This is a genomic window from Lacinutrix venerupis (assembly GCF_003663945.1).
Classification (GTDB): Bacteria; Bacteroidota; Bacteroidia; order Flavobacteriales; family Flavobacteriaceae; genus Lacinutrix; species Lacinutrix venerupis.
This window is the reverse complement of sequence record NZ_RCCH01000001.1, coordinates 346,029-576,714: the sequence shown is the minus strand read 5'-3', so window position 1 is coordinate 576,714 and position 230,686 is coordinate 346,029. Positions and strand designations below refer to the sequence as shown.

The following is a 230,686-nucleotide window of genomic DNA, read 5'->3' as shown; positions in this document are numbered from 1 at the left end:
GAATATCTGTTTCTACTTGCTGTCCGTCTATTGTTAGAGTAAGTGTTTCAATTACTTCTGTAGTATCATCGCGATCTGGATAAATAAAAACAGCATCTTTAACTAGTGTAACAAGTTCTACGGTTTGCTGATTTATTCCTGCATCAAAAAGTATTTTATCGGTATATAAAAATTCATTGTTTAAGGTGCCTTGGTCTTCAATATCTATAGTTGTTTCAATAAAAACAAATAAGCTATCATTGGCTTGTATTTCTACATTATTAAATGTTTGTCCAGCGTTTCCGTCTACATTTAATCTATAACTAGATTGAGAACCACGCTCTAACCCAACAAATGGTATTGATATATCATTATCACTTCTATTATAAACTTTTAAATTGTAAGTACTTGAGCCAATATTTGTAAAAACGGTGTCTAAATAGACTGTGTCTTTAGAGAATTGGAGATTTCCTGTACTAGGTTCGAAATCAAAATCTTTACGACAAGAACTCCAAAGTAATAAAAAACAAAAACAGGTTATAAATAATAAAATACGTTTCATAAAAAGTAATTATATAGTCGCTTTAAGCGACTAAAATATAACTTTTGTATTTATGTTTTAGTATCAAAAAGTTTTAATTATGAAAATTTCAATTGGTTTTATGCTTTTTAAAGTTTTTAATAATGGAGTTAAACTCTTCACTAGCATTTATTATAGTTTCTAAAAGTTCTATTTCTTTGTCGTTAGATAATAGTTTACTATTAATATTTTTTGCTTCTAAAAACTCAAAAAAAAGGAACTTTTTATCTTTTTCAATTTTTAGTGTTTCGATTAATAGAGTATCATTAAAAAGAGTATGTTTTTTATTAAACAATGTGTTTAAATCTTGATATGCTATAGGTTTAAAAGGCTCAGCTTTATTCTTGTTTTTAAAAAGCTTGGCTACTAAACCAATTATTTTTATAAAATCTAAATTGCCTTCTGGCATTCTACCGTATAAATGCGGATTGTTTTTTATGTCTTCGAGTATTTGATTTCTTAAGGAAGCCTGTGTTTTTTCAATATCTGCTAATTTTTCTTTTTCTGTACCATAAATATTAACTTCTTGTAATACATTTTTTTGTTCTTCAAGTTGTATTACAAAAGTTTGAGTTAGGTAGCTAGTTTTTACAACCGCTTGTTGTGTTTTATAAAACATAGCGCTTATTAATAATGTGTCCTTTATTGTTGCTTTAATATTAAACTCACCATTTTTGTTTGTAAATACACTCACACTGTTGTTAATGTTTTCAATTTTAATGTCTTGTAGAGTAGAAGTGTTATTATATACCACACCGCTTATTGTTTGTGCAGATAGGGTAAAGCAGTATATAAAAATAACTATAAAGTAAAATGGTTTCAATTGGATGTTGGTATGCTTTAGTTATTTCAAAAATAAAGTTACCAGCGATTTAAATAAATTAATTATGAAACTTTAACAGCTCAATTATAATTAATTAACAAAATAATTTAGAAATTTCTTCTGTAATTCGAGCAGGTTTTTGTGTTTTAGCATCCATAAAACACCATTTCGTTTCAGATTTAGATAGAAGACTATTTGTTTTAGCATTTATAACTTCTACTATTCTAATAGAAGTAACACCTTCGGCTTTAATAACGTATGTTTTTAAAATTAGCTCTTCGTTTAAAAAAGCCGCTTTTTTATAGTCTATAGTATGCGATAATAAGACCCAAAAATAATTTTTAATTGTGTTTGTTGAAGCTGTTTTAAGCCAATGCGATTTTGCTATAATATTTACCCATTCTATATAGCGCACGTTATTAACGTGGTTTAACTCGTCTAGATCTTTTTCTGTAACTATTATATTTTGAGTAAACTCTTGCAAATTACTCTTCAATAATTTTTACTTCAAATAGTTTATCCCAGCGTTTTCCTGTAACAAAAATAGTTTTGGTTTCAGGATTGTAAGCAATACCATTTAAAACATCTAAACCTTTGTGCTTTGTAACACGTTCTTTTAATGGCGAAAAGTCTATAACAGCTTCGGTTGCACCGTTTTCTGGATTAATAATAACAACTCCATTTTTTTGGTAAATGTTAGCATATATTTTTCCATTAATCCATTCTAATTCATTAAGCTTTCCAATTTTTCCTTTGTTAGTGTAAACTTGAATGCTACTATCTTCAACTAACGTTTCAGGATTTAAATACCATATTTTCTCAGTACCATCACTTTTATAAAGCATATTACCATCATTACAGATTCCCCAACCTTCTTGACTTTTTCCAAATTTAAAAGTACTTGTACGTTTAAAAGTATCTACATTATAAACAAAACCTTTACCGCTTAACCAGGTTAATTGGTAGATGTTTTTGTTTAAAATAGTTAATCCTTCACCAAAATAATTATCGGCTAAATCTATGTTTTTAAGTACTTCGCCAGTTTTGTAGTTTACTTTACGCAGCTTACTTTCTCCTTTTTGCCCAGTGCTTTCATATAGTTCACCATTATAGAATTCCAATCCTTGTGTGTATGATGTAATATCGTGAGGATAAGTGTTAATAATCTCGTAAGAATAAACTTTAGGAGCTACATTATTAACTATAGATATACTTTGTGTTGCAGTTTCTATTTCTCCATCGTATTTAATTGAAGCGACAATATCGTGGCTACCTAATTTAAAATCTGATAGTTTAGTTGTTTCATTTATTACTTTATTATCTAAAGTATAACTAACAGATTCTATTTCAATATTTTTAGGATTTTGTACTGAAAGCTTTAATTCTTGGTCTAAAGCAATGGTATTATTTGTAGCATTTGTAGAAATATTAAAATTTTTTTTATTTGAATTATCTCCACAATTTGATAGAGTGATTGCTAAAATTATGATAATTAAGTGTTTATATGTGTTCATTTTATTCTTATAATTTTAAGCAAGATATTTATTAAAATTCATTTTAAAAAATCATTGTGATAAAATTAAAAGATTGTATCTTTGCATCGGCAAGTCCTACACAACCAGCTCCTGTTGAATCCTCCAGGTCGGGAACGAAGCAAAGGTAAATGGTCGTAGCGGTGTGATGTAGGTAGCTTGCCTTTTTTTGTGCCTTAAAGTCTCGTAATATTCTTCACTTTATTTATGTATTTTTGAGGCTTATAATTCAATACAAAATATGTCTAAAGTTATTTTAATTACAGGAGGTTCTTCAGGAATTGGAAAGTCTATAGGAGAATACTTAAAACAACACGGATTTATAGTTTATGGCACAAGCCGAAGTCCAGAAAAATATGTTAATCATCCTTTTAAGATTGTAGGTTTAGATGTAAAAGATGTATCGTCTATTAATAATGCAGTTGCAGAAGTTATTGCAAATGAAGGACAAATAGATGTGTTAATAAATAATGCAGGAGTTGGAATTACTGGTCCTATTGAAGAGATACCAGAGGCTGAAATTAAAAATAATTTTGATACAAATCTTTTTGGACCAATAAATGTTATAAAAGCAGTTTTGCCACAAATGCGAAAGCAAAATAGTGGACTGGTACTAAACATTACATCTATTGCTGGTTATATGGGATTACCATATCGAGGTATTTATAGTGCAAGTAAGGGAGCTTTAGAGCTTTTAACAGAAGCTTTTAGAATAGAATTAAAAGACTTTAATATATTTATGGCCAACATCGCGCCTGGTGATTTTGCTACTAATATAGCAGCAGGTCGTTACCATGCACCTTTAAAAAAAGACTCGCCTTATAAAAAATATGGTAGTGTTTTAAAAGATATAGATGATCATGTTGATAATAGTGGAGATCCTATTGCAGTTGCAAAAACAGTATTAAAAGTAATTAATACTAAAAAACCTAAAACACATTATAAGGTAGGAGATTTTATGCAAAAATTTTCTATTGTTTTAAAATTCTTATTGCCAGATAAAATTTACGAAAAGATGTTAATTAACCATTATAAGTTATAGAAGTTAATCAATTCTTTATTGTTAATATTATTTGATATCATTTTTTAACTGAAAATAAAGAGATTGCGTAACTTCGCAACATTCAATAAAACACAACTAAATATTTAATATGAAATTTTTTATAGACACAGCAAATCTTGCTCAAATTAAAGAAGCCGAAGATTTAGGAATCTTAGATGGTGTAACAACTAATCCATCTTTAATGGCAAAAGAAGGCATTACCGGAACCGATAATATTTTAAAGCACTATGTTGATATCTGTAACCTTGTTTCTGGAGATGTAAGTGCAGAAGTTATTGCTACAGATTTTGAAGGAATGGTAAGAGAAGGAGAGGCTTTAGCCGAACTTCATGAGCAAATTGTGGTAAAATTACCAATGATTAAAGACGGTGTAAAAGCTTGTAAATACTTTAGCGATAGAGGTATTAAAACTAATGTAACATTAGTATTTTCACCTGGTCAGGCTTTATTAGCAGCAAAAGCAGGAGCAACTTACGTGTCTCCATTTATTGGTCGTTTAGACGATATTTCTACAGATGGTTTAAACCTAATTGCAGAAATTAGACATATTTACGATAATTATGCTTTTGATACTCAAATTCTTGCTGCCTCTGTACGCCATACAATGCATGTAATTGATTGTGCTAAATTAGGTGCAGATGTAATGACGGGTCCTTTAAGCTCTATAGAAGGTTTACTTAAGCATCCACTTACAGATATTGGTTTGGCTAAGTTTCTAGAAGATTATAAAAAGGGTAACTAAAACAATAATACTCACCATAAAAAAAATCCTGAAAAATATTTTCAGGATTTTTTTTATTAAGTTATTAAGATGTTACTGGTTTAAAACACCTAGTAATTCCTGTTCGAAAACAATGCCAAACATATTAGCTTTTGCATTAACAATTTCTCCGTTTTTATTTAAAATAAAGACCTTTTGTATAGGCTTTACAGAAAGTGTTAATTTAGATTGTTTAGGAGATTTAAAACGATATTCATTATTAATTCTCACCTCATTACGTTTTAAAATTCTCACTTGCTCTTTATAAGAAATAGAGTCTACATTTATTGCAATAAAATTAAACTCTGGATATTTTACATTTAATTCTTTTACTCGCTTATGAGAATAAATTAAGTGGTTTTTGTTCTTTTTAGACCAAAAATAAACCACAGTTGGTTTCTTTATAAGCTCATTAAGATTAATTTCTTTGTCTTTATTATCTAATAAAGTTATTTGTGGTAACCTATTACCAGGTTTTAATCTTTTGTAAGAATTTATAAACTGCGTAGAAACTTTAATATCTTCTAAATTTGTGCTTTTGTTTTTAAAAGATTCTAAAATAGCATCGTAATGCTCTGTATTTTTAGAAAAAGTAATAAACTGCGAAATCACAAACTTTAAAAGGTTGTTTTTTATATCTTCATTACTAACGTATTTATCAATAAGTTCTAGTTTGTCTAAATTATAATGTAAATCTAACTTATTGTATTCGCTATCTTTAGAATGCGAAAAATGTTTTTGTAAAGCAATGTTATTAAAATGAAATCTTAAAAAAGAAACGTATGGACTGTAATCTTTTAAATCTTCATCATTATAGTCTATGTTTTCTCTGTAATCATAAAAATCGTCTGGGAGACTATTAAAGGCATCAAGTTCAGATATTTTATAATTAGCTAAGGGATATAGCTCTTTATGTGCATAATACTCATAATTAATACTTTTCTCTGCAATTTCATTAAAGAAAGGAGACGTATTATATTTAGCCTTTAATTTTTCAAGCTTTTTAAGTTTTAAATCTCTTGACTCTCTAAAAATACTATCAAATTCTTCAGCATCTTTTTGACCTAAACCTAAAATGTTTTCATCGTCTTTTTCATTTTTTAAATAAAGCTCCATTAAGAAATTATTCTCTCTAGCACCTTTACCTGTAAAAACTAAAGATTCGTCAAAATCTATAGTATTTAAACGTAGCAGTAAGTTATCGTTAGGTTCAACTAAAATATTTTGATATTCTCTGCCATCAAAAAAACCAAAAAAACCAGGTTCGAAATTAGATAATTTATAAGAAAATCTATTTTCACTATTTAAAAAAACGGTATCTAATGGCACATCAGCTTTTTTAAAAACAATATAATTACTATTAGGATTTACTATTTCACCTCCAATAAAAGCTTCATTAACACCAGTTTCATCCTTATCATCCTTACAGGAAAATAAAGAACATACTAATAGTAAAATAAGAGATAAAAAATTAAACTTCATAAATAGCGTGCGCAATAGTTAGATAAACAAAAATATGTTTTGTAAGCTTGTATAGGTGTTAATGCGTTGTTAAATTGAATTTAAAATAAGTTAAATACCTGTTTTATAGTAGTTTTATCTTACTTATATAACAGTCTATTTGCTTTTTAAAACCGAAGATATTATTTACTTTTGCAAAAAACTTATAAGTACTTTAACGCTATTTTATGTCAAGGAGTAAAAAGTGGCGTATTTTACAAGTTTTAGTTTAAAAATTTCTGAGATTAAAATATTATAAAAATAGATGTTATCAGTTTCAAATCTTTCGGTACAGTTTGGTAAACGTGTGCTTTTCGACGAAGTAAATACAACCTTTAATAATGGAAATTGTTATGGAATTATTGGTGCTAACGGTGCCGGGAAATCAACATTTTTAAAAATAATTTCTGGACAGCAAGAAGCTAATTCTGGTCATGTACATTTAGAACCAGGAAAACGAATGTCTGTGCTAACACAAGATCACAACAAGCACGATGCAGATACAGTTTTAGAAACAGTACTAAAAGGTAATAAACCATTATACGATTTAAAGTCTGAAATAGATGCGCTTTATGCAGACTATACAGATGAAAATGCCGAAAAAATAGGAGAGCTTCAAGTACAATTTGAAGAAATGAATGGTTGGAATGCAGATAGCGATGCAGCTGCAATGCTCTCTAATTTAGGTATAAACGAAGATTTACATTATACATTAATGGGAGATCTAGATGGTAAACAAAAAGTACGTGTTTTATTAGCACAAGCTTTATTTGGAAATCCAGATGTACTTATTATGGATGAGCCTACCAACGATTTGGATTACGAAACTATTTCTTGGTTAGAAAATTTCTTAGCAAATTACGATAACTGTGTAATTGTTGTTTCTCACGATAGACACTTTTTAGATGCTGTTTGTACACATATTAGTGATATAGATTTTGGTAAAATAACTCACTTCTCTGGAAACTATACGTTTTGGTACGAGTCTTCTCAATTAGCAGCAAGACAACATGCACAACAAAATAAGAAAGCTGAAGAAAAGAAAAAGGAATTAGAAGAATTTATTCGTCGTTTCTCTGCAAACGTAGCAAAAAGTAAACAAGCTACAAGTAGAAAGAAAATGATAGATAAATTAAACATAGAAGATATAAGACGTACAAGTCGTAGATATCCAGCTATTATTTTTGAAAGAGATAGAGAAGCAGGAGACCAAATATTAAATGTAGAAGGTTTAACATCTACATTAGATGGAGAGGTTTTATTTAAAGATATAGATTTAAACCTTAATAAAGGAGATAAAGTAGTATTGTTTTCTAGAGATTCTAGAGCAACAACTGCTTTCTATCAAATTTTAAATAACAAATTAGAAGCCGATTCTGGAAAGTTTGCTTGGGGAGTTACAACAACACAATCTTACTTACCTTTAGATAATAGTGAGTTTTTTAATAACGACTTAACTTTAATAGATTGGTTACGCCAATGGGCTCAAACAGAAGAAGAAAGAGAAGAAGTGAACATTCGTGGTTTCTTAGGTAAAATGATTTTTAGTGGAGAAGAAGCGTTTAAAAAATCGTCTGTATTATCTGGAGGAGAAAAAGTACGTTGTATGTTATCTAGAATGATGATGACTAGAGCAAACGTTTTACAACTAGATGAACCAACAAACCATTTAGATTTAGAAAGTATTACTGCATTTAATAACTCTTTAAAGAATTTTAAAGGTACAGTACTTTTTACAACTCACGATCACGAGTTTGCACAAACTGTTGGTAATAGAGTAGTAGAGCTAACTCCAAATGGAGTTATAGATAAGTATACTACTTTTGATGAGTATATGCAGGATAAAAAAATAAAAGAATTAAGAGATAAAATGTATAATGTAACTGTATAATACAGTGTATATTCTATTTTAGTTCTCAATAAAAAAACCTCAAAAACATTAGTTTTTGAGGTTTTTTATTTTGTAATCTATTTAATAATAGATAGTTATTGTAAATTAGTTAGTTTCCATTTCGCTAATAACAGTTTCTACTATACCGCTAGCGGTTTCTAATTCGCTTTCGTGTACATATATTTCTGGTTGTCCTGTTAGCGAAGAGCCAAATCCTGCTAATCTTCCAGACTCCGTTTCGTCTTTAATAACAGGATTAATTCCTGCATCTTCTAAACGTTGTTTAATTACTTGAATAATTATAGTTCCACCTGTATAAATTTTTATGTATTCTGAATCTGCCATAAGTTTCTGTTTTATAAGTTATACTTAAATATACAAAATATTACTGTTTAATTTATAACAAATTATAGAGTTTAAGTTTATTTTAAGACGTCTGTAAATCTATAAATTTCGTATATTATATTGAATATTAAAGTTTTAGGTATGACTGTTATTGTTTGTAGATTAAAAAAGTGGTTACTAATAACGCTTCTGTGTTATTGTTTTAATGCTTATTCGCAAACAAAAGTCTTAAACCTAGCAGAAAGAAATGACAATGTTTTGGTTTCTCAATCAAATATTATTTCATTTTTATCCACTTCAAAAGAACACTCAGTATTATTAAATTTATTAAAAACTTCTAAACTCGATAGTTTGTTTGTAACAAAGCAAAATTATACGTTTTTTGCTCCTACCAATGCAGCTTTTGAGAAGCTTCCTAAAACTGTAATGAAAGAGTTAGTATTACCAGAGCATATAGATAAACTTAAAAGTATTTTAAATTATCATGTATTAGCTAATAGTGTGAATTCAGATTTAATAAAAGGTACTATTAAAACAAAAGGAAAAGCAATATTTAAGACTCTTAATGGTAAAAATATGACCGTTTATTTTAAAGATGGAGTTTATATTATTAAAGATGTAAAAGGTAATAAGGCATTGGTTGAAACACTAGATAAGCAGGAAGGTAATAGTGTAATACATATTTTAGATACCGTTTTATTACCAGACTAAGTACTGTTTAAAATGTACCTATAATTCCTATTTGGTTTCCAGTAAAGCTAATATTCCAAGCAATATTTTTTTTCTTTACATTGTCGTATTTATACTCATTAGAGTTAAATAAAAATTTATCTACACTATCTACTACAGCTATACTTAGAGCAGTACCTAAAACAACATCTGTAAGCCAGTGTGCACCTACAAATAATCTAGAAATTGGAGCAACAGCTCCTAAGGTATAAACACCAACTTTAGACCAAGTGTTATTAAATTGTTTGGCTATAGAATGTGCCATTGTTACAGATAAAACGGTGTGTCCGGATGGAAAAGAGTGTAATTCGGCTTCATTAGACCATAAACGAAATTCATTACTTTTAAGTCCACTATTTGGCCTTGCTCTACCAAATACTGTTTTTCCTAAACTTTGTATAACACCAGAAGTAAAAGAAGAAGAGATTATTAAAACACTAGTTTTTCTTAATTTTTCATTTTTTGTAAACAAGCCATAGCCATATAATCCTGCATTTGCTATAAAATAAACTTGTGGGCTTCCAAATCGAGTACCAACTTCTTGAAAAAGTTTAGGCGGTTTTTGTCTAACAAAATAATCACTAGTTTCGTCATCTACCGTTGCTAATGCTAACGAGCCAGCAACAACAGCACCTAGCGTAGTAAAATCTTTTTTATTCCAACTTAAAGGTCTTAAAAACGAATGTTTAACACCTAATGCAGCGTTTTTACCATCTTTTAAAAACAATTGACCTATAGAGGTAGTATCTTTGCTAATGTCTGTAGAATGTTCTTGAGCATTTAATTGCATTGTAAGTAATACAATAAAAACATAAATTATCTTTTTAAGATACATTTTCATAAAGGCATTATATTATCTTAATTCTGCACCAAGTTTATTTTCAAAATTACTTTGAAGCTTATTCATTATCTTATCAACCACTTTGTCGGTAAGTGTTTTGCGCTCATCTTGAAACATAAAACTTACGGCGTAACTTTTTTTACCGCTTGGTAAGTTTTTACCTTGATAAACATCAAATAAATTTACATTTTTAAGCAATTGTTTTTCGGTTTGTTTTGCTATGGTATAGATATCATCAAAAGTAACTTTATCATCTAATAATAATGCGAAATCACGTCTTACTTCTGGATATTTAGGGATGTCTGTAAATTTAATTTTATTACGTTTTGCTACTTCAATAATATTATCCCAATTAAAATCTGCAAACAATACGTCTTGACTAATATCAAAATGTTTTAAAGTTTTGCTTTTAACTATTCCAAAATCTACTAATGCCATTTTGCCTTGGCTATATTGAACACCTTCTATAAAAGCATCATTTTTAGAAGAAGTAGTTTTGTATCTAGAAATGCCTAAACGTTCTAAAGCAGTTTCTATAGTTCCTTTTAAATAGAAAAAATCTCCTTTTTGTTGTTTAGAAACCCAGCTTTCTTGTGTTTTATTTCCAGTAACAAAAAGAGTTAAATGTTTATATTCTTCACGAGTACCGTTGTAATCGTGATATGTTTTTCCAAATTCAAAAAGCTTTAAATCACTACGTCTTCTATTAATATTGTAAGATACAGCTTCTAGACCAGAAAATAATAAAGACTGTCTCATAACAGACAAGTCATTACTTAAAGGATTTAAAATTGTAACATTATGCTCTTCTTTTAATTGCTCACTAAGTGTAATGTAGCTTGGTGTTGTTAATGAATTAGCCATAATCTCATAAAAGCCTTGAGAAGCTAATTGATTACCAATTACATTTTGTAGTTTGTGATCTTCAAATTTCGACGAATTTGAAATTGATGCATTAAGTTTAGTTGTTGTATGGATATTGTTATATCCATACACACGAAGTATTTCTTCTATAACATCTGCTTCACGTTGTACATCGTTTCTATATGCTGGAATGGTAAGACCTAAACCGGTTTCTGTAACATTATTTACTTTTATTTCTAAAGACCATAAAATACTTTTTATTGTTTCTTTAGGTATTTCTTGACCAATTAGTTTTGTTACTTTATCGAAAGAAAGGTGTACTTGAAAATCTTCAATTTTATTAGAGTAAAAGTCTGATATATCACTTGTTATTTCTCCACCAGCAACTTCTTTAATTAAAAGAGCTGCACGTTTTAATGCATACTCGGTAATGTTTGGATCGATACCACGTTCAAACCTAAAAGAGGCATCTGTATTTAGTGCATGGCGTTTTGCGGTTTTTCTAACACTTACAGGATTAAAATAAGCACTTTCTAAGAAAATATTTCTTGTGTTTTGAGTTACACCAGAATCTATTCCTCCAAAAACTCCAGCAATACATAAAGGTTTTTCACTATCACAAATCATTAAATCGTCTTCATGTAATTCACGCTCAACACCATCTAAAGTAGTAAATTTTGTACCTTTCTCTACTGTTTTAACTTCAATTTTATTATCAGAAATTTTATCTGCATCAAAAGCATGAAGTGGTTGTCCTAATTCATGTAAAACATAATTTGTTGCATCTACAATATTATTAATTGGAGATAAACCAATGGCTTTTAATCTATTTTGTATCCAAGCAGGCGAGTCTCCAACTTTTACACCAGAGATGGTAACACCACAATAGCGTGGTGCCAATTCGTTATTAGCAACTTCTATATCTATTTTAAGAGAGCGGCTATCTACATGAAAAGCACTTACAGAAGGTGTTATTAATTCTAAATTAATGTCTTTATGTAATAAGCCGGCTTTTAAATCTCGAGCAGTACCAAAATGGCTCATAGCGTCGGCTCTGTTTGGAGTTAGTCCAATTTCAAAAACCTCATCATTTTCGATATTAAATAGTTCTGCACAAGGTGTGCCAACTACAGTATCTTCGGCTAAAACCATAATGCCATCGTGAGATTTTCCTAAACCTAGTTCGTCTTCGGCACAAATCATTCCAAAGCTTTCTTCTCCTCTTATTTTACCTTTTTTAATGGTCCATGCTTCACCATCTTCGGTATATAAAGTGGTACCAATTGTAGCTACTGGTACTTTTTGTCCGGCAGCAACATTTGGCGCGCCACAAACAATTTGTACAGGTGTTTCTGCACCAATATTTACGGTAGTAACTTTAAGTTTGTCTGCATTACTATGCTGCTCGCAAGTTAAAACCTCTCCCACAACAACGCCTTGTAATCCGCCTTTTACACTTTGGTATGCGGTTAAACCTTCTACTTCCAAACCTAAGTCTGTAAGTAATTCGCTAGTTTGTTCTGCTGGCCAATCTGTTTTTATAAATTGTTTAATCCAGTTATAAGAAATCTTCATGTAGTAAACTTTAAGAGCGCAAATATAAGAATAGTTACGGCTTTTTTAAATCATAGAATCCCTTTTTTATTGTAATATTAAATTATAATAAAATGTTAAAAGCCGTCTTTAAAAAGTCTAAAAATATTTTGTACACGTAACTAAAGCATAATATTAATTATTGATCCACTTTAATACCACCAACAAAATGAAACATTTAAAAATTACATTGTTTTTTGCAGTTGCTTTGTTTTTTGCAGGAACACAATTTGCATTAGCTCAAGTAGAGGATGATGCAGAGAAAAAAGTTGAAAAGAAAGTAGAGGTCGAAAAAGAAAAAGTTGAAGTTAAAACTCTTGATACTAAAGACGATACTACTGTTAAAAGTAGAAAGGTTGAAGAAAAGAAAATAGAATTAAGACGTTTAGACGGTGAAGGTGTAAAAGAAGATGATTTAGAGCTTGACGAAGACGAAGACGATGATGACAAATAATAAATTTATAGATTAAACTTCCCTCATGTTTAATTTATGAGAAGGCATTACGCGAGTAATGTCTTTTTTTTGTGAGTAATTTATTGTTATTTCGACTATTATTTAAAAATTATATTTTATGAAGTTATTTTTTCCTTTCCTGTTAATTTTTCTAATGTTTAATTGTCAAGAAAAGTCTACTCAAGAGTTTTTAAGCTTTGGAGACTATAGAGCAGAAATTAAAATTAATGAAACAGATGTAATACCATTTACATTTAAAGTAAAAGATGCTAATAATCTTACTGTTTTTAATGCTGAAGAAGAAATAGAAGTAGATGAAATAAAATACCGTAACGATTCTGTGTTTATAAAAATGCCAGTTTTTGAAGCGCTTTTAGCGGCGAAAATTAAAGATGAAACTTTAAGCGGAAATTTTATAGTAGAAGGTAAAAATAGAGTAGTGCCTTTTACAGCAAAAAAAAGCAAATCAAGGTTTGATGTCTCTACAGAAGCTAAAGCTAATATCTCTGGAAATTGGGAAACTGTATTTAGTCCAGACGTAGAAGGTGAGCGCTACATTGCTAAAGGTATTTTTAAACAAGAAGGAAACAAGGTTACAGGTACTTTTAGAACCGAAACTGGAGATTACCGTTTTCTTGAAGGAGTAATTTCTGGAGATAATTTAAAGCTATCTACTTTTGATGGTGCCCATGCTTTTTTGTTTACGGGCAAAGTAACAGATTCTACTATTAACGGTACATTTTTCTCTGGAAACCACTGGAAAGAACCTTTTACAGCCAAACGAAATGAAAATTATGAGCTACCAGATGCTAATAATTTAACCTATTTAAATAAAGGTTACAATAGCTTAGCTTTTACTTTTCCAGATGCAAATGGTAATATGGTGTCTTTAAGCGATGAACGTTTTAAAAACAAAGTAGTATTGGTACAAATTATGGGAACTTGGTGTCCTAATTGTTTAGATGAAAGTAAGTATTATGCAGAGTTTTATAAGCAAAACAAAGACAAAGATTTAGAGATTGTAGCCTTAGCCTTTGAATATGCCAAAACCGAAGACAAAGCCTTTGCAAATATTAAGCGTTTGCAAGATAGAATTGGTATTACATATCCAATTTTATTGGCGCAAACAGGAACTACAAATAAGCAAAAAGCTCAAGAAAAACTACCAATGCTTAATCATGTATTAAGCTATCCAACAACAGTGTTTGTAGATAAGCAAGGTAAAGTGCGTAAAATACATACAGGATTTAATGGTCCTGCAACTGGCGAAAAATTTACAGCTTTTAAAACCGAATTTAATACTTTTGTTGAAGAGTTGGTGGCAGAGTAAATACTTTGTTATAAGTGTACTTTTGCACAACTAAAGCTATGGTATAATTGCTATTAGGTTTTTAGTTAAGCTTTTCTAATCGTTCAACAACGCCATTAGCCCAATCTTTAATTCTGGGTCCAAAACATTCTAAAATAGCATCTACACCAACTACGCTACCTTTGGCAAGCCTACCTAAAACTGCTAAATTTAGTGTCTGTCTTTTATTATTAGAGTTAACTAATCCATTGGGTTGGGTATCAACGCCAAGTTTACTGTGTATTGGTTGAATTAAATTATCGCTCAATAAATTAGTAACAATAGGAGCGATTACTTTCTCAATTTTTGGGCTGTCTAAAACCGCATTAATCATAGTATCTACCGTAATTTCTTGATTGTGTTTTTGTAGTTGCCAACCATTTTCTTTTAAAGTAATGTCTGGATCGTTTACAAAGTTTAAATCTAGTGTGCCTTGATAGGTTAATGCAAGTAATTGCTGTAAACTTTCTATTGGCGGACCAAAAGCATAACGTTTCATACGCTCGTCTAGAGCAATAACTTGGTTTATAACACTATCTTTTAGTTTAGAGTGAGACATCATAGCGTATAAAGTAGGTTCGCAATGACGCCACACTTGACCTAAGCAATAGTCTAAACTAATAGGTTTTGTAGCAGTTGCCATATCTACATAGGCTTGAATTATAGCCTCTGGTGCATTATCGTGAGATAGTACTAAATCGTGAGTAAAACTATTGTCTTGTAAATAAGCTTCGGTTATTACTTTTAATTCTTTTTCTGTAAAATTATGTTGGTACGCGTGGTTTCCTAATTTTATGTATTGATGTGCAACTACTGTGGCTATAGCTTCAATTAAAAAAGTGTTACCATTACTATAATTTTTATTATCTCTAATTTGAAGTAATTCAGACTTAAAACTTAATATTTTGGCATCGCTTGGTGTAAATAATGCATCAATTTTAGAGTTTAAAGGTTTGCTTGCCATTGGTAAACCATCTAAAGAAAAGGGAACAAGCTTTAAGCTGCTTTCTCTTGGATGATATTTCATTTTATTGGTTTCTTTATCTACTACTTCAAAATTACCTCCATTTGCTTTAACAATAGCTCTAGCAACATCTATAGTGGCTAAACCAAAACCTCTTAACCCAACTGTATGTGCTTCGGTTTTATAATTTACCGATAATAAGTGCTTTATTGGGTATGGGTTTAAAAATAAATTTACTGCGTTATTTTTTTTAGCATATTTTAACCAGTCTTTAAGCTGTTGCGAACATTCGGTTTCTTGATGGCCAATAGTTAAAACAACGTCGTCTGCATTATATGTTTTGCCACTTTTTACAGTAATTGTAAAACACGGATTGTTGTTTTCAACTTCTATAACTTCGGCATTAAAAACAGATAATATATTGTACTCTTCTAGTGTTTTTGCAACAGTGTTGTAACGTGCTTTTAAATACTTACCAATTTCAGAACGTTTTGGGAATACTTCGTGCTTGTTGTTTATAATTTCACCTTTACTTTTTCCTGTCCATTCCTGGTACGATTTAAAACCTTCAACTTTAAAATTTTCGAATTCTAAAGTCGGTCTTTTTGCAATGGTTAAGGCGCGTTCCGAAATGTTTAGCCAATTAGTATCTGGCTGGTCTAGGTTGTAAATAGAACCACAACCTAATTGAGAAGATTTTTCGAAAATTATAATTTTAGGTAGTGTTTTTGTTTCAGCTTTTGCTAAAGCAATCAATACATTTTCTAATGCAGAAAGACCTCTTGGTCCGCATCCAATTATAGCAATGGTTTTTATAGGTTGGTTCATTTAATTGTTTTGTAATTTTAAAACGGAAAGGATTATTGTAAACTGATGCTTTCTATAAGTAATTTAAAATGTTCTTCCTTTTTATTGCCTATTAAAAATACAAGTTCTTCTATTGAAGCTTTATCAAAATTAGGAATGTCTAAAGTTCTGCCTCTAAAAGCAGGATACATTGTGTTTAAATCGATGCTTATGGTTTGCCATTCGCCATTAGTAGTAAACGGTTTTATATAGGAATGTCTATCTTCAGCATTGGCTTTAATTCTAAATTGATAGGTTTTACCATCACCTTTCAATTTTATAGTGATTTTAGAGGCTTCTGAAACATTTAAGGTTGCCATAGAATAACGCACAGATGAAAAGCCGCCGTTGTTTTCTAAAGATATTTTGCCACTAAATACGCCATATCCATCATTATTAACTGAAAATGTTCCGTTAGATTTTCCGCCCATAACAACATCGTCCATAATGCGCCAATTAGAAATATTTGCGGATTTAGAAAATGTAAAAATAGGAGTAGACATGGTAATTGTAAATATGGTTAAAATTATAGCTAGTAATTTCATAGCGCGTTTTTACCAAATTTACAATTTTGAAGCGCGTAACGCTCTCAATAAAAAGTTAAAAGGTTGTTGAAGTAAAAAAAAGCTTAACCGTGAATGGTTTCGCTTTTACCGTAGCTTTTAATTAATTCGCCTTCGAATGCTACAAGCTCTTTCCAGCGTTTATCTACATCAATGCCTTTGCCATATTTTCTTGCAAAGGTTATAAATGTAGTGTAATGTCCAGCTTCGCTAATCATTAAATCGTGGTAAAATTTAGACAGTTCTTTGTCTTTTATACGTTTCGATAAAAGTTTAAAACGTTCGCAACTACGTGCTTCTATCATTGCAGAAAATAATAAGCGATCGACAAAGCTTTGTTGTCTGCTTCCGCCTTTATTCATAAACTTATACAATTGGTTTACGTAATGGTCTTTACGCTCACGACCTAAAGTGTAGCCGCGTTTTTTAATAATATCGTGAACCATCTGGAAATGCTCCAATTCTTCTTGAGCTAATTTTATAAGCTCTGTTACCAACTCTTCATGTTCACTATTGTTGGTGATTATTGTTATAGCGTTTGTAGCCGCTTTTTGTTCGCACCAAGCATGATCGGTTAAAATTTCTTCAATATTACTTTCTACAATGGTTACCCAACGTGGATCGGTTTCTAGTTTTAAGTGAAGCATGCTCATAATGTACTGTTTTTTGGCAAAGGTATTGTATTAGCTAATATAATTCCAAATATTCTTGTACTTACTCATTTGCCTGTATGTTTCTAGAATTACAGCATTTTCTGGGTGGCCAAGCGATGGATCTTTTTCTAAAACCTTTTTTGCGTAATATCTAGCGTGTTGTAAAATGTCGTTGTCTTTTACAATATCTGCAATTCTAAGATTTAATATACCGCTTTGTTGTGTTCCCATAATATCTCCAGGACCACGAAGTTTTAAATCTACTTCGGCAATTTCAAAACCATCATTAGTTCTTACCATGGTTTCAATGCGTTTTTTACTGTTTTCTGAGAGTTTATGGCTCGTCATTAAAATGCAATAACTTTGCTCTGCACCACGACCAACACGACCACGTAATTGGTGTAATTGTGAAAGCCCAAAACGCTCTGCGCTTTCAATAATCATTACCGATGCATTTGGCACATTTACGCCAACTTCAATTACAGTTGTTGCTACCATAATTTGTGTTTGACCTTTTATAAATCTTTGCATTTCGAACTCCTTATCTGCAGGTTTCATTTTGCCATGAACAATAGAAATTTGAAACTCTGGAGCAGGAAAATCTCGAGCAATACTTTCGTAGCCATCCATTAAATCTTTGTAGTCCATTTGAGCACTTTCTTGTATCAATGGATAGACAATATAAACCTGTCTTTTTTTCTTGATTTCAGATCGTAAAAACTGAAAAACTTTTAGCCTATTTGAGTCGTATCTATGAACCGTTTTTATGGCCTTTCTTCCGGGTGGTAATTCGTCAATAATTGAGATGTCTAAATCACCATAAACCGACATGGCTAATGTTCGCGGAATTGGTGTTGCGGTCATTACTAAAACGTGAGGAGGAAAGGTGTTTTTTTTCCATAATTTAGAGCGTTGCTTTACTCCAAATCGATGTTGCTCATCTATAATTGCCAGTCCTAAATTTTTAAATTTTACTTTATCTTCAAGTAATGCGTGAGTGCCAATTAAGATGTCTAATTCGCCATTTTCTAGCATTTCGTGTATTTCACGACGCTCTGAAGTTTTACTTGAACCTGTAAGTATTTTAATACTGATTTTCAAATCTTTACACAATTCAGATAACCCATTATAGTGCTGAACTGACAAAATTTCAGTTGGCGCCATTAAGCAGGCTTGAAAACCGTTGTCAAGCGCCATTAACATTGACATTAGTGCAACAATTGTTTTTCCAGAACCAACATCGCCTTGTAAAAGTCGGTTCATTTGTGCATTACTACCTAAATCTGCCCTAATTTCTTTAAGTACTCGTTTTTGTGCACCAGTTAATTCAAACGGTAAATGGTGTTTAAAAAAGGTATTAAAAAGTGCTCCAACGTTTTCAAAAGGAAAGCCTTTTATTTTAGATTTATGAATTAAATTTTTTAAAATTAATTGTAATTGTATGTAAAATAATTCTTCAAATTTTAGTCTAAATTGTGCCTTGAAAAGTAGCTCTGGACTCTTAGGAAAATGGATGTTAAAAAGGGCTTCAGATTTAGAAATTATTTTAAGATTTTCGAGGATGTTTTTCGAGAGCGTTTCAACAAATTTTCCACCCGTTTCTATAAACAGATTTTGCATGATTTTCATCATCATTCTGTTAGTGATTCCTTTGTTTGAAAGTTTCTCTGTCGAAGGATAAATGGGTTGCATTGTAGAGCGTAAATTTTGCTCGTGTTCTGTCTTTAATTCTATGTCTGGATGTGGCATGTTAAACTTGCCACCAAACAAATTTGTTTTGCCAAAAATCACGTAAGGCACATTTTTTTTTAGCGATTCACGAATCCATTTTTGACCTCGAAACCAAACCAATTCCATGGTGCCAGTTTCGTCTTGAAAAGTAGCTACTAATCGTTTGCCTCTTTTTTGTGAGACTTCCTTAAAACTTGTAATTTTTCCTATAATTTGTACTTCGGCCGTACTTGGGTTTAACTGGTTAATTTTATAGTATTTTGTACGGTCTAAATAGCGATTTGGAAATAGATTTATTAAATCTTGGTAAGTGTGTATACCAAGTTCTTTGCGAAGCAAATCGGCACGATTTGGTCCAACACCTTTTAAGTAATCTATAGGAGTTTGTAGGTTAGTTGCCATTAGAAAACGAAATTAAGGTATTTCTATTTAAAGTGAAAGTATTATTTAGAAGTCGTATTTATGCCAATTTTGTAAAAATTTAAGTTTTTATTGTGTTTTGCAATTTATGTAGAAATAGTAAAAATTGTATTTTGGTCGCATCCTTATAAAATACTATCTATGAAACAGTTTCTATATCTAATAATCGCGTTTGTATTTTTTTCCGCGAAAGCGCAACAAACAGAAATTGTAGATTTCAAGACTGTTCATGCGCAATTGCAATTAGAACCAGACTCTAGTTTGGTTCGTGGTAATGTAAAGTATTCATTAGTAGTACTACAAAATGTAGATTCTATTTATTTAGATGCTATAAATATGAAGTTTAATGCAGTGAAATTAAATGGAAAAGACATTACATTTATTAACAATTTAAAGAAAATTTGGTTTAAATCGGAGTTTAAAAAAGGCGCGAATTATACAATTGAATTTGAATATTCTACAAAACCTAAAAAAGCACTTTACTTTGTAAATAGAGGAGAGGACAATCAAATCTGGACACAAGGTCAAGGCAAATACACAAGTAATTGGTTGCCAAGTTTAGACGATACAAACGATAAAATGGAGTTTGATTTGTCTATAAATTATAATAATGGTTATGAAGTTGTAGCAAACGGAATGCTAATAAATAAAGCGGTTGGAGAAAGCGCAACAACGTGGCATTACGATATGCAAAAACCAATGCCAAGTTACCTTGTAGCGTTAGCGATTGGCAAATACCATAAAAAAGAAATAACCTCTAAAAGTGGCGTGCCAATAGAGCTGTATTATTATCCTGAAGATTCGGCTAAAGTAGAGCCAACATACCGTTATACAAAACAAATGTTCGATTTTCTTGAACAAGAAATAGGCCTAACTTATCCTTGGCAAAACTATAAACAAGTGCCAGTAAAAGACTTTTTATATTCCGGTATGGAAAACACGAGTCTAACTATTTTTAGTGACGATTTCATGATTGATGAAACTTCATTTGTAGATAAAAACTACGTAAATGTAAATGCTCACGAGCTTGCACACCAATGGTTTGGCGATTATATTACAGCCACAGAAGGAAAACACCACTGGCTTCAAGAAGGTTTTGCAACCTATTATGCATTACTAGCAGAGCGCGATATTTTTGGCGATGATTATTACTACAATACACTTTATGGTTACGCAAAAGAATTAATAAACCAGCAATTAGCAGATGAAGCAACACCGTTGTTAGACGCAAAAGCAAGCAGTGTAACCTTTTATAAAAAAGGCGCGTGGGCTTTACATATGCTAAATGAAAAAGTAGGAGAAAAAGCCTTTAAAACCGCTGTAAAAAACTATTTAAATAAATATGCTTTTAAAAATGTAAATACTCAAGATTTTTTAACTGAAGTTGAAAAAGTTTCTGGACAGAATTTAGAAGGTTTTAAAAAGGAATGGTTGTTATCTAAAGATTTGCCAATTGCTAAAATGAGAATGTCTTTAAAAAAGAATGAAAGTATAGCATTTTTAGAAACCATTGAACACACACCTTATTTAAGTTATAGGAAAAACAAGGATGGTTTTGTGCCTTCAAGTTTGGTAAATGAGCTTCCTAAAGGTTATTATATAGAGCGGCTTGCTGTTTTGGAAGAAGCTTTAAAGAAACCGGACTATCCTACATATGGAGATTTAATAGAGGAAGCTTTCAGCTCTAATGAAATTGAAGTAAGACAATTGTTAGCTAAGGCTATACCAGATGGTTTTAAAGAAGAAAGTGAAACGCTTTTATTGGATGCTTCTTATGTAACAAAAGAAATTGCATTATCAAATTTATGGTCTAAATATCCTTATGAGAGAGCAAAATATTTAGAGGCAACAAAAGATGTTATTGGTTTTAATAATAAAAATGTTAGATGCCTTTGGTTAGCTCTTGCTTTAATAACAAAAGAGTATAATCCAAGATTAAATACAATTTATATTAATGAATTAACGAGTTATACTTCACCAAAATATGGATTTCAAACACGAGAAAATGCGTTTAACTATATAAATAAGCTTCAAATATTTAATGTAGATTCTTTGCTAAATTTAATAGATGCAACATCACACCATAACTGGCGTTTTAAAAGTTTTGCTAGAGATTTATTGAAATCATTAAGTGAAGATGAAAATTATAAGGAGATAATTGTTAATTTGCAGGAGCAATTAAAAGAAAAGTAATTATTCTAATTTTGCAATTAAACAATAACTAACTCAACAACTAATATTGAAAGCATTAGTAATTTCTGGAGGCGGAAGTAAAGGCGCATTTGCAGGTGGTGTCGCTCAATATCTTATAGAGCAAGAAGGGAAAGAGTACGATATGTTTTTAGGGACCTCTACAGGAAGTTTACTTATCCCTTATTTAGCCACAGAAAATCTTGGAAAACTTTACGATATTTTTACACACGTAAACCAATATTCTATTTTTAGTGTTAATCCATTTGTTGTAAAAAAGAAAAAAGGGAGAGAGTATGTTTCTATAAATTATTTTAATACCATGCTTCAGTTTATTAAAAAACGAAGAACATTTGGAGAAAGTAAAGCACTAAGACGAAACATTAAAAAAAACTTTACCGAAGCAGAGTTTAATCAAATTAGAGAAACTAAAGAAGATGTCGTTGTTACGGTAGCAAACCTCTCTAAAAACTGCACCGAATACAAATCTATTAACGATTTTGAATATGAAGAATTTTGCGATTGGATTTGGATTTCTTGTAACTATATACCATTTATGTCTTTAGTAAAGAAAAATGGTTTTGAGTATGCCGATGGCGGTTTGGGTTGTGTTGTGCCAATTAGAGAAGCCATTAATAGAGGCGCAACCGAAATTGATGCTATTATTCTTGAAAGCGAAAACCTTGAATACAATAAAGTATTAGGTAAAAATCCGTTTTCATTAATGATTAATCTTTTTGGTCATTTATTAGATCAAGTAGAACGTGGAGATATAACAATTGGAAAATTGGCAGCATTGCATAAAAATGTGACACTTAACTTATATTATACACCAACAAAATTAACAGAGAACTCTTTAATTTTTAATAAAAGCCTTATGGAAAAATGGTGGATGGAAGGTTTTCTTTACGCTCAAGAAAAACATGGTGATAATAATCCAAATAGTTCTACAGTACCAATAAAACCAATAAAAAAAGAAAAATAAAAGAATAAAAAAAAGCGATATCTAATTTCGATATCGCTTTTTTATTATAAAGTATTATGGCTTACCATAGCTCACTAACTTCTTTTTTAATGTAAGAAAGTCCGGCGTTACTAGGTGCAGCTTTATCCATCATTTCAGTAATAATTGCCTCTCTAAGCTTTTCGGCCGAGTCAATTTTATCACTCATGCTTATTTTTCTAATAAGTTGAACAGTAGCGCTTTTTGAAGCATTTATAACACTCCAACAATTATCGCTAACATATATTTGTTGGGCTAAATTATGGTTAAACTCCTGTTCAATATTATTTATTAATAACATTTCATAATCGTTTTTATTTGAAGCCCCAGGATTTATTCTTAAAATCAATCGGTTTGGATTAATACGTTCTAAAAAAAGAGAAAGCCTTTCGTAAGCCTGTAAACGTTGAGGTAGCGATTCTTTTTGTAACTGTTTATGGATAATAAATTTACGCCTATCATCTTCATTTTGAATATGTTCTCTAAAAAATAAAAATGCTACTGAACCTACAATTAGTGAAGGTACAGCATACATTACAAGGTTTAATAATTGATCTTCCATTAAAGTGTTATTAAGTTATTAAGCAAACTTAATGTGTTTTAAATTATTGTACAAGAAAACCGATAATTGAATGAAACGTGTTTTTTATATAATGTAAATGTAGGTTTATAAAATGTTAGCTTTTTACTCACAAACACATTACTATTTTTGGATTGCTATTAATCTTTTAACATAAATCGTCAAGATTAATGTAAAGTTATTCTTGGCGATTTATTATTAGACCATAATTTAACCTCAAAATTTTTAAAAATGAAAACCTTATTTAAACAAGCATTAGTCGTATTAGTAGTTTTAACATTATTCAATTGCAATAATGATGATGATGATGCTCCAAATGTAGATGTATGCAATTATCAAGGTATGTCTTACCTAGATACATCAGATAATACACAAATTTTGATTCCTGAAGCCGATTTAACTACCGATTATTTTGCGAGCTCTTCTAATGGACCAGAATGGGAGATTTATGGAAATACACAAGGAGGAGATTTTTTAACATTAGTATATTCTCCAGGAACCAATACTTACGAATTTATTTATAATGGTACACAATATCCAGTTACTATTACTGTACAGAGAGATGATAATGTACTTGGAGGTGAAATTAGATGCGATGTATCTCACAGTGGTTTTGAAATAGAGTATTGCGTTATTATAGATGTATATCACTAATAAAATAATTAAAAAAATGTAAAGCACTATGAAAACAACAAAAGCATATTTATTTCTTTTAATTATTACAGTTTTTAGTTGTGATAGTAACGATGATGCACAAACAGACCCAGTAACTCCAACAGATGGATTTACGCATAACAATGTATTTTACGATACACCAAATGCTTATTTTGAAATAGATGAAGATGATGACGATCCTAATATTGGTGGTGATGGTTATCCAGATAACTATAGTTTTTTCTTCTCTAATGGACGTATGTTTGATAATGATCCAGCAAATGTAAATGGTTTAAATGATGATTTTTTATTCTCTTTAAATACTACTAACTGGGTGTTTTTAAATGTAGAAGTTGTAGATAATCCAAGTTTAGCAAATGCAGGTCCTTCTGCTGGAAATACTTATGTGGTTTCTAGTATAAACGACTCTGTAATAATAGAAAACGGTCAAATAAATGGTTTAAATCCTTCTTATTTTATTAATGGTGTTGAGTATGGAACAGGAGACGAAAACGTAGGCGTTTTTAATACTCCAGGTACGCAAGGTCCAAGTATAACAATTAATGCAATAGATTTAGACGCTAATAATCCTTCTGCCAGTACAATTGATGTCGATTATACTTTTATGAATCAAAATGGAGAAGTCATTACAGGACATTACGAAGGAACCTTTGGAGTAATTTTAGATTAAAATGAAAGTATTTAGAAATATAATAGTTGCTTTAGTTCTTTTTACATCTTGTAATAATGACGACGATGTAAATAACGATGCAACTAATGAAACCCAATGTAACTATCAAGGTTTTTCGTATTTAGATAGCAATAATAACGATCAAACTTTAATTCCAGAATCAGAATTAAATACACAATATTTTCCAAATGCAAGTAATGGACCTAATGGAGCACCAGGAATAGAAATTGTTTCGTATACAGGTTCAACAACACTGTTTTTTACTACTAACGTCATTGCTTTAAACGATACAGGAACTGGTTTGATTACTATTGATAATGGTACAGAGCAAACTGTTACAGTAACTTGTCAACGTGCAGGAACAGCAGTAGGTGATGAGGTAAGATTAGACGTTGTAAATGGAAGTGTAGAGGTAGAGTTTTGTGTAATAATTGATGAGGTTCTATAAAAAAGATAACTATGAAAACATATGTTAAGTATTTAGTGATTTGTTTAGGTTTAATAGTTTTTAATTGTAAAGATGAAAAGAAACCTCAAGCATTAGAAAAAACTACTAAAACCGAAACTTCAAAGCCATTAAGTAAAGCAGAGAAAACAGAAATAGTAAGATATTATTTAATAAATGGCAGAAAACTTCAAGAAAAAGACTTTCATGAAATCATTTTTTTAAATGATGTAGTAGATGGAGTAAAAGTAATCCATTACGAAGGTAAAGACGCTTTTTTTAGTTTTAAGTTTTCTGAAGCATTAAAATTTTATAACGAAAACAAAAAATAATAACATGAAAATAGTATTAAAAATTAGCTTACTACTAACGTTAGTATTTATTGTAGCATGTAGTAATGATGACGATGGATCCACTACAACAGGTAATACAAACGAATATTATAAATACACTATAGATGGTGTAGAACGTATATTTGATTATGAAGTAGAAGGTCATTTAGAAACAGATACTTCTACGATTATAGATAGATTTGAAATAAATGCATCAGGACAACAACCAAGTGGTGATTTAAGAAGGATTGCTGCAAGTTTTTCTTTTGATAGTAATGGTGTTTTTATGCCTGCAACAACTTATAATTGGGGATTAGCATTAGATAGTTCTCCGACTGAAAAATTCTATTTTGCTGAAAGTACCTCTTCAAACTTATTTGTTTTATCTGGTGATTTTACAACACATCCAATAGTTGCAACAGTTACTTCTGCAATCCCTTCAAATATAGGTGATTATTTAGAGTTTACTTTTTCAGGAACATTTGATGATAATGGGACTACCAGAACTATTTCAGGTGAATGTAGAGTGCAACGTGATGCAGATCAAAATTATTAATAACTATATATTATGAAAACAATTTTAAAATTAAGTATACTATTTATACTAGTATTAGTAGTAGCTTGTGGAAGCGATGATGATGCTTCTTGTACAGAACAAGCATGGTATCAGGATGCAGATGTAGATGGATTTGGTAATCCAGCTGTAACACAAAACGCTTGTGTACAACCAGCTGGTTATGTTTTAGTTTCTGGTGATTGTGATGATACAGATGCTATTACATATCCAGGAGCAAATGAAATTTGTGGAGACGGAATTGATAATAATTGCGATGGACAAGTTGATGAAAATTGCGTAGAAATTTGCAATGATGGAGTGGATAATGATGGAGATGGTTTTACAGATTGCGAAGATCCAGATTGTAGTGGAGATGTTACATGTCCTACACTATATGCAGATAATGATGGAGATGGTTATGGAGATCCAAACAATACTACTAATGGAGTAGTAACAGATAACACAGACTGTGACGATAATGATGCTTATATAAATCCAGGAGCAACTGAAATACCAGATAATAATGTAGACGAAGATTGTGACGCATCGTCAAGTAAAGACTATACATTTTATGCAGATAATGATGGAGATGGCTATGGAGATATTAATAATCCTTTAATTGCTAGTTGTCCAGCACCTTGTAATTATGAAGCTCAAATGACAATACCAACTGGATATGTATTTAATAGTTTAGATTGTTATGATGGAGATGCAAGCATGCATCCTTTTGCTACTGAAAACACTACAGATGGTTTGGATAACAATTGTGATGGTAATACAGATGTTGTATATTATTATCAAGATGCTGATGGTGATGGTTTTGGAGATTCTAATGATTTAGGAACAACAGTAAATTTTGCAGGAAGCTCAACAAATAGAACAGATTGTGATGATAATGATTCAAATGTATATTTTGGAGCTCCAGAAATTGCTGATGGAATTGATAATAATTGCAATGGTTTAGTAGATGAGTTTTAAAAAACTCTAAAACTATTACTTTTGTAATCATCACTTAAATAAAAACTATTGAAACATAAAAAACTCCATATTATATTATTCTTCTTTTTGATATGGAGTTTTTCTTTTTCACAACAATACACCAATTATACGACTCAAGATGGTTTACCAAGTAACCACGTGTATACTATTGTACAAGATGCTAAAGGTTTTATTTGGTTTTTAACAGATAAAGGTATGACTAGGTTTAATGGTGCCCAGTTAAAAACATTTACTACTAAAAATGGATTACCTAATAACGATGTTTGGGACGCTTTTACAGCACCAAACGGAAACATATGGTACTTATCTAAATCTACAAAACTTGGATATATTAAAAAAGATTCTGTTTTTTCGTTTTATAATAGTAATAAAGAAAGTATAATTAATCCTATATATTCTTCTCAAGTAGGAGATTCTATATATCCTACTGAAACTAAAAAATCATTTTTTTTAAAAGATGATAAATGGATAAGTCAAATTAACCTTAATAGTAAAAAAACAAATCAAGATTGGATAAAAATAAGACAAAATCATGTAGCATATTTAGCTTTTACACTAGACCAAAGGGTAACATTGTATACCAAAGATTTAAAAAAAATTAAAAGCATTAAAACCAAAGATATTTATGGTAGAGTAGGTGCAAGAGGTCAATTAAATGATAGTTTGTTTTTTTGGGCAACCAATAAAAATTATTCCATACTTAATTTAAACACTAAATCATTTAGACAATTTAAGTTTAAAGATGTTTTAGCTAAAACTGAAATAAAATACCCTAGAATAAATTTAGTAGGTGATGATTTACAAATATCTGGATCTGGATTTGTTGCTAAATTAAATTCAGATTTTAAAATTGTTAATCCGTTTTATTTCCCAGAACACATTCAATCTCATTTTGGTTTTATAGATAAGTTAAACAATATTTGGTTGGCAACATTTAACAATGGTGTTTATAAATTATCTTCTAGAAAAAAAGAGGTAGTTTATAAATTTAGTAATCAAAAAGTCCAAAGCTTTAATGTTATAAATAATAATTTAATAGTTGGTGTCTATAAAAAAGGATTTTTTAAATATAATAGCAACACCAAAACATTTAACTCACTAGTAAACAAAGAAGATTACATATACGAAGCAAGTTATATTAATGAAACCAATACCAATTATTATGCTTTTAAAAACGCAATTGTTAAAAGTAACGCTCAAGATAAATATACAGAGTTAAATCTTGAAAAAGTTTTTAATGCATCTAATTATGCTAATGAGCTTGGACGTAAATTTGTTTATTTTAATAATAAAATATATGGCAATTTTGCTTTTGGTATTAATAGCTTAGATCCAGAGACATTACATATAGAAAAAGAGTTTACACAAAAAGGTTGTAACGATATTATTACGTTTAACAATAGGTTGTTAATTGCTACAACAAGTGGTTTAAAAGAATTAAAATCGAATGCTTTAACTCCAGTAATTTTAGAAAACAATAAGTTTACAAAATCTATATTAAATATAAAAGTACTTGATGCAAAACACTTGTTAATAAATACCGATGGTTTTGGAGCATATATTACAGATTTGCAAACTATTTGTCCTTTACAACCTACAGAATATTTAATTGTTGAAGATGCTTATATAGAAAATAAAGCGCTTTGGTTAGCAACAAATTCTGGTGTTTTAAAATTTATAAAAAACAATGAAATCTTTCAATTTGAAAAACGTTTTACAAAAAGCGATGGTTTGCCAACCAACCACATTACTTCAATTTTTGTAGACAATAATAATCTTATAGTAGGTACTAATAACGGGATTGCAATTTTACCTAAAGACGAAGTAAGTATTCCGCAGTTATTAGATGTTTACATTGATAAAGCAAATTATAATGATAAAGTAATTACATCTACAAATAGTACCTTTAAATATGTAGAAAATAATAATGTTAATTTTACAGTATCTAAAATAGATTTCTCTGAAGATGATACTAATTTCTCTTATGAGTATAAATTAGAGCCTGTTCAAAAACAATGGACAAGTTCAAAATTTAAAAATTTTAATTTTAACGATTTACAACCAGGAGATTATACCTTTTATATAAAGTCTCAAGAAATTGAAAAATCATTAAGCTTTAAAATAAAACCGCTTTGGTACCAAATGCTATGGGTAAGATTGCTAGCTGTTTTATTAAGTATCTTATTGGTTGTGTACATTTCTAGATATTTTGTTAAACGTACACAATTCAAAAAAAACCAAAAAATTATTGAAGACAAACGCTTATCAGAGTTACAATTGAAAGCTTTACGCTCTCAAATGAATCCGCACTTTGTATTCAACTCCTTAGCTGCCATTCAATATTATATAAATAATAACCAAATGGAAGCATCAGAAACTTATTTGGTAAAGTTTTCAAAATTAATAAGGCAATTTTTCGAGTGGACTAAAGAAACTAATATTAGTATAGAAGATGAAGTTAAACTACTAAAAAACTATCTAGATATTGAAAAATTACGTTTTAAAGATAAGTTTGAATACACTATAAATATTGATGCTAATTTAGATAGAAAATTAAATAAACTTCCAACCATGCTGTTACAGCCCATTGTTGAAAATGCTATAAATCATGGTATTTTTAATAAAGAAAACAATGGTGAAGTCACAATTAATTTTAAATGCATAGATAATAAAAGTTTTAAAGTAGAAATAATAGATGATGGAGTAGGCTTTGTAAACACCACAAAAAAAGGAAATAGAAAAGTTAAATCTTCACATGTATTAGAAGATAGACTTAGGTTTTTAAACAAATCTGGGCAATGGACTATTACGTATTCAGAAAAAGAATTACATTCAGATTTAAAAGACAAAGGAAATATTTCTACGTTTATTATCAACCAGATTTAATGCAATGAAACCAATAACAGCAATATTAATCGATGACGAAATTTCAAACCTAAAAGGTTTAAAACAAAAGTTAGGTAAACTATTTCCAGAAATCGAAGTACAAAACACCTACCAAAAACCAGAAGAAGCAATTAAAGCTTTAAAGATAAAACAGCCAGATCTTGTGTTTTTAGATATAGAAATGCCTAGAATTAATGGTTTTGATTTATTAGCTCAATTAAACGAAATAGATTTTCAAGTTATTTTTGTAACAGCTTATAGTGAATATGCAATTGAAGCTTTTAAACAAAGTGTAATAGATTATGTATTAAAACCAATAGATGATGATGATTTAATTGTGGCAACAAATAAAGCAAAACAGGCAATAAAGCTTAAAAATGATTTAGAAAGCAATCATAAGTTGGTAAGCGTATTAACCAATACTATATCTGCTAACAATAAAATTATAGTACCTACACAAAAAGGAATGTCTTTTATCCCTCAAGAAGAAGTTATGCATTTAGAAGGTTATGGTGGTTATACTAAAATTCATTTAATAAATAACAAAACCATTACTAGCTCTTATAATTTAGGTAAGTTTGAAAAACTTTTAAACACCAGATTTTTTAAATGCCACAAATCGCATATAGTAAATTTAGAAAAAGTGCGTCATTTTGAAAATGAAGGCTACCTTATATTAGAAAACAACCAACGTGTGCCAATTTCAAGAACCAATAAAAAAGCCTTTTTAAAGCTTTTTAGCTAAGCTTTATAACCACCCAAATACTCACAATCTTTTAAAGCTTGCATGTTATTAGTGTAAGAGGTTTTTTTTATATTAATTTACAACCAATATTTATAGTGGTTTCTTTCTTGGTATTTGTAAAATTTGCATATACGTATTTAAAAAAGTTATTGTCATTTTTCTAGAATATTTTAGTTTATCACTTCTAATAAGTACTATTCGTTTTTCTAATCCTTTCTTTAAAGCAATTATTTAAGTTATAGTTAATAAAAATGTAACATAAAATAATTGTCAATTGTTTATAATTATTAATAAAACCAAGAAGTAAACCGCACAACAATTCTTATTTTTACCAATTAAAAAAGCAGGAGTTTGGAAAAATATTTAAGTCAGTTAAACGAAGCACAATACGAACCTACAGTTCAAAAAGATGGACCAATGATTATTATCGCTGGTGCAGGTTCTGGAAAAACAAGAGTGTTAACTTATAGAATTGCATATTTAATGAATCAAGGTGTAGATTCGTTTAACATTCTTGCATTAACATTTACTAATAAAGCTGCCAAAGAAATGAAAGGCAGAATTGCCGATATAGTTGGAGATGGTGAAGCTAAAAACCTGTGGATGGGAACATTTCACTCTGTATTTGCAAAAATTTTACGTTTCGAAGGACATCATTTAGGTTTTCCAAGTAATTTTACAATTTACGACACTCAAGATTCTCAAAAACTATTAGGCTCCATTATTAAAGAAATGGGCTTAGATAAAGACGTTTATAAAACAAAGCAGGTTTATAGTAGGATTTCTTCATATAAAAATAGTTTAATTACTGTAAAAGCATACTTTAAAAACCCAGAATTAATGGAAGCAGATGCTATGGCACGCAGACCAAAAATGGGAGAGATTTATGCTAATTATGTAGACCGTTGCTTTAAAGCAGGAGCAATGGATTTTGATGATTTACTATTAAGAACCAATGAGCTTTTAACACGTTTTCCAGAAGTTTTAGCTAAATACCAACACAAATTCAAGTACATTTTAGTTGATGAGTATCAAGATACAAACCACTCTCAATATCTTATAGTAAGAGCTTTAGCAGATAGATTTCAAAATATTTGTGTGGTTGGTGACGATGCGCAAAGTATTTACGCCTTTCGTGGAGCAAACATAAATAACATTCTAAACTTCCAAAAGGACTACGATAACGTTAAAATGTACCGTTTAGAACAAAACTACCGTTCTACAAAAAATATTGTAGGTGCAGCTAATTCTGTTATAGAACATAATAAAACCAAACTAGATAAAATTGTTTGGACAGCAAACGATGAAGGAGACAAAGTTATAGTTCATCGATCTTTAACAGATGGAGACGAAGGGCGTTATGTAGCAAGCACCATTTGGGAAGAAAAGATGAATAATCAATTACCTAATAGTGATTTTGCAATTTTATACCGTACCAATTCTCAGTCTCGAGCAATGGAAGATGCTTTACGTAAACGTAATATTCCTTACCGTATTTATGGAGGTTTGTCTTTTTACCAAAGAAAAGAAATTAAAGACGTTACAGCTTATTTAAGATTGGTGCTAAATACTGCCGATGAAGAAGCATTAAAACGTGTTATAAATTATCCAGCTAGAGGTATTGGCCAAACAACAATAGATAAATTAGTTGTAGCAGCAAATAGTACCGGAAAAACTATTTTTGGATTATTAAAAGAAATCGATACCGTAAATATTAATTTAAATAATGGTATAAAAAACAAACTAAGAGATTTTGTAACCTTAATAGAAAGCTATCAGGTTATGAATCAAACAGCAAACGCTTTTGATTTAGCCGAACATGTTACAAAAACCAGTGGTTTAATTAGAGAATTTAATAAAGATGGCACACCAGAAGGAGTTTTAAGATTAGAAAATGTAGAAGAGCTCTTAAATGGTATTAAGGATTTTGTTGAAGGACAAATGGAAATTGCAGATTCTAAAGACGGTTTGGCAGAATTTCTAGAAGATGTTGCTTTAGCTACAGATTTAGATGGAGATAAAGGCGATCCTAATCACGTAGCTTTAATGACCATTCACTCTTCTAAAGGTTTGGAATTCAATCATGTATTTATTGTGGGCTTAGAAGAAGACTTATTCCCAAGTGCTATGAGTATGAATACAAGAAGCGAACTTGAAGAAGAAAGACGATTATTTTACGTAGCTTTGACCAGAGCAGAAAAGAAAGCATACTTAACATATGCACTATCCAGATACCGTTGGGGAAAGCTAGTAGACTCAGAACCAAGTCGTTTTATTGAAGAGATAGACGACCAGTTTTTAGACATTGTTACTCCAATAGAAGAAAGACGAATAAACCCGATGCTATCGGCAGATATTTTTGGGGATGTTCCTCCAAATAAAATAAGATTTAAAAAAGCAGTACAACCAAAATTCCAGAAAAAAGTGGCAAAAAAGAAAGAACCAGTAAACTTCGAAATTAGCGCTCCTAAAAAAATGAAAAAAGCTTCAGAGGTTGAGGCTCCAGCAGATGCAAATTTATTTGACGGTGAACTTACTGTAGGTAATAGAGTAAAACACTTAAAATTTGGTAGAGGAGAGGTTTTAAAAATTGAAGGAAAAGGAACTGACGTTAAAGCTGAAATTGATTTTGAATTTGGAGGCTTAAAAAAACTATTATTGCGTTTTGCTAAATTAGAAATTATAGGTTAATATTTTTTAGGTAAGGTTAAACCTGATAATTAATGTTTTTTATAACCAGCTTTTTAAACTATTTTTTAAATACGTTAAAGAAGCTGGTTCTATAATTTGAGTATTTATTAAAAATTCCTCTTTATCTGTTTTAAGTATTAAATCTCCAGCAAATTCTTTTGTTAATTTTATTTCTGAAATTTTAATTTTCTTAAAAAACAATGTGTTTTTAACTATTTCACCATTTGTTATAGTTAAATATTGTAGTTTATTTTCAAAATAATAAATACTAAGCATAAAAATTCCTGCTAAGGCTTGCCCAAAACCTATTGAAAATATTGAAATTTCTTCCCATTTAGTTGTTGTTATAGAAATTATAAGAAGAACGATTCCTGTTATTAAAAAAAACAACCCAATTCTTAAGTTACTTTTTAGTCTTTCTTTAGAATATCTTATTTTTTGCATTTAAAAAACTTAACTTTTAATGGTGTGTGTTTATAAAAGCTATAATTTTTTCCCATGTATCCAATAAGTTGTCTCCAACCCAACCGTGGCCTTCTTCTTCATAAAATGTAAATTCGTGAGCAACATTTAATTCTGCAAGTTTTGCATCCATATCTATACCTTGAGTATTTGGTATTAATGGATCATTTCCTCCGTAAAATAATATTGTAGGTGGAGAAGAAGCACTTACATTATAATATGGGCTGTATTGCTCTAAAATGCTATCGGATGGAGTAATATTAAAATAAACAAAAGTAGGATCTACAAAATCTTCGTAATTAGGATCTTTAAAGTTTGTTGGTCCAACAATGCTTGCCACCATGTTTACATTACTATCAAAATTATATGCATAACTCCATAGCATAGCTAAATGAGCGCCAGCACTAATACCTATAAAACCATAATCTTCGGAAATTAGGTATTCATCCTTATTTATTTTTAAATGATTAATTACAGCTGTAATATCGTCTAACTGCATAGGAAATGGCGAAACACCTTCTGAAGCTAAACGATAATTAATATTAACAAAAGCATAATTAGGTAATTCTTCTTTTGCTGTTACAACATATGGTAACATAGAAACTTTATCACCAGAAACCCATCCGCCACCATGAATTAATATAATTACTTTGGTGTTTTCATTCCTGTTTTCTGGTAAATATATGTCGTATACTTGTCTATTATCAGTTCCGTAAGGAACATTATATAATTCTAAAGCTTCAATAGTTTCTTGTACTTCTACAATTTCAGGCACTTCAGGTTCAGCATCTTCTGAGCAAGAGAAAGCTATTAGTGTTAAGCAGATTAGTAATAAAAAGTGAGGCAATAATTTTTTCATAAACAAATTAGTATATACTTTAGTAAATGTTTAAATAAGGTATGTATTATGGCGGAATTTATTAAAATTTACGAAGAAAACCCAAATCCTAAAGAGGTAAAAAAAGTAATAGACGTTTTAAAACGCGGAGGTTTAGTAATTTTCCCTACAGATACCGTATATGCTCTAGGTTGCGACATTACTAATAATAAAGCTTTAGAGCGAATAGCAAGAATAAAAGGAGTGAAGCTTGAAAAAGCAAAACTTTCTTTTATCTGTCAAGATTTAAGCAATTTAAGCGATCATGTTAAGCAAATTAACACGTCAACTTTTAAAATTTTAAAACGAGCATTACCTGGACCATATACTTTTATTTTACCAGGTTCTAAATCTTTACCATCAGTTTTTAAAAAGAAAAAAGAGGTTGGTATTCGTATTCCTAATAATAACATCACTTTAGAAATTGTTAAAGCATTGGGAAACCCATTAGTTTCTACTTCAATTAGAGATGAAGATGAAATTTTAGAATATACTACAGATCCGGAGTTAATACTAGAAAAATGGGATAACCTTGTTGATCTTGTTATAGACGGTGGTTATGGAGGTAATGAAGGCTCTACAATTATAGATTTGTCTAACAATGAGCCTGTTGTTGTTAGGGAAGGAAAAGGCAGTTTAAATATTTTTTAAAATGACAAAACCTAAAAACAACACTATAAATTATCTAGAATTTAAAGCTCACAATTTAGCTATTACTAAACAATTTTATAATAACGTTTTTGGTTGGGAGTTTACAGATTATGGAGAAAATTATATGTCTTTTTCTTTTGAAAAATCTGGTATAGATGGAGGTTTTGAAAAAACAGAAGATGTAATTGTAAATGGAGTTCTTGTGGTTTTATATCATGACAATTTAAAAGAAATAAAACAGCAAATAATTAATTTTGGCGGTAGTATTAAAGTAGATATTTTCTCTTTTCCAGGAGGACGTAGATTTCAGTTTTTGGATCCTTCAGGCAATGAGTTGGCTGTTTGGAGTTATAACAAATAAAAAAGCTCAATCTTTCGATTGAGCTTTTTGTGTTTATTTTATTTTAATTATCCTTCCTTAGATAATTCTTTCATTTCAGTTTCAATCATTTCATAAAACTGATCGATTTTTGGAAGAATATAAATTTTAGTTCTACGGTTTATAGCTCTATTCTCAGGAGAATCGTTTGCTACTAAAGGTAAATGGTCTCCACGACCTGCAGCAATTAACTGTTCTGGTTTAACACCTAAATCTTGTAATGCACGAACAATAGCTGTACTACGTTTTACACTTAAATCCCAGTTGTCTAATAAAACGCCACTTTTGTAAGGTACATTATCTGTATGGCCTTCTACCATTGCTTCAAAATTAGGTTTGCTGTTAATAACTGTAGCAACTTTTCCTAAAATTTCGTTAGCTCTGCTAGAAATATTGTAGCTACCAGTTCTAAACAAAAGTTTATCAGATAAAGAGATAAATACTACACTTTTTTCAACATTAATTTCAATGTCTGGATCATTAAGTCCAACTTCTTTTTTTAAGCTAGTAACTAAAGCAAGCGTTACACTATCTTTTTTAGTTAAAGCATCTTGTAATCTTGAAATACGTAAATCTTTTTCTTTTAAACTTTCTAAAGATTTTTCTACATTTTTAGCACCTTGAGCTGTTAAAACAGTCATGTCTTTAGTGCTCTCAATTAATGCTAAATTATTAGTTTTCATGTCTTCAAGGCGAGCTCGTAATTCTTTAATACGGGCTGCAGAAGCGGCTTCTTCTGCTAAGCAGCTATTTAATTTAACGGTTGCGCTATTTAAAAGGTCTTGTGTTTCTTTTTGTTTTTCTTCAAGTGCTAAAAAATCTTTTTTAGACACGCATGAACTTAAAGATAAAAGTGCTACTGCACTAAGTACTATTAGTTTTTTCATAATTATTATTAGATAAAATTAAATTTTAACACTCCAAAAATAGCTAATTATTAAATGTTAAAAGAAGTATTAACAAAACTTTTACTAAAAGAGTAATCTATAATTTTAACCTAATAGTAAATGCTAAATTTTAGTTACCTTTTTTGTAACTATACCTTTATCTGTTGTAACTTTCATTATATAAATTCCTTTTGAAAAAGAATTTAAAGATATTGTAGAAGCTTTAGTGGTTTTACTTTTTTCCCAAGCACATCATATAATTCTACGTTTTGTATAGCATTATTGCTTTTAATATTTATAATGTTATTTGTTGGGTTAGGATATATTGAAACCTTATTTAAGCTAAATTCTTTTGTGGTTAGCGTATTTTCGGAAATTACTAAAGTATCAAAGAAAAAGCTTATAGTTCCTTGAGAGCTAGTAACAGAAAAACCAGTAGCTCCTTGCCAATTAAGGGCTACATTTTGAGCATTATTTCCTGGTATTGTGACTTGTACAGGACTTCCTGTTCCTCCGTTTGGTGTAAAGGTGAATGTGTCGTCACCGCTTTCTCCATTTAGTGTTATAATTGAAACTATATCTACAGCTTTATTAAAATCAAAATTTATTCTTGTAGCCGGATTAGATCTCATTACATTTCCATCTGTACCAAATGCTCCGTTAATGTTAAAAGTGGATATTAGTACTCCAGTAGTACCGTTTAAGGCATTTGCTAACATAACAAAAGGAATAGTATCACTAGGATCTGGTTGAGACTCTGTCATCTCAAACATGTTACTACCATTGGTGTTCGACTGACTAAAATTTGTGAATTCAAAAACAGTTTGAGAAAGTGCAATAGAGCTTGAAAGTAAAGCTATTATTAAAAAAGGAAGTTTAAAGTAATTTTTTGTCATAGAATCAGAATTATTTGTGGTTTATTAAAAATACTGATTTTTTTTAAATTACTATAGCTTTTTATAACTATTTTTTTTAGAAATGTAGTAAGACCAAACAATAGATTTTACTTTAAAGTAATCTTTTTTTTGCGATAGCGCTTGTCGTTGTTTTAATAATAATGGTAACCAAGCATAAAAACTAAAGTGTGCTTTTAATATGGCTAAAATGTGTGCAAATTTAAATTCTAATAAAAATTTAATAGCAGCTAAGCCATCTAAAATTAACCTAGTAATAATTAAAAACAAGATATTTCCTGATGCATTTTTTGTTAGTGTTGCTAAGCTATTTCTAAAGTTTAAATATGTTTTTTTAGGGTTAATAGCATTTAAAGTTGCTCCACCAACATGATACACTTTAGATTGTGCAACGTATTTAATTGTGTAGCCTAAATTGTAGGCACGCCAACATAAATCTATTTCTTCCATATGTGCAAAAAACGATTCGTCGAAGCCATTTAAGGCATTAAATGTGTTTTTTCTAATAAAAAAGCAAGCGCCAGAAGCCCAAAAAATATTCGTATTATTATTGTATTGTTTTTGGTCTTTTTCAATAGTATTAAAAATACGACCACGACAAAAAGGATAACCGTATTTATCTATAAAACCACCGGCTGCTCCGGCATATTCAAAATACGCTTTGTTTTTATAATCTAATATTTTAGGTTGAATTATGGCGGTGTTCTCTTCGGTATTAAAAGTTTTCAAAATAGGAGTTAGCCAATTTTCTGTTACTTCAATATCGCTATTTACTAAACAAAAAATATCTTCTGTTAAATACTTTAAAGCTTCATTATAACCTTTGGCATAACCACCATTTTCTTTGTTTTTTATAATTTTTATTTGAGGATATTCATTTTTAATAAATACAATAGAATCATCTGTAGAAGCATTATCTGCAACATAAATATTAGCCTCTTTAGAGTGAGTAATTATAGATGGTAAAAACTTTTGTAAAAGTGCTTTACCGTTCCAGTTAAGTATAACGACTGCAATATTCATAGTTTTATAAAAAATTAAATTTCAAAATCTAAAGTGTTGTAATCTGGAATGTCCTTTAAAAAATCATACTTTTCTGTTTCAAAATTCATAACACAATAATAATGGTTTAGACCATTAGTAACCATTAAAAAGGAAGCTTTTAAAGCTAAGTTATAACGCGCAACTTGGTCAAAAGTATCTTGGCTAATTTTAATTTTTGGAGCTTTACACTCTACAATTAGATGAATACTACCATTTGGGTTAAATACTACAATATCGTAACGTTTTTTTAAATCGTTGATTTTAAGTTCTTTTTCTACGTTAATAAGAGATTTTGGGTATCCTTTTACTTCTATTAAGTAATGCACACAATGTTGTCTAACCCATTCTTCGGGTTGTAGAATCACAAATTTTTTACGAATTGCATCGAATATAGAAACTTTATTTTCGCTATTTTTGAAACGGAACGAAAACTTTGGAAAATTGAGTGCTTGCATGAAAGCAAAATATAATTTTTTCAAAGGTAAACTTCAACAAGTAAATACCAAATTACTAACACTTTTAATTTGTTTCTATTTTGGTATATAATATAAATTAAACGTTTGGCTAAGCGTAATCGAAGCCATAATAACTGTTATTACAAGCATTTTGACTGTGCTTAATGTGATAACAAAAATTAGTTTTTCTTTGGACGAAGTAAAAAAAATAGTTACAGACATTAGAAACAAAAATCTTGCACCTATTTATTTGCTAATGGGAGAAGAGGCTTATTATATTGATAAAATTTCAGATTTTATACAAGATAATGTATTAGCCGAAGAAGAGAAAGGTTTCAACCAAATGGTTTTGTATGGTCGCGATGTAACAATAGAAGATATTGTAGGTAATGCAAAGCGTTTTCCTATGATGGCAGATAAGCAAGTGGTTATAGTAAAAGAGGCTCAAGATTTGTCTAGGACTATAGATAAACTATCGGAATATGCTAAAAATCCACAACCTTCTACTGTTTTGGTTTTATGCTATAAATATAAAAGTATAGATAAACGAAAAGCCGTTTATAAGACTATAAAAAAATCTGGTGTGGTGTTCGAAAGTAAGAAGTTGTACGATAACCAAGTGCCAGATTGGATTAGACGTACATTATCTACAAAAAGCTATAAAATTTCACCAAAAGCATCACAAATGCTAGTAGAGTTTTTGGGTACAGATTTAAGTAAAATTAATAATGAGTTAGAAAAACTTCAAATTATTTTACCAGAAGGAACGGAGATTACACCAATACATATTGAAGAAAATATAGGAATAAGTAAAGATTATAATAATTTTGAATTACGAAAAGCCATAGGTTCAAGAAATGATGCCAAAGCTTTTAAAATTGTTACTTATTTTGGCGATAATCCTAAAGATAATCCAATGGTAGTAACGGTTTCCTTATTATTTAATTTCTTTTCTCAATTACTGCAATTGCATGGTATGAATGATAAATCGCCAAGAAGTGTTGCGGCTGCACTGCGTGTAAACCCATATTTTGTTACCGAATATTTAGATGCGGCACGTAATTTTCCAATGCGAAAAGTAAGTGGTATTATAGCTATTTTAAGAGAGTTCGATGTAAAGGGTAAAGGTGTAAATGCTAATGCTATACCGCAAAAAGATTTATTGCAAGAGTTACTAGTTAGAATCTTAAATTGAAAACTATGAAAAAAATTATTATTCTATTATTTGTATTATTAAATCATTTTGTTGAAGCACAAAATATTAAAATTGAGAATGATATCGCTTATGTCGATGGAATAGAATATGTTAACATTAAAAAAAGCAAAAAAAATAAGTATAAAATTTCAAGCATACAATCACAAGAAAAATTATTTGTGATAAAAATTATCACGCCATATAATGTTTTTACTAAAAGGAAGCATTTTTTACCTCAATTAAGATGGATTGAAAAAAAGAAAACTATTGGTTTTGAAGTTGATGATATTAAAAATTCAATTGATGCTGTGAAATTTCTTTATCAGTTTAAATTTATTACAAAAGAAGGAAAGGTCAACGAAATTGAATTACAGAAATATATTTATTCATGAAACAATTACTCAGTATCTTATTAACTATTGGTCTTTTCTCCTGCAAATCAACCCAAACACTTCCAGATCCCTTGCAAGCTGGTTGGGAAGGTGAAAAAGTTTGCGAAGTATTAAACGAAACAAAAAAACAACGCATTTTAAAATGTACTTTTCCTCCAGGTGTTGGTCACGAGAAACATTATCATAAACCACATTTTGGTTATACTTTAGCAGGAAGTACTTTTCAAATTACAGATAAAAACGGTACACGTACAGTGCCAGTGGCAACAGGTGTTACTTGGAGTAAAACAGAGCTAAGCGAGCATAATGTTTTAAATGTAGGAGATAGTACTTCTGTATATTTAATAATAGAAGAGAAATAATTTCATAAATTTATTAACACTTTAGTGTTTCTTTTAACACTTTGGTTTCTTCCTTTAACACTTCATATTAAAGTGACGTTAAACCATTTCAAATATTCTTTAAACACATCTATTTATGGTAATTTAGTGGAAAGAAATTACTAATCTTAAAACACTAAAAATGGAAAATTTAAATAGAAAGACAGTTGCAATTTTAGCAACCAATGGATTTGAGGAAAGCGAATTAAGAGAACCAAAAAAAGCTTTAGAAGAAGCAGGAGCAGATGTGCATATTGTTTCTCTTGAAAAAGGAGAAATTAAGTCTTGGGCAGATGGAAACTGGAGTAATACTTATAAAGTTGATAAAACTTTAGATGAAGTTTCGCAAAGCGATTACAATGCATTAATGTTGCCTGGAGGAGTTATTAATCCAGATTTATTAAGAAGAGAAGAAAAAGCAGTAAGCTTTGTAAAATCATTTTTCGAAAACCATAAACCTGTAGGCGCAATTTGTCATGCACCATGGTTATTAGCAGAGGCTGGAGTATTAGAAGGTAGAAAAGTAACAAGTTTTAATTCTATTAAAACGGATATTGAGAATGCTGGTGCTAAATGGTACGATACAGATGTTGTATGCGATCATGGTTTAGTAACAAGTAGAAATCCAGACGATTTACCAGCATTTAATGCTAAATTAGTAGAGGAAGTCTATGAAGGTAAGCATGAAGAACAATTAGCATAACAAAATTGAATAATCAAATTTTAAAAAGTAATCCAGTTTAACGGATTACTTTTTTTTTAATTTTAAAACTAAGTAATGAGAATTTTTATGAAAAGCCAAATATTACTTTTAGTAATAATACTAACATCATGTAATAGCACAAAAAACGGAAATTATACTTTAGATAGTGTTGACTCTAAAAACACATTAAAGTGGCCTAGTGTTTATAGTGGTACATTGCCTTGCGCAGATTGTCCAGGTATAGAAACAGAACTTATTTTAAATCAAGACGAAACTTATCAACTAAGCACTGTTTATTTAGAAAAATCTAAAGATGTTTTTAAAGAAACCGGAACATTTAGTTGGAATGCTAATGGTAATATAATTACTCTTAATATAGATGGTAAACCATCACCAGATCATCAATATATGATTATGGAAAGTAAGATTATGAAATTAGATAATAAAGGGAATGTGATTTCTGGTGCATTAAAAGAAAATTATATTTTATCAAAAAAAATGAATAATAACGTAGTTTTAAATGAAGGAGAATACATTTATTGGGTAAACTCAGTAAAAGTAGAGTGTAGTGGAGTTGGTAAAATGAGCTGTATGCAAGTTCAAAAAAACAAAATTTTAAATTCTAAAGATTGGAAGTTATTTTATAGTTCAATTAAAGGATTTAATTTTGAAGCAGGTTACATTTATAAATTAATTGTTAAAGAAATTAAACGCGCTAAAAATCAAGTTCCAGCAGATGCCTCATCAATTAATTATGAATTAGTAAAAGTATTAGAAAAAATAAAGGATAATAAAATGAGACTTCATGATATTTGGGCATTACAAGCTGTAAACGGAAAAGAGATTAATGTTAAAAACTATAATCAACGTCCTAATTTGGAAATTAATTTAACATCTAATCGCGTTATGGGAAATGACGGTTGTAACAATTTTTCCGGAGAAATTAAACAAGTAGATAGTAAGAGTTTATCTTTTAAGCCATTAATAGGTACAAAAAAAGCCTGTTTTAATATGAAGTTTTCTAACGAGATAAGCAATATTCTTAATAATGTAGAGACATATAATATAAATAACCTTACATTATCTCTATATAATAAAGAGGGTAAAGAGGTATTACGTTATAAAAAAGTAGATTAATTTTTTATTCTTTTAAATAATTGATAAAGCAACTTTAAACAGTTGCTTTTTTGTTTTGCATTTTTATAGTTTTAAAGGTTGATTTTGTAGTTTACAAATTATAACTTCGTTTAAAATAAATACCTATAAATGAATTGGATAATACTAGTTATAGCTGGCTTATTTGAGGTTGCTTTTGCTGCTTGTTTAGGCAAGGCAAAAGAAGCAACAGGAACAGAGGTAACATATTGGTATGTTGGTTTTTTAGTATGTTTATCTATAAGTATGTTTTTACTTTTTAAAGCTACTCAAGAGCTGCCAATAGGCACAACTTATGCAGTTTGGACAGGAATTGGAGCTATAGGAACCGTGCTTTTAGGTATTTTTGTTTTTAAGGAACCAGCTAGTTTTTGGCGTTTGTTTTTTCTATCTACGCTAATTATTTCTATTGTTGGTTTAAAAATTGTATCTCATTAAAGAATGATATAACATAGTCTTTTTGTTACATGTCTTCTAATTCTAAATTAAAGTCGTATTGTAAATCTTCATGAAGTTTTAAAACTTTTTTAGTTATAGCTTCTATGTTGCGATTGTAAATATTAGTAAGTGTAGTATTTCTTGAAATTGAAGGTTTCATAGCCTTTAACTTTTTGCAAAAATAAAGTAGTAACTCTACTTCAGTTTCTTTGTTTAATGAATACCTGATGTATTTTTTAGTATTTCTTAAAATTTTACGCACGCTTTTTTTTATGTAAAAAAAGCTATTGGTGTTAATAAGTTCAAACTGCTCATCAATTTCAGATTTTACGGTTTCAATATAACCAGCTTCATTATCTGCTTCAAATAATAAATATGTTAATAATTCTTTGTTTTCCTTTTTAAAACGTGATAAACGCAAGCAGAGTTCGGCAAGCTCTTCATTGCTTTTGTGTTTTAATTCTTTTCTTATGGTAACCACCGATACTGCTTTCATTTTAAAAAATGTATTTTGTGTCTTTGTAAAAAACGTATTTTTATCCTAACTTAATTATTTATTTAAAAATGTAATATAACACTTAAAATTTTCACAATTAAAAATCCTTTAACAGTTATAAAATTTTTATCTTATTATCTTATGTATGCTAATTTTTAGCTTAAAATAAATATTAACCAAAATAAAATGATATGCCATTTATAACAAATAAAAAGAGTGAAGAACAAGTAGATATATTTTATGAAGACTACGGAAAAGGACAGCCTGTAATTTTAATTCATGGTTGGCCGCTAAGTAGAAAATCTTGGGAACACCAAGTTTGGAAAATTGTAGAAGCTGGGTATCGTTGTATTTCTTACGATAGACGTGGTTTTGGTATTTCGTCTGCACCTTGGGATGGATATGATTATTCATCTTTAGCGAGTGATTTAGATGCAATTATTAATGAACTAAAACTTGAAAATGCAATAATTGTTGGATTCTCTATGGGTGGAGGAGAAGTAGTACGTTACTTAACAGATTATGGAGATAGTAAAATTGCTAAAGCAGTTTTAATTTCTAGTATTGTTCCTTTAGTTAAAAAGAAAGAAGATAATCCAGATGGCGTTCCAGAATCGGCTTTAAAGGATATTCAAAATGCCTTAGAAAACGACCGTGTTGGATTTTTAAAAGAGTTCCATAAAGGATTTTATAATTTTGATGAAAACAAAAAAGCAGACCGTATTAGTGAAGCTGTTTTAGATTACGATTTTATTGTAGCTTCTCACGCTTCACCAAGAGCTACTATTCAAGCAGCGCTATCATGGATGCATACAGATTTTAGACCGGAATTAAAAAATATTAATGTACCAACATTAATTGTACATGGAGATGCCGATGCCACTGTACCAATTGAAACTTCTTCTGAACAAGCAGCAAAAGGAATTAAAAATTCAACTTACGAAATAATTAAAGGAGGACCACACGGTTTAAATATAACACACAAAGAAGAATTGAATGAGATTTTAATGAAATTTTTAAAATCTTAAAAAAATAATATAAACTATAAAAAAACGTCTGCAATTGCAGACGTTTTTTTATAGTTTAATATGTACACCGTTTTCGAGTTCTGAGGCGGTTGGTACTTCAAAAAAGGTCTCCATAAACTCAAAATCTTCATTTCTAACTTCAAACTCATAAGTACTACCTTTTTCTGTGTTACGTTTAATTACACGCTTTTTCCTTATGTCTATAGAAATATCAAGGTAATGTAATTTGTAGTTAATTTTATTATTTAAGGCAAATAACCTAAATTTTTCTCTATGAGAAAATTTAGAAAATCCTAAATCTAAAATAGAATCTATACCGTTGTGTTCTAATTGTAAAATGTAATGCTGTATTAATTTTTCGCTTCTATCAATACGTTCTAGCATCCATTCTAAACCATCCTTATTTGTTTTATCTGGCATAAATAATATATTATTCCATTTATCTATAGAGAAAATAACACCTTGGTTTTCTTCACGTAAATTATTAGAATAAGTAGTTTTTCCAGAACCTGTACTGCCAACTATAAGATGTATCATTACAATGTTTTATTGTTTATAGTGTTCGTGTATTTTTAGTTTTACTCTAAAGAGTCTAATAACTCCTATAATTAATATAATAGGAGACATAACGGTTAATATAATACCTAAAGATTTAATTTCGTTTAAAAAATCTAGCTTAAGTATAGATATTCCAAAACCTAAAAACACTACAAAAGTTCTAAAATAAGCTAGAAAAGTACGTTCGTTAGCTAATTTTGTGCGTTCTATTGCTAGCCAATCTCTAGTACTTAAATCAATTTCATTACTCATAATATTATCCTTTTAATAAATTTACGCTTACAGTTGCTAATTCATTATTTGGAAATTTATGAAAATGATTAGCGTCTGGTTTTAATCCTGCTTCTATTGCTATTTTAGTAAATACATCTACTTCTAATATGTATTGATCACTATAACCATGTGTTGCATCGTATGCAGTTGCGGGAGTTTTACTTATATTTTTACCAGTTAATTCTGGATTAATGGTGTGTAGTTCTATAATTAATAGCCCAAACTTTTCTACATAAGGTTTCCATTTTTGCAAATGTTCTAATAAAGAATCTTCAACTAAATTGTTATTAATACGTTTTCCTTTAAAAGCAAAAGCTCCAGAAGAGTTGCTTACACGTTTTGTTATTTTTTTAGGTGCTTGCCAAATACGATTATGGTCTAAAAAAGTACGAACGTTAAGTAAATCTTTTAATTCTATATTATAATCTTCATGTAGATCTTTTGCTAATAAATCTGGTCTTCCTATGTCTCCCCAAATTACTTTTGCCCAAATATCGGCTTTTATTAAGTTGGCTCTTGTTACTTTTAAAGCAGCTTTATTAAAATCTGCTCCAACTAATAATAATGGATATTCTTCAAGATTTTTACCACGTAATGTTTGGTTTTCTATAACATCGAATATATGTTGAATAAAAGCACCATTACCGCAACCCATATCTAAAATCCCTTTTGGTTGCTCGTCTATTGGTTTGTTAAATAATTTTATAATAACCTGATCAATTACTTTAAAATAGGTGGAGTGTGCACCACCGCTTCCCCAAACATTCATTTCTCTATGTACATGTTTTTCGGTTTCACCTTCTTTAGATTTTAAAACTAAAGGATTACCAAAAAGTAACTCGTCTAATTGTAAAAATGTAGGTAGATAGGATACTGTTACACCGTAAGCTGATGCGCGTTTTGCATAAAATAAACCTCTATCTGTAAATTGGTAATTTCCTTTTTTCTTTTTAAACCAACCTAAATCACTTAAAAAATCTAATATTTTTTTAAAACTTTCCGGATCCTTATGGTATTCTTCTGCAGAAAAAGAAGCTTCCATGAAATATTTATGAAATAATCCATTTACGCCTAACATAACGGCTATTGGAGCTACAAGACATCCTTCGATATGTTTTAAAACTTGATATTCTATAGAGTCTTCTTTAATGTTTTCTAAACCATAATTGTTGCCGTATTTTTTAAAAACACGTTCTAAAATTATAAAAGCATCGCTTCCTATATGTCTGTCTTCTGGAAAACGAACAGCATAGTTTAATACATTTACAACATCTTCATATAAATAAGCGAGAGCAAATGCTGTTTTACTTTTTGCGTTAGTTGTATAGGTAACAGTGTTATGTTTATTATCTATTTTTTGTACTAACCAATCTTGTGAGCATAAAACTCTAAGTGCTACATTTAAATAACCGCTATTAGCGTTAAATTGATTAGCAAGATTTGATAGCTTAATAGATTTATTTTTTATTAAAAAGTCTAATACTCCTTTTTTATGCAAAGCGTAAGCAGTAGTTGCAGTAGCAATACCATCAAGATGTCTAAAAATAGTACCGCGAAGTTGTACTTTATCTTTTTTTGTTAGCATTTTTTATATATTAAACTTAAAATGAAATATTAGTGTAGTTTTTTTAGGGATTTGGGAAGGTTCGTTTACGGTTTTGTATAAGATTAGTTGCGTGGTTTAAGCAACTAATTTAGCAAATAAAAACCTAATAGAAAATCCACTAGGATTTTCGTAAGTAAGATCGAACCAAGCAATTAATTTTATACATTGTTGTAGCCAGTTATTTTTTTTATTTATTCTGTCTGTAATATGCAAAAAAAGCTTTTATAAGTATGAATGGAAAGATAATAATAACTGAACCCCAAAGGTTGCTTGGTGTAAATATGTCGGGAAAACTACGTATAACAAAAAACATTAATAAAGCACCAAGTATAATTGAAATATGGAGTATTAGCATATTAGGTGTAAATATTCCAAAAATAACTATTACTGCTTGTTGTGTTCTGTGAAGTAGTATGCGTTCTATAGTTGCAAAAATTACGTTAAGTACAAAAAAGGTATTTTTAAAAAACAATATTTCCATATTCATTAATGCAATTTCCTCATTTTTCCAGCTGGAAATAAAACCAAAAAAGACTACAATAAACACAAAATATATTCCCATTGGGAAAAGCGAAGGTAATATAGAGGTGTTTTTAGAAAATCCTAATAAAGCATTTGAGTTACTTTTATAAAATAGGCGATCAATAATAATGCGCAATAATTCATTGCACCAAAAAAAATATAGAATATAAAATATGGTGGTTTTCCCTTTTAAAATGGAAAGTATTGTAAAGAGTGTGAAAACCAAAAAATCCCATCGAGCATAGTGTTTTATATGTTTTTCAATAATGGAATGCATTGTTAAGGTTAGTTTAAGAATTGATTTTTAGTTTTCTTCGTTTAAGCATATATCGTATAAATAGTATGATTAAAATAGTAATTATAATACATGGAAGATACATTACAAAATAGATTAATAGTATTGGTAAAAAACCATCAACTGTAGGTTTTACGCTATAAGGGTTGCCTAACTTTATGGCTTTATACTCAATGTTATTTTTAGGTAAAGCACTTAAATCATTTATAGATAGGTATAAACAGTTAGCTTTAGAAAGTTTATTTTTAAATAAAAAATCGTCTTCTTTATTATGATAGCTAATAACTAGATTGTCTTTTGGGGTAGGCGAAAAGTTGTGTTTTTTACCACTAAATAATTTATATTTTTCGCTGTATTTAAAATTGAAACCTGTAGAAATTCCGTTTATATCTGTTGGCCGCAATCCATCCATTAACTGTACATAAAAAGCTGCGTTTTCGATTGGTGACTGCCATACACTACCACTTTCTAACAGATAAATAAACGCATTTTTGTTATCAACATTGTAACCCTTTCTTACTTGCGCATTACTGGTGTTTACTATAAAATATACTTCAACAATTTGTATTTCATTAGGATTAAATGTCATTTCCCATACTTTCCAATTGTCGCTAAATGGTATAGGGTTTTTATCGTTATTATTAAGCTCTGGGTAAGATTGTTTAAATAGTCGTAACCAGTTGCCTTTGGCTTTTATTTTAAATTCATTTAATGAATCTATACTAACCTGGTTTAAGGTTGTTTCTCCGCCATCATAAATACCATTTACAGGATACCCCATTTTAAACTGTAAGCGGTCTTTTGTGGTATTGCGAAACCAGTAGATACCTTTTACAACCGCAAAGCCTTTGTACAATTGAATGTAAATTTGCTCTTGCTTCATTTGCACTTTTTTAAAGCTAAGAGAATCTTCAGGATAAAGCATTGTAAATACTGTTCCACCTGCATTCCAAACACCTGGTTGAGCTGCATTGCTATATAGCTTATTACTTAAAAAAAATATAAGTACTATGTTTAATGTTATTTTGACAAACACCGTTTTCATAAATTTTCTAAATATTGTGTACCTTCATTAATACTAACACCTACTAAGTTTTTAAGAAAAGTTGCTTTGTGTAATTCTATAATAGCGTTTGTCTTTAGTTTCTTGTATATTTTTTCAGAAACATCAATACTTTCAATATTGGTTATCACTCTAAATTTAGTTGAGCTAGTATTAGAAGTCATGGTTAATTTATCGGTTACTTGTACCGTAGTTATGTTTTTTAGCCTTCCGTTTCTGTTAAATTTAGCATAGTTGTTAATTAAGATAAGTAGTTTAATTGAAGTATAAATAAAGGCGATTATTACCGGAATTAAAAAGATGAATATTCCTTGCCAAAGTGTAAACAATAAAATGCTGTAAATAGCCATGTAAATTAAGGCTTGTCTTACTTTTTTTAAAAATATTTTTTTTACTAAATCAATGTCACTTTGGCGCATTGGCTTGGTAATGCTTTTACTTTTAAAAGAAGCAGAATAAGACGTGTTGGTAGTACTAGTAACAGGATTTTGATTTTTTTCTAATATGGTAAAAGCTAAAACTTCTTTGTTTTTAGGACTAGACTCTAAATATACTTTATCGTTTACGTTTATTTTTGCATATTTTGAATAAGGCACGCTGTGTTCGTTGTTATCAATAGTTATATAATAGTAGGTTCTGCTAGACTTGTGTCTTGTATTTGTGCCCATTCTGTTATTATAACTTCTTGATTTAGTAGTGTGTTTATCTACACGCTTATCGGTAACAACACCTGTAAAACAGTGCTTAATACCACGTTTTAAATCGATATAGGTATTCCAGAATACATAAGAAAAAATACCAGCAAAGAATAACAGAAATATTGAAAACATAATTATAGGAATCCCGCTGAAATTGTCTGGTTTTATAACAAAAAAATAAATGAAAGAAAATATAGCACTTGCAACACCTAAGAACAAAGCAGCAAATAAGTACTGTTTTCTAAGTTTATTTCTGTCTTGAGAGGATAGTGGTTTTATTTCAAAATTGGTAGAGGTCATTTTAGAAGTGTTAAGGGATATTTATATAGGTAATATCTTCTTTAAGTTCTGAAAATATGTTTTTATCGAAAGCTGTACTACCTACAATAGTATTATTTTTAAATGTTGTTTTGTAAAAACTAAGGTTAGAAATAGTTTTAGTTTTTATATCAACTATTGCTTCGGCATACTTTATTTTATTGCCTGAAGCATCTTTTTTATACTTGTAAATTTTTATTTCGAAAGGGATTACTTTGTCTAAATTTTTATCGTAAAACTGCCAAGTTTGGTTACAATGCTTTTGTAAATTGAACGGAAGATTGTCTTTAGGCGCTTCTTTATTAAATCGTTGTATACCTCTATCTAGTTTGCTTTTAATACGCTCGTCGTCTATAAGCTCAAAACCAATGTATACGTTTTCATTATAGATATGTGCTTTGTAATGACTTTTTGGTGCTGTGTAAGAGAAAATTTCTTTATCTTCTAAATAAAAGTGATTGGAAATAACATTTGTTTTGTCAGCTTCTTTCTTAGAGTATACTTTTTTAAACAAATGCCCTTTTTGGGTATAGTGATGTGTGATGACAGTTTCATCTATAGTACTGCTAATTTTGCGAAGCATATTGTCTTTATATTCGTATTTTACGGTATTGGTATTTCCGTTATTTAAACGAATTTGTTCATTGCTTAGATGACCATTGTTATCATAGGTGTAGTAATGCTTTTTATTTAGGGTAGAATTACTAAACTTCCCAGTTTTTTTGTGTAATCTTCCCTTTTTATACGTGTTTTTTTCTTTTTTCCAAGACTTGTTTTGCTTATTTCGGTACTCATAGCTTTCCATAGCACCTTCATTGTTAAAGCTGTAGCTACTAATTTCTAACGCCACTACACTGTCATTTTCAACATTGTAGGTGGTAATTTCAACTTGATTGGTGTTTAGTTCAAATCCATAATCCTTAACATTTATTTGTGGTAAGGATTGCCCCATTGCATTTAAGCTTAAAAATAAGCTAGCTGAAAGGATTTTAATTTTTAGGCACATATTGTTCTTTTAATTTATATTTACTAGAGAACCTTTTAGACTCTTCTCTCATGAAAGTTCGTTCTTCATTACTTAATTCGGTTAAAATTTTGCTCGTATTCACCCTTGCATAAGGGTTTGGTAAGTATAATAAATATCTATGAGCGACTACTTTATCTAATTGAAATAGGTGTTTAATAAATAATGCGTGTAGTTTATTTAATTTATCAATGCTCATTTTTTGTGTAAAATTATTATGTTGTTTAACTACAATTTTCTTAAACTCAGAATTACTTTTGTAGTATAAGCTTATTAATGAATTTGCTGAGTTTAGCATAGCTTCTTCTGCTTGTTTTGAAGCAGTACTGTTATTTGTTGTAGTGGCTGCGGATGTATGTCCATTGGCATAATCTATAACCAATTTTCCGCTTTTGAACTCCCCGTAGCTTTTAGTGTTTGTTTTTTTATCTAGTTTTACACCAAGTCCTGTAATAAATCCATTGTATGCAAAGGCACCTTTATAGACAAATGAACTGGTAAAAAATTGACCTGTATAATTTATTTTGCCACTTTCGTCCCAATCGCCCATATAACTATTGCCGTTAGTCCACATATAAGTGCCAGCTTTGTATGGCTTACCGTTTTTAAACAATCCCTCATAAACATCACCTTGATCATAGGTAATAGATCCATATCCATTGGTACAATTACCGAGACAATTTCCGCTAGACTTGCCGTTAGAAAAGTCGGTTAAAAGATTGGTTACCAATTTTCCCTCGTTATAGATACCAGCTTCAATAGTTTCTCCATTTTTTACAAAATATCCATAACCGTGTTGTTTTGTATCTTTCCAATGGCCATAATAGTGTAAGTTGTTCTGTTTCCAATGGTAAATGCCATAACCATCGCGTTGACCTTCAAGGTAATTACCTCTATAAGTGTCGCCATTAGCGTAAACAAACTCTCCGTAACCGTTAAGTTTTCCATTTTTAAAAAAACCCTCTATTTTGGCACCGCTTTCATAAGTATATGTTCCGTAACCATCTGCACAATTTCCTGAAGTGCACGAAGTGGTTGATGATTTGTTTTGTGATGTATTTGAATTTGTATTTGATGTGCTTGAAATCTTATCAACTGCAGCATTAAAATAACGGCCTTTATTAAAATCTTCAGCAATGCTCGAACTAAAATTACTTAACACATAAGTTGGCGTATTATTAATGCTTAACACATAATCTTTGGTTCCTTGTATAAAACCAGCCACTTTAAAACCACTTATGTTTTTACCTTTTACATACAAAGAGCTGTTTTTGTGGTCTTTAGAAGGGATGTACCATACCTCGCTACCAGGCGTTGCAATGGCAAATACTGGGAATGCTGTGGTTTGGTTATGGACTTTTTGCAATGCATTTTTTGCTACATAAGCCTCTTGCTCATTACTGATTAATACGTGATTAAATACTCTATTATAGTTCCAGCTGCTTGATGTTTTATAACTGTTTAAACCTTCTTTAATTAAGCGTGTTTTTGTACCATTAATTATAAGAATGTTTTTTTCGCCTCGTATAAGTTGTTTATGTTTAATTGTGGTGTTAGTAGGTATGGTTTCATCATAAGCATTTGGTGCAATGTAATATGAGCTTGTTAATGGATTGTAAAAGATATAATCATTTTTTAGTTTGTTATAAAGCGGAATGGTAACAAGTTTGTCGTTTATATAAATGTATGGTAGTTCTCTACCAGTTAGGTTAATAGCACCTGTACTTCTTTTAATTTTTATATTGCTTGCAAAATTATTCAACTCGTTGCTATAAATAATGACTTGATGAAAAGGATCTTGTGTTGGTTTTCCATTGGCGTCTGTATACAATCGTTTTGTCCAATTTCCTTGTGCATCAAACTCATAGGAGTAGTTAATTTCATTTTTTATAATTGTTTTTTCTCTTTTAACAATTAAACCATTCTTATAATGTGCTTTGCTTTTATGAATTAATTTTCCGTCAGTAGAGTAAGTATTGTTTAATACTATAACAATATCACCTTGTTTGTCGTAGCTATAGGTTTCTGTTTTATTACTATAGGTCGCTTTGGTTAGTCGATTATTGTTATCATATTCATACAATATACCGCCTGAATTGACTAAATTCCCCTTGCTATCGTACTTGTATTGCGTTGTTCCTAAAGTTGGCGACTTATAAGAAATTACTCTGTTGTACTGGTCTTTGGTGACATATTCTTCCGAATCGAAAAATATTCGATTTCCTTGTGCATCGTAATAGTCATAATTATGTTGGAACACATCACCTTTAAGGTTGGTTTTGTTGAGGTTGCATCCCTGTGGAATAGGGTTAACAGGTGCATTTATCCAATCGACATTTTGTGCAAATGCTGATGAGAATATACTTATTAATGTTATTATTAAAATACTTTTACGCTTCATAAACTTTTAGTTTTGGTTGGCAATTTATAATAGCTATGTGATTTGAGAAATACGACAGATTACGTATTTTTTTGTTTATATAAATGAAATTCTTTTTGGTTAAGTTTCAGAATAGATAACGGTTTTGTTAAATTAGCTACAATGTTCAAGATATGGTTCCGTTTCAATGAACTATATCGTTCGTAAACGAAGTTAACTTATTTTTTTTACAAAGTAAAGAAAACCAGGCCTTCAAGAGCGTTGTTTAATTTATAATATAAAAAAAAGCGCTTACTAGAAGGTAAACGCTTTAGACTCATTATTTTTTATGCTAAAAATTATCTTAGTTTAGGATAATCATTAGGGTTGCTTTCATGCATAACAGCATAAATGGCTTCGTAAATATCTTCGGCAGATGGTTTAGAGAAGTAGTCTCCATCTGTACCGTAAGCAGGTCTATGTGCCTTTGCTGTAAGTGTTTTTGGCGCCGCATCTAAATACTGGTAACCGTTTTGTTTATTTAATACTTCGTCTAATAAATAAGCCGATGCACCTCCAGGAACATCTTCGTCTATAATCATTAAACGGTTTGTTTTTGCTAAACTTTTTACCACATCGTGGTTGATATCGAAAGGTAGTAATGATTGTGCATCAATAACTTCGGCATCTATTCCGACTTGAAGTAATTCTTTAGCTACTTCTTGAACAATTCTAAAAGTAGAGCCATAAGATAATAATGTAATATCACTTCCTTCTTTTGTAACTTCTACAACACCAATAGGTGTTTTAAATTCTCCAAAATTTGTAGGTTTTTTTTCTTTTAAACGGTAGCCATTTAAGCATTCTACTACTAAAGCAGGCTCATCACTTTCTAGTAATGTGTTGTAAAAACCAGCAGCTTTAGTCATATTTCTAGGTACTAAAACATGTATACCTCGAATTAGATTTAATATACCACCCATTTGTGAGCCAGAATGCCAAATACCTTCTAATCTATGTCCACGAGTTCTTACAATTAATGGTGCTTTTTGTCGACCTTTTGTTCTATAATGCACAGTTGCAAGATCGTCGCTCATTATTTGTAAGGCGTACATTAAATAATCTAAATATTGAATTTCTGCAATAGGTCTTAATCCACGCATTGCCATACCAATACCTTGGCCTAAAATAGTAGCTTCGCGTATTCCAGCATCTGCAACACGTAATTCGCCATATTTTTCTTGTAAGCCTTCTAAACCTTGGTTAACGTCTCCAATATTTCCAGCATCTTCACCAAAAATTAATGATTGCGGATATTTATTGAATATAGCATCAAAATTATCTCTTAATACCACACGGCCGTCCACTTCTTCGTTACTACCTTTATATATAGGTTTAACTTCTTTTATGTTTTTTGCAGCAGAAGGTGTTTCATTTTGTAAATGAGAACTGTATTTAGGTTGAATAGTATTAAAATAAGTATCTATCCACTGTATTAATTGTGTTTTAGCTGGCGAGTTTTCTGATACTAAATATCTTAAAACACGTCTTGAGGCAGAAGCAACATCTTTTCTAGATGGTTCTGCAATAGCTAACATATCGTTATTTATTTTTTCAATAAATACTTTATTCGAGCTAGATGCTGCTGCTTGAGATATAATTTTAGAAATTTGATTTCTTTCGTTTAAAATAGGATTTAAATAAGCGTTCCAAGCTGCTTTTTTACCTTCTCTAACCGCTTTTTTAATAGATTTTTCTATAGCTATTAACTCTTCATCTGTAGATATTCCTGTTTCAATCATCCAATTACGTAATTGAAGATTACAGTCCATTTTTGCTTCCCAATTTAAACGTTCTTTATCTTTATAACGCTCGTGAGAACCAGATGTAGAATGTCCTTGAGGTTGTGTTAATTCGTTAACGTGAATTAAAACAGGTACGTGTTCTGTTCTTGCAATTCTAGCTGCTTCTTGATAAGTCTCAATTAAAGCTACATAATCCCAACCTTTAACTCTTAAAATTTCGTAACCTTTGGCTTCGTTATCACGTTGGAAACCACTTAATATTTCAGAAATATTTTCTTTTGTAGTTTGATGTTTTGCATGTACAGAAATACCGTATTCGTCGTCCCAAACACTAATTACCATTGGTACTTGTAATACACCTGCAGCATTTATGGTTTCGAAAAACAAACCTTCACTTGTACTAGCATTACCTATAGTTCCCCAAGCAACTTCATTACCTTTAACAGAAAATTTATTTGTATTTATACCTTTTACATTTCTGTATATTTTAGATGCTTGTGCTAAGCCTAAAAGTCTTGGCATTTGTCCTGCTGTAGGAGAAATGTCTGAACTTGAATTTTTTTGCTTAGTAAGGTCGTTCCATTGTCCATTTTCATCTAAACTAAATGTAGAAAAGTGACCACCCATTTGGCGACCTCCAGACATTGGTTCTAAAGTTAAATCTGTATTTGCATATAAACCGGCAAAAAAAGTTTGAATGTCTAATTCTCCAATAGCCATCATAAAAGTTTGATCTCTATAATATCCAGATCTAAAATCACCATTAGCAAAAGCTTTTGCCCATGCTAATTGTGGTACTTCTTTACCGTCGCCAAAAATTCCAAATTTGGCTTTACCAGTTAAAACTTCACGACGACCAAGTAGGCTACATTCTCGACTTGTTACAGCAACTTTATAATCTTCTAAGACTTGAGATTTAAAATCGTTAAAGGATAACTCTTTTTTTAAGTCGGAATTTGTATTCATAGTTTATGGTTTTTTGCAATTACAAACTTAACTAATAAAAGTGATTTTTGCAATACGAAAGAGTCTTAAAAAAATGATAAATATTTAGTTTTGCCTTGTAATAATTAAGAATAATTCATAATTATTCAATATTTTAAAAATTCGTTGAAGATTATTTAAAATTTAATACCATCTTCTGGTAAATAATTTAAGCAATGTGCTAGGAGATAATGTAACTATAAAACGAATACTTTTATCGTATTCTGGCTGTGCTATTTCCCATCCTTTATTAGAGTAAACAGGTAAATACAATTCGAAATAATCTTGCACGAGGTTTAAGCGTATTCCGGCATCGTATACAAACTTAGCATTTGTGTTGTGGTTTTTAACAAAACCAACGTCTCCATATGCCATAATATATTGCCATATGGTAGTACTTGTGTTTATTGTTGTAATCCATTGATTTGCGAATGCTGGTTGTAATTGAGACTTAAATCCACCTTCGGCTAGAATAAGTTGCTGGCTAGTAATGCCATCGTCTTCTGTTCTTCCTAAATAATCATAATCAAAAAGATAATCGGTAGGTCTATCTAAAGCAAAGCTAAAAAAGTTGGTATCTTCAAAAGTGTTATTGTATAAAAAGGCGCCAGCATAAGCTCTAAAATTATACTGTCTATTGTTTTCTGTTAGCTTTCTAAATTCTAAAGTTGCCGAAAGCTTACCAAAGTCTTTTGCTAGTTGTAAATCTGTATCTAAAGAGCTAAAATTTTTCAAATTATTGTTTATCGAGGCAAAATTAGCGTTAAAAACACCATATTTTGGTTCTCCTTCTACCTCAAACTCTCCAGTTGGATCTTCGTCACGATCAACACTAACATATCTAAAATTTAAATATTGTTTTTTATTTTTTCTTAAATCGTCAGGATTTCTAAAAGCAAAACTTACTGAAGGTGTAAAAGTGGTATAAGATAGATTTCTTGCATAATTATAGTTTTCTACTCTAAACGTATATCTTGTACTGTAGTTTCTAACATTTTCTTTTCTGTTGTTATAGCTTAAATAAGCACTACCAACTAAAGCATTACTTTTTAAACCGTATTTTGGACTAAATTTGTATAAAAAGTCTTTAGAAAGCACTGTTTTATTATATAGTTTTAATCCAGGTGAAAACCCATCGTATAGGTTGTAGGCAAACTCTGGCATAAAAAACATTTGATGATAGTCTGGATCTTCTACATCTTTAAAGAGTCTTAGTTGAATAGGTTTGTCTAATAACTTATTTACGGCTTTCCAGTTATTTCTATCTTTAACTTCGGGTATTATTTTATCGTAATTTAATGCTAATCTATCTACATCTGAGCCTGCAATAGTAATGGTTTTCTGTCCTTTAAAACCTTTGACCCAAAGTTTATTAACTACAGAGTCATTTTTTATTGAAAATAATGACACAGGAACATTATTATTTTTTTTGTTAAGCATTGTAACTATTAGTGAGTCTTCTTTTTTCTTAACATTTTTAATTTTGTAATCTATTTTGGTATTTGAGTTTAAGAAATCGTTATAAAACCAATTAATATCTTTTTTACTATTGTTTTTTAAAGCGTTGTAAAAAGTTTCTCCTGTTGTTGGTTTTAATGTGTTATTTTGAATGAATTCTTTTACTGCCGTTTCTACTACATTACTATTATTATATTCATTTATATAGCGTAAACCAGAACCAGCTTTATACTTGTTACCAATATTTTTATTAAATTTTAATAAAGAATCTTTAGCCATAGTTAATGGCTGATCTAGATTGGTTCTAGCCATGTGTAAATACGCAAGATTATATTTATCGTTAAATTTTAAATCTGCGGCATGAAACGCTCTAATTCCCCACATATTTCCTAAGGCGCCAGTAAGTTTTGTGTTAGGGTAGTTTTCTTTAACATATTTCATTAGGTAATATGTTTGAATACCATCTATAACCCACTGGTCTTCTCTAGGATTAATTAAAACAATATTTTCAAGGTAATTGTGAAGCGCTGTTTTTAAAAGTTTTATTTCGTATTGAAAAGTATCTGGAAAAGGCCTAAAAAAATCAGGTAAAAGATTTAGTCCGTAAATAGGACTTTTTTTATAATCTATACGTGTTAATAGTAATTTGGTGTGTGGATATGCACCTAATTCTTTTGTTATGTATCCGGCAATATTATCGCTAATAATTGCAATATCCTGTGCGGCTAGTTCTTTTTCATCTAAATTAGATTCTATAGTAAAATAGTCTGTTTCAACAGTTTTAAAATCGTTGTTTTGTTTTAAAATTAATTTAGTGTTAATTCTATCTTCTCCTTTAAAAAATGTGGTTTCAGTATTGTTTAAAATTGTTTTGTTAAAAACGTCCAATTCTGAAATTATACTATAATTTTTAGGATAAGATGCCTTAATGGAGATATCTGCTTTAGGAATATAAGCATCGTTTAAATCTTTATTACTGTGGTAGTTCCACTTTCCATCAAAAATAGCAGGAGTTATGTACCAATATCTTAAATTATAATCGCCTTCTGAAGTTAATCCATAACGCGTAAACTTATCGTTAGGTACTTGTACAATATATTTAAGTTGCAAAGTGTAACTTTTATTAGGTAATAAAGGTTGTGACAATGCAACTTTAATAATATCTGGTTGCTTTTTTAGTCTTGAAAAATGGGTTTCGGTATTGTTTTCCTGTATTGATATTAAAGTTGTAAATCCACGATCTTCATTTTTTGCAAAATGAAAAGTGTTTTTAAATTCTTCTGCAAATCTTTCTGCCAAAGGAGTGTTTTTTGCAGAATAACTATGGCTCCAATCTGTTAAATATATTGTATCTAATGTTGCTTTTGAGTTATTAAAGTACTCAATAGTTTGTTGAATATTAATACTTTTCTTTTCGATATCGAAAGTTGCATTAATATCTAACTTGTTTTGGCTTGAGGCCGAAAAACATAATAGTAGGCACAATAATAAGGTAGCAAAATTTAGATTCAATGGATTTTTATAGACTTTAAAGATTTATAGTTTTATATTTAATTATATGTAACAGAAATAGTTGTATTTAATTGTATTATTGCTGTTAATCTATATACGTATTAAATACATTTTGGTTTTATTAATTTTTTAGAAGTTAGGGCTTAAACCGTATTCTTTATAAAATGCGTCTAATATTGCTACAACTTCGTCTTCGGTATCTACTAAGTGAATTAAGTCTAAATCTCCAGCACTTACGTTTGTAAATTTTCCTAAAACAGTTTCTTTAATCCAGTCAATTAATCCTGCCCAGAAATCTGTACCAACTAAAATAATAGGAAATTTTTCAATTTTATTGGTTTGTATAAGTGTAATCGCTTCAAATAACTCGTCTAAAGTTCCAAAACCTCCTGGCATTACAACAAAACCTTGAGAATATTTAACGAACATAACTTTTCTTACAAAGAAATAATCGAAATCCAAACTTTTATCTCCATCTATATAAGGATTATCGTGTTGCTCGAAAGGTAAATCGATGTTTAAACCTACTGATGTTCCTCCAGCTAAATGAGCTCCTTTATTTCCAGCTTCCATAATACCTGGTCCACCTCCTGTAATAACGCCATAACCTGCTTCGCAAATTTGTTTAGCTACACTTTCGGCTAATTTATAGTACTTGTGATCTGGTTTTGTTCTTGCAGAACCAAAAATAGAGACACAAGGTCCTATTTGACTCATTTTTTCAAAACCATTTACAAATTCTCCCATGATCTTGAAAATTGCCCAAGAATCGTTTGTTTTGTTTTCGTTCCAACCTTTGTGATGTTGTTCTTTTCTCATGTTTTTATTTTAATTGAGTATATTTTATGTCTTAAATTTTGTTGTAAACTTACAATTATTAAATAGTTGTTTGGTTACTTATTGTGCCATCTACCATAACTAGTTTCCTGTCTGCTAAGTTTGCTAATTCTTCATTATGGGTTACAATTACAAATGTTTGTCCAAACTCATCACGTAATTTAAAAAATAAACTGTGTAAGTTTTCGGCACTTTCGCTATCAAGGTTTCCAGAAGGTTCGTCGGCAAAAATAAGGCTAGGATTGTTAATTAACGCTCTTGCTACTGCAACACGCTGTTGTTCTCCACCAGATAATTCGTTTGGTTTATGGTTGTATCTATTTTCAAGCCCTAAAAAGTCTAATAATTCTTTGGCACGTTTAGTCGCTTCGGCTTTAGGTGTTTTTTTTATAAATGCTGGAATACAAACATTTTCTAATGCAGTAAATTCTGGTAATAATTGATGAAATTGAAATATGAAGCCAATATTTTCATTTCTAAATTTAGCTAATTTCTTTTCGGAAAGTGCACTAATGTTTTCTCCATTAATAATTAGAGAAGCTTTTTCGGTTTTAGAAATGCCATCTAAGGTGCCTAAAATTTGTAATAAAGTAGTTTTCCCTGCACCTGATGCGCCAACAATAGATACAACTTCTCCTTTTTTAATATGAACATTTACGCCTTTTAGTACGTGTAATTCATCGTAATATTTATGAATATTTTCAGCTTTAATCATATGCAAAATTAAGAGGCTGAAAATACTACTTTACTAACAAATGCACAACTTTTAAATGGTATTAGATTTATTTTTAAATACGTTTTTAATATTATTGTAATCTATAAAATAAACCATTTTAAGAGAGAAGGTGTTACCAGAAGGCTGGTTAAATAAATCCTCAAGAGTGTCTTGAAAAGCTTGAGCTCCATCGTTACTTCTATTAAAAATACGATTTCTATATTGGGCTGTTAAAAAGCTTCCAGGAGCAAATTGCCATGAGTATGTTAAGTTTAAGTTCCATGTGCTAAAGTTTACATCTGGATCTTCTATGTCTTCTTTTGTGTAATTATCGTCTCTATTTAGCCTTCCATTTTCGCCTAATACAAAAATGTTATTTTCGTATTGTACAGCACTCCAATAGTTTCTAAAACTTAAAGTTAAACTATTTAAGGCATTAAAATTATAGCTAGCAGAGATACCGTTTTCTATTGTAATTTGATCGCGTTGTCCGTAAATAATATCGTCTCCAATAAAATCTATAAACCCTCTTTCTCTAAGTTCTTGGTCGTAATCGAACTCGTAAACCACAATAAATTTTTCGTTTACCTTAAATCTAGGTGATAAGCCAAAAAATACGCTTTGGTAAGACCTTCCTTCTTCAAATAAAGTTTCGTAACCTAAGTTTGCATCTAAGGCAAATGTTTTATTGTAATTAGAAGATATCCATACGCTACTATTTAACCAGTCTTCAGTTATAAAATAACGACCATCTACTCGAGGCCCAAAATAATCATACTGTTTGCCAGGTTGTACATTAAAATTACCACCATAACCCATTAAACTCTTTTTTCCTGTTGCTGAAACACTTCCGCCAAAATTAAAGCCTGTAAAAGTTCCTGGTCTAAATAAGCTATTATAGTTAGCCCAAGTGCCAATGTAAAAGTTGTTTAGATTTTTTGTAGGTTCAAAAATTTGATAATTAAATTCTGCTCCAAAATTATTATAGTTATTTCTAAACAAGATACCCATATCGTTAATATCGTAATCTTTGTCTGCAAATTCATGGTAAGCACTCCATCTATACTGCCCGCTATTTTTACCAAATGCAAGTAAAGAGCTTAATCCTGTTTGTGTACCATCTTGTAAATTAAGGTTACTCATTTTTATTTGAGCTTCGGCTCCATAGGTGTTTTTTTTGTTTTTTAAATCGAATAATAATCCTGTAACATTAGCATCTCTAAAATTAGATCCATTTCTAGTTACATTTGTATTTATTAAGCTTACTGAAGAGTTTTTGTTAAACTGTTGGTCTATAACTAGAATATTATAGTTAGAGATAGGCTCTACTGTTTCTGTGCGTTTTTGACCAGTTGTTTTGTCTATAATGTCGATGTCTGTTTTTTCGGTTATAGCATTAAAAAAACCTATTCCTAAGCCGTTTTTGGTTCTTCCAGAGATTTTTACAGCATTTAGTAAATTTGTTTTTTGTGGATAACCATCAACTATTTCTTCGTTGCTATTTAGTGTTGGGTAACCTGTAGGAGCACTACCTACACGTCTTGTATAGAATAAATTTCCTTTGGTAAATAAATCGGTACCTTCTGTAAAGAATTGTCTTTGCTCAGAAAATTGTTGCTCGAATGGTCCTAAATTAAGCTGAACATCATCAAAACCAACTTGACTAAAATCTGGAATTAATGTAGCATCAAGTGTGAAATTTTCTGTTATACCGTATTTAATATCTAAACCTGCATTAAAATCGTTTATGGTTTCTCCATCAAAACTATCTGTTACAAAAGAAGCAAACGGATAGAAACTTAGTCGGGTAGGAGGTTCAAGGTTTTTTAAACCATTTAATTCTCCATTAAAAAAACCAATATTAGCACCACTAGTAATGTCTATTGGGTTCCACGTTGTTTGTTCGCGTGTATTTCTATAGTGTCTGTGAAATTGAATGCCCCAAGTTGGGTTGTCTTGTTGTGTAAATCTTAAAGTTCTGTAGGGAATTTTCATTTCTACAATCCAACCATCACTAACGGTTTGTGTTGCGCTTTCCCAAACGGCATTCCATCCAAAATCCTCGCCGTTGCTTGGCGTTTCGGTAGCATCGGCTTGTGTTCCAGAGCTAAATACAAAAAATTCTGTATTGTTTTGAGCGTCGTTATTTGGGTTAAATACAGCACCAAAAAAATCTGACTGTCCAAAATCATCACGTTGTGTAAATTGTCTTAACATATCTTCAGGATTGTCATACAAATAGGCTGCAATGTAAATTCCAGAATCGTCGTAACTCATTTTAACCTCTGTTCTTTTGTTTTTTTGCATTATTTTACCAGCAGTTGGCTTAAATTGTACAAAATCTGTAGCTATTTGTGCTGTTTTCCAAACTTCATCATCTAGAACACCATCAATTTTTGGAGCATTATTAGTTCGGGTAATCGTATAAGTTTTTTTGTTTTGAGCACTTAATGATATTGTGAAAACAAAGGCGAATAAAATAGTCGAAAAAAGTTTCATTAAAGAAAGTGGTTAGTTAGTATTTGTAGTCTAAAGACTTGCGAAATTTTTAATTGTTACAGTTTTCGGTTACAAATCTAATTTTGTAGTTGCTTTTATTTCACAAAAAAAAGTTAAATAATATTGGTAAAGTAAGGTTATGCTTTAAAAACGGACTTTTTTAATTAAATTTAAATTATGGAAAAGAACAATTTAAATATAGCAACTTTTGCAAATGGATGTTTTTGGTGTACCGAAGCTGTTTTTAATAGAGTAGTAGGTGTAGAGCAAGTGGTTTCTGGATTTACTGGTGGACATATTAAAAATCCTGCTTATCGCGAAATTACTACTGGAAGAACAGGACATGCTGAAGCTATACAGTTATACTATAATTCTAATAAGATTAGTTATATAGAGTTATTAGAAATATTTTTTGCAACTCATGACCCAACAACATTAAATAGACAAGGTCATGATATTGGTACACAATATCGTTCGGCTATATTCTATCATAATGAAGAACAAAAACATCAAGCTGAAGCATTTATAAAACATTTAGATAGCGAGCAGATTTTTGATGATACTATTGTTACCGAAGTTACTGCTTTTGATGTATTTTATAGAGCAGAACAAGAGCATCATGAATTTTACGAGCGTAATAAAGAAAACTCTTATTGCCAGTTTGTTATCCATCCCAAACTTAAAAAACTTAATACTTATTATAGTAATAAGTTAAAACCTACTACTTAGCATTTTTTAATTTAATTGTTTTGTAACAAATACTGTAAAACCTTTACTAATAGATAATTATAGGTTTCAAATTTAGTGGTTTTAATAGTTTTTTTATGATATAAGTAAAAAACGGAACACTATTTGATTTATAAAAAGTATTAACAAAATTACAACACAATGAATTTAGAAAACACCAACAAATACAAAATTTTAGCAGCAAGTATTATTTTTGATGCTGTAGGATACGCCAGTTTTATTATTCCTGGAATAGGAGAGATAATAGATGTTGTTTGGGCTCCAGCTTCAGCATATTTAATGACTAAACTTTATAAAGGTAATGCAGGAAAATTAGGTGCAGCAGTTTCTTTTATAGAAGAAGCAATGCCAGGATTAGATGTTATACCAACATTTACACTAATGTGGTTATATACATACGTTTTTAAAACAAAAACGAAAGAAACGGTTATTGAAGTTAGTTAATATAATCGATATGTTATAAAAATTAAAAGCACTCCGTAGAGTGCTTTTTTTATATAGATTAAATGCTTTTAACAAATTTTAAAAACACTTCTTTATGTTTTTCTAAATCCATATTTGCAGATAACGAAGCGCGAACAATATAGTCTTTATCACCTTCCTTAGTTGTACCTTGTGTAGAGGTTGCAGGCACCGTCCAGTAGCAGCCTTTTAATTGCCCATAACTTACACAAAATTTACTTTCGTTAGGAATTTCGGTAATCATTAAATTAATGAGTTTTAAATTTAATGCTCTTTTATAAGTCTCTTTTTCCTCGTTAGTATTTCCTTTTGTAGGTAAATCTAGAGAGAAAACAGAAGGCATAAACTCTTGTTCCGCTAAGTCTTTAGAAACAAAATTTATTTTTGCTTCTGGTAAAACTTCGTGAATATAGTTTACAAACTCACGTGTATTTTTATAAGCATCAATAATTCTTTTATTCATTGAAGGCATTTGCTTTGCTAATATTTGATATTGAAGCGAAGTGGCTTCATTATCGCAAAGCTTAAGATGTGTTTCTATTTTTTCTATTAACGATTCTGTTTTTGTATTTCCTACGCAGTAACCAGCAGTACATTGTCCGCCACTTGGAAATTTAGAGCCACTTGCAAATGAAATTGTTCTAACGGTTGAAAGTATTTTACCTTTACCTAAAAACTGTACATTAGGACAAAATGTTTGATCTAAAACAAAAACAGGATCTATGGCAGTATCGCCATTTTTAGTTTTTCTTACTTTAGTTAAAGCTTCTTTTAACGCTGTAAGATTAGGAACTTCTACTCGTGGATTGGTTGGAATTTCTGCAATAATGTACGGTATAGCATCTTGTGTAGCAATTGTATTTAAAACACGATCTATACTACTAACCATATCGGCGTCACCATCTACAGGTAAATCTACAATTTCCACATTATCTATACTTACTGCAACACGTCTTGCTTGGTCGTTTGTACCGCCATAACAATTTGGTGGTACAACAATTTTTATAGCTTTTTCTGGATTATGCTCTAAAGCATCATGAATTAAGCCCATTAAAATAGCATATTGAATAGATAGGCCACTTGATGCTACTAAGGCTTTAGTATTAGATCCAGAAATTTTATTAATTAAACTTAAAACTTCTGTTTTACTTGTTTTATCTATATCAACCTGGTTGTTGTAAGAAGATTGTAGCGCAATTGCTTTTAAAACTACATTCACGTTACTAGGAGTCATTGCTATAGATTCGCGACGTCTTACATGCTGAATTTCTGAAATATAATTGTTATTTTCTTCTCCATTTGCAATTAAAATACTACCAATATTGTTTTGTAAATTAATGTAGAAATCGATGTTTGGTGTAAGCGCTACGTTGTTAATATTTTCTTGATTAGAAATAAAAATAGTACTACCGTTAAAGGTCGAAACATCTTCTGCTTTGTCAACTTTTTTTAAATTGAAAGTATAACCATACACATTTTTTAAAATAGCTTCATTAAAACAATCTGGTAAAGCTTCAGTATAAACTATTTGTGTGTTTTTATTATTAAAGCTGTTTTTTCTAAGAATAGCTAAAATAGGCATGGTTTGCGATGCAAAACTTATTACGTTTTCTGGTGCTATATTATTTAATTTTCCAACGGTCCATTCTAATATACAAGATAATGGATGACCTAATCTTATATAATCGTATGCTGTTGGTAATTTTTCTAATTCTGAAGTACTATAATTGTTATTATTATATAAAATTTCAAATTGCTCTAAAAACTGTGTTTTAGCTAATGCCTCGTTGTAGATATCCAATCGATGGGTTGTTAGCTTTAACCAATCTAAAGGCATATTTTCTAAAACATTATTAATATAATTTAGCATTGTATTGTCTTGCATTTTCTTACTTTTTTAAGACAGCAAATATACAAGAATCTAAGGTTTTGATAGAGTAGAAGTGAGACTTTATGAAATAGTTGGCTATATATTAAGAAATAATTTAGTTTTCAATTTTAATGCTGATTTTGGGGAAGTTTGTTTACGTGTTTGTGTATGGTTTGTTACGTGGGTTTTGCACGTAATTTAATAAATACAGAATAGAAAATAGGAGAGTATTTTTGTAAGTAGGCCAGAACTAGTAATAAATTATATACGGTGTTACCACACGTTTTTATAATCAGATTATTAATTTAAAATTCAAATATTACGTCAAAATTTCATAACAAAACATTAGTTAAAATAAATGCATATTGTCAATTGTTTTGGGCTTGGATTGGGTTTGTATTTTTTATGTCCATCCTAATTTGTCCAGAATTTCTCCTAAAGACCATCCAATACCTATACAAGTAATAACAACCCACCAATATTTTTGTATTAAACTAATAAATTTAAGGTCTTCCGTTAGATTTCTTATTCGGTTATTTTGTTCACGAATAGTTTCCTCATATTCTAATTTGTTCTTTTGTAAAAGTTTAATTTCTAAATCAAGTTTGTTTTTTTCTTTATCAAACTCGGAATCAGATTTTAAATCCGATTCTATTTTATTAAACCCACCTTTTAAAAGAAAATCGTCTATAAGTCCACTGTGTTTTACAGGTAAAATCCCTATAGTAGATTCAGTACCGACTCTCATTAAACTTGACTTATATTCAATGATTTGCTGTAAAAGTTCTTTTACTTGGTCTTTATTTAATTCAGGAAATAATTTTTGTTTTAATTCCATTTGGTTAAAATGCCTATCCCTATTTTCAGATAAAAACTCTAAAATTAAATCCCTATTATCTTTCATTCCTCAAATGTGTGGTAACGTGTTAATTAATATCAAATCATTTTAATATTTTATATCAAACGATACTGAAACTAGTTCAGCACAAGTAAACGAAGTTAGCGGAAAAAAACGAGAAAGTCAATCATGCGAAATTTCAAAAAATAATATATAATTGAATTTGTTATGTTTTAAAACCTCATAGTTGTTCTAACATTAAACACTCTTGGTGTTAAGTAATTTGGGATAGCATATTGTCTTTTACTATATACATCGCGCACCCAAGTATTGGTGATTGAGTTTTGTACATCGAAAACATTAAAAATTTCGAAACCCAAAGATAAATCTTTAAACGGTTTTTTCCAACCGCTATCAAATTGCTTTTTAGCATCTACAAGTACAAACTGAAAACCAATATCTGCACGTTTATAATCTGGTAAACGGTTTTGGTATTGGTATTTATCTGCATAACTTGGAGAACCACCAGGTAAACCTGTATTGTACACTAAGTTTAAATACATTTTAAAATTTGGTAAGTTTGGTACATAGTCTTGAAATAATGCGGCAAACTTTAAGCGTTGGTCTGTTGGTCTGGCAATATCACCTCTGTTGTTAATGTTTTCTTCGGTTTTAAGATAGCCAAAACTAAACCAACTTTCTGTACCTGGAACAAACTCACCGTTTAATCGCATATCTAAACCATAAGCATAAGCTGTAGCGCTATTATCTGCAGCATAACGAATACGTACATTTTCTACAGTGTATGGATTAACATCTGTTAAGTTTTTATAATACAGTTCTGTTGATAGTTTAAATGGGCGCTCGTTCATTTTAAAACTAAAATCGTTTCCTAATACTACGTGTACCGATTTTTGTGCCTTTACATTAGGTTGTACAGTTCCATTTGCGTCACGCAATTCTCTATAAAATGGAGGTTGGTAATATAAACCACCACTTAAGCGAAATAGCATGTCTTTTTCCCAATCTGGTTTAATAGCAAATTGTGCTCTTGGGCTTACTACTAATTGGTTGTCTCCAGTAATATTGCTGTCTGTTACTTGCCAGTTATGTGCGCGAACTCCAGCATTGTACCAAACATCTGCATCGCCCAAAGTAGAGCGTTTACTCCATTGTAAATACGCCTGTATTCTGTTTATTTGTGTATTATTTCTGGCTCTTGCATTTTGAAAAGCTGTTATAGGAAAGGTGTCTGGCTCGTAAGGTTCTTGGTTAAAACTATTTGAGTTTGGTGCATTTATAGAAAATCCTGCCGAGTCTATAACTTCCCATTCTATTAAACGGTCTCTAATGTCTTCGTTTGTGTATTTAACAGACCATTTAATTTCATTTTCATTAATATTTGCTGTTCCTTTATGTTCTATAGTTGTAATTAAGGCGTCAATGTCGTTACGTCCATGGTTTAACTGTCCGCCAATACCTTCGGAAAATTCAACTTCACCTAAATTTTCATCGCCAATATTACTGTTAACTTCACCTAAACTGTATTGTGCAGAAATATCGAAATGTTCTTCTTCTATAGTATGGTAAGTAGAAGCAACCAGGCCTAAAGTGACTTTGTCGTTTAACTCGTAACTGGCTTGTAAAGCACCAAAAAGTGTTTGGTATTTATCACGTTCTTGACCTTCGTAATCTACTAATAATGCTACAGGATTATCTAATGTTCCAAAATTTGTTTGTCTGGCTTGTGGTTCGTAATCGTATTTGTTTAAAGAAGCGTTACCAAGGAAACTTAATTCAAATTTATCTGTAAATCTATAGGTTAAAAACGTTTGCACATCTGCAAATACAGGATTATAATTGGTTTCTGTTTCTTTAGCTTGTACTAAAAGTGAATTGTCACGATAGCGTAAACCTGTTATGCTTGTAAATTTAGAATCTTTACTTGCAGATTCTACAGCAAGACTTCCGCCAAGTAAGCTTAAATCTGCAGCAACAGCAAAATCTTTTGGTCTTTTGTATGTAATATCTAAAACCGAAGATAATTTATCTCCATATTTAGCTTGAAAACCTCCTGCAGAAAAATCTACATTTTGTACTAAATCGCTATTTATAAAACTTAAACCTTCTTGTTGTCCAGAACGTACAAGAAATGGTCTGTAAACTTCTATACCATTAACGTATACAAGGTTTTCATCAAAATTTCCACCGCGTACAGAATATTGTGTGCTTAATTCGTTATTGCTGCTAACTCCAGGTAATGTTTTTAATAAATTTTCTACACCAGCTTGAGCTCCAGGAATTTTAATTAGTGTTTTTGGGTCTATGTTTACAATGCCTTGTACATCTTTACGTTTTTTGCCGTTAAGTACAATGGTTTCAATTTGATCGACATCGGTTTTTAAAACTGGATTAAACTCGAAAACTTCTCCATTTTTTAAATTTACAGTTATGGTTACATTTTTATGAGAAACGTGAGAATATACTAATGTTACATCTGTGTTTGATGGTATAGTAATTTCATAAAAACCAGTATCGTTTGTAGCTGTACCATCTGTTCGGGTTTTTACATTTACTGCCTGAAGCGGAAAATTACTGTCGTCTAAAATTACACCATTTACAATTGCTGTTTGTGCTAATGTGTAAAGAGGAAGTAGTAATACTAATAATTTTAGTAAGTTAGTTTTTGTAGTCAAGGTTGTAGTTTATTATTTATTTTCTAAAAAAAGTAGTTTCAAATGTAGTACTATTTCCTACGTTATCTGTAACTATTACTTTTAATTTGTTTTTTGTTTCTGTACTAACAGCATCGTTAAAATCGTATGTTAACGTTTTCTTTTTGTAATTGTATTCCATTAATATCCACTTACCATTTATAGTGGCTCTGTAATTTGAAATGCCGGTACCTTTATCGTTAATTTTAACTTTTAAATACCTGTATTTACTTAGCCAACTCCCATCTTTAAAGTTTATAGGTTTAATGGTAGGCGCAACAGTGTCTCTTGCTAAAACGTAAGTTCCTAAATCTTTAGTATAAGTGCTTAATGTATTTCCTTTTCTTTTTGTTGGAGAATAACTTGGCCAGTTATTCCACCCAATTAATTCGGCTATATATAATTGTTTTAAATCTTCTTCTTTAAAATTGCTAATATCATAAGAGATAGTAAAACTCTTTTTTACAGGAATAATAGGTTTGTGTAATGTAAGTGTGTCGTTTTTAACATTAAAATCTATAAAGAAACTATCGTAAAAAGTGTCTTTGTAAAAATTAACTTTAAATTTATCTTGTTGCAATTCAGCTTCTAGATCATGTTGTATGTAGTGTTGCGTTGTTTTTTTTTCTTCAACATCGTCTGGAATTTTTACATCTCCTTTTATAGTAATATCTACATTGGTTTCGTTGCCTTTAAAATCGCTAATTTTTGTTTTGTAAACTGAAGCTGTACTGTCTAGAATTGTAATATAACCATTATCAATTATGTTGTTATAAAGACTTAACGGATTGTTTTCTTCAATAAATAATTTCTGAAGTTTTTGTTTTTCAGATTTGTAATGAGAATAATCGATTAAACGGTTTAAGTGTTTTGTTTCGGCAAATGAAAAACGCCTAAAATCTATTTCAAAATTTTGCATACCATTAAAATAGGTGGAAATATTGTAAACACCGTTTTTATTTGCTGCTAAGTCTTGTCTGTCTATTGTTTCTATGGCAAAGCCAATGGTTCCATAGGCTTTTAAATCTTCAATTTTATAGTCTCCATTTTTTTGAGGAATTACTCTAAGTTTTTGTTTTTTGTTAGAACCGTTTACGTGAGAATTTGCACCAATTGGATATGCGTAAAAATTTGAAACTATTGGTTTTGTTGTGTCTTTAACGTCTATACCAAAAAGCATTGGGTTTATAGGTCTTTCGGCATTATCTCGAATTTCAAAATGTAAATGTGGACCAGAAGAGCTGCCTGTGTTTCCAGAATAGGCAATAACTTCTCCTTTTGTAATTTTTAATTCTTCATTAGTAGGGAAAACCTCAATTTCAAAAGACTCTTTATTGTATTGTTTAGCTTTTATATAAGCTTCAATTTTTGGACTAAATTTTTGTAAATGAGCATAAACACTTGTATATCCGTTAGGGTGTGTTATGTATAGTGCTTTTCCATATCCAAAATGAGTAATTTTTATTCTACTTACATAGCCATCTGCAATTCCATAAACTTTTAAACCTTCAATTTGTTTTGTTTTTATATCTAAACCAGAGTGAAAGTGGTTAGAGCGTAACTCGGCAAACGTACCAGCAAGAACAATATTAATATCTAAAGGAGACCTAAAATAATCTTGAGGATATTGGTTTTGAGAAAAAACAGAAAAGCTAATAAAAAAAAACAAAAAAAGTTTACGCATAAGATTTTAGTGTACCAGTTTATTTTAAGGATTTTAGTAGTATTTGGTATAGACGCTAAAATATACAATTGCTAATTAATACCAAAGTAAAAAATAAATACGAGCCCATTGTATTGATTTTTTGAAGTTTAAATAATAATTAATTGAGTTACTTTATTTTATTTGAAATTTTATGATAAAACTATTGCTAAATAAGTTCTGTTCTGTTAACTTTGTGAGATAAGTATTGATATTTGTAGATGAGTAATATAGAGGGTATTGTAGATGCTTTAGAGTTAAAAATAGAAAAAGTCCTTAAAAACCAAACCGTTTTAAGGGAAACTAATTTAAAATTGTCTAAAGCTCAAGAGCAATATCAAAGTACTATTAAAAGGCAAGAATTAGAAATTATTACTTGGAAAGAAAAGTACGACACTCTTAAAATGGCGAATACAATACTTGGCAGTGACGATGATAAACGAGAAACTAAACTCAAAATAAACGCATTAATTAGAGAGATAGACCATTGTATAGGTCAACTTTCAGAATAGTGTAACATAGCAAATTATGGCAGAAATGCTTAAAATAAAGCTTTCGGTAGCAAATAGAGTGTATCCTTTAACAATTCCGCCAAGTCAGGAAGAAGGTTTACGAAAAGCTGCAAAAAAAATAGATGCTATGATAAAACAATTTGAGCAAAGTTATTCTGTTAGAGATAAACAAGATGTTTTGGCTATGTGTGCATTACAATTTGCATCTCAAGTAGAACAGAAAACTTTAGATAGAGAGTATGTAAATGAACATGTGGAAGAAAAGTTAAATACTTTAAACCAAATGTTAGAACTACATTTAAGTTCTTAACGTTCTTATAAATAAAATTAGGTTACTGCCTACATTAATTATTTTTTTGATAAACTCAACAGTTAATTCTTTAAAAAGGGTGAGTTAAAGTTGTAAAAGCGTGCTGCTAATGGGAAACCATTTGGGCAGATACTTGATCAGCTTGTTAGCCCTAAACATGTTTTTAAGGAGTTTATACAAAACCAAAATTAGTGTAGGCTTTTTTTTTACAATTAAACTAACAACAATGGATAATACAATAATATTTAGTATTGCAGGTGTAGCTATTGGAGCAATTATAGGCTTTGTTATAGCAAAAATGATGGAGAAAAATAATGCTTCAAAACTTATAAAAAATGCAAAAAAAGCAGCATCAAATATTTTAAGAGATGCTAAAAGTGAAGGAGAAAGCATTAAAAAAGATAAATTATTACAGTCTAAAGAAAAATTTTTAGAATTAAAAACAGAGCACGAGAAAGTAATTTCTAGTCGCGAAAAGAAAATGTCTGATGCTGAAAAGCGCACGCGTGATAAAGAATCTCAAATTTCTAGCGAACTAGCAAAAAATAAAAAATTAAACTTAGAATTAGAATCTAAAAAGAAAGATTACAATCACCGCTTAGATATTATCGATAAAAAACAAGAAGAAGTAGATAGACTTCATAGAAGCCAAATAGAGCAATTAGAAGTAATATCAAGCTTATCTGCCGAAGATGCTAAAGCACAGTTAATAGAGTCGCTTAAAGGTGAAGCAAAAACCGAAGCTAATGCTTACATTCAAGGTAAAATGGAAGAGGCTAAATTAACTGCCCAACAAGACGCCAAGAAAATAATAATAAATACGATACAACGTATAGGTACAGAAGAAGCTGTAGATAATTGTGTGTCTGTATTTAACATAGAGAATGACGATGTTAAAGGCCGAATAATTGGTCGAGAAGGAAGAAATATTAGAGCTATTGAAGCAGCAACAGGAGTAGAAATTATTGTAGATGATACACCAGAAGCTATAATTTTATCATGTTTTGATTCTGTAAGACGTGAAATTGCACGTTTATCTTTACATAAATTAGTAACCGATGGAAGAATACATCCTGCACGAATTGAAGAAGTAGTTAAGAAAACCCAAAAACAAATAGAACAAGAAATTATAGAAGTTGGTAAGCGTACGGTTATAGATTTAGGTATTCATGGACTACATCCAGAATTAATAAAAATGGTTGGACGTATGAAATACCGTTCGTCTTACGGACAAAATTTATTACAACACTCGCGTGAAGTTGCAAAACTTTGTGGAGTTATGGCTGCAGAATTAGGTTTAAATCCTAAATTAGCTAAACGTGCAGGATTATTACACGATATAGGTAAAGTGCCAGATGCTGAAGCAGATATGGAAACTCCTCACGCTATTTTAGGTATGCAATGGGCTGAAAAATTTGGAGAAAAAGGAGAGGTGTGCAACGCTATTGGAGCTCACCACGATGAAATAGAAATGACATCTTTACTATCGCCAATCATTCAAGTTTGCGATGCAATTTCTGGAGCAAGACCAGGTGCTAGACGTCAAGTTTTAGATAGTTATATACAACGTTTAAAAGATTTAGAAGAAATAGCCTTTGGATTTCAAGGTGTAAAAAAAGCTTACGCTATTCAAGCAGGTAGAGAGTTACGTGTTATTGTAGAAAGCGAAAAGGTAAACGACCAAAATGCTGCAGATTTATCGTTTAGTATTTCTCAAAAAATACAAACAGATATGACGTATCCTGGACAAGTAAAAGTTACTGTAATTAGAGAAACTAGAGCAGTTAATATTGCTAAATAATATATAATATTACACTTTATAAAATAAAAAAGTTTAGTCTATTAGACTAAGCTTTTTTATTTGGATATTTTATTGTGAATGTTGAGCCAATATTTACTTGACTTTCTATTTCTATAACACCATCGAAAGCTTCCACTTGGTTTTTTGTAAGGTATAAACCAACACCTTCTGCATTGTCGTTGTTATGAAACGTTTTGTATAAACTAAAAATATCATTTCCATATTTATTTAAGTCTATGCCTAAACCGTTATCGTTAAATGATATTATAATATGGTCTTCTGTTATTTGCGATTTAATATTAATTACAGGAGTTCTATCTTTATGTCTGTATTTAATAGCATTAGATATTAAGTTTTGTAAAATACTTTCAAAATAAGCTGGATTTTGCTCTAAAGATAAATTGCTAGTAATATCTTTATTTATAATAGTTCCAGTATTTTTTATTTTAATTTCTAAAGCCTTAATAGCATCGTTAACAAAGCTATTTACGTCAATAGTTTCTATATTATTATCTTTTGAAGATTCTGTACTTACAATTCTATTTAATCCTTTTATAGTTTTTGTTAAAGAATTACTTATTGTTTTTAAATAGTCTATAACCTCTTTTTTCTCATTGTCGTTTTTTGCTTCATCATAAAAGTTTAATAAACTTTCAAAATTTGCTGCATGAGATTTTAAATTATGAGTAGCTATAAATGCAAAATTTTTAAGTTTTTCGTTTTGCTTTTTAATTACACTTTGTTTCTCGGTAATATTGGATTCTTGTTTTTTACGCTTATCGATATCTATTATCGTTCCAATTATACGAATGTGCTTACCATTTGCATCTCTTGTAACAACTTTTCCAATATCCTTAATCCATTTATAATTCCCTTTTCTAGTTATAATTCTGTGTTCACTAACATAATTAGGAGCTTTATTGTCTAAATGAATTTTTAAATTTTTAAGAACATTTTCTAAATCTTCTGGATGGATTCTATCTTGCCAATTGTAAACTTGTGTTTGGTCGTCTAATTGTTCTAAATCTAATATTTTTTGAGCTTCAATAGAATAATTAACTGTTCTATTTAAAGCATTAAAATCCCAAACACCAATATTAGAATTTTCTAAAGCAAATTTAGAAATAAAATTATCGATTATTATTTTAGAATTATAATCTACATAATCATTAATGTCTTCATAGGTATTACTTATTTTATTCATGGAGAATAATATTTGTATGTTTGGGGTGTTTCAAATATAAAAAACAATGTTTTTTTGCTTTTATTCGATGCTAAAATACAAATAAATAACGATTAAATGTAAATAAATACGTTAAAGTGTTTAATTTGGTGTCTTGAAAGTACTATAAAATATAATTATAATTTTTTATTAGGCATGATTATATTAAAGGTAGTACCCATATTAACTTCGCTTTCAACTGTTATTTTTCCACCAAAAGCTTCAATTTGATTTTTTGTTAAATATAAACCTACGCCTTCGGCATCATTATTATTATGAAACGTTCTGTATAATCCAAAAATGTCTTTTCCAAATTTTTCTAAATCTATACCAATACCATTATCTATTATAGAAATAGTGATATTATGCGATGTTATTTTAGATTTTATTGTAATTACAGGATCTCTTTGTGGGTGTTTATATTTAATTGCATTGGAGAGTAAATTTTGTATAATACTTTCTAAATAAGCTGGATTGTATTGTATGTAGAGTTTAGGGTCAACAAGGTTATTAATTGTAGCATTATTTTCTATAATTACAACATCTAATAACTTAAGTGTTTGTTCTATAAAATTATTAATATTAAGTCGTTCTAAACTAGTATTCTTTTTAGATTGAACACAAACAATTCTATTAAGATTTAAAATTGTTCTTTCTAAGCAATTAGATACTTCTTTTAAATGTGTAATTAATTCTTCTTTTTCTTCAGCAGTATCAGCTTGATCATAAAATTCTAATAGGCTTTCAAAATTGCCAGAATATTGTTTAAGATTATGTGTTACAATATGAGCAAAATTTTGAAGTTTATTATTTTGTTTTGTTGCAATAGTTAACGCATTGTGTGTTTTAATTTCATTTTTTATTTGTCGAGAAATATCTGTGTGCGTTCCTACAAAATGTATGTAGCCATCTTTATTGTGATTGTTTATTATTTGACCTTGATCTAAAATCCATTTATAGCTACCATTTTTACACAATACTCTGTGTTTATTTATATATAGCTTAGTCTTTCCATCAACATGATTTTTAAAGTCTTTAAAATACTTGTTTTTATCATCAGGATGTACGCGGTCATTCCAATCGTTAATGTTACTGCCAAAACAGTCATCCTCCTCTAAACCAATAATTGCTTTAGAAGATTTAGAAAAAAAGACTTTATTGTTTTTTCCATCAAAATCCCAAACACCAATCTTAGAAATTTCTAAAGCTTTTTGAAGCTTATGAAGGTTAGATTCAGGCGCGTTTAAGTTCTTAAAAAAATTAATGTTAGCTTTTAGCATAGCAAATCTTAAATTGAATTATTTTTAAGGGAACTTAATAATTTAATAAACAGCTATAAATCAAATATATACAAAAAAATCTGCAAAAAGCAATAAAACGCGATAAAATGTTATTTACTTTCTTGGATGAAAGGTTTTTATTACATTTTTTAAATGACTTTTGTCTACATGCATATAAATTTCTGTAGTTGTTATACTTTCATGTCCTAGCATTAATTGTATGGATCTTAAATCTGCACCATTTTCTAAAAGGTGAGTGGCAAAAGAATGCCTAAATGTGTGAGGTGAGATGGTTTTATTTAAATTTATTTTTACTGCCAATTGTTTAATTATGGTAAAAATCATGGCTCTAGTTAATTGTTTTCCTCTTCTATTTAAAAACAAAGTATCTTTAAACTCGTTAGTAATATTTTTATGATTTCTAACTTCTTTTCTATAAATGTCTATATACTTTTGTGTAGAATCAATAATAGGCACAAATCTTTGTTTGTCTCCTTTTCCAGTTACTTTTATAAATCCTTCTTCAAAAAATAAATCTGAAATTTTAAGATTTGTAAGTTCGCTAACACGTAGTCCGCAGCTATAAAGCAACTCTAGTATAGCACGATTACGCTCGCCTTGTGGTTTACTTAAATCTATAGCGTTTATTAATTGGTTTATTTCGGTTTCGCTTAATGTATCTGGTAATTTTCTGCCTATTTTAGGAGAGTCTATAGTGTCTAAAGGATTTGTATCTCTATAATCTTCAAAAACTAAATAGTTAAAAAAACCTTTTAAACCAGAAATTAATCTTGACTGTGAACGCGCATTTACAGTTTTAGCAATAGTATATATAAACTCTTGAATGGTTTCTTTAGATATTGAAATAGGAGAGATGCTAATATTATTAGCCTCTAAATAATTAATTAGTTTTTTAACATCATAACTATAGTTACTTATTGAATTTTCTGATAAGCCACGTTCTATTTTTAAATAGAGTTGATAATCTTTAAGTGCATTTGCCCATTTCATAATACTAAAATATAAAAGCAACTTTAATAATGAAGCACCTTTTCATTAAAATTAAAATTCAGTTTATAATGTTTGTTAAAGAAATATTAAAAATTAAAGCTAAAGAAAAGTTAAATATCTTTTATAAATTATTGATAAATAAGTTGTTGTTTTTTATTGATTTTTATTTAACAATTTTTGATGGAACTAGTGTAAAACTGTACAATACTTTTGTGAATTCAAATTAATAAAATCAATTTAAAATGAAAAAATTATTTTTTACAGCTGCAATTGCAGTGCTAGGTTTTACAAGTGTTAACGCACAAGAAGATGTAACAGTTAAAGGTTTCGAAAAAGGAGATGTTTTTATTTCTGGAGCAGTAGGTTTTGGTACTGAAAAAACAGGAGATTTAGATTCTAATGTTTTTAATATTGCGCCTAAAGCTGGATATTTTGTGTCAAATAATATTGCTGTTGGATTACAGGCAGGTTTTACTTCTTTATCATCAGACGATAATGGTGTTGATACTGTAGATTCTAACGAATATTCTGTTGGAGCCTTTGGTAGATATTATTTTACTCCAGCTACACAATTCTCTTTATTTACAGAATTAGGAGTAGACTACACTTCTGGAGATAATAAATTAACAGATATTGGTTACGATGGTTTTGATATTGCTTTTGCACCAGGTATTAGTTATTTTGTTTCTAAAAACTTTGCTATTGAAGCATCGGTTGGTGTATTAGGATATTCTACTTCAGAGGCAGATTTTGATGGAGCGGAGTCAACAGATAATTTCGATGTTGGTTTAAACTTAAATGATATTAATTTTGGTGTTGTTTATAAGTTTAACTAAACTTAATTATATATTATAAAAAAAAACCGAAGCTTTAAACCTTCGGTTTTTTTATGCCATAACTTTTGTATTTTTACAATATGAAAAAAATAATAATAATTAACGGTCCAAACTTAAATTTACTTGGTAAACGCGAGCCTAACATATATGGAAGCTTAACTTTTGTTGAATTTTTTGATACTGTTAAAGAAAAATATCCCAACGTGGCCTTGGAGCACTTTCAATCTAATATAGAAGGTGAAATAATAGATAAAATTCAATCATGTGGTTTCAATTATGATGGTATTATTTTAAATGCAGCCGCTTATACACATACTTCTGTTGGTATTGGAGATGCTGTAAAAGCTATAGAAACTCCGGTTGTAGAAGTGCATATATCAAATACTTTTTCTAGAGAAGAGTTTAGGCACCAATCGTTTATTGCTCCCAATGCTAAAGGCGTTGTATTAGGATTTGGATTGCAGAGCTATGAGCTTGCTATCCAGAGTTTTTTATAATATTCTAAAATTTAAGAAAATAATTTTTTCTAAATAAGGTAGTCGATTTTATTGGTAATATAAAATCATGTTTTTATTATTAATAACCATAAATAAAATATTAAAAAAAATATAAATTTTAAGGATGATATTTAGCATAATTATTAATAAAAGTTAAATAATTTAATATCGCTGTTAAACCATGTTAATTGGACATCTTTTTTGGATTACAGTTCGTAATTTCGATGTAATAACCAAAAAATATATAACATGAAAAAAATAATTTTAAGTACAGCAGTTTTTATTTCTGGTTTAGTATTTTTAAATGCACAATCAGATTCAAAAGAAGTTCAATTTGGAGTAAAAGGAGGTTTAAACTCTTCTACAATTAGTGGTGACGATTTTGGAGATTTAGAATCGAGAACTAGTTTTAATGTAGGTGTTCTTGCAGAAGTTCCAATTTCTGAACGTCTATCATTTCAGCCAGAGGTTTTTTATTCTGGACAAGGATTTGATGTTGCCGAAAACGATCAAGATAATATTTTTGATACTAATGATAATATAGAATATCAATTAGACTACATACAAGTTCCTTTATTATTAAAAGCATATTTAGTTAAAGGATTAAGTGTAGAGGTTGGACCTCAATTTGGCTTTAAAATTCACGAAGAATTAGATTTTCAACCTACTAACGATGGAGGAGATATTGAAATAAATTCTGAAGACTCATACGTTAAAGATTTTAGTACAAGTGTAGCATTAGGTGCATCATATAAATTTGATAGTGGCTTGTTTGTAAATGGACGTTACAATTTTGGAGTTACAGATATATTTGATGACAATACACCATTTCAAGGAATAGATGCTAAAAATAATGTTTTACAAGTAGGATTAGGTTTTATGTTTTAAAACATAAATAGATATAATAAAAAAAGTTCCAGAATATTCTGGAACTTTTTTTTATGTAAATAATATTTATCTATTATAAATGTATAACCTCATCATAAGCATCTGCTACAGCTTCCATAACAGCTTCACTCATAGTAGGATGTGGATGTATTGCTTTTAAAACTTCGTGTCCAGTAGTTTCTAATTTTCTACCTAAAACAGCTTCTGCAATCATATCTGTAACACCAGCACCAATCATGTGGCATCCTAACCATTCGCCATATTTGGCATCGAAAATTACTTTTACAAAACCTTCTTTATTTCCACCGGCACTTGCTTTACCAGAGGCAGAGAATGGAAATTTACCAACTTTAATATCGAAACCTTTTTCTTTGGCTTGTTTTTCTGTTAAACCAACACTAGCAATTTCTGGAGTACAATAAGTACAACCAGGTACATTACCGTAATCTATAGCTTCAACGTGCATTCCTGCAATTTTTTCAACACATAAAATAGCTTCAGCCGATGCTACGTGGGCTAAGGCTTGACCAGGAGTTATATCTCCAATTGCATAGTAGCCAGGAATATTTGTTTGGTAATAATCGTTTACTAAAACTTTATCTCTATCTACAGCAATACCAACATCTTCTAATCCAATGTTTTCAATGTTAGATTTAATACCAACTGCAGATAATACAATATCAGCTTCTAGTATTTCTTCACCTTTTTTAGTTTTAACTGTAGCTTTAACACCTTCTCCAGATGTATCCACACTTGTTACCTCTGCAGAAGTCATAACTTTTATACCATTTTTCTTAAAAGAACGTTCTAACTGCTTAGAAACTTCTTCGTCTTCAACTGGTACAATTCGGTCTAGATATTCTACTATGGTTACTTCTGTACCCATAGAATTATAAAAGTAAGCAAACTCAACACCTATAGCTCCAGAACCAACAACTATAATCTTTTTAGGTTGTTTTGGTAATGACATAGCTTGTCTATAGCCTATTACTTTTTTACCATCTTGTGGTAAACTTGGTAATTCTCTAGAGCGTGCACCAGTTGCAATAATAATGTGGTCTGCGCTATACTCTTTACCATCAACATCAATTTTCTTTCCAGCTTTTAATTTTCCAAAGCCGTCAATAACGTCAATTTTATTTTTTTTCATTAAAAATTTAACGCCATTACTCATTCCTTCAGCAACACCACGACTACGCTTAACAACAGCATTAAAATCTTTATCGTATTCTTTTACAGATAGACCATAATCTTCTGCATGTTTTAAATATTCGAAAACTTGAGCAGATTTTAACAATGCTTTTGTAGGTATACATCCCCAATTTAAGCATATTCCACCAAGATTTTCCTTTTCTACAATAGCAGTTTTAAAACCTAATTGAGATGCTCTAATAGCAGCTACATAGCCTCCAGGACCACTTCCAAGAACAATAATATCGTATTTACTCATCGTATAATTTTTAGTCGTTTTAAGAAACACAAATTTAAGGATTTTCAATTGGAATATCCTAAATTCCAAAAACCAAAAACAAATAAATTCTAAAAAACATTCGTTTACTAGAGATTGGAGTTGGGGTTTTGGGTTTTTAGCATAAAATTAATTTTATGCTAAAACCTTATTTATTCTGTTTTTTGTGAATAGTCTTGAAATGGAAAGGTGATTATTAAAATTGCTAAGGATTAATAATTTTATTTAGTTAAAATATTAATTAGAGCTATTTAGATTCACTATCAAACTTAACACTAATAGAATTTACACAGTAACGAGTGCCTGTTTCTGTTGGGCCATCATTAAAAACATGACCTAAATGACCACCGCAATTACTACAAACAATTTCGGTTCTTATCATACCGTGCGATTTGTCTAAAACATACTTAACTGTACCTTTTATAGATTCGTCAAAACTTGGCCAGCCACAGTGTGCATCAAATTTACTAGAACTTTCAAATAATTGTTGATTACAGCCTGCACATTTGTATGTACCTTCTTCAAAATGAAGATTGTATTTTCCTGTATGAGGTCTTTCAGTCCCTTTTTCTCTTAAAATACGATATTCTTCATCTGTAAGTTGGTCTTTCCATTCTTTGTCAGATTTTTCAATGTTATAATCACTCATTATTTCTTAGGAATAAATTTTAATGCTACACCGTTTATGCAGTGTCTTTTTCCTGTAGTTTTACTTGGGCCATCGTTAAAAACGTGACCTAAATGGCCACCGCAAGTAGCACAATGTTCTTCGGTTCTTGCATGACCTAAATTATAATCTACAGAATATTCTACATTTCCTTTAATTTCTCTATCAAAACTTGGCCATCCTGTACCAGAATCGAATTTATCTTCACTATTAAATAGTGGCGTTTCGCATGCTGCACAAACGTATACACCAGCGCCATATTCTTTGTTTAGTGCACTAGAAAATGGTCTCTCTGTACCAGCTTTTCTTAAAACTTGATATGCTTCGTTAGATAATATTTGTTTCCATTCAGCTTCAGTTTTAGTAATCTCGTAATCTTTTTTTTCTTTTTTAGAATCTTGAGCATTACCATTACAATTAAATAAGAAAATGGTTAATACTAATAATGCTATTTTTTTCATATAATTTTTTTTAATAATTAAGGTAAACTTAGTGTTTTTATAGTCGTAAAATTAAGTAGAACCTAACATTATTATTATAAATCTTAAAAACATTTTAAAACTAGCTTTAAACGTTTTTTTAGGTTCTTTGTCGAATAATTACTTAATATTTACTATTGCCTTTACTATTAATTAACGCAACTTTTTGTAAATTGGTTTCAATAATTATAAAAATAATAAATAAATGAAATTTAAATCAAGTATAACCTTAGTTTTAACACTACTTATATTTTTCTCATGTGCAACAAATCCTTTTACAGGAAAAAGCACTTTAGCACTGCCTGGGACTGAAAATAGTTCGTTATTTCCAACTTCATTTGCACAGTACAATCAGTTTTTAAATGAGAATAATGTTATTACTGGTACAACCGAAGCACAAATGATTACTCGTGTAGGACAACGTATTGCGGTTGCTGCAGAACGCTGGTTAAATGCAAACGGAAATCAAGGATATTTAAATGATTACCAATGGGATTATAATTTGGTTAAAGATGATGTTATAAATGCTTGGTGTATGCCAGGAGGAAAAATTGTTTTTTATACAGGAATTTTACCAGTTGCAGAAAATGAAGCTGCGATAGCAGCTATTATGGGTCATGAAGTTGCACACGCTTTGGCTAACCATGGACAACAGCGTATGAGTGCAGGAATGTTACAGCAAATTGGTGCCGTTGCAGGAAATATTGTGTTAAAGGATGATAATGATAGAGCATTATTTAATCAAGCTTATGGTGTAGGCTCTCAAGTTGGTGTTATGTTACCATTTAGTCGAAGTCATGAAACAGAGGCAGATAGAATAGGATTAATACTTACAGGAATTGCAGGTTATAATCCAGATGAAGCAGCAAACTTATGGAGAAGAATGGGAGAAGCAAGTGGAGGACAAGCACCACCAGAGTTTTTAAGTACGCATCCAGCTACAGCAACGCGAATTGCAAATTTAGAAGCACTGGCTCCAACAGCTAAAGCAGAGGCAAAAAAATTCGGTGTGCAATCTTTTAGGCCTGTTACACCTTACTAAATAAATATAAATTCTTATTTTCGAAGCCACTCTATTAAACGAGTGGTTTTTTTATGAAAAATTTACAAAAAGGAAGTAAAAAACTTCTTAACGCTTGGGCGTTTTATGATTGGGCAAACTCTGTCTACACATTAACAATTGCATCGTCAATATTTCCATTATTTTACGGTTATATATACCCAAATAAAGATGAGCTTATTAGTGTTTTTCAATTAAAACCTACAGTTTTGGTATCTGCGGTAACTGCCTTTACATTTTTGGTGGTAGCTTTTTTATCACCTTTATTATCTGGTATTGCAGATTATGTAGGAAACAAAAAAGTATTTATGAAACTCTTTTGTTACATAGGTGGTCTAGGTTGTATAGGTTTATTTTGGTTTAGTGCAGATGCTATACATTTAAGCATGTTATTTTATTTTATGGGCTTAATAGGTTATTGGGGAAGTTTAGTTTTTTACAACTCTTATCTTCCGGATATTGCATTTCCAGAACAACAAGATAAAATAAGTGCTAAAGGTTTTAGTTTAGGCTATATAGGTAGTGTAATACTTTTAATAATTAATCTGGCAATGGTTATGAGTGTTGAAGGTGAAGCTGCTTTACAAATGATGCGTTACTCTTTTATAACCGTTGGATTATGGTGGATGCTTTTTAGTCAATATACATTCTATATGTTACCTAAAGGAGTATCTACAGGACATAAGGTTACTAAAGCAGTTGTTTTTAATGGTTTTAAAGAGTTAAAGCAGGTTTGGAAAGCATTAAACCAAAATAAACGTTTAAAACGTTATTTAAATGCTTTTTTTGTGTTTAGCATGGCAGTACAAACCATTATGTTGATGGCTGTTTATTTTGGCGAAAAAGAAATTGAATGGATAGATAGCGACCAAAAAACAATGGGTTTAATAGCAAGTATATTAGTAATACAAGTAGTTGCTATTTTAGGTGCTGTTTTAACGTCTAAAGCTTCTGCAAAATTTGGTAACATAAAAACATTAATTGTAATTAATGCGTTTTGGATGTTTTTGTGTTTTTATGCATATTTTATGGTGACACCAACTCAATTTTATATTGCAGCAGGTTTAGTAGGTTTTGTAATGGGAGGAGTGCAAGCGTTGGCAAGGTCTACATACTCTAAATTTTTACCAGAGACAGATGATACTACATCCTACTTTAGTTTCTACGATGTTGCCGAAAAAATTGGTATTGTAATAGGGATGACCATTTTCGCTATTGTAGACCAAATTAGTACTATGCGAAACGCTATTTTGTTTTTATTTATATTCTTTTTAGTAGGTATTATATTATTATTTAGAGTTCCTAAAGAAAACGTTTAATTTACTTATGTTTGTAAAAAAATAAATTAAAATTTATGAAATTAAATACACTTACATCAATATTTTCAATTGCTTTATTTGCAATATTTTTCGTGTCTTGTGAAAATGAGCCTTTAGAAGGTTTTGATTTTGAAAATAATATTATTGTAGATCCTATTTCTAATAACGACAGTGTTACACCTGTTGAAGGTGAAAATGTAGAAGTTGAAGCCTCTACAGGAGATTATTGGCCTACACAAGTTGGCTATGTGTGGAATTTTAATACAACCACTTATGGTAATACTATTAGCGAAATATCTGGAACTACAGTATTTGGAGATGAAACCTATTTCGAGTACGATAATTTTATGGGACAGGCTAGTTTTTATATAAGAAAAGATGGTAGTAACTATTATGTAGCTCAAGATATTTCAGGATCAAACGTAAATGGTTATACTGTAGCAGCTCCAGTAATTAAAGTTTTACTTTTAAAAGATAATTTAGAAGTAGGAGAGACGTTTACACAAAATATTAATTATACAGTTTCTTATACACCAGATCCAGGATATCCTGATTTTCCAGATCAAAATGTAACAACCACGTATGTTACCGAAATGATAGAACGAGATATTACTTATGAGGTTGGCGGAGTAGAATACCAAAACGTAATACATATTGAATTAGAAACAATATCTTCTGGTAGTGTTGTTGCAACATCAAATTATTATTTTTCAAAAGATATTGGACCAATAAATTTTACACAAACAACAGGTAATGATGCTTTCTTAACATCTTACGAATTTTAATAAAAGCAAAATATAGTAAGAGAAGCCACTGTTTTATTAAAAATAGTGGCTTTTTTATTCTGTATATTCATGTAAATTGTTCAAATATTGAATTAAGATAATATTTCTTATGTTTGTTAAATAAATTTTAAATTATGAAAAAAATAGTATTACCTTTTTTTACATTATTTTTAACTGTGTTTTTATTTACATGTGAAAATGAGCCATTAGATCCAGCTTTTGAAACCGAAGTTCCATCAACAGGAGCTAGTTTTGAATGTTTAACCGCATCACAGGCTTATGCTGTAGCAACTTTAAATTTTAGTACATGGGATGGTGTTTCTGAAAGCCAATATACTACATTATGTACAGCACTAACTAATGCTATACAAGGTGTAATAGATACTTGTGGAGATCCAGATAATAATTTACAAACCTTATTAGGAACTTATGGAGATTGTAGCGAGCCTATAGATCCAGACTCTTGTGAAGGAGTTACCATAGCGGTTTCGGTTGCTGCAAATAATTATAATAATGCAACAGAAGAGTTTTTATCACAAGCATGTAATGTCTATATTTTAGCACTACAAGATCAAATAGATGTTTGTGGAGATGCAGATGGTTCAATTCAAGCTACTATTGATGCATTAGGAGATTGTTCTTCTACAACAGGATCCAATTTAGTTCTATTAAAAAAAGTAGTCCATACTTATTCTGCAACAGAGACTTTTACCTCGGAGTTTACATACGAAGGAAATAAGATAAAAACAGTAGTTTTTACAGATGTTGATGGTGGTAATACTCAAACAGAAACAGAAACATACATTTACGAAAATGAAATACTTAAACGAGTAGATTATGAGTACTCTGGTTCTTCAGATAATTATGAAGAATTTGAGTATAACTCGTCCAACCAGTTAATAAATACTATTTTATATAATCCATCTTTAAATGAAGCACAAAAATGGGAGTATACATATAATACAGATGGTACTATTCTTGTAAAAAGCTATACGGGAGATTTAACGTCTCAAACAGATTTGTTAGAAGAGTATACGTTAACTTTTGAAAATGGTAACTTAATTTCAGAAAACTTTGTAAACAGCTCTTATACTCATTCTTATGATAATATGAATGGTTATTTTAAAAACATTCACCAGCGCGATATGTTAAATATCCATTTTGCAGGTGGAGTTGATTTAAATAACCCAACATCGGCAAATTATACAGATGGAGCAGGAAACTCTGAAACAGAGACAACTTCTTATACTTACAATTCTGATAATTATCCAGAAAGTTCTACAACATCGGTAGATGGTGTTGAAGACTTTACATCTGTTTATACTTATTACTAATAAATATAAATATTACTAATAAATATAAAAGCCTTAATCCTAAAAATAGAATTAAGGCTTTTATATTAAAAGTTACACTTTTTAATTCCCAATACTACCAGAGCCAGTAACTTTAGTATCCTCACTTTTAGGAGAGCCTTTATATTCAATATCTCCAGAGCCTGTAACTTTAGCATCTAAATGGCCGTTACATACAATTTCTACATCTCCAGATCCTGTTACTTTGGCCTCTACATCTTTAGCATCTAAATTATAACCATGAAAATCTCCAGAACCAGTTACACTAGCTTTTAATTTATTGGTTTTACCATTTAAAGTTAAGTCTCCAGAACCAGTTACACTGCCTTCAATTTCATCAGCATCAACATCTAAAATTATATCTCCAGAACCAGATACACGTGTTGTAAAATTATTTGCTACAATTATATTTTTAGAAGAAACGTCTCCAGAACCAGAAAGACTTACATAATCAATATCTTGAAAAGGAATTGTAATAGTAATGGTTTTTTTAAAACTAGGTTTTAAATTAATGTTGTTTTCAGTTTTTATTTTAAGAGTATTTCCTTCAACTTCTGTAATAATATATTCTAAAAGATTGCTTTCGCCCTCTAAAGTTATATCGCCTTCATTTCCTTTTACTAAAATAAAATCCATCCAACCAGCACATTTTATTTCATCGTAATCGCTTGTAGAACGTGTTATGGTTGTAACATTCCCATTACCTTTAATTTTTTTGTTTCCCCAAAGTTGAGCTTGCGCAAAAGTAAAACTTGATAGAGTAATAGCTAATAGTAAAGTTTGTTTTAGTGTGTTCATAACGTTTGTTTTTTAAATTATATTTTGATTGATTTTTTTGTTTTAAGTTTAGTTTTCATAAAAAGTAACACTGCCATATTCAGCATTAATTCTTACTAAGTTGCCTGAGTTTTGTGAAATGTTATAGCCCGTGTAGTATCTGTCTGAGGATTCTATTCTTTTTTTAATAAATTTAAAGTTGTCGTCGTTATCTTTTAAAGAACCATACTCCAGTTCTATATCAAAATCGAAGGCAAAAGTCTTATCGTAGCCAATTTTTATACCTACATAATCGCTATCTACAGAAACATTTTTTACACTTTTATGTAGTTTGGAAATTTTTATTGAGCCATAGTCTGCTGTTATATCTAAATGCTTAAAAACATCGCCAACAATAACAGTTAAGTAATCTCCATTACCTTTAATACTGTTTGCTTTGTCTATAGTAATGCCTCCATAATCGCAATTGTAAGTTACTTCTTCAGCGATGTCTATTTTAGATTTTGTATAATCTGCAATAACTTCTAATGAATTTGTTTTAGAAACTGTAAAACCACTATAATCTGCATAAATTTTTCCGCTTTTTATAAATTCGAAATAGCAATTATTAGAGTAGTCAAAATTTATAATATTGTTATCGGCTAAAAGTTCTTTTGTGGTAATCTTTCCGTAATCACAGTTAAGTTCTGCACGACCTTCAAGTGTGCCTAAATTTATGTTGCCATAATCGTTGCTTAAATTTACATTATTAGTAATAGGCATTTTAATAATGTAGTTTATTTTCATTTGAACGTTGTTTTTATTTGTCCAACTCCACCAAGATTTATTTTTGTTTTTGCTAAATTTTGTAACAGCTGTAACTAAGTCTGGAGAATTAGAAAAATCTACAGTAATACCATCTAGTTTTTGTTGTACATTATCTTCGTCATCACCAGATGTTGTTATTTTTATTTCAAAATCTATGGTGTTTCCATTCCAGGTTACAACATCTAAGTTGCCGTAGCTATTATCTACTTTTAAAGTGGCGTTATCCTTAACGTTAAAAGATTTTGTAATGGTTTTTTCTTTTTTGTATTTACCATCTTTTCCATTAGTTACGTTAGCAAATATTACTAAAGGGAATAGTAATAATATGGAGAGTAATTTATATTGTATTAATTGTTTCATCAGTGTTTAGTTTAAATGTTTTTATACCTTCTATATTTTCTAATACAGATTTTAATATGTTTATTCTATTCCAGAAATTATCAATCATGGCGTGTATTACACGTTTATCATTTCCGCTTTCTGTTAAATCTATTTTTAATTGTGAATATTCTATTTCAAGAATTTCCATTTGCGACATAGCATCTTTAATAAGTGCTTCTGTTTCTGGTGTACGTTCACTATTGATTTTTTCTAGTTCTTCTGCAATAACTGAGGTAAAGAAATTTTGAGTATTTGCCATCTCTGGAGATACACTTGCTAAATCTTGTATTTTAGGTTCTGTATTAAAACTAAATGCTAATGTTATTAATAATACTATTGTAGCAGCAACACCTAAAAAGGGTTTCCACAAATTTTTATTTGCTTTTTCAGCAACAATATTTTGTGTGTTATTTTGAGCATTCAATTTTTCTAAAAACCTGTTCTTATGACCATGATTTGGAGTTTCAACATCAAAATCGTGTTGAAATTTCTCAAAAAGCTGATGTATTTTATCGTCTTTCATTAATATTGTTTTTTTAGCAAACCAAGGCTTGCATTTTTTTTCTTAAACTTTCTTTTGCTCTAGAAATAGTTGTACGACAATTAGCACTAGAAATTCTCATAATATCACTTATTTCTTCGTAATCGAAACCTTCAATTAAATGTAATGTTAGAGCAATACGGTAGTTATCCTTTAGGGTTTTCATTGTTTCTATTACCTGTTTAGCTTGTATTGTTGTAAACTCGTAATTTTCGTCTATGCCGTTAGAATCTTCTACTTTGTAGAGTACATCGTCTAATGGTACTTCATCAAATTTTGTACTTTTATTGTAATGGTAAATACTTTTATTAATTACTATTCGCTTTAACCAAGCTCCAAAAGTTTTATTATCTTTTAGAGATTCTAGTTTAGAAAAAGCTTGTAAAAAAGCATTTTGCATAACATCCTCGGCTTCAAAACTATTTTTCACAATACGGTAAGCTGTATTGTACATTGCTTTATAATACCTATTGTACAATTCCAATTGCGCAAATTGGTTGTTGGTTTTACAAAGCTCTACGAGCTGTTCTATATTGTAGTTGGTTAATGTCAATTTTAATGGTTTGTTATACTAAAGATACAAGTTAAATGAGTTTGTTACACTTTAGTAAAAAAAAATATAAAAATTATTAAAGGTTAAAGTGAAAGAGCTGATTTATAAATAGTAGTTCACTTTTATTTGTCTCCATAACATTGGCATATTAATTGAAGTTTTATAAACAAATAAAAACAATTGATTGTTGTTAATTCGCTATAAATCAGTGTTTTTAATAATTATAAATATTAATTTTACAAACAGAGCATTATATAACTAATATTTTTTGGTGACATAATGACGTATATATATCTATGAAGAAATCTAATTTTATTAGTCTGGACAGTTTGTCATTGCAGGATTTTGATGAAAATTCTGAATTAATCCCATTAATGACACCTGAAGATGAAGAGCAAATAAATAACGAACAGTTACCAGAAACATTACCAATTCTATCATTGCGTAATACAGTTTTATTTCCTGGTGTTGTAATACCTATTACTGCTGGAAGAGATAAAAGTATTAAGTTAATAGATGATGCAAATAAAGGTTCTAAAGTTATTGGAGTAGTATCACAAAAGGATGAAGCAATAGAAAATCCTAAAGCTGGAGATATACACGAAATAGGAACCGTTGCACGTATTTTAAAGGTTTTAAAAATGCCAGATGGTAATACAACCGTTATTATACAAGGTAAAAAACGTTTTAGTGTTGCAGAGGTGATTACCGAAGAGCCTTACATAAATGCTACAGTTCGTGAAGTTCCAGAAGCAAAACCAGCAAAAGTAAATAAAGAGTTTCAAGCTATTACAGACTCTATTAAAGACTTAGCGCTTAAAATTATAAAGGATAGCCCAAATATTCCTAGCGAAGCGTCTTTTGCAATTAAGAATATTGAAAGCGATTCGTTTTTAATAAATTTTGTGTCTTCAAATATGAATTTGCCTGTTAAAGACAAGCAAAAACTATTAGAAACAAACGACCTTAAAGAACGTGCTTTAGAAACATTAAAGTTTATGAATATCGAACTTCAAAAATTGGAGTTAAAAAACGATATACAATCTAAGGTTCAAAGCGATATGAACCAGCAGCAACGTGAATATTTCCTTAATCAGCAAATGAAAACCATACAAGAAGAACTTGGTGGTGGGAATGCAGAGGAAATGGAAGACATGAAAAAGCGTGCTAAACTTAAAAAGTGGGACGATAAAGTTGGAGAGCATTTTGAAAAAGAATTATCTAAAATGCAACGTATGAATCCGCAAGTTGCGGAGTATTCAATCCAACGTAATTATTTAGACTTGTTTCTAGATTTACCGTGGAATGAGTTTAGTAAAGATAAATTCGATCTTAAGCGTGCTAAAAAAATATTAGATAGAGACCACTACGGACTTGACGATGTTAAAAAACGAATTATAGAGTATTTAGCAGTGTTAAAATTACGTAACGACATGAAATCGCCTATTCTTTGTTTATATGGACCTCCAGGTGTTGGTAAAACATCATTAGGAAAGTCTATTGCCGAAGCATTAGGAAGAGAATACGTACGTATGTCTTTAGGAGGTTTACGTGATGAAGCCGAAATTAGAGGACATAGAAAAACCTATATAGGTGCTATGCCAGGACGTATTATTCAATCTTTAAAAAAGGCAGGAACATCTAATCCGGTATTTGTATTAGATGAAATAGATAAGCTATCTAACTCAAACCAAGGTGATCCATCATCAGCTTTATTAGAGGTTTTAGATCCAGAACAAAATAGCGAGTTCCATGATAACTTCCTTGAAATGGGTTACGATTTGTCTAAAGTTATGTTTATAGCAACATCCAACAGTTTAGCAAATATACAGCCAGCGCTTCGAGATAGAATGGAGATAATAAATGTTACAGGTTATACAATTGAAGAAAAAGCCGAAATAGGAAAAAGACATTTATTACCAAAACAATTAAAAGAGCATGGTTTAACAGATAACGATTTAAAATTAGGAAAACCACAAATAGAAAAAATAGTAGAAGGTTATACTAGAGAATCTGGAGTAAGAAGCCTAGAAAAACAAATTGCAAAAATGGTACGTTATGCTGCCATGAATATTGCAATGGAAGAAGAATACAGCCTTAAAGTAAATAACGATACTATTGTTGAAGTTTTAGGTGGACCAAAATTAGAACGTGATAAATACGAAAATAATGATGTTGCCGGAGTAGTAACAGGCTTAGCTTGGACTAGAGTAGGAGGCGATATTTTATTTATAGAATCTATTTTATCTAAAGGAAAAGGTTCTATGTCCATTACAGGAAATTTAGGAAAAGTAATGAAAGAATCTGCAACCATTGCTATGGAGTACATAAAAGCCAATGCAGATGAGTTTGGTATAAATTCTGAAGTTTTCGATAAATATAACGTGCATATTCACGTACCAGAAGGTGCAACACCTAAAGATGGGCCGAGTGCAGGTGTTACTATGTTAACTTCTTTAGTATCTTTGTTCACGCAACGTAAGGTTAAAAAGAGTTTAGCAATGACAGGTGAAATTACACTTCGTGGGAAAGTTTTACCAGTTGGCGGAATAAAAGAAAAAATCTTAGCTGCAAAACGAGCAAAAATTAAAGAAATATTACTTTGCGAAGATAATAGACGAGATATTGAAGAAATTAAACCAGATTATTTAAAAGGTTTAACTTTTCATTATGTTTCAGATATGAAAGATGTTTTAAAACTAGCTATTACAAAGCAAAAAGTAAAAGGCGCTAAAAAAATTTAAAAAAATGAAGGCAATTGCAATTGGTTTATTCGGTTTACTATCAATAGGAACTTTTGCTCAAGAACATGAAGTTACAGAAGAGTTTCTTCCTGTTAATGTAGAGGGAAAGGAAGCTTATATGTCTACAAAAACAGGAGAATTTACCTTTCGCGAACACGATAAAACAGATCCTACACAGTTAAAAACAACACCAAGCGGAGTGGTTTATACAGATATAAGCACACATACTGTTAAAAAAGGAGAAACATTATCTACTATTGCCAAAAAAAATGAAGTGTCTGTTGCCGAAATTAAAGCACATAATAACATTACAAATGGTAATTTAAAAATAGGATCTAGTTTAAAAATTGTAAAAAAAATATTAGTAAAATCTAGCAGTCCTGTAGTAAGTTATGTTGGTAGAGAACGTATTATTGCTAAATTAAGACCAGGCGAATCTCCTGGTCAATTTGCACCTCCACCTTCAATAGAAGATGTAGAGAATAAAGTTATTAAAACCGAAAAAACTCAAGAAAAAGCTTCGGCAACAGTATATAAGGCAGAAACTAGTATTAAAAACCCAATTTTTGGTTTAGAAGACGATGCCAAAGAAACTAAAACCGTTGTAGAAAATGAAGCAGCCCTCAATAAAAAAGAACGTTTAGCTAAGCTTAAAGCAGAAATGAAAGCTCTAGAAGCAGAGCTTGAAAAAGAAGAGGAGAAAGAAGAAGAAATAGAAAGTAAAATACCTGCTCCAGTTGAAACAGTAGAAGAAATTGTAGAGGAAAAAATAGATGCTAAACCTTCAATAGAATCTAAAGAGCAAGAAACTAATGCTTTAGAAAAAGTAAAAGCAAGTAATCCTAATGCTAAAATTGAAGAAGATAAAGAGGGAAAAAAAGTTATAGTGTTTGAAAACAAACCTTTAGAAAAAGAAGAATCAACAGCAGAAAAAGCAAAACAAGTTATAGCATCTGTAAGGAAAACAGAAAAAGAAATAGAAGCTTCAAAAAAAATAGATAAAGAAAAAGAGGCTTTAATTGAAAGTACTTCTAACGAAAGTAATGAGGATAAAAATAATAAAGAAGACGTTTCATATTATACAGTAAAAAAAGGAAATTCACTTTGGTCCATTGCACGAATGCACAACATGACTGTAGATGATGTAAAAAAGTTAAATAACTTAAAAAACAATAATCTTACTATTGGCCAAAAATTAAAAGTTACACCTAAAAAATAACCCAAAAAAAATAAGATTCTCGCTTTCTCGAGAGACATATATGAAAAGAACAATTCTGGCACTTTCATGTCTTGTAGGCATTAGTGCATTCGCTCAGGATAATTTGGTAGATGTTGTAATAGATGGTAAACCTGCAAAAATGAATACAACAACTGGAGTTTATACATTTACAACTGGAGCACCAGATAGTTATACTTCCAATAATACGGTAACAACAGTTACAGAAAAAGCAAACCCAAACGTAGAAGCCAAAACAGTTTTAGATAGTAAAATTCATACTGTAGTTAAAGGAGAAACTTTGTATTCTATATCTAAAAAGTACGAAATTAGCATGGCACATATAAAAAGTTTAAATAATTTAAGCTCTAATGTGCTAAGTGTAAATCAACAGTTAAAAATAGGTTATAATACAAAAGCAGAAATTAGTAATAACTCGGTTTATATTGTAAAGAAAGGAGACTCGCTATTTGGTATTGCAAAAAGAGAAGGTCTTTCGGTTGCAGAATTAAAGCAATTAAATGGCCTTGAAACTAATATTATTAAAGTAGGGCAAGAACTTAAATTAAAATAAAAAACTCAACGTAGCGTTTTAAGATAGATTTAACTACTTTTGTCTCTTTATGGTAAAAAAAATTGCACTTTTTTGCTTTACTTTAATTAGCTCTTATTGTTTCGCGCAATTAGGAGGGCAATCTACATATCAGTTTTTAAACCTGGTATCTTCGCCAAGACAAGCAGCTTTAGGAGGAAAAGTACTTACAAATATAGATTGGGACGTTACACAAGGTATTTACAATCCGTCTGCAATTAATGTAGAAATGGATAATCAGTTTGCATTAAACTATACCAGTTATTTAGGAGGTGTAAAATATGGAACTGCCGCTTATGCTTACACTGTAGATAGGCGAGTACAAACCTATCATGCAGGAATCACTTATATTAATTATGGTGATTTTGATGGTTATGATGAAGATGGTAATGCAACAGGAACATTTTCTGGAGCAGAAACAGCATTGTCTTTTGGTTACGCATTGCAAATAGGCTATAGCGATTTTTATGCAGGAGCAAACATAAAATTAATTAACTCTAGTTTAGAGCAGTATAACTCTTTTGGTGCGGCAACAGATTTAGCATTAATGTATATAGACGAGCGTTTGGAGTTTCAAGGCACTTTAGTAGTTAGAAACTTAGGTACGCAAATTACTACTTATGCAGGCACACAAGAATCATTACCATTCGAAGTAGCAATTGGTTTATCTCAAACATTAGAAAACATACCATTACGTTGGCACTTAACATTCGATAATTTGCAGCAATGGCCAATTGGAGAGCCAAATCCAGCAAGAGCAACTACAGACTTAGAAGGAAACCAAACACAAGAAAAAGTTGGCTTTTTAGCACAAGTTGTAAGACATACAATACTAGGAGCAGAGCTTTTTCCAAGTAAAGGTTTTAATATACGCTTAGGTTACAATTTTAGACGTGCCGAAGAACTTCGTATAGAAGACCAACGTAATTTTTCTGGTCTTTCAGCCGGCTTTTCTGTAAAGCTTAATAAAATGCGTTTTAGTTATACACATGCTAAATATACGGCAGCTTCTAATTCTAACTTTTTTGGTTTACAAATAGATTTAAGATAGTAGTAATTAGCTTTTTTATGAAGTTTATAGCTGCGTATAATTTTAAAAAAAATTAATACAATTTCAATCTTTTAATTTAATAAAATATAAAAGAAAATACATAAAACTAATGGGAGATTTAAAAAAACAAACAGACGCTAAAATAGAAGCAGGTAGAAAAGCTAAACCAGAATTTATGAAAGGTGTAGATGAGGTTATAGCAAAAGCTAAAGCATTTAAAGAAGGAGAAAATGCTTTAAAAGTAGGAGATAAAGCGCCAGATTTTACACTCCCAAACGCTAAAGGTGCATCTATAAGTTTAAATAAGTTATTAAATAAAGGACCAGTAGTAGTTACATTTTACCGTGGAGATTGGTGCCTATATTGCAATTTACAATTAAGAGCGCTTCAAGCAAAATTAAACCAAATACACGAATTAGGAGCTAATTTAGTTGCTATAAGCCCACAAGTTCCAGATGGATCTTTAACAGAAAGCGAAATTAGTAAAATGGAATTTATAGTCCTATCAGACCAAAATGCAAAAGTAGCTTCAGAGTATGGTGTTGCTTGGGAAGTTCCCGAATTTTTAATGGAGCACATGCGCGTAGACCGTGGTCTCGATTTAGAGGCTATTAATAATGGAAATTCTAATATATTGCCAATTCCAGGAACATTTATTTTAGGGCAAGATGGTGTTGTAAAGTGGAATTATGTAAATGTAGATTATAGGACACGTTCTGAACCAGATGAAATTATTGATGCTTTAAAAAGGCTATCATAAATTTTACAGAAAACAAACGCTCCTGCTTTTTTACTTAAGAGAGAGGTAGCTTGACTTTGTAAAAAAAATCGACTAACTTCGTTTACTCGTGCTGAACTTGTTTCAGTAACGTTTGATACAAAACATACTTAACTTTAAATATCAGAACGCATTGGCAGTAACTATCATAAAACGAAACATCATGAGAAATCTAATTATAATCGCCTCAATTTTTTTCTTTTTACAAGCCTGTAAAGAAGACTCTAAGAACAAAAATTCAGAATTAAAAGAATTAATCACTGAAGTAGAGAGTTATTTTGAAGGAGAAGTTTCTGATGCAGATATTGATAATTTAGGTAATTTCAAATTTGATACAGGAGCTGCTTCAACAGGTAGAGTATCTGGTAAATTATCAAAAGTTTTTATTTCATTAGAAATAATTCCAGAACACCCTGGTTGTGCTGATATTTGTCCAGAAATGGCTCTGATTCATTTTAAATGTGAAAACGAAACTAAATGTGTAACTGATCCTGCAGATCCTCAAACTTATGGTTATTTCAATGAAGGTGTTATATCTTTTGAAAATTTAGAAACAGGTAAAAAAGTATATTCGCTTTTAAATGAAATCAAAAATAAACTTTAAAACTACTGCCAACAACGTGTATAACTAATTACTTGGTTTGTGTGTACTCGGAAAATCCGCAGGATTTTCCTAACGTCTAGTTTCTTTTTGTTAACTTAGTTTTCGCCAACGCAACTAACCATACACAACAACGTTAAACGAACCTTTCAAAATTTAAATACAATAAAGTGCAAAAAATAACAATAGCCATAGACGGTTTTTCTTCTACAGGAAAAAGTACAGTAGCTAAGCAATTAGCAAAACATTTAGGATACATTTATGTAGATACTGGCGCAATGTATCGTGCTGTAACTTTATTTACTATGCAAAATGGTTTTATAGATAAAGAGCACTTTAATATAAACGCTTTAGTAGAAAAATTAAGAAATATAACCATTAGTTTTAAATTTAATAAAGATTTGGGTTTTGCCGAGGTATACTTAAATGGTGTAAACGTAGAAAAAGAAATTAGAACTTTAGAAGTCTCTAGTTATGTAAGTAAAGTAGCAGCAATACCAGAAGTGCGTTACCAATTGGTAAAACAACAACAACAAATGGGTAAAGATAAAGGAGTTGTTATGGATGGTAGAGATATTGGTACCGTAGTATTTCCATATGCAGAACTAAAACTATTTATGATTGCTAGTGCAGAAAAAAGAGCAACCAGACGTTTTAATGAGTTAATAGAAAGAGGAGACAATGTTAAATATGAAGACGTTTTAAGAAACGTACAAGAACGAGATTATATAGACTCTAACCGCGAAGACTCTCCATTACGTAAAGCAGAAGATGCTATAGAAATAGATAATAGTGATTTATCTTTAGTAGAGCAATTTAATAAAGTATTACATCTAGTAGAAAAGACTTTTAACAAAATAAAATAAACATTAAAGCCAAACAAAAAGCGAACCAACAATTGTTAGTCCGCTTTTCAAAAGAAATCTGCTATTAATCCCTACAAGTTCGGGATTATTAATTCTTGATTTGGGTGAATTACATCTGGATTATCTAAGATATTTGTGTTTGCTTTAAAAATAGCGTTATACTTACTAGCATTTCCATAATATTGCTTAGCAATAGCACCTAAAGTTTCACCACTTTTAACAGTATGTTTTGCGTACAAACTAGTGTCTGCAACCTTAATATCTGCAACAATATCACTAGGGTTCTCGCCACCAATGGCTTTAATCTCATCCCAAAGTAAGTTTTTTTCGTATTGCGTTGCAGCAGTACCTTTTACAGTTAATACTCCATTAGCTTCAGAAACATCTCCATTAGCTATATTTAATTTTTCTCCTAAATCAAGTACGCCTTGATATTTTGCTTTTACAGCCATATTTTAATTAAATTATAATTTTACGTGTTTAAAGGTATAAAATTTCTGACAAAATACAATCAACTAATATCTAATTATTAGTTTAAAAATCAGCCGTTTAAATTTTTATTAAAGAATTAGGCAATATTATTAAAAAGTAGTATTTTTGCACTCCTTTTTAGCACCTGTAGGAAAAACAAAAAAGGAATCAAAAACAAATATTTATAACACTTCTGTGTGATTAGTGCTTAAGTTTTCCAATACATGCAGAATACAAATGTAATGTAAAAACGTTTTATTATATAGAAATAACGTGAGCATTACAAGAATTACTTAAATGGCTGATAAAGCAAAACAAGAAGAAGTTGTAGCAGAAGCACAAGAAACTGCAAACACAACAAAAGAAGCTCCAGTAGTATCTGAAGCACAAGCAAACCCTGAAAAATTCTTAAAAGAATTTAACTGGCACAATTACCAAGAAGGTATTGATGAGGTTGAAGATTCTCAATTAAAAGAATTTGAAAAATTAGTATCAGAAAATTTCGTAGACACATTAGATGACGAAGTTGTAACTGGAGAAGTAGTACACATTACAGATCGTGATGCTATTATCGACATCAACGCAAAATCTGAAGGTGTAATTTCTTTAAACGAATTTCGTTACAATCCAGATTTAAAAGTTGGAGACAAAGTAGAAGTATTAATAGATGTACGTGAAGACGCAACAGGACAATTAGTATTATCTCACAGAAAAGCACGTGTTATTAAAGCTTGGGATCGTGTAAACAATGCACACGATACAGGTGAAATAGTTAACGGTTTCGTTAAGTGTAGAACTAAAGGTGGTATGATTGTAGATGTTTTTGGAATTGAAGCATTCTTACCAGGTTCTCAAATTGATGTTAAACCAATTAGAGATTACGACCAGTACGTAAACAAAACTATGGAATTTAAAGTTGTAAAAATCAACCACGAATTCAAAAACGTAGTAGTTTCTCATAAAGCACTTATTGAGGCTGATATTGAAGAGCAAAAGAAAGAAATTATTGGTCAATTAGAAAAAGGTCAAGTATTAGAAGGTATCGTTAAGAACATTACTTCTTACGGTGTATTTATCGATCTTGGAGGAGTTGACGGATTAGTACATATTACAGATTTATCTTGGTCAAGAATTAACCATCCAAACGAGATTGTTGAGTTAGACCAAAAATTAAATGTTGTAATCCTTGATTTTGATGAAAACAAATCAAGAATCCAATTAGGTCTTAAGCAATTATCTAAACATCCTTGGGATGCTTTAGGAGAAAGCGTATCAGTTGGAGACAAAGTAAAAGGTAAAGTAGTTGTAATCGCAGATTACGGTGCATTTATTGAAGTAGCAGAAGGAGTTGAAGGTTTAGTTCACGTTTCTGAAATGTCTTGGTCTACACACTTACGTTCGGCTAACGATTTTGTAAAAGTTGGAGATGAAATTGATGCTCAAATCTTAACATTAGATAGAGAAGATAGAAAAATGTCATTAGGTATCAAGCAATTAACGCAAGATCCATGGACAGACATTACAACTAAATATCCTGTAGGTTCTAAGCACACAGGTATTGTACGTAACTTTACAAACTTTGGTGTTTTTGTTGAATTAGAAGAAGGTATCGATGGATTAATTTACATCTCAGATTTATCTTGGACTAAGAAAATTAAGCACCCATCTGAGTTCTGTGCAGTTGGAGACAAATTAGACGTAGTAGTATTAGAGTTAGATGTTGAAGGACGTAAATTATCTTTAGGTCACAAACAAACAACTGAGAATCCTTGGGATAAATACGAAACTGAATTTGCTTTAGGTACTACACATACAGCAGAAATTGCTGAAGTAGTAGACAAAGGAGCAACAATTGAATTTAATGAAGACATCGTAGCATTTGTTCCTTCTCGTCACCTTGAAAAAGAAGACGGTAAGAAATTAAAGAAAGGTGATACTGCAGAATTCAAAATTATTGAATTTAATAAAGAGTTTAAGAGAGTAGTAGCTTCGCATACTGCAATCTTTAGAGAAGAAGAAATGGCAAACGTAAAAGCCGCTCAAGCTAAGCAAGCCTCTCAGGCAGCAGAAGCTAAGCCAACTTTAGGTGACGCTAACGACGCTTTACAAGCTCTTAAAGATAAAATGGATGGGAAAAAATAAATTCTAGCGAAAGCAGGAATCTTATCCTATTAAATTTTAAGCCTCTCGGAAACGAGAGGCTTTTTTTATTAAGCTTTTTTTAAAGTTTTAACTGTATTAAAATTCAATAAATAAAGATTAACTTTAAAACTTATCTTTCAACTTCAAATAATTTAACCTAACTTTGTTTTTCAAATACCCTTACAGCGTATATGAGTCAGAAAGTGCTACTTAATGCAACAGACATAAACATCATTCTTCACAGATTGGCTTGTCAATTAATTGAAAACCATAAAGATTTTTCTAATACCGTTTTAGTAGGCATACAGCCACGAGGAAAATATCTAGCTAGTCGTTTAGCACAAATGCTAAAAGACGAATACAAAATAAAAAATTTACAGGTAGGATATTTAGATATTACATTTTATCGTGACGATTTTAGAAGAGGCGATAAAATACACGAAGCAAATACTACAAAAATAGATTTTATAGTAGAAGATAAAAACGTTGTCTTTATCGACGATGTTTTATATACAGGACGAAGCATACGTGCTGCATTAACAGCAATACAATCCTTTGGGAGACCAAATGAAATAGAATTACTAACATTAATAGATCGACGCTTTAGTAGACATTTACCTATACAACCAAATTATCGAGGAAGGCAAGTAGATGCAATTAACAAAGAAAAGGTAAAAGTTAGCTGGATAGAAAATGATGGAGAAGATGTTGTTTACTTAGTTAATAGTTAATATTAGTAACATAACAATATAAAAAGCATAACCGAAGACTAAAAGATATGAGCGAGTTAAGTGTCAATCACTTATTAGGAATTAAATACCTTCAAGAAAAAGATATTCAACTTATTTTTGAAACAGCCGATCATTTTAAAGAGGTGATAAATAGGCCAATAAAAAAAGTGCCATCACTTCGTGATATAACTATAGCAAACTTATTTTTTGAAAACTCCACCAGAACGAAACTGTCTTTCGAATTGGCAGAGAAACGTTTATCTGCAGATGTTATTAATTTTTCTGCTGGACAATCTTCGGTTAAAAAAGGAGAAACTTTAATAGATACAGTAAATAATATATTATCTATGAAGGTGGATATGGTGGTTATGCGTCATCCCAATCCAGGAGCAGGTGTTTTTTTATCTAAACATGTAAAAGCAAATATAATTAATGCTGGAGACGGCGCACACGAGCATCCTACGCAAGCTTTACTAGACTCTTATTCTATTAGAGAACGATTAGGAGATGTAGCAGGAAAAAATGTAGTAATTGTTGGAGATATTTTGCACAGTCGAGTTGCACTTTCTAATATTTATGCATTAAAATTACAAGGTGCAAATGTTATGGTTTGCGGTCCTAAAACTTTAATTCCTAAATATATTGGAGATTTAGGTGTAAAAGTAGAAACTAACTTACGCAAAGCGTTAGAATGGTGTGACGTTGCAAATATGCTTCGTGTTCAAAATGAACGTATGGATATTAGTTATTTTCCATCAACTAGAGAATATACACAACAATTTGGAGTTAATAAAGCATTATTAGATTCTTTAAATAAAGAAATCACAATTATGCATCCAGGACCTATAAATAGAGGTGTTGAAATAACAAGTGATGTTGCAGATTCTAAACAGGCTATTATTTTAGATCAAGTACAAAATGGAGTAGCAGTTAGAATGGCAGTAATATATTTATTAGCTGGCAAAATAAAACAATAAGTGATGATTATAGATCAAGAAGAAAATATCACAATAATTACTCAAGAAAAGGCGAGTATTATTGAATTAGTAAAAAAAATAGAAGCTTTATACCCAAAATTTAAAAAGCATAATATTATAATAAAATTATCTTCTTTAGGTACAATAGCTTTACAAGACATTATTGAGTTTTTAAGACTCTCGAATACTCATCGTGCATCAAAACAATCATTTGTAATTGTTACAAACGCAATAAATCCAAACGAAACGCCAGAAGAAATAATAGTAGTTCCTACTTTAAAAGAAGCCTACGATATTATAGATATGGAGGAAATGGAGCGTGATTTAGGGTTTTAAACTGTTTATTTGTTTCTAGTTAAATAGCTTATTAATTAAGCTAAATCCATTAGCATAAAAACGAATTGACATTATTTATATGAAATTAAACATTTTAGGCTGTTATAGTGCAACACCAAGAACGTTCACCAATCCAACATCTCAAGTATTAGAAATAAACAATCATTTGTTTTTAATAGACTGTGGAGAAGGAACACAAGTGCAATTGCGTAGGCATAAAATTAAGTTTAATAGAATTAAGCATATCTTTATTTCTCATTTACATGGCGATCATTTTTTTGGATTAGTTGGTTTAATTTCCACAATGCGTTTATTAACAAGAGAAACAGAATTACACATTTATGCTCCTAAAGGTTTAAAAGAAGTAATTACACTTCAAATGAAATTAGCAAATTCCTGGACAAATTTCGACCTTATTTTTCATGAATTAACTAGTGAATTTTCAGAATTAATTTTCGAAGATAAAAAAGTAGAAGTTTACACAATACCTTTAAATCATCGTGTTTATACTAATGGTTTTCTTTTTAAAGAAAAACCTGGAGAACGTAAATTAGATATGAATGCCGTATTAAATGCAAACATAGATATTGCATATTACAGAAAGTTGAAGCAAGGTGCAGATGTTATAAATAACGATGGTGAAATTATAAATAACGAAGCTGTTACATTTGCTCCAGACAAACCAAAAAGTTATGCTTTTTGTAGTGATACTGCCTATAAAGAGGATATTGTACCAATAATTAAAAATGTAGATGTATTATATCATGAATCTACTTTTTTAGAACAACATGCACATTTAGCACCAAAAACAAAACACAGTACAGCTAAAGAAGCAGGAAGTATTGCCAAACAAGCCAATGTTGGTAAACTATTATTAGGGCATTATTCTACACGTTACGATGATTTAAACCTTTTTAAAACCGAAGCACAAACACTTTTTAAAAATGTTGAACTTGCAGACGACGGTAAAGTTTTCGAGTTTTAAAAAAATAATTTATACTGTTTTAAATCTTTCAGATATTAAACTATACTTAATTAAAGAAAAATCGTTAACTACTAAATCTGCTAAACTATAATCTTGGTTTTTAGAGTGGTGGCTATCATAACCAACACAGTATATACCTGCTGCTTTTGCTGCTTTAATACCATTTGTAGAGTCTTCAATAACCAAACAATTATTTTTCGAAAAACCAGCTAATTCTGCTGCTTTTTCAAAAATTTCAGGATGCGGTTTAGAGGCTTTTAAGTCTGCACCACTAATTTTAGCTTTAAAATATTGGTCTAAACCAAAACGATTAAAAACATTTGTAATGGTTTGCATAGATGCCGAAGATGCTAGGACAAGAGTAAGACCATTTTTATGATAATCTTTAATTAAATCTAATACACCATCAATTAATTGTAAAGCAGGATCACTATGAAACAAATCTGTAAATATTTTACGCTTAGTTAGCATTAATGTTTCTGGCTTATCTTTCAAATTAAAAATGTCGCAAAGTTCTCTACAAACATTAATTGTAGATTGTCCTGTAGTAGACTCGTACAGTGTTTCAGATACTTCAATATTAAAAGCATCGAACATTAAAAAATAAGCTTTTTTGTGTAATGGCTCTGTATCTACAATTACACCATCCATATCAAATAATACTGCTTTTAACATACGTTGTTTTTTATGCAAATATAAAAGGTTAAAAACATTAGATGTTAATCTTTTTTAAAACATAAATAAATTTAAAAATATTAGTGTTTCTTTATACTTATTACATAACTTTTATGGTATACATTATTATATTTATTGGTTTAGTTGCGTTTGCAGTCTATGCATTTACAAAAACAGCTCAAAAAAAACAAGAAGCGTTTCCTAAACATTGGCATAAAATTTTAACAGAAAACGTACTGTTCTATTCAAAATTATCTAAAAAGAATCAAAAAATATTTCAGAATAGAATGATGCTTTTTTTTACTGAAGTTACAATAGACAGTGTAAAAATAGAAATAGAAGAGTTAGATAGAATTCTTATTGCAGCAAGTGCAATTATTCCTGTTTTTGGTTTTAAAGAGTGGCATTACAAAAATTTAAGTGGTATTATATTGTATCCAGATACTTTTGATGAAGATTTGCAATTCGATGAAAAAAATAAATCAAGAAAAATCCTTGGAATGGTTGGAACTGGTCGTTTTGAAAAACAAATGATTCTTTCTAGAAAAGCTTTAAGACAATCGTTTTTAAACGATACCGATAAGCATAATACACCTGTACATGAGTTTGTACATTTATTAGATAAAATGGACGGGCAAACCGATGGTATTCCAGAACAATTATTAGGAAAAGATTATATAAAACCTTGGTTAGAATTAATGCACCAAGAAATGGAAGCTATAAATAATAACGAATCTGATATTAGAAAATATGGAGGAACAAGTCAAGCCGAATTTTTTGCTGTAGCTTCAGAATACTTTTTCGAAAGACCAAAACTGTTTAAACAAAAACATCCAGAATTATTTAAAATGTTGTCTCTGTGCTTTCAAAAGCCTAAAAGTAATTCTTAAATATAATATTCATATTTTAACTAATGATAAAACATTAAATTTACAATCGTAAAAAAGGTTTATGTTAAAAGAGCTTAAAGAACAATACGGTTATTTATTTGAAGACGAATTACTTCAAGAAATTAATAACGTTGGCACATACAAAGATGTACCAGAAGGTTTTAAATTAATTGAAATAGGAGATTATATAAAATCGATGCCGCTTTTGGTAAGTGGAGCTGTTAAAATTTTACGAGAAGATAAAGATGGAGAAGAACTCATTCTCTATTTTTTAGAACATGGAGACACTTGTGCAATGACGCTTTCTTGTTGTTTAGGAAACGCTAAAAGCGAAATTAGAGCCATTGCAGAAACAGATACCAAATTAATTATGGTGCCAGTCGAGAAAATGGAAGTATGGCTTTCTAAATATAAAAGTTGGCAAAATTTTGTATTACAAAGCTACCATAATCGCATGACAGAGCTTCTTGAAGCAGTAGATACTATTGCATTTTTAAAAATGGACGAACGCTTATTTAAATATCTTAAAGATAAAGCAATGGTTAACCATAATGAAGTTATACATGTTACACACCAACAAATTGCTAACGATTTACACACCTCTCGTGTAGTTATTTCTAGATTATTAAAAACTTTAGAGATTGATGGAAAAATAGAATTACATAGAAATAATATTAAAATTCTAGAATTATAACAATGTAACAGATGTTACAAATTAAGTTAGAAATGTAAATTAAGTTTGCATTCAACTTACCTTAAAATGGATATACAGCAAATTATAACATACTTTGGCGCTTTTTTAATTGGAGCAATTCTAGGATTAATAGGTGGCGGAGGTTCAATTTTAACAGTACCTTTATTAGTATATTTTTTAAGCTTTAATCCTGTAATAGCTACCGCATACTCTTTATTTGTAGTAGGATCTTCTTCTTTGGTTGGAGTTATACAAAAACATAAAAAAGGCCTAGTAGATTTTAAAACAGGATTAATATTCTCGTTTCCATCATTTATTGCGGTGTATTTTTCAAGACGGTTTTTAGTGCCAGCAATACCAGAAACACTTTTTACTTTTGGTGATTTTTCATTTACAAAGGGAATGGCAATCATGATATTTTTTGCAGTAATTATGTTTCTATCTGCCTTTTCAATGATAAAGTCTAAAAAAAATGCTACAGAAGAGAGAAAACCACAAGCATATTTTAAAACCTTTTTACAAGGTATATTTATAGGTATTGTTACAGGATTAATAGGAGCTGGAGGAGGCTTTCTATATGTGCCAGCATTAGTGCTTTGGGCAGGTTTAGACATGAAAAAAGCTGTAGGGACATCTTTAATAATTATAGCAATAAACTCTTTAATTGGATTTGCTGGAGATGTACAAGTTTTAAGTATAGACTGGAAATTTTTACTAACATTTTCTTTTGTAACCATTTTAGGAATTTTAGTAGGAGGTTACTTTTCAAAATTTATTTCTAGTAGAAAATTAAAAAAGAGTTTTGGGTGGTTTGTTTTAGCAATGTCGGTTTATATCATTTTTAAAGAGTTAACAAAATGATAATTGTAACTTTTGTTACTATAAAAATTTAAAAACATTAGTAAATTTGAAGAATTAAAATAGATAAAATGAAGGTAGAACAAATTTATACAGGATGCTTAGCACATGCAGCTTATTACATAGAAAGTAATGGAGAGGCAGCTATTATAGATCCATTAAGAGAGGTGCAACCTTATATAAAAAGAGCAAAATTAGACGATGCTAAAGTAAAATATATTTTTGAAACACATTTTCATGCAGATTTTGTTTCAGGGCATTTAGATTTAAAAAAGAAAACAGGAGCTCAAATTGTATTTGGACCTACAGCAAAGCCATCTTACGATGCTTTAATAGCAGAAGATGGACAAATATTTGAAATTGGTGACTATAAGATAAAAGTAATCCATACACCGGGTCATACTATGGAAAGTACAACATACCTCCTTATAGATGAAAATGGTAAAGAACATGGTATTGTAACCGGAGACACTTTATTTATTGGAGACGTTGGGCGCCCAGATTTAGCACAAAAAATTGCCTCAGATTTAACTCAAGAAAAATTAGCTGGTTATTTATTTGATTCTTTAAGAAACAAAATCATGACATTACCAGATAATATTATTGTTTATCCAGCTCATGGAGCAGGATCTGCATGTGGTAAAAACATGAGTAAAGAAACCACAGATACTTTAGGGAATCAAAAAGAAGTTAATTACGCACTTCGTGCAGATATGACTAAAGAGGAATTTATAGCAGAGCTTTTAGACGGTTTAGCAGAGCCTCCAGCATATTTTCCACAAAACGTAATGATGAATATTAAAGGTTACGAAAGTTTCGATAATGTGATGACAAAATCTCAAAAACCATTATCACCTAAAGCCTTTGAAGCAGCTGCTAACGAAACAGAAGCAATAGTTTTAGATGTACGTCATCAAAAAGAATTTGTTAAAGGTCATATTCCAAGATCTATTTTTATAGGTATCGATGGAGGTTTTGCACCATGGGTAGGAGCATTAATAGCAGACGTTAGTCAACCAATATTATTAGTAACTCCAGAAGGAAGAGAAGAAGAAGTAATAACACGTTTATCTCGTGTTGGTTTCGATAATGTTATAGGTTATTTAGAAGGTGGTTTTAATTCTTGGAAAGATACAGGAATGGAGTACGACACTATGGCTTCAATTTCTACAGAAGAATTTGAAAAGCAATATCCAGAAAATAAAGATGTTGTTTTCGATGTTAGAAAAGATGGCGAGTTTAAGTCTGAACATATTGTAGATGCAAAACATACGGCTTTAGATAATATTAATAGTCATCTAGATAAATTTCCAGAAAACAAACCTTTTTATGTGCATTGCGCAGGTGGTTATAGATCTGTAATAGCAGCATCAATACTTAAAAGTAGAGGAATTCACAACTTAATAAATGTAGAAGGAGGTTATGGCGCAATTAAAAAAACGTCAATACCTAGAACAGATTACGTTTGCCCATCAACATTATAAATCATTATTAATAAATAAGTAAAAACGTGTGTTACAAATTGTAATACACGTTTTTTTAATAAGCATGTGTAATTATGTAAAAATAAGGATGCAGTTGTGTTACTATTGTTACAATTAATACTTGTTTAAAAAACTATATTTGAAACAAAAAATTAACTAATGGAAATTATTTATCAACCTTGGCCTTGGTACGTTTCAGGCTTTTTAATTGCATGTATAATGTTAGTTCTTTTGCTAATGGGCAAAAAGTTTGGAATGTCTTCTAATTTAAGAACATTTTGTGCAGCATGTGGAGCAGGTAAAGCGAGTTCGTTTTTTAATTTTGATTGGAAATCAGACAAATGGAATTTATTAGTTGTTTTAGGTGCAATGTTAGGTGGTTTTGTAGCCTCTCATTATCTATCTAATCCAGAAATTCCAGAAATAAGTGAAGCTACAAAAGTGGCATTAACTCAATTAAATATTTCTACAGAAAATGGATATTTACCTGTAGAGCTTTTTTCAATAGAAGCTCTAAGCGATATTAAAACAATATTAATTTTAGTAGTTGGTGGTTTATTAATTGGTTTTGGTGCCCGTTATGCTGGAGGTTGTACTTCTGGTCATGCTATTTCAGGATTAAGTAATTTACAATTACCATCTTTAATTGCTGTAATTGGTTTCTTTATTGGAGGACTAGTTATGGTTCATTTATTATTCCCTTTTATTTTTTAAAATTTTATGAAACAGTTATTATATATATTTATAGGTTTTTTCTTTGGTATTGTTATGTATAAATCTGAAGCTGCTTCATGGTTTCGTATTTATGAAATGTTTCGTTTTGAATCTTTTCATATGTACGGTATTATTGGTACCGCATTAGTTTTTGGTGTTTTATTTGTTTTCTTAATAAAACGTTTCAATGTTAAATCTTTTGATGGGCAACCAATAACAATAGCACCTAAAAGTAAATCTTTTTCAAGATATATGTTTGGAGGTATTATTTTTGGTTTAGGTTGGGCTTTAGCAGGAGCATGTCCTGGACCTATATTTGTTCTTGTAGGAGCAGGTTACCTACCAATTTTAATTGTTTTAATTAGTGCTACACTTGGAACTTTTCTATACGGATTAGTTAAAAATAAATTACCTCATTAATATTTTAACATTTATAGTTGTAACAATTTGCTAAATTGTTAGTCTTATTAGTATCAATCAATCTTGCTGAAGATTCAGCAACTAAATCAAAATACTATGCAAGGAGACAGACAATTATTAGTAATTACTCATTTAAGTCAATTACTAACAGCAATTACAGGTTGTGGAGGACTTATTGTTCCATTAATAATATGGTTCACTAAAAAGGATGAAGACTACCATATTGATGAACAAGGAAAAAAAAATATTAATTTTCAATTAAGTTTAATTGTTAATTTTATTATCTGTATTCCTTTAATACTTCTATTTGGACTTGGTTTATTAGGTTTTATAGTTTTAGGAGTTTTTTCAATATTATATCCAATAGTAAATGCTATTAAGGCAAGTAATGGTGAAAATCCAACGTATCCATTAAGTTATAAATTTATATAATAAAAACGGAATCTAAAAAAACTAAACGCATTGGACTAGGTGTTGCATTAGGAAGTTCTTTTGGTGTAACTATTGGTTCTATAATAGGAGCGTTAACCAATGATACAGCTTTTTGGGTAAGTTATGGAATTCCCATAGGAATATCTTTAGGGCTTGTATTAGCAGTAGTTTATAATAGTTTAAGTAAAGAATAATAGTTATCTTTAAAATACCTTTATCTTATAATTTTGTTAGTTAGTTGAATATTAATTTAAGATAAAGAAAAGCGCAACCTATGGAGGTTGCGCTTTTTGTTTAGAAAAAAAAGACAAGGCTACAGAAAAAAATAAAACGGAATACACGATTAAATATTAATTTTGTTTGTTAGTCACTATGTCACGTTTTATTTATTACATATTATTTTTAATTAGCATTTGTTTTGTTCAAGCACAAAATCCTGTTTTTGTGCCTATGGCAAACGTATCTAAACTACCAGATGTTGAGTTTTACGACGTTTTAGAAGACCAACAAAACTACATTTGGTTGGCAGCAGATATAGGTTTGTATCGTTATGATGGTAAAATTTATAAAAAATTTAGTCATCCAAAACAAAAAGCAAATTCTCTTTTTCAATTACAATTAGATGCCAATGGCACGTTATGGTGTAATAATATATATGGGCAAATTTTTTATGTAGAAAATAATAGTCTTAAACTTTTTCATGACGCTAGTAAGTTAGTTGTTGGCCAATTAGCACCATTTTCAATTCACGAAAATTATATTAGATTATTTACTGTAACAGGTATTTACGATATTGATATTGTAACAAAAAAAATCACTAAATTTTTTGATGGCATGTGTATTAGTAATTCTACTATTAACACTACCAATTACACTTTTACTATAAATAATGAAGGAGACGTAAAACGTCATCGCATTTATAAATTCGATAAAAATAAAAGTTCAAAAATATTTGAAATTATAAGCAGTGATAATATACAATCGCCAAGATTATTTGCCTTTAATAAAGCTGTTTTCTTTACACATAAAAATAAAAACAATAATGTTATTTACTCAATTAATAAAGCAAATAATTTAGTAACACAGCTTAAAACACCTACACAAATAGAGAACGAAATTATTTATAGTTTATTAAATTTTAAGGATACTTATTGGTTTTTAACAGGTTCTGGTGCTTTTATTTATAAATTTAAAAATGATGTGTTTACCTTTAAAGAGCAGCTTTTTAGTAATGAGTCTATAACCGATGTTCAAGAAGATTTTAACAAAAATTATTGGTTTACTACGTTAGACAATGGTGTTTTTGTATCTCCAAACCTTAAAATTAGACATATCAATTTAGATGCAATTAATGCAAAAGTAACAGCTGCAACAGCACTGCAAAACAATCAATTTGTTTTAGGAACTAATAATGGTAAGTTATTATTTTATAAACAAAACATACTTACAAAAACACTTAAATTACCAGGAAAAAAAATTGTGGGTAAGTTATATTTTGATGCACAAAAACAGCTGCTAATTGTAAGTATTAATGCGTCAGAATCGTTTATAGTTAATTTAAAGACAGATAAAATTACCGATGTAAACAATAGGTTTTCGGTAGCAAAAACATTTTCAAAAATAGATAACAACACATTGTTTTATGGTAATTACCGTCAAGGTATTCTGTATAAAAATCCGTTTGGTGAATTTAAAAAAAATAGTATTAAAGACAGTCGTGTAAAGGCTTCAGTGGTATATAATAACAATTTGTTTGTGTCTTATATTGACGGATTATTTAAGTACAATACAGCAACTTATTCTTCAGAAGAAATCACTTATAACGCAAACAGTTTATTGGTTAATGCTATGGCAAATACAACCAAAACCATTTGGTTAGCTACACAACATAACGGACTTTTAAAATATGAAAACGATAAACTAAAACCTTCAGGTATTAAGTTACCAAACAATCTTCAAATAAATGCAATACAATCTCAAGGAGATATTTTATGGCTATCTACAGATTCTGGACTGTTTCAATATCATACCCAAGCACATCAACTTAAATTTTTAAATGCACAAGATGGGTTAAATACTGCTGTAAACGACTTTTTGGTACTTGAAGATCAAATTGTAATAATACAGCCAAAAGCATTTTATACACTTCCTAAATCTCAAGAGTTATTTAAAACCTTTAAAACAGCCAAAGTTAGGGTAGAAGCAGTAACCATAAACGATCGGGATACTTTGGTTACTAATAACTACAAATTGCCTTATAATTTTAATAAAATTGGTGTTAAATTTAATGTCAATGGGTTTCAATCTAACCAGCATGTTAATTACCAATATCGTGTAAAACAAATTGATACCAGTTGGCAAAATGTACCTTTAAACACTCACTTTGTAAATTTTAATAGCTTATCAAGTGGTACATATACGTTTGAAATTAAAGCAAAAAATGTTAGTGCAAAAAAAGCTGTTTTTGCATCACCAATTACTTTTGAAATAGCAAAGCCATTCTGGGAAACCTATTGGTTTTATAGTATTATTTTAATATCAATAATTACTTTAATTTGGATTTATTTTAGATGGCGATTACAACAAAAAGAAGCACAACGTATTAGCGAAATTGATAAAATTTTAACCGACAAAAAAATCACCAATTTAAGATTAGAAAATCTAAGGTCGCAAATGAATCCGCATTTCATTTTTAATGCTTTAAACTCCATTCAAGATTATATTATTTCGAATGAAAAGGAATTGGCAAGCTCGTATTTAGTAAAGTTTAGCCGATTAATCCGCATGTATTTAGATTACAGTCAGCAAAATGAAATTACTTTAGAGGAAGAATTAAATGCCTTAAAATTGTATTTAGAATTAGAAAAAGTGCGTTTTGAAGATGAATTGGAATATAAGGTTGTTATTGATAATCAGTTGAAAACTAGACAAATAAAAGTACCATCATTATTCATTCAACCATATGTTGAAAATGCTTTAAAACACGGATTGTTACACAAATTAAACGACCGAAAATTACATATTGAAGCGAAAATTATTCAGCAAAATAAATTAGAAATTACGGTTGAAGATAACGGAATTGGTAGAGAGCAATCCGAAAAATTAAAACGACCAAACCAACAACACAAACCGTTTGCTACTAAAGCTAATGAAGAACGTGTGCATCTTTATAAAAACAAATTAAAACGTGATATAGCCATAACTACCAACGATTTGTATGACAAAAATGACGTTGCTGCAGGTACAAAAGTGGTCATCACCATGCCAATACATTAAGATATGAAAGCGATAATTATAGACGACGAAAAACGCGCCAGACATTTACTATCAAACTTGCTAACCGAACATTGCGCAAGTATTACTAGCATTAAAGAAGCACAAGATTTAGCATCTGGAGTAGATTTAATAAAATCTAGTAAACCTGATGTTGTTTTTTTAGATATTGAAATGCCTAATCAGTCTGGATTAGATATTTTGGAATACTTCCCAAACCATATTGATTTTAAAATCATATTTGTAACGGCATACAATCAATATGCAATTGAAGCTTTTAAGCTTTCCGCTGTAGATTATTTATTAAAACCAGTTGATACCAACGAGTTAAAAGAAGCAGTTGCAAAAGCTGAAGAAGCGATAAAAACGAACAATTTAAACGACCAGTTAAACAAGTTACGCGACTCGTTAAAGCAACTGTCAATAGATAAAATTGCATTAGAAATACCAAAAGGTATTATGTTCGCATCTCACAATGATATTGTTTATTTTGAAGCAGATGGTATGTACACCAACGTACAGCTTATGGATGGCAAACAAAAAACCATTTGCAAGCCATTAAAGCATTTTGTTGAGCAATTAGAGCGCAACGCGATGTTTTTTAAATGTCATCGATCGTATTTAATCAACTTAAAATATGTAGACGAATTGGTAAGAGATGATGGTGATTATTTATTAATGAATAACCAAAAACGCATTCCTATTTCAAAATCTAAGCGCGATCAGTTTCTTGAAGTGATTAAGGAAACGTTTATGTGATTTATTTGAAGTTTTTGAAATTCCTTCAGAAAAAAAATCATCATTTTCAGAAAAAAACAAATTAAGAATAGTGACTAAGTGCTTTATTTTGAAGCCTATTAAACACAATTCTTATGAAAAAAATAGTTCTATTATTCGTTTTGGCATTATGCTACAACGTCTCTCATGCTCAATTTGGTAAAATGCTAAAAAAGAAAGCCAAAGCAGCAGTAGAGAAGAAGTTAGATAAAAAAGAAAAGAGTAGCTCGTCTTCAAAATCTGATAACGCTTCAGGTATCGTTGGCAGTTCTTCAACTGAAAATTCATCAAAAACAGAATACACGGATGAGGAATTTAAAGCAGAATTAGCTCAAAAATACCCAAACGACCAGGCAAAGCAAGATTTATACTATCAAAAGTATCTTGAGAAAAAGCAACAAGAAGCCGAAGCTAATAAGCCTAAATCTGCAAATTCAGTAAGTGATGAGTTTTTATACATGTCATATCCATTTGCAATGACAAAGGGCATGAGCGCAGTTGGTGTAGACCGTGTGAAAATAAGACGTCAAATGACAGACATGGGTGATAATGTAGATTTATTACCTGCACAAGATCCAGATTATGCATGGTTACGCTTTTTAACCACACCAGAACTAGTAGCTATGTCACCAGAAGGATATATTGGTTACGAGTTGGTTTCAGGAATGTTTACAACCAAAGTTGGCGCAGACCGATCGCAAACTTTAGAGCTTGGTACAGGAATGCCAATTTTAGTAAGAGGTATGCTAATTGCAGAAGATGTATTTGTAATTTATGCAGCATCGCACCAAGGTGGACACGCATTTAATGTACCATCGTACATGCACGAAAAAGATATTACTATTTTAAACGTGATTGGTAAAGGCGAGCAACAATTTCATGTAGAGTGGTTAGAAAAAGCGAAGCCAATTGTAAAAGAGTTTGAAGCCACGTTAAAAGCAAATTATGATGCAGCTGCAAAATCAACCATGGATGCTATAAAAATGCCAAAAGCAGGTAGCATGAATAGTAATGCTTCATTAGTGAGTTTTGCTAAAGAAAATGTATCTAAAACCATAGCCAAAGATGGCGCAAAGCTTTTAAAATTAAACATAGAATCTAACGATTGGAGTATTGTAAAAAACAAATACACAGGACATATTTTGTACCGTTGGATTAAAGGCGCATTCACAGAAAAAAATAAAAATAACGACTGCTATTTACAAGGTTTTTTAATCAAACAGCAATACAATGGTAGTGGTTATGGTAGTTCTCAATTTGGTGGTGTTATACATGGACAAATGCCATACGGACAAAAAATGAATTGCGAATAATTAAAAACGCGCTATTAACCTAAAGTTTTTAAAGTCTGCTTATTTAAGCAGGCTTTTTTATTTGATTTAAAGTGTAAGAATAACCTATGTAATTCATTCAGAAAGAAATTAGAGCTATTCAGAAAAAAGCAAATTAAAAACCTTTAGTGTTACTGTTATTTTGTAGATGAAATTAATATTAATCTTAACTACAATGAAAAAAACATTACTCTTATTTTCCTTTTTAATAGCAACTGCATGGTGTAGCATATATGCGCAAATAAACATTCCCGATGCTAATTTTAAAGCTTATCTTGTTGGAGATCCAACTATTAATACTAATGGTGATAGCGAAATTTCTGTTGCAGAAGCGCAAGCCTTTACAGGAACAATATCGGCTACAAGTTTAGGAATTACAGATTTAACAGGAATTGAAGCTTTTGTAAATATAACTACATTAGAAGTATATTCAAATATCCTAACATCGTTAGATGTTAGTAACAATACTAATTTAACACGATTGCATTGTGCAAACAACCAAATAACAACCATAGATGTTAGTGGTATTCCAACATTAAATCAGATTCATTGTCAAAATAATCAGTTAGTAGAATTAAATTTAGCTAATGGGAATAATGCTAATTTTTCGTATATGAAATCATACGGAAATCCTAATTTAACATGTATTCAGCATGATGCAAGTTTTACGCCACCTTATACTAATGCAGGCCAATATGCTAATGGATGGACAAGAGATGCAAACTCTAGCTATTCTTCTAACTGTAATTATGGACCTGTTTATGTAGATGCCAACGCTTCTGGAGCAAATAACGGAAGTTCTTGGGCTGATGCTTACACAACGATTGATGCTGCATTAGTTGGTGCTACGCCAAATAGTAAAATATGGGTAGCTAAAGGTGTTTATAAGCCAACAACTAAAAACACGCCATTAGAAATAAATGATACAAGTGTTGCTATTTATGGTGGTTTTGATGGTACTGAAACTCAACTGTCAGATAGGGATTTATCTTTAATAAATACAGCTAATGCAACTGTTATTACAGGTGATATGAACGGTGATGATATTGATGGTGATTTTACATCTAATAAATCTGATAATGCCGATAGATTAATATTAGTAGATGCTACTAATATTATTATTGACGGTTTTATTTTAGAAAATATTTACGATACCTCAAGTAATGCTAACAATCAAGATAATGGAGTTATTTATTCAAGATATAGTGGTGCTTCAACTTGGATTGAAAACCTGAGTATAAAAAACTGTAGTTTTAAAAATAACTATAGTAATGACTTTTTAATTAAAGGTTTTGGTTTAAAAGATAACTTCAAACTTTACAACGTTAGTTTTACAAATAATATAAGTACAGGACAAAGTATTATTTTATTACTTACAGATCGTTTTAACAATATTTTTGCAGACTTTTCTAACGTACTATTTGCTGACAACCAAACCAAGTTTTCTGTTATCAATGCATATAGAATTCCTGATGGTTCATTTACAAACTTCAGTGACTTAGATTTAATAATAACTAATTCATCTTTTATTAATAATAATGTAGTAAACGTCAATAATACATCTTTTGGACAGGCTATTATCATGGGATCTGATAATACTAGAGGACACTTAGAGATAAATAACTCTATCTTTTTTGGCAATACGTTAAACGGAGCTTATGCAGATAGAGATATTTCTTATGGTACACAAGGTAATCATTATGAATTAGTAATTAATAATTCTATAACTCAAATAACAAACAATGGAGGCGCATCTGGAGCTTTTGCAGCACCATTATTTACTAATGTTCAAGATTTAGATCCAAATACAGTATCACTTAATTTAAGTGCAGATTATAAACCAACAACAAGTTCCTCTTACGTTTTAGATAATGGAGAAAACACATTTTATAATACTGCTTTATTTGGTGATTTAGATTTATCAGGTAACACAAGAATTTTCAACTCTACAATAGATTTAGGTGCTTATGAATACGATTCTACATTAAGTGTTGATGCTGTTTCTTTAAGTACAAATTCAATAAAATTATATCCTAATCCAGCAACAGACGTTGTAAATATTAAGACTAATCAAACTATTGAAAACGTTTCAGTATTTAATGTAAATGGTCAAAAAGTACTTGAAATAGCTAATCAATCTCAAATTAATATTTCTAATTTACCAACAGGAATGTACTTTTTAAACATAAACACTAACCAATCAAACCAAACAATAAAAATCTTAAAACAGTAATTTTTAAAATGAAAAAATTAAACAAACTTGTAATCTTATTTTGTCTTGCTTTAGCCGTATTAAATTGTTCTTCAGACGATGATAATAATTCAATTGTAGACAATGCAGTAACAAATAAAATAACTGTTGGAGATTCAGATTTTGAAATGAATACAGCTATTGTTGAACCTACATTAAATAATTCAGTGTTTTTAAGTTTAACAAATAAAACACAAGCACAAATTGAAGCGTCTTATAATGGTACTACACTTAATAGTGTAGATTACTTTACGGCTAGAATAGGCCACTCAGATTTGACATCTAATGTCACTTATGATTTGTCTGAAATATCAAGTTTAGAATTTATTGTAAATGGAGATGTTATTAATTCTGAATATGAAAACGGGTTTAGTCAATTTTACAATAGTGGCTCTAATTCAGATTTAGAGGTTACGTCTGGTAACATTACTGTAACTAACTATTCTGTTGATAATTTAACATTAACATTTAATTTTGTTAGAAGTGATGGCACAGAAATTTCAGGAAATTATAATGGTGCATTTATGTCTTTAGATGATGAAGAGTAAATAATTTAGTAAGTATATAAAATAAAAAACGCAACCTAATTAGGTTGCGTTTTTTATATGTATTTGAGAAATTATTGTCTTAAAAATTGATATTCTGATAGGTTATTTAGAATTACAATTTCATTTGATATAAGTTCGTAAGAAGTTGTAACATTCTCGTTGTTTGCAAAATTTTCTATGGTAATTAAATTATTTTCAATAGACCAATTATAAATTTGTGCAGTAGATGTTATACCTTCTTCAGTAGTAATTTTAAATGTATTTAATACTGTATTATCAGGGTTAAAAGTTAATTTATATTCTGTATTTTCATTAAAATCTTCTCTTAACCATTCACCAATTAATACATTGTGTGTGCTATGGTCAATGGCGTTACCATTGTCGTCTGAGCTACAATTAAATTGTAAACAACAAATAGCAAGAATTAATACTAATCTAATAGAGTTATACATTAATTTATTTTAATAAAAATTGAAAAGAATAAATTTATAATTAAAGTTCAAACTTTCAATTACTTATCCGATTAAGTGCTTATTATTTTGTTTATCGAATAGATAAAAAAAACGCAACCTTAAAAGATTGCGTTTATTAGTTATATATAAGAGTTTATTTTAGCTATTTAACATCACTGGCATTACTAACATTGTTACATGTTCACCTTCATCAAGACCATCAATAGGTGTTAAAATTCCAGCTCTGTTAGGCATACTCATTTCAAGTTGTACATCTGTAGCATTTAAGTTGTTAAGCATTTCTGTTAAAAAACGAGAGTTAAAACCTATTTGCATATCGTCTCCTTGGTAATCACAAGTTAAACGTTCTTCTGCTTTGTTAGAGTAATCTATATCTTCGGCAGAAATATTTAATTCTGCTCCAGCAATTTTTAATTTTATTTGGTGTGTTGTTTTGTTAGAGAAAATACTAACACGTTTTACAGAACTTAAAAACTGTGTACGATCTATACTTAATTTATTAGGGTTTTCCTTAGGTATTACAGCTTCGTAGTTTGGATATTTTCCATCAATTAAACGACAAACTAATACGGTGTTTTCAAAAGTGAATTTAGCATTAGAATCGTTATATTCAATTGTAACGTTTTCATCACTTGTTGCCAAAATTCCTTTTAATAATGTTAAAGGCTTTTTAGGCATAATAAATTCTGCAACTTGAGAAGCAGAAACATCTTCGCGAGTATATTTTACTAGTTTATGAGCATCTGTTGCTACAAAAGTTAAATTATCTGTCGAGAATTGAAAGAAAACACCACTCATTACAGGTCTTAAATCGTCGTTACCAGCAGCAAAAATAGTTTTGCTAATAGCAGTTGCTAAAATGTCTCCAGCAATTGTAGTGCTTGAAGGATCTTCTAAGGCAACAGCTTTAGGAAACTCTGCACCATCTGCATAAGCTAATGCATATTTTCCATGGTTAGAACTAATTTCAATAGTATTGTTTTCTTCTACTGTAAATGTTAATGGCTGTTCTGGAAATGTTTTTAAAGTGTCTAATAATAATCGAGCAGGAATAGCAACACTTCCTTTACTATCGCTTTCTATATCTAAAGTTGAAGACATAGTGGTTTCTAAATCACTTGCAGAAACTGTAAGTGAGTTATTATCGATATCGAAAAGAAAATTATCTAAAATAGGTAAGGTGTTAGAGCTGTTAATTACTCCACCTAAAACTTGTAATTGCTTAAGTAAATACGTGCTTGAAACTATAAACTTCATATATAATCTGGTCGTTAAATTCTGAATATTAATTAATACAAATATAGAGTTTAAGCACCTAAAACTGAAACAAACTTATTAACAGTTTTTTCCCACGAAAACAAGATGATTTTATACTAAAAATATAATTATTTTTTAACGTATTTACGTTGTCTTAAAAAATTAAAAATGAACCCAAATAGCCCTAAAATCAATAAAGGTAAAACAATATTTAGTATTTGCCATTTTGTTTTTTCTTTGGCAATTTTTACTTGGTCTAAAAACGCAACTTTTACTTCTTTGCTGCGAATGTTTATAAGTCCGTCGTCATCTAAAAGATAGTTTACCGCATTAAGTAAGAATTCTTTATTACCATAAGTTTCTTTTGTCCATTTATCGAAACCTAAAGTTGTTGGTCTGCCTTTGTCTAAATCGTTTTTTATAACATCTCCATCTGCTATAATAATCATTTTAGTATCAGTACTTTTTGTTCTATCATTATCAAGTTTTATTGGTTTTACTCGATTGTTGTAAACTGAAGTAAATTCACCTTCTAATAGTACGGCTAAATTCTGTCTGTCTTTTGTAAACAATTCTGAAGGTGGCTCTTGCAAAGCAAAACCTAAACTAATTTCTTTAGGTGTGCCTTCTAAACGACTTGGTTTATCGCTTTTTAATAATATTGTTTTTTTAATATTGTTTTTAAGCGTGTCTATTTGGTTTGCAAAATCAAACTTTACAAAGTTTATATTATTCACTATTGGATGGTTTACATCGCTTAAAGCCAAAGGAGAATATGGCCATAAAAAATGCTGTAATTTTAAACTCTCGTCTTGTCCTGTTTCCAATGTAATTCTACCTATGTTTTGGCTCTTAACACTTGTTAATAATGGATTTATTCTGGCTCCATATTTAAAGAAAAAGTTAGTTAAATTTAAATCGCGTGGTACTGCTACGTTTTTACCTTCAGGATTAAATAAACTATCCTTTTCCATGTTAATTTGGTCTATAAGCCATAAACTTTTTCCGCCATTCATTGTATATTGGTCAAGCACATATTTTTCTTCTTCAGAAAAGGCTTCAGTTGGTTTTGCAGCAATTACTAAGTCGTAACTATTTAAAGTTTTTGATGTTTTTTGTGCATTTGCAGAGACACTATCTAAAGTAAATGGAGCAATATAGTAGTATTGGCCAAGTGTTTTTAAAAAGTCTGCAATGTATTTATCTTCTAGTTCTGCATTGCCTTTTAAAACAGCAATTTTTCTTCGTTTAGGGTGTATTAACTTACTTAAGCCATCGGCAAAGGCATATTCTAGATGCTGTACAGAATTTGTTACTAATTCTTGTTGATTGGCATTCACTTTATATTTTACCAAAGGAATGTCTACCGTTTGATTATTATAACTCGCCAAAGCCCATGGAATAATAACGCGTTGCGATTGTTTTCCATTTTCTTGAACACTTAATTGCATTGGTGTTAAACCACGCTCTGTAAGTTGGGCAATATTATTATCTCTAGTGGCTTCATCTTCAATAGGATTTATAAAACTAAATTTTATATTGCTATTGTAGGCAGAAAATTCTTCTAACAATTGTTTGGTTTCTGTTTGTAGTCTTCTAAATTCTGAAGGAAAATCGTCGCCTTCTAAAAACACATCAATTATAATAGGAGAATCTACATCTTTTACAACATTTAAAGAGGCTTTATTTAGCGTATAGCGTTTATCTGATGTTAAATCGAAGCGTTTATAAATTGAAGAACTTAAAATATTAAAAACAATTAAACCTAATGGAATGATAACAAGAGGTAGCCATTTTATTTTTTTAGAGGCTTCGGTATTTATACGTTTTATGGTTAAAAAAATAAAGAAGAAAGTTATGCTTAAAAAATAAAATATATCTCGTGTATCTAAAACACCTCGGCTCATACTTTTAAAGTGAGACGCCATACCAATTTGTTCTATAAAACTGCCTAAAATATCTGCTAAACCTTCAAATCCAACATAAAATAAAAAACATAAAAACACAGCAATAATAAATGCTACAATTTGGTTGTCGCTTAATGTTGAAGAAAAAACACCTATTGCAGTATAAGCTGCTACTAAAAATAATAATCCAAAATAAGAACCTAAAGTGCTACCAACATCTAAATTTCCTACAGGTTTTCCTAATTGGTTTACTGTATAAACATAAAGTAGAGTTGGAATTAGTGCTAAAATTATTAATAAAAAAGCTCCAAGGTATTTGCCAAGTACAATTTGCGAATGCGAAATAGGTTTTGTTAATAACAGTTCTAAAGTGCCTTGTTTCTTTTCGTCGCTAAAGCTACGCATGGTAACAGCAGGAATAAGGAAAATAAGAATCCAAGGCGCTAATAAAAAGAAAGACGATAAATCTGCAAAACCGTAATCTAGAATATTAAATTCGCCTTTAAATAACCATAAAAATAGACCGTTTAGTAGTAGAAAAATTGCAATTACCAAATAACCAATTGGTGATGCAAAAAATGAGTTGATTTCTTTTTTTAAGATTGCGAACATTTAAAATGTTTATTATTATTATCTAAATTATACTTTTATTCTCTATTGCAGATTGTTTATTGTAAGCTAACAACTTTATCCACACTCCAAGCCTCAGGCTTAGCATTAAACATTGGTTTTGTTTCTGCCCAAACATCTTTAAATAAATTGGAGTGTCTATAATTATTTAAATCGTTTTCAGTATTCCAATAAGAGTACGTAAAAAAGATATTTGTATTGTGCTTATCACGATATAATTCTAAATATTGACAACCATTAAAACCTCTTATTTTTAGTTTAACTTTTTCAAAATTAGCGAGAAAAGTCTCGATATTTTCTTCTGCAAAACTCATTTTTACAATTCTTACTAACATTATTTATTTTATAAAATTAATTGAAACGGTATCACGTAATTTTAATCCCATTAAGCTACTTGCTCCACCAATATTTCCGGTGTTTCCTTTATAAATAGCAATTTCTAAGTAATTAGAAGAATTAAAAACAACCAGTCCTCGACCTTCATCTGTTCTTAATTCTTCAGGTGTATCAAAATTTACAATATCACTATATTTAGTATGTATATTTTTAAATTTATGGTTTCTTGCAGAGACTTCAAAAGGTCGTCCTAATTGTATTTTTTCAAAAAAAGATTTCTTTATATTAGTAACTACATTGCCATAATTATCTATATAAATAATACTACCTATAATTTGTGTTTTCTCATCATTTACATATGGTTGTAAATTTCTAATTGGTTTAATTTCTGTAATATTTTTACCAATAACTCCAAGCGTACCACCACGAGCAATGTGGCAAGCAACTTTTACAAAAACGTCTAAAACAGGAAAACTAGTTTCAATTTTATCGTGAATGTTTATTTCTACAATTTGTTTTGGCGAAATTTCAGCACAAATCATACTCATAATACCATTATTAGCACAAACAAAATAATGCCCGTCTAATTCCATTGCAATATGTTTGTTTTCTTGATTTATTTCTGCATCAATACCAATAATATGTATAGTGCCATCTGGAAAACTACTATATGCGTTTTGAATAATATAAGCAGCCTCAGGAATATTAAAAGGAGAAATAGAATGAGAGATATCAACAATTCTAACATTTGGCATTTCGCTATAAATAGCGCCTTTTATCGCACCAGCAAAGTGATCTTTCTCACCAAAGTCTGTTGTTAACGTGATAATTGCCATTTAGTAATTGTTGATATTTATTTTAATATTAGCGAATAAAAGTTCTATAACTTTCTTAAGTTTATAACACAGAACAAAACTAAGAAATTAGAATATAAAAACTTAATTAAAACGGTGCGCTTTTGAACGAAATAATAATTCAACTTGAAGAAATTACTCCAAAAGAATTTTTTGGAGCAGGAAATGAAAATATTAAGCTTTTAAAAAAGCACTTTCCAAAATTAAAAATTGTTGCTCGCGGCAATGAAATTAAAGCTTATGGCGAAGAAGAACTCCTAGATGAGTTTGACAGAAGGCTAACCATGTTACTAAAACACTTTGCTAAGTACAATAAATTAGATGAAAACGTAATAGAGCGTGTGCTAACCAGTAATAGTAGTGACGATTATGCTACTTCCGAAAAAAGCGGCGAAACTATTGTACATGGTGTTAATGGTAAAATAATAAAAGCTCAAACGGCAAATCAGCGAAAAATGGTTGAGCTGGTACGTAAAAACGATATGGTTTTTGCTATTGGTCCAGCTGGAACAGGAAAAACATATACCGGAGTGGCATTGGCTGTAAGAGCATTAAAAAATAAGGAGGTTAAACGTATAATTTTAACGCGTCCAGCAGTAGAAGCAGGTGAGAATTTAGGGTTTCTTCCAGGAGATTTAAAAGAAAAATTAGATCCTTATATGCAACCATTGTATGATGCACTTCGCGACATGATAGCACCAGAAAAGCTATCGCAGTATATAGAAAACGGAACCATACAAATTGCACCATTAGCATTTATGCGTGGTAGAACATTAGATAATGCATTTGTAATTTTAGATGAAGGTCAAAATACAACACATGCACAAATGAAAATGTTTTTAACACGTATGGGAAAAAATGCAAAATTTTTATTAACAGGTGATCCAGGTCAAATAGATTTGCCACGTCGTACTGTTTCTGGACTTAAAGAAGCGCTTTTAGTACTTAAAGATATTGAAGGTATAGGTATGATTTTCTTAGACGATAAAGATGTTATTAGGCATAAGTTAGTTAAGAAAGTTATTGCTGCTTATAGAAATATTGAAAATATTGAAGCATAATTTTAAAGTGTATTTATACCTTTGTTTTGCCTAATACTTATTAAGTATTTTAATAAAAAATAATAAATCAACTCATCAATAAATAAAACTAATGAGTAATACAATAATAGACACTAATTTTAACTTTCCAAATCAAAAAAGTCTTTATAAAGGAAAAGTAAGAGCAGTTTACAATATAAACGATCAAGAATTAGTAATGGTTGCAACAGATAGATTATCTGCTTTCGATGTAGTGATGCCAAAAGGTATTCCATACAAAGGACAAATATTAAACCAGATTGCAACAAGTATGATGAAAGCAACAGAAAATTTGGTACCAAATTGGCTAACAGCAACACCAGATCCAAATGTAGCTGTAGGTCATTTATGTGAGCCTTTTAAAGTAGAAATGGTTATTCGTGGTTACATGTCTGGCCATGCAGCTAGAGAATATAAAGCAGGAAAGCGTATACTTTGTGGAGTTGCTATGCCAGAAGGAATGCAGGAAAACGATAAATTTCCAGAACCAATTATTACACCTGCAACAAAAGCAGAAATGGGAGATCATGATGAGGATATCTCAAGAGAAGATATTTTAGCAAAAGGAATTGTTACAGAAGAAGATTACATAGTTTTAGAAGATTATACAAGAAAACTTTTTAAAAGAGGAACAGAAATTGCAGCTTCTCGAGGTTTAATTTTAGTAGATACTAAATATGAATTTGGAAAAACTAAAGAAGGAAAAATTGTATTAATCGATGAAATTCACACACCAGATTCATCACGATATTTCTACGCAGATGGTTATCAAGAACGTCAAGATAAAGGTGAAGCACAGAAACAACTCTCTAAAGAATTTGTACGCCAATGGCTAATTGCTAATAATTTTCAAGGTTTAGAAGGACAAACCGTTCCTGTAATGAGTGATGAATATATTGAAACTGTCTCAGAAAGATATATAGAATTATATGAAAAAATTATGGGTGAAAAATTTGTAAAAGCAGATGTAAGTAATATTCAAGAACGTATAGAGAAGAATGTTATGGCTTATTTATCTAAATAATAAATCATCAAATTTTTATAAAAAAGCCTGTCTATTTTTTTTAAAGCAGACAGGTCTTTTTATTTACAATAGTTTACACATTAAAAATTTAAGCATTGCAGACAATAAATAAAATTATAGCAGATTTTGCCTCATTCGTTTGGGGACTACCATTATTAATATTATTAATAGGAGGAGGTTTGTATTTGCTAATTCTATCTCGTTTTCTACCATTTCGTTACTTAGGTCATGCCATACAAGTACTTCGTGGTAAATATGACAATCCAGAAGACAAAGGCGAAATAAGCCATTTTCAAGCCTTAACAACAGCATTATCTTCTACTATTGGTATGGGAAACATTGCAGGTGTTGCTGTCGCAATTTCCATTGGTGGACCGGGAGCTGTTTTTTGGATGTGGATTAGTGCAATTATTGGCATGTCTACAAAGTTTTTCACGTCTAGTTTAGCGATTATGTATAGAGGAGAAGACAGTGAAGGTAATACACAAGGTGGACCAATGTATTTTATTACAGAAGGTTTGGGAAAACATTGGAAACCTTTGGCTGTATTTTTTAGTCTTTGTGGCTTAATTGGTGCGTTACCTGTTTTTAACGTAAATCAACTTACACAAGCAATTAATGATATTGTATTAAAGCCAAATGGAGTTGCCGTAAATTTTACGTCAAATTTAATTATTGGTATTTGTTTAGTTACAATTACATCTATTGTAATTTTAGGAGGCTTAAATAGGATTAGTAAGGTTGCATCTAAACTAGTACCAAGTATGGTATTACTCTATTTTGTATTAATTTTAGTAATTTTATTTGTGAATGTAGATGTGGTACCAACATATTTTAAACTCATTTTTACAGATGCTTTTGCAGCACAAAATTATAAAGGTGATGCCTTTTTAGGCGGACTTTTAGGTGGATTAATTATTCTGGGAATTCGTCGTGGTGCATTTTCTAACGAAGCAGGAATAGGTACTGCGCCTTTAGCACATGGCGCAGCAAAAACAAACGAACCAATTCGTGAAGGTTTAGTTGCTATGTTAGGTCCGGCAATAGATACTTTAATTGTTTGTACACTTACAGCTTTAGCTATTTTAGTAACAGGTGTTTGGCAAACTACAGAAGCAAATGGAGTAAGTTTAACAGCTAATGCTTTTGGTGCTGCAATGCCAACATTTGGTAGGTATTTATTATTACTTTGTATTGTTGTTTTTAGTGTGTCGTCTTTATTTTCTTATGCCTATTATGGCGGTAAGTGTTTGTCGTTTCTTGTAGGAGAAAAGAACAAACATTATTATAATTACTTCTATATTTTAAGTATTATTTTAGGAGCAACAACTTCTTTAGCATTAATGATTAATTTAATAGATGGTGTATTTGCGCTAATGGCAATACCAACAATGACAGCAACTTTAATTTTAGCTCCAAAAGTTTTAAAAGAGGCAAAAGCATATTTTAAAAGAACTAAAAACGCTTAAGCTTTATTGTTTATAGAGGCTTTAAATTGTTGCGGTGTCATTAACTCCATTTTTTTAAACTGTCTATTAAAATAACTTGTGTTATTAAATCCGGATTTAAATGCAATTTCAGACATTCTAAAGTTTTTAGATTCCTTAATCAGTTTTTTTGAAAACTTTATTTTTTCCGAATTAATATAATCAATAGGAGATATACCTAATGTGTTCTTAAATTGTTTATGAAAATGAGAAGTACTCATATATGCTTTCTTAGCTAAAAGATCTACACTAATATTTTTATTGGTTAAATTTTCTTTTATAAACTTAATAACAGTTCCAATTCTAGTATCATTAAATACTTGATGCGGATCATTTATAATTAGGGATTTTGCTTTAGTTTGTAGCAGTCTAACAATTAATTCTTGTATCATTAAATCTAATAATACATCTTTAGATTTATTGTTATTAGTAAAAGTATAAGTTAATCTTTCAATTAAATGATTAACATCTATATTATTTATTAAATGTGAAGCAGTTTCATCCAAATCCCAAGTGTTATTTTCATTTTCAATAGCTACTTGTTGATTAAATTTTTCAACAACTTCATCAATTTTAAAGGCATCAATACCTAAAGCTAAACATTGTGTTGGTTGTTCTTTGGTCGCAATAGGAAAATCAATAACCATTTCTTTTTTTGTAGGCATAACTACAGATTCTCCAGGAAAAAAATCGAAAGCTTCAAATCCATCAATATGCATTACTTTTTTTCCTGTAAGCATGCTAGCTATAATAGGAAAATCAAAAGTTAACGAAACTTTTTCTGCAAAAGCATGAGTTTCATAAATGTTAAGCTCTGCGTATTCAGCACTATACGTCGTTCTGTTCTCTACTAAAGTAGTAATTTTTCTTTTGCTTTTATGTTTATTTAATAAAGACTTCATACTCAATATTACAAAATTTTAATCCATAAATAAAGAAATAATAGATATGTTCAATAATATAATAAATATGTTCAAGAATATTAGGATATGATAAAATAACTTTATCAAAAATAAAGATAATATATTTTTTAAGTGTAAATATTATCTAATTAGCAATTTAATACAAATTTATATGAGTTATTCAAAACCAAAATTTAAAGAAAAATACGGCAATTTTATTAATGGGAAATTTGTAGATCCATTAGGAGGTCAATATTTTGAAAACACGTCTCCTGTAGATAATAGTTTAATAGCAAAATATCCAAGATCACAAAAAGAAGATGTAGAGTTGGCTTTAGATGCTGCTAATGCAGCAAAAGAAAGTTGGGGAAATACATCTGCAACAGAACGTGCAACTTTACTAAATAAAGTAGCAGATATTATTGAAGCTAATCTTGAAGAATTTGCTCTTGTAGAAACCTGTGATAATGGTAAGCCAATTCGTGAAACTTTAAATGCCGATATTCCTTTAGCAATAGACCATTGGCGTTATTTTGCAGCTTGTATTCGATCGGAAGAAGGTAGTGCGACAGAGCTAGACCAGCATACACTTTCTATGAATATTAAAGAACCATTAGGTGTAGTTGGGCAAATAATACCGTGGAATTTTCCTTTGTTAATGTTGTCGTGGAAACTGCCTCCAGCTTTAGTAACAGGAAATTGCGTTGTGCTAAAACCAGCAGAACAAACACCATCATCAGCAACTTTATTAATGGAAAAAATTGCAGAAGTTTTTCCTCCAGGAGTTGTAAATATAGTTCATGGTTTTGGGCCTGAAGCCGGAAAACCTTTAGCGTCAAGTTCTCGTGTTGATAAAGTAGCTTTTACTGGAGAAACTACAACAGGACAATTAATTATGCAATATGCATCTAAAAACTTAAATCCTGTTACTATGGAACTTGGTGGTAAATCACCAAACGTGTTTTTTAACTCGGTAATGGATCATGATGATGAATATTTAGATAAAGCCATAGAAGGCGCTGTTTTATTTGCTTTTAATCAAGGAGAAGTTTGTACATGTCCATCTAGAATTTTAGTGCAAGAAGACATTTACGATGCTTTTATGGAACGTGTTATAGAAAGAACAAATGCTATTGTACAGTCAAATCCGTATGATGAAAATTGTATGGTTGGAGCACAAGCATCTAACGATCAATATGAAAAAATCCAATCTTATTTTAAAATAGGTAAAGACGAAGGTGCCAAGGTGCTTACAGGAGGAGAAGCTAATAAACTTGAAGGTAATTTGGCAAACGGTTTTTACATTAAGCCAACATTATTAGAAGGCCATAATAAAATGAGAGTTTTTCAAGAAGAAATTTTTGGTCCAGTAGCTTGTGTTACAAAGTTTAAAGATGAAGCAGAAGCTATAGAAATTGCAAACGATACACTGTACGGATTAGGAGCTGGAGTTTGGACACGTGATGCTCACCAACTTTACCAAATACCAAGAGCTATAAAAGCAGGTCGTGTTTGGGTAAATTGTTATCATGCTTATCCTGCTCACGCACCATTTGGTGGTTATAAAAAATCTGGATTTGGTAGAGAAAACCATGTGATGATGCTTAATTACTATCGTCAAACTAAAAACATGCTAATCTCTTACAATAAAAATAAATTAGGCTTCTTTTAGAAGTTTTTAATTAATAGCATTAAAGGCTGAGTTTAAAATAATTCAGCCTTTTTTTAATACATTTAAGTTATGGAAAGAATAGCAATTACAGATAAAGCATCAAAGATTTTAGAACAATTAAAACAAAAACATGGCGAGTTAATATTTCATCAAAGTGGTGGTTGTTGTGATGGTTCTGCACCAATGCTTTTTGAAAAAGACGACATGTACCTAGACGAAAGCGATGTGCTTTTAGGGACTATAAATGGTGTGAATTTTTATATGAATCAAGACCAGTTTGAGTATTGGAAACATACACATTTAACGGTAGATATTACAGAAGGTAGAGGAGCAAGTTTCTCATTAGAAATTCCGTTAGGCTTACGTTTTTTAATTCATTCTAGATTATTAACTAAAGAAGAAGAAGCGTTTTTAAATACCAATAAGAAATCTTAAATTGCTGTAGCAAATATTAATATAATGAGTAATTACCACATAAAACATTTAGAAGAATATTATCAAGTTTATAGAAAATCGGTTAGAGAACCAGAACATTTCTGGGAAGAAATAGCCGAAGAACATTTTCTATGGCGAAAGAAATGGGATAAAGTATTAGAATGGGACTTTACTAAACCAAAAATTAAATGGTTTGAAGGTGCAAAACTAAACATTACAGAAAACTGTATAGACAGGCATTTAGCAACAAGAGGAGATAAAACAGCAATACTTTTTGAGCCTAATAACCCAGAAGAAGGAGCAGAGCATATTACATATAGACAATTATATCATCGTGTAAATAAATTTGCAAATGTATTAAAGGAACAAGGAGTTAATAAAGGTGATCGCGTTTGTATTTATGTACCAATGATTCCAGAATTAGCAATTTCCATTTTAGCTTGTGCAAGAATAGGCGCAATACACTCCGTAGTATTTGCAGGATTTTCTGCAACAGCATTAGCAACCAGAATAAATGATAGTGATTGTAAAATGGTAATTACTAGTGACGGTTCTTATCGTGGCGCAAAAACTATAGATTTAAAAGGTATTGTAGACGAAGCTTTAGAAAGTTGCGACAATGTAGAAACTGTTTTGGTTGCTAAGCGAATTAATTCTAATATAAATATGAAAGAAGGTCGCGATAAATGGTTGCAACCTTTATTAGACAAAGCTTCAGATCAATTAAAGGCTGAAGTTATGAATGCCGAAGATCCATTATTTATATTATATACATCAGGTTCTACAGGTAAACCAAAAGGTATGGTACATACAACCGCTGGTTATATGGTTTATACGGCATACACGTTTAAAAATGCTTTTCAATATAGAGAAGGCGATGTGTATTGGTGTACAGCAGATATTGGTTGGATTACAGGACACAGTTATATTGTTTATGGACCATTAGCAAATGGAGCAACAACTGTAATGTTTGAAGGTGTTCCAAGTTATCCAGATTTTGGACGTTTTTGGGATATAGTAGAAAAACATAAAATTACACAATTTTATACTGCGCCAACAGCAATTCGTGCTTTAGCAAAACAAGGAGTAGAATTGGTAGAAAAATACAATTTATCGTCGCTTAAGGTTTTAGGAAGTGTGGGCGAACCAATTAATGAAGAAGCATGGCATTGGTATAATGATAATATAGGAAAAGGACAAAGCCCAATTATAGATTCGTGGTGGCAAACCGAAACAGGAGGTATAATGATAACACCAATTCCTTATGTTACACCTACAAAACCAACCTATGCAACTTTACCATTTATAGGTATTCAACCATGTTTAATGGATGAAAATGGAGAAGAATTAAAAGGTAATCAAGTAGAGGGTCGTTTATGTATAAAATATCCATGGCCAAGTATAGCACGTACTATTTGGGGAAACCACCAGCGTTATAAAGAAACCTATTTCTCTGCCTTTAATAATAAATATTTTACTGGAGATGGCGCATTACGAGACGAGGTTGGTTATTATAGAATTACCGGTAGAGTAGACGATGTTATTATTGTTTCTGGACATAATTTAGGTACAGCTCCAATTGAAGATGCAATTAACGAGCATCCAGCTGTTTCAGAAAGTGCAATTGTAGGATTCCCACATGATGTAAAAGGAAGTGCTTTATACGGTTACATTACTTTAAAAGATGTTGGAGAAAGTAGAAGCCATGATAATTTACGAATAGAAATAAATCAGCTTATTTCAGATAGAGTTGGTCCTATAGCTAAATTAAATAAAATTCAATTTACTAATGGATTACCAAAAACAAGAAGCGGTAAAATTATGCGTCGTATTTTACGTAAAATAGCCGAAAAAGATACCAGTAATTTAGGAGATATTAGTACACTTTTAAATCCAGAATGCGTACAAGAGATTATAGATAATGCTTTATAATGTAACTTTTTTAAATTTATGCGTCTTATAAGCATATTAACCAACCTTCAATAATAATTTCTCATGAAAAAAATCGTTCTTTTTATAAGCTTAATTACGTTAAGTGTTGCAACTTATGCTCAACAAGATAAAATTTCTAATGAAGTAAAAGAATACATTCAATCTAGAATAAATAACCAAATTAATGTTGGTATTGTGGTTGGATTTATTGATGGTGATGATGTAGAGTATTATAGCTTTGGAAAAACCGCTTTAAAAAACGGAACAACTATTAATGAGAACACTGTTTTCGAAATAGGTTCAATTTCAAAAACATTTACAACAACACTTTTAGCTTTAAAAGTAAATAGTGGAGAAATGAATTTAGAAGATCCTATCTCAAAATATTTACCAAAAGATGTTAAAACACCAACACGTAACGGAAAAGAAATTACTTTAAAAAATTTAGCAACGCATACCTCTGGGTTACCAAAACTACCAAGTAATTTAATGCAAACAGACCCTAATAATCCTTATGTAGATTATACTTATAAAGATTTATATAGTTTTCTATCTAATCATGAATTAACAGTAGATATTGGTTCTGTTACAGACTATTCTAATGTTGGTATGGGATTGCTAGGACATATTTTAGAGTTACAAAGTGGAAAAACATACGAAGAATTAGTAATTGAGCATATTGCAAATCCATTAAAAATGAACGATACAAGATTAGTTTTTACAAAAGCTATGAAAAATCGATTAGCTAAAGGTCATACAGGTCTTGTTGAAACTTCAAATTGGGATATTATTACACTTGGAGGAGCAGGAGGAATTCGTTCTTCGGTTAGCGATATGGTAAAATATATTCAAGCTAATATTAATAGTGATAATGTAGATTCTAAGTTGCATAATGCAATGTCGTTAGCACATCAATCTGCATACAAAAATCCAGAACAAAAAGTAGAAATGGCTTTAGGATGGTTTATAGAAGGTGGCAAGTTTTTAATACATAATGGAGCTACAGGAGGCTATAGCGCAATGGCAGCCTTAGACAAAGAAGCTAAAAAAGGAGTTGTAGTATTAACAAATAGCAATGAGAATGTAGATGCTATTGCTATAAAATTAATGATGCCAAGTTATCCGCTAAAAGCTATAAAGCCTTCCATTGCACAATTTTTAGATAAAGAAATTACAAATAAAGGTATTACAAAGGCTATAGCAAGTTATAAAAATGAAAAGAATACTAATGAAGCGGCTTATAATTTTGATGTTGAGCAATTAAATACACTTGGTTATAAATATTTACAAAACAACAAACCAGAAATTGCATTAGAGCTTTTTAAACTTAATGTTGAAGTTTTTCCAAAAGAATCAAATCCATACGATTCTTTAGGAGAAGCTTATTTAAAAATGGAAAATCAAGACTTAGCTATTAAAAATTATAAAAAGTCATTAGAACTTAATCCAGGAAATGATAATGCTAAAAAAGTATTACAAGAATTAGGTGTAACATTAAAAGAAGTAAGTGTTTCAAAAGAAATGCTAGAAAGTTATGTAGGTAATTACCAGTTAGCTCCAACTTTTAGTATTAAAATTACAACTAAAGACGGTAGATTATTTGCTCAGGCAACAGGACAACCACAATTTGAGTTATTTCCATCAGACTATAATAAGTTTTACCTAAAAGTGGTAGAAGCTAAGGTAGAATTTAATGCAAATAATAAAGGTAAGATAGATAGTTTAACTCTGTTTCAAAATGGACAAACTATACCTGGTAAACGTGTGGAATAAATGTAGCCTTATAACATATATTTAAACAAGTATTAAAAAACTAGAGCCATTACTTATAATGGCTTTTTTTATATTTGTTTAGTAATTAAATTACTATAATGAAAATCCAACCACTATTAACCTACATTAATAAAATAGTTACATTAACAGAAGACGAAGAGTTATATTTTGCTTCAAAATTAGTGTATCGTAAATATTTAAAAGGTCAATATATTTTACAACAAGGCGATATTTGCAATACTAGTTGTTTTATTATTTCTGGTTGTGTTAAAATGTTTTATGTGGACGATTTAGGTCAAGAGCACATAATCATGTTTGGTGTTGAAAATTGGTGGGCTTCAGATTTGGGAAGTTTTATTTCTCATGCACCTTCAGATTTTAATGTGCAATGTATTGAAAATACAGAATTAATTCAGATATCACGTAGTAATATTGAAAAAGCCTATTCTAAAATACCAAAGTTAGAACGTTTATTTCGAATAATAATCGAAAAGGCCTATGTTGCTTCACAAAAAAGAATTGTTAGAAACTTTAGCATGTCTGCAAAGCAAAGATATTTAGTTTTTAAACAAAGTTATCCTGAAATAGAACAGCGCATTCCGCAATATATGGTGGCATCTTATCTTGGTATAACTAAGGAGTTTTTAAGTAAAATTAAAAGCCAAATAGCTAACCAACATTAAATGTTAATCTAGTTTAATATTATTTAATAAACTAGGTCATTTTTTCTATCCAACTGTTGTAAGACCTTTGTTGTATTAATATTAATACATATAAAAATGAACAAAATTTTAGTAGCAATTATAACATTTGCAACATTTACAACAACAATTATGGCACAAAACAAAACTATTAACACTGCAGACAGTAAAGTAGTGTGGAAAGGTTACAAAGTAACAGGGTCTCATGAAGGTACAATAACATTACAATCTGGAAATTTAAATTTTAAAGATGAGGTTTTAACTGGTGGAGAGTTTGTTATGGATATGACAACTATTAATACCACAGATTTAGAAGGAGATTATAAAGGCCAATTAGATGGACATTTAAAATCTGACGATTTCTTTGGTGTAAACAATTTTAAAACAGCAAAATTAGTTTTTACAAACGTTAAATTAACAGGAAAGAACTCTTACGTAGTAACAGGAGATTTAACAATTAAAGATAAAACAAATCCTGTAACAGTAAACATTTCTGTTTATGGGAGTAAAGCAACTGCAACATTAAAAATAGACAGAACAAAGTTTGGTGTAAAATATGGTTCGGCAAACTTTTTTGATGGTTTAAAAGATAAAGCTATTTATGATGAATTTGATTTGGTAGCAGATTTACAATTCTAATTTTATTTATTAAATTTTAAAAGCGTCTTAGGTATAAAGACGCTTTTTTTATGCAAGAAAATTAAAAGTTTAGATAAAAAAATAACGTTATTTGTATGTAATAATTTAGAATGATAAATATTAGAGAATACATAGAAAAAACGGTAGCAATTTCAGATGAAGACTGGCAACTGTTTTCGTCAAAATTAAAGAATAGAGTTTTTAAAAAGAAAAGTACAATTCTAGATGTTGGCGAAACAGAAAATTATATATCTTTTATTGAGAGTGGTATTGCTAGGTTTTTAATACCAAAAGAAGATAAAGATAAAGACATAACCTTTGGCTTTTGCTTTAAAAACGAATTTGTAAGTGCTTACGATTCTTTTTTAACAAGAAAACCTTCATTATACAAATTACAAGCACTGTCTGATATTTCCATGTGGAGTATTTCTTATAACGACTTGCAAGAGGTTTACACCAAAAGTTTTGCAGGAAATGTTATTGGTCGTTTATCCTCAGAGCGGTTATTTCTTATCAAATCTAAAAGAGAACAATCTCTCTTAAATGAAACAGCCGAAGAGCGTTATCTCAATTTATTTACAGAGCGTCCTAACCTTATAAAAGAAGTTCCTTTAAAATATATAGCTTCCTACATTGGTGTTACTGCACAAGCATTAAGTAGAATTAGAAAACGTATTTCTTAACTTAGGTTCATTTTAATTGGTAGTAAGTATATAGACCTTTGCAAAATTAAAGCAAGGACTATGGCAATTTTAATATTTATAATAATACTGTGGTATACAGGTTTATTTTTTCAAACTTTTTTTCTACACCGTTATGCAGCTCATCAAACTTTTACAATGTCTAAAGTTACAGAGCGCGTTTGCTTTGTATTAACTTGGGTTTTTCAAGGCAGTAACTATTTAAGTGCTTATGGTTATGGTGTAATGCATAGAATGCATCATGCTTATGCAGATACAGAAAACGATCCGCACTCACCAAAATACGATCCTAATCTATTTTCTATGATGTGGCGTACAAAAAACATCTATCAAGATATAAATCAAAAACGTATTACTGTAGCAGATAAATTTACTAAAAATGTACCACAATGGAAGCGTTTTGATAATTTTGCAAGCTCTAGAGTATCTCGTTTAACTTGGGCGGCTCTATACGTTGTTTTCTTTGCACTATTTGCAACAGCATGGTGGCAATGGTTATTATTGCCAGTAGCATTTTTTATGGCGCCAATACACGGTGTAATAATAAATTGGTTTGCACATATTTATGGTTATACAAATTTTAAAGTAAAAGATACATCTAAAAATTTATTACCATTCGATTTTTTAATGATGGGAGAAAGTTATCATAACAACCACCATACACATAGTGGTCGTGCTAATTTTGGAGTAAAATGGCATGAAATAGATTTTACATACTGTATAATGGTAGTTTTAGATAAGCTTAAAATTATTAAGCTAAAAAAAACAACTATTTAAACAAACTCACACAATACAACTTTACTTGTATTTCGGTTAAAACAGAAGCATGGTTTATTAACGCTTCAATTTCTATATCTTTTAATGGCGTAAGATTAGTGCTTACATTTCTTGCAATCTCTAATTGTTCTTTAGTATTAGCATTTGCTACTATAGATTGATAATTAATACTCTTTTTTACTTTATTACTTATGTTTAACCAATCTTTATTAGAGATATCGGTCTCTGTAATGTTATGATGCTTTAAAACTTGTGGTAAAATAATACCTTCTTTTACACCATCTAAAAATTTAGGAATAGAATCTTCTATATTCCAGCCTAAGGATTGATAGGCAATCTCACGTTTAGCTGTAGTATAATTTTCGTATAAATATTGTACCATTTGTAAGTTTTTAATCCTATTCATAAACACATCGCTAGTTCTAATAAGTAATGTTAATGTGTTTTTATAAGTATTTTTAAATGGCATAGTATTTCCTGCATCGCTAATAATTACAATTTGACTACCATAAGCACTCTTGGTTTGTGTAAGTTTATGTGCGCCTTGATTATCGTAAACACCACCGTCAACCAATCTTGGTTTTACACGAGTATAATCGTCTGGATTACTAAAAAATTCTTTATCAATTTTTACAGGAGTAAAAACAAATGGTACAGAAGTAGAGGCAGCAACAGCTCTGGCAATAGGAAATTTTTTGGCTTTAAAAACAATAGGCTCACTTTTATCTTCGTCGTCTGGATAAGAGTATACCGAGTCTCCCATACTTGCATTAGAAAATGTAAATAAACGTCCAGTTTCTAAGTTAGTAGCATTAATGCCAAATCTAATTTTGGGTGATAATGCAGAAAGTGTTTTATTATTAAAGAATATTCGATTATACATACGCTCGTTAAGTTTGCTAAAAGGAAATATTTTAAACTGAAACGAAAGTAAAAGCACTATTAAAAGTAGTAATAAACCAAAACCAAACCATGAATGATTGCTGTAAATTAGATATATTATAACAGCAATGGAGCACATTAAACCTAAAAAAGAGAATAAAAAGCGCCACGATGTTAAAATGCCTTTTATAACGCTACGTTTTACACCTTTTCTTATAACATTTTCGAAAGTTTCAAAATCATGCTCGTACAAACCATAAGTAGCTCCGGTAATAGAGCCACCAGAATTGGTAGAAATAATATCAACCTTATCAAGAATGTTTAATTCTTTAAGTTTTTTAAGCGTGCCTAGGTGGTAAATAGTCGCGCGATAGCCTCCGCCAGAAAGACTTAATCCTATTTTTTGATTGTTTTTCATAAGAGCTTTCTGTGTTTACAGAAACGTTGTAATTAATTAAATCCTAAAATAATCAAAAAATTGATAGCCATTTTAACAAAATATTGATTTTTTTAAAGTCAAAATCATTTTTTAAAGTGCTAAATATCTTGTAGTTAAAGGCTTATATTTAATATTATTAACATTAAAACAAAAATATTATGAACGAAGATCAATTTAAAGGTAAGTGGAAACAAATAAAAGGTGAATTTAAAAAGAAGTATGGAAAAATCACCGATGATGAGTACACTGAAGCAGAAGGGAACATGGATAAACTTGCAGGAAAAATGCAAGAACGCTATGGTAAAACTAAAGAAGATTTAAAAAAGGAAATTGATAACTGGTAGAAACTAGTTTTTAATTTCAAAAGCGTCTCTAATTTTAAAATTTATGGACGCTTTTTTTATTTAAATATTCTAAAAATTTTTAAATTTTAAGCTAAGAGCTGCAAGATAACATAGAGCAACCTACTTTATATCTAGCCCAATCTGGTCGTTTTACAAACCATTTTTGGTTTTCTGGTTGCTCATCATAAGGTTTTTTGAGTAAATTAAATAAATCATCTATAAGTTTATACTCACCTTTATTAGCATCGTCTATTGCTAATTGTGCCATATAATTACGTAATACGTATTTTGGGTTTGTTTGGTTCATTTTAAGCTGTCGTTCTTTAGCAGAAATAGTTTCTTTATTTAAACGTATAGCATAATTATTAAACCACGTATTCCATTCTGTTTTTACAGTATCGTTTACATCACTTAGTATATAAAAAGCATCTTTAATAACTTTCAATCCATCTTGAGAATGCTTAGTAGAGAAATGACTAAGATTTCTAAAAAAAATAGTCATATCTGTTTCGGTTAACTGTAGGTTTTTCTCTAAGTTAATAATAAGCTCTTCATCTTTATCATCTTCTGTATACAAACCAAGTTTAGTTCGCATCATTGCAATGTATTGAGCTTTAGCTTTTTGGGGATAAGAATTTAAAATTGACTCTAGACCATCGGCCTCTTCAATTAAAGGATATAAAGCGTTTGCGAGTTGAAATAAGTTCCAATGTCCAATATCTAATTGTGCACCAAAGCGATAGCGCTTAAATTGACTATCGGTTGTGTTTGGCGTCCAATCGTTATCGTAACCTTCTAACCAGCCGTAAGGACCATAATCTATTGTTAAACCAAGAATAGAAAGGTTATCTGTATTCATAACACCATGTACAAAACCTACACGTTGCCAATGTATAATCATTTTTAAAGTACTATTTAATACACTCTCAAAAAACTGTAAATAAGTATTTTTTGATGGTGCGCCTAAATGCGAAAAATGATGTTTTATAGTATAATCTACTAGTGTTTTTAAAGTTGTAGTATCCTCTTGTGCTGCCAATATTTGATAATTACCAAAACGTAAAAAACTTGGTGCAACACGGCATACAATAGCACCTTTTTCTAAAGCGGCATTACCATTATAAAGCATATCTCTTAACACTTGATCTCCAGATAATGCTAAAGATAAAGCTCTTGTAGTTGGCACTCCTAAATGATGCATGGCTTCGCTACATAAATACTCGCGAATAGAGGAGCGTAAAACAGCTAAACCGTCTGCTGTTCTAGAATATGGTGTTTCGCCAGCACCTTTTAACTGTATGGCCCAAAGTTTATTATTGTGTTCAACTTCGGCTAAATTAATGGCACGACCGTCTCCTAATTGTCCTGCCCAGTTTCCAAATTGGTGTCCACCATAACACATAGCATAAGGCTTTGTATTTGGCAACACACTATTGCCTGTAAATACGTTTAAAAAAGTGTTACTTTCTGCATCTTTTTGGGTTAAACCTAATTCCATTAACATTTCTGGAGAGACATGAAGTAATTCAGGTTTTTTTGTGTGTTTAGGAGTAACAAAAGAATAACAGGCATTTTTAACCTGGCGTCTTGTATTTTCAACAATAGGATCTGCTGGTAACTCTTTATTAAAAGTGTCTTTTATATGAAGTTGCATTATGGTACTTTCTATTTAATATACAAAATTTTTTATAATAGCTTTTACTAATTATATACTTTAAAAATATTAAGCATTAAGTTTTATAAACTCACGTTTAGAGAGGCGTTTCATATAAATAAATATAGCAAGAGATAACATTCCAAAAACAGTAAATCCAAGAAATAATGGTAGTGCTGTATTGGTAACAAAACTTCCAATAAAATTAGCTATTGGTACAGCCATTATTGTAGAAACAAAACCAGTTATTGCAGCACCAATACCAGCTATATGTCCAATTGGCTCCATAGTTATTGCTCTAATATTTCCAAAAATAAAACCAATAGTAAAAAACTGTATAGCCATAAAAACAAGTAAAACTTCTAACGAAGGATTATTAGTATTCCAAAATAATAAAACATAAATTAAAGCATTAAAACTAAATACGCATATGGCAATAAAAGATAATCGCCACATCCCTAATTTCATAACCAAATTACCATTTAAAAAAGTGGCTAAGCCAACACCTGTGGCTAAACCAGCAAATATGTATGGGAATTCGTCTATTAGCCCATATTGATTTTCAAAAATTACTTGAGAAGCACTTAAGTATACTATAAATGCGCCAGAAATAAAACCAGAAACAATAGTAAAACCTATAGATATTTTATGCTTTAAAAGTTCTTTTAAACCATTTATAAATACAAGTTTATTAAATTTTATTTTATGCTCCGGTTTTAAGGTTTCTGGTTGTTTTTTCCAAAACCAAAAACCAACTAAAATGGCAATTACTAATTGCACATAAAAAATTCCAGACCAATTATAATGATTTAAAATAAATTTGCCCATAAGTGGTGCTACAACAGGAACAAGAATAAATATAGTTGTAATAAAAGACATTATTTTTGCCATAAAATCGCCTTTATATGTATCTCTAATTATTGTAATAGCAATTGTTCTTGGTGCAGCTAAACCAATACCTTGTAAAACTCTACCAATTATCATAAGTTCCATGGATGGAGATACAACACAAATTAAACTAGCGATAACAAAAATTGAAAAACCAATGTAAACAATAGGCTTTCTTCCAAAACTATCAGATAGTGGTCCAAAAACTAGTTGCCCAAAACCTAGTCCTAAAAATATCATGGTAATTAATTGTTTACCATCATTTGCATCTACACTATTAATGTCTGAAGTAATTGTAGAAATTGCAGGCAATATAGCATCAATAGCTAAGGCAACTATAGCCATTAAAGAAGCCATTAAAGCAACAAAACTTAGTTTTACAGGTTGGTTTTCTTTCATCGTGCAAAAGTACGCCAAATATTAACTATTTTTACTCGGAAAAAAGTTAATACTAATATAAATTATAAATGCTTACAGATACCTTAATTAAACTTTATAAAAGAGAATTAAATAAATTAAAAAATGAAATAAATCTTTATAAAAATGAAACTAATTTATGGTTAACAACAGAAATGACTCCCAATTGTGCCGGTAATTTATGTTTGCATATTGTAGGAAATCTTAATCATTTTATTGGAGCAGAATTAGGAAACACTGGCTATGTGAGACAGCGTGAATTAGAATTCTCATTAAAAAACGTTTCGAAAATAGATTTAATGCTTCAAATTGAAAACGTTAAACAAGTAATAGAAGCTACTTTAGAAAAATTGACTACTGAAGATTTAAATAAAGAATATAAACGTCGTACTCATGAAGATACAATGACTGTTGAATTCTTTTTAATCCATTTAGCAATGCATTTAAGTTATCATTTAGGGCAAATTAATTATCACAGGAGCTTGCTAGATTTATAAAGAAAAATACATGTAAATTATTTTTCAATACAACTATTTAATAGGAAAAATCATCTTATTATTTTTACATTTACACTTTTTTTAAATAAAGTTTTAAAATGTATAATAACTACTTAAAAGGTGCTTTTTTTTCTCTCTTATTTTCCTTAAGTTTTTTTAGTAGCTTACTTGCACAAACTAATAAAATTGAGTTTGTAAAATTTATTGACTCTGCAGCTAATCATATAGATGAAAACAAAAAATTAGCAAAAATATATTTAGACTCCATTCCTAAACCAGTTGATAAAAATATTGAAGGTCGATTGGCTGAATATTATCAGCTAAATGGTATTATAAATGATGATTTCGATGAGCAAACACTTGTATTTCAAAATTTTATGCAGGCATTAAAATATGCTAAAATTGAAGAAAATTATGATGTTGCAGGAATGAGTAGTTTAGAGCTTTTTTATAATATTCATTTGGTAAAACAAGATTCTGTTTTGGCATTAAGGTATTTAAAAGAAGCAGAGAAATATTATTTGCTTTCAAACAATAAAAATGGTTTAGCTGAAGTAAAACAAATGCCTGCTTATATGGCTTTAAATAATGAAAATTACAAAAAAAGCAACGCCATAATATTTAAAGATTTAGATTACTATAAAAGTATTAAAGACGATGCATATTACCATATGTATGCATTATTTATGTTAACCACTAATTATACTAATTTAGGAGATATAAATAATGCCCACAAATACTTTAATCGTTTAAAAAAATTAAAAAAGAATAAAACCATACCAAAATCACTATATAATAAGCATGAAGTAACATTGTATGGCACTATTGCAAGTTTTTATTTAAAAAATAATAATAATGATTCTTTAGGAGTTTATTTACAAAAATTTGGGTCCTTACGTGGCGCAATGAATGATTATGATACTCGAAAATATTTTAGATTAAGTTTTGATTATTATGATCGTATTAAAAATATTGATGCCAGAAATACTTTTAATGATTCGCTACGAAATTTTGAAGTTTTGCAAATATCTAAAGTTTTAGATGCAAATCTTCAAATTAATAATGAGTTAATACACTCTGAAAACCTTTTACTTAAAGAAAGTAACAAAAAACGTTTAAATAGGTATCTTTTTATTATTGCTTTAATAATTTTACTCTTTTTAATTCTATTTATAATTATTCGGTATAAAAAAATAAAACAATCATTTAAAGAGTTTAATAAACGAGATAAAGAATATGTGTTCTTAAAAAAGAATCATGAAAAACTACAAGTTAAATTATATGGTTTAGAGGATTATATTTCTGAAGTTAAAAAAGAAGTGAAAAAAATAGCAGTTTTAAGTAATGATTTAGAACAAAAAAATAGAATAAAAGATCTTTATAAAAATATTCATCATAACTCCTCAACTATTTTGGCGAAAGGAGAAAGTCATTTAGCATTAATTAACGATTTAAATGTTCCTTTTTTCTCAAAAATAAATGCTCTACATCCAGAGTTAAATTCTTCTGAACAAATAATTTGTTATTATCTTTTTACTGGTTTTAAAAATAAAGAAATTGCAGTTTTTTTAAATACCTCAATAAGAGCAGTAGAAAGTAAAAGGTATAGAATTACTAAAAAAATAGATGCTATTACTAGTAGTGCTTCTCTTGTAGATTATATCAATAAAATGTTTAAAGAAACTAAATTTAACTAACGTTTTTTATAAATGCGTAGTGAATGAGTAGCTTAAAAACATTATGCTTTTCGGAATATAAGGATATTTGTCGATATAATTTTAAAAAATTTATTCTTATAAAAATGAAAAAAATCTACTTAATTGCATTACTGCTTTTATCGAATTCTTTGTTTTCTCAATCAAATTCTCCTCAAAAAATTGATTGGACAAATATGAATAATAATAAAGGCGCAACTTTTTATCAAGTACAAGAAAATTTTAATAATTTTTGGGAAGGTAAAATACCAGAAAGAGGAAAAGGTTATAAGCCATTTAAACGTTGGGAAGACTTTATGGCGCCAAGAGTTTATCCTTCTGGAGATATGTCATTACCTACTACTACCTATAACAATTATATGAAATGGGAAATAGCAAGAGCTAATCCATTTAGTAAATCTTCTACAACAGTAACAAGTAATTGGACGCAATTAGGGCCAATAGGAGCCGCAAACGGTCCTTCTCCATATACAGGTACAGGAGCTGGACGTGTAAATTTTGTGCGTTTTGATCCAATAGATGCAAATACTATGTATGTTGGTGCTCCGGATGGAGGTTTATGGAAATCTACAAATGGTGGATTATCTTGGACAACTAATACCGATTTTTTGACAGTTATTGGTTGTTCAGATTTAGCAATAGATCCTACAAACACACAAATAATGTATTTAGCAACAGGTGATATTGAAGGAAATAGAAATAGTTTAGGAATTTTAAAATCAACAGATGGAGGTATAACATGGAATCCTACATCACTTGTTTTCGATCCAGCTTCATATGAAGAAAAACTTTCTAAATTGTTAATAGATCCAAACGATCCTTTAAAAATGATTGTTGCTTCAAGTTATGGTGCATATTATACAACCGATGGTTGGGCTACATATAATATAAGCTCTTTTGGTGGCTTTTTTCCATCTTTAAAGGATATGGAATTTAAACCTGGACTATTAAATGCCAGTACTGTTTATGCCTCTGGTACAGAATTTTATAAATCTACAGATTTTGGAGCAAATTGGACACAAATTACTAATGGATTACCAACATCAAATATTTCTCGCATTGCTCTTGCTGTAACACCTGGAAATGACTCCTATGTTTATGCTGTTATAGGTAAAGACAGCGATCAATCTTACATGGGAACATATCGTTCAATAGATAGTGGAAATAATTTTACAACTATGTCTACAGTACCTAATTTATTAGGGTATGAGTTTGATGGTTCAGATTCTGGAGGACAAGCTTTTTTTGATTTAGCAATTGTAGCTTCACCAACAGACTCCAATAATATTACTGTTGGAGGTGTTAATCATTGGAGATCTTTTGATGGTGGTTCTACTTGGGAAAATGTTTCAGTATGGGATTCAGGAGAAATTCATGCAGATGTGCATGATCTTTTATATCACCCTGGTAGTTCGTCAACAATGTATTCTTGTAACGATGGAGGTATTTTTATTTCAATTGATAATGGAGATACATGGACAGATATTAGTGGAAATTTAGCTATAGGCCAAGTTGTTAAATTAGGATTATCTAGTAATAATGCTTTTGGAATTGTAGCAGGAGAACAAGATAATGGTACAATATTAAATGATACTAATTTAAATAATTGGTATGCTATTAATGGAGGTGATGGCGGCGAGTGTTTTATAGACTATACCAATGATAATATAATATATGTACAATATGTAGAAGGTAATTATAGTCGTATTGAATATCCTGCAGAAACAAACACACCAATTACATCTGGGCTTCCTAGCGGTATAGATTTTTATAGTCCATTTAAAATGGATCCAGTAAATCATTTAAGATTATATTCTGGAGGTACGCCAACTTTATATACATCAGCAAACCAAGGTGATAATTGGACAGCATTAGGAACGTCATCAGGAACAGGAAGTATAAAAGATTTTGTTGTTTCTCCAAGTGATCCTACGGTAATTTATACAGTTCAGATAGATGCAATTTCTAAATCAACAAATTCTGGAACATCTTTTACAGATATTACAGGTTCATTGCCAACAACTGTTGCCTTTTCTAGTATAACGGTTTCAAATATAGATCCTAATAAAGTTTGGGTAACATATTCTGGTTATGATAGTGCAAATAAAATATTTAAAACTATAGATGGAGGAGTAACATGGACTAATATATCTGCTGGACTACCTAATGTACCAATGAATACACTAGTTTTTAGAAATGCAGGTATTGCAGATGAGATTTATGTTGGAGCAGATGTTGGAGTGTTTATTATTAACAATAATTTGTCTTCATGGCAACCTTTTATGACTAATTTACCAAATGCAGCTGTAAGAGATTTAGAAATTTTTTATCCAAACAATAAATTAAGAGCAGGAACATATGGTAGAGGTGTTTGGGAGTCTGATCTTAATACAGAAACTTTAGGAATTGAAGAAATTAGTAATAATATTAGTAATAATGTTGTAACTATTTCTAGTGTTGAAAATGAACAACTACAAATTAAATCGTCATTACATAATATTAATAAGGTTGTAATTTATGATATTTTGGGAAAAATAATATTTCAAAAAGATGGAATAAATGCAACAATATTTAAAGATAAATCTATAATTAAAAGTCAACGTGTTTTGTTTATAAGAACATTACTTTCAGATGGTTCTATAGCTATAAACAAAATTTTATATTAATTAATAGCAAAACTTAATAACCAATTGATTAATAATTTTTGCTTAAATAGCCTAAGCTATTACTAAAATTAATCTATTAAATAAGTAAACTAAATGTTGAGTTAAAAAGAGTCCTGAAAGGGACTCTTTTTATTATATAATTCTATAAATAGAGATATATTGCAAGAAATAATTAAATTAACAAAACATTATTTTATACACAGGAGTCTATTGAGTATACAAATGTATCTTTGTTTGAGATTATTATACTATGCAACATTTAAAAAAAACCTCCCATAAACAAACAAAACCTAAAGTAACCTTAAAACAAGCATTTGTAACTATAATTTGGCCAAGGAGAAAATTAGTTTTTTTAGGTTTAATATTAATAGTTATAAAAAGTCTATCTGGTTTGATTTTGCCATGGCAAAGTAAGGTTTTATTAGATGAGGTTGTACCAAGTGGAGATACAGGCAAATTATGGATATTAATAGCTATTGTTATTGCTGCAATAACAATACAAGCTGTAACTTCATTTTTACTAACTAAAGTATTAAGTATTCAGGCACAATATTTAATAAGCGAATTACGAGCGCAAGTGCAAAAGAAAGTTCTGTCTTTACCAATAAGTTTTTTCGACAATACAAAATCGGGCGCATTAGTTTCACGAATAATGACAGATGTTGAAGGCGTTAGAAACCTTATTGGTACTGGTTTAGTACAATTAGTAGGTGGCACATTTACAGCAATTATTTCTCTAATTCTTTTAATAAGAATTAATCCATGGATGACACTTTTTGTTTTTGTTCCATTATCAATCTTTGGAATTATAGCATTAAAAGCTTTTAAATATATAAGACCAATATTTAGAGCTAGAGGAAAAATTAATGCAGAAGTTACCGGCAGATTAACAGAAACTTTAGCAGGAGTACGTGTTATTAAGGCTTTTAATGCCGAAGATCAAGAAAATACCGCTTTCGAAAAAGGTGTAGATAGGCTCTACCAAAATGTAAAAAAGAGTTTAACGGCAACTGCTTTAATGACGAGTTCTTCAACCTTTTTAATAGGTCTGGCAACTACAGGAATAATGGGAATTGGTGGTTATTATATGATTATTGGAGAAATGTCTACTGGAGACTTTTTGTTTTTCACTTTGCTTTTAGGATTTATGATTGCGCCAATAATACAAATGAGTAATATTGGAAGTCAATTAACCGAAGCATTAGCAGGTTTAGATAGAACCGAAGAACTAATGAATATGTCTGCCGAAGAAGATGACGAAAACCGAACGATAACACTTCAAAATTTTAAAGGAGAAATAGAGTTTAATAATGTGTCTTTTGAATATGAAGAAAACAAAACCATATTACATAACATTAATTTTAAAGCCGCTTCAGGTTCTGTAATTGCATTGGTAGGTAGTTCTGGTTCTGGAAAATCGACTATTGCTGGTTTATCGGCAACATTTTTAAATCCCAAAAGTGGACAAATTACTATTGATGGAGAAGATTTATCTAAAGTAAAATTAAATAGTTTTAGACAACATTTAGGTGTGGTTTTACAAGACGAATTTTTGTTTGAAGGAACCATTCGCGAAAACATTATGTTTCCAAGACCCGATGCTACAGAGGAGCAATTAAAAGCAGCAGTACAAACGGCATATGTAAATGAATTTACAGATCGTTTTGATGATGGTTTAGAAACTTTAATTGGCGAAAGAGGTGTTAAATTATCTGGAGGACAAAGGCAGCGTATAGCTATTGCTAGAGCTATTTTAGCCAATCCTAAAATAATAATTTTAGACGAAGCAACTTCTAATTTAGATACAGAGAGTGAGTCTTTAATTCAAAAAAGTTTAGCACAGTTAACTAAAAATAGAACTACAATTGTAATTGCGCACAGGTTAAGTACTATTCGTAAAGCAGACCAGATTTTAGTTATTGAAGCAGGTAAAATTGCAGAGCGTGGTAACCACGACGATTTAATTGCAAAAAAAGGTCGTTACTTCGATTTATATACATATCAAGCTAAAATATAGAATACAATTAGGCTTAACATTAGCTTTATATTGATTACTTTTTATTAAAAGATTTTTAAAGTATTGGTAACCTAAAGCATTGGTAAAAATTGTGACTTTACTGCAAAAAACAATGGAGTTACTTTTTATTGCATTTGGTGCATTATTTTCAATCATGAATCCTTTAGGAACGGTACCTGTTTTTGTAGCATTAACACAAGAGCACACAAAAAAAGAGCGTGCAGTTACTGCATTTTGGACAGCAATAGACGTGCTTATAATATTGTTGTTATCCTTTTTTGCAGGTAAGTATATTTTATCCTTTTTTGGTATAAGTTTAAATGCTTTAAAAATAGCAGGAGGTATGATTATTGCTTCTTCTGGTTTTGCGTTGCTTACTGGTAAGTTTAGAGAACATAAAGGTATGAAACGAAAGAAGGTTCAAGAAGATATACATAATCGTGAAGCTATTAGTTTAACACCTCTAGCTATACCAATGCTGGCAGGACCTGGAACAATATCGTTATTAATTACTTATAATCAAGAATTTAATTTAATTAAAGACATTTGCATTATTGTTGGCGCTATGTTAATGGCAGCATTAACTATTTATCTTGTTTTAAAAAGCGCACATCTTATTGTTCGGTTTTTAGGAGCCTCAGGAATTAATGCTTTATCAAGAATTATTGGTTTTATAGTTATTGCAATAGGAGTAGAGTATATTATTGCTTCTGTAATGTCTATTTTTTCACTTTAATATTTATTGGTAATTAAAATCTCTTAAAATTAGCATTTTGTTTACTGAATTAGAAAAACTTTTTTCTAGTGTTATGCAGTTACCAACAGTATCTTTTTTAAGGCATTTATAGGAAATTTCATTTAATTTTTCTCCATCTTTATTTGTAACTAAAATAGTTTCTAAATTATTAGTTTTAGTATTGTAATAATATTTTTTTGTAGAAAAATCTGAGAAATTATCTACTGTTTTATCTATTGTACCATTTTTGTTATAGTGTACAATAATTTCATTTTCTTTATACTGCTTTTGGGTGTAACAACTAATGCGTTCTCGTTGGTTTGGTTTCCAACGTGTTTTGCAATAATGAGCTTCTTTTTCCGGAAATGATTTTTTATTAAAAAATAGTTTCTTTTCTACGGTTTCAATGATATTATTGTTTGCATCTGCTGTTTCAGCATATTTAATGCGTCCATTTTTTGTTAGTTGTATTATTGTTTTTTCAACTAATTGTTTACTATTGTTTTTAATAATATACTTCGATTCTGTAAGGTTGGAAATAGTACCTTTTAACTGCTTTTTATTTACATATTTTTTAGTAGCACAAGATTGCACTAAAACTAATAATAGTAAATATTTTAAAATTCTAAACAAAATTATAATCTTAAATCAAGCAAAATAAAGATACAAAATTATTCTTCTTCTATATTAAAATAAGAGATTTCTTGGTGTTTTTTAATGGCTTTTCGAGATAAAATAAGTGCAATAAATAACGATATAAAGGCACCAACCCAAATACCAGGTATAAAATCTATAAATAAGAAAAAATCGTAGGCACCGTGAAATAAAATAGCTAAACAAAGTCCTGTTAAGTTTAATATTATTCTATTGCTAGAGAATTTTGCTTTACCCATAAAGTAACCCATTAAGATGGCAAAAGTAGCATGCGCTGGAATAGCGGTGAAGGCTCTTAATAAAGCTGTAGACGGTCCGCTTTCCATAACGTAAAAAATGTTTTCGGTTGCAGCAAAACCCATAGAAACCATTACAGCATATACAATACCATCAAAAGGTTCGTTAAAAGCTTTATGTCTTTGTGCAAAAAGTAAAACAATGAGATATTTGCTTAATTCTTCAGAAAAACCAACAACAAAAAAAGCTTGTACAAATTGCTGCCAAACGCTTAAACTGTTTGTTAATGGTAAAGCTAAATCAAAAACACCATACAAAATTGTAGTAATTATTATACTAACAATTGCACCAAGTAAAAAAGAAATTAAAAGTAAGCGCTTAGGTTCTTTTTCGTATTTATCTTTTAAATAGATATATAAAATAACTACAGCTACTGGAGCAAGCGCATAAATAATTAATTCCATAAAGCGAATTTAGAAAAATTAAGTTATTCTTTTTAATATAGTTTCAACTACTTTGTAATAATAAGATGCATTACTGGCTATAAAATGATTATTTGTTGTTGAGTTGTTTAATAAGTTATTAAACTCTTTAATACTTACTAGTTTTAAATCTTCAACTTCTTCTGCTTGAGGTTTTAATTTAGATACATCAACTTTTAATTCTGCAATATATGTATGGTGAAATTCATTATCAATAATTCCATTAGGATAAGATTGAAAACATTCAAAAACACCAATTTTTTCTAATTCAGATTCAGAAATAATTAGCCCAATTTCTTCTAGAATTTCTCTAATAGCTCCATGCTCTAATGTTTCTCCAGCATCTACATGTCCAGCAACACTTACATCCCAGAGTAAAGGACAAATTACTTTTGTAGCCGCGCGTTGTGCTAATAATATTTCTCCTTCTTTAGTATAAAACCAAATATGTACAGTATTGTGGTAATGGCCTTTGCTATGAACTTCGCTTTTTGATGCTGTTTTTTTAGTTGGTTGTCCAGATTTGGTTACAATATCTAATATTTCTTTTTTCATTGCTATAAAAAAACGTAGCAATCTATTGATATTTTTTATTCAAAAGATTGCTACGTTGCTATAATATTAGTAAAAATGTGATTTTTAAATTTTATTTAAAATATGAAAACGTTTCTCCATCTTCAATTTTTAATAATGTTTCATAAATTAATTTAATTACATTTTCTACATCATCTTTATGTACTGTTTCTACCGTTGTATGCATATAACGTAATGGTAAAGAAATTAAAGCAGAAGCAACACCGCCATTGCTATAAGCAAAAGCATCTGTGTCTGTTCCTGTGGCGCGAGAGCAGGCAGCACGTTGAAAAGGTATATTTTTTTCTTCGGCAGTATCTGTAATTAAATCTCTTAGTTTTTGTTGTACAGCAGGAGCATAAGCAATAACTGGTCCTTTACCGTTTTCAACTTCACCTTGTACCTTTTGATCTATCATTGGAGTAGTGGTATCATGCGTTACATCTGTTACTATTGCAACATTAGGTTTTATTCTATCTGTAATCATTTGTGCACCACGAAGTCCAATTTCTTCTTGTACGGCATTGGTAATATAAAGACCAAATGGTAACTCCTTTTTATTCTCTTTTAATAAGCGAGCCACTTCAGCTATCATAAAACCACCCATTCTATTATCTAAAGCACGACAAACAAAGTTGTTTTTATTTAATATATGAAACTCGTCTGGATATGTAATTACGCAACCAATATGTACTCCAAGAGCTTCAACTTCTTCTTTAGTAGTACAACCACAATCTATAAATATATTATTAGGTTTTGGAGCTTCTTCTTTTGCTTTATTTCTTGTGTGTATTGCAGGCCACCCAAAAACACCTTTTACAATGCCTTTTTTAGTATGGATGTTTACAACTTTACTTGGTGCTATTTGGTGATCGCTACCTCCATTTCTAACAACAGAAATAAGACCTTTTTCACTAATATAATTTACATACCAAGATATTTCGTCTGCATGTCCTTCTATTACAACTTTATATTTTGCATCAGGATTTATAACACCTACAGCAGTCCCGTATGTATCTGTAATAAATTCATCTACATAAGGTTTTAGATAATCCATCCATATTTTTTGGCCATCCCATTCGTAACCAGTAGGTGAAGCGTTGTTTAAATATTTTTCTAAAAAGTCCATAGACTTTTTGTTAAGTATACTTTTTTTTGCCATTATTTTTAATTTTTTACTAAAATAACAATATTCATATTTAATTGGTAGTTAACAAGAGTATAATTATTAATTTTACACCAAAATTTTGGAACGGTTTTGGCAGCTAGCGTTTGTATGAAATATTTATTACCACTTTTATTAATTTTTCCTATACTTATTTTTGGTCAAAATCTTGAGACAGAACAAGATTCTACACAGGTCGAATATATTATTATTGAAGGTGACTCTATTCCTCGAGAAGCTATAGATCTTGAAGAAGTAAAGCTTTTACATAGATTAAAATTTGATAGTAAAGAAAATAGAATACGTTATTATATTTTAAGAAGAAAAACCATTAAAGTATATCCTTATGCTAAATTGGCAGCAGAGCGTTTAACCTCTTTAAACGAGCGTTTAGAAACTTTAGACTCTAGACGTAAGAAAAAACAATATGCTAAAAAAGTACAAAAGTATATTGAAAGTGAGTTTTCTGCCGAATTAAAGAAAATGACTAGAACCGAAGGACAAATTTTAATAAAATTAATTCATAGGCAAACAGGTAAGACAACATTTACTTTAATAAAAGAATTAAGAAATGGTTGGCGTGCATTTTGGTTTAATAATACTGCTGGATTATTTAATATTTCTTTAAAAAGAGAATTCGATCCAATACATGTTAAAGAAGATTATTTAATTGAAGACATCTTGCAACGTATGTTTCAACAAGGCGTTCTAGAAGAACAAAAACCTGCTGTAGAGTTCGATTTTTATGAATTAAGTAATAAGTGGTTAAACAATGGTAAAGTTATAACTGAAACCAAATAAAAATACAACTCTAAATGCGAATACAATCGCCACGCGAAGAACTTTGGAATACCGTAACTCATGGCATAGGAGCAATTTTAGGTATTTTAGGTTTAGTTTTACTTATAATAAAAGATACCGAAAAATCTACTTATAGTTTATTAAGTGCCATTATTTATGGTGTATCTATAATTGTACTTTTTTCTGCCTCTACAGCTTACCATTATATTAAAGATGAAAAGCGAAAACATACATTTAGAATTTTAGACCACATAAGTATTTATTTACTTATTGCAGGAACTTATACACCTGTATTACTTATTACATTAGAAAAAAGTCTTGGTTGGACTTTGTTTGCAGTAATTTGGGGAATTGCAGCTTTTGGAGTGGTTTTAAAGCTTTTTTTTACTGGAAGATTTGAAACCTTTTCCACAATTCTATATCTGGTTATGGGTTGGTTAATTGTATTCGATTTTTCTAGTCTTTCTAGCTTAATGGATAGTAATGGAATATTTTTATTAGGAGCAGGTGGTTTTGCATATACAGCAGGAATTATATTTTACATAGTAGAGAAAATTCCTTACAATCATGTAATATGGCATTTCTTTGTTTTAGCTGGTGCAATATGTCATTTTTTAATGGTCTATTGGTTTGTTGTTTAGCACTTTACCTGTTTTGTTTTATTGAGTTATTCTTAGTTTTTCTTTATATAAAAACGTTATTAATAATTTAACGTTTAAATATTGGTGATTTGTTAAATTTTACTATATTTAAATTGTTTAAATTTTAAAATAGATTATCATGAAAAATTACGTTTTATTAGCTTTTTTATTCAGTTTTCTTACCAACTTAATGTTTTCTCAAACGACTAAATTAAATACAGAAATAGGAGATGTTTTTGTAATTGGAGATGTAAAAAACAACAATTATAAATCTATAGATTTTCCAAGAGCAAATTTTATAATAAAAAAAGGAGGTCTTGTTAATTATGATGATTTAAAAGGTGAAAAAGTTGAAATAACTTCGATTAAAGAAGCAAAAGATGGTAGTGTAATAGCTACAATAATGTTAGCTTCTAAAAAGAAATTTTTTAATAGCCATAAATACGTTAAAGTTAATATTAATGAAGCTTTAAACAATAAAGAGCTATTAAGGATATAATTTATTGTTTTTGATTAAACACAATCTTTATTGTTAAACAATAAAGATTGTGTTATTCTATATAAGTTTTAAAATTTACTTTTAATGGATTAAAGTAATATATGGGAGCTTTAAAAGTTGCTTGTTAAGGTAATAGAATCTTATAATTTATGCTTTTAAAAAATCTTCATATTCATAAAAAAACGATTCAAAAGCACTCATTTTTTCATTAAAAAAAAGCATAACTTCCTGCCAGGTATTTTTATTATGAATTGAAACTTTATAACCTAAAGGCACATAAATTCTAGAGATTTCTTTTCCATTATCTAAAAAATATTCTTCTTCAAAAATAGCATCTGGTAAAAAATCTGTTAACAATATACTCTTAAGTTGATTTAGTTTTTCCCAATAATTGATACGATTTTCTAGATCATCTTCAAGATCTAAACTTACGTGAGCACTTTTATTATCGAAATAAAATTTAAAACTAAAACCTTTTATTTTTGTATTATATAATATCCATTTTTTAGGAAAAGATTTCCCAAAACTAGTCCAGAATAATTGTTTTAATTGTCTTGATTCTTCTTTAGAAAACACTTCTATAGGTTTATGGTTAATTTATTGTTTTAAATAAAATATGCCATAATAATAGCACTTATTATGGTAACAAGTTTAGTTACATTAAATTTATGATCTTCGTTACTTTCAAACAAAATAGTTGTAGAAATATGCAAAAATATACCAATTACAATAGCCGAAACTTGTGTGTAATATGTTTGGAAAAATGTAAAATTAGCTGCTAAAATTACACCTAAAGGCGTCATTAAAGCAAATAAAATTAAAAAAGCTAACGATTTACTTTTTGGCATTTTTGATGCTAAAAAGAAAGTAGATAAAATAATTGCTACAGGTAATTTGTGTATAATAATACCATAAATTAAATTAGTATGTCCTTCTATAGGTAAACCTTCTAAAACACTGTGTATACTTAAACTTATAAATAATAACCAAGGAAAAGCCTTTGTGTTTTTATTAATATGTACATGTCCATGTTCTGCACCTTTAGAGAAAAATTCTAAAATAATTTGGAGCAAAATACCAATCATTATAAATAAACCAACGTTTTTATAATCGCCAATATATACTTCTGGTAAGAAATGAAATACAGTTATAGAAAGTAAAAAAGCACCACTAAAAGCAAGTAGTAATTTTAAATGCTTTGGTTGCTTTGGTTTTAGTGCAAAAACAATTATAAAACCTAAAACTACAGATATTATGGGAAGTAAAATGTTTAAAAGCATTTTAGTAAAATTTATATTATATATAATAATTAAAAAACCTAAATGGTTTTATTTAAAAATAAGAATTAAACGTTCGGACGTTTTTTTATGGTATTTGTTTAATTTATAGTCACCAAAAACATCAAGTAAATATACACCAGCTTTTTCAAAAAGTGCTTCGAAGTCTGCTAATGTTAAAGCGCGAACACGTTCTTGAAATTCATATTTTTGTCCTTCACTTGTAAAAGAAATATCTTTAACAATATAGCCGTTTTCTACATGCCTTTTTTGATGAAAGTCGATGCCTTCAACCGTTTTAATATCTTCTTCAACTAAATTTTCAATAATATATTCACTATTTAAAAAATCTATAACACCAAAACCATATTCATTTAAATTACTTTTAATGGCTTTAATGGTATTTAAGTTGTCTTCTTCATTTTCAAAATATCCAAAACTTGTAAAGAGATTAAAAACGGCATCAAATTGTTCGTGATATGGCTTACACATATCATGAACATCAAAATGTAATGTGTCGTTTTCAAATTGTTTTGCGTGTGCTATACTGTTCTCAGATAAATCTACTCCGGTAACATTAAAACCCATCTTGTTTAAGTATATAGCATGTCTGCCTTTACCGCAAGCTAGGTCAAGAATTTTTCCGTCTTCAGGAATATTTAAATAATTAGTTAGATTAAACATAAAGTTTTCGGCCTCAGCATAATCTCTATCTTTATATAAAATATGGTAGAAAGGTGTGTTAAACCACGAAGCATACCAAGTTTTGTCGTCTTTTATCATACACATTTTCCATATAAAATGGAATCTGATTTTAGTTTATTATTAGAAAGCACAAAAATAGAGTATTTTTGCGTTGTATTAGACGAAAATAATGGAAGATAATTACAAAATGGTAGCCAAAACCTTATTTGGTTTTGAAGAGATATTAGCAAAAGAGCTTACGCAGCTAGGAGCAATAAATGTAAAACAAGGTGTCCGAAACGTTAGTTTTGAGGGAGATAAAGGTTTTATGTACAAGGCTAATTTAGGTTTAAGAACGGCAATTAAAATTTTAAAACCTATAAAAACCTTTCGAGTTAGTAGTGAAAAAGATTTATATACTAATGTGTATAGGATGAATTGGGATAAACACATGAAATCTTCTGGTACACTAGCTGTTAATGCTACAGTGCATTCTAAGGTGTTTACACATTCTCAATATGCTGCTTTAAAGGTAAAAGATGCTATTGTAGATAAATTTCGCGATCAAACCGGAGAACGTCCAAATGTAGATTTACGTTTCCCAGATTTAAAAATTAATGTGCATATAGACCGTTCGGTTTGTACTATTTCTTTAGATACGTCAGGAGAATCGTTACATAGACGTGGTTATAAAACGGCTACAAATATTGCACCAATTAACGAGGTTTTAGCAGCAGGTTTAATTATGCTTTCTGGTTGGGATGGACAAACAGATTTTATGGATCCAATGTGTGGTAGTGGTACTATTTTAGCAGAAGCCGCAATGATTGCATGTAATATTCCACCAAATTTAATGCGTAAAGAATTTGCTTTTGAGCGTTGGAATGATTGGGATGTTGAATTGTTTGAAAAAATTGAAGAATCTTTATTAAAGAAAACTAGAGATTTTCATCATAAAATATTAGGTTACGATAAGTCTCCAAGTGCTGTTGCAAAGGCAAAAGATAATATTAAAAATGCTCATTTAGATGAGTTTATTACTATAAAGCACGAAGATTTTTTTAAAACTCAAAAAGCTGGAGAAGCTAAATTGCATATGGTTTTTAATCCGCCATATGGAGAGCGTTTAGATATAGAAATGGAAAGTTTTTATAAAAACATTGGAGATACACTAAAACAAGGTTACCCAAATACAAATGCGTGGTTTATAACATCTAATTTAGAGGCTATAAAACATGTAGGCTTACGTCCTTCTCTTAAAATAAAATTAATGAATGCGAAATTAGAATCTCGTTTAGTTAAATACGAAATGTATGCTGGAAGTAAAAAAGGTAAGTATATGGATAATTAAAATGTTGTGATAAAAGATATTAAAGCAAACCTAAAATCTATTTTACAATTAACTCTTATTATGAGTTTTCCGTTATTGGTGCTTGTAATTTTTGGTCTTTTTTTAATAAATGATTTTACTCTCTTTTTTAGAGAGGTTGGTGCAATAGTTCTAATTACAGCAATATTTACAGGTGTTATTTTACTAATAAATTCGTTTAAAATAAAGAAGATATCGCTCTTTATTTTTCAGTTTGTATTAGCACTTTTAGTTGCTATAAAAGCTTTTTTTTATTTTACTTTTGGTACAAAACCTAGTGCTTCAGCAATTTTTATAATTTTTGAAACTAACGCTAAAGAAGTATCAGAGTTTTTTTCTAGCTATTTTAATATTTCTATTCTTTCACTAATAACTTTATGTTTTTTAGTTTTTATTTTTCTTATTATTAATTTGTTTTATAAACCAAAATTCTTTCAGTTTTTACGTTTTCATAAAACTTCTTCTATATTTAAAATTACTCTAATATTATTGATGTTATTTAGTGGTTATGTACTTAATCGTTCGTTTTCAGAACAAAGTATAATACTTAAATTATCGCATTCAATAAAAGAATATAATATTGCAAAAAACTATTATAAAGAGCATTTAGCTAAACCAAAAAATAATGCTATTAATATTATTTCTAAGGATGAAGAACCTCAACTAGGTGTTGTAATTATAGGAGAGTCTACATCTAAATGGCATATGCAACTTTATGGTTATAATAGAGAAACCAATCCGGAGCTTTCTAAATTAAAAAAAGAACTTTTTGTTTTTAACGATGTCATTGCACCAGATGTTATGACTATTATGTCGCTTGAAAAAGTATTAACCTTATCAGATTTTGAAAATCCTAAAATTGATAATAATTTTTCTGTTGTACAATTGGCTAATGCTGCCGCATTTGAAACGCATTGGATATCTAACCAGCAACCAGTTGGTTTTACCGAAAGTACACCAACCATAATTGCTACAGCTGCACAGCATAAAAAGTTTTTAGCTACGGATAGTTATATGTACACAATTTATGATGAAGCACTAATTCCTGAAGTAAAAAAAGCCTTAAAAACCAAAAGTAAGCGTAAGTTAATTTTTGTGCATTTAATTGGTACGCATAGAATATATAAAAAACGTTATCCAGAAAGTTACAATTATTTTAATGGTGTAAATGAACGTACCAAGTTTAAAACTAAATATTCTAAAGAAAAAGTAAATGAATATGATAATGCGGTAAGATATAATGATTTTGTAGTAAATGAAATTATAAAACTAATACAAGCAGAAAATAAAAACAGTTTTGTTGTTTATTTTTCTGATCACGGAGATGATGTTTTTGATACACAAGATTTTGTTGGGCACCATAGGCATAAAGGATCTAAACCAATGTTTGATATTCCGTTTTTATCATGGTTTTCTAAAGATTATTTAGAACAAAACAAAAGAATAGATACATTACAGAGTTATAATAACAGAAGTTATAATGCTGAAGATTTTATTTACAGTTTTTCAGATTTAATAAATGTTAACTTTAAAGGTTTTGATGAAACCAGAAGTATTTTTAGTCCTAATTTTAAAACACGAAAAAGAATTATTAAAAAAGGTTTAAATTACGATACTTGGAAAACAAATATAGATAGTGAAAATTAACTCAATTTTATCTAAAACAGACTCTTTAGTTATTAAAGGTATAGGAATACTTTTAATAATTTCTCATAATTTTCTACACTGGCTAAAACCAATGATAGGGGAGAATGAATTTAGTTATAATTCCATTTATGTAGAAAATTTTTTTAGTAGTATAAAGTCAAACCCTATTAATGTATTACAATATATTATTGCTTTTTTAGGGCATTATGGGATTTATTTATTTATTTTTATTAGTGGTTATGGTTTAACTATTTTGTATTTAAATACTACTATAAATTATAAAGAATTTATAAAAAAAAGATTAGCAAAACTCTATCCTGTATTTACAATTGCATTAATAGCTTTATTTATTTATAACTATTTAATTTTTAAACAAGAGTTTAATAGTAATGATGCAATAAATTTTTTATTAAGGTTTACACTTTTAGCAAATTTAATACCTAAAAAAGTTTTTGTACTAAATGGACCATTTTGGTTTTATTCACTAATAGTACAGCTCTATTTATTATTTCCGTTCTTAATTAGTTTATTAAAGAAAAATCCACGCATACTATACATTATAAGTGTAATTGCATTTATAGTAGTTTTTTTATTTAATGAACAATTATCTCATATAAACTTTAGTTTATATTATAATTTTGTTGGACATCTACCTGTATTTATTTTCGGTATTATTTATGCGGTTAAAGGAAACGTAATTAGCACTTATTTAAAATGGATGGCACTAACAGCACTAATAATTATAGTTTTAAGTTTTTATAATAGATATTTTTGGTACCTATCTGGTCTTAGTGTTTTAATCCTATTTTTATATTTATTTACTTATTTTAAGAAATATAATTTTTCTAAAAAGGTACTTAATTTTATAATTTACACAGGAGGATTGTCATATTATTTATTTGCTGTACATGGTTTTATAAGAAAACCTTGGGTAGGATGGGCTAATAATATAAATTCTAATTTAATAAATTACGTTTATTTAATTGTTTTTATTTTATGCTCATATTGTGCAGCTATTGTAGTAAAGAAGATAGAGCAATTTTATTTTTCATTAAAAAATAATTAATCTAATTATTCTTTATTTCCTTTTTTAAAAATAGGAATAAAATAAGAAATGGTATAGCCGTAGCCAACTCCAAAATTTCCACTGTCGTAAGTTTTATTAAATCCAGGAATGTATAAGTTTTCAAAATTTTCTGGATTTTTTTCAGAGAATTTTCCTTTTAATTGTGCATTAATGCCAATAAATAAGTTGTTTACAATTTCTGCTTTAATTCCAATAATAAGCTCTACCCAAGCAGAAGATAAATTATTAAACTCTTTACTTTCTGTATTTGTAAATTGAGGTTCCCAAAACTGGTTTTGATTATAAACGGTATAACTATTTCTTGTTTGAGAAAAAGTACTAAAACCAGCTCTAAATCCACTATAAATCATATTACTCATGCCTAACCAGTTAGTGTACATGTTGTAATCTATTCCTGCTTTAATATAACTTCCATTAGCTGTTGCACTTAAAAAATCTGTAGTTGTAGTTTTTTCTTCAGTACCTAACTCTGCAGCAAGAAACAATCTTTTTGTTAATCTAAAATCTCCGTTTATTTCAAAACCAGAGTATTCTTTATCAGCAGCTGTTCTAATTAATTTTCCAATGTCTGTACCAATTCTAATTCCGTATTTTTGAATATACTGTATAGAATCTATAGGTGTTGTAATTTCTTCCTGTGCGTTAGAAAATAAGCAAAAACACAGCAAGAAAGAACTAATGACGTATTGTATAGTGTATTTCATCTTCGTTTATTACAGTTTGGTTTTCATTTTCTGGTTCGGCAAACTGCATCCAGTTTTCTTCACCAGGTTCTGGATCTTCAATTGTTAATACTACATTTTTGTATATTGTTTTGTAACTACAAGCACGCGAAACATAAACTTCTTCTGTTTCGTAAGTTATAGTAATAACATCTGCATTTCCTTCAACTTCATCATTAACAATAGCATAATCTCTATAAACACGGTATTTAGTCTCTGTAGTGTTTGTTTTTAAAGGTAATAACATTTGGCTTGCTGTAACCGCGTTGTAACCTTCTAAAACGCGCTCAGAATCATCAAAATCTTCAACACGTAATAGTGCAACGTTTTTTGCATTATCTGTGAGTGTATTATCTCTAAATTCTACAAATAATTTTGGAGTAGTAGGAGTATCTTCTGGGCAAAGATCGTCTCTTTCGCAACTAAAAATTAAAGAAAGAAAGAGTAGAAGTATGGATGTTATTTTTTTCATTTATGCTGAATTTGTTTCAGTCCTTTTTATGTTATAAAACTAGTATTTAACGTTTCTCTAAAAGTACAATATTTTCTACATGGTGTGTTTGCGGAAACATATCTACAGCTTGTGTTTTTGTAACTTTATATATGGCATCCATAAGTTCTAAATCTCTAGCTTGTGTTGCGCTATTGCAACTTACATAAACTACTTTGCTTGGCGCAATGTTTAATATTTGTTTAACAACGTCTTTATGCATACCGTCTCTTGGAGGATCTGTAATAATAACATCTGGTTGTCCGTGTGTAGCTATAAATTGTTCGTTAAATACATTTTTCATATCACCTACAAAAAACTCAACGTTTTTAATACCATTAAATTGTGCATTTTCTTTTGCAGCAGTAATAGCATCTGGTACAGCTTCTACACCAACAACTTTTTTAGCTTGTTTTGCAACAAACTGTGCAATTGTTCCTGTTCCAGTATATAAATCGTAAACTAATTCATCTCCTTTTAATCCTGCAAATTCACGAGTAAGTTTGTATAACTCGAAGGCTTGGGCAGAATTTGTTTGGTAGAAAGATTTGGCATTAATTTTAAACTTTAAACCTTCCATTTCTTCAAAAATATGGTCTTCACCTTTGTAGCAAATAACTTCTTGATCGTAAATTGTATCGTTAGCTTTACCATTAATTACATACTGTAAAGAGGTTATTTGCGGAAATTTTTCTGCTACAAAATTTAATAACAATTCACGTTTTTGCTTATCGTCCTTAAAAAACTGAATTAAAACCATAATATCTCCAGTAGAAGATGTTCTAATCATTAAAGTTCTTAATAATCCCGTTTGATTTCTTGTATTAAAAAACTCTAAATCATTTTCTATAGCAAATGATTTAATGCTATTTCTTATGGCATTAGATGGGTCTGCTTGTAGGTGACACTTATTAAGGTCTAAAATTTTATCCCACATTCCTGGAATATGAAAACCTAAAGCATTTCTATTTCCAAGATTTTTATCACTTTGTATTTCTTCTAAAGTTAACCATCTGCTATCACTAAAAGAAAACTCCATTTTATTTCTATAAAAATATTGCTCTGCCGAAGCTTTTATAGGTGTAACCTCTGGCAATTCAATATGTCCAATTCTAGTTAAGTTATTGGTTACTTCTTTTTGTTTGTAAAACAATTGATGCTCATAGGCCATATCTTGCCATTTGCACCCACCACAAACACCAAAATGTTCACATTCTGGTTTTGTTCTTTTTTCGCTTAATTTATGAAAAACGGTAGCTTTCCCTTCATAATAAGCTTTACGCTTTTTAAAAGTTTGCACGTCTACAACATCTCCAGGTACCGCATTAGGTAAAAAAATTACTTTTCCGTCTGGTGCTTTTGCAACAGTTTTTCCTTTTGCTGCAGCATCTATAACTTCAACATTTGTGAAAACTTTCTTTCTATTTTTACTTCTTCCCATAGTTGCAAAAGTAGTTTGTTTTTTTGCATGATAAAAATTTTAATTAGCACTTTATATTTAGTAATTTGCAAGCCTTAGGGATGATTTCTTTCCCACGCTGAATTTTCGACACTTCGAAAGGAAAAAGGTAGATAAGGAATGGCTTTTTTATTCACTAATAAACATTATTAAAATGGCTGTTTTAGAACATTTAACATCGCAAGAAGCGATAGATTTAGAAAACAAGTACGGAGCACACAATTACCATCCGTTACCAGTAGTATTAAGTAAAGGCGAAGGCGTTCATGTTTGGGACGTAGAAGGAAAAAAGTATTATGATTTCCTGTCGGCTTATTCTGCTGTAAACCAAGGACACTGTCACCCAAAAATAGTTGGAGCAATGACGAGTCAAGCACAAACACTTACATTAACATCTCGAGCTTTTTATAACGATATGTTAGGAAAGTTTGAAAAGTATGCAAGCGAAACTTTTAATTACGATAAGTTATTACCAATGAATACTGGTGCAGAAGCTGTAGAAACAGCTTTAAAACTTTGTAGAAAATGGGCTTATGAAGTAAAAGGAATAGAGGAAAATGAAGCTGAAATAATTGTATGTGAAAATAATTTTCATGGTAGAACAACTACAATTATCTCTTTTTCTAACGATCCTGTAGCGCGTAAAAACTTTGGTCCTTATACAAAAGGATTTATTAAAATTGAATACGATAATTTACAAGCACTAGAAGAAGCTTTAAATAGTAATAAAAATGTAGCAGGTTTTCTAGTAGAACCAATACAAGGTGAAGCTGGTGTTTATGTACCAAGCGAAGGTTATTTAACTGCAGCTAAAGCTTTATGCGAAAAGCATAACGTTTTATTTATAGCAGACGAAGTACAAACTGGTATTGCAAGAACAGGAAAAATGTTAGCTATAGATCATGAAAATGTAAAGGCAGATATTTTAATTCTTGGTAAAGCTTTGTCTGGAGGAGCTTATCCAGTATCTGCAGTTTTAGCTAATAATGCTATAATGAATGTTATTAAACCAGGTAACCACGGTAGTACTTTTGGAGGAAATCCTGTAGCTGCTGCTGTTGCTATGGCTGCATTACAAGTTATAAAAGACGAAAATTTAGCCGAAAACGCTCAAAATTTAGGAGAGGTTTTTAGAGCAGAAATGACCAAGTTTATTGAAACTTCAAATATTGTTAGTAAAGTAAGAGGTAAAGGTTTATTAAACGCTATACTAATTAATGATAGTGAAGATAGTGATACGGCATGGAATATTTGTTTAGCATTAAGAGACAATGGACTATTAGCAAAGCCTACTCATGGAAACATTATACGTTTTGCGCCACCATTAGTAATGACTAAAGAGCAATTATTAGATTGTGTATCTATAATTACTAAAACATTAAAACAATTTGAAAAATAATAGTTTTAAATAATATTATATAAAAAAGCAATCTCATTTTGAGGTTGCTTTTTTTATGGAGCTAAAATTGTAAAAGGATAAACAGGTATATTTCTTAGTACCCAATAAAGTATTATAATAATAAGAATTGCTTTTAAAACTTTCGGGTTGTTAAGTAAACTGTTGTACTTTTTACTATAAAATTTTTCAAGGGTAAATAAGGCAACTTTATAAATTAAAACAACAATTAATAAAATTAAAAGGAAATTATGTTTTAAGCCCGCTATAAAATTTCCTTGCAAAACATCATGTAATGCACGTTGACTTCCACATCCAGGGCAATGTAATCCCGTAGTTTTGTAAAATATACATTTAGGAAAAAAAGCACTATGAGATGGATTATATAAAAAATATAGTGCTAATAGTCCAGAAACTATTAGCACTATAATTATAATAAATAGTATTGTTTGTTTTCTTTTTTTAAGCATCTAGTGCACCTGCAGCTGCAAAAACAACCATAAATAATATATATATTACCACTACTATAAAACCAGAAGATATACCTGCAATGCCCCAATTTTTTGCTTTTTTAGATGATGATTCTGCAAGTGCATAATCTCCAGCATTATATGCAGAGTCTACTTTAGTAGAATATACAATACTCACTATACCTAATGGCATGCAACATGCAACTGTACATAATATAGCTAATACTAAGTGGTTGCTAGGTCTTGGAGGAGGCATATGCTCGCTGTAATTTTTTTGGTTTTGTAGTCTTTGGTCCATAAATTAATTTGTTTTTGGTAATGTAAAATTAACAATAATTACAAAAACATAAGCAAAAAAAAAGCGGCTATTAAATTAGCTGCTTTTTTTTGTTTTAGTGTAAGTTATTATTTATTAGTAATTACAATTTTTTTACTCAATTTATTATTGTTTTCTAATGTTATAGTTGCAATATAAACACCATCACTTAAATTTTTAGTAGAAAATTCATAACGGTTATTATTACTTAAGTTTGTTTTCTTAAACATTTGTTTTCCTGTAATATCTACTAAAGAAACAGAATCTATTATTAAAGACTCTGGATTAGCAATAACTAATTGAGAAATAGTATTGTTTTGAAATACAGAAAAACTATAATCTTCAAATTCATTAGTAGTAAGTGTTTCTTCACTTTTAAACGTAATTTCAAAACGGTCTGAATAAGTTCCAGAATCTAAATTTGTATTAAAATCTAACACTGTTAAATCGTAATAAATACCAGTTACTTTATCGTGTAAATAAATAGATTCATCATTAAAATTCTGAACATCATAAATTCGTACTCTTAAAGGTATGTCTTGATCTATAGTGACTACTAACGGTATTATTAAATCTATATCATAAGCGTGAGCTTGAGTAACATAAGGTGTTGTACCGTCAATAAAATAAGAATCTCTTGGGTTTGGTGACTTATTAGGTGACTCTAAACCATAATCAAAACCATTTGTTGCACTAGGTGTAAAATTATGTAATAACTGTCTTGTTACTTCATTATTAAAATCTACATTTAACCTAAAACGTCTTATATCTGTACTTGCCGGTAATTGTTGGAAACCATCAGCGTTATATTGAATTGCTTGAGAATTGTTAGTTAAGTTTTGATTAAGATTAGAAGATGAATTAGAATTATTAGCTCTAAAAAATTGACTATCAATACTAGATTCTTTTTCATAATGACGATGAGAATTCTTAAAAACAACTTGTTGTGTTCCGGTTATACCTGTAGCTCCTTCGATGTTGAAACCTTGCCCTATAGGTATGTATCGTCTAACAGATTTAGAAGCATTTGTACCCGTTCCAGAAGGAGATCCATTAACAGGAAATCCATCTGCTCCTAAAGTCTCGAAAGTTGCAGCTAGATAAGATTCTATATAAGCACCAGTACCAGAATTTGCAGTAGGATCGTAAGCAATGGTATAACTAGCATAACCACCAATATAATCTGTTAAGTAATGAGAGTTTACAGTTGGATCTTGTTCCCAAAAATATAACGTTCCAGTCATATTTGAATTATCTACATCATGTATAAAAGCATAAGCATCTAATGCAGAAGGATATGGGTTTCCAACTAAAGTTGTTTGTTCTGCAGCTACATCAACAAAAATATCACCATTATTAGGTTTTCCTGCAAAATCGTAAAGTTGTGGGCCAGAGGTAGAGCCTTTCATTGTAAAGCCATAACCAGCAGGTATACTTGTACCATCTCCAATATAGTCCCACTCACTATAATCGGTTCCAGGACTATAAGCATATAACCAATAGTTAGAAATTACAAGAGGAGAAGATGTACCATCGTAAGATGTTCCTATTATCGCTGGTGTATTTGTTGTAAGTGATAAAGTATCATTTAAAACATTGTAAACACTAAACTCTGCATTAATGTTATTATCTGAACTTGGAGCTCCAACTGGCGATCCCCAATAATTATAAGCATAGTTATTTACAGTGCCTTCTTGGTAAACACTTAGTTTTCCTAGTCCAGAATTTCCAGTAGAACCAGATCCTTGTATAAGTTGTGCCTCGTCTCTAAGATAAAATCTAGAATCTGTTCCTGTGGTTCCATCATCTAAGTTTATATCATCTTCAACAAAAACAAGAGCGTCTTTTGCAAAAATGTAGGCATCGTTTTTAACACTTAATTGTGCAAAACAATAAGTGGTTAAAAAGCATAAAATAAAGGTGTTAAAGTAGGTTTTCATAATAGTAAAATTAAAGCAGTTTTTATTTAGATTGGGTATACAAATATAATTAAAAACTATTATGTTAGACAAAAAACAGCTTTTCTATACCTTAATAATTAACTTTTTTCTCAATCTAAAATATTTATCTTTACCATCTATATAAAAAAAATGAAGTATAAAAATTTAATAAGCTACTTGTTAATTGTTATTGGAGGAAGTATTGCTATTTATGCTAATGCAAATGAAAAACAGAGTGTTTTCCTTTTAATTATTGGTATTATAGCTTTAATGTATGGTTTATTTAGATTAAACTCCTCACTTACAAGTAAGCCTCCAAAAGATGACTACAAAATAAATGATAGAGAAGAATGAGTTTTAAAATTGGAGATTATGTATATGTATTAGATGAAGCAATTTCTGGTGAAATTATTAAAATAAATAATTCTGAAATTACTATTGAAGATCAAGATGGTTTTGAAATGTCCTTTACCGCTAACGAAATTGTAAAAAAGGAAGGCGATTCTCTTAAAAAATCTGCATTTAGTACTAAGAGTATTAATCAAGTACTTAATGAAAAAGAATCTAACAAAAAAAGAACTCAGCCTAGAGTAAAACCCAAAGAACGCTTTCAGCCTACAATGGAAGTAGATTTACATATTCATCAACTTGTAAAGTCTGAAAAACATTTAACAAGCCATGATAAAAAGCTAATTCAGCTAGACACAGCAAAGCATAAATTAGAATTTGCTATGCAAAAGAAAATACAGAAAATTGTATTTATTCACGGTGTTGGAGAAGGAACTCTAAAATTAGAATTAGAATATTTATTTAAGCGTTATAATAACTTAAAATTTTATGATGCCGATTATAAAAAATATGGGCAAGGTGCAACAGAGGTTTATATTTATCAAAATGTTAAACCATTTGATTAAGTAATTTAAAAAGTAGGTGTAACCACTCTAGAACTTGTTTGAGTTAACGTTCCAAAATCCACAAACTCTTGTGTTAATATAGGTAAAGTAACATTATATACAGAAAGTTCTAAAACAAAAGTTTGAGATATTGTGTTAGATCTGTACGTTGTAGTTTGTGCATCATTTTCAAAAACAAACTCATTTAAATAATCTGGACCAACATTAGGATCTGTAATATCATCTGCAGGATTTAAGTTTGGAGTAATAAATCCTTCTTCATCAATAGTTAAAACAGAATCACCATCATCATTATTATCAAGATAGTTTGCTATACCATCTCCATCTGTATCTCTAACCGCAGCAAGTTCAATTTCAGAAGTTATAATTTGTCCTTCAATTTCAATACTAGTTAAAACATTATCACCATCATCATCTGCATCTAAATAATCTGGTATACCATCGTTATCTGTATCTGTTGGATTAGTTGCAGGATTATTGTCACCATCAGTATTTTCATCTTCTAAATCTGCAGGAATTCCATCATTATCATCTTCAGTTAAAACTACATTAAAAATAGCTAAACCATCGTTAGAAACATAATCATTTACAATTGTTACATCAGAAGGTGGAATATCGCTACAAAATATATTTTCAGTAATTTCAGTACTATACGTTCTGTAATTAAACGAATATGTACTTGTAATAGTAAACTCTATTTCATCGTTTGCTAATTCTACTAATAATGGATTATCCGGATCAGGATCTGTATCTATAAGAGCTTCAATAGTTGTGTTTAATCTTAAAGAAAGAGATTCTGATGGATCCGATTTTATTTTATAGCACACTAAGTCTCCGCAAGTATCAAAAGTATCGTCAAACTCTAAGGATACAGAAATAACATCACCATCATCACAACTTGTAAAAAGAAAAGCTAAAGCTAAAAAAGAAAAAATAATTCTCATATTATAGTAGATTATGCAACAAAAATAATAGAATTGAGTAAATGATAACGTAGCTTATGGTAATTAATTTTATTTCGCTTATTTTTGATGCCTTAAAAATGTTATATTTCCTTATAAAATATAGCGTTAGCAAGGATTTTTAATGAGTATTAAAATTTTCCTAAAAAACGAAGCATCTATGTATTATAAAATAAAAAAACGATGTTTTAAGTTACAATTAAGCTAATAGTAAAAAGCACAAATGGAACAAATATATTTTGATAATGCTGCTACCACACAATTAAGAAGTGAAGTAGTAACAAAAATGACCACTGTTTTACAAGAATCTTATGGTAATGCTTCCTCAACACATAGCTTTGGGCGCTCATCTAAATCTATAATAGAAAGCGCTAGAAAAACTGTAGCAAAACATTTAAATTGTTTAGCTTCTGAGATTATTTTTACTTCAGGAGGAACAGAGGCAGATAATTTAGCACTTAGAAGTGCTGTTAGAGATTTAGGTGTAAAAACAATTATTACTACACGTATAGAGCATCATGCGGTTTTATATACTTTAGACCAATTAGTAATTGAATACGGTATTACTGTAAAGTATTTAGATTTAGATAGTAAAGGTCATATAGATTTTTCACAACTTGAAGAATTATTACAATCTCCAGAAAAAAAACTGGTTAGTTTAATGCATATAAATAACGAGATTGGAAATATATTAAATATTAAAAAGGTTGGTGATTTATGTAAAGCTAATAATACTTTGTTTCATAGTGATACTGTACAATCTATTGGGCATTACGAAATAGATTTAAGTAATATTAATATTGACTTTTTAGCTGTTAGCGCTCATAAATTTCATGGACCAAAAGGAGTTGGTTTTTGTTTTGTAAGACAAAAATCTGGTATAAAACCTTTAATTTTTGGAGGAGAGCAGGAGAGAGGTGCTAGAGCAGGAACAGAATCTGTACATAATATAGTTGGGCTTGAAGAAGCTTTAAAAATTGCTTACAGTAATTTAACCGAAGAGCGCGCTTACATTACAACACTAAAAAAGTATTTTATAAAAAGTATAAATGAAGCTTTTCCTAATGCTACTTTTAACGGAAGTTCTGGAGATTTAGAAAATAGCACGTATACTTTGGTAAATGTTTGTTTACCAATAGCTGCAGAAAAAGCACCAATTTTATTATTTCAATTAGATTTAAAAGGTATTGCTTGTTCAAGAGGAAGCGCATGCCAAAGCGGTAGTAGTAAAGGTTCTCATGTACTTTCACAAATTTTATGTGACGATGATTTAAAAAAACCATCACTTCGTTTTTCTTTCAGTAAATTTAATACTAAAGCAGAAATAGATTATGTTGTAGCTGTTTTAAAAGAGTTTATGTAAATTCGCTGCATGTTAAACTACACTACATATTTACACAAAACGGCTACAGAATGGGTTACATTTGTTCATGGAGCAGGTGGTAGTTCTTCTATTTGGTTTAAACAAGTACGTAGTTTTGGTGCTCAGTTTAATGTATTGGTATTAGATTTAAGAGGTCATGGTAACTCTAAACCTGTTTTAAAAGATGCCTTTAATTCCAAATATACTTTCGACTCTATTACAAATGATATTGTTGAAGTTATAAACCATTTAAAAATTAAAAAATCTCATTTTATTGGTATTTCTTTAGGTACTATTTTAATTAGAAATCTTGCAGAAAAACATCCAGAACGTGTACAAAGCATGATTATGGGAGGTGCAATTATGAAACTAAACTTTCGTTCTCAAGTGCTTATTAAAGTGGGTGTTATTTTTAAATCTATAGTACCTTACATGATGCTTTATAAGCTTTTTGCATTTATTATTATGCCAAGGAAAAACCATAAAAACTCTCGATTATTATTTGTAAACGAAGCAAAAAAACTTTATCAAAAGGAGTTTGTAAGATGGTTTAAATTAACATCAGAAATAAATCCATTATTACGTTTTTTTAGAGCTAAGGATATAAAAATTCCAACCTTATATATAATGGGAGAACAGGATCATTTATTTTTACCTTCTGTAAAAAACATTGTAGCTAAACATTTAAAATCTACATTATTAATTATTGAAAATTGTGGACATGTTGTTAATGTAGAACAACCAGAAACATTTAATATTCAAACAATAAAGTTTATAAATGGCTTAACCTAATAACTTTGCTTAAATTTCTTTTCTACCGAAAAATTAATCAGGTTCATAAAATTTTCATGTACACCAAGTGTCATTTCTAATTTTAACTGATTAATAATTGTTTTTATACGCTCAGAATCAAATTGTAAATCTGGAATGGATATGTAATTTTTAAATAATTGCCCTATAGTTTTATAATACAATTCTTCAAAATTATTTAAATCTATAGGCATATTATCCATATATTCATAATTACTTATTTGAAAAGATTCTAAAACTTTTCCAACGTAATCTTTATGTAAAACTTGTTTTGGGTTAACAATATTTAATTCTTTAATTTCTGGATGATCGACGGCGTATAAAATAGCTTTAGATACAAAATCTACTGGTACAATATTAAGCCCACTTTCTTTATGTATCCAAATTCTAAATGCATCTTTAAATTTTTTAGAATACTTATCTAAAAACATTGGCCAAGAGTAGAATACATCAAATTTTGGAGTTTCAAAAAAAGGCTTGTCTAACAAGCGACCACAAATAATACTAGGTCTTAAAACCTGTGAAGAAATATTAATTTCTGTACATTTTTTTATTACATATCGCTCTGTTTCGTATTTAGATTGCTCGTAAGGATTTCTAAAAGTATTTACATTGTATTTAGAAATACTATCATTTACTATTTCATTTTGAATACCAAATGAATATGCAGTACTTATATAAATAAACCTATTAACGGTATCTGGAATATTTTCTAATAGTTGTTGAGTAGCAATATAGTTTTGCTTGTGTACTACGGTTTTAGAGTTTGTAGCGTGAGATAAATTAGTGGAACCAGCACAATGTATTATTGTTGAAAAATTATAATCTTGAAGCTTTTGTTTTGTAATATTTACAAGATCTTCTGCAATTACCGTTATTTTTTCTAAACATTTATCTATACTAATATTTTTAAGATAATCTGGTTTAGTGTCATTACTTAACACATGTATTAAACGTTGCTTAGCAGTTAACTCAGCTTTATCTCTAATAATAACATATAAATGGTCTTTAGAGTTAGTTGTAAAATTTTTTTTAAGCCAATCGAAAATAACATGACTACCAACAATTCCATTTCCTCCAGTAAGTAAACAATTCATACACCAAAATATTAGAGCGCGAAGATACAGTTTTTTAAATGTGTTGTGGTATTTCTAATTGCTCTAATAAAAAAAACTCATAATAACTATCATGAGTTTTTAAACGGATTTATAAAATTTTAAATTTTACATACTATAAAAATATTGCTCACTGGCAATTTTACCATCTTTTACCTCATAAACACACACTTCTTCCATTTTTTGTCTTCCACCTTCTTTAAACGTACAATCGAATCCCATTTTAGCAGTAAAAAAATTACCTGCAACTACAGGTTCCCCAATTTCACTAGCATGAATTTGTTCTACACTTTCTTGCCATTGTTTGCTCTTATTCCAAACATTTTGTTTGCCTTCGGTAACCTCACCAGGCATTCCAGGCATTTCTTTACTTACCACATTATCTGCGTATAATTGCTCTATGCATTCTAGGTTTTTACCTTGTTCGCACATTGTTTTCCATTGGTTTGCAACGTCTTGTGTGTTCATTTTATTAGTTTTTTTTAGTTTAACTAAAGATAGTAAATTTTTAAAAATGAATAGATTAAGTTATTGTTATTTATGCTACAGCCTCTTTATATACTTTTAAACAACGTTCTCTAGCTTCTTTATGGTCTACAATTTTATCTGGATACTTATCTGTTTCAAATTCTTTAACCCATTTTTTTATATATTTTCTGTCTTTATCAAATTTATCTATTTGTGTTGTTGGATTAAATATTCTAAAATAAGGAGATGCATCTACACCAGATCCTGCTACCCATTGCCAATTACCAACATTACTAGCCATATCGTAATCGTGCAGTTTTTCTGCAAAATAAGCTTCGCCTTTTCTCCAATCGATAAGTAAATGTTTGCATAAAAAACTACCAACAAGCATGCGTACGCGATTGTGCATAAAACCAGTTTTATTTAATTGTCGCATACCAGCATCAACTAAGGGATAACCAGTTTTTCCTTCGCACCAGGCTTTAAATTCTTTGTCATTATTTCTCCATTTAATATTATCATACTTTGCTTTAAAAGCATCTTTATGTGTGTTTGGAAAGTGCCATAATATTTGCATAAAAAACTCTCTCCAAATAAGTTCTTGCCAGAAAATTTCGTTTTTTTCTGCAGTTGCTTTTTTTATCATTTTTCTTACGCTTACAGTACCAAATCTTAAATGTGGTCCTAAACGCGATGTGGTATCTTTTGCAGGATAATTTCGGGTAGCTTCATAGTCTTGAATTACTGTTGGTGTAACTGAATATTCTCTAACTTCTTGGCTTGATTTTGTAAAACCTATATCGCTTAGACTTAAATTAGGAAGTCTTGTATTTTCAATTACATTATCTAAATGAGAATTGGTGTAGTAAATTTTTAAATTGTAGTCTTTAAATTTAGCTTTCCATTTTTTCATATAAGGCGTGTAAACGACATAAGGTTTACCATCGTCTTTTACAACTTCATCTTTCTCAAAAATTACTTGATCTTTATACGTTTTAAAACTTATATCATTTTTTTCTAAGAGCGATTGTATCTCTTTATCTCTTTCTTTCGCATAAGGCTCGTAATCATGATTGGTGTAAACGGTATTAATATTATAATTTTTAATTAAAGCTTTATAAACTTCTACTGGTTTACCATAAAACATGGCTAAACTACTATTGTTTTCATCTTGTAATGTTTTACGCATGTTTTGAAGTGTTTCAAAAATAAAGCTAACGCGAGCGTCATTTTTTGGTAATTCTTCTAAAATTTCAGAATCAAAAATAAAAATTGGCAATACTGGATATTTGCCATTTAATGCTTCAAAAAAACCAATATTATCGTCCAATCGTAAGTCACGACGAAACCAAAAAATGTTTACAGTTTTACTCATAGTTTAATATTTTCCAAAGAGCGTTTCTAACTTCTCTTTTCTGTAATTAAATATTTCTTCTAATTTAGGTTTTACCAAAATAGGATGTGCTAATTGACCAAAAATTCCCATTGGAATTTTATAATCTATAATATCTTCCATTTCTACACCGCCTTTAATTTCTTTAATAAAATGTTTATGATGCCATAATGCATAAGGACCAAAGCGCTGTTCGTCTACAAAATATTCACCATCAACAACGTGAGTAATTTCTGTTACCCATTTTGTTTTAATGCCTAAAACAGGAGTTACAATGTATTGAATAATTTGTCCTGCATACATTGGTCTATCTGCTCCAGATAAGATATTAAATCCCATATAATCTGGAGTTATGGTTTTTAAGTTTTCTGGAGTTGACAAAAACTCCCAAGCTTGCTCTTTAGTTATTGGTAAATTTTGTTTTTTATGTAGTCTATATATTTTCATATTAATTATTTAATAAAATAAAAGCGTTTAGTGAGGTTGCAATTAATAGCCAAACCATATAAGGTAGAAGTAAAAAACTTTTGTTTTTCATGCTTTTAAAATTGGTGAAGAAAAAAGTAAAAATAACAACTGTTAAGGCTGAGATTACTATTAAACCTATTACCACTAAATGCTGATTAAAAAACACAAAATTCCATATTACATTTAAAAACACTTGTAGCGTAAATGCTAATTTTAATTTTAAACTATTCTCTTTTAAAAATAAAGAAGCTAAATAGAAGGAAAAACATAGCATTATTAATGTCCAAGCGACTCCAAATACCCAACCAGGCGGTGTCCAAGGTGCCTTTTCTAAACTTAAATACCAACTTGTTTGTGGGCCATTATCCATTAATAAATTACCAATGTATAAACTAGCAAAATTTATAATTATAAACAACAAAATGTATTTAAGTTTTTTCATAATTTGTTTGCTATTAATTGTTGAATTTGGTTATTAATTATTTCTGCTTCAGCAAATTTAGCATCGCTAGCTTTTCTATTTGATGTAGATAATTTGTGAGATTCACGCATTAAATTTTCGTATTTTTTTTGAAGTTTTTCAACTGGGCTTTTCTTTTTAAATAATGAAAACATAATTCTTAAATTTTAAAACTAACAATGCCACAATCCATTTTAAAAATTTGACCAGAAATAGAAGCTGCTTTACTAGATGTTAAAAACGAAGCCATATCGGCTACTTCTTCAGGATTTAAAAACTTTTTTAAAGGATGACGCTCTTTAATATTTTCTACTATTTTATCGTTACGTAATAGTTTTGATGCTAATGTTGTGTCTGTAACCGTAGGAGCAATAGCATTTACACGTATTGTTGGAGCTAATTCTGCACCTAAAGATTTTGTTAAACCTTCTATTGCTGACTTTGCAGCTGCTACACTTGCATGAAAAGGCATTCCTAATTTTGATGCAACTGTACTAAAGAGTAGTATAGATGGTTGATTACCGTTTTTTAATTTTGGTAAAAAATGCTGAATTGTTTTTACGGCACCAATAACATTAATTTCGAAATCCTCTCTAAAATTTTCTAAGGATAGTCTGGAAATTGGTTTTAAATTAATACTTCCTGGACAGTATATTAAAGTGTCTATTGCTTCAATTTCTGGTAAATCATCATTTAAAATATCGCAATTAAAATGTGTTAGGTTTTGGTGCGTTTGTTCTGGTGAAGTTCTACTTATGTTATAAATTTTATTTTCGGAAATTAAATTTTTCACAATTGCATTTCCAATACCTTTACTTCCTCCAATTATTACAATGTTTTTCATTTTTAGTGGTTTTAAAATTTTACCTCTTACTTATTTTATTGTGCGTAATTTGCTTTTGTCTAGAACATTTAAAACGACCTTCTTCAAAATTTCTGTTTTTTAGATGCTTTGTCTTTCTACCTTGAACTCTTGCTCGCCATAATTTAAAACTATTTGCTTTCATTTCTTTTCGCATAAGCTTTATTATGTCTTGTTCTTTTATATTAAATTGAAAAGTTATAGCATCAAAAGGAGTTCTATCTTCCCAAGCCATTTCTATAATACGATCTATATCCTCGACAGTAAAGTTTTTTGGATTACTAGGTTTGGAAATTATATTTTTCATCAAATTTTATTTTTTCGTTTAAAAGTTTATTAAAAAACTTTTTGTTTTCCTTTAATGTTTTGTTGTTTTTAAAGTGAATAAACCTGCCTTGCGCGTGAATACTAGAGCCATTAACTTTATATATAACTAATTGGTAATAAGGGATTGCCCACGTAAAATTTTGTAAGCCTTTAATAATATGGATTAAAATACCATGTGGTCTTAGCTCTATATTAGCATAATTTGCGTCTGCAACTGTATTTAAAAGGTACTTAAAATTAGGGCTTACATTTTCAATAATCATCCGTTTAGAGCCAATACCTTTAAGTTTAAAGGCTTGTAAAAAATTAAATGGTTTTCCTACTATATCATTTATTAAATCTATATTCTGTTTATTAATGTAAGTAGTATTAAAAATCATAATGTTGTAAATCGATTTAATCAAATTTACAAAATGTTTAACTTTAAATTGATTAAGTTAAACAAAAATTAACATATTAATTTTTATTTAATAATTATCTGGATTTTTAATAATGTTATAAGCTCTGGTTTTAATTTTATGTAAATCTTCGGGTTGAATTTTATTTAATAAGCTATACATCATTTTCATTCTAAAATTATTGCTTAATTGCTCGCGCTTATCATCTAGAAAATTCCAATACAAACTATTAAAAGGACAAGCTTTATCACCAATTTTTTCTTTTTTATTGTAATAGCAATCATCACAATAATTACTCATTTTATTAATGTAGCTACCACTAGAAACATATGGTTTTGTTGCTATTTTTCCTCCATCTGCAAATTGACTCATACCACGAGTATTTGGTAATTGCACCCATTCTATGGCATCTACATAAACTCCTAGATACCAAGCGTCTACTTCGTCTGGATTAATTTGTGTTAGTAAAGCAAAGTTTCCAGTAATCATTAAACGTTGTATGTGGTGCGCGTAGCCATTATTTAAAGAGTTGTTTATTGCATTTTTTAAACAATTCATTTTTGTTTTTCCAGTCCAGAAAAAATTTGGCAATGTATTAGAATTTTCTAAGAAATTTAAAGTTTTATATTCTGGCATTAACGCCCAATACATGCCTCTCATATATTCACGCCAACCAATTATTTGGCGAATAAAACCTTCGACTTGAGAGATGTTTATGTTTTCTCCATGTTTTCTCCAATAATTTAAAACTGTTGTAACTATAGCTTTTGGAGAAATTATTTTACAATTCATTGCAAAAGATAGACGAGAGTGGAAGAGGTATATTTCTTCTGTATGCATTGCATCCTGGTAATCACCAAAATGAATTAATAAATGTTCGCAAAAATATTTTAGTTGTTCTAACGCTTGCTTTCTATTTATTGGATATTCGAAATGGGTGGAGTTAAAAAATCCTAACGTTTTAATATTTTGATTTTTAATTAATGTTATTATTTCTGAAACATCATTTTGAAACGATTTAAATTTTGGAATTGTTTTTTTTTCATTCCATTTGTTTCTATTGCTTTTATCGTAATTCCATTTCCCGCCTTCTGGTTGTTGGTTTGCAACAATAAGTATATTATGTTTTTTGCGCATATCTCGATAAAAACTTTCCATTAACCACTGTTTTTTATTTTTAAAAAATAGAGCTAAATCGTTACGATTTGTGTAAAAATGTTCTGTGTTAAATGCTTGATAGTTAAAAGGAAGTGTTTTGCAAAAATTAGCTAATTGTTGATCTAGTCTATATTCATCTGGTAATTGATATTCAAATTTTTTAATATTTAGTTTATCGATTATTTGTTGAATATTTTGTGTGAGATTTTGTGTGTTTTGAGTATTGTTTAACGTATAATAGACGACTTGACAATTTTTATTTTCTAACTCTTTAGAGAAAGAACGCATTGCAGCAAAAAAGCCAATAATTTTTTGAATATGATGCTTTACATAATCTGTTTCTTGGCGCATCTCGAACATGCAATACACATAATTAGATTGGTTTCCTTTAAACCACGAATGTTTGCTATTAAGTTGATCTCCTAAAATAAGTCTTAGTGTTTTCAAAATAAATTAAAATAAAGTGTTTTGTAACCACAAACGTTGGTAATTTCCGTTAGTATCATAACGGTCTGCTTGTAATTTTACATTAAATTTTCTGTCTCTGGGATCGTTACCAACACCAGCAACATACATCCAGTTGCCATAATTGCTATGTACATCGTAGTCTAAAAGTAAAGATTCAAAATATGCGGCACCAATACGCCAATCCAGTTGCAATGTTTTTGTAAAATAACTTGCAACATTTTGTCTGCCGCGATTACTCATCCAGCCAGTTTTTTGTAATTCTATCATATTTGCGTTTACAAAAGGCTGGTTAGTTTTGCCGTTAACCCATTTATTAACTTTTTCAAAATTGGTGTGCCAATTATATTTTTTTTCTAAAATACCGCCAATTTTAAAAATTTTAGATTGATGTTGTATCGAAACATATTTAAAGTAATCTCTCCAAATAAGCTCGAATATTAACCAGTATGTAGATTGGTTTTTAAAATATAGTGTTTCGAATTCTTTAACCTTCCAATAAATAGTTTTTGCACTTATACTTCCGTTTGCTAACCATGGTGAAAATTTGGAGCTAAAATTTGTACCAATTAATCCATTTCTAGTTTTCTTATAAATGCATAGTTTTTTAGTTTTAAAAAAATAATTATTTAATCTCTTTAATGCTTCTTTTTCTCCACCTTTAAAAGGAAAAGCAGAATTAGGATGTGGTGTAAAATTTGCAAAACCTAATTCTTTAAGTGTTGGTATTTTTGTTTTGTTATTTTCAATTAAATCTTTATTGAAATTAGTATTATAAATACTTTTTGTAGTTCTAATTTTAGAATGTTTTTCGACGTTTTTTCTAAATTCTGTAAATATTTTGGGAAGTTTATCAAGTTCAAAAATTACATCTTCTGGATGATATAAAAATTGATTGTAAAGCTCGTAAATAGGGAAGTTTTTGTGCCAAATATTTTTTACTTTATCTAGTATATTATTTTCTTCACTTGTCCACTCTTTTTGAAGGTATAAGGCGTCGAAATTAAAACACTTTTCTAATTTAGCGATGCATAATTCTGTATTATCAAAATAGACGTATAGCGGAATATTTAATTTTTGTAATTGTGTTTTTAAATCTTGAACAGTTTCAATTAAAAATTTAGCTCTATATTTTTCTGTTTTTTTAAATCCGAAACTATCTTTTTTAAACTGTCTTTTATCAAAACAATAAATTGCAATAACAGTATTATTTTCTAGTATAGCTTTAGAAAGTGTAGTATTGTCTTGTATTCGTAAATCGTTTCTAAACCAGACTAAACTGGTTTTGTTTTTGTTTGACGACATTTTTTACTGCAATATTTTATATTGTTCCAATTGTTTTCCCATTTTTTTCTCCAAGTAAAAGGTAGGAGGCAGGTTAAGCAAATTTTGGTTGGAAGATTTTGTTTTTTAACTCCTTTAGGCATTAGCAAGTTTATTTATCATGCCTTTAAAAATAAAGCCGTGAAACGGTAAAACACTATACCAATATAGCCTTCCTGCTAATCCTCTTGGTCTAAATATTGCGCGTTGGTATACTTTACCTTTTGCAACTCTAAATTCTAACCAAGCTTCTCCAGGTAATTTCATTTCTGCAAATAAAAGCAGACGCTTATTTTCTTGATCTGCTAATAATACGCGCCAAAAATCTAAAGCATCACCTGTTTCTATTGTATTAACATTTGTGCGTCCGCGTCTTAAACCAATACCTCCAAAGAGTTTATCTATAAATCCTCTAATTTTCCATAAATAGGTGCCATAATACCATCCATTTTCTCCACCTATGGCACAAATTTTCGCAAAAGTTCGTTCTTCATTTAAAACAGACCTTTCTTTAATATCTTTAAAACAGCCATGTTTTGGAACATTAATATATTTTGCCGAAATTCTTTTTTTTATTCTACTGCTGGCGTAAGAGTCTTTCCAGCTAGAAATAATACTATTTTGTTTAATTTTTTCGAATGCTAATTGTACTGCTTCATCATAATTAATAGGATTAACATCAAGCATTTGGTTAATATTACTTGGATGCCCAATTATTTCTACTCCCATACTATTTACCAAGGTTCTAGCCAATTTATAAGATGTTGATGTAACAAAATATAACCAATAACTTGATAGTTTTGGAGTCATTATAGGTACTGTAATTATATATCTTTTTAAACCTCTGGACTTAGCAAATTTTAGTAGAAGTTGTTTGTAATTTAAAATTTCTGGGCCAAAAATATCGTGTGTTGTGTTATAAAGTCTCTTATCTCCTAAACTACGTGTTAAAAATGCTAGTACATCTCTAATAGCAATAGGTTGAGTTTTTGTGTTAAGCCATTTAGGAGCTACCATAATAGGTAATTTTTCTACTAAATCTCTAATAATTTCGAATGAAGAACTTCCTGAACCTACAATAATTCCAGCTTTAAAAACTGTTAAACCATATGTTGGTGAAGCTAAGATGTTTTCTACATTTTTTCTAGATAATAAATGTTTAGATAGTTTTAAATCGTTAGTGATACCGCTTAAATAAATAACTTGTTTGCAGTTAGTTTGCTCTATAATTTGCTTAAAATTTATAGCACAGTCATTTTCCATTTGTTGAAAACTAGAAATAGAATTGGACATTGAATGTATTAAGTAATAAGCAGCGTCTATATCTTTTGGTATATTTTTAAGTGTTTCTTTTTTTAAAAAATCGACTTCAACTACTTCTACATTTTGCTCATCACTATATTTTTTTTCTGTTCGTAATTTTCCTCTTACAGCGCAAACCACTGTATGGCCTTGTTCTATAAGTAACGGAATAATACGTTTGCCTATATAGCCTGTTGCACCTGTAACAAGTATTTTCATAGTGTTTTATTTTGGTCTTTGATATGCTAATCTTTCTTCTAATTTAGGAAAAGCATAACCATCTAAGCTATTTATTGTTGCAATATTAGCTTTAGATAGGTTTACGAAACCATCTTCTGTAATTAAAGAGTTATTAATATATAAGCCTTGAATTTCACCTAGAATTAAAATAGTTCCATTTTCTTTAATAGGATATTCGTTAATAAATTTCATTGCTATTTGAACTGGTGAATGCTTTACAAAAGGCGCATGAAAATTTGCTTTATATTCTGCTTTTAAAGATGTTTTATCGAATTCAGATATACTAGAATTATATTTTGCAGATGTGTGATGTGCATCTTTAAAATTAGATTTATGGATATGATTAATTGTATAAACTCCTGTGTTTTTTATATTATCATAAGTATTTCTAGTTACGGTTGTAGGTCTACAAAAAAAGCCTAGAATTGGAGGACTAGAACCTACATGTGTAATTGAGCTAAATATGGCCACATTTTCTATACCAGAACTAGATTTTGTACCTATTAGGTTAGCAGATTTATAACCAGAACAGCTATTTATTAAGTTTATTTTATAAAGGTGCTCAAGGTTATTAATGTCTTTTAAGCTAAAATAGGTCATCTATAAATTTTTAAAATTATTAATTTTTATATTTTGTGCTTTTAAATCGAACATTAAATTATAAAGCCCGAAAAAGGTTCTATTTATATATATAAAATGTTTGGAGCCTCTATTGCCATTCATTTTGCGTAACTCTGTGTTTTTACTATATTTTTGACCTAATTCTGTAATTTTACCAAAGAATTTTTCATCAGAAAAATTAAATGTTTCTACATGAAAAGGTTGTGTAAAAAGGCTCAACATTTCATGAAACATTTTTGAAAAGAAATCTAACTCTTCTGGCGAATCATCTTCTTTTAAAATTTCTAAAGCAAATAATTTTTCTTTAAAAATGTTAGGATTATTAATGCTATCTTTTTTTGCTAATTCAAAGTATGGTATATAAAATTCGTCTGGTACTGTTTTCATACAACCAAAATCTAAGGCTATTAATTCTCCTTTTTCAGAAATTAAAAAATTTCCAGGATGTGGGTCGGCATGTACTTTTTTTAGTTTATGCATTTGATACATATAGAAATCCCAAAGTGCTTGACCCAATTTGTTTGCTTTGTTTTGGTCTTTATTATAAGCAGTAAATTGACTTAAATGTTCGCCTTCCATCCAATCCATAGTTATAATTCTTTCGGACGATAAATCTTCATAATATTTTGGAAATTTAAGGTTAGGAATATGCTTACATGCACTAACTATTTCTTTACTCTGTTTCACTTCAAGAATATAGTTAGTTTCTTCAATAAGTTTATTTTCTACTTCTTTAAAGTATTTGTCGCTATCTTTTCCTTTAATGTTAAACATTTGTATAGCAATAGGTTTAACTAATGCTAAATCTGTAGAAATGCTATCTGCGACACCTGGGTATTGAATTTTCACAGCAAGTTTCTTCCCATTTTTTTCTGCTACATGCACTTGCCCAATACTGGCAGCATTTACAGAAGTTAAATTAAAGGTGTCGTAGATTTCATTAGGTAATTTGCCAAAATATTTTTTAAAAGTTTTAGCAACTAAAGGAGCAGAAAGTGGTGGTACAGAAAATTGCGCAAGAGAGAATTTTTCTACATAAGCTTGAGGTAAAATACTCTTTTCCATACTTAACATTTGCGCCACTTTTAATGCACTTCCTTTTAGCTTTTTTAAACCATCGTAAATATCTTCAGCGTTATTATTGTTTAAACGTGTTTTAGCTTCGTCTTCGGTTTTTGTTAATTTATCTCCGTAGTATTTTAGGTAATTAACTCCCACTTTAGCACCAGTTTGAACAAGTTTTGAAGCTCGTTGGATTTTAGAAGTTGGTATGCTATCTATTGTTTTCAATATGTTTTATATTTATAATGAATGAGAGAAATTTCTTAATCTCAAAAATTTTATTAATTCATTTTTACTTTTTCTTTGAAAATAAATTTCCCGAAATCTATCAAGCTTTTTAAAGGAGCAATGTTTAAAACATCGAAGCTTGTGTTAACAGATTTTTCTATAAAAACATCTGTTTTTTCAAAACTTGCAGAAGTATCTTCTAACCAAAATTTTATTGTTAATAATAGTTGTAGCCATGCAGATTCTGTAAGTCCTTTATTTTGAATTTTATTTAATTTTTCTTCCTTTACATCTAATAATTCAATATCCAAATCATTAATATACTGTGTGAAACTAGATTTTAATACTGTTAATGCTTTAAAAGATTTTAAGCTGTTTTTATGTTTATTTAATGTATAAACAACATAGCTTCTGTTGGCGGTTAGGTTTTCAAAAAATGTAAAATAATAGCTTAATAATTTTTCTCTAGACTGAAAGCTAGAATACTCGTTACTTTTATGTAAGGCAGAAATAGTGTTATCATGAAACACTTTAAATATATGTTTTTCTATATTTTCAAACGATCCAAAAAACTCATAAAATTTAGATTCTTCAAAATTATTATGTTTTGCAAAACTATATACAGATTTTGGGTTTTGACCATGCTCTAAAACATAATCCATATAAAATGTTATTATGTTGTTTTTAGTTAAATTTTTCTTTTTCGCCATGAGATTATGTTTAATATCCATAAAGATACAAAATGTTTAATTGTTTTTTAATAAAGTTAAACAAAATTAACATCATATTATGAGTTGGTAAAAATAGCTGAGTGTTTTTTATTTTAAATTTTTAGTGTTTTGCAAAGATTTCTAACCTTATTTAAGTTTTTATTAACAACAGAAAAAAGCTGTAATTTGTAGATTTACACTAATAAAAAAATTAACACTAACACATTAAAAATATTATGAAAAATTTATTGATGATTGCCTTAGTATTTGTAGCATCATTTACTGCAAATGCTCAAATTGAGACACCGCAACCTAGTCCAGAAGCTAAAATAGAGCAGAAGGTAGGTTTAACAGATTTAACTTTAGAATTCTCAAGACCAAGCATGAGAGGTCGTGCTATTTTTGGAGATTTAGTTCCTTATGGTGAAATGTGGAGAACGGGAGCTAATAAAAACACTGTAATTACTTTTAGTGATGATGTAAAAATTGGAGGTAAAGAAGTGAAAGCAGGTTCTTATGCTGTTTTTACAAAACCAAATAAATCGTCATGGGATATTGTATTTTATACAGATACTAATAATTGGGGAACACCAAAAGCATGGGATGAAAATAAAGTTGCGGCAAAAGTAACTACAGACGTTATGAATATGCCTATGAAAATGGAAACATTTACTATGCTTTTTGATGATTTAACAAATAACTCTGCTGTTTTAGGTATATTATGGGAAGATGTTTTTGTTGGAGTTACAATAGAAGTACCTACTGCAGCAAAAGTTAAAGCAAATATTAATAAAGTGATGAATGGTCCTGGAGCTGCAGATTATTATGCTGCTGCACGTTACAATTTAGAATCTAACGGAGATATTAAACAAGCTGTAGTATGGATTGATAAGGCAATAGATATGAGTAAAGATGATCCTAAATTTTGGATGTTACGTCAACAATCTTTAATTCATGCAAAGGCAGGAAATAAAAAAGAAGCAATAAAAGCTGCAAAAGCATCTTTAAAACTTGCAGAAGAAGCTGATAATGCAGGTTATGTAAAAATGAATAAAGAGTTTCTTAAAGAATGGGAATAATTTGTTTTTTACAGTAAGTATATATTTAAAGCGCAATCGAAAGATTGCGCTTTTTTTTGTTTCTATTCATTATTCTCAAGTTGAAAAATGTCTTCAACTTTTACGTTAAATAATTCTGCTAATTTTAAAGCTAAAACTGTAGATGGAACGTATTTGTTTTTTTCCATTGCGTTTATGGTTTGTCTACTAACGCCTATTTTTTCAGCTAAAGCAGCTTGTGTTAAATCATGTATAGCACGCTGTACTTTTATATTATTCTTCATCACTATTAGATTTAAATTTTAAAAAATTAAAACGAATAATAAAGAAAATAATTGGTGTAAACATATTAAAAACTAACACGGTAAAAAATCTCATCTCATAAATAAAAATTGTAGCTATTAGCAACACTATATAATTAGTTATCATAGCCCATATAAAGGAATCTGCTCTAAGTTTAGATATAAATTCGTCTTCTACTTTTTCTTTAGAAAGTGCAATTATTAATCCTCCAGTAATAATAGCAATAGTAGCTAACTCGTTTGCAATACCGGTTTCGATAATTTTAAAGTAAGACATTGAATCATTTCCAAGAATACTGTTATTAAATAAAGAAAGCACTTTAAACTTTATGGGTTCATAATCATATCCTTTAAATAAAAGTAATAGACCAAAGAAAGTGCCTAGTATAAATAAAATCCAGCCTAATGGTTTAAGCTTGTTTGGTAATAAATAATTTGTGTTCATAATTGTTCAATTTTTGATTGATAAATTGATTACTCAAATGTAAAACAAACTTTACAAAAAGACAAGCTAATTTGATGAAAAGTTAAGTAAATAATACTATTTAAAATAAAAAACACTATCAGTTTGATAGTGTTTATATTATTACATGTTAAATAATACTAATAAAAATAGACCATTGGTAATGGTTTAATTTTAAGAGTTAAGTGTTTAATTAAATGTTTTTGCTCTCCATTATGTAGTTGCAGAAAAGTAGTCTGAAATTCCGCTTAAAATATTTTGAACCGCATATGCTGCTAGTATTAAGCCCATAATTTTACTAATAACAGTAATACCGTAATCTCCAATTTTTTCTTGTAATTTATTAGCAGCTAAAAGAATTAAACAAGTAATGCCTATAACAATTAAAACCAATAAAGTTGTTATGCTCTGTTGTAAAAAAGTATATAAGTGGTTATCTGTTAATAATACTACAGCCATAATTGCTCCTGGAGATGCAATAGATGGAATAGCTATTGGGAAAATAGTTACGTGTTTATAATCTGAAATACTATTTTTTTCTTGTTCAGGTTTTCCATCTCCAAAAATCATGGTTAACGCAAAAAGAAATAAAATAACTCCTCCAGAAATTTGAAAAGCATCTAAAGATACTTTCATTCCTTCTAAAATAAGTTGACCAATAACAATAAAAAAGAGAAGTATTAAAAATGCTATAACACAAGCTCTAATGGCTATTTTCTTTTTGTGTAAATTATCAAACTCCTTAGTGGCTTCCAAATAAACAGGTATTGATCCAATTGGGTCAATTACAGCAAAAATGAAAAAAATGGATGTTAAAATTTCTACCATATATTGTTATATATTCTTATAATTTATTTTGTTAAAATACTCATTTTTAGATTGTAATAAAAGTGCTATGGCTATAACAATTACACAACCTACAAAGTTTAACCATAAAAATGGCAGATTTATAATTTCGAATCTATTTAAAAGAAATAATGTAATTACAATAACTTGGGTTATTAAAGCTGCTGTAAATACGGCATTAGCTTTTACGTATTTAAAGAAAAAGGCTAATAAAAAGATGCCTAAAACATTACCATAAAATATAGAACCAATTATATTTACTAGCTGAATTAAATTTTCTGCTAAATTAGCTATACATGCTACGCCAATAGCTATTATTCCCCAAAGTAAGGTAAACCATCTTGAAGCTTTAAGCATTTGTAATTCTGTTTTATCACCAACTTTATGTTTATATAAATCTATTGTTGTAGTGCTCGCTAAGGCATTTAATTCGCTTGCAGTACTTGACATTGCTGCAGATAATATAACGGCTAATAATAAACCTATTAATCCTTTAGGAAGATTGTTTAATATAAAATGAATAAATACATAGTCCTTATCATTACTTTCAACTTTTATATTTTGCGCATCACCAGCTTTTTCAATTAATACTTTGGCTTTATTTCTTAAAACATCGTTTGCCTCATTAAAAGCAGCAATGTGTGTTTTGTTTTCATCGTTTTTAGTTGATAAAAAACGACTTATAGCAGTCTGTTTATTTTCGAATAATTTTTTTTGCTCTTCTTGTATAGCTTTATATTCTTCAGCATATTCAGAATTTAAAACGATTTCTGTTGCTGTAGGATTAAAATTAACAGGTGCTTGATTAAATTGATAAAATACAAATACCATAACACCAACAAACAAAATAAAAAATTGCATTGGTATTTTTAAAAGTCCGTTAAACATTAATCCTAACTGCATCTCTTTTACAGATTTTCCAGATAAATAACGTTGTACTTGACTTTGGTCTGTACCAAAATAAGAAAGCATTAAAAAAGTACCACCAATTAATCCTGTCCAAACGGTATATCTGTTATTTAAATCGAAAGAGAAATCAAGTACTTCCATTTTTCCGCTTGCACCTGCAATTTCAACAGCTTTTTTAAAAGTTATATCGTCTGGAAGTTGATTTAAAATTAATATAAATGCTATAACCATTCCTGTAAAAATTACAACCATTTGATGCTTTTGTGTAACATTTACAGCTTTTGTTCCACCCGAAACTGTGTAAATTATTACTAAAACACCAATTATTATATTTAGTAATAGTAAATTCCAGCCTAGTACTGCCGATAAAATTATGGCAGGAGCAAAGATGGTAATTCCTGCTGCTAAACCACGTTGTATTAAAAACAGAATTGCTGTAAGCGATCTTGTTTTTCTGTCGAATCTATTTTCTAAAAACTCGTATGCAGTATATACTTTAAGTCTATGGTATAACGGTATAAATACCATGCAAATAACAATCATGGCTATTGGTAAGCCAAAGTAGAATTGTACAAATCCCATACCGTCGTTAAAGGCTTGTCCTGGTGTAGATAAAAACGTAATAGCACTAGCTTGTGTTGCCATTACAGATAAACCTATAGTCCACCATTTAGACTGGTTTCCGCCTTTTAAATAATCTTCTACATTTTTACTTCCTCTGGTTTGAATAGTACCATAAATAACTATGGTTAATAATGTTCCTATTAAAACAATCCAATCTAATGTTTGCATGATTTAAAACGCTTTTGTGATGAAATAGAAAGCAATAATGTATGCAATGTTTGCTACAAGTATTAAAGTATAAAGTTTATTCCACTTATATTTTGGTTGCTTTTCTTTCATATTTAATTTTTTAATCCAGAGTTATTTGTAATGTTTTCTTTTCCTATACTTAACATATTAGCAAAAAGTCTATAAGCACCAGAAACTCCTGCTGGAAATTCTCTAAAAAAGCTTAAACCTGTGTAGATATAGTATCCTTTACCGTACTTTGCAACTAATAAGCTGCCTGTTTTTGGAGTTTCACCTTTATCGTGCATAGATAAAATTGGAGTAAACTCTTTAGCCCATTTATTTGGGAAATATAAACCTCGTTCTTGAGTCCAGCCTTTAAAATCTTGTTGGGTAATTTTATTAGGACTGTTTAAAACTTCATGATCAGGGTTTACAAAAGTAACTTCTGCAGACTCGTCTGTTACTCTGTCTCTAGATAATTCTAAAGTATACGGAGCAAGATTATCGACTTTAAGTCTATGGCTGGTATTATATTGCACGATCATGTTGCCACCATTTTTTACAAAATCAAATAGAATATCTTGTTTAAAATTTAGCTCTTCAATAGTATTATAAGCACGAATACCAATAACTACAGCATCAAACTGACTTAATTTTTGAGAAGAAATATCTTCTGGAGAAATAATAACTACATTATAACCAATTTGTGTTAAACTTTCTGGAACAACATCTCCAGCACCTTCAATATATGCAATGTTTTCTCCACGTTTTTTAATGTCTAACCGTACAATTTTACTTTCGCTTGGTAATAAAACTGTTTGATATGGGATATGGTCGTAATCAATTTCTATTAATTCTTTATTATATATTTTGTTTCCTATAGTAACTTTTGGAGATAGTGTACCCTCACTTTGGTATTTTGGAGGTATAACAGTAAATACTAATCTTTGTTCTTGGCCTTTATGTTTTATATTAATTTTTTGTTGTTTAGGAAAAACATTCCAATCTTCTGGATAATTAAGTTCTATAAAACCTTCTAAATTATCACGACTTGCTTTTACTATAACAGGTATTTCTTTTTGAGTATCATTCTCAAAAATGATTACTTTTTCGCTAATTTTTGCAGAAACCTCTGGTATTATTTCAAAAGGTTTATAGACTTCTCCTTTTACAGGATCATTAGTTTTGTAAACAATTGGTTTTGTATATGAAATAGGGGAACCTTCAATGTTTAAATTAAACTGAATAGTTGCTGTTCTTAAGGTTTCTGGTAGTCCAATCCATTTTTTGTTCTCAACTTTATACATACCTAATGTTCCTTTTTCTTCTAACCAATATGGAACGGAATAATTATCGTTGTTGGACACGTAAAAGTCTAGTTCAGTTTTTACAGAAAGATTGTTCTTTAAATTAATATTTTTTGAAATTGTTTTTTTATTGTCTGATTTGGAAATAGAAACTAATTCAATATTGGCATTACTTCTGTTAATAGTTTCAATATTTAACTTTGTTGTATTATTTAAAACACTTGAACTTTCTGTAGCAGCGGCTTCTAAATATAAGCCGCTACAAGCTGCAATTATTGTTTTTATTTCTTTTGTTTTAATGTTTCGCCAATGTTTATTTTCTAATTTTTTAATTAAATTATAAGCTTTTATTAGATTTTTAATTGATGCTGATGGGTTTGTAAAATCAAAATTTTCTTGAACTTGTTTTAAAATATCACCAATAGCTTTTCCTCCTTTAACTCTATTCCATGAGGTATCGATACCATCAAATACATTAGATTTATCTTTAGGCAAGTCTCCTTTAATTAATTCTATATATTCAATTTGTTCTCCACGAGTTCCAGTATTACCAAATCCTTGGGATTTATGCTGACTTCTACTAAGGGAAGCAATTTCTGTATTACTTAAACCTGAACTTGGGTAATAGGTACCAACATCAACATTTAATAGATTTGTTTTATCGGCAGCTTCAAATTTTTCTTTGCTACCATAAAACCACCAAGATGTATTATAAAATTCTCTTTTAGGTTGCCAAGTTCCGTATTCTTTTACTTGATTTGGGTAAACTGATGCATCGCCAGCCAAATCAAAAGCCTCATAACTTAGCATAGCAGAACTTGTGTGATGACCATGTGTTGTTCCTGGACTTCTATGATCGAATCTATTAATAATTATATCTGGTTTAAATTGACGGATAGCTAAAACGACATCGCTTAATACTTCATCTTTATTCCATATAGCTAAGGTTTCGTCTGGATGTTTAGAGTAGCCAAAATCATTAGCTCTTGTAAATCGTTGTTCACCACCATCTGTACGTCTTGCAGCTAATAACTCTTGAGTTCTAATAACACCTAAAAGCTCTCTAATTTCTGGTCCAATAAGGTTTTGTCCGCCATCACCACGTGTTAAAGATAAATAAGCAGTTCTTGCTTTTACATGGTTAGCCATGTAAGAAATTAAACGAGTATTCTCATCATCTGGATGTGCAGCCAAATAAAGTACAGATCCCAAAAAATTTAGTTTTTCTATGGCATCATATATTTCTGATGCATTTGGTTTATCGGGTTGTTGTGCTGTACTGTTAAATGATAATAAAAAAATAAATAGGAGAGAAGTAATGGTTTTTAACATTGTATTTTATTTGAATTTTCCTCGAGTTTATTGAGCATCTTCAAATATAAACAATCACTTTTTTAAAAAAGTATTTTAGGATTTCTTTAACGCTTTAAAAGAGTGTTAATAGCGGCTTTGTAAAAAAATAATTTATGTGTATTAAACAATCTTTTTTATTACTCGAAGTTTATGAGTATGCGTACGTTTATCTACATTATAAATACCAGAATGATCTAATCTATCTATTCTAACTTTTCCGTGTGCATGTATAATGTAATTATCTTTCATTATTATACCAACGTGTGTAATATTACCTTCAGCATTATCAAAAAAAGCTAAATCTCCTGGTTCGCTTTCTTCAATAAAACTTAGTGCTTCACCTTGAGTGGCTTGTTGTGAGGCATCACGTAGCAGCTTATAGCCATTCATTTTATAAACCATTTGGGTAAAGCCAGAACAGTCTATTCCAAAAGGTGTTTTTCCTCCCCAAAGATATGGCGTATTTAAATAGTTAAAAGCTGTAGTTATAAGATTATGTTTTTCTTTTTCACCTTCTGTAATGGTGCCATCAAATGTATGTTGTAAAAGCGATAATCCGTTTAATTGGGAGCCTAAAGGAATAGTGTATAACTGTTTGTTGTTATCTTCTACAAATTCAATTAAATCTGAAGATAATTTTGGTGTCTCTATAATTAAAGTATCGTAATCTTCTTTTGTAATTTCAAAAAACTGTTTGGTATCAATCCAACCTTCATATTTATCGAAAGCTAACCTGATTTTACACCAGGACTTTCGCATTTCTATAATTTTAAAAAGGTCACCATACAAAACTTGCGATACCAATTCACTGGTATCGCTAGCTTCTATTCTTAAAGGGACAATGCTTAGATTACAAATGCCGTATTGCATTAACTATAATTATTTTAATTTCTTTCAATAACTAAAGCAGAAGCACCACCACCACCATTACAAATAGCAGCAGCTCCAATTTTAGCATTATTTTGTTCTAAAACATTTAATAAAGTAATTAATATTCTTACACCTGAACAACCTAATGGGTGTCCTAAAGAAACGGCACCACCATTAACATTAACATTGCTATCGTTTAAGCCTAAAATTTTCATGTTGGCTAAACCAACAACAGAAAAAGCTTCGTTAAATTCAAAAAAATCAACATCTTTAATATTAACACCAGCTTTATTTAAAGCTTTTGGTAAGGCTTTAGCAGGAGCAGTTGTAAACCATTTTGGTTCGTGTGCAGCATCTGCATATCCTTTTATTGTTGCTAATGGTTTTAAGCCTAATTCGTTTGCTTTTTCTTTACTCATTAAAACCATAGCTCCAGCGCCATCGTTTATAGTAGAGGCATTGGCAGCTGTAACAGTTCCATCTTTTGTAAATGCAGGACGTAGAGATGGAATTTTATCCATTCTTACGTTTTTATATTCTTCATCTTCTGTTACTATTACATCGTCTCCACGTCTTTGTGGTACAGCAACAGGTACAATTTCATTATTAAATTTACCAGCTTCCCATGCAGCAGCAGAGCGCTTATAAGACTGTATTGCGTATGCATCTTGGTCTTCACGAGAAAACTCATACTCTGTAGCACAAGCATCTGCACAAACACCCATAGCGTTTTGGTCGTATACATCTACTAATCCGTCTTTTTGCATGCCATCTATTAAAGAAGCAGGACCAAATTTAGTAGCACTTCTTGCATGAAAATAATGAGGAATTAAACTCATATTTTCCATACCACCAGCAACTACAATTTCTGCATCTCCTAAAGCAATTGCTTGGGCAGCTTGCATAACCGTTTTCATTCCAGAAGCACAAACCTTATTAATTGTAGTACATGGCACAGTATCTGGAATACCAGCAAATATCGCAGCTTGTCTAGCAGGAGCTTGACCTGTACCTGCTTGTACAACATTACCCATTAAAACTTCTTGTACCAATTCTGGTTTTAAGTTAATTTTTTCTAATGCGCCTTTAATTGCAATAGCTCCTAATTTTGGAGCCGGAATTGTTGATAAGGCACCTAAAAAACTACCAATAGGTGTTCTTGCTGCCGATACAATAACTACTTCTTTATTCATTTTATGAGTCTTAATATTTGTGTGTTGCGAAAATAATCAAAATTTAGTAAAAATAAGACTGATATTTGCATTATCCCTAATATTGAAATCATAATTTACTACATTTGAATTTATAGAATAATCTCAATTTTTAAGAATGAAGGACTTAGTAAATAAATTTTATAAAAATCACGCTTTAGTTTATAAAGTACTTCTATTTATTGTTACTACATTTTTAATTGTTTATTTATTTCCAAAAAGTGGAAAGTTTAAGTATGATTTTGAAAAAGGAAAACCTTGGCAATCAGAAACATTATATGCGCCTTTTGATTTTGCAATTCAAAAAACACCTAAAGAATTAGAAGAAGAAAAAATTCAAATTGAAACTACAACAATAAAATATTTTAATCTTGATCCAGATATAAAGGGTAATGTTTTAAATAAATATTATAAAAGTTTTGATAAAGTTTTTCCGGATTCTATTTATACTTCAAAAAATGAAATTAAAAATTTTGGAAAAGATTTAATAGAAAAACTCTACGAATATGGAGTTACAAATGAAGATGAATTAATAGCAAATAAATCTACTGTAACTATTTTAAAAGATAGAGTAGAAGTTGGTAAAACCGATTTTTCAAATATTTATAGACAATCTCAAGTTAAGCCTAAAATAGACGAAGAAATAAAGAAAAATAATTTTGAAGAATATTCAAAACCTTTATCTATTCTATTTTTTAACATCATAGAGCCTAATTTAACATATAATAAAGCGCTATCAGACACAGCTTTGCAAGAACGCCTAAGTTCAATATCACACACAAGAGGAAGTATAGAAAAAGAAACCTTAATTATTTCTAAAGGAGAAATAGTAGAAGGTAATAAGTTTTTAATATTAAGTTCTTTAGAATCAGAATACGAGTCGCAAGTTTGGAACGAGTCAAATTACAATTTAATATTATTTGCTTACACTCTATTAGTTGCGTTAGCTTTATTAATGTTGTTATTGTTTTTAAGAAAATATAGGTTAGAAGTATTTAATAATAACACAAAAGTTACTTTTATATTTTTTAATATATTCTTGATGGTGTTGTTAACAACCTTAATTGTAAACTACGATTCAAAATACATTTATATTGTACCTCTTGCAATACTTCCTCTAGTTTTAAAAGCATTTTTTGATGCTCGTTTAGGCTTATTTACACATGTTATAACAGTACTTCTTTTAGGGTTTATTGTACCTAATAGTTATGAGTATATGTTTTTACAAATATTAGCAGGAATAGTAACCATTTTAACCGTTTCAGAACTTTACAAGCGCGCAAATTTATTTATATCTGTTGGACAAATAACTCTTGTATATATTATCGCCTATTTTGCATTTTTCCTTATTCATGAAGGAAGTATGGAAACTTTAAAATGGGATACCTTTGGTTTATTTGTACTATGCGGTTTAGCAACTTTATTTGTACAACCACTAATTTATATTTATGAAAAATTTTTCGGTTTAGTTTCAGATGTTTCATTATTAGAATTATCAGATACTAACTCAAAGCTTTTAAAAAAATTATCTAATGAGGCTCCTGGCACATTCCATCATTCTTTAAATGTCGCTAATTTAGCAGAAGCTGCTGCTAATGAAATTGGAGCAAATGCAATGTTAATTAGAGTAGGAGCATTGTATCATGATATAGGTAAAATGAAAAATCCAACCTATTTCACAGAAAATCAATCTTCAGGTCTTAATCCTCACGATGAGCTTTCACCTAAAGAAAGTGCAACAGTAATTATTGATCATGTTATTAAAGGTATTGAAATAGCAAAGAAAAATAATTTACCAGATCGTGTAATCGATTTTATAAGAACACATCATGGAGACAGCAGTGTTTATTATTTTTATATGAAAGAAAAAGCAAAAGACGAAAATGTTGATATTGCAGATTTCTCATATCCTGGCCCAAAACCATTTAGTAAAGAAACAGCAATACTAATGATGTGTGATAGTGTAGAAGCGGCTTCAAAAAGTTTAAAAGAGCCAACATCTACAAAAATCAACGATTTTGTAGAAAATATCCTAAATAAGCAAATGGACGATGGACAATTTCTAAATGCTAACATAACTTTTAAAGAAATTCAGGCAATAAAAAAAGTGCTAAAACGCAAGCTTGCAAATATTTACCATTTAAGAATAGAATATCCAGAATAATTTTTTAAAAAATTAAACAAAAATGTTGCGTTATATTAGATGTTATATTACATTTGCATCCGCAATTTATTGCAACGTTCATAAAAAATAATTGGAGAGGTGCCTGAGTGGCCGAAAGGAGCGGTTTGCTAAATCGTCGTACCTAGAAATAGGTACCCAGGGTTCGAATCCCTGTCTCTCCGCAATTAATAGATAATCATTTTCGGGGTGTAGCGTAGCCCGGTTATCGCGCCACGTTTGGGACGTGGAGGCCGCAGGTTCGAATCCTGCCACCCCGACTATTTTTAAATGCTAAGGGCTCTTAGCTCAGCTGGATAGAGCACCTCCCTTCTAAGGAGGCGGTCAAAGGTTCGAATCCTTTAGGGCTCACAGAATCCTTTTCATTAATTTGGAAAGGATTTCTTGTTTTATAACCTTTCTTAAAATAAAAACTTATTATGCCTAAAACAGGAAGTGCAAAGAACACAAAAAATAAAGCAAAGCATTCTAAGTTAATGAGCAAGAAAAAAAATAAACTTCGTAAAGAAAAGCTTTCTAGAAAACAAAAACTTAGAGATATTATTGAACGTGCTAAAAAAAGCACTAATGAAGAAGAATAGTGTTCTATTACATTAATAATATAATATGTTATGCTTTTAAATACAAAAACGGTTAAATATTAGTTAATCTCATTTCAAAACCCTTGCAATAGTTGTAAATTATAGTTCTAAAATTTAGCTATTGAAATTTATTAAATTTACTAAAAAAGGTATTTACTGCATTCCCGGAAAGTTTTATTTAGATCCTTGGTTGCCGGTAGACCATGCTATTATATCTCACGGTCATGCAGACCATTCACGCTCTGGTAATAAGCATTATTTTTGTCATGACGACTCAAAAGCTATATTAAAACACCGTTTAGGTGCAGATATAAGTATAGAAAGTATGGGATATAACCAAACACGTATTATTAATAATGTAAGTGTAAGTTTTTATCCAGCAGGTCACGTTATTGGTTCTGTACAAATACGTTTGGAGTACAAAGGAGAAGTAGTTGTGTTTACAGGCGATTATAAAACGCAGCCCGATTTTATAACAGATCCTTTCGAATCTGTTAAATGTCATACGTTTATTACAGAAAGCACTTTCGGACTCCCTATTTATAATTGGAAAACCGAATTACAATTGCAAGAACAGCTTCAAAATTGGGTGCTTCAAAATCAAGCTAATAATAAAACTAGTGTCTTTTTAGGCTATTCTTTAGGTAAATCACAACGTATTATGTCTTTAATCGATGGTATAGATAAAGTATATGTGCACACAGCAATTAATAATTTAAACAATGCCATTAGTAGCTCTGGTATTGCCTTACCGGAAACAACATTATTAAAACAAGATTTTGATAAAAAAGATATTCAGAATAAAATTATTATCATGCCACCTGGTTTATTAGGTTCAAGACTTTTAAAGCGTGTTCCCAATGCAGCAGTTGCCATCTGTTCTGGTTGGATGCAAATTCGCGGAAATAGGCGTTGGAAAGCTGTAGATGCAGGTTTTGCAGTAAGTGATCATGCAGATTGGAATGGATTATTGTCTGCAGTTAAAGCTTCAGAAGCAGAAAAAGTATATGTTACACATGGTTCTCAAGCTACTTTTTCAAAATACTTAAATGAAATTGGCATTGCTGCAGAAGAATTAATTACCGATTATGGCGACGAACAATTAGCTTCCGAAGAAAAAAAAGATAATTCCACAGCCAACGTATGAAGAACTTTTCAGAATTAATAAGTGCTATAGAAATTACAAATAAAACCAATGCAAAAATTGATGCATTAGTAAACTATTTTAAAGTAGCACCAGAGAAAGACAAGCTTTGGCTCATTTCAATTTTTACTGGAAAACGTCCGCCAAGACCTGTAAAATCAAATTTAATGAAACAATGGGCATTCGAAATCACAAAGTTACCAGAATGGTTATTTCTTGAAAGTTATAGCACTGTTGGCGATTTAGGAGAAACAATTGCTTTAATATTACCAGACCCAACGCATAAAATTGATAAACCGTTACATGTTTGGATGCGTGAACTTATTGCATTAAAACCAAAATCTGAAGAAGAAAAAAAAGAATATGTCCTTAATGCTTGGGCTGGTTTAGAGATGCAAGAACGATTAATTTTTAATAAGTTAATTGGAGGTAGTTTTAGAATTGGAGTTTCAAAAAAAACATTGGTAAATGCATTATCTAAATTATCTGGTATAGATGCAAACCAACTTATGCACAGCATAATTGGTAATTGGGATATAAATAAAATTTCTTTTGAAGATTTAATTAATGGTAGCCACATTAATTACGATAATTCAAAACCGTATCCATTCTTTCTAGCTTATGCTTTAGAAAAAGAATTACCAGAGTTAGGACAACCCGAAGAATGGCAGGTGGAGTATAAATGGGATGGTATTCGTGGACAAATAGTAAAGCGTAACAACGAAATTTATATTTGGTCACGTGGCGAAGAACTTGTTACTGAGCAATTTCCAGAAATTGTAGAAAATATATCAAAGCTTGAAAATGACTTTGTTATAGATGGTGAAATATTAGCCTTAAAAGATAGTGCGGTATTGCTTTTTAACGACTTGCAAAAAAGATTAAATCGTAAAAATATTACAAAAAAAATGTTGGAAGAGATTCCTGTAGGTTTTTATGTTTATGATTTACTGGAATGGAATGGAGAAGATTACAGAGAAAAACCTTTGGAGGAAAGAAGGCGTACTTTGGAGCAGTTGCTAGCTAAACCTTTTGTTTCTGAACAATTAAAACTATCAGAAGTTATTCAATTTAAAAAATGGGAATCTCTTATTGATTTAAGAGAGAATGCAAGAAGTATAAATTCTGAAGGATTAATGCTAAAGCAAAAAAAATCAGGATATCATGTTGGACGTAAAAAAGGCGATTGGTGGAAATGGAAAGTAGATCCTTTAACTATAGATGCGGTAATGATTTATGCCCAAAAAGGTAGTGGGAGACGCAGCAGTAAGTATACCGATTATACTTTTGCTGTTAAAAAAGGAGACGGTTTAGTAACAGTTGCTAAAGCTTATTCTGGTTTAACCGATGTTGAAATCACAGAAATTTCTCGTTGGGTAAACAAAAATGCTATTGAAAAATTTGGACCAGTACGCACAGTTAAAGCAGAACTTGTTTTCGAAATTGCTTTTGAAGGTATCGCTTATAGTAAAAGGCACAAATCTGGAGTAGCATTGCGTTTTCCAAGAATAAAACGTTGGAGAAAAGATAAACCAGTAAGTGAAATAGATACAATAGAATCTGTAACTGCATTAATTGAAGCACAATAAAGTATGAGTGGATTTAAAAACAGTGAGGGTTATAAAATTATAGAAAACTGGATGGCCAAAGATGGTCACGAGCCTTTTAGTTTTCAATTTAAAACGTGGCAACGTTATCACAATGGATATTCTGGTATGGTGGTAGCTCCTACAGGATTTGGCAAAACTTTTTCTGTGTTTTTGGCAGTTGTTATTGATTATATGAATAATCCTAAACAATATAAAAAAGGATTAAAATTAATTTGGGTCAGTCCATTACGCTCTTTGGCTAAAGATTTAGCTAAAGCCATGAACGAAGCTGTAGATTCTATAGGTTTAGATTGGACAGTTGAAGTTAGAAATGGAGACACACCACAAAAAGATAGACGCAGACAAGAACGTTTAATGCCAGATGTGTTACTAACCACTCCAGAAACCATGCATCTTTTGTTTTCTCAAAAAAATAATTCTCGCTGGTTTAAAAATGTAAAATGTGTAGCTGTAGATGAGTGGCACGAATTATTAGGAAGTAAAAGAGGTGTTTTAACCGAATTGCTAATTGCTAGAATTTTAGCATTATCACCAAAATTACGTATTTGGGGAATTACAGCAACTATTGGAAATTTAGAACAGGCAAAAGAGGTTTTAATTCCATATAAAAAAAATAAAACCACAACAATTCGTGCAAAAGAAAAAAAGAAAATAGATATTGTTTCTGTTTTGCCAGATGAAGTAGAAGTATTGCCTTGGGCTGGACACTTAGGAAAAACGATGGCTTCTAAAATTGTACCTATTATTTACGAAAATGAAACCACGTTAATTTTTACTAATACTAGAAACCAAAGTGAATTATGGTATCAAATTATTTTAGACCATGATCCAGATTTGGCTGGACAAATTGCTATTCATCATGGATCAATAGATAAAGTTTCTCGAAACTGGATAGAAGAGAATATAAGTTTAGGAAATTTAAAAACAGTTGTATGTACAAGTTCTCTAGATTTAGGTGTAGATTTTAAACCTGTAGATTGTGTAATACAAATAGGTTCTCCCAAAGGCATTGCTCGTTTTATGCAGCGTGCAGGAAGAAGTGGACATTCGCCTTACGAGCGTTCTAAAATATACTTTGTGCCCACAAACTCCATTCAGCTATTAGAAGCTTCAGCAATAAAGGAGGCAGTTAAAACTAATGCTATTGAGTCTCGAGAACCTATGGTTTTAACATACGATGTAATGGTTCAGTTTTTAGTTACATTGGCAGTAGGCGAAGGTTTTAAAGCAGAAAATACTTTTAAAATGATTAAGCAAGTTCATGCATTTCATTATATAACAGAAGAAGATTTTAATTGGGCTATTAACTTTATAACTCAAGGTGGTAATACATTAAATGCTTATGAGGAGTTCCATAAAGTTGTTTTAGGTGATGATAACTTATATAAAGTAAAAAGCCGACGAATTTCTATGTTACATAGAATGAATATTGGAGTAATTGTGAGTGATGCTATGTTAATGGTTAAATTTATGTCTGGCGGCTATATTGGCATGGTTGAAGAATATTTTATTACCAAATTAAAGCCAGGTATGAGTTTTATTTTAGGCGGTCGTGTACTAGAATTAATTATGGTAAAGGACATGAGTGTTTTGGTTAAACGAAGCAAAGCAAAAAAAGCTATTACACCAAGTTGGATGGGAGGCAGGTTACCTTTAACGTCTTACTTAAGTCACTTTTTAAGATTAAAATTAAACGATGCATTACAGCCAGGTACAAGAGAAAAGGAATTAAAATTTTTACATCCTTTATTAGCGAGGCAAGATAAGACATCTCATATCCCAAAGGCAAATGAATTTTTAATAGAATTATTAGAAACTAAAGATGGTTTTCATTTATTTATGTATCCTTTTGAAGGACGTTTAGTACATGAAGTTATTGCAGCTTTAATAGCTTACAGATTAGGAAAAATTAAACCACTAACGTTTACCATTGCAATGAATGATTACGGTTTTGAATTATTAAGCGACCAGCCAATACCGTTAGATGAAAGTAATGTAAAATCCATTTTATCACGACACAATTTAATTGAAGATGTTACTGCTAGTATAAATGCAGCAGAAATGGCGTCTAGAAAATTTAGAGACATTGCTGTTGTTGCAGGCTTAGTTGTACAATCTCAACCAGGCTCAAGAAAAAACAATAAAAGTTTGCAATCTTCTTCAGGTTTGATTTTTAGGGTGCTGGATGAAAATGAACCAAATAACTTATTATTACGCCAGGCATATACCGAAGTTTTTAACCAACAATTAGAAGAAGTACGTATGCAAGCTGCTTTTAAACGTATAGAAAAAAGTGAAATTATTATTAAAAGAGCAAAATCTTTTACACCTTTGAGCTTTCCAATAAAGGTAGATAGACTACGCAGTACTATAAGTAATGAAGACATTGGAAAGCGAATTGCACGTATTCAAGAGCAAGTATTTAAACTCGATTAAATTGCAAATAATTACCAAAAATATTTTTTGTAAAGAAGAAGAATTAACACTTACAAATCAGCGTGTTTTTTATTGGAAACGTAAGGAAACGTTAGTGCTTTCAGATTTGCATATAGGAAAATCTGCACACTTTAGAAAACATGGTATTCCGATACCAGATAATGTTTTAAAAAAAGATTTAAATAGGTTGAAGCAATTAATAATTTATTTCAATCCTAAAACGGTTATAGTAGTTGGCGATTTATTTCATGCAGAATTTAATAGCGATATCGAGACATTTAAAATATGGATTTTAGAATTTAAAAATATAAATTTTGAATTGATTATAGGTAATCACGATAGGCTTTCGGCAGATTTATATATGGACTTAAATATTAAAATATACAGGCCTAATAAAATAGAAGATAACTTATGCTTTGTGCATGATAATATAAAAATAGATGAAAACTATTTTACTGTTTCAGGTCATACACATCCAGGTGTTTTAATTAAAGGTAAGGCAAAACAAAAAATAAAATTGCCATGTTTTCAAGTAACCAATAATCAATTAATTTTACCAGCTTTTAGTCTTTTTACTGGTTTAAATACTAGTAATTGTCCAGAGAATTGTATTAATTATGCATTTACAGATGCAGCTATTTTTATTTTATAATCAATTTTTAAATTACATTACAACGATTAAATGTGTTTTTTAACGGTTAAATTCGCTTTTAATCGATTTCGTGTGTGTTTCGTTATTCTGTTAAATATTTATTAGCGAATACATACTACTTTCGCAGTCCCAAATTTAATAACCTATTTATGAAAACTTTTACATCGTTATTAAAGAAAGCTACATTAGTTTTATTATTATCTACAACTTTTTGTTGTTCTGTTGAACCTATTGATAGTGAACAATCTCTTGTTAATCAACCAGAAAACTTAACAAGTTTTAATTGTTCGGGCGAACAACCAGAAGCTCGTTTTGTAAACAATGGTTCTGTTTCATTTACATTTTCTATTATTAGTGAAGACTCTGGACAAGTTGCTCAGTTTATAGATGTAGCACCAGGAACTTCTACTAATTGGACTTCTTTTTCAAGTGGAAGCGTGCTTTTTTCTATTGATAGTAATACTTCAGGAGTGTCTGATATTAAAACACAATTGGCTATGCAGAATTGCGAAAGTTTTGAGCTTGTAGTACAATCTGATAATACATTATCATCAACTACCTTATAATTTATTTTAAAAATAAAATATATAAAAGCCTAAAATAGAATTGTTTTAGGCTTTTTTTGTGTCTATTATAATTTTATTGTTTTCATTATCTGTAGTAAAAAATAAATACGTATTTCCTCCATCTTTTAGAGAGAAAGTTTTTCTTAAGTTTTCTACTGAAATTGGAAAATTTCTAGTTGTAATATTTACTTTTTCATTTTTATAATTCTTCTTAATTGTTTTTTTATTATAAATTTCAATATTTTCAATTTTAAAAGACCTACCTGGAAAATCTATTAATTGATTAGAAGTATATAAGTGAGAATGTTTGTGGAGTTTTTTTAAATTTAGTTTTGAGGCTAAAGTTTCAAAAGCTCCTGCTTTTAATATGGCCGAATTTGGCTCGTATAAATAGGAGAGCGGTTTACTTAAAGTACTATTATTACTTGATTCTTCAGACAAATAAAAATTAAATTCTTGATTATTATATTTTGTAAAATTAATAGTCTTAATTTCTATTTCTCCAATAAAATCACGATCTAAAATCCAAAGCAATTCTTTTACTTCATTATTTACAGCTACACAATGTATTTGTTTAACATTAGACAATTCTTTAATCCCAGATGTAATATCTAATAATGGAGAGGTTTTAATCATTATATTTTTAGATTTTTTAAATAGTAAATCTAAATGTTCAGGAATATTTGGCAGGCAGTCTTTTAGTAAAAACACTTTGCCTTTAATATTGTCTCGTCTGGAAGGATCTACATAAATCCAACTATAGTTTTTTTGTCCTTCAGTTAAAATATCTAAACCATTTTTAGGATAACAATTAATATTTAAGCTATTTAATTGTTTGTAATTGTGGGTAACTATTTTAGATAGATTTGTATTAATTTCGCAATGTATTACTTGTTTTATTTGCTTGGCAAAGTAATAACAGTCAACACCAAAACCACCAGTTAAATCTATTAAATTATCACCAGAAACTAGGTTTGCTTTATATTTTGCAGTCGTTTCAGACGAGGTTTGCTCTATATTTAATTTATTAGGATAATAAATATTTTGATTAGAAAACCAGGTTGGTAGTTTTTTTTGAGAGCGTTTTTTTGCTTCAATTTGTTCAATTAATTGTGAAGTTTCAACATTTGGAAAACTAGTACCTTTTAATATTAATTTAGAAATATTAGAATTAATATTATTATTGATATAGTTTTGTACTTCTTTGGTTAAAATGCTGGAAATCAAAAGTATTGTTTTATTCTAATCCTTTGGTTAATCTTTTAACAATTCTGTATTCTGATAAAAATTCTTTTGCAATAACCTTTATCGCGGTATATAATGGCACAGCTAATATTAAGCCAGTTATACCAAAAAGTAAACCAGCAATAACAATAACTATAAAAATTTCTAAAGGATGAGACTTAACACTTTTAGAAAAAATAAATGGCTGACTGAAAAAGTTGTCTACCAGTTGAGCTATTATAAAACCAATCATAACATAAATAGTTTTAGGTAAAATTACATCACTAAAGCTTTCTCCCAAATTACTTGACATTGTTAATAGTATAATTAATACTGCACTAATAATTGGTCCTACGTATGGAATAACATTTAAAAGTGCACAAAGAGAAGCAATTATTATTGCGTTTTTAATTCCGAAAACAACTAATACTGAAGAATAAATTACAAATAATATTAATAGTTGGATTAATAATCCTCCAAAGTATCTTGATAGTAGGTCTCTAATCGTAAATAAAGATCTTTTTATTCTATCGTCATGCGCTTTTGGAAATAAAGACATTACACTTTTGCCAAAAAGAGTACTATCTTTTAAAAAGAAAAACGAAATAAATAATACAGAAAACAAACCAATACTAAAGCTGCTTAAGCCTAAAATTATAGCATTTAAAAAATCTGGTATAAACCCAAAATTTAAATTGGCTATAAGTTTAGAATCTTCAATCGATTCTTCTACACTAGCATTGCTTAATCCAAAATGGCTTATAAATTCTTTATACAAATTTTCTATGTTAATTTGTAATTGTTCAATATCTAAAAGCGATAAATTTTGACCTTGTTCTATAGCTAAAGGTATAAACATGCCTATAAGTCCAGATAAAATTAAAATAAATAATAGCATAGTTACTACTACAGCAAGTGTATCTCCAAACTTTAGTTTTGTCATAAAAAAACGTTTAACAGGCCTGCCAATAAGTGATACTACACCAGCAATTGTAATATATGCAATTACAGATTGAATTTTATATAAAAACCATAGAAGCACTGCTATACCTACAAGTATTGCAACAGCTCTTAAAATGCCATTTGAAATTGCTTTAGAATTCATAAGGTAAATATAGGCATTGGTTTATAAATATGTATTTGCTATTATTTAATTTTAAGGGAAATTACTAAAATTAATTTATTGTAACTGTTTTGTTATTTCATAAAGCGCAATATTAGTAGCTTGAACTACATTCATGCTACTGTTTTGACCAAACATATTAATATGCAATGTATGCTCACATTTATTAAGTATGTTTTCCGAAACACCAAAGTTTTCATCTCCAATTATTAAAGCTATTGGTTTTTTTGATGAAAATTGAAATGTATGAATTGGTAAACTGTTTTTAGTTATTTCTAAAGCAATACATTGATAGTTTAGCGTTTTTAAATTTGTAACTACTTCTGAAATATTTTCGATAATTTCATATTTTACTACTTTTTCTGTAGCGCGAGATGTTTTAGTCATTTTCCTTCCCAAAGGAATGTTATTGCTACAAAATATTATTTTTTCAACACCAAAAGCATCTGCTATACGAAACAAGCTACCAATATTTGGAGCGTTAGAAACATTTTCACAAATTAAAGTAATTGGAAAAATTTTTTTATTAAAATTTGTAGTGTAGTGAGTAAGTTGCAATGCTAGAATTTTAATTTTCGAAAACGTATTTAACAATATTTGCTCCCATTTGCAAAGCTTTTAATCTTACATCTTCAGGGTCGTTATGTACTTCTTTATCTTCCCATCCATCTCCTAAATCGCTTTCTATAGTTAATAAAAGTACTAATCTATTTTCATAAAACAACCCTAATGCTTGTGGTCTTTTACCATCATGTTCATGAATTTTTGGTAAGCCTTTTGGAAACTTATAACTAGTTTTAAAAATGTCATGGTTTGCTGGTAGTTCTTTTAATTCTTGATTTGGAAATACTTTTTTTAGCTCTTTAGTTACATATTGTTTCATACCATAATTATCATCAATATGTAAAAAACCTCCAGAAATTAAATAATTACGTAAATTTTCGGCTTCTTCTTCATTAAAAAAAACATTGCCATGACCCGTCATGTGTAGTAAAGGAAATTGAAAAATATCTATGCTGCCAACTTCTACGGTTTCTGGTTTTTCGTTTATTTTAGTATTTATATTCTTATTACAAAACTTAATTAAATTAGGTAATGCTGTTGGGTTGGAGTACCAATCGCCACCACCTTTATATTTTAAAATGGCAATATCTTGCGAGAAAATAGCAAAAGAATATAGAGAAAAGAAAAGAGATAAAAGTAATTTCATTAAATATTAATTAATAGATTCATTTAAAAATGCAACGGAGTGACATGCTACTATTGCTGCAGTTTCTGTTCTCAAGCGTGTTTCTCCCAAAGTTACAGGAATAAATTTATTTTGTATGGCGTTTGCTATTTCTTTAGTAGAGAAATCGCCTTCTGGACCAATTAATATAGTTGTATTTTTATTAGCTTTAAGCTCTTGTTTTAAAGATTTTTTATTCGAGTCTTCACAATGTGCAATAAATAAATGGTCTTGACCTTTAAAATCTTGTTTAATAAAATCTTTAAAAGCTATAGCCTCGTTTAATTTTGGAAGGTAACTGCTTAAAGATTGTTTCATAGCAGATTGTAAAATTTTATGAAAACGCTCTGGTTTAATAATTTTACGTTCGCTATGGTCGCAAATAATAGGTGTAATTTCTTGAATACCAATTTCTGTTGCCTTTTCTAAAAACCACTCGTAACGATCATTCATTTTTGTAGGTGCAACAGCTAGGTGTAAATTATATTTTTTTCTTTCTTGAAATTGTTTTGTTTTAATTTGAGCGACACAATTTTTTATGTTATCACTTATAATTTCGGCAGCAAATAGCCAGCCACTACCGTTAGTAATATGCATAGTATCTCCTGTTTTTTTACGTAAAACTTTAATAATATGTTTGCTTTCTTCTTTAGAGAAAGAAAATTGAGTAGTAGTTTCTGTAATTTCAGGATTATAAAATAATTGCATTAATCTATTTCTTCTTGTACTTTAAGTACATAAACTTCTTTAATTAATTGTAGTCTATGTGTTTTTTTTATAATATAAAAACCGTTATCATCTGTAATACCAACATCAAAAATATCATCAACTTGGTGTGCTAAGTTATTAGCTTCTTCTTCTATTTCAATTGGCAATTGTCCATCTTTTACCCAACCAGAATCTCCACCTTTTCTAGCATTATCTGCCATAGAATATTTTTTAGCTAAATCACCAAAATCTACACCTTTAGCATATTTTGTCATTATGGTTTTACGTAAATTATATATTTCGTCTACCGGCATTTTATTACCATCAAAATAAATATAACTTATTCTGTAATGCGGTTCGTTTTCTTTTTTAACTACTTTATAATGTGTTTTGTTAAACTGCGTTCTTTCGGTTTTAGTAAATCCTGCAGGCATTTCTAAAAGCTCTTTAGCGAGTTTGCTATGATGTTTTTCGGTATTAAAAACCATTAATTTTTTCTTTCTTGATTTTTTCTCACCAATATAATCTTCTGCTTGCTCTAAAGTCTCAATGTCTTTAAGGTCTTTTTTAACATTGGTTTGCGCAAATATTGAAAGTGATAAAGTAAAAAATAGGAAAAAGAAAAATTTGTTCATTTTTATTGTAGGTTTATTTTAGTTTACAAAAAAACGAAAAAATAAGGTATCTATTGCAATAGTTGATATGGTTATCAACAAGATTTTAACAAAGAATCTATTTTTTCAATATTATATTTTTAGTCTTGAGGAAGCCATAACATCTTGTTTTGCAAAATCACTTTCTAAATATTTTAAATAACCTACAATGCCTATCATGCCGGCATTATCTGTAGTGTATTCAAATTTAGGTATATAAGTAGTCCATCCAAATTTTTGTTCACCATCTTTTAGTGCTTTTCTAATACCAGAGTTTGCTGAGACACCACCACCAATAGCAATGTGTTTTATACCAGTTTGTTTTGCTGCTAATTTTAATTTATCCATTAAAATACCAATTATGGTGTATTGTATAGAAGCACAGATATCGTTTAAGTTTTCGGCAATAAAATTTGGATTTTCTTTTACTTCACGCTGAATAAAATATAGTACAGCAGTCTTAAATCCCGAAAAGCTAAAATTTAATCCTTCAACTTTTGGTTTTGTAAATTTAAAGGCTTTTGGATTTCCTAATTGCGCACGTTTATCTATTTCTGGTCCTGCAGGATAGCCTAAGCCAAGTATTTTTCCGCTTTTATCATATGCTTCACCAACAGCGTCATCAATAGTTTCACCTATAACTTCCATGTTAAAGTAGCTAGTAACTTTTACAATTTGTGTATGTCCTCCAGAAATAGTCATAGCTAAAAATGGAAACTCTGGTTTTTTATAACCATCTTCTGTTATAAAATGAGCTAAAATATGTGCTTGCATGTGGTTTACATCTATTAGCGGGATGTTTAAACCGTAAGCTAAAGATTTTGCAAAACTAGTACCTACCAAAAGAGAACCCATTAAACCTGGTCCAAGAGTAAAAGCAACGGCATGTAATTGGTCTTTAGTAACATTAGCTTTTTTTAAAGCTTGGTGTACTACAGGTACAATATTTTGTTGGTGAGCTCTTGAAGCTAATTCTGGTACAACTCCACCATATTCTTCATGAATTTTTTGAGTTGCAACAACATTACTTAAAACCTTGTCGTTACACAGTATAGCTGCCGATGTATCATCGCAAGAAGACTCAATACTAAGGATGTAAATATTTTGTGAGGACATTAGTAAATATTCGGCATTATAATTGTTAATTTTGAATTGTATTTAATAGAAAAACAAAGGTAGCTTTTTAAACTTAAATTAGGTATTAAGAATTTTTTAAAAATAGTAGGTAAATTAATAGCAATACTGTTATTGCTTTTCATCATTTTGGTGTTGGTGCTATCTATTCCAGCTGTTCAAACCAAACTTGGTGGTTATTTAACTAAACGTTTAAATGAAGATTATAAAACTAATATTAACGTTGGTAAGGTTGGTCTTCAATTTAATGGCGATGTAGAGCTAAAAGAAATTTTAATACGTGATTATAAAAAGGATACATTAATTAGCGCTGCAGAGTTAAATACATCTATTTTAAGTTTTAGCAATATAATTAATGGTACTTTAAATTTTGGGGATATAGATATGGAAGATTTAATCTTTAATATCGTAACCTATAAAGGTGAAACAGACACTAATTTGGATGTTTTTGTAGCTAGATTTGATAGTGATAATCCTAGACCAGAAAAAAGTACATTTTTACTGTCTTCAAGCGATGTTTCAATATACAATGGCTTATTTAAGTTTATTGATAAAAATAAAGAGACACCAGAAATTCTTGAGTTTAATAAGTTAGATATTAATGCAACAAATTTTCTAATTAATGGTAGCGATGTAAGTGCGCGTATAAACACATTATCTTTTATAGACAGTCGTGGACTAATAGTACAAAACATGTCTACCAATTTTGAATATACGCTTAAAAATATGGTTTTTAATAATTTAGATATTAAAACCAAAAATTCTACACTTAAAGGAAATCTAACTTTTAATTATAATAGAGAAGATTTTAAAGATTTTGAAAATAAAGTAAATGTAGATGCTAATTTTAGCGACGCTAACATTGCTTTAGATGAATTAAATGTTTTTTATAATGAGTTTGGTGTTAACCAGCGTGCGCGATTTAGTACAAATGTTTCGGGCACATTGAACGATTTAACATTAAATAATTTAAAATTAAATTCTAGTACTAGAACTAAAATTTATGGCGATATAAATTTTAAAAACCTTTTAAATAGTGAAGAAAATAATTTTGCTATGGCTGGAGAGTTTTCTAATTTAACATCTAATTATAAAGATTTAAAACGTTTATTACCAAATGTTTTAGGAGCATCAATTCCTTCAATATTCGATAAATTAGGCGATTTTGTTATTCAAGGAACAACAGATATAACACCAACAAAAATTCTTGCCGATTTAAATATTAATACAGAGCTAGGTTTTATAAAATCTAATTTAAGTATATCAGATGTAAATAGTATAGACCATGCTACTTATAAAGGAAATATAATATTCGACCAATTTAATATTGGTGATTTTTTAGAAGATCCAAAACTTGGAGAAATATCTTCAAATCTCGATGTCGATGGTTTTGGTTTTAAAAAAGAAAATTTAAGAACAGGTGTTAAAGGAGATGTTTACACTATAAATTATAACAATTATAGCTATAAAAATATAATTGTAAATGGAGAATATAAGCAAAGTGTATTTAACGGTAAACTTGTTGCGGACGATACTAATTTAAAATTAGAATTTAATGGGTTAGCAGACTTATCTACAGAAATAAATACTTTCGATTTTTCTGCAAATGTTGAATATGCTAATTTAAATAAACTTAATTTTTACACTAGAGATTCTCTATCGCTTTTTAAAGGTAATGTGCAAATGAAAATGAAAGGCACAACTTTAGACGATGCAGTTGGAAATATATCTTTTAATAAAACAAGTTATAAAAATGAAACCGAAGATTATTACTTTGAAGATTTTGCAATAACATCATCATTTGAAGGAGAAAAACATATTATTAATGTAAACTCTCCAGATATTATTGAGGGCACAATGAAGGGAGAGTTTTTATTTAAAGACATTCCAGATTTGTTTGAAAACTCTATAAAAAATGTTTACACAAACCAGTCACCTAATATTATTGAAACCGACCAGTATATAGATTTTAATTTTAAAATTTATAATAAAATTGTCGAGGTATTTTATCCAGAAATAGTTTTAGGAAAAAACACTTATATAAGAGGTAGAGTAGAAACAGACGAAAAAGAATTTAAATTAACTTTTAAGTCACCTAAAATAGAATGGTTAGATTATTTTGCAAGTGAAATAGAGGTGCAAGTAGATAATAAAAACCCTTTATTTAATACGTTTGTAGAAATAGATAGTTTAAATACTAACTTCTATAACATATCTAAATTTAACTTAATTAACGTAACTTTAAACGACACTTTATACATGCGAAGTGAGTTTAAAGGAGGTAATACAAATACAGATGAGTACAATCTTAGTTTTTATCATACAGTAAACGAAAATAATAATTCTGTTATAGGCTTTAAAAGAAGTGAAGTTAAGTTTAAAAATAACTTATGGAGGCTTAACGAAGCATCAGATAAGTATAATAAAATTGAAATTGCTAATGACTTTAGAGACTTTAATGTAGAACAATTAATTTTAAGTCATAAAAATGAAGAAATAAAACTAGCAGGAGTAATTAGAGACTCTACTTATAAAGATTTAAAACTTAATTTTAAAGATGTAGATTTAGCAAAAATTACACCTAGAATAGATAGTTTATCTTTAGCAGGAAATGTAAACGGTAAATTAGATTTACTTCAAAAAAATGGAAGTTACCTTCCAAACTCTTCAATAACAATAGACGATTTAGAGATTAATAAAACATACTTTGGATCGTTTGATGCTAATATTAAAGGAAATCAATCTCTTACAAACTATTCCGTAAAGGCTAAAATAAAAAACGACACAAAAAATGCTTTCGAAGCTATTGGAGATATAGATGTTTCTAGTGATAATGCAGCTATTGATGTAGACTTGCGATTTAACGACTTTAATATAAACATTTTATCACCTCTTTTAGAACCTGTTTTAAGTAATATTAGAGGAGACGTAACAGGAAATATAGCGGTAATTGGAGATTTAAAAAAACCAAATTTTAATGGCGATTTAAAAATTGATAATGGAGGACTAAAAATACCATATCTTAATGTAGATTTCGATTTTGATAAAAAGTCCTCTGTAACATTAGATAATCAAAATTTTAACTTCAATACCATTAAAATTACCGATGTTAAATATGGCACACAAGGAATTTTAGATGGTAAAATAAGCCATGTAAACTTTGGAAATTGGCGATTAGATTTAGGTATAGACACAAATAGACTTTTAGTTTTAGATACCAAAGAGCAAGAAGAATCCCTATATTATGGTACAGGCTTTATTTCAGGAAGTGCCGAAATATTTGGGCCTACAGAATCTTTGAATATTACTGCCGAAGCAGAAACAATGAAAGGAACAGAGTTTTACATACCGTTAAGTGATGTAGAATCGTTTGGAGATAACTCCTTTATTCATTTTTTAACTCCAGAAGAAAAACGTGCCAAATCCGAAGGCATAGAAATAGAAACAAAAAATATTTCTGGTTTAGAACTCTTTTTCGACCTAAATGTTACCCAAGATGCCTTAATAGAAATTGTAATGGATAAAGAATCTGGAAGTACAATAAGAGGTCGAGGTAACGGAAGTTTACTATTTAATATTAATACCAACGATAAATTTGAAATGTTTGGAGATTTTGTTGTTTATGAAGGTATATATAATTTCCTTTATGGAGGAATTGTACAAAAAGAATTTAGTGTAAATCCATACGAAAGTACAATAGCTTGGAATGGAAATCCATTAGATGCAGAAATAAATATACAAGCCATTTATAAAACAAGAACAAATCCATCACCTTTATTAGATAATCCTATTAATAGAACCATACCTGTAGAATTAGAAATTAATTTAACAGGAAAATTAGAAAGACCAGAGCCAGAATTTAAATTCGAATTCCCAAACGCTAGTTCTACAATAAAGTCTGAGTTAAATTATAGATTAGATTCTAAAGCAGATATAGATAATCAAGCACTATACTTAATAACTACAGGTAGTTTTAATAGGCAATTACAAGACATAAATTTATCTGGAACAATTGCAGAAAGAATTAATGGTTTAATAAATGGAATATTCACAGATTCCGACAATAAAATTAAAATAGGATTAAATTATGAAGCAGGCCAAAATCGTCCAGATTACAACACAGACGATCGTGTTGGTTTTACGCTTCAAACCAAAATTACAGACCGAGTATTAATTAACGGAAAAGTAGGAGTGCCAGTTGGTGGAGCTTCAGACTCTGTAATCGCTGGTGATGTTCAAGTAGATTTTTTATTAAATGAAGAAGGAACATTAACCGCAACTGTATTTAATAGAGAAAATAGTATTAGAAATTTTGGAGAAGAAATTGGTTATACTCAAGGCCTTGGTATTGCTTACTCTGTAGATTTCGATACATTTGGAGAATTGCTTAGAAAAATCTTTAATAAACAAGAAACAGAATCTACAGAAGCTACTCCCGAAGAAAAAACAGAACCTATAGAAAAAGACAATCCATTACCAGAAGGAATAGGTATTAAAAAGAAGCAATAATATTCAATATCCTTTTAAAATTATTAGGATATTTTACTAATAATTATGTTTCAAAAACAGATTTCTAGAACCTTTTTAAGTGTTGTGTAATCAACTTTTTAACCTTTTTTCAACAATTTTACTAACTAAAACGTTATAGTAAAAGTATGCCTACAAATTTTTAACAAAACCATAGTATTATATTGATTTACTTTAATTAGTTTAGCTTCAAACTAAGTAAATTAAATGTCTAAAACAATTAAAAAAATTGGAGTAATGACCTCTGGAGGAGATGCTCCAGGAATGAATGCAGCAATTAGATCTGTTGCTAGAACATGTGCGTTTCATAATATAGAATGCGTTGGAATTTATCGAGGTTACGAAGGCATGATTGAGGGAGACTTTAAAGAGTTAACTGCAAGAAATGTAAAAGGCCTAATAAATAAAGGTGGAACAGTATTAAAATCTGCTCGTTCTAGTGAGTTTAGAACTAAAGAAGGAAGAGAAAAAGCATATAATGCTTTAATAGCAAAAGGAATTGATGGTTTAGTTACCATCGGTGGAGATGGAACATTTACAGGAGCTTTAATATTTAACCAAGAATATGGTTTTCCAGTAATGGGAATTCCTGGCACAATAGATAACGATATTTTTGGAACTTCACATACATTAGGTTACGATACAGCATTAAACACAGTAGTAGAATGTATAGATAAAATACGCGATACGGCAAGTTCTCATAATAGACTTTTTTTTGTTGAAGTTATGGGACGTGATGTTGGACATATAGCATTAAACGTTGGAATTGGAGCAGGAGCAGAAGAAATTTTAATTCCTGAAGAAGATTTAGGCTTAGATCGATTAGTAGAATCTTTAAGAAGAAGTAAAAAATCTGGAAAATCGTCTAGTATTGTTGTTGTTGCCGAAGGTGATAAAATAGGTAAAAACGTATTTGAGCTAAAAGATTATGTAGATGAGAATATGAAAGATTACGAAGTACGTGTATCTGTTTTAGGTCACATGCAACGTGGTGGTTCTCCATCATGTTTCGATCGTGTTTTAGCTAGTAGAATGGGAGTAAAAGCTGTAGAGAGTTTAATGGAAGGTCAATCTAATTACATGGTTGGCTTGTTAAGCGACAAAATAGTATTAACACCTTTAGAAAAAGCAGTAAAAGGAAAATCAAAAATAAATAAAGAATTAATTCGTGTGTCAGATATCATGACCACATAATATAGAAAGTAGAATTATGTCAAAATTAAAATTAGGAATTAACGGATTTGGTAGAATTGGACGTATAGTGTTTAGAGCGACTGTAAAGCGTGATAACGTAGATGTTGTTGCTATAAACGACCTTTTAGATGTAGAGCATTTAGCATACTTATTAGAGTATGATTCTGTTCATGGAAGATTTGATGGAACAATAGAAGTTAAAGATGGTAACCTAATAGTAGATGGAAAAACAATTAGAGTTACAGCAGAAAGAGATCCTAAAAATTTAAAATGGGATGAAGCAGGAGCAGACGTAGTTGCAGAATGTACAGGTATTTTTACAACTATGGAAACTGCAGATTACCATATTCAAGGTGGTGCAAAAAAAGTAGTAATTTCTGCACCAAGTAAAGATGCTCCAATGTTTGTAATGGGAGTAAACGATAGTAAACTAACAGCAGACCATACAATAGTATCAAATGCATCATGTACAACAAACTGTTTAGCACCTTTAGCTAAAGTTATTGAAGATAACTTTGGTATTGAAGAAGCTTTAATGACAACTATTCACGCAGCAACTTCTACACAATTTACAGTAGATGCACCGTCACGTAAAAATTATAGATTAGGTCGTAGTGCGTTAAATAACATTATTCCTACTTCTACAGGTGCAGCAAAAGCTGTAGGTAAAGTAATTCCAGAATTAGATGGAAAATTAACAGGTATGGCATTTAGAGTACCAACTGTAGATGTTTCTGTTGTAGATTTAACAGTAAAAACTAAAAAAGAAGCATCTTTAGAAGAGATTAAAGCTGCTATAAAAAAAGCTGCAAATGGCTCTATGGAAGGTGTTTTAGGTTATACAGAAGATGCAGTAGTATCTCAAGATTTTGTAAGTGAAACAAAAACAAGTGTTTTTGATGCAGACTCTGCTATCGAGTTAAACCCAACATTTTTTAAGTTAGTATCTTGGTACGATAATGAATTTGGTTACTCAAATAAGTTAGTAGATTTAGCTGAAAAAATAAACAATCTATAAGCATATTTTTGTTTAATGATATTTAAGCGTAGTCAAAGAATTTAAAAACTTCAACTACGCTTTTTTTATAAATTATATTTAAAGCCTATTAGGTATTTTTAATTAAACTAACTTTAAGTCATGATATTAATAGTTGATAGTGGTTCTACTAAATGCGATTGGATTGCGGTAGATGAAAATGGTAATCAATTACTAGAAAAAATTAGAACAAAAGGTCTAAATCCGGCAATTCTCTCAGAAAAGAAGTTAAGAAAGACTATAAAAAAAAGTAAGGAGTTAAAAAATAATAAAGATAAGGTTACTAACATTTATTTTTATGGAGCTGGTTGTGGAACCGAAAATCCAAAATTAGCTTTAAAAGTTGTCTTACAACAATTTTTTACGAATGCTAATGTAGAAGTTAACGAAGATACTTTAGCAGCAGTATTTGCAACTATTAATACGCCAGACGAAGCAGCAGTAGTTTGTATTTTAGGAACAGGCTCTAATTGTAGTTATTATGATGGTAAAAAATTAGAGCAACGAGTAAGTTCATTAGGTTATACTTTAATGGATGATGCTTCTGGAAACTATTTTGGCAAGCAATTAATTAGAGATTACTATTTTAATCATATGCCAGAAGAAATTAAAATAGCTTTTGCAGATAAGTATAATCTTCAAGCAGATTTTATTAAATACAATCTTTACAAGCAGCCAAATCCAAACGCTTATTTAGCAAGTTTTGCAGAATTTATGATTTTAAATAAAGATTCAGGTTATGTTAACAAGTTAATAAAGAGTGGATTTCGTTTGTTTGCAAAAAACATGATCCTTCAATTTAAAGAAGAATTAAAAACAGTTCCTGTTCATTTTGCAGGATCTATTGCTTATTTCTGTCAAGATGAAATAAAAGAAGTAGCAAAGGAGTTAAATTTTAAAGTTGGTAATTTTGAAAGACGTCCTATTGAAGGTTTAGTTAAATTTCATACAAATAAATAATTTTGCATTTTATACAAAAAAAAAGTCCTGTTAAATTTTTACTTAACAGGACTTATTTAATTATTCTTTAACTGCAATCATGCTTATTTCTACATTTACAAATTTAGGCAAATTAGCAACCTCTACTGTTTCTCGAGCAGGAGCAGTAGCTTCATTAAAATACTTGCCGTAGACTTCGTTTATTGCTGCAAAATTATTCATATCACTTATAAATATTGAAGATTTAATTACATTATCAAAAGTCATATCTGCAGCTTTTAAAACGGCTTTCATATTTTCCATTACTTGTGTTGTTTCTTTAGTAATGTCATCTAAAACCAATTCTCCAGTTTCTGGATGCAAAGCAATTTGTCCAGAGGTATATAAAGTATTTCCACTTAAAACAGCTTGATTGTATGGTCCAATAGGAGCAGGAGCTTGTGTTGTAGTTATTATTTTTTTCATATAAAACTTATTAATTTAATATTATAAAATGGAGCAACACTTTAGAAATTGTAAATTAAAGTTGTTGATCTGGCTGAAGGCGTTTTTCGTATTTTAAATCTTTTAATATACTAGATTTTATACCTATAAAGAAATTCCAAGAACTTCTATCGCTAAAAGGTATCCAACTAAAATTCATACGCCAACTAAGTAAATCCCTCGCAAAACGAAGTTGTGTATAAGAAAAACCTTGATTTTTAAAATCGTAACCAGATGATGCACCAATGCTCCATTTTGGAGAAATTTCAATATCTCCAGAAAACATTAAAGAATGCGATGATATTTCGTTTTGGCGTTGTGAATTAGAGTAATTTACAGCATATGCTAAGCGTAAACTCCATGGAATACCATAGTTGTATAGATCGCCCATTTCTTCCTCTTTATCATCATCTTCATCAAGATAACGTTGGTCTGCAAAGTCTTGAGATCTACCAAATAAATCATCATCACGACCACCACTATCTAAAGTTTCGTTTCTACTACGCTCGCTGGTATTAGATTTTCTTTCGTTACCCTTACTGTTTAAGCTGTATCCTAAAGTAAGGTTTGCACTTGTTAACCTAAATAAACTTCCTCCGTTATTTATATTAAATTCATCTACTTTGTTGTTGTTATTATCTAGTGCGTATGGATCTAAAGTTGCACCAAAATTAACATTCATTTTATTATCAAATAGCTGTGTTCCTCCACTCATTCTAACCGGACTAAACCTTAGAGAATCTCCTGCTAAATTGTAAGAAGTAGAAAAATTTAAGTTGTTTAATATTGTTATTTTTTTAGGCTCGGTTTGTGTGCTATCCTTATCTCTTACTTTTGCTTCAATATTATTACTAAGCGATAAACCTATAGAGCTAGAGTAGGTTTTATTTGGAGCACCATATAAACCTCCTTCAAATCGTGAATATTCATCTTCACGTAAGGTTTCTCCATTAATATCGGTAACCTCATAAGAGTCATAATATCTATCAAAGGCAGGATTAACATTATAACTTATACTTGGTCGCATAACATGCCTTATGGCTTTTATTTTTTTGTCTTGACCTTCCTTTTCAAAATTAAATTGTCCATAAATTGTAGTTCCTAAACTTGCACCAAAATTGTATGTTCTATAAGAATCGAAACCTGTAATATCTTCTGTTACGGTTTCGCTATTTTCACTATCATAATACCTATTTATAGTATTTAAAGTCCAAGTTTCGTCGAAATTTGCATTTGCACTTAAACTAAAGTAATTAAAAAGTTTAAAGTTTGTAGTTACAGGTATTGAATGTCTCATTCCAATTTTAGCGTCGTCAAACATTTCGCTTTTAAAGAACAACGAATCTGTGGTTTGAATTCTATTTTCTGCTCTTACACTATATTGCAAGTTTATATTTTGAATAATCCCTTTTTTAGAGCCAACTTTTGGCGCAAAAGGATATACACGCCCAACACTAGCTTGAAGTGTTGGTAGTGTTAAGTTAATTTCTTCTGTTTGTGTGTTTTGTGAGTGCGTTGCTGTTAAACTCATGTTTATTTGTGGCTCGCCTTCAAAAGTTTTTGAATATGATACAGAAGATGCTAATGTATTATTTAAAAAACTAGCAGTATTAACTTGATTTTGAGATTGTTGGTAATAGTTACTACTACCTAAGTTTACAGAAGCAGAAAATCTTGAATTTGGATTAGATTTAGTGTCTTGAGAATGAGACCAACGTAAATTATAGATTGTACTTTTAGCGTAATCTGGGAAACCACGTTCGCTATTTATAATATTCTCGTATCTAAAACCAAATCTACCATTATATTTATAACGCTTTTTATAATTATTTTCTATTCTTAAGCCATAACTACCATTTGTATAGTAATCTCCTAAAACAGCCAAATCTAAATAATCGCTTATAGCAAAGTAGTAACCACCATTTTGTAAAAAATAACCACGATCATTTTGTTCTCCAAAACTAGGGAAAATTACACCCGAAGTTTGTTTTTTACTTAAAGGAAAAAATGCAAATGGTACTATAATAGGTGTAGGAACATCGTAAATAAACATTTGTGCTGTGCTAGCTACAATTTTTTTATTTGGAACAAGCTTAGCTTTATCAATCATAAAATAATATTCAGGATCTTCTTCACTTTCAGCTGTTGTAATACGCATTTTGTTTAAAAAATAAACCGAGTCATTTTCTTTTTTAGAACGCTCAGATCTAATTTTCATTCCTTGTTGCTCTGTATTAGAATTAAAAATTATAGCTTTTTTATTTTTAAAATTAAAAATTATAGAATCTGGTTCTACAATATTTTCACCTTGCTTAAATACTGGTCTTTGTGCAAATTCTCCTGCAGTATCTTTTACTCTTCCTGCATATATTAAATTTTTACTATAATCTATAACAATAGTTCCTGCAGTAATTTCCATATCAAGGTAATTTACTTTAGCTTCATTATATAAATACATTTTTTGTTCTTTTCTATTAAATGTATTATAGTCTTGAGCTGTGTAAGATACTGTACCTTGTAAAAGTGCTGGTTTTGTTTTTGTAGAATCCGTTTTTGTAGAGTCAGATTCTATTATAGTAGTTAGTTCTTCTTTAGGAATAACAATTGTATCCTCCGTTTTTGTTGGAGGAGAAACAGTTTCTAGGTCTTCACTCTTAGGTATCTCGATGCTTTTATCATCACCGTCTTTAATTTGAGCAAAGCTAAGAGTGTTGATAAACACTGTAAAACTTAGGGCAAAAAGTATATGAATTCTATTTGTATGCAACGCTTTTGTGTGTATTTTTGCTAAAGTATGGCTCGGTTTTTGAATTGCCAAAATTACATATATTTTTTATGATTAATTTATCATTATCATATAATTTATAAATCCATACTAAAACACCTGTAAAATTGGTTATAATACTATGCAAACGAGACTAAGAATATTTTTCGTATTAATTATAATAACATTAACAGTATCGCTATCTGCTACTGCACAATCTAAATCCGATAAATTTATTGTCGTTTTAGATGCTGGACATGGTGGAAAAGATCCTGGAAAACCATCTAAATATGGTTATACAGAAAAAGATATTGCTTTAAAAATAGTATTAGCAGTAGGTAAAGAACTTGAAAAAAATAAAGACATTAAAGTTGTATACACTAGAAAAACAGATGTCTTTATAGATTTATTTAAACGAGGAAAAATTGCTAACGATGCAAATGCAGACTTATTTGTATCTGTTCACTGTAATGCGCATACCTCTCAAGCATACGGATCTGAAACTTATGTTTTAGGAGTACATAGAAATAGTACAAATTTTGATGTAGCCAAAGCAGAAAATGCAGTAATTTTTATGGAAGAAGATTACGAGCATAATTATAATGGTTTCGACCCAAATTCACCAGAGTCTTTTATTGGTTTAACGCTTATGCAAGAAGCTTATTTAGACCAGAGTATACAATTAGCTAGTTTAATTCAAAAGAATTTTACAGAGAAGCTTAAACGCAAAAATAGAGGAGTAAAACAAGCTGGTTTTATAGTATTACACCAAACAGTTATGCCTAGTGTTTTAGTAGAAACAGGTTTTATAACTAACACTTCAGAAGGTAAATATTTAAATTCTAAAAACGGACAAACAGATTTAGCAAATGCTATGGCAAAAGCAATTCTTGCTTATAAAAAAAGTGTAGAGTTAAATTTTGTAGATACAGAATATATTACTGAAGAAAATAATGTTATTTCTTCTGAAGAAAAAATTATACCTAATACTATATTTAAAGTACAAATAGCTGCAGCGTCTAAAAAATTAGAGCCAAAACCATATAACTTTAAAGGTTTACAAGAAGTGTCTAGAGATAAAGAAGGTAAGTTATATAAATATTATTATGGTTATACTTCAGACATTAATAAAATTCAAGAAATGCAAAAAGAAGCCAGAAAAAAAGGATTTAATAGCGCATTTATTGTAGCCTATCGCAATGGAGAGCGTATAAGTTTACAAAAAGCTTTAAATAGTGGTTCTAAATAAAGCTATATTGAATATATTTATTTTATTTTTGTTCCAAATCAAACTTATATATTTTGAAAATTACTAGAGAAGTAAAAACAGCCATACTAGCCATAACAGGAATTTTATTATTTATTTTTGGTTTTAGTTACCTAAAAGGTAAAAACTTATTAGACGATTCTATTATTGTTTATGCTAAATACGATAATGTAGAAGGTTTAACACCTTCAACTCCCGTAACAATTAACGGATACATAGTTGGTAAAGTTTTAGATATTTATTTTGAAGATGAAAGTTCTGGAGTTTTAGTTGTTAAAATGGATATTGACACAAAATTTAAATTTTCGAAAAATAGTAAAGCCGAATTATTTCAAAATGGATTTATTGGTGGAAAAGCTGTACAAATTATACCAGCTTATGATAATGCTGCAAATGCAGAAGATGGAGACTACCTAAAAAGTCAAGTCAAAGAAGGTATGATGGAACTTGTTAACGAGCGCCTTACACCTTTACAAGAAAAAATAGAAAAAGTAATGAGTGAAACCGATACGCTTTTAGTAGGTTTCAATAATGCTTTTGATGCCAAAGCACAACAAGATTTAAAAAATAGTATAGCTAGTTTAAATGCAACAGTTTCTAGTTTTAATGCTACAGCAAAATCTTTAAACAGTTTAATAGATAACAACAAATCTAAATTAGATAATACTATTACTAATTTTGAAAATACTTCTGGAAACCTTTCTACTATGACAGATAAAATGGCACAAGTAGATATTGCTAAAACTGTAGAAGATTTACAATCAACAATTAAAAAATTCGATAATTTAATAGCAAGTGTAGAAAATGGAGAAGGATCTATAGGAAAGCTATTAAAAGACGATGAGCTTTATAAAAACCTTTCAGGAGCATCAAACCAAATGGAAGAGTTACTTCAAGACATGAAATTAAATCCTAAGCGTTATGTACATTTTTCTTTATTCGGAAAAAAACCAAAACGTTACGATGCAGAAGGAAATGAAATAGAAGACCAAAAATAAACTAACTACTAATAATGAATTACTTACCAAACATAATATTTGCCATTATACTTGTTGTAGGCATTGGTTACTTTGTAAAAAATGTAAAAAAACTATTCCGAAATATAAAACTAGGAAAAGCAAAAGATATAAGCGATAACAAATCACAGCGATGGAAAAACATGGCAATGATTGCGCTTGGACAAAGCAAAATGGTAAAGCGTCCAGTATCAGGATTCTTTCATATTATTGTATATGTTGGTTTTATAATCATTAATATAGAAGTTTTAGAAATTATTATAGATGGTCTTTTTGGTACACACAGAATAGGTTTAAGTGTATTGCCAAAATCACTTTACGGTTTTTTAATTGGCGCTTTCGAAATTCTTGCTGCATTAGTATTTGTAGCAGTTACTGTATTTTGGATTAGAAGAAACATAATTAAAATAAAACGTTTTTTTAATGCCGAAATGAAAGGTTGGCCAAAAAATGATGGAAATATTATTCTATATTTTGAAATGGTTTTAATGACTCTGTTTTTAGTAATGAATGCTACAGATCTAGCATTTCAAAACGCAGGAACTGGAGGCAATGTAATTAGTCAATTTATATCTCCAATATTTGGAGATAACCCAGAAACACTTAATATAATAGAAAGAAGCGCTTGGTGGCTACACATAATAGGTATATTAGTATTCTTAAATTACCTTTATTTTTCTAAGCATTTACACATATTATTAGCATTTCCTAATACATATTATGCAAAATTAACACCGAAAGGACAGTTTCCAAATAACGAAGCTGTTACCAAAGAAGTAAAATTAATGATGGATCCAGACGCAGATCCATACGCTGCACCGCCAGAATCTGATGCAGATGAAACACCAGAAAAATTTGGAGCAAGTGATGTTCAAGATTTAAGTTGGTTAAACTTATTAAACGCCTATTCTTGTACAGAGTGTGGACGTTGTACAAGTGAATGTCCAGCAAATTTAACAGGAAAAAAACTATCACCTCGAAAAATAATGATGGACACCAGAGACCGTCTAGAAGAAGTAGGTAAAAATATAGATGCCAATAAAGGAACATTTGTAGACGATGGAAAACAATTGTTAAACGATTATATTACACCAGAAGAACTTTGGGCATGTACAAGTTGTAACGCCTGTGTAGAAGCCTGTCCAATTAGTATCGATCCATTAAATATTATTATGGAAATGCGTAATTATCTTGTTATGGAACAAAGTGCTGCACCTATGGAGTTAAATAGTATGATGACTAATATAGAAAATAACGGAGCTCCATGGCCATACAACCAGCAAGATAGATTAAACTGGAAAAACGAATAATTTATTTATAATGTTTAGCGCTTTTAAGAGCTTTGCATACACGCCTAATTTATAAAGATATATTACTGTAAAAAATAAAAGAATAAGATGAGAAACAAATATAAATACACAATTATTATCGTGCTTTTTATATGTAGTTTTAAATCCTTTGCACAAGATTACAGAAAAGATTCTTTACAAATAAAAGCATACACAGAAATAAAATTTACAGCAGGAAAGCCAGTAGATATAAAGCTTAAAAAAGTGTTTTGCGATTACTGCTCTAAAAAGCAATTAAAATTATTAGGAGAAGATGCAGTAAGAAGAACAGAAAACGAAAAGCATGATCCAAAAAATAAATTAGAAGACGGTGTTAAAAAATTAGCAGTCTATATTAGAATTGCAAAAACAGATTTTGCAAGTATAAACGAAGACAAGTAATAACTCAATATTAAATTATGAGCGAACAATTAACAGTGCCAACAATGGCAGAACTAATGGCAGAAGGAAAAGAACCAGATATTTTATTTTGGGTAGGATCTGCAGGAAGTTACGACGATAGAGCAAAGAAAATAACAAAGGCCTTTGTAAAAATTTTAAATAAAGCTAATGTTAATTTTGCTGTATTAGGAACAGAAGAAAGTGCTACTGGAGATCTTGCAAAAAGAGCTGGAAACGAATTCTTGTTTCAAATGCAAGCCGTAATGAATATAGAAGTGTTAAATGCCTATAATATAAAACGTATAGTAACTTGCGATCCTCATTCTTTTAATTGTTTAAAAAATGAATATCCAGGACTAGGTGGTAATTACGAAGTGTTACACCATACACAATTTATAAAAGAGTTAATAACATCGGGAAAATTAGATATAAAAAATAGCGATTATAATGGAAAGCGAATAACTTTTCACGACCCGTGTTATTTAGGCCGCGCAAATTCAGAGTATAATGCACCAAGAGATGTGTTAAATACTTTAAATGCAACACTGTTAGAAATGAAACGCAGTAAATCTACGGCATTATGTTGTGGAGCAGGAGGAGCACAAATGTTTAAAGAGCCAGAAAAAGGTGATAAAGACATTAACGAATTACGTACAGAAGATGCCTTAAAAACTAATCCAGAAATTATAGCAACAGGTTGCCCATATTGCATGACTATGATGAGTGATGGCGTAAAAGTAAAAGAAAAAGAAAACGAAATTAAAGTAATGGATGTTGCAGAATTAATTGCTAGTTCTCAAGGCTTATAAAAAGTATGGATATAGAGAAATTGAGCATAAAAAAAAGAATATTAATAGGAGTCTTTTCTGGTTTAATATATTCTTTAGTTATGGCTGGTTTTGATTATTATACAAATGAACCATTTTCATTATTAAAATTTATTTTCCATTTTGTATTTTTTGGTTTATTTATGGGTATTGCATTAAGATATACAAATAAGAAAAAGTAAAAATTTAAAATGTTAGTAGAATTTAATACACTACCAGATCATTCAAGAATCTGGATATACCAAGCCAATCGTTCATTCTCTGAAATCGAGTTGGAAGAAATAAAAGAAAAACTAAATACTTTTATTATAAACTGGACCGCACATGGAAGCGATTTAAACGCAGGTTTCGATATTAGGTACAAACGTTTTATAATTATTGCTATAGACCAAGACTCTCAAGCAGCTACAGGTTGTAGTATTGACGCCTCAGTACATTTTATTCAACAATTAGAAAAAGAATATAATGTAGATTTAATGGATAAAATGAATGTTTCTTACAAACAAGGCGAGTTTGTAGCCTATAAAACATTAACGGATTTTAGAACTATGGCAAAACAAAAAGCTGTGTCTAAAAACACTATTGTATTTAATAATTTAGTAACAAATATAGCCGAGTTAAACGAAAATTGGGAAGTTCCAGCAAGCGAAAGTTGGCATAACAGGTTTTTAAATTAAGCTATACATACTCTTTAAAGTTTACCATGAAAAACGAAATCTTCCTTTTAAATATTTCTGGTCAAGATAAACCAGGATTAACAGCAAGTTTAACATCAGTTTTAGCAGCATCGGGAGCCAAAGTTTTAGATATAGGCCAAGCTAATATTCACGATACTTTATCTTTAGGAATATTATTTGAAATAGAACCAGGTATTAGTTCTTCGCCAGTTTTAAAAGATTTGTTATTTAAAGCTTACGAGTTAGATATTCAAGCAAAATTTACACCTATTACTTTAGAAAATTACGAGAAATGGGTAACACTTCAAGGTAAAGACCGTTACATTATTACAATTTTAGGAGATAGACTATCTGCAGAACAAATTTCTAAGGTTACACAAATACTTGCAGAAAAAAACTTAAATATAGATGCAATTAAGCGTTTAACAGGTAGAATGTCTTTAATTAAAACAGAAGAATATCCAAGAGCATCAATAGAATTTTCAATTCGTGGTAAAATAGATAACAAAGAAGAGCTTACAGAAAAATTTATGAAAATTTCTAAACAGCTTGACTTCGATATAGCATTTCAAGAAGATAACATATATAGACGAAATAGACGTTTAGTATGTTTTGATATGGATTCTACATTAATTCAAACCGAAGTAATAGATGAACTTGCAGAATTAGCTGATGTTGGAGCAGAAGTGAAGGCTATTACAGAATCTGCAATGCAAGGAGAAATAGACTTTAACGAAAGTTTTAAAAAGCGAATGAAACTTTTAAAAGGCTTAAAAGAAGATGTATTACAAGATGTCGCAATAAATTTGCCAATTACTAAAGGAGCAAGACGATTAATAGATGCTTTAAAAAGCTATGGTTTTAAAACAGCAATTCTCTCTGGTGGCTTTACCTATTTTGGTCATTACCTTCAAAAAGAATTAGGTATTGATTATGTTTATGCAAATCAGCTAGAAATAAAAAATGGAGAACTAACCGGTAACTATCTTGGAGATATTGTAGATGGCAATAAAAAAGCAGAATATTTACAAGAAATAGCAGATAAAGAAGGTTTAAATATAAATCAAACCATTGCTGTTGGCGATGGAGCTAACGATTTGGCAATGTTAAATTTGGCTGGTTTAGGTATAGCTTTTCATGCAAAACCTAAGGTTAAAGATAATGCACAAAGCTCTATTTCTAGTATCGGCTTAGACGGTGTTTTATATTTATTGGGTTATCATGATAAGCATATAGATTTATTAAAATAATACAGTAAATTACTAGCTCAATATTTCTTCATAATTATATATTAAAATCTTTAATAAGAGTTCTAAAAATAATAACTTGGCATAATTTTTAGTTCTATAATATTATAGCAACTCAAATAGATATTTTTTTTATGCACAGATTACTTTTTTTATTTACTTTACTTCTTATAACTTCTAACATATATGCTCAAGATACTAATAATCCTTTGTTGGCAAAAGATGTTGAGAGCCAAACAAAATGGGTAGATAGTGTTTATAATGCTTTAACATTAAAAGAGAAAATAGGACAACTTTATATGGTGCAAGTTTTTTCTAGTCAAACAGACGCAGAGAAAACTAAAGTACTTAACCTAATTAAAGAAAATAAAATTGGTGGTATAATTTACTCAAAAGGAGGTCCTTATCGTCAAGCAAAATTAAATAACGAGTTACAAGCTGCATCAAAAACACCATTGCTTATTGGAATGGATGCAGAATGGGGATTAAGCATGCGTTTAGATTCTACTTATTCTTTTCCATGGAATATGACGCTTGGTGCAATAAAAGATAAATTTTTAATAGAACAAACAGGAAGACAATTAGGAGAACATTGTAAGCGATTAGGTGTGCATTTTAATTTTGCTCCTGTAGTAGATATTAATACAAACCCAAATAATCCAATTATTGGAAACCGTTCTTTTGGTGAAGATAGAGATAATGTTACAGAAAAAGCAGCTGCATTTATGAAAGGAATGCAAAGTGCAGGAGTTTTAGCAAATGCTAAACATTTTCCTGGACATGGTGATACAGAAGACGATTCTCATTTAACTTTGCCAACAGTAGCTTTCGATGCAAAACGTATAGATTCAATAGAGTTATACCCATATAAAAGGTTAATTAAAGATGGATTATCTAGTGTAATGGTTGCGCATTTAAATATTCCAAGTTTAGATCCACGACCAGGCTATCCTTCTTCAATATCTAAAAATATTGTAACATCTATTTTAAAAGAAAAACTAGGATTTAAAGGACTTATTTTTACAGATGCCTTAACCATGAAAGGTGCTGCAGACTATAAATTTGAAGGTCTTGATGGTGTTACAGAAGGCGCAACAGATACAGTTGGTAATATTGATTTAGCAGCTTTTTTAGCAGGAAACGATGTTATGTTAATGTCGGAAAATCCAGAGTCTGGAATAGCAAAATTAGAAAAAGCTTTTAATAAAAATTTATTTTCAGAAGAACGATTAGCGCTTTCAGTAAAAAAAGTATTGCAAGCAAAATATAAAGTAGGTTTAAATAATTATAAACCTATTTCAACTTACAATCTTGATAAAGATTTAAATCGTTTATACGATGATATTCTATATGAAAAACTAATGGAAGCAGCCATAACAATTGCTCGCGATTCATCAAATTTATTACCATTAAGGCATTTAGAAACTAAAAAAATAGCTTATGTAGAATTGGGAGATGCTGGTGGTGAAACTTTTTTAAAAACCTTAAAACGATACTCCCAAGTTCATGAAGTTAAAGCAGATAAATTAAGTGATTTAATAGCAAAGCTTCAAAATTATAATACAGTTATAGTTGGTTTTCATAAATCTAACGATAATCCATGGAAATCTTATAAGTTTACAGATAAAGAGTTAACATGGTTATACGAGATAGCTCGAACTAATACTGTTATTTTAGATGTTTTTGCAAAACCATATGCTCTACTAGATTTACAAACTGTTACAAATATCGAAAGTGTTGTTGTAAGCTACCAAAATAGTGAAATAGCTCAAGAAACCTCTGCCGAAATTATATTTGGAGCACTTGCCGCCAAAGGAAACTTACCTGTTTCTGCTGGCCCTTATTTTAATGTTGGAGATGGTGTACAAACAAATTCATTAGAACGTTTAGGGTATAGTATTCCAGAACGTGTTGGGTTAAGTTCTTATCGTTTAAAAAAAATAGACTCTATAGCTAATCATGCAATAAATGGAGGAATGACACCAGGAATTCAATTAATTGTTGCTAGAAAAGGAAAAGTAGTTTATAATAAAAACTTCGGGAAACATACTTATAGTAATACTGCTCAAAAAGTAAGAGAAGATGATCTTTACGATGTTGCTTCCTTAACAAAAATTGTGGCTACTTTACCACTATTTATGGAGATGGAAGAGCAAGGTATTGTTTCTTTAGATACTAAACTTTCAGAAGCAATTCCATATTATAAAAATTCCAATAAAAAGGATATAACATTTAAAAAAATGTTATCGCATTATGCACAATTAAAACCTTGGATTCCTTTCTATTTTAAAACTTTAGATACGGTTACCAAACAACCATCTACAAAATATTATAGAAAATCTCCAACAGGAAAATTTAATGTTAAAGTTGCAAATAATCTTTATATGCGTGAAGATTATAAAGACTCTATACCAAAAATAATTAAAGAAACAGACTTGTTATCACGATTGCGTTACCGCTATAGCGATTTACCGTATTATATTTTAAAACAATATATAGAAAAGCATTATAATAAACCTTTAAATGAATTAGTTCAAGACCATTTTTATAAGTCTTTAGGTGCAAACAATACAATTTACAACCCATATAAAACAATTAGTAATACACGTATTACGCCATCTGAAGAAGACGATTACTACCGTTTTCAAAAAGTACAAGGTTATGTGCACGACATGGGAGCAGCAATGCAAGATGGTGTAGGTGGACATGCTGGTGTATTTAGTAATGCTAACGACATTGCTAAAATTATGCAAATGTATTTACAAAAAGGGTATTATGGAGGTGTTAGGTATTTAAAACCAGAAACATTAGATAAGTTTAATACTTGCCATTATTGTAGTAAAAATGTGAGAAGAGGTATTGGTTTCGATAAACCACAACTTGGAGAGTCTGGACCAACCTGTGGTTGTGTTTCTATGACTAGTTTTGGGCATTCAGGATTTACAGGAACTTACACTTGGGCAGATCCAGAAGAGGAATTGGTTTATGTTTTTATGGCTAACAGAACTTATCCAACATCTAAAGGAAAAAATATGCTACTAAGAGAAAATATTAGAACAAATATTCAAGAAGGTATTTATAAGGCAATTATAAAATAACTATTTAGATTTTAGCTATTCTTAAAAGTATTTGGAAAAATTAAGATGTAAGTATTTGTTTTTTTTACAACTAATAAATTAATAGAAATAAAATTATTCTGTTTTAAGGTTAAGTAAGGCACTTAAAACTTTAGATATATAAAACTAAAACATGAAAATAGGTATTGTATGTTATCCAACATTTGGAGGAAGTGGAGTAGTAGCTACAGAATTAGGTTTAGAACTTTCTAAACGCGGGCACACAATTCATTTTATAACCTATAATCAGCCTGTTAGGTTAGAGCTTTTGGGTAATAATATTCATTATCATGAAGTTAATGTTCCAGAATACCCATTATTTCATTATCAACCATACGAGTTAGCTTTATCTAGTAAATTAGTAGATATGGTTAAACTTCATGGTATTGAAATTTTACATGTTCACTATGCCATTCCTCATGCTTATGCGGCATATATGGCTCAAAAAATGTTAAGAGAAGAAGATATTTATGTGCCAATTGTAACAACGCTTCACGGTACAGATATTACATTAGTAGGTAATCATCCTTTTTATAAACCAGCTGTTACATTTAGCATTAATAAATCTGATGCTGTTACTGCAGTGTCTCAAAGTTTAAAAGATGATACTTTAAGATTATTTGATATTAAACAAGAAATAGATGTTGTTACTAACTTTATCGATTTAAAGAAGTTTAAGCACGATTATACAGATTGCCAACGCGCTATGATGGCAAGCGATAACGAGAAAATAATTACACACATTAGTAATTTTAGAGAAGTTAAACGCATTCCAGATATTATTAACATTTTTAATAATATTCAAAAAAAATTACCTGCAAAATTAATGATGGTTGGAGAAGGTCCAGAAAGAGAACCTGCAGAAAGATTATGTAGAAAATTAGGAATTAGTGATAAGGTTGTTTTCTTTGGAAATAGTAACGAAATAGATAGAATTTTATGCTTTAGCGATTTATTTCTTTTACCTAGTGAAACAGAAAGTTTTGGTCTATCAGCTTTAGAAGCTATGGCTTCTGGTGTACCTATTGTTTCTAGTAATACAGGAGGAATACCAGAGGTAAATACCGAAGGTTTTTCAGGATATTTAAGTAATGTAGGAGCTATAGAAGAAATGAGTAAAAATGCTATTAAACTTTTAAAAGACGATAAGCTTTTAGCTCAATTTAAAAAGAATGCTAAAGCTCAAGCTAAAAAATTCGACATTCAAAATATTGTACCGCAATACGAGAAGGTATACGAAAAAACTTTAAAAACATGTTTGCTTACACAAAAGCTATAAACTAAAAAACACACCATTTATGGTGTGTTTTTTAGTTTATAATAATTAGATGTTATTTTTTAGCCTCGGCAATAACTAGGTCACTAATATCTGTAGTTTTTTCGGCATATAATAAAACACTAGTTCCGTCTATTTGAGAATTTATAATATGTGTAAAGTTTTGTGCTTTAGCTACCACAGCAATTAATTCTCCAATTCTTGCATAAATAGGTTTTAAAAGTAATCCTTTTTTATAATTTACAGCTTTTTGAATATCTGTATCAAAATCTTGAATTCCGTTTTGAATACGCATTAAATCTGTTTCCTTTTCTTTTTTAACGTTTTCAACAAAAGTATTTGCATTCTTTTTGTAGTCTTCAAGCTTAGCATTGTAATCTTCAACAATAGAATCTCTTGTTTTAGTAAGTTTTTGCATTACATCATCTAATTCTGCTTGTGCTTTAACAGTTTCAGGCATTTCGCTTAAAATATATTCAACATCGGCATAACCAACTTTTAAATTTGTTTGTGCAAAAGCGGTAAAAGCTAAAAGGTTAAATAAAATAATCGATAGTAGTGTTTTTTGTTTCATTATATTATTGAGTTAATTTTAGTTTTTTAAAAGCAACAATCTTGCCGCAATAAAAAACCATTTCAAATTTTTGAAATGGTTTTGCTAAAATACTATATTTATTTAGTTATTTAAAATTGATACCTTATACCTAAAGCAATATCAAAATCTAAATCGTCTCTAAAATCTCCAAAGCCTAATTCTGGTCTTGCATCAAGAGAAAGTACTAATGGAATATCAAAATTATACTCAACACCAATGTTTCCAGCGGCAAAGAAAAAAGTTTCACTTTCATCGGCATTAAAAGGTAAATCGTAACTATAATTACCAACACCACC

At 29.8% G+C, this 230,686-nt stretch carries 217 protein-coding genes, 3 tRNA genes, 2 other RNA genes and 1 pseudogene (2 of these 223 only partly in view); 117 read left to right on the top strand and 106 right to left on the bottom strand.

Features of this window, described 5'->3' with window-relative positions; translation table 11 throughout:
• The 4 genes from CLV86_RS02720 to CLV86_RS02705 form a co-directional block, all read right to left on the bottom strand.
• On the bottom strand, window positions 1–541 hold the 5' portion of the coding sequence (locus CLV86_RS02720) for a hypothetical protein (protein ID WP_121049378.1). Its footprint begins 1,016 nt before the window's first position; the window shows 541 of its 1,557 coding nt (coding positions 1–541); its start codon is at window positions 539–541; its stop codon lies beyond the left edge, outside the window.
• A gap of 88 nt (window positions 542–629) precedes the next feature.
• Complete coding sequence (locus CLV86_RS02715; protein WP_147427013.1) at window positions 630–1,382, bottom strand: peptidase associated/transthyretin-like domain-containing protein; 753 nt, start codon at window positions 1,380–1,382, stop codon at window positions 630–632.
• Between the two features lie 94 nt (window positions 1,383–1,476).
• On the bottom strand, window positions 1,477–1,878 hold the full coding sequence (locus CLV86_RS02710; RefSeq protein ID WP_249037438.1) for an acyl-CoA thioesterase: 402 nt from the start codon (window positions 1,876–1,878) through the stop codon (window positions 1,477–1,479).
• Window positions 1,868–2,896 (bottom strand): glutaminyl-peptide cyclotransferase, encoded by a 1,029-nt coding sequence (locus CLV86_RS02705; RefSeq protein ID WP_076732883.1) that lies wholly within the window; start codon window positions 2,894–2,896, stop codon window positions 1,868–1,870. Before CLV86_RS02705 ends, CLV86_RS02710 begins: the two co-directional genes overlap by 11 nt.
• An 87-nt stretch (window positions 2,897–2,983) precedes the next feature.
• On the opposite strand from CLV86_RS02705, the gene ffs reads away from it, so the two are divergent.
• The 3 genes from ffs (at window position 2,984) to fsa (ending at window position 4,719) form a co-directional block, all read left to right on the top strand.
• An RNA gene (ffs, locus tag CLV86_RS02700) (signal recognition particle sRNA small type) lies at window positions 2,984–3,082 on the top strand.
• A gap of 73 nt (window positions 3,083–3,155) precedes the next feature.
• A complete protein-coding gene (locus CLV86_RS02695) occupies window positions 3,156–3,956 on the top strand; it encodes an SDR family oxidoreductase (protein ID WP_121049369.1) in 801 nt (266 codons plus the stop codon).
• 109 nt (window positions 3,957–4,065) lie between these two features.
• Window positions 4,066–4,719 carry a fructose-6-phosphate aldolase gene (gene fsa / locus CLV86_RS02690; RefSeq protein ID WP_076732886.1) on the top strand — a complete coding sequence of 218 codons (654 nt, stop codon included), beginning with the start codon at window positions 4,066–4,068 and terminating at the stop codon, window positions 4,717–4,719.
• 72 nt (window positions 4,720–4,791) lie between these two features.
• Here fsa and CLV86_RS02685 read toward each other — a convergent pair whose 3' ends face one another.
• Entirely contained in the window at window positions 4,792–6,219 is a 1,428-nt protein-coding gene (locus CLV86_RS02685; RefSeq protein ID WP_121049366.1) for a TlpA family protein disulfide reductase, read from the bottom strand.
• Between the two features lie 283 nt (window positions 6,220–6,502).
• Here CLV86_RS02685 and CLV86_RS02680 point away from each other — a divergent pair, with 283 nt between their 5' ends.
• On the top strand, window positions 6,503–8,128 hold the full coding sequence (locus tag CLV86_RS02680; RefSeq protein WP_121049363.1) for an ABC-F family ATP-binding cassette domain-containing protein: 1,626 nt from the start codon (window positions 6,503–6,505) through the stop codon (window positions 8,126–8,128).
• A gap of 105 nt (window positions 8,129–8,233) precedes the next feature.
• Here the strand turns inward: CLV86_RS02680 and CLV86_RS02675 are convergent, their stop codons facing one another.
• A complete protein-coding gene (locus CLV86_RS02675; RefSeq protein WP_076732891.1) occupies window positions 8,234–8,473 on the bottom strand; it encodes a putative signal transducing protein in 240 nt (79 codons plus the stop codon).
• A gap of 141 nt (window positions 8,474–8,614) precedes the next feature.
• On the opposite strand from CLV86_RS02675, the gene CLV86_RS02670 reads away from it, so the two are divergent.
• A complete protein-coding gene (locus tag CLV86_RS02670) occupies window positions 8,615–9,184 on the top strand; it encodes a fasciclin domain-containing protein (protein WP_121049360.1) in 570 nt (189 codons plus the stop codon).
• Between the two features lie 7 nt (window positions 9,185–9,191).
• On the opposite strand, the gene CLV86_RS02665 is transcribed toward CLV86_RS02670, so the two are convergent.
• Window positions 9,192–10,043 (bottom strand): phosphatase PAP2 family protein, encoded by an 852-nt coding sequence (locus tag CLV86_RS02665; RefSeq protein WP_121049357.1) that lies wholly within the window; start codon window positions 10,041–10,043, stop codon window positions 9,192–9,194.
• A 12-nt stretch (window positions 10,044–10,055) separates the two neighbouring features.
• A complete protein-coding gene (gene pheT, locus CLV86_RS02660) occupies window positions 10,056–12,482 on the bottom strand; it encodes a phenylalanine--tRNA ligase subunit beta (RefSeq protein WP_121049353.1) in 2,427 nt (808 codons plus the stop codon).
• 187 nt (window positions 12,483–12,669) lie between these two features.
• Between pheT and CLV86_RS02655 the strand changes: the two genes are divergently transcribed.
• Together CLV86_RS02655 and CLV86_RS02650 are read left to right on the top strand one after the other, a co-directional pair.
• Entirely contained in the window at window positions 12,670–12,954 is a 285-nt protein-coding gene (locus tag CLV86_RS02655) for a hypothetical protein (protein WP_121049350.1), read from the top strand.
• A 154-nt stretch (window positions 12,955–13,108) separates the two neighbouring features.
• The gene (locus CLV86_RS02650; protein ID WP_249037437.1) at window positions 13,109–14,284 is read left to right on the top strand and encodes a TlpA disulfide reductase family protein; all 1,176 of its coding nucleotides are present in this window, start codon (window positions 13,109–13,111) and stop codon (window positions 14,282–14,284) included.
• Between the two features lie 61 nt (window positions 14,285–14,345).
• Here CLV86_RS02650 and CLV86_RS02645 read toward each other — a convergent pair whose 3' ends face one another.
• From CLV86_RS02645 to recG, 4 genes are all read right to left on the bottom strand, one after another.
• Window positions 14,346–16,094 (bottom strand): FAD/NAD(P)-binding protein, encoded by a 1,749-nt coding sequence (locus tag CLV86_RS02645; protein WP_121049344.1) that lies wholly within the window; start codon window positions 16,092–16,094, stop codon window positions 14,346–14,348.
• A gap of 32 nt (window positions 16,095–16,126) precedes the next feature.
• A complete protein-coding gene (locus tag CLV86_RS02640) occupies window positions 16,127–16,657 on the bottom strand; it encodes a CIA30 family protein (protein ID WP_121049341.1) in 531 nt (176 codons plus the stop codon).
• 83 nt (window positions 16,658–16,740) lie between these two features.
• Window positions 16,741–17,322 (bottom strand): MiaE family protein, encoded by a 582-nt coding sequence (locus CLV86_RS02635; protein ID WP_041302059.1) that lies wholly within the window; start codon window positions 17,320–17,322, stop codon window positions 16,741–16,743.
• A 36-nt stretch (window positions 17,323–17,358) separates the two neighbouring features.
• Window positions 17,359–19,461: an ATP-dependent DNA helicase RecG gene (recG, locus tag CLV86_RS02630; protein WP_121049338.1), complete on the bottom strand. Its 2,103-nt coding sequence runs from the start codon at window positions 19,459–19,461 to the stop codon at window positions 17,359–17,361.
• A 159-nt stretch (window positions 19,462–19,620) separates the two neighbouring features.
• Here recG and CLV86_RS02625 point away from each other — a divergent pair, with 159 nt between their 5' ends.
• Window positions 19,621–21,672, top strand: coding sequence for a M1 family metallopeptidase (locus tag CLV86_RS02625; RefSeq protein WP_121049425.1), 2,052 nt, complete (start codon window positions 19,621–19,623; stop codon window positions 21,670–21,672).
• A 46-nt stretch (window positions 21,673–21,718) separates the two neighbouring features.
• Window positions 21,719–22,654 carry a patatin-like phospholipase family protein gene (locus CLV86_RS02620; RefSeq protein WP_121049335.1) on the top strand — a complete coding sequence of 312 codons (936 nt, stop codon included), beginning with the start codon at window positions 21,719–21,721 and terminating at the stop codon, window positions 22,652–22,654.
• Between the two features lie 61 nt (window positions 22,655–22,715).
• Here CLV86_RS02620 and CLV86_RS02615 read toward each other — a convergent pair whose 3' ends face one another.
• Window positions 22,716–23,234, bottom strand: a complete 519-nt coding sequence (locus CLV86_RS02615) for a DUF7935 family protein (protein ID WP_121049332.1) — start codon at window positions 23,232–23,234, stop codon at window positions 22,716–22,718.
• 249 nt (window positions 23,235–23,483) lie between these two features.
• Here CLV86_RS02615 and CLV86_RS02610 point away from each other — a divergent pair, with 249 nt between their 5' ends.
• From CLV86_RS02610 to CLV86_RS02570, 9 genes are all read left to right on the top strand, one after another.
• Complete coding sequence (locus CLV86_RS02610) at window positions 23,484–23,906, top strand: hypothetical protein (RefSeq protein ID WP_121049329.1); 423 nt, start codon at window positions 23,484–23,486, stop codon at window positions 23,904–23,906.
• A gap of 28 nt (window positions 23,907–23,934) precedes the next feature.
• Window positions 23,935–24,597: a hypothetical protein gene (locus CLV86_RS02605; RefSeq protein WP_121049326.1), complete on the top strand. Its 663-nt coding sequence runs from the start codon at window positions 23,935–23,937 to the stop codon at window positions 24,595–24,597.
• A gap of 1 nt (window position 24,598) precedes the next feature.
• Window positions 24,599–25,045 (top strand): hypothetical protein, encoded by a 447-nt coding sequence (locus tag CLV86_RS02600; protein WP_121049324.1) that lies wholly within the window; start codon window positions 24,599–24,601, stop codon window positions 25,043–25,045.
• Window positions 25,046–25,056: 11 nt separating this feature from the next.
• Window positions 25,057–25,374: a hypothetical protein gene (locus CLV86_RS02595; protein WP_121049321.1), complete on the top strand. Its 318-nt coding sequence runs from the start codon at window positions 25,057–25,059 to the stop codon at window positions 25,372–25,374.
• Window positions 25,375–25,378: 4 nt separating this feature from the next.
• On the top strand, window positions 25,379–25,930 hold the full coding sequence (locus CLV86_RS02590) for a hypothetical protein (protein ID WP_121049318.1): 552 nt from the start codon (window positions 25,379–25,381) through the stop codon (window positions 25,928–25,930).
• 12 nt (window positions 25,931–25,942) lie between these two features.
• Window positions 25,943–26,908, top strand: a complete 966-nt coding sequence (locus tag CLV86_RS02585; RefSeq protein ID WP_121049315.1) for a putative metal-binding motif-containing protein — start codon at window positions 25,943–25,945, stop codon at window positions 26,906–26,908.
• A gap of 48 nt (window positions 26,909–26,956) precedes the next feature.
• Window positions 26,957–29,815 (top strand): sensor histidine kinase, encoded by a 2,859-nt coding sequence (locus CLV86_RS02580; protein ID WP_121049312.1) that lies wholly within the window; start codon window positions 26,957–26,959, stop codon window positions 29,813–29,815.
• 4 nt (window positions 29,816–29,819) lie between these two features.
• On the top strand, window positions 29,820–30,560 hold the full coding sequence (locus CLV86_RS02575; RefSeq protein ID WP_121049308.1) for a LytR/AlgR family response regulator transcription factor: 741 nt from the start codon (window positions 29,820–29,822) through the stop codon (window positions 30,558–30,560).
• A gap of 351 nt (window positions 30,561–30,911) precedes the next feature.
• On the top strand, window positions 30,912–33,251 hold the full coding sequence (locus CLV86_RS02570; protein ID WP_076732923.1) for an ATP-dependent helicase: 2,340 nt from the start codon (window positions 30,912–30,914) through the stop codon (window positions 33,249–33,251).
• A 39-nt stretch (window positions 33,252–33,290) separates the two neighbouring features.
• Here CLV86_RS02570 and CLV86_RS02565 read toward each other — a convergent pair whose 3' ends face one another.
• On the bottom strand, window positions 33,291–33,695 hold the full coding sequence (locus CLV86_RS02565) for a hypothetical protein (protein WP_121049306.1): 405 nt from the start codon (window positions 33,693–33,695) through the stop codon (window positions 33,291–33,293).
• Window positions 33,696–33,711: 16 nt separating this feature from the next.
• A complete protein-coding gene (locus CLV86_RS02560; protein WP_121049303.1) occupies window positions 33,712–34,572 on the bottom strand; it encodes an alpha/beta hydrolase in 861 nt (286 codons plus the stop codon).
• Window positions 34,573–34,620: 48 nt separating this feature from the next.
• Between CLV86_RS02560 and CLV86_RS02555 the strand changes: the two genes are divergently transcribed.
• Together CLV86_RS02555 and CLV86_RS02550 are read left to right on the top strand one after the other, a co-directional pair.
• Window positions 34,621–35,241, top strand: coding sequence for an L-threonylcarbamoyladenylate synthase (locus tag CLV86_RS02555; protein ID WP_121049300.1), 621 nt, complete (start codon window positions 34,621–34,623; stop codon window positions 35,239–35,241).
• Window position 35,242: 1 nt separating this feature from the next.
• Complete coding sequence (locus CLV86_RS02550; protein ID WP_121049297.1) at window positions 35,243–35,602, top strand: VOC family protein; 360 nt, start codon at window positions 35,243–35,245, stop codon at window positions 35,600–35,602.
• A 47-nt stretch (window positions 35,603–35,649) separates the two neighbouring features.
• Here CLV86_RS02550 and CLV86_RS02545 read toward each other — a convergent pair whose 3' ends face one another.
• From CLV86_RS02545 to CLV86_RS02525, 4 genes and pseudogenes are all read right to left on the bottom strand, one after another.
• Window positions 35,650–36,507, bottom strand: a complete 858-nt coding sequence (locus CLV86_RS02545) for an OmpA/MotB family protein (RefSeq protein ID WP_076732933.1) — start codon at window positions 36,505–36,507, stop codon at window positions 35,650–35,652.
• 123 nt (window positions 36,508–36,630) lie between these two features.
• A pseudogene (locus CLV86_RS14450) lies at window positions 36,631–37,139 on the bottom strand (T9SS type A sorting domain-containing protein).
• Between the two features lie 315 nt (window positions 37,140–37,454).
• Window positions 37,455–38,444, bottom strand: coding sequence for a glycosyltransferase family 2 protein (locus CLV86_RS02530; RefSeq protein WP_121049291.1), 990 nt, complete (start codon window positions 38,442–38,444; stop codon window positions 37,455–37,457).
• Window positions 38,445–38,458: 14 nt separating this feature from the next.
• A complete protein-coding gene (locus tag CLV86_RS02525; protein WP_076732938.1) occupies window positions 38,459–38,920 on the bottom strand; it encodes a type I restriction enzyme HsdR N-terminal domain-containing protein in 462 nt (153 codons plus the stop codon).
• 190 nt (window positions 38,921–39,110) lie between these two features.
• Here CLV86_RS02525 and holA point away from each other — a divergent pair, with 190 nt between their 5' ends.
• The 6 genes from holA to CLV86_RS02495 all read left to right on the top strand — a co-directional run bounded on the left by holA (window position 39,111) and on the right by CLV86_RS02495 (window position 43,183).
• Window positions 39,111–40,115 (top strand): DNA polymerase III subunit delta, encoded by a 1,005-nt coding sequence (gene holA, locus CLV86_RS02520; protein WP_121049419.1) that lies wholly within the window; start codon window positions 39,111–39,113, stop codon window positions 40,113–40,115.
• 5 nt (window positions 40,116–40,120) lie between these two features.
• Window positions 40,121–40,507, top strand: a complete 387-nt coding sequence (locus CLV86_RS02515; protein WP_147427011.1) for a hypothetical protein — start codon at window positions 40,121–40,123, stop codon at window positions 40,505–40,507.
• On the top strand, window positions 40,504–40,869 hold the full coding sequence (locus tag CLV86_RS02510; RefSeq protein ID WP_121049285.1) for a cupin domain-containing protein: 366 nt from the start codon (window positions 40,504–40,506) through the stop codon (window positions 40,867–40,869). Before CLV86_RS02515 ends, CLV86_RS02510 begins: the two co-directional genes overlap by 4 nt.
• A 160-nt stretch (window positions 40,870–41,029) precedes the next feature.
• Window positions 41,030–41,590, top strand: a complete 561-nt coding sequence (locus CLV86_RS02505) for a type 1 glutamine amidotransferase domain-containing protein (RefSeq protein WP_076732942.1) — start codon at window positions 41,030–41,032, stop codon at window positions 41,588–41,590.
• A gap of 87 nt (window positions 41,591–41,677) precedes the next feature.
• Window positions 41,678–42,727, top strand: a complete 1,050-nt coding sequence (locus CLV86_RS02500; protein WP_170148505.1) for a DUF4377 domain-containing protein — start codon at window positions 41,678–41,680, stop codon at window positions 42,725–42,727.
• Between the two features lie 129 nt (window positions 42,728–42,856).
• The gene (locus CLV86_RS02495) at window positions 42,857–43,183 is read left to right on the top strand and encodes a DMT family transporter (RefSeq protein ID WP_121049279.1); all 327 of its coding nucleotides are present in this window, start codon (window positions 42,857–42,859) and stop codon (window positions 43,181–43,183) included.
• A 25-nt stretch (window positions 43,184–43,208) separates the two neighbouring features.
• Here CLV86_RS02495 and CLV86_RS02490 read toward each other — a convergent pair whose 3' ends face one another.
• A complete protein-coding gene (locus CLV86_RS02490; protein ID WP_121049276.1) occupies window positions 43,209–43,679 on the bottom strand; it encodes a hypothetical protein in 471 nt (156 codons plus the stop codon).
• Between the two features lie 191 nt (window positions 43,680–43,870).
• Here CLV86_RS02490 and CLV86_RS02485 point away from each other — a divergent pair, with 191 nt between their 5' ends.
• Entirely contained in the window at window positions 43,871–44,707 is an 837-nt protein-coding gene (locus CLV86_RS02485; protein ID WP_121049273.1) for an alpha/beta fold hydrolase, read from the top strand.
• Between the two features lie 48 nt (window positions 44,708–44,755).
• On the opposite strand, the gene CLV86_RS02480 is transcribed toward CLV86_RS02485, so the two are convergent.
• The 13 genes from CLV86_RS02480 to CLV86_RS02420 form a co-directional block, all read right to left on the bottom strand.
• A complete protein-coding gene (locus tag CLV86_RS02480) occupies window positions 44,756–45,244 on the bottom strand; it encodes a P-loop nucleotide/nucleoside kinase family protein (RefSeq protein ID WP_121049269.1) in 489 nt (162 codons plus the stop codon).
• A gap of 9 nt (window positions 45,245–45,253) precedes the next feature.
• Window positions 45,254–45,517, bottom strand: a complete 264-nt coding sequence (locus CLV86_RS02475) for a DUF202 domain-containing protein (RefSeq protein ID WP_076732953.1) — start codon at window positions 45,515–45,517, stop codon at window positions 45,254–45,256.
• 4 nt (window positions 45,518–45,521) lie between these two features.
• Window positions 45,522–47,123, bottom strand: a complete 1,602-nt coding sequence (locus tag CLV86_RS02470; protein ID WP_121049267.1) for a class I SAM-dependent methyltransferase — start codon at window positions 47,121–47,123, stop codon at window positions 45,522–45,524.
• A gap of 208 nt (window positions 47,124–47,331) precedes the next feature.
• Entirely contained in the window at window positions 47,332–47,802 is a 471-nt protein-coding gene (locus tag CLV86_RS02465) for a hypothetical protein (protein ID WP_121049264.1), read from the bottom strand.
• Window positions 47,803–47,956: 154 nt separating this feature from the next.
• Entirely contained in the window at window positions 47,957–49,006 is a 1,050-nt protein-coding gene (locus CLV86_RS02460) for a hypothetical protein (RefSeq protein ID WP_121049261.1), read from the bottom strand.
• Window positions 49,003–50,022 (bottom strand): hypothetical protein, encoded by a 1,020-nt coding sequence (locus tag CLV86_RS02455; protein ID WP_121049258.1) that lies wholly within the window; start codon window positions 50,020–50,022, stop codon window positions 49,003–49,005. The genes CLV86_RS02460 and CLV86_RS02455 overlap by 4 nt, the downstream gene beginning before the upstream one ends.
• 10 nt (window positions 50,023–50,032) lie before the next feature.
• Complete coding sequence (locus CLV86_RS02450; protein ID WP_147427010.1) at window positions 50,033–50,992, bottom strand: hypothetical protein; 960 nt, start codon at window positions 50,990–50,992, stop codon at window positions 50,033–50,035.
• 37 nt (window positions 50,993–51,029) lie between these two features.
• The gene (locus CLV86_RS02445; protein ID WP_121049251.1) at window positions 51,030–53,465 is read right to left on the bottom strand and encodes an MORN repeat-containing protein; all 2,436 of its coding nucleotides are present in this window, start codon (window positions 53,463–53,465) and stop codon (window positions 51,030–51,032) included.
• Between the two features lie 317 nt (window positions 53,466–53,782).
• Window positions 53,783–56,194, bottom strand: a complete 2,412-nt coding sequence (locus CLV86_RS02440; protein ID WP_121049248.1) for an alpha-ketoacid dehydrogenase subunit alpha/beta — start codon at window positions 56,192–56,194, stop codon at window positions 53,783–53,785.
• Between the two features lie 162 nt (window positions 56,195–56,356).
• Complete coding sequence (locus tag CLV86_RS02435) at window positions 56,357–59,182, bottom strand: gluzincin family metallopeptidase (RefSeq protein ID WP_121049245.1); 2,826 nt, start codon at window positions 59,180–59,182, stop codon at window positions 56,357–56,359.
• Window positions 59,183–59,311: 129 nt separating this feature from the next.
• Window positions 59,312–60,001 carry an LOG family protein gene (locus tag CLV86_RS02430; RefSeq protein WP_076732960.1) on the bottom strand — a complete coding sequence of 230 codons (690 nt, stop codon included), beginning with the start codon at window positions 59,999–60,001 and terminating at the stop codon, window positions 59,312–59,314.
• 58 nt (window positions 60,002–60,059) lie between these two features.
• Window positions 60,060–60,734 carry an ABC transporter ATP-binding protein gene (locus tag CLV86_RS02425; protein ID WP_121049241.1) on the bottom strand — a complete coding sequence of 225 codons (675 nt, stop codon included), beginning with the start codon at window positions 60,732–60,734 and terminating at the stop codon, window positions 60,060–60,062.
• Window positions 60,735–60,785: 51 nt separating this feature from the next.
• On the bottom strand, window positions 60,786–63,233 hold the full coding sequence (locus CLV86_RS02420; RefSeq protein ID WP_121049237.1) for a DUF5916 domain-containing protein: 2,448 nt from the start codon (window positions 63,231–63,233) through the stop codon (window positions 60,786–60,788).
• A 177-nt stretch (window positions 63,234–63,410) separates the two neighbouring features.
• On the opposite strand from CLV86_RS02420, the gene msrA reads away from it, so the two are divergent.
• Window positions 63,411–63,962 carry a peptide-methionine (S)-S-oxide reductase MsrA gene (msrA, locus tag CLV86_RS02415; RefSeq protein WP_076732965.1) on the top strand — a complete coding sequence of 184 codons (552 nt, stop codon included), beginning with the start codon at window positions 63,411–63,413 and terminating at the stop codon, window positions 63,960–63,962.
• A 159-nt stretch (window positions 63,963–64,121) separates the two neighbouring features.
• Window positions 64,122–64,424 carry a hypothetical protein gene (locus CLV86_RS02410; RefSeq protein ID WP_076732966.1) on the top strand — a complete coding sequence of 101 codons (303 nt, stop codon included), beginning with the start codon at window positions 64,122–64,124 and terminating at the stop codon, window positions 64,422–64,424.
• 58 nt (window positions 64,425–64,482) lie between these two features.
• Here CLV86_RS02410 and CLV86_RS02405 read toward each other — a convergent pair whose 3' ends face one another.
• From CLV86_RS02405 to CLV86_RS02390, 4 genes are all read right to left on the bottom strand, one after another.
• On the bottom strand, window positions 64,483–66,327 hold the full coding sequence (locus tag CLV86_RS02405; RefSeq protein ID WP_121049234.1) for a PLP-dependent aminotransferase family protein: 1,845 nt from the start codon (window positions 66,325–66,327) through the stop codon (window positions 64,483–64,485).
• Between the two features lie 388 nt (window positions 66,328–66,715).
• On the bottom strand, window positions 66,716–67,216 hold the full coding sequence (locus CLV86_RS02400) for a hypothetical protein (protein ID WP_121049231.1): 501 nt from the start codon (window positions 67,214–67,216) through the stop codon (window positions 66,716–66,718).
• Window positions 67,217–67,383: 167 nt separating this feature from the next.
• Window positions 67,384–69,846 carry a TonB-dependent receptor gene (locus CLV86_RS02395; protein ID WP_121049228.1) on the bottom strand — a complete coding sequence of 821 codons (2,463 nt, stop codon included), beginning with the start codon at window positions 69,844–69,846 and terminating at the stop codon, window positions 67,384–67,386.
• Between the two features lie 16 nt (window positions 69,847–69,862).
• On the bottom strand, window positions 69,863–71,548 hold the full coding sequence (locus tag CLV86_RS02390; protein WP_121049225.1) for a M23 family metallopeptidase: 1,686 nt from the start codon (window positions 71,546–71,548) through the stop codon (window positions 69,863–69,865).
• A gap of 239 nt (window positions 71,549–71,787) precedes the next feature.
• Here CLV86_RS02390 and CLV86_RS02385 point away from each other — a divergent pair, with 239 nt between their 5' ends.
• The 4 genes from CLV86_RS02385 (at window position 71,788) to rny (ending at window position 74,189) form a co-directional block, all read left to right on the top strand.
• The gene (locus tag CLV86_RS02385) at window positions 71,788–72,078 is read left to right on the top strand and encodes a hypothetical protein (protein ID WP_121049222.1); all 291 of its coding nucleotides are present in this window, start codon (window positions 71,788–71,790) and stop codon (window positions 72,076–72,078) included.
• 16 nt (window positions 72,079–72,094) lie between these two features.
• Complete coding sequence (locus CLV86_RS02380) at window positions 72,095–72,388, top strand: cell division protein ZapA (protein WP_121049218.1); 294 nt, start codon at window positions 72,095–72,097, stop codon at window positions 72,386–72,388.
• A 53-nt stretch (window positions 72,389–72,441) separates the two neighbouring features.
• Window positions 72,442–72,562: non-coding RNA, 6S RNA (gene ssrS, locus CLV86_RS02375), on the top strand.
• 52 nt (window positions 72,563–72,614) lie between these two features.
• The gene (gene rny, locus CLV86_RS02370) at window positions 72,615–74,189 is read left to right on the top strand and encodes a ribonuclease Y (RefSeq protein WP_076734392.1); all 1,575 of its coding nucleotides are present in this window, start codon (window positions 72,615–72,617) and stop codon (window positions 74,187–74,189) included.
• Between the two features lie 46 nt (window positions 74,190–74,235).
• On the opposite strand, the gene CLV86_RS02365 is transcribed toward rny, so the two are convergent.
• The 3 genes from CLV86_RS02365 to xerD form a co-directional block, all read right to left on the bottom strand.
• Window positions 74,236–75,393 (bottom strand): sensor histidine kinase, encoded by a 1,158-nt coding sequence (locus CLV86_RS02365; protein ID WP_121049215.1) that lies wholly within the window; start codon window positions 75,391–75,393, stop codon window positions 74,236–74,238.
• A 155-nt stretch (window positions 75,394–75,548) separates the two neighbouring features.
• Window positions 75,549–76,691: a PAS domain-containing sensor histidine kinase gene (locus tag CLV86_RS02360; RefSeq protein ID WP_121049212.1), complete on the bottom strand. Its 1,143-nt coding sequence runs from the start codon at window positions 76,689–76,691 to the stop codon at window positions 75,549–75,551.
• Window positions 76,692–76,805: 114 nt separating this feature from the next.
• Complete coding sequence (gene xerD, locus CLV86_RS02355) at window positions 76,806–77,702, bottom strand: site-specific tyrosine recombinase XerD (protein ID WP_121049208.1); 897 nt, start codon at window positions 77,700–77,702, stop codon at window positions 76,806–76,808.
• A 242-nt stretch (window positions 77,703–77,944) separates the two neighbouring features.
• Here xerD and CLV86_RS02350 point away from each other — a divergent pair, with 242 nt between their 5' ends.
• The 3 genes from CLV86_RS02350 (at window position 77,945) to CLV86_RS02340 (ending at window position 79,923) form a co-directional block, all read left to right on the top strand.
• A complete protein-coding gene (locus tag CLV86_RS02350) occupies window positions 77,945–78,538 on the top strand; it encodes an outer membrane beta-barrel protein (RefSeq protein WP_121049205.1) in 594 nt (197 codons plus the stop codon).
• 80 nt (window positions 78,539–78,618) lie between these two features.
• The gene (aroQ, locus tag CLV86_RS02345; protein WP_121049202.1) at window positions 78,619–79,035 is read left to right on the top strand and encodes a type II 3-dehydroquinate dehydratase; all 417 of its coding nucleotides are present in this window, start codon (window positions 78,619–78,621) and stop codon (window positions 79,033–79,035) included.
• 249 nt (window positions 79,036–79,284) lie between these two features.
• Window positions 79,285–79,923 carry a porin family protein gene (locus tag CLV86_RS02340; RefSeq protein ID WP_121049199.1) on the top strand — a complete coding sequence of 213 codons (639 nt, stop codon included), beginning with the start codon at window positions 79,285–79,287 and terminating at the stop codon, window positions 79,921–79,923.
• Window positions 79,924–79,996: 73 nt separating this feature from the next.
• Here the strand turns inward: CLV86_RS02340 and lpdA are convergent, their stop codons facing one another.
• The 3 genes from lpdA to msrB (CLV86_RS02325) all read right to left on the bottom strand — a co-directional run bounded on the left by lpdA (window position 79,997) and on the right by msrB (CLV86_RS02325) (window position 82,519).
• Window positions 79,997–81,373, bottom strand: coding sequence for a dihydrolipoyl dehydrogenase (gene lpdA, locus CLV86_RS02335; RefSeq protein WP_076732997.1), 1,377 nt, complete (start codon window positions 81,371–81,373; stop codon window positions 79,997–79,999).
• Between the two features lie 265 nt (window positions 81,374–81,638).
• Window positions 81,639–82,040 (bottom strand): peptide-methionine (R)-S-oxide reductase MsrB, encoded by a 402-nt coding sequence (gene msrB, locus CLV86_RS02330; protein ID WP_121049196.1) that lies wholly within the window; start codon window positions 82,038–82,040, stop codon window positions 81,639–81,641.
• Window positions 82,040–82,519, bottom strand: a complete 480-nt coding sequence (msrB, locus tag CLV86_RS02325; protein WP_076733000.1) for a peptide-methionine (R)-S-oxide reductase MsrB — start codon at window positions 82,517–82,519, stop codon at window positions 82,040–82,042. Before msrB (CLV86_RS02325) ends, msrB (CLV86_RS02330) begins: the two co-directional genes overlap by 1 nt.
• A gap of 223 nt (window positions 82,520–82,742) precedes the next feature.
• Between msrB (CLV86_RS02325) and CLV86_RS02320 the strand changes: the two genes are divergently transcribed.
• The 4 genes from CLV86_RS02320 to CLV86_RS02305 all read left to right on the top strand — a co-directional run bounded on the left by CLV86_RS02320 (window position 82,743) and on the right by CLV86_RS02305 (window position 87,035).
• Window positions 82,743–83,579: a M48 family metallopeptidase gene (locus CLV86_RS02320; RefSeq protein WP_121049193.1), complete on the top strand. Its 837-nt coding sequence runs from the start codon at window positions 82,743–82,745 to the stop codon at window positions 83,577–83,579.
• 53 nt (window positions 83,580–83,632) lie between these two features.
• Entirely contained in the window at window positions 83,633–84,916 is a 1,284-nt protein-coding gene (locus CLV86_RS02315) for an MFS transporter (protein ID WP_121049189.1), read from the top strand.
• A 35-nt stretch (window positions 84,917–84,951) separates the two neighbouring features.
• Window positions 84,952–85,701 (top strand): hypothetical protein, encoded by a 750-nt coding sequence (locus CLV86_RS02310; RefSeq protein WP_121049186.1) that lies wholly within the window; start codon window positions 84,952–84,954, stop codon window positions 85,699–85,701.
• 134 nt (window positions 85,702–85,835) lie between these two features.
• Entirely contained in the window at window positions 85,836–87,035 is a 1,200-nt protein-coding gene (locus CLV86_RS02305; RefSeq protein ID WP_121049183.1) for a hypothetical protein, read from the top strand.
• An 81-nt stretch (window positions 87,036–87,116) separates the two neighbouring features.
• Here CLV86_RS02305 and CLV86_RS02300 read toward each other — a convergent pair whose 3' ends face one another.
• Genes CLV86_RS02300 through CLV86_RS02285 form a run of 4 tightly spaced genes read right to left on the bottom strand, consistent with a single transcriptional unit; the run spans window position 87,117 to window position 90,112 of the window.
• Window positions 87,117–87,851, bottom strand: a complete 735-nt coding sequence (locus CLV86_RS02300; RefSeq protein ID WP_121049180.1) for a head GIN domain-containing protein — start codon at window positions 87,849–87,851, stop codon at window positions 87,117–87,119.
• Between the two features lie 48 nt (window positions 87,852–87,899).
• Window positions 87,900–88,997 (bottom strand): hypothetical protein, encoded by a 1,098-nt coding sequence (locus CLV86_RS02295; protein WP_121049177.1) that lies wholly within the window; start codon window positions 88,995–88,997, stop codon window positions 87,900–87,902.
• Window positions 88,975–89,541: a hypothetical protein gene (locus tag CLV86_RS02290; protein ID WP_121049174.1), complete on the bottom strand. Its 567-nt coding sequence runs from the start codon at window positions 89,539–89,541 to the stop codon at window positions 88,975–88,977. The genes CLV86_RS02295 and CLV86_RS02290 overlap by 23 nt, the downstream gene beginning before the upstream one ends.
• A gap of 13 nt (window positions 89,542–89,554) precedes the next feature.
• Window positions 89,555–90,112 (bottom strand): RNA polymerase sigma factor, encoded by a 558-nt coding sequence (locus CLV86_RS02285; RefSeq protein WP_121049171.1) that lies wholly within the window; start codon window positions 90,110–90,112, stop codon window positions 89,555–89,557.
• Window positions 90,113–90,408: 296 nt separating this feature from the next.
• On the opposite strand from CLV86_RS02285, the gene lon reads away from it, so the two are divergent.
• From lon to cmk, 7 genes are all read left to right on the top strand, one after another.
• Window positions 90,409–92,856 (top strand): endopeptidase La, encoded by a 2,448-nt coding sequence (gene lon, locus CLV86_RS02280; RefSeq protein WP_121049168.1) that lies wholly within the window; start codon window positions 90,409–90,411, stop codon window positions 92,854–92,856.
• Window positions 92,857–92,860: 4 nt separating this feature from the next.
• Complete coding sequence (locus CLV86_RS02275) at window positions 92,861–94,075, top strand: LysM peptidoglycan-binding domain-containing protein (RefSeq protein ID WP_121049165.1); 1,215 nt, start codon at window positions 92,861–92,863, stop codon at window positions 94,073–94,075.
• 40 nt (window positions 94,076–94,115) lie between these two features.
• On the top strand, window positions 94,116–94,646 hold the full coding sequence (locus tag CLV86_RS02270) for a LysM peptidoglycan-binding domain-containing protein (RefSeq protein ID WP_121049162.1): 531 nt from the start codon (window positions 94,116–94,118) through the stop codon (window positions 94,644–94,646).
• A 49-nt stretch (window positions 94,647–94,695) separates the two neighbouring features.
• Window positions 94,696–95,715: a type IX secretion system protein PorQ gene (gene porQ, locus CLV86_RS02265; RefSeq protein ID WP_076733020.1), complete on the top strand. Its 1,020-nt coding sequence runs from the start codon at window positions 94,696–94,698 to the stop codon at window positions 95,713–95,715.
• Window positions 95,716–95,824: 109 nt separating this feature from the next.
• A complete protein-coding gene (locus tag CLV86_RS02260; RefSeq protein WP_121049159.1) occupies window positions 95,825–96,475 on the top strand; it encodes a peroxiredoxin-like family protein in 651 nt (216 codons plus the stop codon).
• A gap of 181 nt (window positions 96,476–96,656) precedes the next feature.
• Complete coding sequence (locus tag CLV86_RS02255) at window positions 96,657–97,097, top strand: hypothetical protein (RefSeq protein WP_121049156.1); 441 nt, start codon at window positions 96,657–96,659, stop codon at window positions 97,095–97,097.
• A 167-nt stretch (window positions 97,098–97,264) separates the two neighbouring features.
• Window positions 97,265–97,960 (top strand): (d)CMP kinase, encoded by a 696-nt coding sequence (cmk, locus tag CLV86_RS02250; RefSeq protein WP_121049153.1) that lies wholly within the window; start codon window positions 97,265–97,267, stop codon window positions 97,958–97,960.
• Between the two features lie 71 nt (window positions 97,961–98,031).
• Here cmk and CLV86_RS02245 read toward each other — a convergent pair whose 3' ends face one another.
• Window positions 98,032–98,412: a LysM peptidoglycan-binding domain-containing protein gene (locus CLV86_RS02245; RefSeq protein WP_076733025.1), complete on the bottom strand. Its 381-nt coding sequence runs from the start codon at window positions 98,410–98,412 to the stop codon at window positions 98,032–98,034.
• Window positions 98,413–98,728: 316 nt separating this feature from the next.
• Between CLV86_RS02245 and rpsA the strand changes: the two genes are divergently transcribed.
• The 5 genes from rpsA to CLV86_RS02220 all read left to right on the top strand — a co-directional run bounded on the left by rpsA (window position 98,729) and on the right by CLV86_RS02220 (window position 103,602).
• On the top strand, window positions 98,729–100,573 hold the full coding sequence (rpsA, locus tag CLV86_RS02240; protein WP_076733026.1) for a 30S ribosomal protein S1: 1,845 nt from the start codon (window positions 98,729–98,731) through the stop codon (window positions 100,571–100,573).
• Between the two features lie 191 nt (window positions 100,574–100,764).
• A complete protein-coding gene (gene pyrR, locus CLV86_RS02235) occupies window positions 100,765–101,304 on the top strand; it encodes a bifunctional pyr operon transcriptional regulator/uracil phosphoribosyltransferase PyrR (RefSeq protein WP_121049150.1) in 540 nt (179 codons plus the stop codon).
• Window positions 101,305–101,351: 47 nt separating this feature from the next.
• On the top strand, window positions 101,352–102,281 hold the full coding sequence (locus CLV86_RS02230; RefSeq protein ID WP_076733028.1) for an aspartate carbamoyltransferase catalytic subunit: 930 nt from the start codon (window positions 101,352–101,354) through the stop codon (window positions 102,279–102,281).
• A gap of 3 nt (window positions 102,282–102,284) precedes the next feature.
• Window positions 102,285–102,617, top strand: coding sequence for a ribonuclease Z (locus tag CLV86_RS02225; RefSeq protein ID WP_076733029.1), 333 nt, complete (start codon window positions 102,285–102,287; stop codon window positions 102,615–102,617).
• Between the two features lie 79 nt (window positions 102,618–102,696).
• A complete protein-coding gene (locus CLV86_RS02220) occupies window positions 102,697–103,602 on the top strand; it encodes a ribonuclease Z (protein ID WP_121049147.1) in 906 nt (301 codons plus the stop codon).
• A 9-nt stretch (window positions 103,603–103,611) separates the two neighbouring features.
• Here CLV86_RS02220 and CLV86_RS02215 read toward each other — a convergent pair whose 3' ends face one another.
• Window positions 103,612–104,277, bottom strand: coding sequence for an HAD family hydrolase (locus CLV86_RS02215; RefSeq protein ID WP_121049144.1), 666 nt, complete (start codon window positions 104,275–104,277; stop codon window positions 103,612–103,614).
• A gap of 113 nt (window positions 104,278–104,390) precedes the next feature.
• On the opposite strand from CLV86_RS02215, the gene CLV86_RS02210 reads away from it, so the two are divergent.
• The 12 genes from CLV86_RS02210 (at window position 104,391) to CLV86_RS02150 (ending at window position 117,949) form a co-directional block, all read left to right on the top strand.
• Entirely contained in the window at window positions 104,391–105,167 is a 777-nt protein-coding gene (locus CLV86_RS02210) for a M90 family metallopeptidase (protein WP_121049140.1), read from the top strand.
• A gap of 61 nt (window positions 105,168–105,228) precedes the next feature.
• Window positions 105,229–105,861 carry a Crp/Fnr family transcriptional regulator gene (locus CLV86_RS02205; RefSeq protein WP_121049137.1) on the top strand — a complete coding sequence of 211 codons (633 nt, stop codon included), beginning with the start codon at window positions 105,229–105,231 and terminating at the stop codon, window positions 105,859–105,861.
• Between the two features lie 66 nt (window positions 105,862–105,927).
• Window positions 105,928–106,722, top strand: coding sequence for a sulfite exporter TauE/SafE family protein (locus CLV86_RS02200; protein WP_121049134.1), 795 nt, complete (start codon window positions 105,928–105,930; stop codon window positions 106,720–106,722).
• Window positions 106,723–106,790: 68 nt separating this feature from the next.
• Window positions 106,791–108,203: an MBL fold metallo-hydrolase gene (locus CLV86_RS02195; RefSeq protein ID WP_121049131.1), complete on the top strand. Its 1,413-nt coding sequence runs from the start codon at window positions 106,791–106,793 to the stop codon at window positions 108,201–108,203.
• A 159-nt stretch (window positions 108,204–108,362) separates the two neighbouring features.
• Window positions 108,363–108,917, top strand: a complete 555-nt coding sequence (locus CLV86_RS02190) for a YeeE/YedE family protein (RefSeq protein WP_121049128.1) — start codon at window positions 108,363–108,365, stop codon at window positions 108,915–108,917.
• Window positions 108,918–108,923: 6 nt separating this feature from the next.
• On the top strand, window positions 108,924–109,337 hold the full coding sequence (locus CLV86_RS02185) for a DUF6691 family protein (RefSeq protein ID WP_121049125.1): 414 nt from the start codon (window positions 108,924–108,926) through the stop codon (window positions 109,335–109,337).
• Between the two features lie 96 nt (window positions 109,338–109,433).
• Window positions 109,434–109,769 carry a DUF4870 domain-containing protein gene (locus CLV86_RS02180; protein WP_121049121.1) on the top strand — a complete coding sequence of 112 codons (336 nt, stop codon included), beginning with the start codon at window positions 109,434–109,436 and terminating at the stop codon, window positions 109,767–109,769.
• Window positions 109,770–110,141: 372 nt separating this feature from the next.
• Window positions 110,142–113,045, top strand: coding sequence for a sensor histidine kinase (locus CLV86_RS02170; protein WP_121049118.1), 2,904 nt, complete (start codon window positions 110,142–110,144; stop codon window positions 113,043–113,045).
• A 3-nt stretch (window positions 113,046–113,048) separates the two neighbouring features.
• Entirely contained in the window at window positions 113,049–113,801 is a 753-nt protein-coding gene (locus tag CLV86_RS02165; RefSeq protein ID WP_121049115.1) for a LytR/AlgR family response regulator transcription factor, read from the top strand.
• 113 nt (window positions 113,802–113,914) lie between these two features.
• On the top strand, window positions 113,915–115,132 hold the full coding sequence (locus CLV86_RS02160; protein WP_121049112.1) for a hypothetical protein: 1,218 nt from the start codon (window positions 113,915–113,917) through the stop codon (window positions 115,130–115,132).
• Window positions 115,133–115,325: 193 nt separating this feature from the next.
• Window positions 115,326–117,383: a T9SS type A sorting domain-containing protein gene (locus CLV86_RS02155; RefSeq protein ID WP_121049109.1), complete on the top strand. Its 2,058-nt coding sequence runs from the start codon at window positions 115,326–115,328 to the stop codon at window positions 117,381–117,383.
• Window positions 117,384–117,391: 8 nt separating this feature from the next.
• Window positions 117,392–117,949, top strand: a complete 558-nt coding sequence (locus CLV86_RS02150) for a hypothetical protein (protein WP_121049106.1) — start codon at window positions 117,392–117,394, stop codon at window positions 117,947–117,949.
• A gap of 71 nt (window positions 117,950–118,020) precedes the next feature.
• Here CLV86_RS02150 and CLV86_RS02145 read toward each other — a convergent pair whose 3' ends face one another.
• The 5 genes from CLV86_RS02145 to CLV86_RS02125 all read right to left on the bottom strand — a co-directional run bounded on the left by CLV86_RS02145 (window position 118,021) and on the right by CLV86_RS02125 (window position 123,388).
• Entirely contained in the window at window positions 118,021–118,401 is a 381-nt protein-coding gene (locus CLV86_RS02145; protein WP_121049103.1) for a lipocalin family protein, read from the bottom strand.
• Window positions 118,402–118,560: 159 nt separating this feature from the next.
• Complete coding sequence (gene dnaN / locus CLV86_RS02140; protein WP_076733046.1) at window positions 118,561–119,679, bottom strand: DNA polymerase III subunit beta; 1,119 nt, start codon at window positions 119,677–119,679, stop codon at window positions 118,561–118,563.
• A 128-nt stretch (window positions 119,680–119,807) separates the two neighbouring features.
• Window positions 119,808–122,198, bottom strand: a complete 2,391-nt coding sequence (gene gldG / locus CLV86_RS02135; RefSeq protein WP_121049101.1) for a gliding motility-associated ABC transporter substrate-binding protein GldG — start codon at window positions 122,196–122,198, stop codon at window positions 119,808–119,810.
• A gap of 56 nt (window positions 122,199–122,254) precedes the next feature.
• Window positions 122,255–122,551, bottom strand: coding sequence for a putative quinol monooxygenase (locus tag CLV86_RS02130; protein ID WP_076733048.1), 297 nt, complete (start codon window positions 122,549–122,551; stop codon window positions 122,255–122,257).
• 3 nt (window positions 122,552–122,554) lie between these two features.
• A complete protein-coding gene (locus CLV86_RS02125; RefSeq protein WP_121049098.1) occupies window positions 122,555–123,388 on the bottom strand; it encodes an SAM hydrolase/SAM-dependent halogenase family protein in 834 nt (277 codons plus the stop codon).
• 122 nt (window positions 123,389–123,510) lie between these two features.
• Here CLV86_RS02125 and CLV86_RS02120 point away from each other — a divergent pair, with 122 nt between their 5' ends.
• The 3 genes from CLV86_RS02120 (at window position 123,511) to CLV86_RS02110 (ending at window position 126,978) form a co-directional block, all read left to right on the top strand.
• Window positions 123,511–124,467 carry a PhoH family protein gene (locus CLV86_RS02120; RefSeq protein ID WP_076733050.1) on the top strand — a complete coding sequence of 319 codons (957 nt, stop codon included), beginning with the start codon at window positions 123,511–123,513 and terminating at the stop codon, window positions 124,465–124,467.
• A gap of 91 nt (window positions 124,468–124,558) precedes the next feature.
• Window positions 124,559–125,509: a phosphoribosylaminoimidazolesuccinocarboxamide synthase gene (locus CLV86_RS02115; protein ID WP_121049095.1), complete on the top strand. Its 951-nt coding sequence runs from the start codon at window positions 124,559–124,561 to the stop codon at window positions 125,507–125,509.
• A gap of 95 nt (window positions 125,510–125,604) precedes the next feature.
• A complete protein-coding gene (locus CLV86_RS02110) occupies window positions 125,605–126,978 on the top strand; it encodes an alanine/glycine:cation symporter family protein (RefSeq protein WP_121049092.1) in 1,374 nt (457 codons plus the stop codon).
• Here CLV86_RS02110 and CLV86_RS02105 read toward each other — a convergent pair.
• Window positions 126,975–127,898 (bottom strand): AraC family transcriptional regulator, encoded by a 924-nt coding sequence (locus CLV86_RS02105; RefSeq protein ID WP_076733053.1) that lies wholly within the window; start codon window positions 127,896–127,898, stop codon window positions 126,975–126,977. The two genes, CLV86_RS02110 and CLV86_RS02105, sit on opposite strands and share 4 nt — an antisense overlap.
• Before the next feature lie 172 nt (window positions 127,899–128,070).
• On the opposite strand from CLV86_RS02105, the gene CLV86_RS02100 reads away from it, so the two are divergent.
• From CLV86_RS02100 to CLV86_RS02065, 8 genes are all read left to right on the top strand, one after another.
• Window positions 128,071–129,570, top strand: a complete 1,500-nt coding sequence (locus CLV86_RS02100) for an aldehyde dehydrogenase family protein (protein WP_121049089.1) — start codon at window positions 128,071–128,073, stop codon at window positions 129,568–129,570.
• 69 nt (window positions 129,571–129,639) lie between these two features.
• Entirely contained in the window at window positions 129,640–130,005 is a 366-nt protein-coding gene (locus CLV86_RS02095; protein ID WP_121049086.1) for a DUF779 domain-containing protein, read from the top strand.
• Window positions 130,006–130,029: 24 nt separating this feature from the next.
• A complete protein-coding gene (acs, locus tag CLV86_RS02090) occupies window positions 130,030–131,937 on the top strand; it encodes an acetate--CoA ligase (RefSeq protein WP_121049083.1) in 1,908 nt (635 codons plus the stop codon).
• 63 nt (window positions 131,938–132,000) lie between these two features.
• The gene (locus tag CLV86_RS02085) at window positions 132,001–133,710 is read left to right on the top strand and encodes a serine hydrolase (protein WP_121049080.1); all 1,710 of its coding nucleotides are present in this window, start codon (window positions 132,001–132,003) and stop codon (window positions 133,708–133,710) included.
• A gap of 98 nt (window positions 133,711–133,808) precedes the next feature.
• Window positions 133,809–134,393, top strand: a complete 585-nt coding sequence (locus CLV86_RS02080) for a Crp/Fnr family transcriptional regulator (protein ID WP_121049077.1) — start codon at window positions 133,809–133,811, stop codon at window positions 134,391–134,393.
• A 96-nt stretch (window positions 134,394–134,489) separates the two neighbouring features.
• Window positions 134,490–135,050: a YceI family protein gene (locus tag CLV86_RS02075; RefSeq protein WP_076733059.1), complete on the top strand. Its 561-nt coding sequence runs from the start codon at window positions 134,490–134,492 to the stop codon at window positions 135,048–135,050.
• Between the two features lie 110 nt (window positions 135,051–135,160).
• The gene (locus CLV86_RS02070; RefSeq protein WP_076733060.1) at window positions 135,161–135,733 is read left to right on the top strand and encodes a Crp/Fnr family transcriptional regulator; all 573 of its coding nucleotides are present in this window, start codon (window positions 135,161–135,163) and stop codon (window positions 135,731–135,733) included.
• A gap of 60 nt (window positions 135,734–135,793) precedes the next feature.
• Window positions 135,794–136,528, top strand: coding sequence for an acyl-CoA desaturase (locus CLV86_RS02065; protein WP_121049074.1), 735 nt, complete (start codon window positions 135,794–135,796; stop codon window positions 136,526–136,528).
• Here the strand turns inward: CLV86_RS02065 and CLV86_RS02060 are convergent.
• On the bottom strand, window positions 136,521–137,828 hold the full coding sequence (locus CLV86_RS02060) for a patatin-like phospholipase family protein (RefSeq protein WP_121049071.1): 1,308 nt from the start codon (window positions 137,826–137,828) through the stop codon (window positions 136,521–136,523). The two genes, CLV86_RS02065 and CLV86_RS02060, sit on opposite strands and share 8 nt — an antisense overlap.
• 179 nt (window positions 137,829–138,007) lie before the next feature.
• On the opposite strand from CLV86_RS02060, the gene CLV86_RS02055 reads away from it, so the two are divergent.
• Window positions 138,008–138,193 (top strand): CsbD family protein, encoded by a 186-nt coding sequence (locus tag CLV86_RS02055; RefSeq protein WP_076733063.1) that lies wholly within the window; start codon window positions 138,008–138,010, stop codon window positions 138,191–138,193.
• A gap of 91 nt (window positions 138,194–138,284) precedes the next feature.
• Here the strand turns inward: CLV86_RS02055 and CLV86_RS02050 are convergent, their stop codons facing one another.
• Both CLV86_RS02050 and CLV86_RS02045 read right to left on the bottom strand, forming a co-directional pair.
• Entirely contained in the window at window positions 138,285–139,847 is a 1,563-nt protein-coding gene (locus tag CLV86_RS02050; RefSeq protein ID WP_121049068.1) for a protein adenylyltransferase SelO, read from the bottom strand.
• A gap of 69 nt (window positions 139,848–139,916) precedes the next feature.
• Window positions 139,917–141,134, bottom strand: coding sequence for a multidrug effflux MFS transporter (locus CLV86_RS02045; RefSeq protein WP_121049065.1), 1,218 nt, complete (start codon window positions 141,132–141,134; stop codon window positions 139,917–139,919).
• Between the two features lie 68 nt (window positions 141,135–141,202).
• On the opposite strand from CLV86_RS02045, the gene CLV86_RS02040 reads away from it, so the two are divergent.
• The 5 genes from CLV86_RS02040 (at window position 141,203) to CLV86_RS02020 (ending at window position 148,783) form a co-directional block, all read left to right on the top strand.
• Window positions 141,203–141,649, top strand: a complete 447-nt coding sequence (locus CLV86_RS02040) for a DinB family protein (RefSeq protein WP_121049062.1) — start codon at window positions 141,203–141,205, stop codon at window positions 141,647–141,649.
• A gap of 98 nt (window positions 141,650–141,747) precedes the next feature.
• Entirely contained in the window at window positions 141,748–143,346 is a 1,599-nt protein-coding gene (locus tag CLV86_RS02035; protein ID WP_121049059.1) for a helix-turn-helix transcriptional regulator, read from the top strand.
• Between the two features lie 104 nt (window positions 143,347–143,450).
• Window positions 143,451–146,030: a hypothetical protein gene (locus CLV86_RS02030; RefSeq protein ID WP_121049056.1), complete on the top strand. Its 2,580-nt coding sequence runs from the start codon at window positions 143,451–143,453 to the stop codon at window positions 146,028–146,030.
• A gap of 250 nt (window positions 146,031–146,280) precedes the next feature.
• Window positions 146,281–148,047 (top strand): ABC transporter ATP-binding protein, encoded by a 1,767-nt coding sequence (locus CLV86_RS02025; RefSeq protein ID WP_121049053.1) that lies wholly within the window; start codon window positions 146,281–146,283, stop codon window positions 148,045–148,047.
• A 112-nt stretch (window positions 148,048–148,159) separates the two neighbouring features.
• Entirely contained in the window at window positions 148,160–148,783 is a 624-nt protein-coding gene (locus CLV86_RS02020; protein WP_121049050.1) for a MarC family NAAT transporter, read from the top strand.
• A 3-nt stretch (window positions 148,784–148,786) separates the two neighbouring features.
• Here CLV86_RS02020 and CLV86_RS02015 read toward each other — a convergent pair whose 3' ends face one another.
• The 4 genes from CLV86_RS02015 to CLV86_RS02000 all read right to left on the bottom strand — a co-directional run bounded on the left by CLV86_RS02015 (window position 148,787) and on the right by CLV86_RS02000 (window position 151,891).
• Entirely contained in the window at window positions 148,787–149,416 is a 630-nt protein-coding gene (locus CLV86_RS02015) for a hypothetical protein (RefSeq protein ID WP_121049047.1), read from the bottom strand.
• A 38-nt stretch (window positions 149,417–149,454) separates the two neighbouring features.
• The gene (locus CLV86_RS02010) at window positions 149,455–150,138 is read right to left on the bottom strand and encodes a PrsW family intramembrane metalloprotease (protein WP_121049044.1); all 684 of its coding nucleotides are present in this window, start codon (window positions 150,136–150,138) and stop codon (window positions 149,455–149,457) included.
• Between the two features lie 18 nt (window positions 150,139–150,156).
• Window positions 150,157–150,711, bottom strand: coding sequence for an NUDIX hydrolase (locus tag CLV86_RS02005; protein WP_121049041.1), 555 nt, complete (start codon window positions 150,709–150,711; stop codon window positions 150,157–150,159).
• Window positions 150,712–150,802: 91 nt separating this feature from the next.
• Window positions 150,803–151,891 (bottom strand): M42 family metallopeptidase, encoded by a 1,089-nt coding sequence (locus CLV86_RS02000; protein ID WP_121049038.1) that lies wholly within the window; start codon window positions 151,889–151,891, stop codon window positions 150,803–150,805.
• 114 nt (window positions 151,892–152,005) lie between these two features.
• On the opposite strand from CLV86_RS02000, the gene CLV86_RS01995 reads away from it, so the two are divergent.
• The 3 genes from CLV86_RS01995 (at window position 152,006) to CLV86_RS01985 (ending at window position 153,835) form a co-directional block, all read left to right on the top strand.
• Window positions 152,006–152,695 carry a DUF4294 domain-containing protein gene (locus CLV86_RS01995; RefSeq protein ID WP_076733073.1) on the top strand — a complete coding sequence of 230 codons (690 nt, stop codon included), beginning with the start codon at window positions 152,006–152,008 and terminating at the stop codon, window positions 152,693–152,695.
• A 14-nt stretch (window positions 152,696–152,709) separates the two neighbouring features.
• Entirely contained in the window at window positions 152,710–153,336 is a 627-nt protein-coding gene (gene trhA, locus CLV86_RS01990) for a PAQR family membrane homeostasis protein TrhA (protein ID WP_121049035.1), read from the top strand.
• Window positions 153,337–153,475: 139 nt separating this feature from the next.
• Window positions 153,476–153,835, top strand: a complete 360-nt coding sequence (locus CLV86_RS01985; RefSeq protein ID WP_076733075.1) for a dihydroorotase — start codon at window positions 153,476–153,478, stop codon at window positions 153,833–153,835.
• Window positions 153,836–153,982: 147 nt separating this feature from the next.
• On the opposite strand, the gene CLV86_RS01980 is transcribed toward CLV86_RS01985, so the two are convergent.
• From CLV86_RS01980 to CLV86_RS01970, 3 genes are read right to left on the bottom strand one after another with little or no spacing between them, the layout of a single operon-like run.
• Window positions 153,983–154,411 carry a DUF4268 domain-containing protein gene (locus CLV86_RS01980; RefSeq protein ID WP_121049032.1) on the bottom strand — a complete coding sequence of 143 codons (429 nt, stop codon included), beginning with the start codon at window positions 154,409–154,411 and terminating at the stop codon, window positions 153,983–153,985.
• A 29-nt stretch (window positions 154,412–154,440) separates the two neighbouring features.
• Entirely contained in the window at window positions 154,441–155,115 is a 675-nt protein-coding gene (locus CLV86_RS01975) for a ZIP family metal transporter (RefSeq protein WP_076733077.1), read from the bottom strand.
• Between the two features lie 48 nt (window positions 155,116–155,163).
• Window positions 155,164–155,895: a class I SAM-dependent methyltransferase gene (locus tag CLV86_RS01970; RefSeq protein WP_121049029.1), complete on the bottom strand. Its 732-nt coding sequence runs from the start codon at window positions 155,893–155,895 to the stop codon at window positions 155,164–155,166.
• 91 nt (window positions 155,896–155,986) lie between these two features.
• Between CLV86_RS01970 and CLV86_RS01965 the strand changes: the two genes are divergently transcribed.
• The 3 genes from CLV86_RS01965 to CLV86_RS01955 are packed head-to-tail and all read left to right on the top strand — an operon-like array spanning window position 155,987 to window position 159,878.
• On the top strand, window positions 155,987–157,147 hold the full coding sequence (locus CLV86_RS01965; RefSeq protein WP_121049026.1) for a THUMP domain-containing class I SAM-dependent RNA methyltransferase: 1,161 nt from the start codon (window positions 155,987–155,989) through the stop codon (window positions 157,145–157,147).
• Between the two features lie 6 nt (window positions 157,148–157,153).
• The gene (locus tag CLV86_RS01960) at window positions 157,154–158,812 is read left to right on the top strand and encodes a sulfatase-like hydrolase/transferase (protein ID WP_147427009.1); all 1,659 of its coding nucleotides are present in this window, start codon (window positions 157,154–157,156) and stop codon (window positions 158,810–158,812) included.
• On the top strand, window positions 158,802–159,878 hold the full coding sequence (locus tag CLV86_RS01955) for an acyltransferase family protein (protein WP_170148504.1): 1,077 nt from the start codon (window positions 158,802–158,804) through the stop codon (window positions 159,876–159,878). The genes CLV86_RS01960 and CLV86_RS01955 overlap by 11 nt, the downstream gene beginning before the upstream one ends.
• Window positions 159,879–159,883: 5 nt before the next feature.
• On the opposite strand, the gene CLV86_RS01950 is transcribed toward CLV86_RS01955, so the two are convergent.
• The 3 genes from CLV86_RS01950 to rlmD are packed head-to-tail and all read right to left on the bottom strand — an operon-like array spanning window position 159,884 to window position 162,552.
• Window positions 159,884–160,603 (bottom strand): DUF6048 family protein, encoded by a 720-nt coding sequence (locus CLV86_RS01950; protein ID WP_121049018.1) that lies wholly within the window; start codon window positions 160,601–160,603, stop codon window positions 159,884–159,886.
• Window positions 160,575–161,093, bottom strand: coding sequence for a DUF6452 family protein (locus CLV86_RS01945; RefSeq protein ID WP_121049016.1), 519 nt, complete (start codon window positions 161,091–161,093; stop codon window positions 160,575–160,577). The genes CLV86_RS01950 and CLV86_RS01945 overlap by 29 nt, the downstream gene beginning before the upstream one ends.
• A 46-nt stretch (window positions 161,094–161,139) precedes the next feature.
• Window positions 161,140–162,552 (bottom strand): 23S rRNA (uracil(1939)-C(5))-methyltransferase RlmD, encoded by a 1,413-nt coding sequence (gene rlmD / locus CLV86_RS01940; protein ID WP_121049013.1) that lies wholly within the window; start codon window positions 162,550–162,552, stop codon window positions 161,140–161,142.
• A gap of 172 nt (window positions 162,553–162,724) precedes the next feature.
• Between rlmD and rocD the strand changes: the two genes are divergently transcribed.
• On the top strand, window positions 162,725–163,969 hold the full coding sequence (gene rocD / locus CLV86_RS01935) for an ornithine--oxo-acid transaminase (protein ID WP_121049009.1): 1,245 nt from the start codon (window positions 162,725–162,727) through the stop codon (window positions 163,967–163,969).
• A 53-nt stretch (window positions 163,970–164,022) separates the two neighbouring features.
• On the opposite strand, the gene CLV86_RS14445 is transcribed toward rocD, so the two are convergent.
• The 3 genes from CLV86_RS14445 to CLV86_RS01920 form a co-directional block, all read right to left on the bottom strand.
• The gene (locus tag CLV86_RS14445; RefSeq protein ID WP_121049005.1) at window positions 164,023–164,436 is read right to left on the bottom strand and encodes a DUF2752 domain-containing protein; all 414 of its coding nucleotides are present in this window, start codon (window positions 164,434–164,436) and stop codon (window positions 164,023–164,025) included.
• A complete protein-coding gene (locus CLV86_RS01925; protein WP_121049002.1) occupies window positions 164,429–164,734 on the bottom strand; it encodes a CD225/dispanin family protein in 306 nt (101 codons plus the stop codon). The genes CLV86_RS14445 and CLV86_RS01925 overlap by 8 nt, the downstream gene beginning before the upstream one ends.
• A 107-nt stretch (window positions 164,735–164,841) precedes the next feature.
• On the bottom strand, window positions 164,842–166,692 hold the full coding sequence (locus tag CLV86_RS01920; RefSeq protein ID WP_121048999.1) for a T9SS type A sorting domain-containing protein: 1,851 nt from the start codon (window positions 166,690–166,692) through the stop codon (window positions 164,842–164,844).
• 150 nt (window positions 166,693–166,842) lie between these two features.
• Between CLV86_RS01920 and CLV86_RS01915 the strand changes: the two genes are divergently transcribed.
• The gene (locus CLV86_RS01915) at window positions 166,843–167,046 is read left to right on the top strand and encodes a hypothetical protein (RefSeq protein ID WP_121048996.1); all 204 of its coding nucleotides are present in this window, start codon (window positions 166,843–166,845) and stop codon (window positions 167,044–167,046) included.
• A complete protein-coding gene (locus CLV86_RS01910) occupies window positions 167,043–167,606 on the top strand; it encodes a Smr/MutS family protein (protein ID WP_076733091.1) in 564 nt (187 codons plus the stop codon). The genes CLV86_RS01915 and CLV86_RS01910 overlap by 4 nt, the downstream gene beginning before the upstream one ends.
• A gap of 5 nt (window positions 167,607–167,611) precedes the next feature.
• Here the strand turns inward: CLV86_RS01910 and CLV86_RS01905 are convergent, their stop codons facing one another.
• Window positions 167,612–168,550 carry a hypothetical protein gene (locus CLV86_RS01905; RefSeq protein WP_076733092.1) on the bottom strand — a complete coding sequence of 313 codons (939 nt, stop codon included), beginning with the start codon at window positions 168,548–168,550 and terminating at the stop codon, window positions 167,612–167,614.
• A 241-nt stretch (window positions 168,551–168,791) separates the two neighbouring features.
• Between CLV86_RS01905 and CLV86_RS01900 the strand changes: the two genes are divergently transcribed.
• Together CLV86_RS01900 and CLV86_RS01895 are read left to right on the top strand one after the other, a co-directional pair.
• Window positions 168,792–169,931 carry a cysteine desulfurase family protein gene (locus CLV86_RS01900; protein WP_121048993.1) on the top strand — a complete coding sequence of 380 codons (1,140 nt, stop codon included), beginning with the start codon at window positions 168,792–168,794 and terminating at the stop codon, window positions 169,929–169,931.
• Window positions 169,932–169,940: 9 nt separating this feature from the next.
• Entirely contained in the window at window positions 169,941–170,723 is a 783-nt protein-coding gene (locus tag CLV86_RS01895; protein ID WP_121048990.1) for an alpha/beta fold hydrolase, read from the top strand.
• On the opposite strand, the gene CLV86_RS01890 is transcribed toward CLV86_RS01895, so the two are convergent.
• The 16 genes from CLV86_RS01890 to CLV86_RS01815 all read right to left on the bottom strand — a co-directional run bounded on the left by CLV86_RS01890 (window position 170,720) and on the right by CLV86_RS01815 (window position 183,341).
• Complete coding sequence (locus tag CLV86_RS01890) at window positions 170,720–171,838, bottom strand: SDR family oxidoreductase (protein WP_121048987.1); 1,119 nt, start codon at window positions 171,836–171,838, stop codon at window positions 170,720–170,722. The two genes, CLV86_RS01895 and CLV86_RS01890, sit on opposite strands and share 4 nt — an antisense overlap.
• Before the next feature lie 126 nt (window positions 171,839–171,964).
• Window positions 171,965–172,324 carry a nuclear transport factor 2 family protein gene (locus CLV86_RS01885; RefSeq protein ID WP_076733096.1) on the bottom strand — a complete coding sequence of 120 codons (360 nt, stop codon included), beginning with the start codon at window positions 172,322–172,324 and terminating at the stop codon, window positions 171,965–171,967.
• Between the two features lie 70 nt (window positions 172,325–172,394).
• A complete protein-coding gene (locus CLV86_RS01880; protein ID WP_121048985.1) occupies window positions 172,395–173,699 on the bottom strand; it encodes a cryptochrome/photolyase family protein in 1,305 nt (434 codons plus the stop codon).
• A gap of 3 nt (window positions 173,700–173,702) precedes the next feature.
• Window positions 173,703–174,164: an SRPBCC family protein gene (locus tag CLV86_RS01875; RefSeq protein WP_121048983.1), complete on the bottom strand. Its 462-nt coding sequence runs from the start codon at window positions 174,162–174,164 to the stop codon at window positions 173,703–173,705.
• Window position 174,165: 1 nt separating this feature from the next.
• The gene (locus tag CLV86_RS01870; RefSeq protein WP_121048979.1) at window positions 174,166–174,627 is read right to left on the bottom strand and encodes a TspO/MBR family protein; all 462 of its coding nucleotides are present in this window, start codon (window positions 174,625–174,627) and stop codon (window positions 174,166–174,168) included.
• The gene (locus CLV86_RS01865; RefSeq protein WP_121048976.1) at window positions 174,624–174,800 is read right to left on the bottom strand and encodes a Lacal_2735 family protein; all 177 of its coding nucleotides are present in this window, start codon (window positions 174,798–174,800) and stop codon (window positions 174,624–174,626) included. The genes CLV86_RS01870 and CLV86_RS01865 overlap by 4 nt, the downstream gene beginning before the upstream one ends.
• Before the next feature lie 5 nt (window positions 174,801–174,805).
• Window positions 174,806–175,489, bottom strand: a complete 684-nt coding sequence (locus CLV86_RS01860; protein ID WP_076733100.1) for an SDR family NAD(P)-dependent oxidoreductase — start codon at window positions 175,487–175,489, stop codon at window positions 174,806–174,808.
• A 19-nt stretch (window positions 175,490–175,508) separates the two neighbouring features.
• On the bottom strand, window positions 175,509–175,814 hold the full coding sequence (locus CLV86_RS01855; RefSeq protein ID WP_121048973.1) for a TIGR03643 family protein: 306 nt from the start codon (window positions 175,812–175,814) through the stop codon (window positions 175,509–175,511).
• A complete protein-coding gene (locus CLV86_RS01850) occupies window positions 175,789–176,214 on the bottom strand; it encodes a hypothetical protein (protein ID WP_121048970.1) in 426 nt (141 codons plus the stop codon). Before CLV86_RS01850 ends, CLV86_RS01855 begins: the two co-directional genes overlap by 26 nt.
• Before the next feature lie 87 nt (window positions 176,215–176,301).
• Complete coding sequence (locus tag CLV86_RS01845; RefSeq protein WP_121048967.1) at window positions 176,302–177,837, bottom strand: cryptochrome/photolyase family protein; 1,536 nt, start codon at window positions 177,835–177,837, stop codon at window positions 176,302–176,304.
• A gap of 6 nt (window positions 177,838–177,843) precedes the next feature.
• Window positions 177,844–179,160: a DASH family cryptochrome gene (locus CLV86_RS01840; protein WP_121048964.1), complete on the bottom strand. Its 1,317-nt coding sequence runs from the start codon at window positions 179,158–179,160 to the stop codon at window positions 177,844–177,846.
• Entirely contained in the window at window positions 179,130–179,282 is a 153-nt protein-coding gene (locus tag CLV86_RS01835; protein ID WP_076733105.1) for a DUF2256 domain-containing protein, read from the bottom strand. Before CLV86_RS01835 ends, CLV86_RS01840 begins: the two co-directional genes overlap by 31 nt.
• Complete coding sequence (locus tag CLV86_RS01830; protein WP_121048961.1) at window positions 179,275–180,699, bottom strand: SDR family oxidoreductase; 1,425 nt, start codon at window positions 180,697–180,699, stop codon at window positions 179,275–179,277. The genes CLV86_RS01835 and CLV86_RS01830 overlap by 8 nt, the downstream gene beginning before the upstream one ends.
• Before the next feature lie 6 nt (window positions 180,700–180,705).
• On the bottom strand, window positions 180,706–181,320 hold the full coding sequence (locus CLV86_RS01825; RefSeq protein WP_121048958.1) for a flavin reductase family protein: 615 nt from the start codon (window positions 181,318–181,320) through the stop codon (window positions 180,706–180,708).
• Window positions 181,321–182,631 carry an ABC1 kinase family protein gene (locus CLV86_RS01820; protein ID WP_121048955.1) on the bottom strand — a complete coding sequence of 437 codons (1,311 nt, stop codon included), beginning with the start codon at window positions 182,629–182,631 and terminating at the stop codon, window positions 181,321–181,323.
• Window positions 182,632–182,684: 53 nt separating this feature from the next.
• Window positions 182,685–183,341, bottom strand: a complete 657-nt coding sequence (locus CLV86_RS01815; RefSeq protein WP_121048952.1) for a TetR family transcriptional regulator C-terminal domain-containing protein — start codon at window positions 183,339–183,341, stop codon at window positions 182,685–182,687.
• A 236-nt stretch (window positions 183,342–183,577) separates the two neighbouring features.
• Here CLV86_RS01815 and CLV86_RS01810 point away from each other — a divergent pair, with 236 nt between their 5' ends.
• Entirely contained in the window at window positions 183,578–184,420 is an 843-nt protein-coding gene (locus CLV86_RS01810; protein WP_170148503.1) for a DUF2911 domain-containing protein, read from the top strand.
• 62 nt (window positions 184,421–184,482) lie between these two features.
• On the opposite strand, the gene CLV86_RS01805 is transcribed toward CLV86_RS01810, so the two are convergent.
• From CLV86_RS01805 to CLV86_RS01775, 7 genes are all read right to left on the bottom strand, one after another.
• The gene (locus CLV86_RS01805) at window positions 184,483–184,683 is read right to left on the bottom strand and encodes a helix-turn-helix transcriptional regulator (RefSeq protein ID WP_076733111.1); all 201 of its coding nucleotides are present in this window, start codon (window positions 184,681–184,683) and stop codon (window positions 184,483–184,485) included.
• Window positions 184,673–185,146 (bottom strand): hypothetical protein, encoded by a 474-nt coding sequence (locus tag CLV86_RS01800; protein ID WP_121048946.1) that lies wholly within the window; start codon window positions 185,144–185,146, stop codon window positions 184,673–184,675. Before CLV86_RS01800 ends, CLV86_RS01805 begins: the two co-directional genes overlap by 11 nt.
• Before the next feature lie 231 nt (window positions 185,147–185,377).
• Window positions 185,378–185,992, bottom strand: a complete 615-nt coding sequence (locus CLV86_RS01795; protein ID WP_121048943.1) for a MarC family protein — start codon at window positions 185,990–185,992, stop codon at window positions 185,378–185,380.
• Window positions 185,993–185,998: 6 nt separating this feature from the next.
• Window positions 185,999–187,711, bottom strand: coding sequence for a sodium:solute symporter family protein (locus CLV86_RS01790; RefSeq protein WP_121048940.1), 1,713 nt, complete (start codon window positions 187,709–187,711; stop codon window positions 185,999–186,001).
• A 113-nt stretch (window positions 187,712–187,824) separates the two neighbouring features.
• Window positions 187,825–190,353, bottom strand: coding sequence for a PIG-L family deacetylase (locus tag CLV86_RS01785; protein WP_121048937.1), 2,529 nt, complete (start codon window positions 190,351–190,353; stop codon window positions 187,825–187,827).
• Window positions 190,354–190,494: 141 nt separating this feature from the next.
• Window positions 190,495–191,244, bottom strand: a complete 750-nt coding sequence (locus tag CLV86_RS01780) for a C40 family peptidase (RefSeq protein ID WP_121048935.1) — start codon at window positions 191,242–191,244, stop codon at window positions 190,495–190,497.
• A 14-nt stretch (window positions 191,245–191,258) separates the two neighbouring features.
• A complete protein-coding gene (locus tag CLV86_RS01775) occupies window positions 191,259–192,437 on the bottom strand; it encodes an acetyl-CoA C-acyltransferase (protein ID WP_121048932.1) in 1,179 nt (392 codons plus the stop codon).
• Window positions 192,438–192,573: 136 nt separating this feature from the next.
• Here CLV86_RS01775 and CLV86_RS01770 point away from each other — a divergent pair, with 136 nt between their 5' ends.
• The 10 genes from CLV86_RS01770 (at window position 192,574) to CLV86_RS01730 (ending at window position 201,626) form a co-directional block, all read left to right on the top strand.
• Window positions 192,574–194,619, top strand: a complete 2,046-nt coding sequence (locus CLV86_RS01770) for an HD family phosphohydrolase (RefSeq protein WP_121048929.1) — start codon at window positions 192,574–192,576, stop codon at window positions 194,617–194,619.
• Window positions 194,620–194,712: 93 nt separating this feature from the next.
• Window positions 194,713–194,801: transfer RNA gene (locus CLV86_RS01765), tRNA-Ser, on the top strand.
• A gap of 21 nt (window positions 194,802–194,822) precedes the next feature.
• Window positions 194,823–194,897 (top strand) — tRNA-Pro (locus CLV86_RS01760).
• A gap of 17 nt (window positions 194,898–194,914) precedes the next feature.
• Window positions 194,915–194,988: transfer RNA gene (locus CLV86_RS01755), tRNA-Arg, on the top strand.
• Between the two features lie 68 nt (window positions 194,989–195,056).
• Window positions 195,057–195,218, top strand: a complete 162-nt coding sequence (locus CLV86_RS14200) for a hypothetical protein (RefSeq protein WP_170148502.1) — start codon at window positions 195,057–195,059, stop codon at window positions 195,216–195,218.
• Between the two features lie 121 nt (window positions 195,219–195,339).
• Window positions 195,340–196,365 (top strand): ligase-associated DNA damage response exonuclease, encoded by a 1,026-nt coding sequence (locus CLV86_RS01750; protein WP_121048927.1) that lies wholly within the window; start codon window positions 195,340–195,342, stop codon window positions 196,363–196,365.
• Complete coding sequence (locus CLV86_RS01745; protein WP_121048924.1) at window positions 196,362–197,951, top strand: ATP-dependent DNA ligase; 1,590 nt, start codon at window positions 196,362–196,364, stop codon at window positions 197,949–197,951. Before CLV86_RS01750 ends, CLV86_RS01745 begins: the two co-directional genes overlap by 4 nt.
• A gap of 3 nt (window positions 197,952–197,954) precedes the next feature.
• On the top strand, window positions 197,955–200,408 hold the full coding sequence (locus CLV86_RS01740) for a ligase-associated DNA damage response DEXH box helicase (RefSeq protein WP_121048921.1): 2,454 nt from the start codon (window positions 197,955–197,957) through the stop codon (window positions 200,406–200,408).
• Window position 200,409: 1 nt separating this feature from the next.
• Complete coding sequence (gene pdeM / locus CLV86_RS01735) at window positions 200,410–201,060, top strand: ligase-associated DNA damage response endonuclease PdeM (RefSeq protein ID WP_121048918.1); 651 nt, start codon at window positions 200,410–200,412, stop codon at window positions 201,058–201,060.
• A 149-nt stretch (window positions 201,061–201,209) separates the two neighbouring features.
• Entirely contained in the window at window positions 201,210–201,626 is a 417-nt protein-coding gene (locus tag CLV86_RS01730; protein ID WP_121048914.1) for a hypothetical protein, read from the top strand.
• 45 nt (window positions 201,627–201,671) lie between these two features.
• On the opposite strand, the gene CLV86_RS01725 is transcribed toward CLV86_RS01730, so the two are convergent.
• The 7 genes from CLV86_RS01725 to tsaD all read right to left on the bottom strand — a co-directional run bounded on the left by CLV86_RS01725 (window position 201,672) and on the right by tsaD (window position 207,678).
• The gene (locus CLV86_RS01725) at window positions 201,672–202,853 is read right to left on the bottom strand and encodes a THUMP-like domain-containing protein (RefSeq protein WP_121048912.1); all 1,182 of its coding nucleotides are present in this window, start codon (window positions 202,851–202,853) and stop codon (window positions 201,672–201,674) included.
• Between the two features lie 10 nt (window positions 202,854–202,863).
• Complete coding sequence (locus CLV86_RS01720; protein ID WP_121048909.1) at window positions 202,864–203,955, bottom strand: AI-2E family transporter; 1,092 nt, start codon at window positions 203,953–203,955, stop codon at window positions 202,864–202,866.
• Between the two features lie 75 nt (window positions 203,956–204,030).
• On the bottom strand, window positions 204,031–204,531 hold the full coding sequence (locus tag CLV86_RS01715; RefSeq protein ID WP_121049413.1) for a TrmH family RNA methyltransferase: 501 nt from the start codon (window positions 204,529–204,531) through the stop codon (window positions 204,031–204,033).
• A 10-nt stretch (window positions 204,532–204,541) separates the two neighbouring features.
• A complete protein-coding gene (locus tag CLV86_RS01710; protein ID WP_076733126.1) occupies window positions 204,542–205,183 on the bottom strand; it encodes a DUF4159 domain-containing protein in 642 nt (213 codons plus the stop codon).
• Window positions 205,184–205,189: 6 nt separating this feature from the next.
• Entirely contained in the window at window positions 205,190–205,909 is a 720-nt protein-coding gene (locus tag CLV86_RS01705; RefSeq protein WP_121048906.1) for a 16S rRNA (uracil(1498)-N(3))-methyltransferase, read from the bottom strand.
• The gene (locus CLV86_RS01700; protein WP_121048903.1) at window positions 205,909–206,544 is read right to left on the bottom strand and encodes a peptidylprolyl isomerase; all 636 of its coding nucleotides are present in this window, start codon (window positions 206,542–206,544) and stop codon (window positions 205,909–205,911) included. Before CLV86_RS01700 ends, CLV86_RS01705 begins: the two co-directional genes overlap by 1 nt.
• Window positions 206,545–206,655: 111 nt before the next feature.
• Entirely contained in the window at window positions 206,656–207,678 is a 1,023-nt protein-coding gene (tsaD, locus tag CLV86_RS01695) for a tRNA (adenosine(37)-N6)-threonylcarbamoyltransferase complex transferase subunit TsaD (protein ID WP_076733129.1), read from the bottom strand.
• 132 nt (window positions 207,679–207,810) lie between these two features.
• On the opposite strand from tsaD, the gene CLV86_RS01690 reads away from it, so the two are divergent.
• From CLV86_RS01690 to CLV86_RS01675, 4 genes are all read left to right on the top strand, one after another.
• On the top strand, window positions 207,811–212,205 hold the full coding sequence (locus tag CLV86_RS01690) for a translocation/assembly module TamB domain-containing protein (RefSeq protein WP_249037436.1): 4,395 nt from the start codon (window positions 207,811–207,813) through the stop codon (window positions 212,203–212,205).
• 225 nt (window positions 212,206–212,430) lie between these two features.
• Entirely contained in the window at window positions 212,431–213,417 is a 987-nt protein-coding gene (pfkA, locus tag CLV86_RS01685; protein ID WP_076733131.1) for a 6-phosphofructokinase, read from the top strand.
• Window positions 213,418–213,433: 16 nt separating this feature from the next.
• On the top strand, window positions 213,434–214,435 hold the full coding sequence (gene gap, locus CLV86_RS01680; RefSeq protein WP_121048897.1) for a type I glyceraldehyde-3-phosphate dehydrogenase: 1,002 nt from the start codon (window positions 213,434–213,436) through the stop codon (window positions 214,433–214,435).
• Between the two features lie 120 nt (window positions 214,436–214,555).
• Window positions 214,556–215,413 (top strand): BadF/BadG/BcrA/BcrD ATPase family protein, encoded by an 858-nt coding sequence (locus CLV86_RS01675; RefSeq protein ID WP_121048894.1) that lies wholly within the window; start codon window positions 214,556–214,558, stop codon window positions 215,411–215,413.
• Between the two features lie 60 nt (window positions 215,414–215,473).
• Here the strand turns inward: CLV86_RS01675 and CLV86_RS01670 are convergent, their stop codons facing one another.
• Both CLV86_RS01670 and CLV86_RS01665 read right to left on the bottom strand, forming a co-directional pair.
• The gene (locus CLV86_RS01670; protein WP_121048891.1) at window positions 215,474–215,857 is read right to left on the bottom strand and encodes a RidA family protein; all 384 of its coding nucleotides are present in this window, start codon (window positions 215,855–215,857) and stop codon (window positions 215,474–215,476) included.
• A 55-nt stretch (window positions 215,858–215,912) separates the two neighbouring features.
• Window positions 215,913–218,693: a putative LPS assembly protein LptD gene (locus CLV86_RS01665; RefSeq protein WP_121048888.1), complete on the bottom strand. Its 2,781-nt coding sequence runs from the start codon at window positions 218,691–218,693 to the stop codon at window positions 215,913–215,915.
• 88 nt (window positions 218,694–218,781) lie between these two features.
• Here CLV86_RS01665 and CLV86_RS01660 point away from each other — a divergent pair, with 88 nt between their 5' ends.
• From CLV86_RS01660 to bshA, 10 genes are all read left to right on the top strand, one after another.
• A complete protein-coding gene (locus CLV86_RS01660) occupies window positions 218,782–219,888 on the top strand; it encodes an N-acetylmuramoyl-L-alanine amidase family protein (protein WP_076733136.1) in 1,107 nt (368 codons plus the stop codon).
• A gap of 53 nt (window positions 219,889–219,941) precedes the next feature.
• The gene (locus CLV86_RS01655; RefSeq protein WP_121048885.1) at window positions 219,942–220,904 is read left to right on the top strand and encodes an MlaD family protein; all 963 of its coding nucleotides are present in this window, start codon (window positions 219,942–219,944) and stop codon (window positions 220,902–220,904) included.
• A 14-nt stretch (window positions 220,905–220,918) separates the two neighbouring features.
• Window positions 220,919–222,232, top strand: a complete 1,314-nt coding sequence (locus tag CLV86_RS01650) for a 4Fe-4S dicluster domain-containing protein (RefSeq protein WP_121048882.1) — start codon at window positions 220,919–220,921, stop codon at window positions 222,230–222,232.
• An 87-nt stretch (window positions 222,233–222,319) separates the two neighbouring features.
• Entirely contained in the window at window positions 222,320–222,652 is a 333-nt protein-coding gene (locus CLV86_RS01645; RefSeq protein ID WP_076733139.1) for a hypothetical protein, read from the top strand.
• Between the two features lie 17 nt (window positions 222,653–222,669).
• On the top strand, window positions 222,670–223,461 hold the full coding sequence (locus tag CLV86_RS01640) for a (Fe-S)-binding protein (protein WP_076733140.1): 792 nt from the start codon (window positions 222,670–222,672) through the stop codon (window positions 223,459–223,461).
• A 5-nt stretch (window positions 223,462–223,466) separates the two neighbouring features.
• Complete coding sequence (locus CLV86_RS01635) at window positions 223,467–223,661, top strand: hypothetical protein (RefSeq protein WP_121048879.1); 195 nt, start codon at window positions 223,467–223,469, stop codon at window positions 223,659–223,661.
• 9 nt (window positions 223,662–223,670) lie between these two features.
• Window positions 223,671–224,156 (top strand): ABC transporter ATPase, encoded by a 486-nt coding sequence (locus CLV86_RS01630; protein ID WP_121048876.1) that lies wholly within the window; start codon window positions 223,671–223,673, stop codon window positions 224,154–224,156.
• A gap of 26 nt (window positions 224,157–224,182) precedes the next feature.
• Entirely contained in the window at window positions 224,183–225,406 is a 1,224-nt protein-coding gene (serB, locus tag CLV86_RS01625) for a phosphoserine phosphatase SerB (RefSeq protein ID WP_121048873.1), read from the top strand.
• A gap of 131 nt (window positions 225,407–225,537) precedes the next feature.
• Entirely contained in the window at window positions 225,538–228,501 is a 2,964-nt protein-coding gene (locus CLV86_RS01620; RefSeq protein ID WP_121048871.1) for a serine hydrolase domain-containing protein, read from the top strand.
• 151 nt (window positions 228,502–228,652) lie between these two features.
• Entirely contained in the window at window positions 228,653–229,798 is a 1,146-nt protein-coding gene (gene bshA, locus CLV86_RS01615) for an N-acetyl-alpha-D-glucosaminyl L-malate synthase BshA (protein WP_121048868.1), read from the top strand.
• 52 nt (window positions 229,799–229,850) lie between these two features.
• Here the strand turns inward: bshA and CLV86_RS01610 are convergent, their stop codons facing one another.
• The gene (locus tag CLV86_RS01610) at window positions 229,851–230,369 is read right to left on the bottom strand and encodes an OmpH/Skp family outer membrane protein (protein WP_121048865.1); all 519 of its coding nucleotides are present in this window, start codon (window positions 230,367–230,369) and stop codon (window positions 229,851–229,853) included.
• Between the two features lie 110 nt (window positions 230,370–230,479).
• A protein-coding gene (locus CLV86_RS01605) for a hypothetical protein (protein ID WP_076733147.1) crosses the window boundary here: on the bottom strand, window positions 230,480–230,686 show its 3' portion. It continues 276 nt past the right edge of the window; only the last 207 of its 483 coding nucleotides appear in the window; its start codon lies beyond the right edge, outside the window; its stop codon occupies window positions 230,480–230,482.

Coding starts and splice junctions, on each gene's coding strand:
- CLV86_RS02275 (WP_121049165.1), top strand. CDS start 92,861: ATGAAGGCAATTGCAATTGGTTTATTCGGTTTACTATCAATAGGAACT.
- CLV86_RS02655 (WP_121049350.1), top strand. CDS start 12,670: ATGAAACATTTAAAAATTACATTGTTTTTTGCAGTTGCTTTGTTTTTT.
- CLV86_RS02115 (WP_121049095.1), top strand. CDS start 124,559: ATGAGTAATACAATAATAGACACTAATTTTAACTTTCCAAATCAAAAA.
- pyrR (WP_121049150.1), top strand. CDS start 100,765: ATGAGTCAGAAAGTGCTACTTAATGCAACAGACATAAACATCATTCTT.
- CLV86_RS02105 (WP_076733053.1), bottom strand. CDS start 127,898: ATGAAGTCTTTATTAAATAAACATAAAAGCAAAAGAAAAATTACTACT.
- CLV86_RS02210 (WP_121049140.1), top strand. CDS start 104,391: ATGGTATACATTATTATATTTATTGGTTTAGTTGCGTTTGCAGTCTAT.
- CLV86_RS01850 (WP_121048970.1), bottom strand. CDS start 176,214: ATGATTTTTAATACTACTTACATTAATAAACAGAATATAGATTTAATA.
- acs (WP_121049083.1), top strand. CDS start 130,030: ATGAGTAATTACCACATAAAACATTTAGAAGAATATTATCAAGTTTAT.
- CLV86_RS02410 (WP_076732966.1), top strand. CDS start 64,122: ATGAATTTAGAAAACACCAACAAATACAAAATTTTAGCAGCAAGTATT.
- aroQ (WP_121049202.1), top strand. CDS start 78,619: ATGAAAAAAATAATAATAATTAACGGTCCAAACTTAAATTTACTTGGT.
- CLV86_RS01745 (WP_121048924.1), top strand. CDS start 196,362: ATGAAGAACTTTTCAGAATTAATAAGTGCTATAGAAATTACAAATAAA.
- gap (WP_121048897.1), top strand. CDS start 213,434: ATGTCAAAATTAAAATTAGGAATTAACGGATTTGGTAGAATTGGACGT.
- CLV86_RS01925 (WP_121049002.1), bottom strand. CDS start 164,734: ATGGACCAAAGACTACAAAACCAAAAAAATTACAGCGAGCATATGCCT.
- CLV86_RS01785 (WP_121048937.1), bottom strand. CDS start 190,353: ATGTTAAAAACCATTACTTCTCTCCTATTTATTTTTTTATTATCATTT.
- CLV86_RS01640 (WP_076733140.1), top strand. CDS start 222,670: ATGAGCGAACAATTAACAGTGCCAACAATGGCAGAACTAATGGCAGAA.
- CLV86_RS02225 (WP_076733029.1), top strand. CDS start 102,285: ATGATTATAGATCAAGAAGAAAATATCACAATAATTACTCAAGAAAAG.
- CLV86_RS02505 (WP_076732942.1), top strand. CDS start 41,030: ATGGAAAATTTAAATAGAAAGACAGTTGCAATTTTAGCAACCAATGGA.
- lpdA (WP_076732997.1), bottom strand. CDS start 81,373: ATGAGTAAATACGATATTATTGTTCTTGGAAGTGGTCCTGGAGGCTAT.
- CLV86_RS02270 (WP_121049162.1), top strand. CDS start 94,116: ATGAAAAGAACAATTCTGGCACTTTCATGTCTTGTAGGCATTAGTGCA.
- CLV86_RS02255 (WP_121049156.1), top strand. CDS start 96,657: ATGAGAAATCTAATTATAATCGCCTCAATTTTTTTCTTTTTACAAGCC.
- CLV86_RS01970 (WP_121049029.1), bottom strand. CDS start 155,895: ATGATAAAAGACGACAAAACTTGGTATGCTTCGTGGTTTAACACACCT.
- CLV86_RS01880 (WP_121048985.1), bottom strand. CDS start 173,699: ATGAGTAAAACTGTAAACATTTTTTGGTTTCGTCGTGACTTACGATTG.
- CLV86_RS02245 (WP_076733025.1), bottom strand. CDS start 98,412: ATGGCTGTAAAAGCAAAATATCAAGGCGTACTTGATTTAGGAGAAAAA.
- CLV86_RS02200 (WP_121049134.1), top strand. CDS start 105,928: ATGGATATACAGCAAATTATAACATACTTTGGCGCTTTTTTAATTGGA.
- CLV86_RS01920 (WP_121048999.1), bottom strand. CDS start 166,692: ATGAAAACCTACTTTAACACCTTTATTTTATGCTTTTTAACCACTTAT.
- CLV86_RS02310 (WP_121049186.1), top strand. CDS start 84,952: ATGAAATTAAATACACTTACATCAATATTTTCAATTGCTTTATTTGCA.
- CLV86_RS02085 (WP_121049080.1), top strand. CDS start 132,001: ATGAAAAAAATCGTTCTTTTTATAAGCTTAATTACGTTAAGTGTTGCA.
- CLV86_RS01895 (WP_121048990.1), top strand. CDS start 169,941: ATGTTAAACTACACTACATATTTACACAAAACGGCTACAGAATGGGTT.
- CLV86_RS01860 (WP_076733100.1), bottom strand. CDS start 175,489: ATGAAAAACATTGTAATAATTGGAGGAAGTAAAGGTATTGGAAATGCA.
- CLV86_RS02145 (WP_121049103.1), bottom strand. CDS start 118,401: ATGTATAACTCTATTAGATTAGTATTAATTCTTGCTATTTGTTGTTTA.
- CLV86_RS02425 (WP_121049241.1), bottom strand. CDS start 60,734: ATGATTAAAGCTGAAAATATTCATAAATATTACGATGAATTACACGTA.
- CLV86_RS01800 (WP_121048946.1), bottom strand. CDS start 185,146: ATGAACACAAATTATTTATTACCAAACAAGCTTAAACCATTAGGCTGG.
- CLV86_RS01835 (WP_076733105.1), bottom strand. CDS start 179,282: ATGCCTAAAGGAGTTAAAAAACAAAATCTTCCAACCAAAATTTGCTTA.
- CLV86_RS02530 (WP_121049291.1), bottom strand. CDS start 38,444: ATGAATATTGCAGTCGTTATACTTAACTGGAACGGTAAAGCACTTTTA.
- CLV86_RS02645 (WP_121049344.1), bottom strand. CDS start 16,094: ATGAACCAACCTATAAAAACCATTGCTATAATTGGATGCGGACCAAGA.
- CLV86_RS01610 (WP_121048865.1), bottom strand. CDS start 230,369: ATGAAACAAAAAACACTACTATCGATTATTTTATTTAACCTTTTAGCT.
- CLV86_RS02030 (WP_121049056.1), top strand. CDS start 143,451: ATGAAAAAAATCTACTTAATTGCATTACTGCTTTTATCGAATTCTTTG.
- CLV86_RS01650 (WP_121048882.1), top strand. CDS start 220,919: ATGAATTACTTACCAAACATAATATTTGCCATTATACTTGTTGTAGGC.
- CLV86_RS02075 (WP_076733059.1), top strand. CDS start 134,490: ATGAACAAAATTTTAGTAGCAATTATAACATTTGCAACATTTACAACA.
- CLV86_RS02385 (WP_121049222.1), top strand. CDS start 71,788: ATGAGTAATATAGAGGGTATTGTAGATGCTTTAGAGTTAAAAATAGAA.
- trhA (WP_121049035.1), top strand. CDS start 152,710: ATGCGAATACAATCGCCACGCGAAGAACTTTGGAATACCGTAACTCAT.
- CLV86_RS01885 (WP_076733096.1), bottom strand. CDS start 172,324: ATGAACACACAAGACGTTGCAAACCAATGGAAAACAATGTGCGAACAA.
- CLV86_RS01985 (WP_076733075.1), top strand. CDS start 153,476: ATGAAAAATTACGTTTTATTAGCTTTTTTATTCAGTTTTCTTACCAAC.
- CLV86_RS02470 (WP_121049267.1), bottom strand. CDS start 47,123: ATGCTAACAAAAAAAGATAAAGTACAACTTCGCGGTACTATTTTTAGA.
- CLV86_RS02080 (WP_121049077.1), top strand. CDS start 133,809: ATGAAAATCCAACCACTATTAACCTACATTAATAAAATAGTTACATTA.
- msrB (WP_076733000.1), bottom strand. CDS start 82,519: ATGAAAAAAATAGCATTATTAGTATTAACCATTTTCTTATTTAATTGT.
- msrA (WP_076732965.1), top strand. CDS start 63,411: ATGGAAAAGAACAATTTAAATATAGCAACTTTTGCAAATGGATGTTTT.
- CLV86_RS02650 (WP_249037437.1), top strand. CDS start 13,109: ATGTTTAATTGTCAAGAAAAGTCTACTCAAGAGTTTTTAAGCTTTGGA.
- CLV86_RS02485 (WP_121049273.1), top strand. CDS start 43,871: ATGCCATTTATAACAAATAAAAAGAGTGAAGAACAAGTAGATATATTT.
- CLV86_RS02360 (WP_121049212.1), bottom strand. CDS start 76,691: ATGCTAAAAGCTAACATTAATTTTTTTAAGAACTTAAACGCGCCTGAA.
- CLV86_RS02590 (WP_121049318.1), top strand. CDS start 25,379: ATGAAAATAGTATTAAAAATTAGCTTACTACTAACGTTAGTATTTATT.
- CLV86_RS02065 (WP_121049074.1), top strand. CDS start 135,794: ATGGCAATTTTAATATTTATAATAATACTGTGGTATACAGGTTTATTT.
- CLV86_RS01905 (WP_076733092.1), bottom strand. CDS start 168,550: ATGAGAATTATTTTTTCTTTTTTAGCTTTAGCTTTTCTTTTTACAAGT.
- CLV86_RS02025 (WP_121049053.1), top strand. CDS start 146,281: ATGCAACATTTAAAAAAAACCTCCCATAAACAAACAAAACCTAAAGTA.
- CLV86_RS02565 (WP_121049306.1), bottom strand. CDS start 33,695: ATGCAAAAAATAAGATATTCTAAAGAAAGACTAAAAAGTAACTTAAGA.
- porQ (WP_076733020.1), top strand. CDS start 94,696: ATGGTAAAAAAAATTGCACTTTTTTGCTTTACTTTAATTAGCTCTTAT.
- CLV86_RS02060 (WP_121049071.1), bottom strand. CDS start 137,828: ATGAAAAACAATCAAAAAATAGGATTAAGTCTTTCTGGCGGAGGCTAT.
- CLV86_RS02585 (WP_121049315.1), top strand. CDS start 25,943: ATGAAAACAATTTTAAAATTAAGTATACTATTTATACTAGTATTAGTA.
- CLV86_RS01840 (WP_121048964.1), bottom strand. CDS start 179,160: ATGTCGTCAAACAAAAACAAAACCAGTTTAGTCTGGTTTAGAAACGAT.
- CLV86_RS02125 (WP_121049098.1), bottom strand. CDS start 123,388: ATGGCAATTATCACGTTAACAACAGACTTTGGTGAGAAAGATCACTTT.
- pfkA (WP_076733131.1), top strand. CDS start 212,431: ATGTCTAAAACAATTAAAAAAATTGGAGTAATGACCTCTGGAGGAGAT.
- CLV86_RS02020 (WP_121049050.1), top strand. CDS start 148,160: ATGGAGTTACTTTTTATTGCATTTGGTGCATTATTTTCAATCATGAAT.
- rny (WP_076734392.1), top strand. CDS start 72,615: ATGGATAATACAATAATATTTAGTATTGCAGGTGTAGCTATTGGAGCA.
- CLV86_RS01855 (WP_121048973.1), bottom strand. CDS start 175,814: ATGAAAAATATAATTTCCAAACCTAGTAATCCAAAAAACTTTACTGTC.
- CLV86_RS02600 (WP_121049324.1), top strand. CDS start 24,599: ATGAAAGTATTTAGAAATATAATAGTTGCTTTAGTTCTTTTTACATCT.
- CLV86_RS01870 (WP_121048979.1), bottom strand. CDS start 174,627: ATGAAAAAACTTAAATACATTTTGTTGTTTATAATTATAAATTTTGCT.
- CLV86_RS01995 (WP_076733073.1), top strand. CDS start 152,006: ATGAAATATTTATTACCACTTTTATTAATTTTTCCTATACTTATTTTT.
- CLV86_RS02150 (WP_121049106.1), top strand. CDS start 117,392: ATGAAAAAATTAAACAAACTTGTAATCTTATTTTGTCTTGCTTTAGCC.
- CLV86_RS02665 (WP_121049357.1), bottom strand. CDS start 10,043: ATGAAAATGTATCTTAAAAAGATAATTTATGTTTTTATTGTATTACTT.
- CLV86_RS02605 (WP_121049326.1), top strand. CDS start 23,935: ATGAAAACAACAAAAGCATATTTATTTCTTTTAATTATTACAGTTTTT.
- CLV86_RS02455 (WP_121049258.1), bottom strand. CDS start 50,022: ATGACCTCTACCAATTTTGAAATAAAACCACTATCCTCTCAAGACAGA.
- CLV86_RS02685 (WP_121049366.1), bottom strand. CDS start 6,219: ATGAAGTTTAATTTTTTATCTCTTATTTTACTATTAGTATGTTCTTTA.
- CLV86_RS02350 (WP_121049205.1), top strand. CDS start 77,945: ATGAAAAAATTATTTTTTACAGCTGCAATTGCAGTGCTAGGTTTTACA.
- CLV86_RS01805 (WP_076733111.1), bottom strand. CDS start 184,683: ATGAAGAATAATATAAAAGTACAGCGTGCTATACATGATTTAACACAA.
- CLV86_RS02670 (WP_121049360.1), top strand. CDS start 8,615: ATGACTGTTATTGTTTGTAGATTAAAAAAGTGGTTACTAATAACGCTT.
- CLV86_RS01660 (WP_076733136.1), top strand. CDS start 218,782: ATGCAAACGAGACTAAGAATATTTTTCGTATTAATTATAATAACATTA.
- CLV86_RS01875 (WP_121048983.1), bottom strand. CDS start 174,164: ATGAAAATATATAGACTACATAAAAAACAAAATTTACCAATAACTAAA.
- CLV86_RS02705 (WP_076732883.1), bottom strand. CDS start 2,896: ATGAACACATATAAACACTTAATTATCATAATTTTAGCAATCACTCTA.
- lon (WP_121049168.1), top strand. CDS start 90,409: ATGAAGAAATCTAATTTTATTAGTCTGGACAGTTTGTCATTGCAGGAT.
- serB (WP_121048873.1), top strand. CDS start 224,183: ATGAAAAACGAAATCTTCCTTTTAAATATTTCTGGTCAAGATAAACCA.
- CLV86_RS02390 (WP_121049225.1), bottom strand. CDS start 71,548: ATGCGTAAACTTTTTTTGTTTTTTTTTATTAGCTTTTCTGTTTTTTCT.
- CLV86_RS02170 (WP_121049118.1), top strand. CDS start 110,142: ATGTCACGTTTTATTTATTACATATTATTTTTAATTAGCATTTGTTTT.
- CLV86_RS01710 (WP_076733126.1), bottom strand. CDS start 205,183: ATGAAATTACTTTTATCTCTTTTCTTTTCTCTATATTCTTTTGCTATT.
- CLV86_RS02300 (WP_121049180.1), bottom strand. CDS start 87,851: ATGAACACACTAAAACAAACTTTACTATTAGCTATTACTCTATCAAGT.
- tsaD (WP_076733129.1), bottom strand. CDS start 207,678: ATGTCCTCACAAAATATTTACATCCTTAGTATTGAGTCTTCTTGCGAT.
- CLV86_RS02010 (WP_121049044.1), bottom strand. CDS start 150,138: ATGGAATTAATTATTTATGCGCTTGCTCCAGTAGCTGTAGTTATTTTA.
- CLV86_RS01950 (WP_121049018.1), bottom strand. CDS start 160,603: ATGAAATACACTATACAATACGTCATTAGTTCTTTCTTGCTGTGTTTT.
- CLV86_RS02640 (WP_121049341.1), bottom strand. CDS start 16,657: ATGAAATTACTAGCTATAATTTTAACCATATTTACAATTACCATGTCT.
- CLV86_RS02490 (WP_121049276.1), bottom strand. CDS start 43,679: ATGAAAGCAGTATCGGTGGTTACCATAAGAAAAGAATTAAAACACAAA.
- CLV86_RS02500 (WP_170148505.1), top strand. CDS start 41,678: ATGAAAAGCCAAATATTACTTTTAGTAATAATACTAACATCATGTAAT.
- CLV86_RS01810 (WP_170148503.1), top strand. CDS start 183,578: ATGAAAAATTTATTGATGATTGCCTTAGTATTTGTAGCATCATTTACT.
- CLV86_RS02100 (WP_121049089.1), top strand. CDS start 128,071: ATGAGTTATTCAAAACCAAAATTTAAAGAAAAATACGGCAATTTTATT.
- CLV86_RS01775 (WP_121048932.1), bottom strand. CDS start 192,437: ATGAATAAAGAAGTAGTTATTGTATCGGCAGCAAGAACACCTATTGGT.
- recG (WP_121049338.1), bottom strand. CDS start 19,461: ATGGCAACTAACCTACAAACTCCTATAGATTACTTAAAAGGTGTTGGA.
- CLV86_RS02675 (WP_076732891.1), bottom strand. CDS start 8,473: ATGGCAGATTCAGAATACATAAAAATTTATACAGGTGGAACTATAATT.
- CLV86_RS02625 (WP_121049425.1), top strand. CDS start 19,621: ATGAAACAGTTTCTATATCTAATAATCGCGTTTGTATTTTTTTCCGCG.
- CLV86_RS01965 (WP_121049026.1), top strand. CDS start 155,987: ATGGAAGATAATTACAAAATGGTAGCCAAAACCTTATTTGGTTTTGAA.
- CLV86_RS02430 (WP_076732960.1), bottom strand. CDS start 60,001: ATGAGAAAAGAACAACATCACAAAGGTTGGAACGAAAACAAAACAAAC.
- CLV86_RS02165 (WP_121049115.1), top strand. CDS start 113,049: ATGAAAGCGATAATTATAGACGACGAAAAACGCGCCAGACATTTACTA.
- CLV86_RS02545 (WP_076732933.1), bottom strand. CDS start 36,507: ATGAAAAAACTAATAGTACTTAGTGCAGTAGCACTTTTATCTTTAAGT.
- CLV86_RS01830 (WP_121048961.1), bottom strand. CDS start 180,699: ATGAAAATACTTGTTACAGGTGCAACAGGCTATATAGGCAAACGTATT.
- CLV86_RS02515 (WP_147427011.1), top strand. CDS start 40,121: ATGAAAAAAATTATTATTCTATTATTTGTATTATTAAATCATTTTGTT.
- CLV86_RS02035 (WP_121049059.1), top strand. CDS start 141,748: ATGTATAATAACTACTTAAAAGGTGCTTTTTTTTCTCTCTTATTTTCC.
- gldG (WP_121049101.1), bottom strand. CDS start 122,198: ATGTTCGCAATCTTAAAAAAAGAAATCAACTCATTTTTTGCATCACCA.
- CLV86_RS02480 (WP_121049269.1), bottom strand. CDS start 45,244: ATGATACATCTTATAGTTGGCAGTACAGGTTCTGGAAAAACTACTTAT.
- rlmD (WP_121049013.1), bottom strand. CDS start 162,552: ATGGGAAGAAGTAAAAATAGAAAGAAAGTTTTCACAAATGTTGAAGTT.
- CLV86_RS02295 (WP_121049177.1), bottom strand. CDS start 88,997: ATGAAACAATTAATACAATATAAATTACTCTCCATATTATTACTATTC.
- CLV86_RS01890 (WP_121048987.1), bottom strand. CDS start 171,838: ATGAATTGTTTACTTACTGGAGGAAATGGAATTGTTGGTAGTCATGTT.
- CLV86_RS02130 (WP_076733048.1), bottom strand. CDS start 122,551: ATGTTAGTAAGAATTGTAAAAATGAGTTTTGCAGAAGAAAATATCGAG.
- CLV86_RS01915 (WP_121048996.1), top strand. CDS start 166,843: ATGAAGTATAAAAATTTAATAAGCTACTTGTTAATTGTTATTGGAGGA.
- CLV86_RS02190 (WP_121049128.1), top strand. CDS start 108,363: ATGGAAATTATTTATCAACCTTGGCCTTGGTACGTTTCAGGCTTTTTA.
- CLV86_RS01865 (WP_121048976.1), bottom strand. CDS start 174,800: ATGTTTTCATTATTTAAAAAGAAAAGCCCAGTTGAAAAACTTCAAAAA.
- CLV86_RS01675 (WP_121048894.1), top strand. CDS start 214,556: ATGATATTAATAGTTGATAGTGGTTCTACTAAATGCGATTGGATTGCG.
- dnaN (WP_076733046.1), bottom strand. CDS start 119,679: ATGAAGTTTATAGTTTCAAGCACGTATTTACTTAAGCAATTACAAGTT.
- CLV86_RS02695 (WP_121049369.1), top strand. CDS start 3,156: ATGTCTAAAGTTATTTTAATTACAGGAGGTTCTTCAGGAATTGGAAAG.
- CLV86_RS02635 (WP_041302059.1), bottom strand. CDS start 17,322: ATGCTTCACTTAAAACTAGAAACCGATCCACGTTGGGTAACCATTGTA.
- CLV86_RS02460 (WP_121049261.1), bottom strand. CDS start 49,006: ATGAAAACGGTGTTTGTCAAAATAACATTAAACATAGTACTTATATTT.
- CLV86_RS01670 (WP_121048891.1), bottom strand. CDS start 215,857: ATGAAAAAAATAATAACTACAACACAAGCTCCTGCTCCTATTGGACCA.
- CLV86_RS02205 (WP_121049137.1), top strand. CDS start 105,229: ATGTTAAAAGAGCTTAAAGAACAATACGGTTATTTATTTGAAGACGAA.
- CLV86_RS02380 (WP_121049218.1), top strand. CDS start 72,095: ATGGCAGAAATGCTTAAAATAAAGCTTTCGGTAGCAAATAGAGTGTAT.
- CLV86_RS02185 (WP_121049125.1), top strand. CDS start 108,924: ATGAAACAGTTATTATATATATTTATAGGTTTTTTCTTTGGTATTGTT.
- CLV86_RS01645 (WP_076733139.1), top strand. CDS start 222,320: ATGAGAAACAAATATAAATACACAATTATTATCGTGCTTTTTATATGT.
- fsa (WP_076732886.1), top strand. CDS start 4,066: ATGAAATTTTTTATAGACACAGCAAATCTTGCTCAAATTAAAGAAGCC.
- msrB (WP_121049196.1), bottom strand. CDS start 82,040: ATGAGTGATTATAACATTGAAAAATCTGACAAAGAATGGAAAGACCAA.
- CLV86_RS01720 (WP_121048909.1), bottom strand. CDS start 203,955: ATGAATTCTAAAGCAATTTCAAATGGCATTTTAAGAGCTGTTGCAATA.
- CLV86_RS02560 (WP_121049303.1), bottom strand. CDS start 34,572: ATGAAAAAATTATTGCCTCACTTTTTATTACTAATCTGCTTAACACTA.
- CLV86_RS02220 (WP_121049147.1), top strand. CDS start 102,697: ATGAAATTAAACATTTTAGGCTGTTATAGTGCAACACCAAGAACGTTC.
- CLV86_RS14445 (WP_121049005.1), bottom strand. CDS start 164,436: ATGCTTAAAAAAAGAAAACAAACAATACTATTTATTATAATTATAGTG.
- CLV86_RS01780 (WP_121048935.1), bottom strand. CDS start 191,244: ATGCAATACGGCATTTGTAATCTAAGCATTGTCCCTTTAAGAATAGAA.
- CLV86_RS01900 (WP_121048993.1), top strand. CDS start 168,792: ATGGAACAAATATATTTTGATAATGCTGCTACCACACAATTAAGAAGT.
- CLV86_RS02475 (WP_076732953.1), bottom strand. CDS start 45,517: ATGAGTAATGAAATTGATTTAAGTACTAGAGATTGGCTAGCAATAGAA.
- CLV86_RS02340 (WP_121049199.1), top strand. CDS start 79,285: ATGAAAAAAATAATTTTAAGTACAGCAGTTTTTATTTCTGGTTTAGTA.
- CLV86_RS02550 (WP_121049297.1), top strand. CDS start 35,243: ATGACAAAACCTAAAAACAACACTATAAATTATCTAGAATTTAAAGCT.
- CLV86_RS01815 (WP_121048952.1), bottom strand. CDS start 183,341: ATGGCGAAAAAGAAAAATTTAACTAAAAACAACATAATAACATTTTAT.
- CLV86_RS02290 (WP_121049174.1), bottom strand. CDS start 89,541: ATGAAAGACGATAAAATACATCAGCTTTTTGAGAAATTTCAACACGAT.
- CLV86_RS01910 (WP_076733091.1), top strand. CDS start 167,043: ATGAGTTTTAAAATTGGAGATTATGTATATGTATTAGATGAAGCAATT.
- CLV86_RS02450 (WP_147427010.1), bottom strand. CDS start 50,992: ATGGGGCAATCCTTACCACAAATAAATGTTAAGGATTATGGATTTGAA.
- CLV86_RS01770 (WP_121048929.1), top strand. CDS start 192,574: ATGAAGGACTTAGTAAATAAATTTTATAAAAATCACGCTTTAGTTTAT.
- rpsA (WP_076733026.1), top strand. CDS start 98,729: ATGGCTGATAAAGCAAAACAAGAAGAAGTTGTAGCAGAAGCACAAGAA.
- CLV86_RS01635 (WP_121048879.1), top strand. CDS start 223,467: ATGGATATAGAGAAATTGAGCATAAAAAAAAGAATATTAATAGGAGTC.
- CLV86_RS01700 (WP_121048903.1), bottom strand. CDS start 206,544: ATGAACAAATTTTTCTTTTTCCTATTTTTTACTTTATCACTTTCAATA.
- CLV86_RS02215 (WP_121049144.1), bottom strand. CDS start 104,277: ATGTTAAAAGCAGTATTATTTGATATGGATGGTGTAATTGTAGATACA.
- CLV86_RS02495 (WP_121049279.1), top strand. CDS start 42,857: ATGAATTGGATAATACTAGTTATAGCTGGCTTATTTGAGGTTGCTTTT.
- CLV86_RS02055 (WP_076733063.1), top strand. CDS start 138,008: ATGAACGAAGATCAATTTAAAGGTAAGTGGAAACAAATAAAAGGTGAA.
- CLV86_RS02320 (WP_121049193.1), top strand. CDS start 82,743: ATGAAATTTAAATCAAGTATAACCTTAGTTTTAACACTACTTATATTT.
- CLV86_RS01620 (WP_121048871.1), top strand. CDS start 225,538: ATGCACAGATTACTTTTTTTATTTACTTTACTTCTTATAACTTCTAAC.
- CLV86_RS02610 (WP_121049329.1), top strand. CDS start 23,484: ATGAAAACCTTATTTAAACAAGCATTAGTCGTATTAGTAGTTTTAACA.
- CLV86_RS02045 (WP_121049065.1), bottom strand. CDS start 141,134: ATGAAAGAAAACCAACCTGTAAAACTAAGTTTTGTTGCTTTAATGGCT.
- CLV86_RS02315 (WP_121049189.1), top strand. CDS start 83,633: ATGAAAAATTTACAAAAAGGAAGTAAAAAACTTCTTAACGCTTGGGCG.
- CLV86_RS02405 (WP_121049234.1), bottom strand. CDS start 66,327: ATGCAAGACAATACAATGCTAAATTATATTAATAATGTTTTAGAAAAT.
- bshA (WP_121048868.1), top strand. CDS start 228,653: ATGAAAATAGGTATTGTATGTTATCCAACATTTGGAGGAAGTGGAGTA.
- CLV86_RS02260 (WP_121049159.1), top strand. CDS start 95,825: ATGGGAGATTTAAAAAAACAAACAGACGCTAAAATAGAAGCAGGTAGA.
- CLV86_RS01705 (WP_121048906.1), bottom strand. CDS start 205,909: ATGCAATTATTTTATAATCCTGAAATTACAGAAACTACTACTCAATTT.
- CLV86_RS02160 (WP_121049112.1), top strand. CDS start 113,915: ATGAAAAAAATAGTTCTATTATTCGTTTTGGCATTATGCTACAACGTC.
- CLV86_RS02000 (WP_121049038.1), bottom strand. CDS start 151,891: ATGGCAAAAAAAAGTATACTTAACAAAAAGTCTATGGACTTTTTAGAA.
- CLV86_RS01790 (WP_121048940.1), bottom strand. CDS start 187,711: ATGCAAACATTAGATTGGATTGTTTTAATAGGAACATTATTAACCATA.
- CLV86_RS02615 (WP_121049332.1), bottom strand. CDS start 23,234: ATGGAAGATCAATTATTAAACCTTGTAATGTATGCTGTACCTTCACTA.
- CLV86_RS02445 (WP_121049251.1), bottom strand. CDS start 53,465: ATGAAGCGTAAAAGTATTTTAATAATAACATTAATAAGTATATTCTCA.
- CLV86_RS02680 (WP_121049363.1), top strand. CDS start 6,503: ATGTTATCAGTTTCAAATCTTTCGGTACAGTTTGGTAAACGTGTGCTT.
- CLV86_RS02420 (WP_121049237.1), bottom strand. CDS start 63,233: ATGAAACTTTTTTCGACTATTTTATTCGCCTTTGTTTTCACAATATCA.
- CLV86_RS01740 (WP_121048921.1), top strand. CDS start 197,955: ATGAGTGGATTTAAAAACAGTGAGGGTTATAAAATTATAGAAAACTGG.
- CLV86_RS02305 (WP_121049183.1), top strand. CDS start 85,836: ATGAAAAAAATAGTATTACCTTTTTTTACATTATTTTTAACTGTGTTT.
- CLV86_RS02555 (WP_121049300.1), top strand. CDS start 34,621: ATGGCGGAATTTATTAAAATTTACGAAGAAAACCCAAATCCTAAAGAG.
- CLV86_RS02050 (WP_121049068.1), bottom strand. CDS start 139,847: ATGCAACTTCATATAAAAGACACTTTTAATAAAGAGTTACCAGCAGAT.
- CLV86_RS01975 (WP_076733077.1), bottom strand. CDS start 155,115: ATGCTTTTAAACATTTTACTTCCCATAATATCTGTAGTTTTAGGTTTT.
- CLV86_RS02595 (WP_121049321.1), top strand. CDS start 25,057: ATGAAAACATATGTTAAGTATTTAGTGATTTGTTTAGGTTTAATAGTT.
- CLV86_RS02155 (WP_121049109.1), top strand. CDS start 115,326: ATGAAAAAAACATTACTCTTATTTTCCTTTTTAATAGCAACTGCATGG.
- CLV86_RS02575 (WP_121049308.1), top strand. CDS start 29,820: ATGAAACCAATAACAGCAATATTAATCGATGACGAAATTTCAAACCTA.
- CLV86_RS14200 (WP_170148502.1), top strand. CDS start 195,057: ATGCCTAAAACAGGAAGTGCAAAGAACACAAAAAATAAAGCAAAGCAT.
- CLV86_RS01945 (WP_121049016.1), bottom strand. CDS start 161,093: ATGAAAAAAATAACATCCATACTTCTACTCTTTCTTTCTTTAATTTTT.
- CLV86_RS02040 (WP_121049062.1), top strand. CDS start 141,203: ATGCTTACAGATACCTTAATTAAACTTTATAAAAGAGAATTAAATAAA.
- CLV86_RS01795 (WP_121048943.1), bottom strand. CDS start 185,992: ATGGTAGAAATTTTAACATCCATTTTTTTCATTTTTGCTGTAATTGAC.
- CLV86_RS02180 (WP_121049121.1), top strand. CDS start 109,434: ATGCAAGGAGACAGACAATTATTAGTAATTACTCATTTAAGTCAATTA.
- CLV86_RS02195 (WP_121049131.1), top strand. CDS start 106,791: ATGAAGGTAGAACAAATTTATACAGGATGCTTAGCACATGCAGCTTAT.
- pheT (WP_121049353.1), bottom strand. CDS start 12,482: ATGAAGATTTCTTATAACTGGATTAAACAATTTATAAAAACAGATTGG.
- CLV86_RS02525 (WP_076732938.1), bottom strand. CDS start 38,920: ATGCAAGCACTCAATTTTCCAAAGTTTTCGTTCCGTTTCAAAAATAGC.
- CLV86_RS01730 (WP_121048914.1), top strand. CDS start 201,210: ATGAAAACTTTTACATCGTTATTAAAGAAAGCTACATTAGTTTTATTA.
- CLV86_RS01630 (WP_121048876.1), top strand. CDS start 223,671: ATGTTAGTAGAATTTAATACACTACCAGATCATTCAAGAATCTGGATA.
- CLV86_RS02095 (WP_121049086.1), top strand. CDS start 129,640: ATGGAAAGAATAGCAATTACAGATAAAGCATCAAAGATTTTAGAACAA.
- CLV86_RS02365 (WP_121049215.1), bottom strand. CDS start 75,393: ATGAATAAAATAAGTAATACCTATGAAGACATTAATGATTATGTAGAT.
- rocD (WP_121049009.1), top strand. CDS start 162,725: ATGGCTGTTTTAGAACATTTAACATCGCAAGAAGCGATAGATTTAGAA.
- CLV86_RS02230 (WP_076733028.1), top strand. CDS start 101,352: ATGAGCGAGTTAAGTGTCAATCACTTATTAGGAATTAAATACCTTCAA.
- CLV86_RS02005 (WP_121049041.1), bottom strand. CDS start 150,711: ATGAAAAAAGAAATATTAGATATTGTAACCAAATCTGGACAACCAACT.
- CLV86_RS01825 (WP_121048958.1), bottom strand. CDS start 181,320: ATGACCTATTTTAGCTTAAAAGACATTAATAACCTTGAGCACCTTTAT.
- xerD (WP_121049208.1), bottom strand. CDS start 77,702: ATGAAATGGGCAAATGCACTTAAAGATTATCAACTCTATTTAAAAATA.
- CLV86_RS02400 (WP_121049231.1), bottom strand. CDS start 67,216: ATGAAAGATAATAGGGATTTAATTTTAGAGTTTTTATCTGAAAATAGG.
- CLV86_RS02510 (WP_121049285.1), top strand. CDS start 40,504: ATGAAACAATTACTCAGTATCTTATTAACTATTGGTCTTTTCTCCTGC.
- CLV86_RS02440 (WP_121049248.1), bottom strand. CDS start 56,194: ATGAATACAAATTCCGACTTAAAAAAAGAGTTATCCTTTAACGATTTT.
- CLV86_RS02070 (WP_076733060.1), top strand. CDS start 135,161: ATGATAAATATTAGAGAATACATAGAAAAAACGGTAGCAATTTCAGAT.